At 60.6% G+C, this 230,686-nt stretch carries 211 protein-coding genes, 1 tRNA gene and 3 pseudogenes (2 of these 215 running past the window's edge); 105 read left to right on the forward strand and 110 right to left on the reverse strand.

Annotated elements, in window-relative coordinates:
- Together M1D88_RS07010 and trxA are read left to right on the forward strand one after the other, a co-directional pair.
- Positions 1–379 carry the 3' portion of a nucleoside deaminase gene (locus tag M1D88_RS07010; protein WP_458113821.1) on the forward strand. 62 nt of this gene lie to the left of the window's left edge, so 379 of the gene's 441 nt are visible here — the last part of the coding sequence; its start codon lies beyond the left edge, outside the window; its stop codon occupies positions 377–379.
- A gap of 52 nt (positions 380–431) precedes the next feature.
- Positions 432–869 (forward strand): thioredoxin, encoded by a 438-nt coding sequence (trxA, locus tag M1D88_RS07015; protein ID WP_458113822.1) that lies wholly within the window; start codon positions 432–434, stop codon positions 867–869.
- 24 nt (positions 870–893) lie between these two features.
- On the opposite strand, the gene M1D88_RS07020 is transcribed toward trxA, so the two are convergent.
- Entirely contained in the window at positions 894–2,048 is a 1,155-nt protein-coding gene (locus tag M1D88_RS07020) for a pyridoxal phosphate-dependent aminotransferase (protein WP_458113823.1), read from the reverse strand.
- Between the two features lie 94 nt (positions 2,049–2,142).
- On the opposite strand from M1D88_RS07020, the gene truB reads away from it, so the two are divergent.
- The 3 genes from truB to M1D88_RS07035 all read left to right on the forward strand — a co-directional run bounded on the left by truB (position 2,143) and on the right by M1D88_RS07035 (position 3,924).
- A complete protein-coding gene (truB, locus tag M1D88_RS07025) occupies positions 2,143–3,078 on the forward strand; it encodes a tRNA pseudouridine(55) synthase TruB (protein ID WP_458113824.1) in 936 nt (311 codons plus the stop codon).
- Positions 3,079–3,080: 2 nt separating this feature from the next.
- The gene (locus M1D88_RS07030; RefSeq protein ID WP_458113825.1) at positions 3,081–3,434 is read left to right on the forward strand and encodes a hypothetical protein; all 354 of its coding nucleotides are present in this window, start codon (positions 3,081–3,083) and stop codon (positions 3,432–3,434) included.
- Between the two features lie 70 nt (positions 3,435–3,504).
- A complete protein-coding gene (locus M1D88_RS07035) occupies positions 3,505–3,924 on the forward strand; it encodes a hypothetical protein (RefSeq protein WP_458114462.1) in 420 nt (139 codons plus the stop codon).
- A gap of 779 nt (positions 3,925–4,703) precedes the next feature.
- Here M1D88_RS07035 and M1D88_RS07040 read toward each other — a convergent pair.
- Positions 4,704–5,282: a TetR/AcrR family transcriptional regulator gene (locus M1D88_RS07040; RefSeq protein ID WP_458113826.1), complete on the reverse strand. Its 579-nt coding sequence runs from the start codon at positions 5,280–5,282 to the stop codon at positions 4,704–4,706.
- Positions 5,283–5,323: 41 nt separating this feature from the next.
- On the opposite strand from M1D88_RS07040, the gene zapE reads away from it, so the two are divergent.
- Complete coding sequence (gene zapE / locus M1D88_RS07045) at positions 5,324–6,322, forward strand: cell division protein ZapE (RefSeq protein WP_458113827.1); 999 nt, start codon at positions 5,324–5,326, stop codon at positions 6,320–6,322.
- Positions 6,323–6,670: 348 nt separating this feature from the next.
- On the opposite strand, the gene M1D88_RS07050 is transcribed toward zapE, so the two are convergent.
- Together M1D88_RS07050 and M1D88_RS07055 are read right to left on the reverse strand one after the other, a co-directional pair.
- Positions 6,671–7,792: an IS110 family RNA-guided transposase gene (locus M1D88_RS07050; RefSeq protein ID WP_458113828.1), complete on the reverse strand. Its 1,122-nt coding sequence runs from the start codon at positions 7,790–7,792 to the stop codon at positions 6,671–6,673.
- A 313-nt stretch (positions 7,793–8,105) separates the two neighbouring features.
- Positions 8,106–9,902, reverse strand: coding sequence for an ABC transporter ATP-binding protein (locus tag M1D88_RS07055; protein ID WP_458113829.1), 1,797 nt, complete (start codon positions 9,900–9,902; stop codon positions 8,106–8,108).
- A 544-nt stretch (positions 9,903–10,446) separates the two neighbouring features.
- Here M1D88_RS07055 and M1D88_RS07060 point away from each other — a divergent pair.
- The 3 genes from M1D88_RS07060 to M1D88_RS07070 are packed head-to-tail and all read left to right on the forward strand — an operon-like array spanning position 10,447 to position 13,095.
- On the forward strand, positions 10,447–11,424 hold the full coding sequence (locus M1D88_RS07060) for an ABC transporter ATP-binding protein (protein WP_458113830.1): 978 nt from the start codon (positions 10,447–10,449) through the stop codon (positions 11,422–11,424).
- Entirely contained in the window at positions 11,417–12,268 is an 852-nt protein-coding gene (locus M1D88_RS07065; RefSeq protein WP_458113831.1) for an ABC transporter permease, read from the forward strand. Before M1D88_RS07060 ends, M1D88_RS07065 begins: the two co-directional genes overlap by 8 nt.
- Positions 12,265–13,095, forward strand: a complete 831-nt coding sequence (locus M1D88_RS07070) for an ABC transporter permease (protein WP_458113832.1) — start codon at positions 12,265–12,267, stop codon at positions 13,093–13,095. Before M1D88_RS07065 ends, M1D88_RS07070 begins: the two co-directional genes overlap by 4 nt.
- A gap of 949 nt (positions 13,096–14,044) precedes the next feature.
- Here the strand turns inward: M1D88_RS07070 and M1D88_RS07075 are convergent.
- Positions 14,045–14,230: pseudogene (locus M1D88_RS07075) on the reverse strand (IS30 family transposase); the annotation flags it as partial.
- Between the two features lie 192 nt (positions 14,231–14,422).
- Here M1D88_RS07075 and M1D88_RS07080 point away from each other — a divergent pair.
- Positions 14,423–14,644, forward strand: coding sequence for a hypothetical protein (locus tag M1D88_RS07080; protein ID WP_458113833.1), 222 nt, complete (start codon positions 14,423–14,425; stop codon positions 14,642–14,644).
- 293 nt (positions 14,645–14,937) lie between these two features.
- Here M1D88_RS07080 and M1D88_RS07085 read toward each other — a convergent pair whose 3' ends face one another.
- Positions 14,938–16,776 carry a condensation domain-containing protein gene (locus M1D88_RS07085; RefSeq protein ID WP_458113834.1) on the reverse strand — a complete coding sequence of 613 codons (1,839 nt, stop codon included), beginning with the start codon at positions 16,774–16,776 and terminating at the stop codon, positions 14,938–14,940.
- A gap of 261 nt (positions 16,777–17,037) precedes the next feature.
- On the opposite strand from M1D88_RS07085, the gene M1D88_RS07090 reads away from it, so the two are divergent.
- From M1D88_RS07090 to M1D88_RS07150, 13 genes and pseudogenes are all read left to right on the forward strand, one after another.
- The gene (locus tag M1D88_RS07090; RefSeq protein WP_458113835.1) at positions 17,038–17,763 is read left to right on the forward strand and encodes a class I SAM-dependent methyltransferase; all 726 of its coding nucleotides are present in this window, start codon (positions 17,038–17,040) and stop codon (positions 17,761–17,763) included.
- 159 nt (positions 17,764–17,922) lie between these two features.
- On the forward strand, positions 17,923–18,651 hold the full coding sequence (locus tag M1D88_RS07095) for a 4'-phosphopantetheinyl transferase family protein (RefSeq protein WP_458113836.1): 729 nt from the start codon (positions 17,923–17,925) through the stop codon (positions 18,649–18,651).
- 265 nt (positions 18,652–18,916) lie between these two features.
- On the forward strand, positions 18,917–19,765 hold the full coding sequence (locus M1D88_RS07100; protein WP_458113837.1) for a TauD/TfdA family dioxygenase: 849 nt from the start codon (positions 18,917–18,919) through the stop codon (positions 19,763–19,765).
- 31 nt (positions 19,766–19,796) lie between these two features.
- Positions 19,797–21,056: an AMP-binding protein gene (locus tag M1D88_RS07105; RefSeq protein WP_458114463.1), complete on the forward strand. Its 1,260-nt coding sequence runs from the start codon at positions 19,797–19,799 to the stop codon at positions 21,054–21,056.
- A gap of 1 nt (position 21,057) precedes the next feature.
- On the forward strand, positions 21,058–21,309 hold the full coding sequence (locus M1D88_RS07110; protein WP_458113838.1) for an acyl carrier protein: 252 nt from the start codon (positions 21,058–21,060) through the stop codon (positions 21,307–21,309).
- Positions 21,302–22,684 carry a condensation domain-containing protein gene (locus M1D88_RS07115; RefSeq protein ID WP_458113839.1) on the forward strand — a complete coding sequence of 461 codons (1,383 nt, stop codon included), beginning with the start codon at positions 21,302–21,304 and terminating at the stop codon, positions 22,682–22,684. The genes M1D88_RS07110 and M1D88_RS07115 overlap by 8 nt, the downstream gene beginning before the upstream one ends.
- Positions 22,674–23,645: pseudogene (locus tag M1D88_RS07120) on the forward strand (AMP-binding protein); the annotation flags it as partial. The gene M1D88_RS07115 and the pseudogene M1D88_RS07120, both read left to right, overlap by 11 nt.
- Positions 23,646–23,717: 72 nt before the next feature.
- The gene (locus M1D88_RS07125) at positions 23,718–24,353 is read left to right on the forward strand and encodes a phosphopantetheine-binding protein (protein ID WP_458114464.1); all 636 of its coding nucleotides are present in this window, start codon (positions 23,718–23,720) and stop codon (positions 24,351–24,353) included.
- Complete coding sequence (locus M1D88_RS07130; RefSeq protein WP_458113840.1) at positions 24,353–25,027, forward strand: RibD family protein; 675 nt, start codon at positions 24,353–24,355, stop codon at positions 25,025–25,027. The genes M1D88_RS07125 and M1D88_RS07130 overlap by 1 nt, the downstream gene beginning before the upstream one ends.
- The gene (locus M1D88_RS07135) at positions 25,020–28,067 is read left to right on the forward strand and encodes an AMP-binding protein (protein WP_458113841.1); all 3,048 of its coding nucleotides are present in this window, start codon (positions 25,020–25,022) and stop codon (positions 28,065–28,067) included. Before M1D88_RS07130 ends, M1D88_RS07135 begins: the two co-directional genes overlap by 8 nt.
- A 116-nt stretch (positions 28,068–28,183) precedes the next feature.
- On the forward strand, positions 28,184–29,479 hold the full coding sequence (locus tag M1D88_RS07140; protein WP_458114465.1) for an FAD-dependent monooxygenase: 1,296 nt from the start codon (positions 28,184–28,186) through the stop codon (positions 29,477–29,479).
- A 155-nt stretch (positions 29,480–29,634) separates the two neighbouring features.
- Positions 29,635–30,075 carry a hypothetical protein gene (locus M1D88_RS07145; RefSeq protein ID WP_458113842.1) on the forward strand — a complete coding sequence of 147 codons (441 nt, stop codon included), beginning with the start codon at positions 29,635–29,637 and terminating at the stop codon, positions 30,073–30,075.
- 9 nt (positions 30,076–30,084) lie between these two features.
- Positions 30,085–30,339 carry a helix-turn-helix domain-containing protein gene (locus M1D88_RS07150; RefSeq protein ID WP_458113843.1) on the forward strand — a complete coding sequence of 85 codons (255 nt, stop codon included), beginning with the start codon at positions 30,085–30,087 and terminating at the stop codon, positions 30,337–30,339.
- A gap of 40 nt (positions 30,340–30,379) precedes the next feature.
- Here the strand turns inward: M1D88_RS07150 and M1D88_RS07155 are convergent, their stop codons facing one another.
- The 6 genes from M1D88_RS07155 to M1D88_RS07180 all read right to left on the reverse strand — a co-directional run bounded on the left by M1D88_RS07155 (position 30,380) and on the right by M1D88_RS07180 (position 37,134).
- On the reverse strand, positions 30,380–31,246 hold the full coding sequence (locus M1D88_RS07155) for a DUF6994 family protein (protein WP_458113844.1): 867 nt from the start codon (positions 31,244–31,246) through the stop codon (positions 30,380–30,382).
- A gap of 144 nt (positions 31,247–31,390) precedes the next feature.
- The gene (locus M1D88_RS07160) at positions 31,391–31,564 is read right to left on the reverse strand and encodes a hypothetical protein (protein WP_458113845.1); all 174 of its coding nucleotides are present in this window, start codon (positions 31,562–31,564) and stop codon (positions 31,391–31,393) included.
- Positions 31,565–31,762: 198 nt separating this feature from the next.
- A complete protein-coding gene (locus M1D88_RS07165) occupies positions 31,763–31,960 on the reverse strand; it encodes a hypothetical protein (RefSeq protein WP_458113846.1) in 198 nt (65 codons plus the stop codon).
- A gap of 4 nt (positions 31,961–31,964) precedes the next feature.
- Entirely contained in the window at positions 31,965–32,654 is a 690-nt protein-coding gene (locus M1D88_RS07170; RefSeq protein ID WP_458114466.1) for a helicase associated domain-containing protein, read from the reverse strand.
- Between the two features lie 313 nt (positions 32,655–32,967).
- On the reverse strand, positions 32,968–35,076 hold the full coding sequence (locus M1D88_RS07175) for an exonuclease domain-containing protein (protein WP_458113847.1): 2,109 nt from the start codon (positions 35,074–35,076) through the stop codon (positions 32,968–32,970).
- A 264-nt stretch (positions 35,077–35,340) separates the two neighbouring features.
- A complete protein-coding gene (locus tag M1D88_RS07180) occupies positions 35,341–37,134 on the reverse strand; it encodes a restriction endonuclease (RefSeq protein WP_458113848.1) in 1,794 nt (597 codons plus the stop codon).
- A gap of 721 nt (positions 37,135–37,855) precedes the next feature.
- On the opposite strand from M1D88_RS07180, the gene M1D88_RS07185 reads away from it, so the two are divergent.
- Positions 37,856–39,334 (forward strand): hypothetical protein, encoded by a 1,479-nt coding sequence (locus tag M1D88_RS07185; RefSeq protein ID WP_458113849.1) that lies wholly within the window; start codon positions 37,856–37,858, stop codon positions 39,332–39,334.
- Between the two features lie 40 nt (positions 39,335–39,374).
- The gene (locus M1D88_RS07190; protein WP_458113850.1) at positions 39,375–39,596 is read left to right on the forward strand and encodes a hypothetical protein; all 222 of its coding nucleotides are present in this window, start codon (positions 39,375–39,377) and stop codon (positions 39,594–39,596) included.
- Between the two features lie 569 nt (positions 39,597–40,165).
- On the opposite strand, the gene M1D88_RS07195 is transcribed toward M1D88_RS07190, so the two are convergent.
- Positions 40,166–41,212 carry a DUF3800 domain-containing protein gene (locus M1D88_RS07195; protein WP_458113851.1) on the reverse strand — a complete coding sequence of 349 codons (1,047 nt, stop codon included), beginning with the start codon at positions 41,210–41,212 and terminating at the stop codon, positions 40,166–40,168.
- A gap of 273 nt (positions 41,213–41,485) precedes the next feature.
- Here M1D88_RS07195 and M1D88_RS07200 point away from each other — a divergent pair, with 273 nt between their 5' ends.
- Positions 41,486–42,163, forward strand: coding sequence for an 8-oxoguanine DNA glycosylase OGG fold protein (locus M1D88_RS07200; RefSeq protein ID WP_458113852.1), 678 nt, complete (start codon positions 41,486–41,488; stop codon positions 42,161–42,163).
- 27 nt (positions 42,164–42,190) lie between these two features.
- On the opposite strand, the gene M1D88_RS07205 is transcribed toward M1D88_RS07200, so the two are convergent.
- The 4 genes from M1D88_RS07205 to M1D88_RS07220 form a co-directional block, all read right to left on the reverse strand.
- Positions 42,191–42,886: a uracil-DNA glycosylase family protein gene (locus tag M1D88_RS07205; RefSeq protein WP_458113853.1), complete on the reverse strand. Its 696-nt coding sequence runs from the start codon at positions 42,884–42,886 to the stop codon at positions 42,191–42,193.
- Positions 42,887–43,072: 186 nt separating this feature from the next.
- Positions 43,073–43,315, reverse strand: a complete 243-nt coding sequence (locus tag M1D88_RS07210) for a hypothetical protein (RefSeq protein ID WP_458113854.1) — start codon at positions 43,313–43,315, stop codon at positions 43,073–43,075.
- A 376-nt stretch (positions 43,316–43,691) separates the two neighbouring features.
- Positions 43,692–44,390: a restriction endonuclease gene (locus M1D88_RS07215; protein WP_458113855.1), complete on the reverse strand. Its 699-nt coding sequence runs from the start codon at positions 44,388–44,390 to the stop codon at positions 43,692–43,694.
- Positions 44,391–44,643: 253 nt separating this feature from the next.
- A complete protein-coding gene (locus M1D88_RS07220; RefSeq protein WP_458113856.1) occupies positions 44,644–45,702 on the reverse strand; it encodes a hypothetical protein in 1,059 nt (352 codons plus the stop codon).
- Positions 45,703–46,154: 452 nt separating this feature from the next.
- Between M1D88_RS07220 and M1D88_RS07225 the strand changes: the two genes are divergently transcribed.
- Positions 46,155–47,816 (forward strand): hypothetical protein, encoded by a 1,662-nt coding sequence (locus M1D88_RS07225; protein WP_458113857.1) that lies wholly within the window; start codon positions 46,155–46,157, stop codon positions 47,814–47,816.
- A gap of 207 nt (positions 47,817–48,023) precedes the next feature.
- Here M1D88_RS07225 and M1D88_RS07230 read toward each other — a convergent pair whose 3' ends face one another.
- Entirely contained in the window at positions 48,024–48,254 is a 231-nt protein-coding gene (locus M1D88_RS07230) for a hypothetical protein (RefSeq protein ID WP_458113858.1), read from the reverse strand.
- A 276-nt stretch (positions 48,255–48,530) separates the two neighbouring features.
- Here M1D88_RS07230 and M1D88_RS07235 point away from each other — a divergent pair, with 276 nt between their 5' ends.
- The 3 genes from M1D88_RS07235 to M1D88_RS07245 all read left to right on the forward strand — a co-directional run bounded on the left by M1D88_RS07235 (position 48,531) and on the right by M1D88_RS07245 (position 53,783).
- The gene (locus tag M1D88_RS07235) at positions 48,531–51,098 is read left to right on the forward strand and encodes an AAA family ATPase (protein ID WP_458113859.1); all 2,568 of its coding nucleotides are present in this window, start codon (positions 48,531–48,533) and stop codon (positions 51,096–51,098) included.
- Between the two features lie 347 nt (positions 51,099–51,445).
- A complete protein-coding gene (locus M1D88_RS07240; RefSeq protein ID WP_458113860.1) occupies positions 51,446–52,684 on the forward strand; it encodes a hypothetical protein in 1,239 nt (412 codons plus the stop codon).
- Between the two features lie 418 nt (positions 52,685–53,102).
- Complete coding sequence (locus M1D88_RS07245) at positions 53,103–53,783, forward strand: hypothetical protein (RefSeq protein WP_458113861.1); 681 nt, start codon at positions 53,103–53,105, stop codon at positions 53,781–53,783.
- Between the two features lie 652 nt (positions 53,784–54,435).
- Here the strand turns inward: M1D88_RS07245 and M1D88_RS07250 are convergent.
- On the reverse strand, positions 54,436–54,816 hold the full coding sequence (locus M1D88_RS07250; RefSeq protein ID WP_458113862.1) for a hypothetical protein: 381 nt from the start codon (positions 54,814–54,816) through the stop codon (positions 54,436–54,438).
- A 578-nt stretch (positions 54,817–55,394) separates the two neighbouring features.
- On the opposite strand from M1D88_RS07250, the gene M1D88_RS07255 reads away from it, so the two are divergent.
- Together M1D88_RS07255 and M1D88_RS07260 are read left to right on the forward strand one after the other, a co-directional pair.
- Positions 55,395–55,667: a hypothetical protein gene (locus M1D88_RS07255; protein WP_458113863.1), complete on the forward strand. Its 273-nt coding sequence runs from the start codon at positions 55,395–55,397 to the stop codon at positions 55,665–55,667.
- Positions 55,668–56,345: 678 nt separating this feature from the next.
- Positions 56,346–59,336, forward strand: coding sequence for a DEAD/DEAH box helicase (locus M1D88_RS07260; protein WP_458113864.1), 2,991 nt, complete (start codon positions 56,346–56,348; stop codon positions 59,334–59,336).
- 250 nt (positions 59,337–59,586) lie between these two features.
- Here the strand turns inward: M1D88_RS07260 and M1D88_RS07265 are convergent, their stop codons facing one another.
- Entirely contained in the window at positions 59,587–59,748 is a 162-nt protein-coding gene (locus M1D88_RS07265) for a hypothetical protein (protein WP_458113865.1), read from the reverse strand.
- An 813-nt stretch (positions 59,749–60,561) separates the two neighbouring features.
- On the opposite strand from M1D88_RS07265, the gene M1D88_RS07270 reads away from it, so the two are divergent.
- Complete coding sequence (locus M1D88_RS07270) at positions 60,562–60,846, forward strand: hypothetical protein (protein WP_458113866.1); 285 nt, start codon at positions 60,562–60,564, stop codon at positions 60,844–60,846.
- Between the two features lie 41 nt (positions 60,847–60,887).
- On the opposite strand, the gene M1D88_RS07275 is transcribed toward M1D88_RS07270, so the two are convergent.
- The 3 genes from M1D88_RS07275 to M1D88_RS07285 all read right to left on the reverse strand — a co-directional run bounded on the left by M1D88_RS07275 (position 60,888) and on the right by M1D88_RS07285 (position 63,412).
- A complete protein-coding gene (locus tag M1D88_RS07275) occupies positions 60,888–61,718 on the reverse strand; it encodes a helicase associated domain-containing protein (protein ID WP_458113867.1) in 831 nt (276 codons plus the stop codon).
- Positions 61,719–61,842: 124 nt separating this feature from the next.
- The gene (locus M1D88_RS07280; RefSeq protein WP_458113868.1) at positions 61,843–63,069 is read right to left on the reverse strand and encodes a hypothetical protein; all 1,227 of its coding nucleotides are present in this window, start codon (positions 63,067–63,069) and stop codon (positions 61,843–61,845) included.
- A gap of 100 nt (positions 63,070–63,169) precedes the next feature.
- Positions 63,170–63,412 carry a hypothetical protein gene (locus M1D88_RS07285; protein ID WP_458113869.1) on the reverse strand — a complete coding sequence of 81 codons (243 nt, stop codon included), beginning with the start codon at positions 63,410–63,412 and terminating at the stop codon, positions 63,170–63,172.
- A 110-nt stretch (positions 63,413–63,522) separates the two neighbouring features.
- On the opposite strand from M1D88_RS07285, the gene M1D88_RS07290 reads away from it, so the two are divergent.
- From M1D88_RS07290 to holA, 4 genes are all read left to right on the forward strand, one after another.
- Positions 63,523–64,119, forward strand: a complete 597-nt coding sequence (locus M1D88_RS07290) for an SLATT domain-containing protein (protein ID WP_458113870.1) — start codon at positions 63,523–63,525, stop codon at positions 64,117–64,119.
- Positions 64,120–64,121: 2 nt separating this feature from the next.
- A complete protein-coding gene (locus M1D88_RS07295) occupies positions 64,122–65,420 on the forward strand; it encodes a nucleotide-binding domain-containing protein (RefSeq protein ID WP_458113871.1) in 1,299 nt (432 codons plus the stop codon).
- Positions 65,421–65,843: 423 nt separating this feature from the next.
- Complete coding sequence (locus tag M1D88_RS07300) at positions 65,844–66,773, forward strand: ComEC/Rec2 family competence protein (protein WP_458113872.1); 930 nt, start codon at positions 65,844–65,846, stop codon at positions 66,771–66,773.
- The gene (gene holA, locus M1D88_RS07305; RefSeq protein WP_458113873.1) at positions 66,710–67,723 is read left to right on the forward strand and encodes a DNA polymerase III subunit delta; all 1,014 of its coding nucleotides are present in this window, start codon (positions 66,710–66,712) and stop codon (positions 67,721–67,723) included. Before M1D88_RS07300 ends, holA begins: the two co-directional genes overlap by 64 nt.
- A 55-nt stretch (positions 67,724–67,778) precedes the next feature.
- Here the strand turns inward: holA and M1D88_RS07310 are convergent, their stop codons facing one another.
- Positions 67,779–69,506 (reverse strand): BTAD domain-containing putative transcriptional regulator, encoded by a 1,728-nt coding sequence (locus M1D88_RS07310; RefSeq protein WP_458113874.1) that lies wholly within the window; start codon positions 69,504–69,506, stop codon positions 67,779–67,781.
- Between the two features lie 19 nt (positions 69,507–69,525).
- Positions 69,526–69,801 carry a hypothetical protein gene (locus M1D88_RS07315; protein ID WP_458113875.1) on the reverse strand — a complete coding sequence of 92 codons (276 nt, stop codon included), beginning with the start codon at positions 69,799–69,801 and terminating at the stop codon, positions 69,526–69,528.
- Positions 69,802–69,978: 177 nt separating this feature from the next.
- Here M1D88_RS07315 and M1D88_RS07320 point away from each other — a divergent pair, with 177 nt between their 5' ends.
- On the forward strand, positions 69,979–70,920 hold the full coding sequence (locus M1D88_RS07320; protein WP_458113876.1) for a PLP-dependent cysteine synthase family protein: 942 nt from the start codon (positions 69,979–69,981) through the stop codon (positions 70,918–70,920).
- Between the two features lie 70 nt (positions 70,921–70,990).
- Here the strand turns inward: M1D88_RS07320 and rpsT are convergent, their stop codons facing one another.
- Entirely contained in the window at positions 70,991–71,251 is a 261-nt protein-coding gene (gene rpsT / locus M1D88_RS07325; RefSeq protein WP_458113877.1) for a 30S ribosomal protein S20, read from the reverse strand.
- A gap of 168 nt (positions 71,252–71,419) precedes the next feature.
- Complete coding sequence (locus tag M1D88_RS07330) at positions 71,420–71,968, reverse strand: type II toxin-antitoxin system PemK/MazF family toxin (protein ID WP_458113878.1); 549 nt, start codon at positions 71,966–71,968, stop codon at positions 71,420–71,422.
- 205 nt (positions 71,969–72,173) lie between these two features.
- Here M1D88_RS07330 and lepA point away from each other — a divergent pair, with 205 nt between their 5' ends.
- Positions 72,174–74,027, forward strand: coding sequence for a translation elongation factor 4 (lepA, locus tag M1D88_RS07335; protein WP_458113879.1), 1,854 nt, complete (start codon positions 72,174–72,176; stop codon positions 74,025–74,027).
- Between the two features lie 36 nt (positions 74,028–74,063).
- A complete protein-coding gene (gene hemW / locus M1D88_RS07340) occupies positions 74,064–75,293 on the forward strand; it encodes a radical SAM family heme chaperone HemW (protein ID WP_458113880.1) in 1,230 nt (409 codons plus the stop codon).
- Between the two features lie 12 nt (positions 75,294–75,305).
- Here hemW and M1D88_RS07345 read toward each other — a convergent pair whose 3' ends face one another.
- Both M1D88_RS07345 and M1D88_RS07350 read right to left on the reverse strand, forming a co-directional pair.
- Positions 75,306–75,725 carry a DUF4870 domain-containing protein gene (locus M1D88_RS07345; RefSeq protein ID WP_458113881.1) on the reverse strand — a complete coding sequence of 140 codons (420 nt, stop codon included), beginning with the start codon at positions 75,723–75,725 and terminating at the stop codon, positions 75,306–75,308.
- Between the two features lie 130 nt (positions 75,726–75,855).
- Positions 75,856–76,707 carry a DUF3097 domain-containing protein gene (locus M1D88_RS07350; RefSeq protein ID WP_458113882.1) on the reverse strand — a complete coding sequence of 284 codons (852 nt, stop codon included), beginning with the start codon at positions 76,705–76,707 and terminating at the stop codon, positions 75,856–75,858.
- Between the two features lie 179 nt (positions 76,708–76,886).
- On the opposite strand from M1D88_RS07350, the gene hrcA reads away from it, so the two are divergent.
- The 3 genes from hrcA (at position 76,887) to M1D88_RS07365 (ending at position 79,927) form a co-directional block, all read left to right on the forward strand.
- The gene (hrcA, locus tag M1D88_RS07355) at positions 76,887–77,906 is read left to right on the forward strand and encodes a heat-inducible transcriptional repressor HrcA (protein ID WP_458113883.1); all 1,020 of its coding nucleotides are present in this window, start codon (positions 76,887–76,889) and stop codon (positions 77,904–77,906) included.
- Positions 77,907–78,002: 96 nt separating this feature from the next.
- Positions 78,003–79,127 (forward strand): molecular chaperone DnaJ, encoded by a 1,125-nt coding sequence (gene dnaJ / locus M1D88_RS07360; protein ID WP_458113884.1) that lies wholly within the window; start codon positions 78,003–78,005, stop codon positions 79,125–79,127.
- Between the two features lie 2 nt (positions 79,128–79,129).
- Positions 79,130–79,927, forward strand: a complete 798-nt coding sequence (locus M1D88_RS07365; protein WP_458113885.1) for a 16S rRNA (uracil(1498)-N(3))-methyltransferase — start codon at positions 79,130–79,132, stop codon at positions 79,925–79,927.
- Positions 79,928–79,969: 42 nt separating this feature from the next.
- On the opposite strand, the gene M1D88_RS07370 is transcribed toward M1D88_RS07365, so the two are convergent.
- Entirely contained in the window at positions 79,970–80,914 is a 945-nt protein-coding gene (locus tag M1D88_RS07370) for a GerMN domain-containing protein (RefSeq protein WP_458113886.1), read from the reverse strand.
- Between the two features lie 324 nt (positions 80,915–81,238).
- Here M1D88_RS07370 and M1D88_RS07375 point away from each other — a divergent pair, with 324 nt between their 5' ends.
- The 5 genes from M1D88_RS07375 to M1D88_RS07395 all read left to right on the forward strand — a co-directional run bounded on the left by M1D88_RS07375 (position 81,239) and on the right by M1D88_RS07395 (position 86,759).
- Positions 81,239–82,327, forward strand: coding sequence for a PhoH family protein (locus M1D88_RS07375; RefSeq protein WP_458113887.1), 1,089 nt, complete (start codon positions 81,239–81,241; stop codon positions 82,325–82,327).
- A complete protein-coding gene (ybeY, locus tag M1D88_RS07380) occupies positions 82,324–82,797 on the forward strand; it encodes an rRNA maturation RNase YbeY (protein WP_458113888.1) in 474 nt (157 codons plus the stop codon). The genes M1D88_RS07375 and ybeY overlap by 4 nt, the downstream gene beginning before the upstream one ends.
- Complete coding sequence (locus M1D88_RS07385; protein ID WP_458113889.1) at positions 82,794–84,125, forward strand: hemolysin family protein; 1,332 nt, start codon at positions 82,794–82,796, stop codon at positions 84,123–84,125. Before ybeY ends, M1D88_RS07385 begins: the two co-directional genes overlap by 4 nt.
- Complete coding sequence (era, locus tag M1D88_RS07390) at positions 84,109–85,068, forward strand: GTPase Era (RefSeq protein WP_458113890.1); 960 nt, start codon at positions 84,109–84,111, stop codon at positions 85,066–85,068. The genes M1D88_RS07385 and era overlap by 17 nt, the downstream gene beginning before the upstream one ends.
- A gap of 113 nt (positions 85,069–85,181) precedes the next feature.
- Positions 85,182–86,759: an LCP family protein gene (locus tag M1D88_RS07395; protein ID WP_458113891.1), complete on the forward strand. Its 1,578-nt coding sequence runs from the start codon at positions 85,182–85,184 to the stop codon at positions 86,757–86,759.
- A 112-nt stretch (positions 86,760–86,871) separates the two neighbouring features.
- Here the strand turns inward: M1D88_RS07395 and M1D88_RS07400 are convergent, their stop codons facing one another.
- The gene (locus tag M1D88_RS07400) at positions 86,872–88,824 is read right to left on the reverse strand and encodes a M13 family metallopeptidase (RefSeq protein WP_458113892.1); all 1,953 of its coding nucleotides are present in this window, start codon (positions 88,822–88,824) and stop codon (positions 86,872–86,874) included.
- A 249-nt stretch (positions 88,825–89,073) separates the two neighbouring features.
- Between M1D88_RS07400 and leuA the strand changes: the two genes are divergently transcribed.
- From leuA to M1D88_RS07415, 3 genes are all read left to right on the forward strand, one after another.
- Positions 89,074–90,813, forward strand: coding sequence for a 2-isopropylmalate synthase (gene leuA, locus M1D88_RS07405; protein WP_458113893.1), 1,740 nt, complete (start codon positions 89,074–89,076; stop codon positions 90,811–90,813).
- A gap of 105 nt (positions 90,814–90,918) precedes the next feature.
- On the forward strand, positions 90,919–91,671 hold the full coding sequence (gene recO, locus M1D88_RS07410) for a DNA repair protein RecO (protein ID WP_458113894.1): 753 nt from the start codon (positions 90,919–90,921) through the stop codon (positions 91,669–91,671).
- The gene (locus M1D88_RS07415) at positions 91,655–92,491 is read left to right on the forward strand and encodes an isoprenyl transferase (protein ID WP_458113895.1); all 837 of its coding nucleotides are present in this window, start codon (positions 91,655–91,657) and stop codon (positions 92,489–92,491) included. The genes recO and M1D88_RS07415 overlap by 17 nt, the downstream gene beginning before the upstream one ends.
- Before the next feature lie 48 nt (positions 92,492–92,539).
- Here the strand turns inward: M1D88_RS07415 and M1D88_RS07420 are convergent, their stop codons facing one another.
- Complete coding sequence (locus M1D88_RS07420; protein WP_458113896.1) at positions 92,540–93,526, reverse strand: alpha/beta hydrolase; 987 nt, start codon at positions 93,524–93,526, stop codon at positions 92,540–92,542.
- An 89-nt stretch (positions 93,527–93,615) separates the two neighbouring features.
- On the opposite strand from M1D88_RS07420, the gene M1D88_RS07425 reads away from it, so the two are divergent.
- Positions 93,616–94,677: a quinone-dependent dihydroorotate dehydrogenase gene (locus M1D88_RS07425; protein WP_458113897.1), complete on the forward strand. Its 1,062-nt coding sequence runs from the start codon at positions 93,616–93,618 to the stop codon at positions 94,675–94,677.
- Positions 94,678–94,804: 127 nt separating this feature from the next.
- On the opposite strand, the gene M1D88_RS07430 is transcribed toward M1D88_RS07425, so the two are convergent.
- Positions 94,805–95,407: a DUF3043 domain-containing protein gene (locus M1D88_RS07430; RefSeq protein ID WP_458114467.1), complete on the reverse strand. Its 603-nt coding sequence runs from the start codon at positions 95,405–95,407 to the stop codon at positions 94,805–94,807.
- Between the two features lie 153 nt (positions 95,408–95,560).
- Between M1D88_RS07430 and M1D88_RS07435 the strand changes: the two genes are divergently transcribed.
- From M1D88_RS07435 to M1D88_RS07455, 5 genes are all read left to right on the forward strand, one after another.
- Positions 95,561–96,991: a M20/M25/M40 family metallo-hydrolase gene (locus tag M1D88_RS07435; protein ID WP_458113898.1), complete on the forward strand. Its 1,431-nt coding sequence runs from the start codon at positions 95,561–95,563 to the stop codon at positions 96,989–96,991.
- 177 nt (positions 96,992–97,168) lie between these two features.
- The gene (locus M1D88_RS07440; RefSeq protein ID WP_247040460.1) at positions 97,169–97,558 is read left to right on the forward strand and encodes a HesB/IscA family protein; all 390 of its coding nucleotides are present in this window, start codon (positions 97,169–97,171) and stop codon (positions 97,556–97,558) included.
- 182 nt (positions 97,559–97,740) lie between these two features.
- Complete coding sequence (gene ctaC, locus M1D88_RS07445; RefSeq protein ID WP_458113899.1) at positions 97,741–98,613, forward strand: aa3-type cytochrome oxidase subunit II; 873 nt, start codon at positions 97,741–97,743, stop codon at positions 98,611–98,613.
- 11 nt (positions 98,614–98,624) lie between these two features.
- The gene (gene ctaD / locus M1D88_RS07450; protein WP_458113900.1) at positions 98,625–100,349 is read left to right on the forward strand and encodes an aa3-type cytochrome oxidase subunit I; all 1,725 of its coding nucleotides are present in this window, start codon (positions 98,625–98,627) and stop codon (positions 100,347–100,349) included.
- Positions 100,346–100,747 carry a cytochrome c oxidase subunit 4 gene (locus M1D88_RS07455; protein ID WP_458113901.1) on the forward strand — a complete coding sequence of 134 codons (402 nt, stop codon included), beginning with the start codon at positions 100,346–100,348 and terminating at the stop codon, positions 100,745–100,747. The genes ctaD (M1D88_RS07450) and M1D88_RS07455 overlap by 4 nt, the downstream gene beginning before the upstream one ends.
- A gap of 112 nt (positions 100,748–100,859) precedes the next feature.
- On the opposite strand, the gene M1D88_RS07460 is transcribed toward M1D88_RS07455, so the two are convergent.
- Positions 100,860–101,204: an HPr family phosphocarrier protein gene (locus M1D88_RS07460; protein ID WP_458113902.1), complete on the reverse strand. Its 345-nt coding sequence runs from the start codon at positions 101,202–101,204 to the stop codon at positions 100,860–100,862.
- Positions 101,205–101,369: 165 nt separating this feature from the next.
- On the opposite strand from M1D88_RS07460, the gene M1D88_RS07465 reads away from it, so the two are divergent.
- Positions 101,370–102,161 carry a GntR family transcriptional regulator gene (locus M1D88_RS07465; protein WP_458113903.1) on the forward strand — a complete coding sequence of 264 codons (792 nt, stop codon included), beginning with the start codon at positions 101,370–101,372 and terminating at the stop codon, positions 102,159–102,161.
- Positions 102,162–102,263: 102 nt separating this feature from the next.
- Here the strand turns inward: M1D88_RS07465 and qcrB are convergent, their stop codons facing one another.
- The 4 genes from qcrB to ctaE form a co-directional block, all read right to left on the reverse strand.
- Positions 102,264–103,943: a cytochrome bc1 complex cytochrome b subunit gene (gene qcrB / locus M1D88_RS07470; protein ID WP_458113904.1), complete on the reverse strand. Its 1,680-nt coding sequence runs from the start codon at positions 103,941–103,943 to the stop codon at positions 102,264–102,266.
- Positions 103,921–104,997 carry a cytochrome bc1 complex Rieske iron-sulfur subunit gene (gene qcrA, locus M1D88_RS07475; protein ID WP_458113905.1) on the reverse strand — a complete coding sequence of 359 codons (1,077 nt, stop codon included), beginning with the start codon at positions 104,995–104,997 and terminating at the stop codon, positions 103,921–103,923. Before qcrA ends, qcrB begins: the two co-directional genes overlap by 23 nt.
- A 99-nt stretch (positions 104,998–105,096) precedes the next feature.
- Positions 105,097–105,885 carry a cytochrome bc1 complex diheme cytochrome c subunit gene (qcrC, locus tag M1D88_RS07480; RefSeq protein WP_458113906.1) on the reverse strand — a complete coding sequence of 263 codons (789 nt, stop codon included), beginning with the start codon at positions 105,883–105,885 and terminating at the stop codon, positions 105,097–105,099.
- A gap of 86 nt (positions 105,886–105,971) precedes the next feature.
- Positions 105,972–106,610 (reverse strand): aa3-type cytochrome oxidase subunit III, encoded by a 639-nt coding sequence (gene ctaE / locus M1D88_RS07485; protein ID WP_247040469.1) that lies wholly within the window; start codon positions 106,608–106,610, stop codon positions 105,972–105,974.
- A gap of 147 nt (positions 106,611–106,757) precedes the next feature.
- Here ctaE and trpD point away from each other — a divergent pair, with 147 nt between their 5' ends.
- Positions 106,758–107,816: an anthranilate phosphoribosyltransferase gene (gene trpD, locus M1D88_RS07490; protein WP_458113907.1), complete on the forward strand. Its 1,059-nt coding sequence runs from the start codon at positions 106,758–106,760 to the stop codon at positions 107,814–107,816.
- Between the two features lie 6 nt (positions 107,817–107,822).
- Here trpD and M1D88_RS07495 read toward each other — a convergent pair whose 3' ends face one another.
- Entirely contained in the window at positions 107,823–108,104 is a 282-nt protein-coding gene (locus M1D88_RS07495) for an Lrp/AsnC family transcriptional regulator (RefSeq protein WP_458113908.1), read from the reverse strand.
- 67 nt (positions 108,105–108,171) lie between these two features.
- Positions 108,172–108,600 carry a DUF3054 domain-containing protein gene (locus M1D88_RS07500; RefSeq protein WP_458113909.1) on the reverse strand — a complete coding sequence of 143 codons (429 nt, stop codon included), beginning with the start codon at positions 108,598–108,600 and terminating at the stop codon, positions 108,172–108,174.
- Between the two features lie 50 nt (positions 108,601–108,650).
- Here M1D88_RS07500 and M1D88_RS07505 point away from each other — a divergent pair, with 50 nt between their 5' ends.
- Together M1D88_RS07505 and M1D88_RS07510 are read left to right on the forward strand one after the other, a co-directional pair.
- A complete protein-coding gene (locus tag M1D88_RS07505) occupies positions 108,651–109,022 on the forward strand; it encodes a VOC family protein (RefSeq protein ID WP_458113910.1) in 372 nt (123 codons plus the stop codon).
- Positions 109,023–109,090: 68 nt separating this feature from the next.
- On the forward strand, positions 109,091–109,474 hold the full coding sequence (locus tag M1D88_RS07510; RefSeq protein ID WP_458113911.1) for a VOC family protein: 384 nt from the start codon (positions 109,091–109,093) through the stop codon (positions 109,472–109,474).
- Positions 109,475–109,495: 21 nt separating this feature from the next.
- On the opposite strand, the gene M1D88_RS07515 is transcribed toward M1D88_RS07510, so the two are convergent.
- Positions 109,496–110,797 (reverse strand): GntP family permease, encoded by a 1,302-nt coding sequence (locus M1D88_RS07515; RefSeq protein WP_458113912.1) that lies wholly within the window; start codon positions 110,795–110,797, stop codon positions 109,496–109,498.
- On the opposite strand from M1D88_RS07515, the gene M1D88_RS07520 reads away from it, so the two are divergent.
- Positions 110,775–110,912, forward strand: a complete 138-nt coding sequence (locus tag M1D88_RS07520) for a hypothetical protein (protein WP_458113913.1) — start codon at positions 110,775–110,777, stop codon at positions 110,910–110,912. The two genes, M1D88_RS07515 and M1D88_RS07520, sit on opposite strands and share 23 nt — an antisense overlap.
- Positions 110,913–110,934: 22 nt before the next feature.
- On the opposite strand, the gene M1D88_RS07525 is transcribed toward M1D88_RS07520, so the two are convergent.
- A complete protein-coding gene (locus M1D88_RS07525) occupies positions 110,935–111,486 on the reverse strand; it encodes a gluconokinase (RefSeq protein WP_458113914.1) in 552 nt (183 codons plus the stop codon).
- 224 nt (positions 111,487–111,710) lie between these two features.
- Between M1D88_RS07525 and M1D88_RS07530 the strand changes: the two genes are divergently transcribed.
- The gene (locus M1D88_RS07530) at positions 111,711–112,409 is read left to right on the forward strand and encodes a FadR/GntR family transcriptional regulator (RefSeq protein ID WP_458113915.1); all 699 of its coding nucleotides are present in this window, start codon (positions 111,711–111,713) and stop codon (positions 112,407–112,409) included.
- Positions 112,410–112,428: 19 nt separating this feature from the next.
- Here M1D88_RS07530 and ctaD (M1D88_RS07535) read toward each other — a convergent pair whose 3' ends face one another.
- From ctaD (M1D88_RS07535) to M1D88_RS07570, 8 genes are all read right to left on the reverse strand, one after another.
- Positions 112,429–114,186, reverse strand: a complete 1,758-nt coding sequence (ctaD, locus tag M1D88_RS07535) for an aa3-type cytochrome oxidase subunit I (protein WP_458114468.1) — start codon at positions 114,184–114,186, stop codon at positions 112,429–112,431.
- 217 nt (positions 114,187–114,403) lie between these two features.
- The gene (locus M1D88_RS07540; RefSeq protein ID WP_458113916.1) at positions 114,404–114,610 is read right to left on the reverse strand and encodes a hypothetical protein; all 207 of its coding nucleotides are present in this window, start codon (positions 114,608–114,610) and stop codon (positions 114,404–114,406) included.
- Positions 114,611–115,026: 416 nt separating this feature from the next.
- A complete protein-coding gene (gene urtE, locus M1D88_RS07545) occupies positions 115,027–115,719 on the reverse strand; it encodes an urea ABC transporter ATP-binding subunit UrtE (protein WP_458113917.1) in 693 nt (230 codons plus the stop codon).
- A complete protein-coding gene (gene urtD / locus M1D88_RS07550; protein ID WP_458113918.1) occupies positions 115,719–116,522 on the reverse strand; it encodes an urea ABC transporter ATP-binding protein UrtD in 804 nt (267 codons plus the stop codon). The genes urtE and urtD overlap by 1 nt, the downstream gene beginning before the upstream one ends.
- Positions 116,519–117,700, reverse strand: coding sequence for an urea ABC transporter permease subunit UrtC (gene urtC, locus M1D88_RS07555; RefSeq protein WP_458113919.1), 1,182 nt, complete (start codon positions 117,698–117,700; stop codon positions 116,519–116,521). Before urtC ends, urtD begins: the two co-directional genes overlap by 4 nt.
- A complete protein-coding gene (gene urtB, locus M1D88_RS07560) occupies positions 117,697–118,581 on the reverse strand; it encodes an urea ABC transporter permease subunit UrtB (protein WP_458113920.1) in 885 nt (294 codons plus the stop codon). Before urtB ends, urtC begins: the two co-directional genes overlap by 4 nt.
- Positions 118,582–118,624: 43 nt before the next feature.
- Positions 118,625–119,839 carry an urea ABC transporter substrate-binding protein gene (urtA, locus tag M1D88_RS07565; RefSeq protein WP_458113921.1) on the reverse strand — a complete coding sequence of 405 codons (1,215 nt, stop codon included), beginning with the start codon at positions 119,837–119,839 and terminating at the stop codon, positions 118,625–118,627.
- A gap of 352 nt (positions 119,840–120,191) precedes the next feature.
- A complete protein-coding gene (locus M1D88_RS07570) occupies positions 120,192–121,184 on the reverse strand; it encodes a LacI family DNA-binding transcriptional regulator (RefSeq protein WP_458113922.1) in 993 nt (330 codons plus the stop codon).
- 104 nt (positions 121,185–121,288) lie between these two features.
- Between M1D88_RS07570 and M1D88_RS07575 the strand changes: the two genes are divergently transcribed.
- From M1D88_RS07575 to M1D88_RS07595, 5 genes are all read left to right on the forward strand, one after another.
- Positions 121,289–122,410, forward strand: a complete 1,122-nt coding sequence (locus M1D88_RS07575; RefSeq protein WP_458113923.1) for a Gfo/Idh/MocA family oxidoreductase — start codon at positions 121,289–121,291, stop codon at positions 122,408–122,410.
- Entirely contained in the window at positions 122,407–123,231 is an 825-nt protein-coding gene (locus M1D88_RS07580; protein WP_458113924.1) for a TIM barrel protein, read from the forward strand. Before M1D88_RS07575 ends, M1D88_RS07580 begins: the two co-directional genes overlap by 4 nt.
- Complete coding sequence (locus M1D88_RS07585; protein WP_458113925.1) at positions 123,231–124,787, forward strand: glycoside hydrolase family 31 protein; 1,557 nt, start codon at positions 123,231–123,233, stop codon at positions 124,785–124,787. The genes M1D88_RS07580 and M1D88_RS07585 overlap by 1 nt, the downstream gene beginning before the upstream one ends.
- 234 nt (positions 124,788–125,021) lie before the next feature.
- Complete coding sequence (locus M1D88_RS07590; protein WP_458113926.1) at positions 125,022–125,312, forward strand: hypothetical protein; 291 nt, start codon at positions 125,022–125,024, stop codon at positions 125,310–125,312.
- Positions 125,293–126,003 (forward strand): response regulator transcription factor, encoded by a 711-nt coding sequence (locus M1D88_RS07595; protein WP_458113927.1) that lies wholly within the window; start codon positions 125,293–125,295, stop codon positions 126,001–126,003. Before M1D88_RS07590 ends, M1D88_RS07595 begins: the two co-directional genes overlap by 20 nt.
- On the opposite strand, the gene M1D88_RS07600 is transcribed toward M1D88_RS07595, so the two are convergent.
- Positions 125,951–127,429, reverse strand: a complete 1,479-nt coding sequence (locus M1D88_RS07600; RefSeq protein ID WP_458113928.1) for a sensor histidine kinase — start codon at positions 127,427–127,429, stop codon at positions 125,951–125,953. The genes M1D88_RS07595 and M1D88_RS07600 overlap by 53 nt on opposite strands.
- 245 nt (positions 127,430–127,674) lie before the next feature.
- Here M1D88_RS07600 and M1D88_RS07605 point away from each other — a divergent pair, with 245 nt between their 5' ends.
- Entirely contained in the window at positions 127,675–128,037 is a 363-nt protein-coding gene (locus M1D88_RS07605; protein WP_458113929.1) for a PepSY domain-containing protein, read from the forward strand.
- Positions 128,038–128,233: 196 nt separating this feature from the next.
- Here M1D88_RS07605 and M1D88_RS07610 read toward each other — a convergent pair whose 3' ends face one another.
- The 8 genes from M1D88_RS07610 to M1D88_RS07645 are packed head-to-tail and all read right to left on the reverse strand — an operon-like array spanning position 128,234 to position 136,061.
- On the reverse strand, positions 128,234–129,193 hold the full coding sequence (locus M1D88_RS07610) for an SMP-30/gluconolactonase/LRE family protein (protein ID WP_458113930.1): 960 nt from the start codon (positions 129,191–129,193) through the stop codon (positions 128,234–128,236).
- A gap of 13 nt (positions 129,194–129,206) precedes the next feature.
- Complete coding sequence (locus M1D88_RS07615) at positions 129,207–130,151, reverse strand: sugar kinase (RefSeq protein ID WP_458113931.1); 945 nt, start codon at positions 130,149–130,151, stop codon at positions 129,207–129,209.
- Positions 130,139–130,822 (reverse strand): bifunctional 4-hydroxy-2-oxoglutarate aldolase/2-dehydro-3-deoxy-phosphogluconate aldolase, encoded by a 684-nt coding sequence (locus tag M1D88_RS07620; protein WP_458113932.1) that lies wholly within the window; start codon positions 130,820–130,822, stop codon positions 130,139–130,141. The genes M1D88_RS07615 and M1D88_RS07620 overlap by 13 nt, the downstream gene beginning before the upstream one ends.
- A gap of 3 nt (positions 130,823–130,825) precedes the next feature.
- Positions 130,826–131,677 (reverse strand): NAD-dependent epimerase/dehydratase family protein, encoded by an 852-nt coding sequence (locus M1D88_RS07625; RefSeq protein ID WP_458113933.1) that lies wholly within the window; start codon positions 131,675–131,677, stop codon positions 130,826–130,828.
- On the reverse strand, positions 131,674–132,804 hold the full coding sequence (locus M1D88_RS07630; RefSeq protein ID WP_458113934.1) for a mandelate racemase/muconate lactonizing enzyme family protein: 1,131 nt from the start codon (positions 132,802–132,804) through the stop codon (positions 131,674–131,676). The genes M1D88_RS07625 and M1D88_RS07630 overlap by 4 nt, the downstream gene beginning before the upstream one ends.
- 31 nt (positions 132,805–132,835) lie before the next feature.
- The gene (locus M1D88_RS07635) at positions 132,836–133,726 is read right to left on the reverse strand and encodes a carbohydrate ABC transporter permease (protein ID WP_458113935.1); all 891 of its coding nucleotides are present in this window, start codon (positions 133,724–133,726) and stop codon (positions 132,836–132,838) included.
- Positions 133,723–134,694, reverse strand: a complete 972-nt coding sequence (locus M1D88_RS07640; RefSeq protein ID WP_458113936.1) for a carbohydrate ABC transporter permease — start codon at positions 134,692–134,694, stop codon at positions 133,723–133,725. The genes M1D88_RS07635 and M1D88_RS07640 overlap by 4 nt, the downstream gene beginning before the upstream one ends.
- Positions 134,695–134,699: 5 nt before the next feature.
- Positions 134,700–136,061, reverse strand: coding sequence for an extracellular solute-binding protein (locus M1D88_RS07645; RefSeq protein WP_458113937.1), 1,362 nt, complete (start codon positions 136,059–136,061; stop codon positions 134,700–134,702).
- A 152-nt stretch (positions 136,062–136,213) separates the two neighbouring features.
- Between M1D88_RS07645 and M1D88_RS07650 the strand changes: the two genes are divergently transcribed.
- The 5 genes from M1D88_RS07650 to M1D88_RS07670 all read left to right on the forward strand — a co-directional run bounded on the left by M1D88_RS07650 (position 136,214) and on the right by M1D88_RS07670 (position 140,928).
- Positions 136,214–137,452, forward strand: coding sequence for an ROK family protein (locus M1D88_RS07650; RefSeq protein WP_458113938.1), 1,239 nt, complete (start codon positions 136,214–136,216; stop codon positions 137,450–137,452).
- Between the two features lie 315 nt (positions 137,453–137,767).
- Positions 137,768–138,736: a glycoside hydrolase family 43 protein gene (locus M1D88_RS07655; protein WP_458113939.1), complete on the forward strand. Its 969-nt coding sequence runs from the start codon at positions 137,768–137,770 to the stop codon at positions 138,734–138,736.
- Between the two features lie 172 nt (positions 138,737–138,908).
- Positions 138,909–139,286 carry a hypothetical protein gene (locus tag M1D88_RS07660; protein WP_458113940.1) on the forward strand — a complete coding sequence of 126 codons (378 nt, stop codon included), beginning with the start codon at positions 138,909–138,911 and terminating at the stop codon, positions 139,284–139,286.
- Positions 139,283–140,380, forward strand: coding sequence for an AAA family ATPase (locus tag M1D88_RS07665; RefSeq protein ID WP_458113941.1), 1,098 nt, complete (start codon positions 139,283–139,285; stop codon positions 140,378–140,380). The genes M1D88_RS07660 and M1D88_RS07665 overlap by 4 nt, the downstream gene beginning before the upstream one ends.
- On the forward strand, positions 140,377–140,928 hold the full coding sequence (locus M1D88_RS07670) for a hypothetical protein (RefSeq protein WP_458113942.1): 552 nt from the start codon (positions 140,377–140,379) through the stop codon (positions 140,926–140,928). The genes M1D88_RS07665 and M1D88_RS07670 overlap by 4 nt, the downstream gene beginning before the upstream one ends.
- A 117-nt stretch (positions 140,929–141,045) precedes the next feature.
- On the opposite strand, the gene M1D88_RS07675 is transcribed toward M1D88_RS07670, so the two are convergent.
- Complete coding sequence (locus M1D88_RS07675) at positions 141,046–141,795, reverse strand: SDR family NAD(P)-dependent oxidoreductase (RefSeq protein ID WP_458113943.1); 750 nt, start codon at positions 141,793–141,795, stop codon at positions 141,046–141,048.
- A gap of 413 nt (positions 141,796–142,208) precedes the next feature.
- Here M1D88_RS07675 and M1D88_RS07680 point away from each other — a divergent pair, with 413 nt between their 5' ends.
- The 6 genes from M1D88_RS07680 to M1D88_RS07705 all read left to right on the forward strand — a co-directional run bounded on the left by M1D88_RS07680 (position 142,209) and on the right by M1D88_RS07705 (position 152,355).
- The gene (locus tag M1D88_RS07680) at positions 142,209–142,484 is read left to right on the forward strand and encodes a YegP family protein (protein WP_458113944.1); all 276 of its coding nucleotides are present in this window, start codon (positions 142,209–142,211) and stop codon (positions 142,482–142,484) included.
- A 210-nt stretch (positions 142,485–142,694) separates the two neighbouring features.
- Positions 142,695–143,675 carry an ABC transporter substrate-binding protein gene (locus tag M1D88_RS07685; protein WP_458112923.1) on the forward strand — a complete coding sequence of 327 codons (981 nt, stop codon included), beginning with the start codon at positions 142,695–142,697 and terminating at the stop codon, positions 143,673–143,675.
- A 205-nt stretch (positions 143,676–143,880) separates the two neighbouring features.
- The gene (locus M1D88_RS07690) at positions 143,881–149,169 is read left to right on the forward strand and encodes a family 43 glycosylhydrolase (RefSeq protein WP_458113945.1); all 5,289 of its coding nucleotides are present in this window, start codon (positions 143,881–143,883) and stop codon (positions 149,167–149,169) included.
- A gap of 100 nt (positions 149,170–149,269) precedes the next feature.
- A complete protein-coding gene (locus M1D88_RS07695) occupies positions 149,270–150,505 on the forward strand; it encodes a type III polyketide synthase (RefSeq protein ID WP_458113946.1) in 1,236 nt (411 codons plus the stop codon).
- A 7-nt stretch (positions 150,506–150,512) separates the two neighbouring features.
- Positions 150,513–151,229, forward strand: coding sequence for a class I SAM-dependent methyltransferase (locus M1D88_RS07700; RefSeq protein WP_458113947.1), 717 nt, complete (start codon positions 150,513–150,515; stop codon positions 151,227–151,229).
- Complete coding sequence (locus M1D88_RS07705) at positions 151,222–152,355, forward strand: FAD-dependent oxidoreductase (RefSeq protein ID WP_458113948.1); 1,134 nt, start codon at positions 151,222–151,224, stop codon at positions 152,353–152,355. The genes M1D88_RS07700 and M1D88_RS07705 overlap by 8 nt, the downstream gene beginning before the upstream one ends.
- A 22-nt stretch (positions 152,356–152,377) precedes the next feature.
- Here M1D88_RS07705 and M1D88_RS07710 read toward each other — a convergent pair whose 3' ends face one another.
- Positions 152,378–152,797, reverse strand: coding sequence for a nuclear transport factor 2 family protein (locus M1D88_RS07710; RefSeq protein WP_458113949.1), 420 nt, complete (start codon positions 152,795–152,797; stop codon positions 152,378–152,380).
- Between the two features lie 109 nt (positions 152,798–152,906).
- On the opposite strand from M1D88_RS07710, the gene M1D88_RS07715 reads away from it, so the two are divergent.
- Both M1D88_RS07715 and M1D88_RS07720 read left to right on the forward strand, forming a co-directional pair.
- Positions 152,907–153,926, forward strand: coding sequence for a hypothetical protein (locus M1D88_RS07715; protein ID WP_458113950.1), 1,020 nt, complete (start codon positions 152,907–152,909; stop codon positions 153,924–153,926).
- A 19-nt stretch (positions 153,927–153,945) separates the two neighbouring features.
- Positions 153,946–154,605, forward strand: a complete 660-nt coding sequence (locus M1D88_RS07720; RefSeq protein WP_458113951.1) for a peptide deformylase — start codon at positions 153,946–153,948, stop codon at positions 154,603–154,605.
- Here the strand turns inward: M1D88_RS07720 and M1D88_RS07725 are convergent, their stop codons facing one another.
- The gene (locus M1D88_RS07725) at positions 154,606–156,663 is read right to left on the reverse strand and encodes a S9 family peptidase (protein ID WP_458113952.1); all 2,058 of its coding nucleotides are present in this window, start codon (positions 156,661–156,663) and stop codon (positions 154,606–154,608) included.
- 73 nt (positions 156,664–156,736) lie between these two features.
- On the opposite strand from M1D88_RS07725, the gene M1D88_RS07730 reads away from it, so the two are divergent.
- From M1D88_RS07730 to M1D88_RS07745, 4 genes are all read left to right on the forward strand, one after another.
- Positions 156,737–157,585: a methyltransferase domain-containing protein gene (locus tag M1D88_RS07730; RefSeq protein WP_458113953.1), complete on the forward strand. Its 849-nt coding sequence runs from the start codon at positions 156,737–156,739 to the stop codon at positions 157,583–157,585.
- A 159-nt stretch (positions 157,586–157,744) separates the two neighbouring features.
- Positions 157,745–158,203, forward strand: coding sequence for an NfeD family protein (locus M1D88_RS07735; protein WP_458113954.1), 459 nt, complete (start codon positions 157,745–157,747; stop codon positions 158,201–158,203).
- A 114-nt stretch (positions 158,204–158,317) separates the two neighbouring features.
- Positions 158,318–159,268 carry an SPFH domain-containing protein gene (locus M1D88_RS07740; RefSeq protein WP_458113955.1) on the forward strand — a complete coding sequence of 317 codons (951 nt, stop codon included), beginning with the start codon at positions 158,318–158,320 and terminating at the stop codon, positions 159,266–159,268.
- A 257-nt stretch (positions 159,269–159,525) separates the two neighbouring features.
- The gene (locus M1D88_RS07745; protein ID WP_011692034.1) at positions 159,526–159,873 is read left to right on the forward strand and encodes an RNA polymerase-binding protein RbpA; all 348 of its coding nucleotides are present in this window, start codon (positions 159,526–159,528) and stop codon (positions 159,871–159,873) included.
- A gap of 146 nt (positions 159,874–160,019) precedes the next feature.
- Here the strand turns inward: M1D88_RS07745 and M1D88_RS07750 are convergent, their stop codons facing one another.
- The 18 genes from M1D88_RS07750 to M1D88_RS07835 form a co-directional block, all read right to left on the reverse strand.
- Entirely contained in the window at positions 160,020–160,760 is a 741-nt protein-coding gene (locus M1D88_RS07750; protein WP_458113956.1) for a polyprenol monophosphomannose synthase, read from the reverse strand.
- A 122-nt stretch (positions 160,761–160,882) separates the two neighbouring features.
- Positions 160,883–162,565 (reverse strand): amidohydrolase, encoded by a 1,683-nt coding sequence (locus M1D88_RS07755; protein WP_458113957.1) that lies wholly within the window; start codon positions 162,563–162,565, stop codon positions 160,883–160,885.
- Between the two features lie 93 nt (positions 162,566–162,658).
- Entirely contained in the window at positions 162,659–165,553 is a 2,895-nt protein-coding gene (locus M1D88_RS07760) for a DEAD/DEAH box helicase (RefSeq protein WP_458113958.1), read from the reverse strand.
- Between the two features lie 24 nt (positions 165,554–165,577).
- Positions 165,578–166,414, reverse strand: coding sequence for a twin-arginine translocase subunit TatC (tatC, locus tag M1D88_RS07765; protein WP_458113959.1), 837 nt, complete (start codon positions 166,412–166,414; stop codon positions 165,578–165,580).
- Between the two features lie 6 nt (positions 166,415–166,420).
- On the reverse strand, positions 166,421–166,690 hold the full coding sequence (gene tatA / locus M1D88_RS07770; RefSeq protein ID WP_309108305.1) for a Sec-independent protein translocase subunit TatA: 270 nt from the start codon (positions 166,688–166,690) through the stop codon (positions 166,421–166,423).
- Between the two features lie 35 nt (positions 166,691–166,725).
- Entirely contained in the window at positions 166,726–167,118 is a 393-nt protein-coding gene (locus M1D88_RS07775) for a hypothetical protein (protein WP_458113960.1), read from the reverse strand.
- 10 nt (positions 167,119–167,128) lie between these two features.
- Positions 167,129–169,189 carry a helix-turn-helix transcriptional regulator gene (locus tag M1D88_RS07780; protein ID WP_458113961.1) on the reverse strand — a complete coding sequence of 687 codons (2,061 nt, stop codon included), beginning with the start codon at positions 169,187–169,189 and terminating at the stop codon, positions 167,129–167,131.
- A gap of 125 nt (positions 169,190–169,314) precedes the next feature.
- Positions 169,315–169,710, reverse strand: a complete 396-nt coding sequence (locus tag M1D88_RS07785; protein WP_458113962.1) for an FKBP-type peptidyl-prolyl cis-trans isomerase — start codon at positions 169,708–169,710, stop codon at positions 169,315–169,317.
- Between the two features lie 39 nt (positions 169,711–169,749).
- Positions 169,750–170,679 (reverse strand): FKBP-type peptidyl-prolyl cis-trans isomerase, encoded by a 930-nt coding sequence (locus M1D88_RS07790; RefSeq protein ID WP_458113963.1) that lies wholly within the window; start codon positions 170,677–170,679, stop codon positions 169,750–169,752.
- A gap of 109 nt (positions 170,680–170,788) precedes the next feature.
- A complete protein-coding gene (gene pafA, locus M1D88_RS07795) occupies positions 170,789–172,153 on the reverse strand; it encodes a Pup--protein ligase (RefSeq protein ID WP_458113964.1) in 1,365 nt (454 codons plus the stop codon).
- A gap of 1 nt (position 172,154) precedes the next feature.
- Positions 172,155–172,862 carry a proteasome subunit alpha gene (gene prcA / locus M1D88_RS07800; RefSeq protein WP_458113965.1) on the reverse strand — a complete coding sequence of 236 codons (708 nt, stop codon included), beginning with the start codon at positions 172,860–172,862 and terminating at the stop codon, positions 172,155–172,157.
- 1 nt (position 172,863) lies between these two features.
- Positions 172,864–173,688: a proteasome subunit beta gene (gene prcB / locus M1D88_RS07805; protein ID WP_458113966.1), complete on the reverse strand. Its 825-nt coding sequence runs from the start codon at positions 173,686–173,688 to the stop codon at positions 172,864–172,866.
- A 66-nt stretch (positions 173,689–173,754) separates the two neighbouring features.
- Positions 173,755–173,958, reverse strand: a complete 204-nt coding sequence (locus tag M1D88_RS07810) for a ubiquitin-like protein Pup (RefSeq protein ID WP_458113967.1) — start codon at positions 173,956–173,958, stop codon at positions 173,755–173,757.
- Between the two features lie 84 nt (positions 173,959–174,042).
- Complete coding sequence (dop, locus tag M1D88_RS07815; protein WP_458113968.1) at positions 174,043–175,716, reverse strand: depupylase/deamidase Dop; 1,674 nt, start codon at positions 175,714–175,716, stop codon at positions 174,043–174,045.
- A complete protein-coding gene (gene arc / locus M1D88_RS07820) occupies positions 175,713–177,497 on the reverse strand; it encodes a proteasome ATPase (RefSeq protein ID WP_458114469.1) in 1,785 nt (594 codons plus the stop codon). The genes dop and arc overlap by 4 nt, the downstream gene beginning before the upstream one ends.
- A gap of 81 nt (positions 177,498–177,578) precedes the next feature.
- A complete protein-coding gene (locus M1D88_RS07825; RefSeq protein WP_458113969.1) occupies positions 177,579–178,643 on the reverse strand; it encodes a tRNA (adenine-N1)-methyltransferase in 1,065 nt (354 codons plus the stop codon).
- Between the two features lie 130 nt (positions 178,644–178,773).
- Positions 178,774–179,946 (reverse strand): site-2 protease family protein, encoded by a 1,173-nt coding sequence (locus M1D88_RS07830; RefSeq protein WP_458113970.1) that lies wholly within the window; start codon positions 179,944–179,946, stop codon positions 178,774–178,776.
- Positions 179,939–180,688 (reverse strand): HAD family hydrolase, encoded by a 750-nt coding sequence (locus M1D88_RS07835; protein WP_458113971.1) that lies wholly within the window; start codon positions 180,686–180,688, stop codon positions 179,939–179,941. Before M1D88_RS07835 ends, M1D88_RS07830 begins: the two co-directional genes overlap by 8 nt.
- A gap of 152 nt (positions 180,689–180,840) precedes the next feature.
- Here M1D88_RS07835 and M1D88_RS07840 point away from each other — a divergent pair, with 152 nt between their 5' ends.
- Entirely contained in the window at positions 180,841–181,746 is a 906-nt protein-coding gene (locus tag M1D88_RS07840; RefSeq protein ID WP_309106778.1) for a PAC2 family protein, read from the forward strand.
- A 4-nt stretch (positions 181,747–181,750) separates the two neighbouring features.
- On the opposite strand, the gene mshC is transcribed toward M1D88_RS07840, so the two are convergent.
- Together mshC and M1D88_RS07850 are read right to left on the reverse strand one after the other, a co-directional pair.
- A complete protein-coding gene (gene mshC, locus M1D88_RS07845; protein ID WP_458113972.1) occupies positions 181,751–183,061 on the reverse strand; it encodes a cysteine--1-D-myo-inosityl 2-amino-2-deoxy-alpha-D-glucopyranoside ligase in 1,311 nt (436 codons plus the stop codon).
- A gap of 15 nt (positions 183,062–183,076) precedes the next feature.
- A complete protein-coding gene (locus M1D88_RS07850; protein ID WP_458113973.1) occupies positions 183,077–183,910 on the reverse strand; it encodes an undecaprenyl-diphosphate phosphatase in 834 nt (277 codons plus the stop codon).
- 52 nt (positions 183,911–183,962) lie between these two features.
- Here M1D88_RS07850 and M1D88_RS07855 point away from each other — a divergent pair, with 52 nt between their 5' ends.
- On the forward strand, positions 183,963–184,898 hold the full coding sequence (locus tag M1D88_RS07855; protein ID WP_458113974.1) for an aldo/keto reductase: 936 nt from the start codon (positions 183,963–183,965) through the stop codon (positions 184,896–184,898).
- 42 nt (positions 184,899–184,940) lie between these two features.
- On the opposite strand, the gene M1D88_RS07860 is transcribed toward M1D88_RS07855, so the two are convergent.
- Positions 184,941–185,216, reverse strand: coding sequence for a hypothetical protein (locus M1D88_RS07860; RefSeq protein WP_309106782.1), 276 nt, complete (start codon positions 185,214–185,216; stop codon positions 184,941–184,943).
- 39 nt (positions 185,217–185,255) lie between these two features.
- Here M1D88_RS07860 and M1D88_RS07865 point away from each other — a divergent pair, with 39 nt between their 5' ends.
- Positions 185,256–185,489 (forward strand): DUF5703 family protein, encoded by a 234-nt coding sequence (locus tag M1D88_RS07865; RefSeq protein WP_309106783.1) that lies wholly within the window; start codon positions 185,256–185,258, stop codon positions 185,487–185,489.
- A 34-nt stretch (positions 185,490–185,523) separates the two neighbouring features.
- Here M1D88_RS07865 and M1D88_RS07870 read toward each other — a convergent pair whose 3' ends face one another.
- Both M1D88_RS07870 and M1D88_RS07875 read right to left on the reverse strand, forming a co-directional pair.
- Entirely contained in the window at positions 185,524–186,684 is a 1,161-nt protein-coding gene (locus M1D88_RS07870; RefSeq protein ID WP_458114470.1) for an acyl-CoA dehydrogenase family protein, read from the reverse strand.
- 44 nt (positions 186,685–186,728) lie between these two features.
- The gene (locus tag M1D88_RS07875; protein WP_458113975.1) at positions 186,729–188,033 is read right to left on the reverse strand and encodes a M20/M25/M40 family metallo-hydrolase; all 1,305 of its coding nucleotides are present in this window, start codon (positions 188,031–188,033) and stop codon (positions 186,729–186,731) included.
- A gap of 162 nt (positions 188,034–188,195) precedes the next feature.
- Between M1D88_RS07875 and M1D88_RS07880 the strand changes: the two genes are divergently transcribed.
- Positions 188,196–188,278, forward strand: a tRNA-Leu gene (locus M1D88_RS07880).
- 120 nt (positions 188,279–188,398) lie between these two features.
- Here M1D88_RS07880 and M1D88_RS07885 read toward each other — a convergent pair.
- A complete protein-coding gene (locus M1D88_RS07885) occupies positions 188,399–188,746 on the reverse strand; it encodes a hypothetical protein (RefSeq protein WP_458113976.1) in 348 nt (115 codons plus the stop codon).
- A gap of 105 nt (positions 188,747–188,851) precedes the next feature.
- Entirely contained in the window at positions 188,852–189,313 is a 462-nt protein-coding gene (locus M1D88_RS07890) for a GatB/YqeY domain-containing protein (RefSeq protein ID WP_458113977.1), read from the reverse strand.
- 381 nt (positions 189,314–189,694) lie between these two features.
- Here M1D88_RS07890 and M1D88_RS07895 point away from each other — a divergent pair, with 381 nt between their 5' ends.
- Both M1D88_RS07895 and M1D88_RS07900 read left to right on the forward strand, forming a co-directional pair.
- On the forward strand, positions 189,695–190,027 hold the full coding sequence (locus M1D88_RS07895; RefSeq protein ID WP_458113978.1) for a hypothetical protein: 333 nt from the start codon (positions 189,695–189,697) through the stop codon (positions 190,025–190,027).
- Positions 190,028–190,097: 70 nt separating this feature from the next.
- Entirely contained in the window at positions 190,098–190,646 is a 549-nt protein-coding gene (locus M1D88_RS07900; RefSeq protein WP_458113979.1) for a hypothetical protein, read from the forward strand.
- 113 nt (positions 190,647–190,759) lie between these two features.
- Here the strand turns inward: M1D88_RS07900 and M1D88_RS07905 are convergent, their stop codons facing one another.
- The 5 genes from M1D88_RS07905 to malQ all read right to left on the reverse strand — a co-directional run bounded on the left by M1D88_RS07905 (position 190,760) and on the right by malQ (position 194,779).
- Positions 190,760–191,131, reverse strand: a complete 372-nt coding sequence (locus tag M1D88_RS07905; RefSeq protein WP_309106790.1) for a PH domain-containing protein — start codon at positions 191,129–191,131, stop codon at positions 190,760–190,762.
- A gap of 34 nt (positions 191,132–191,165) precedes the next feature.
- The gene (locus M1D88_RS07910) at positions 191,166–191,672 is read right to left on the reverse strand and encodes a TM2 domain-containing protein (RefSeq protein WP_458113980.1); all 507 of its coding nucleotides are present in this window, start codon (positions 191,670–191,672) and stop codon (positions 191,166–191,168) included.
- Positions 191,673–191,918: 246 nt separating this feature from the next.
- Entirely contained in the window at positions 191,919–192,095 is a 177-nt protein-coding gene (locus M1D88_RS07915; RefSeq protein ID WP_458113981.1) for a CsbD family protein, read from the reverse strand.
- A 131-nt stretch (positions 192,096–192,226) separates the two neighbouring features.
- The gene (locus M1D88_RS07920) at positions 192,227–192,448 is read right to left on the reverse strand and encodes a hypothetical protein (RefSeq protein ID WP_458113982.1); all 222 of its coding nucleotides are present in this window, start codon (positions 192,446–192,448) and stop codon (positions 192,227–192,229) included.
- Positions 192,449–192,580: 132 nt separating this feature from the next.
- A complete protein-coding gene (gene malQ / locus M1D88_RS07925; RefSeq protein ID WP_458113983.1) occupies positions 192,581–194,779 on the reverse strand; it encodes a 4-alpha-glucanotransferase in 2,199 nt (732 codons plus the stop codon).
- 72 nt (positions 194,780–194,851) lie between these two features.
- Between malQ and M1D88_RS07930 the strand changes: the two genes are divergently transcribed.
- From M1D88_RS07930 to M1D88_RS07950, 5 genes are all read left to right on the forward strand, one after another.
- Positions 194,852–195,079, forward strand: coding sequence for a hypothetical protein (locus M1D88_RS07930; protein WP_458113984.1), 228 nt, complete (start codon positions 194,852–194,854; stop codon positions 195,077–195,079).
- A gap of 61 nt (positions 195,080–195,140) precedes the next feature.
- The gene (locus M1D88_RS07935) at positions 195,141–195,884 is read left to right on the forward strand and encodes a M50 family metallopeptidase (protein ID WP_458113985.1); all 744 of its coding nucleotides are present in this window, start codon (positions 195,141–195,143) and stop codon (positions 195,882–195,884) included.
- A gap of 49 nt (positions 195,885–195,933) precedes the next feature.
- On the forward strand, positions 195,934–197,013 hold the full coding sequence (locus M1D88_RS07940) for a glutathione S-transferase family protein (RefSeq protein WP_458113986.1): 1,080 nt from the start codon (positions 195,934–195,936) through the stop codon (positions 197,011–197,013).
- A 36-nt stretch (positions 197,014–197,049) separates the two neighbouring features.
- Positions 197,050–198,186, forward strand: a complete 1,137-nt coding sequence (locus tag M1D88_RS07945; RefSeq protein ID WP_458113987.1) for a serine hydrolase domain-containing protein — start codon at positions 197,050–197,052, stop codon at positions 198,184–198,186.
- Positions 198,187–198,299: 113 nt separating this feature from the next.
- Entirely contained in the window at positions 198,300–199,394 is a 1,095-nt protein-coding gene (locus M1D88_RS07950; RefSeq protein ID WP_458113988.1) for an FUSC family protein, read from the forward strand.
- On the opposite strand, the gene M1D88_RS07955 is transcribed toward M1D88_RS07950, so the two are convergent.
- From M1D88_RS07955 to M1D88_RS07965, 3 genes are read right to left on the reverse strand one after another with little or no spacing between them, the layout of a single operon-like run.
- Positions 199,377–200,288, reverse strand: a complete 912-nt coding sequence (locus M1D88_RS07955; protein ID WP_458113989.1) for a MaoC/PaaZ C-terminal domain-containing protein — start codon at positions 200,286–200,288, stop codon at positions 199,377–199,379. The genes M1D88_RS07950 and M1D88_RS07955 overlap by 18 nt on opposite strands.
- Positions 200,285–201,625, reverse strand: a complete 1,341-nt coding sequence (locus M1D88_RS07960; RefSeq protein WP_458113990.1) for a 3-oxoacyl-ACP reductase — start codon at positions 201,623–201,625, stop codon at positions 200,285–200,287. Before M1D88_RS07960 ends, M1D88_RS07955 begins: the two co-directional genes overlap by 4 nt.
- A 9-nt stretch (positions 201,626–201,634) precedes the next feature.
- Positions 201,635–202,987, reverse strand: a complete 1,353-nt coding sequence (locus tag M1D88_RS07965; protein ID WP_458113991.1) for an acetyl-CoA C-acetyltransferase — start codon at positions 202,985–202,987, stop codon at positions 201,635–201,637.
- 62 nt (positions 202,988–203,049) lie between these two features.
- On the opposite strand from M1D88_RS07965, the gene M1D88_RS07970 reads away from it, so the two are divergent.
- On the forward strand, positions 203,050–203,769 hold the full coding sequence (locus M1D88_RS07970; protein ID WP_458113992.1) for a TetR/AcrR family transcriptional regulator: 720 nt from the start codon (positions 203,050–203,052) through the stop codon (positions 203,767–203,769).
- Between the two features lie 54 nt (positions 203,770–203,823).
- Complete coding sequence (locus M1D88_RS07975; protein WP_458113993.1) at positions 203,824–205,929, forward strand: acyl-CoA dehydrogenase family protein; 2,106 nt, start codon at positions 203,824–203,826, stop codon at positions 205,927–205,929.
- 144 nt (positions 205,930–206,073) lie between these two features.
- Here the strand turns inward: M1D88_RS07975 and glgA are convergent, their stop codons facing one another.
- Entirely contained in the window at positions 206,074–207,270 is a 1,197-nt protein-coding gene (glgA, locus tag M1D88_RS07980) for a glycogen synthase (protein WP_458113994.1), read from the reverse strand.
- 100 nt (positions 207,271–207,370) lie between these two features.
- On the opposite strand from glgA, the gene glgC reads away from it, so the two are divergent.
- The 3 genes from glgC to M1D88_RS07995 all read left to right on the forward strand — a co-directional run bounded on the left by glgC (position 207,371) and on the right by M1D88_RS07995 (position 211,318).
- A complete protein-coding gene (gene glgC / locus M1D88_RS07985; protein ID WP_458113995.1) occupies positions 207,371–208,792 on the forward strand; it encodes a glucose-1-phosphate adenylyltransferase in 1,422 nt (473 codons plus the stop codon).
- Between the two features lie 59 nt (positions 208,793–208,851).
- Positions 208,852–210,303, forward strand: coding sequence for an SDR family NAD(P)-dependent oxidoreductase (locus M1D88_RS07990; RefSeq protein ID WP_458113996.1), 1,452 nt, complete (start codon positions 208,852–208,854; stop codon positions 210,301–210,303).
- 295 nt (positions 210,304–210,598) lie between these two features.
- Positions 210,599–211,318 carry a response regulator gene (locus M1D88_RS07995; protein WP_458113997.1) on the forward strand — a complete coding sequence of 240 codons (720 nt, stop codon included), beginning with the start codon at positions 210,599–210,601 and terminating at the stop codon, positions 211,316–211,318.
- Between the two features lie 23 nt (positions 211,319–211,341).
- On the opposite strand, the gene M1D88_RS08000 is transcribed toward M1D88_RS07995, so the two are convergent.
- The 4 genes from M1D88_RS08000 to M1D88_RS08015 form a co-directional block, all read right to left on the reverse strand.
- Positions 211,342–213,051 (reverse strand): GAF domain-containing sensor histidine kinase, encoded by a 1,710-nt coding sequence (locus M1D88_RS08000; protein ID WP_458113998.1) that lies wholly within the window; start codon positions 213,049–213,051, stop codon positions 211,342–211,344.
- A gap of 125 nt (positions 213,052–213,176) precedes the next feature.
- Positions 213,177–214,028, reverse strand: coding sequence for a transglutaminase family protein (locus M1D88_RS08005; protein ID WP_458113999.1), 852 nt, complete (start codon positions 214,026–214,028; stop codon positions 213,177–213,179).
- Entirely contained in the window at positions 214,025–214,951 is a 927-nt protein-coding gene (locus M1D88_RS08010) for an alpha-E domain-containing protein (RefSeq protein ID WP_309106810.1), read from the reverse strand. Before M1D88_RS08010 ends, M1D88_RS08005 begins: the two co-directional genes overlap by 4 nt.
- Before the next feature lie 66 nt (positions 214,952–215,017).
- On the reverse strand, positions 215,018–216,577 hold the full coding sequence (locus M1D88_RS08015) for a circularly permuted type 2 ATP-grasp protein (protein WP_458114000.1): 1,560 nt from the start codon (positions 216,575–216,577) through the stop codon (positions 215,018–215,020).
- Positions 216,578–216,765: 188 nt separating this feature from the next.
- Here M1D88_RS08015 and M1D88_RS08020 point away from each other — a divergent pair, with 188 nt between their 5' ends.
- The gene (locus M1D88_RS08020) at positions 216,766–217,776 is read left to right on the forward strand and encodes a YeiH family protein (RefSeq protein WP_458114001.1); all 1,011 of its coding nucleotides are present in this window, start codon (positions 216,766–216,768) and stop codon (positions 217,774–217,776) included.
- Positions 217,777–217,799: 23 nt separating this feature from the next.
- The gene (gene pepN / locus M1D88_RS08025; protein WP_458114002.1) at positions 217,800–220,433 is read left to right on the forward strand and encodes an aminopeptidase N; all 2,634 of its coding nucleotides are present in this window, start codon (positions 217,800–217,802) and stop codon (positions 220,431–220,433) included.
- Between the two features lie 34 nt (positions 220,434–220,467).
- On the opposite strand, the gene M1D88_RS08030 is transcribed toward pepN, so the two are convergent.
- The 6 genes and pseudogenes from M1D88_RS08030 to hisC form a co-directional block, all read right to left on the reverse strand.
- Positions 220,468–221,574: a lipoate--protein ligase family protein gene (locus M1D88_RS08030; RefSeq protein WP_458114003.1), complete on the reverse strand. Its 1,107-nt coding sequence runs from the start codon at positions 221,572–221,574 to the stop codon at positions 220,468–220,470.
- 80 nt (positions 221,575–221,654) lie between these two features.
- Positions 221,655–221,912 carry a type B 50S ribosomal protein L31 gene (locus M1D88_RS08035; protein WP_028267311.1) on the reverse strand — a complete coding sequence of 86 codons (258 nt, stop codon included), beginning with the start codon at positions 221,910–221,912 and terminating at the stop codon, positions 221,655–221,657.
- A 147-nt stretch (positions 221,913–222,059) separates the two neighbouring features.
- Positions 222,060–222,480: pseudogene (locus tag M1D88_RS08040) on the reverse strand (TrmH family RNA methyltransferase); the annotation flags it as partial.
- 457 nt (positions 222,481–222,937) lie between these two features.
- The gene (locus M1D88_RS08045) at positions 222,938–224,110 is read right to left on the reverse strand and encodes a thiolase family protein (protein ID WP_458114004.1); all 1,173 of its coding nucleotides are present in this window, start codon (positions 224,108–224,110) and stop codon (positions 222,938–222,940) included.
- A 254-nt stretch (positions 224,111–224,364) separates the two neighbouring features.
- Positions 224,365–226,053: a thiamine pyrophosphate-binding protein gene (locus M1D88_RS08050; protein WP_458114005.1), complete on the reverse strand. Its 1,689-nt coding sequence runs from the start codon at positions 226,051–226,053 to the stop codon at positions 224,365–224,367.
- A gap of 112 nt (positions 226,054–226,165) precedes the next feature.
- Positions 226,166–227,281, reverse strand: a complete 1,116-nt coding sequence (hisC, locus tag M1D88_RS08055) for a histidinol-phosphate transaminase (RefSeq protein ID WP_458114006.1) — start codon at positions 227,279–227,281, stop codon at positions 226,166–226,168.
- Between hisC and M1D88_RS08060 the strand changes: the two genes are divergently transcribed.
- Positions 227,247–227,864: an Lrp/AsnC family transcriptional regulator gene (locus M1D88_RS08060; protein ID WP_458114007.1), complete on the forward strand. Its 618-nt coding sequence runs from the start codon at positions 227,247–227,249 to the stop codon at positions 227,862–227,864. The two genes, hisC and M1D88_RS08060, sit on opposite strands and share 35 nt — an antisense overlap.
- 41 nt (positions 227,865–227,905) lie before the next feature.
- Here the strand turns inward: M1D88_RS08060 and M1D88_RS08065 are convergent, their stop codons facing one another.
- From M1D88_RS08065 to M1D88_RS08080, 4 genes are all read right to left on the reverse strand, one after another.
- Complete coding sequence (locus M1D88_RS08065; RefSeq protein WP_458114008.1) at positions 227,906–228,121, reverse strand: hypothetical protein; 216 nt, start codon at positions 228,119–228,121, stop codon at positions 227,906–227,908.
- 11 nt (positions 228,122–228,132) lie between these two features.
- Complete coding sequence (locus M1D88_RS08070) at positions 228,133–228,411, reverse strand: hypothetical protein (RefSeq protein ID WP_458114009.1); 279 nt, start codon at positions 228,409–228,411, stop codon at positions 228,133–228,135.
- Positions 228,412–228,666: 255 nt separating this feature from the next.
- A complete protein-coding gene (locus M1D88_RS08075) occupies positions 228,667–229,650 on the reverse strand; it encodes a D-2-hydroxyacid dehydrogenase (protein ID WP_458114010.1) in 984 nt (327 codons plus the stop codon).
- On the reverse strand, positions 229,647–230,686 hold the 3' portion of the coding sequence (locus M1D88_RS08080) for an aldehyde dehydrogenase family protein (RefSeq protein WP_458114011.1). The gene runs 541 nt beyond the window's last position; only the last 1,040 of its 1,581 coding nucleotides appear in the window; the start codon falls outside the window, past its right edge — the gene reads right to left on this strand; it ends in the stop codon at positions 229,647–229,649. Before M1D88_RS08080 ends, M1D88_RS08075 begins: the two co-directional genes overlap by 4 nt.

The raw sequence follows: 230,686 nt of genomic DNA on the forward strand, positions 1-230,686 counted from the left end.
GGTCACTCCGGACGGTCGGCGGTTCGAAGGGGTCAACCGCGTCACTCGGGACAAAGATCCCACGGCCCATGCCGAGGTAGTAGCCATCAGGAACGCGGCCACCGGTACCGGACACTTTGACCTTAGCGGCTCGGTGCTGTACACCAGCTGCGAGCCTTGCCCGCTGTGCCTCGCCTCGGCTCTCTGGGCCAGGATGGACAGCGTCTACTTTGCCGCGGACCGCCATGGTGCTGCAGCCGCCGGATTTGATGACGCGGTGTTCTATGAATACTTCGCCGGAAGCCGTCCGGAACTGTTGCCGGTCCGGCAAGCAGCCATCCCGACGTCGAACCGTCCTTTCGAGGCCTGGCACGCCCACCGCAACCGCATTGACTATTGAAGGCTCAGTTGACGAGCCTTACAGGGCAACCGGCGCGAGACACGAGACGTAGATGGCTTCTCAACTGATCAAATGCCTGCACTGCGGCAAGACCAACAGGGTTCCTGGTGCAGCCTCGGGCAGGCCCCGCTGTGCCAATTGCAAGCAGGATCTGCCTTGGGTAGCGGTGGCAGGTGACGAAGATTTTGCCTCGGTGGCTGAAGCATCGAGCGTTCCGGCGCTCATTGATTTTTGGGCCGAGTGGTGCGGGCCCTGCAGGATGGTGAGCCCTGTCCTGGATCAGCTCGCGCAGGAGAAGGCAGGCGCGATCAAACTCGTCAAGGTGGATGTGGATCGGGCACCTGGCCTGTCAGCGCGGTTCGCGATCCAGTCCATACCCACCCTAATGGTGATCATCAAGGGCACAGTGGTGGCACGGCAAGTCGGCGCTGCGCCCGCCCCAGCACTCCGGGCCTGGTTGGACAAGGCGCTGTCAGGCGCGCGTAGGTAGTGTCAGCTTCGCGTGGGTAGCGGGTCAGACCCGGGCGGGTAGTCGGGAGACGCCGTCCATCAGGTCCTGGGGCTGGCCGCACAGGGAGATCCGGATCCAGCCCTCTCCGATGGAGCCGAAGGCAGTTCCCGGGGCAAAAGAAACACCTTCCTCAGCGAGGAAGCCATGTACCCAGGCCCTGACGTCTCCGCCACTGACATGGGATACGTCCGCCCACAAGTAGAAGGCGCCCTGTGCATCCAGGAAGGGAATGCCCTTTGCCGCCAAAACTGTTGAGGCGGCGTCGCGGTTGGCGCGATAGTGATTGCGGGCTTCAGCCACATAATCCTGGGGTCCGGTCAGGGCGGCAACTGCAGCATACTGTGACGGCGAAGCCACGCAGGACACGATGCTCTCCATCACGTTGTTCATACGCTTCTCCAGCCCTGGAGGGCACACCAGCGCACCGATCCGCAGACCAGTGAGACCGTAAGTCTTTGACAGCGTCAGGGAGGTGAACACCCGCGCTTCTCCAGGCTCCGTGCCATCAAAAACTGCCGGACTCACGTGGGGAACATCGAACGTGAAGGCTTCATAACACTCGTCGGAAATGATCCACAGGTCATGAACCCTGGCCAGCTCCACAAGCTGCTTCATCAGCTCACCGGGAATGACGGCGCCCAGCGGGTTCGACGGTGAATTGAGCATCAGAACCTTTGTCCTGGGGGAGATCAGGGATTCAATGTCACTAATGCGTGGCTGGAAGTGCTGGTAGGGATAGAGGGGGTACCGGACAGGCACCGCGTGCAACAGGCTGCTGGTCATTACGAAGGTGGGATAGCCGGGGTTGGGGATCAGGATCTCATCACCTGGACCCAGCAGCAGGCTCATGGCCAGATGCAGTCCTTGCTGTGCCCCTTCCACTACGTACACGCGGTCGCCATTGATCTCCGTCCCGGTCTGCTGCCGGAACCGGGCGGCGAACGCTTCGCGGAGTACGGGAAGGCCGGCGTTCGGTGTGTAGTTCGTCTCGTCGCGGTCCAGGCACGCCATCCCGGCCTCCAGGACATGGCGGGGAACTGCAAAGCCGGGTTCGCCGATGCTGAGAACCAGCGAGCCGGGAGTACGCCACGCCGCCTCTGTGATCTCACGGATCTGGTTGACGGGAACGTCGCGGACATGCGCGGCAAGCTCTGGCATGAGAGCCATCCTAACGCGGTGCCTGCGGCTTTCCCTGCTGCCCCGATCTGCCCGGGCGTCAGGAGGCGGCAGCCGCAAAGATATACTGGGAGGCGTGCTTTCTGGACTGGTAATAGTGGATAAGCCGCAAGGCTGGACCAGCCACGATGTGGTTGGACGGATGCGGCGGCTCGCCGGTACCCGGAAAGTGGGTCATGCAGGGACCTTGGATCCCATGGCCACGGGCGTGCTGGTGGTGGGAATCAACAAGGCGACGCGGCTCCTGACGTACATCGTCGGAACGTCCAAGACCTATACGGCTACCATCCGGCTCGGCGAATCTACGGTGACTGACGACGCTGAAGGCGAAGTCACTGCGACCCACACCGCAGTGGACGTGTCCGAGGCAGCCATCCGGGCCGGCGTCGTCGCCCTTACCGGAGAACTTGAGCAGATTCCCAGCAGTGTCAGCGCCATCAAGGTCAATGGGGAGCGGGCCTACGCCCGTGTCCGGTCCGGTGAAGAGGTCACGTTGAAGGCCCGTCCCGTAACCATCCATCGCTTCGATGTGCACAGCATCAGGCCAGTCGACGACGGCAGGGTAGTGGACGTCGACGTCACCGTTGAATGTTCTTCAGGTACCTACATCCGGGCTCTGGCACGCGACCTTGGAAATGCTCTTGGTGTTGGCGGGCACCTGACTGCGCTGCGCAGGACGCACGTGGGTCCTTACTCTCTGGAGCAAGCCAGGACCCTTGAGCAACTGGCAGAGGAACTCGAAGTATTGGAAATCTCCGAGGCGGCCCGCGCCCTGCTGCCTAACCGGCAGCTGAGCGAGGCTGAAACCACTGAGATTTCGTTCGGACGACGGGTACTCGCCGGGCCTGCGGCGGGGACACCAGGTGCAGCCACTGTGGAGAAGCCCGCCGCCGCCTTCGCTCCCGACGGAACGCTCGTTGCCTTGCTGGCCGATGCTGGAAGCTTTGCCAAGCCTGTGCTTGTCTTCGCGCCAGGGAACGGGCTTCCCTACGCCGACGGCAGGGACAAGTAGCTGTGGATGCCTACTTCTACATCATCCTGGTGGTCGGCCTCCTGTCCACGATCATCTGCGTTACGGCCGGCATCCTAAGGAAAGGGCCAAACGACGTCACTATCCTGTCCGTTGCGGCAGTTGAACTCGCGCTCCTCGTCTACCTCATCGGCTCAATCATCAGGGTCACGTCGGGGGAGCCTATTGCAGGTGAGGCATGGGAGTTCTGGGGCTATCTCCTCACAGCGCTCATGCTCCCGGTCGGGGCAATCTACTGGTCCATCCTTGAACGCACCCGCTGGAGCAACTTTGTCCTGGCAGCGGTGGGAGTCACGGCCTTGGTGATGGCCGCCCGAATGAATCAGATCTGGTACTGACGTGAAGGAACCCCAAAACGTGGCAGCACAATCCTCTGAATCTCCAGGCGCAGTGACGGGTACCGGCAAGATGGCCGGCAATACGCGCAATACCGGCCCTGGTCGCCTGCTTATTGCCGTCTATGCGGTCTTCGCCATATCGGCCACGGCCCGCGCCGGCTACCAGATCCTCACGAAGTTTTCCGAAGCTCCACTGGCATACCTGCTGTCAGCTTTTGCCGCCGTCGTGTATGTCATTGCTACCGTCTCGTTGGCCAAACCAGGGCGGACCTGGTTCAAGGTCTCTGTTGCTGCCGTCCTCGTGGAACTTGTCGGCGTCCTGGTGGTCGGCGCACTGAGCGTGTTTGATGCCGTCCAGTTCCCCCACGAAACCGTGTGGTCGCTTTTCGGACGGGGTTACGCCTTCATTCCCTTGGTTCTGCCTATTCTGGGGCTGGCCTGGCTTTACCGCCGGCGGCCTTCGGCTACGGTTCCGACACCTTCGACCTAAACCTCTTCACGGGACCGGCCAGCCCGTCCCGCCCGCCAGAGAAGAACTCGCCACCGCCCTCGCCGCCGAAGCTCCCGGGACAGGGTCGGCCGACCTGTCGGTCACGGCCCCGATCCGAGGCAGCGAGTGTCCTTGGGAGCGCAACACCGCGATCTCTTGAATACCTCGCCATGACAACACCCATCCGGTAAGTGTTGCAATCACCACAAGAACCCAAGGTTCTTCAAACACACACCTGCCAGTTACCGGGTCAGGCCCACTGCCAAGGAAATGGAACACTCTGTAGGCGTATCAGCGAAGTCTCGTCGTAATGCCCGAATTAGGGATGTGTTCGCGATCTTGAACTCAGCATCTACTTAGTCGTTTTTGCCTGCTCGCCCTGCCCATGGGTGATATATGTCGCGAGTCCTATTGAGACCATGAGGAGGGCAGAGACCGCGGTCTCAGATCCGATGGATAATCCCGCGGTCATGACGATGGTGCTGATAAACAGGATCACGAAGAGCCACATCGCTGTCCTCATCTCACTGCTTTCTAACAGTCCCTGTCGGGCTTCTTTTATCTCTCAGCCGTTTCTAGTTGTCTTCCTAGCTTGCTCTCTCTTCCAGAGAAGTAAAGGGAGACTGCACAGCTCTCAGACCCCTCTCAGGCAACTCCCCGGGCCGGGCCCCACTTGCAGTTCCTTGGGCGTGAGTAAGTCAGTTGGCTCCGCCAGGGGCAAGCCAGTCCATGGGCCTCGGTCCTGGCGCTGGAAAAGCGGGTGGGGCAGCAAGGTCGTGTCATCGGCTACCCGCGGCGTCGACGTTGATCACGAGAAACCGCTGCAATGCCTCGGCAATCGACGCATCCTCCGTTCGCCGTTGCCCAAAAAGCAACCCGAAGAGGATGCCGGTGAAGAAGTCGATCAGATCTAATGAAGCTCCGTCAGCATCGCTTCCGCCGAGCGCGACAAGCAGCTTCGTGGCCAGCTCGCGGGAGACCAGGCAACCCGCCAACTGCGCGCGCAACTCGGGATCGCCTTCCACCTCCGGTAGCAGCGAGAACACCGCGAGGGCGTCATCGCGGCGAAGACCAGCGAGTAACAGAAGCTGACCCTCCATGAAATTTGCAGCCGTGCGCGGCGTGACCGTCACTGGTAAGTGCGACTCGTCGAACGCCGCGCGCGAGTTTTCCCTTACGCGCCCGATGGTCGCAATGACGAGGTCGCGACGGGTGCGGAAGTAGTACGACGTGGACCCCGTCGCGAGGCCGGCCGCCCTGTCGACGGCCTGGTGAGAGAGGGCGCGCGCACCCCCCTTGGCGAGCACAGTGATCGCATGGTCGGTGATCAACGGACGCCGGTCCCCGGGTCTGGCCATCTAACTCTCCTCATCACTCTATAGATATAGAGTAATGAAGTATGAGACTGGGCATCCACCGACGAACTGCGAACGAACCAAATAAGATTGCGAGTGCAAACAGCAGCCCCTTTCATGCCGCTATCAGTGGCTCAGGGCTCAAGTTCGATAGAGCGCAGATCGCCGCCATCGACGCGCTCAGCACCCCAGCGCGCCACGGCTACTACCTCTGGGGGGACGTGGGGCGAGGCAAGAGCCTGATCAGCGAGACCTACTTCGCGACCATACCCACAGACCATAAGCGCCGCTTTCACTTCCACGACTTCTTTCGTGACCTCCATGCCCAGATCACGCGTGAGCGCGAGCCTCTCGACAGATCGCTACGGCGACTCATCGGGAACGCCCGTGCAGTATTCTTCGACGAGTTCCACGTTCACGACGTCGCAGACGGCGTCTACCTGTCTGCCACTCTCAAGAGTTTGCTCGATGACGGCATACTCGTCCTCGCGACATCGAACTACGCGCCCGAGGATCTCATGCCTAACCCGCTCTACCACGAGCACTTCCGGCCCGCGATCAACATCATCCGCACCGAACTCGACGTCGTACACCTCGGCGAAGGCCAGGACTACCGCCTGAAACTTGCGGCGGCGACTCGAGGCTTCGGTACAGGAACTTGGCGCACGCAAATACCTGTTGCGGACGACACCCCCGCCATCGAGCTCAACGCTGCCGGCCACATCATCAGCGCCCGCAGCATTGAAGACGATACTGCCGTCTTCACGTTCAGAGACCTCTGCGCGCAACCCCTCGGAGTCAGCCAATACCTCTGGTTAGCGGAGCGCCTTCGCACAATCACGCTAACGGCCGTGCCTGATCTGGCCACCGTAGACCGGGACCCACTCGCGCGATTCGCAAACCTCATCGATGTCCTTTACGACCGAGACATCCCACTGCACGTCTTCGCGGCTGGCGAACCCAACCGCCTTGTGGAAGCGTCCGAACCGCCACGAGACGCGAAACGAATCGCCAGCAGACTCTCAACGCTCAAACCCGCTTAGGCGTGTTCTCTCGTTCGCAACGTCTCGGGGAACTACACCTGATATGTAGTCCTGCGTTGTCAATAGGCATGGGGAAGCGGTCCCGGGGTTGAGTTGCCTGGGACCGCTTCCCTTTGTGGCCGGGATGGGCGTTGGTGTGTGGTCAGCGTGTCGTTGGCGACGGCGCGGTCAGACTGATATGCGCGGGTTGGTTACCGCAGGACGAAGTGTTCGGCTGGAGGTTACCGCTGGTCTAGCAATGACGGGCGTGGCCATTCCGGTTGCCCATAGGTGTATCGCGGGTTTACTCCACGCGCTGCAAGGACCACTCACGACTTTCACTTCCCGGGTTTTTCCTTGCCCCCTGGATCAGGGGCCGGAAGCTGTCGAGCGGGGGCCGACTTCGGCCTGATGTGCGCCGGTGGCCAGGGACCAGCACCACCCGGAGAGCTCGCGGGCGATGGCGACGTTGGCGATGACCGGACGCTTACGGCGTTCGAGATAGTTGATCCAGCGGTTGTGCAGACGCCGATTACCGGCATGGCCGCGGATCCGTGCTTCGGAACTGGCTTCTTCCCACCGTGACCGCATCAGCCGTGACGGGTTGTCGTATGGTCTGCGGTGGTGCCAGGCTGCCTCGACGAGCAGCCGGCGGGCGTGTGTGTTGCCGGTTTTGGTGATGGAGCCCAGAGACCGGGACGCTCCCGATGAATGCTCTGTCGGGACCAGCCCGAGGTAAGCCCCGATCGTGGCGCCGGTAAAGCGATGCCAGTCACCGATCTCCACAGCCAATCCGAAGGCAGTCAGGGTCGAGATTCCCCGCAGGCACTGCAGCGCCCGGACAACGGATGTGTATTCGCTCCCGTACGCCATCGCAGTGATCGCCTCATCGAGGCGGTCGCGGCGGTCCGAGATCTCGTGCATCGCCTCAAGAGAAGACTCGTAGGTCAGTTGCCGGGCAGGGGCATCGAAATGCTGCCGGGCCAACCAGAGCTGATGGGTTCCGGTCCAGGCCTGCCCGCCCGAATACACCATGCCCTGGCGAAGCAGGAGCTTGGAGATCCGGTGCCGGGACCGCATCAGATCCCCGCGGACATCTTCCCGGGCGCGCACGAGGTCCCGTGCCGCTTCTTGGTCCGCTGACGGGATCCTGACCGACGTAATCTCGCCGAGTTTCAGCAGCCGGGCCAGATGGAGTGCGTCCTTGGCATCGGTCTTCACTCGGTCCCCGGACGGGCGCTGGAGTTTGGACGGAGCCGCGACCACCGTGTCGATCCCCGCCGCGAGCAGGAACCGGGCCAGACCGAAACCCGTCGGGCCGGCCTCGTAGACCACCCTCACCGGGGTAGGCAGGGATACGATCCAGGCAAGAATCTCGCCATGGTCCGGAGTCATCCGGTGCGGAATGACTTCACCGGTCTGCCCGTCCAACGCGCATGCGACAACGGTACGGGCATGGACATCCAAGCCAACGCTTGTACGCTCGAACATAGCTGGAACCTCCAATTTTCAAATGTGGCTCTACCTGTCCGCCAAGTGTGGCAGGCAACCCACGCCTTGCTTTGAAAAGGAGGTTCCAGCCCCTTCGGGCCACACTTCCTGGTCCTTCTGGCAGAGGCCATCAGCGCCGGGACCAGGATCCGGAACGCCACTACACTTTTACAAGCGCCCCCACGAACCTGGCGATCCGGATCCGCCCCCGGCGACAATGGCATTCAGAAGGACCGCCCCTCGGCAGCGAGCCCCTCCTGCCTCATATCGTCTAGCCACCGCGCCGTGGACGCAGGAACCTGACTCTCCAGCTTCAACGTGGGCTCATAGTGTCATCAGGTTGTTCCTGTACTGAAAACATCCTTCGGTAAATTTCACACGTAAGCAGTAGATCTTGGTGAGTACCGCTACCGACTATGCTTCCGTTGTCCATGACGAGAATTCGATCTGCATCAACAACTGTGGAGAGCCGGTGTGCGATCATCACGGATGCTCGTCCTCTAAGGGCAACACGAAGGGCTTCTTTGACCTCACGCTCAGTTTCAACATCCAGATGAGCAGTAGGCTCGTCCAGCACCACTATCGCCGGATCCCGCAGCAATGAACGAGCAACGGCAAGTCGCTGGCGCTCTCCCCCTGAGAGTCGATGACCGTTCTCTCCGATCTCCGTCTCAATGCCCTGAGGCATTCCCTGGACGAGGTTCCATAGCTGGGCTGCTCGTAAGGCGTTTTCCATCTGGGTTTCGTCGGCGAGCGGAGCCGAGTACAGAAGGTTTTTCCTGATAGAACCGTGGATAATGTGCGTGTCTTGGGTGATTAGGGCAACACTTTGAGCCAGTTCCTGATGGCTCTGGGAGTGTGTGGGGGAACCAGCAATTGTGACAGTTCCTGAGTCAGGAAGCACGAGTCCGGAGAGCAGCAGGGAGAGGGTAGATTTTCCGCTGCCGCTCGGTCCCACCACGCCAATAAACTCGCCTGCCGCGACACTCAAGCTGAGCTTACTGACAGCCGTCCTGGACTCTTGCTTGTCAGAATGGGGGGTGTTTACCTTCTCGGATTTCGTGAGTGGAAGGCCGGCAATCTCGAGTGCTTCACCGGCGTGAGAGAGTCCTGGAATGGAGTAAGCATCCGCATTCGGGTAGCGAAACGTGACGTCCGTCAGAGCCGCTATGATTTGCTCGTCTTTGGGGGCTTGAGGTCTGCCGCTGAGGGCGTGACCGGCATCGGAACTGCTCGAGATCAGAATAGGGCTCTGTACTTCATGATCAAGAACGGCTGCCACTCGTTCCTTGGCCATTCTTGCCCGCAGCAGCGGGTACCGCGTGTCGATAAGAGCCATCACCGGTTCTCGGATTGTCAGGGCATAGATGAAGACCAGCACGAGGTCGCCCGGGCTCACTGATTTCGTTTGGGAAGCATATGCGCAAAGGACTATGGACACTGAAGTTATTAGTGCAAACACTAAGCCGAAGGATGCTGAGATTTTGGCTCGCCAATCCTGTGATTGGACGGAAGTCATAGATAGTTCAACAGCGACTTTTTGGAACTCGGCTATCTCGTCCTCGGATCTTCCGGATTGCCGCGTCAGAACCGCGCCACCCAAGGACATTGTGGACCCCACCAGGGCTGCCATTTCTCTCGTAGCTGCAAATGACTGATCAATGAGCTGATTGATCCTCTTCTCGGCGTATCGAATTGGCAGCAGAGCTATTGGTGCGATGAGAAGTATCAGTAGAAAAATCGGGTTCACGGTCATCAGGACTACTGCGACAGAAACAAGGCTGACGACACTTGAGATCACGCTCGGAAGAACTTGGGTGAGCTTTGTTTCCATGCCCAACACGTCGTTCGTGACGCGGCTGACGACTGCCCCTGGTTTGACGGTGGTGAAAAACAGTAGAGGCATGGCTATTAGCTTTGCGAACAGACTCGACTGGACTTCACTCACCTCACGGAAGGCGGCCCTGGCAAAGAGCGACTTAGAGCAGAGGCCCATGATCACTGTGAAGACGCCCAAGAGTGCTACAAACGTTGCCTGTTCGACGTAGTACCCCAGGGCCTCCTCACGGCCAAAAGCATTAACCACATCCCTGACCGGTATGGCCTGCATGATGGCACCTACAGAAGCCAATGCGACGGTCAAAGAGCCAGCCGCGATGAGCAATTCGCGATGACGATTGCTTGTCTGTCCGCGCTGAGCGATTCCCCTAGAGTGCATGGCTGGCAAGCATATTGGAAAAAGTTGGCAAAACAAACCTTTTCAGACCTATTCGGGATAACGATTTCCTTCGTCAAGTCACAGCAGTAGACGCTGAAGCACGAGCACCCACCCCTATCTCTAACATTCACTGGTGAGAAAATCTGGAATTTGATATGGGTTCAAAACGGGGCAAATTCGGGCATTTCCGCAGGTGAGCGCGATTTCCTTTACCCACCCCCAGCTAATAGTTTGTGACCACCAATGTTCAATTTGAGGTATTCGATGCGCCGATGGGATTTCAACAGCCGCGAACTTCACGGGGAGGGTTGCGTTAGGGGTGGGTGATGATGAGACTTGGCCGCCATTCCTGGAATTGACCCCGTTCGTGGCGTAACCTTTGTGAACGTTCACAATGATTCTTCCAGATTCCGGAATGCTCCACTAGTCTGCTTAGGTGCACAATGAAGCCCTCCTTTCCTCCGGCACGTCCGCGGGCAGACCGACGAAGCAAAATACCGTTATCGCAGCGGAGAACCTGACCAAGCGCTTCGGCGATGTTGCCGCCGTCGACGGCATTTCCTTCAGCGTTCCCGCCGGGGAATCCTTCGGGCTGCTTGGTCCCAACGGGGCCGGCAAGTCGACGACCATGAAGATGATCGGCGGTGTCACCCAGCGGACCTCCGGAAGCCTCAGCATCATGGGCCTGGATCCGGACAGCAACGGTCCGGAGGTCCGCGCCCACCTGGGGGTGGTGCCGCAGCAGGACAACCTGGACGAGGAACTGAGGGTGCGGGACAACCTCCTGGTCTACGGACGCTACTTCGGCCTGCCCATGAGCTACCTCAAACCGAAGGCGGACGAACTGCTCGAGTTTGCGCAGCTCACGGAGAAGGCGAAGTCTAAAGTCGATGCCCTCTCCGGCGGCATGAAGCGGCGGCTGACCATAGCCCGCTCGCTCATCAACGAACCCCGCATCCTGCTGCTGGACGAGCCCACCACCGGGCTGGACCCGCAGGCCAGGCACATCCTCTGGGACAGGCTGTTCCGGCTTAAGGAACAGGGCGTCACGCTGATCGTGACCACGCACTACATGGACGAGGCCGAGCAGCTCTGCGACCGGCTTATCGTGGTGGACAAAGGCCGGATCATGGCTGAGGGCTCGCCCGCGCAGCTGATCCGGGATCATTCCACCCGTGAAGTCCTTGAGCTGAGGTTCGGCTCGGAGCGGAACAGCACCATTGGGCCGGAGCTCAAGGGAATCGGCGAGCGCCTTGAGGCGCTGCCGGACAGGGTGCTGATTTACGCGCACGACGGCGAGGCGGCCCTCGAGCAGGTGGCGTCCCGTGGCCTACGGCCACTGACATCGCTGGTGCGCAGGTCCTCCCTGGAGGACGTGTTCCTCCGGCTCACAGGGAGGAGCCTCGTTGAGTGAGACTGCCGGGTTGACTGAGACTGCGTCCCGGGCGCACGCCCCGGAAATCTCGGCGGCCAGGGGCCGGCGCTGGGGTGCCTTCTATTATGCCGAGCAGGTGCTCCGGGTGATGAAGGGCTACGGTTTTTCCATCCTGATGTACAGCGTGGGGCAGCCTGTGGTTTACCTGTTCGCCATGGGGGTCGGGCTCGCCACGCTGGTTGACGCCGACAGTGCAATGGCGTTCGGCGGGGTCAGCTACATGGCCTTCATCGCACCGGCGCTGCTGGTGTCCGCCAGCGTCATGACTGCCGCCAATGAGTTCACCTTCCCGGTCATGGGCGGCTTCAAGTGGCGGCGGACCTACTACGGTCCGCACGCCTCGCCGCTGACACCGGAGCAGATCGCAGCCGGACACATCATAGCGGTGACTGTGCGCCTCCTCCTGCAGTCAGCCATCTACTTTGCGGTGGTGGCGCTTTTCGGGGCCTCGCCCGGAGGGTGGGGCTGGGTTTGCGTCCTGGTGGCAACCGTTGCGGGGCTGTCCTTTGGGCTGCCGTTGATGGCCTACTCCGCGTCGGTCGAGGAGGACAAGGGGCAGTTCGCGCTGGTGATGCGGTTCATCGTGATGCCGCTCTTCCTGTTCTCCGGGACGTTCTTTCCGCTGGATACTCTGCCGTGGGCTGTCCGCTGGATCGGCTGGATCTCGCCCATCTGGCACGGCACTCAGCTTGGCCGCGTCTTCACCTACGGATACCAGGAACCGTCGGTGCTCACCATCGTGCACATCGTGGTACTGCTGGCCCTCGCAGTCCTGGGCTGGAACCTCACCAAGCGCCAGTTCGTCAAAAGGATGGGCCAATGAGCGTGCTCACCGGCGGCCACAGCGTCACAGAGCAGGCCCGCAACAGGACATTCGGACCCCTGTACTCCCACAATGCCAATGCCGTGATCTCCCGCGGCCTCATGGCCACGAAGAGTACCAACTGGATGATGGTGCTCTCCGGCTTCTTCGAGCCCGTGCTCTTCCTGATCGCCATGGGCCTGGGGGTGGGTGCCATCATTGGCGCGGTGCCAGGACCGGGCGGGGAGATCAGCTACGCGGCCTACATAGCCCCCGCGCTGCTGGCCGTCTCCGCCATGAACGGAGCCGTCTACGACTCCACGTGGAAAGTCTTTTTCAAGATGAACTTCGCCAAGCTCTACCAGGGAATGCTTCACACCTCCCTAGGACCGCTGGACATTGCCCTGGGGGAGACCTTCCTCGCACTCCTGCGCGGGCTCCTGTACGCCACCGGGTTCACCGCCGTCATGGGTCTGATGGGCCTGATCACCACCCCCTGGGCCATCCTGATGATCCCCGCCTCGGTGCTGATCGCCTTAGGCTTCGCCAGCATGGGAATGGGCATCACCAGCTTCCTGAAGACCTTCCAGCAGATGAACTGGATCACCTTCATCATGATGCCCATGTTCCTCTTCAGCGCCACGTTCTATCCCCTCAGCGTCTACCCCCAGTACATCCAGTGGCTCATCCAGGCCATGCCGCTCTGGCACGGGGTGGAACTCTTGCGCCAGATCAGCGTCGGCACGTTCACAGCCGAAACGGTGATCCACGTCGGCTACTACCTCGTGATGACCGCGCTGGGGATGCTGCTGACCACTATGAGGCTCCGAAAGCTCTTCCTCAAATAGTGTCCGGGGACACAAACGGATAGCAGCAGGTGTTGCATTGAGAGCGACACCTGGTGCTAGTCGGAAAATGACGTGAGGTGCCTGTGCTTGAGGCGTGTGGGGTCATCCGCGGGTCGGGATGCAAGCTTGGGCGCCTGCCGGAGTCAGTTATTCGGGACCGTAGCTATTCCTAGCTCAACCAGAAAGCTTACGGGCCTAAGCCGGCCACCGTTCGGGCGGACTATAAAATTCGATCGCTTTTCCAAGCTCGGTGGCAATGCGATCTCGCTTGTTGTGGTTTCACCGATATACCCGCGTGGGTTGACAACAATGACCGTGTCGGCGAGATCGATCTTACGAAGATGTAATGCGCCCTAGACGCTGCCTATCTTCTTCTGTCAGCCGCTGCTCGTGGTTGGCGAAGTTCACGGGAGCTACGACGATATCCCCGTCAATGGCCAATCGCTGCTGTAGCTCCTTCATCTCCGAACAGAACTTCAGCGACCCACAAAGGCAGACGATTCGAGGTTGTGGGCCGGTCATGGTAGTTACGAACGCTCCTTTGGTTGGAGCTGTGCGTCCGCGACGTCGTTGTGCCGTGACCATCACTACCTTCGCGAGTAGCCACACCCCTTAGGGTGCGGCGATCCCGTACGACAATGACCGATGCCGCCGCTGTGCCAAGCTACGGGAAGTCATTCTGGTCCGAAGCTCCAGAGACTGCGGAATACCGTCAGCGCAAGGAAGGCCCGTCGCCTCTTCGGGCTTCCGGGACGGCCCGCTCACGATTTCTACGGGAGAATAGGGATGTGACTGAGCATATCCCTGAGGCGGAAGCCTACATCCGGTTCCGCCTAAACGAACTCTCGTCGCGGAACGAGCACCACCGATTCGAAGAGATCGCCACTCGGGTTGCTCAGAAAAGCATCAGCTCAAATATTCTGATCGGGACAGGGCCGGTCCTGCCCTACAGGCCCTGGCCGCGGCGAGGCCTGACACCCCCTGCCTCCGCCAGGAGCCGGCGCCCGGTCCGCCTGTTCGAATTGATCGGCACAACAGCGTCAGAGATGAAATCACCAGCCTGCATCCCGACCCAAAACAGCTGCAGAAGATCCGGTCGCACGTAAATTGAGTACCTCGCCATGACAACACCCATCCGCTAGGTGGTGCAATCACCGCAAGAACCCAAGCTTCCCCATGCGACAGGCTCGTGGCTGCGGCCTCGACCTCGCCAGTGGTGGTGGCCTGCACCCTCCAGAAAGCAGGCCTGAAGTAAAAGGTTCTCAGCGACCCTGCTGGTATCTGTACCGAAGACGCCGCGCCGATCGAACATGTAACGTTCTTCAGCGTGCACTCCATCTCTGAGGGCACCACCTACGAACTACAGCAGACCGCCCGGAAGTCCTACGGGGTAACACTCGACATCTTCTGTGGCGGCGACATCGCGACGTTCCTTGCTCAGCAAGACTTGATTTGGGTAGCAAGGCACTATCTGGAGCTGCCCTCTCACCTGGTTCCACCTCCGGAGGCACCCGACGGTGAACTTCACCGTCGTTACGACTTCAGCTAGACCTGCATCGTTGTTGCTTCAACCCACCCCAGCTGCCCGATCGGCGGCTACCGGGTGTCCTTCCCTGAATACCAGCTGGTACGCGGCACCTTGCGCACCGTTGAGATCTAAGCCGGGATTTCTTATGCCCTTGGCTTAGCGCGGGCCCACGGGTGCAAATCAGCCATGGGTTACACCACTCCCGTGGAACACTAACAATTCCTCGCCACGGCAAGACCTCAGACGGCACACGCCCCTGTCTTAACTGTTCACGGCTTCGGGGCAACCCCGAAACTGTTTTAACCAAGACCGAGTCAATCTCCGATTAAGCCAGCGTGCTCGCGAACAAGGCCACTTTCAATAATCGTCTCCATACCAGCAGGGGTCATAAAGTCGAAAATATTTACCGCCGTCGCACCACTATGGTGTATTGCTTCGGTAAACGCCGGCATCATGACATATTCCGCACCGGATTCTGCATAAGACAAAGTCAGCGGTCCTGAGGGAAGAGCCGGTATACCCGTGGAAGTGGCCGCCTGACGAACAATATGCTCGGCTCTTCTTGAATGGGATCCGTGAGTTCCCGCACCGTACTCAGCGGTTATCGGCAAAGAATCCCAAGAGGAGAAATCTGACGGCGATTCAGGAGTGCTCGCGTAGACGTTGAACTTGTCGGGCATCGCATACCATACGCGGTCTCCGATTGAACGCCCTATGTGTTCACGAAGTTCAGGCATCACGAAGGCAACTGTGGCTTCAATGCAGCAGATGAGGAGGTTGCGGGTTTCGTCATCGTTCGCTTGGAAAAAGATCTTTGCGGTAGAGACTCCAGGGAAGTGGCTTACGACCTTTTCAAGGTCCGGTAGATATATCCAGGCCCCTTCCCGGTCAGCCCACCGACTGTCCAGGACACGAGTCTTGAACGGATGCTCGAGGGCTTCCAAAGGCTGTTCAGATAAAGTGTCAAATTGCTCGATTACTGTAGGCAGGTTAGCAGCGAGAGTGGCGAGGTCCTCGTCGCTATAGATGGAACCTGAGACCTGGATGGAGATGATCATGTGAGATCCATGATCGACAACAAACACGCCGTTCTTCTGCTTTCGTTGAGTTCGCCATGGCTGAATCATGGTCTCCTCAGTTTCCGGCGTGGCGGTCGTGCAGTCACACTTTCGTTTTAGATAGTTCCAACCTATTGCGCCGTCGTTGGCCTGGTTCACGCCTCTGGCCACACTCGCAAGATAGACAGGTCCAGGATCGTAAATCCCGAAATGGATGGACTCCATGATGGACCGGGAAGTATTTTGCAGCAACTGCCGTACCGTGATTTCCGGCGTCGTTCTTACGACAATCCATGCCTGTTCAATTAGGGTGCCTATGTAGCTTCTCAAGCGGGACTCAGACCGATTAGATTGCGTGGTGGCAAACAAGGTCGAGTCGCGCCCTTTCTGCCGTGCAATGCTGATGGCGAAGGCTGCAAGTAACACTGCAGACGGAAGGCACTTATTCGTCCGTCTGGCTTGGGCGCAGATCTTCGAAAGCCGCGCCGACTTAATTTGAATGGAAGACCAACCGAGGGCGTCTTGGACTAGCCGTTCCGGGGGGAAATCCCGTGGCATCTCATCTCCCGCGCTGATCCAATGTCCTTGGGCACGCGCGTTCATCGCCTGCCCCTGTGGTGACGTCTCGAAGTCCGCTTGATCACGTGGAGACCATTGGTCAGGGTTACAACGATGATTTGCATGCCCGTCGTAGCTGAGGGCAGCGGAGGAAATATGTTGACTTACTAGATCGAGCGCCGTTCCGTCAACGGCGATGTGATGGACAACTAGAATAAGCCGACTGCCGCCGGAAGGTTTTCGTTGAAGAGCCACTCGGATCGGCAGTTGCGTGGAAAGGTCTAGAGGTTGCTGTGCGATCGTAACACCAGCGTTCTCTTCATCGAAGTCAATTAACTCGATGTGCAGACTACTGGGATCATGTATCACTTGCCATGGCCTGCCCGTTGAGTCGGTTTCAATGGTCGTTCGAAGCGCCTCGTGAGACGAAACGACATGTTGAACGGCCTTCACCATTGCCAACTTGCTGCATTCCCCGAGGTTGATCTCGGAAGTCAACATTAAGTGCGCACGCGCAGTTGCAGGGTCGCGAATCACACCCTCACGTTCTGCCCACCAAGTCCAATATTGGGCCCAAGTAAGCCCGGCTCGTATAGGGACGTCCGTCTTTACCAACCTGATACTCCCGACTGTTTCTCAGCGGCCAGCGCACCCGATACAGCTTTCCGTGTGGCCAAACAAGCCACCGGGCCATGTTATCGTTGCCGTTGTCGCTGCAAGATAACGTTATCCTAGCATTCTGGTAACCGTCCAGGGAGTTCCCCGGACGGCACCCAATTGAAGGAGAGAAAAATAGACATGAGCTCCCGGCCAAATCCTGCCGAGCACTGGAGGACTGTGGACGCCTACTACTCAACGCTGGGGCTTCCCGATGAATTGCTCCAGTGGATGTGTGTCGGGCGAGACAAGAAGACGGCGACTCTAGACAGGTACATCACTGGCATCCCAGAATGCAGCATCCTAGAGATCGGCACGTTCATCGGGGTTTCGGCCGCAGGCATGGCGCTGAGTAACACGACCAGTAGAGTGTGCACTGTCGATCCGAACTACCCTGTTACGGTTCTCGGAAGAAAGTGGGGCGTGGAGTCCACAAGGGGTTCTCTCGATTTCGCAAGGGCCGCTTTTAGTGAACTCGGTGTGCAGAATCGTGTAACGGTGCTGGAAGGATTCTTCTCCGGCGCAACATCGACCTATATGGACAGGTACGTCAACGAATGGGGAGGCGGAAACGACATCGGGTGGGAGCGCCCTCCGGTGCTGACTTCCGAGGTCAGAAGCCGCGGTCCTTTCGACGTCATTTTTGTGGACGGTGACCATTCCATGGAGGCCGTTTTCAATGACTTGAAGCTGGCAGCCGAATGCCTGGGCGACAACGGAACGCTGCTCCTCGATGATGTCGTAGGACACTGCGGAGGAGCCGTCTGTTCTGCCGTGAAGAGATTCCAGCAGGACCAGAGGGAGCTAGGGGCCGTGGAGTACTCCTTCTGCGTGGAGAACGACATTGGTGTGATGCGACGCTTGTAGCTGGATCGGTAGGCTCTGCGTGGCTCCGGGAAGCGGGTGTAGCTGGGCGGTTTTTCACCCCGACACGAAGCTATGTCTAGTCAACGGGACTGGGCTGGAATGATGTCGACTGAGCCATATACCTCGGAGCAAATCGAAAGTATGCAAAGAAGTGGGCTAATGACATCTATAAAGAGCCAACGTGATGGCACGCGTAAGGGTTTCCAGGCAATTCTTCCAGAATTTGTTGGGTTTCACGAAGTCGGCGTAAACCAAGATTTATCAGGTCTCGAGCTGAATTTGATGTTGGAAGATGTCGGCAATGCTCCGCGGGATGAGCATGTGATTGTCCGTCATTGTGCCGTTGAAGCAGGGAAGAAGATCGGACTCCGCATTCCGCTCCCAATTCACAACGCCGAGGCGGGTAATCCCGTTTGGCCGTCAGGAGTCGTCGGAAGCCTCACTCATTCAAGGACGATCAGGGCTGCCGCGATTGCGCGCAGCAATCGATTAAATTCGGTCGGAATCGATGTAGAAGAGCTTGACACACTCAAGGGTTCAGAAATTCGTCAAATAATGAGCCAGGACGAACTGCGGATGACGCGATCGGCGCTCGGAGTCGATGGCCCCATCACACTGTTCAGCTTGAAAGAGAGTCTCTATAAAGCCTGGTATCCGGTCAACCATACGTGGCTTGGCTTCAGAGACGTGACAGTTCACTTGGAGTTGTCTGGCGAGGCCGGGATCGGCGCGGCGACGTTCCGGGCCGTCTGCGGTGGTGCCTTTCTGGATGGATTCACAGGCCAGTTTGTCGTAGACCATTCCGTGGTTCGAAGCGCTGTGATTTATTCGAATTCTGCATACAATTTCGTGCCAACCGGTGGCTGCGTCGTTGGAGGGTATGCATGAGACTTCACGCGATCAACTACCTGTAAGTAGCAAATGAATTTGCGGCAAATTTGAAAATTAACATATGACTAAATGCGAAGAGCTGGTTTACAGCTTTAGTTCGCCCTGTAATGTTCTCAAGTGAATGGTAATGTTCTCAAATGATTGAAAATCTCATCGCTAGAATTGAGGCGTCATGAATGCTAGTCCTGCGGTATTTAGCCCGTCCAGGGGGAGTGCCACTGACCTGTTGGTCTACATTAAGGCATGTCTAGCTGACGTTTCGTTGCAGCTTGAGCAGAGGGGTATTGTTTTATTTCGAGGCTTTGATCAAATAAGCCCATCTGTGTTTCAGCAGTGTGTTGAAGCCGTTTCAGGCCAGACGCTAGATTACGAGTTCAGATCAAATCAAAGAACACGTGTCGATGGAAATGTCTTCAGCTCAACCGATTTTCCTCCGAATGAGCTTATTCCATTCCACAACGAGATGTCGTATTTCGTTAAGTGGCCTAAGCACCTTTGGTTTTCATGCGAGACGCCGGCGGCCGAGGGGGGAGCGACGCTGTTCGCCGACAGCGCGTCGGTACTGGACGCACTTCCAGAGAATGTCGTCGCCGCCTTCGAAAGTGGGGTTCGTTATCAACGAAACCTCAGCTCATCGGTCGATGTGTCCTGGGAAGAGGCATTCGGTACGACTGATCGTTTGCAAGTGGAAGAGTATTGCCGGGCCAACAGCATCGACTTCGCATGGATTGGTGGAAGCCTCCGGACCGTGCAGGACCGACCGGCTATCGTCAGGGATCGAAGTACAGGCCGTCCGATCTGGTTCAATCAGGCCCATCTATTCCACCACAGTTCTTTTGGACCCGACGTCGCGCGGGTGCTGGAGCGAACATACGCGATGAAAGAACTGCCGCGGACTGCCCTCCATCGCGACGGGAGCGCGATCGAACCTTCAATGCTGGACGCTGTCCGTAAGGCGTACTCGGATAATTCCTTCGCAGTGCGGTGGCAAGCTGGAGACGTTCTCGTTCTTGACAACGTTCGTTATGCCCATGCCCGGGAGCCTTACACGCCGCCGAGGAAGCTCTCAGTGGCAATGGCGGGGGACGGACCTGCAAGCGTCGAGTATTGAACTCTCAGGGGGGCATGTGAATCTCGCCGAGATGATCGATTTGTCTTTGCGTCGACGACCGAATCAACTGGCTGTCGTTACCCGGCGACGTCAACTCACGTACGATCAGTTGCGTCTTCAACTGTGCAAGTCGCCTGCCGCTCGAGGCTCCAGAGCAGCAACCTGGGAGGTGGACGACGTCGTATATGTCGTCAGTAGGCTGTTGAAGGGTGAGCCTTTTCTGCTCGTGGATTCTTCGTCGCGGTCGGTTCCAGAGAGCGATCTCGTGTTGTCTGAGGCATCTGGCAACGTTGCCTACGGAACATACTCAACTGGCACGACGTCAGACGGTTCTCGCTGCAGATTTGTAAGTCGGCAGAGTGTGGAACTGTACCTGGATGGCCTATTTGACCGGCTGAGTCTCGGACATGGGTTGACTTCCTATGCCTCTTGCACGCCCCTCTGGTTCGACTTGGCGTACACATCGATGCTGGGGGCTTTGGCCTCGGGAGGAACCTTCTTTTACCTGGGGCCGATAGAAACGGATTCGCCCAGGTCTTTCCGACGATGGATTTCGGCGTGTCGCCCGGACGTGCTGAAGGTGACTCCGTCCCTTGCCGGGGCGTTGCTTGGAGGAGGTACCCGAGTCGAGCCTCCAGCGAGGGAAGCAGTAGTTTTCGGTGGTGAGCGACTGTCGTGGAATCTACCCGCGGCATTGATGGCCGCGAATTCAGGAATCAAGGTGTTTAACCACTACGGACCAGCGGAAACAACCATTGGGGCCTACATGAATAAAGTCAGCGTTGCGCACCGGTCCTTGAGTGACACGGTGCCGATCGGAAAGCCTCTGATCAATATCGACGGGCGCCTCGCATCACCAGCCGATGACACGGGTGACTTGCTGCTGGGGGGCGCCCAGGTCAGCGCAAACCGTGATCTCCAACCGCTCTCTGATCACGGCTGGTACATCACAGGCGACAGATGTCGTCTACTCGAAAGTGGCGAATTAGAATTTCTAGGCCGCGTCGACCGCAGGGTGAAGATCGGGGGAGTGCTGATCGATCTGGAGGCGGTCGAAAGGATGGCACTGCAGGTCGATTTGGTGCAAAATGCACACGCCAGAGTCGGTTGGGTCATGGAGGACCCACACGTGGACCTGTCGGTGGCCGGGGCCTCCGAAAAGGATGTGGATTTCCTTAAACGGACTCTCTGGGCCGAGTTCGAGCGATGCATGGGCTTATCTCGAGGGTGGTTGGCTATCAAGGTGGCTGACAAAATGTCCATTAAATCCTCTGGAAAGGGAGGTTCCTGAGTTGAATACTCGGTCAAATCAAGAAATAGCAGAGATCGTCAAGGTTGCGGCAGAGGAGATTCGCGGTGAGCCCATCTCGAGCTCGTATTCGCTGCTGGAGCAGAGCTTCACCTCCATCAGTCTTATCCGACTTATCGCACGCCTCGAGGAACTACTCGACGTTGAGCTCAGTCTGGAAGCGGTAATTAGGAAGCCATTTTTATCTTCCATCTCAGACCAGGTAGTGGTCATGACGGGGCGGTGTCATGAGTAGGGTGCTCACAGATGAAGAGATTTCTGTCGCGCAGGAGAGGGTCCTTTTCTATGACCTTTTAGCTCCCGAGGCTCCATTCCATGGAGTGCCACGCTTGATGCATATTAGCGGATCCGTCGACATTCATCGACTTGAGCGGGCTATCAACAAAATCGTCGCCAGGCACGAAGTATTGAGAACTCGTTACGAAGTCTCCGCTGGTCGCTGGCTTGCAACTGTTGATGACCATCAACAGGTGGTCGTAGGTGAGCACCTGGAAGGCGCTGCAGTAAACGCACGCGAGGTCGATTCGCTTATTTTCAACTTGATTGCACGGCCCTTTGACGTGACTACGGGTCCAGTGGTTCGAGCGGACACAATTGCACGATCCTCGACTGAGTGTCTATTTCTTCTCGATTTCCATCACGTGGCCTGTGATGGCTGGAGCGAACGAGTCTTTCTTAACGAACTCTGCGAGTTCTACGACGCTGACATGACTGGTCGTGAAGCTAAGCTTTCGGACCTTCCGGTCCAGTATCGTGAGTATGCTGCGGCTCAAAGACTGCGGCTGGACGGGGATGAGGTCCGAGTATGTCATGAATACTGGCGTCGGACCCTGGGAGATGAGATTCCCCAACTAAACTTTCCCTATGATCGGCCACGACCCGTAGATCCGAGCTTCCGCGGTTCTAGTATCGGGTTCGAGTTAGACTCGAACCTCATTCGCTCGATTCGCAATGTAGCTGAAATCGTCCAGGTGACGCCATTTGTCGTCATGCTGGCTGCATACTTCATCGTGCTTCATCAGTGGTCCGGCCAGGACCGTATCGTTATCGGATCTCCGATCAACAACCGTGAGCACTTTCGCCATCACAACATGATCGGGTATCTGGTCACTAGGCTGCCAATTCTTTCTTTCTACCGGGCTAATGCTTCTGCAGTGGAATTCATTCAGGAGCTAGGTTCGAATGTGCTTCAAGCTGTGGGCCACAAGGAGACTACAGGATCGCCCTGGCCTTTTCCCCTGCAGAATGAGGCAGTAAGGGACGCGAGCAACTACCGATTCATGTTCTTCTACCAGGAGAACCCGGTTGGTGTTGAACGGCAGTTTGGTGGGTTAACTCTTACTAACGCAAACAGTCACTCATCGGAGCGCGTAGAAGCGATGGGGCTTCGCTCCCCGACGGTAGGTTCGCAGCTCGACATTGGTTTCTTTATCGAGCCAGTCGGGGACCGAGTGTTCGGCTGGGCCGAGTTTGCTCTCGACCTTGTCAACCCCAGCACGGCCAGGCGGCTTATAGATACTTATGAATCAACGCTTCGCGCGATAGCTAGTGATCCCGGAGCTTGCATCGGGCAGCTGAAATCGGGAGTGGGCGGGCGTCATGGCGACTGATCTTGCTGAGATTCTTGGGAGGCTTGGATCTGAGCATGGTGATCGGATCGCTCTGCAGAGTCACGAAGCGGATGTGACTTACGGAGAACTCGAGAAAATCGTTCGGTCCGAGGCTGATCGGCTCGCCGCTTTGACCGAGGACAGGTGCGTAGCTGTGAGGATGCAACGGAGTGTCAGCTTAGTCTCCACGGTCTTGGCAGTCCTACGTGCTGGGCGTTCGTGCCTGGTACTAGACCCCTCACATCCGATGGAGTACGTGAGTTCATCTATGGCGTTGGCAGGCGCAACGATCCTATTTGAGGGATCTGACGTGTCCAGTTACAGGGCCGTCCGGGAAACTAAGAAGTCCGTCTCAGACTACTCCGGTACTGGGGTTCTCAACACGCCATCCCTGATCTTCCCTACGACGGGGACGACCGGAGTCCCCAAGTTGGTGGTGATTGATCTGGACGCGGCCGTGGCGGCACAAAAACCGGGTGAGTGCCACTTTGACCTTGGCCAAGATGACCGTGTCCTGTTGACGTGCCCACCGAGCTCGGCGCGCCTCGTGGGCGAGGTGTTTTGGCCGTTACTCGCTGGAGCTCAGATTGTTATTCCGGCGGAAACCAGGTGGTCCGCGAGGGAGTTGGGATATCTAGTTCGGTCAGCCCAAGTTACGGTGCTCGCGGTGCTGCCTTCATTTCTAGAGGCCTTGATTACCGATTCGGTTGCGTGGTCCTGTTTACAAGATGTACGTCTAATACAGTCTGTAGGCGAGCCGCTACCGGCGACGCTTTATGCGCGAGTCATAGCGCGATTCGAAGGCGCACTTGTTAATTCTTATGGGCAGTCAGAAGTGTGCGCTGGCCTCTTCTCGGCTCCGGGAGCCATTCCGCCGGCGGAGTCTTTGACGGTGCCACTTCGACGGTATGGCCGGGGCTCTTGCCATGCGGAGGTTTTGTCTGAGGACGGACGTCCAACGAATGTTGGATCTGTCGGGCGGCTTTACCTAGTAGGCCCTTCAGTATCCAGGAGCTATCTTGGGCCCGCCTCCGTGGCGGACGAAATCTTCAGTCAAACAATTGATGGGCAGCGTCGAGTGGATACCCGGCAGCTTGCGAAAGTACTAGATGGAGGGTTGATCGAAATTTTGGGACGAGTCGATTCACGTATCAAGATCAACGGAATGAGTGTTGTTCCCGAGGAAGTAGAGTTTTTGTTCAAGACTCTACCGAATGTCAAGGACATTCGTGTTTTCGGTCAGAGCACGCACACTGGAAACCTGCTTTGCGCTGAGATTCAACTAGAAGATGATTCGGTTACCGTGGCGGACCTGATTGCGCTGGCGCAACAAAGGCTCCCTGTCCACATGATCCCGACGCGGGTGAACTTGGTCGAAGCAATCAAGAGAAACACCGCCGGAAAGATCGATCGTAGCCAAGCGACCGAGGGCCCTCTGACTGCTGTTCATGATAATTCCGAGGCGATCCGAAAGACGTTCGAGGTCATCTTGTCCTGCAACATTGATCACTCGACGGACTTTTTTGCGGCCGGCGGCAACTCCCTGCTGGCCATTCGAGCCATCTCGGAGATAAACGATCGGCTCGGCATTAGTGTGCCGCTCCGAACCTTCCTCATTTCGAGAACCCCGGAAGGGATCGCAAACGCACTTGAATCCGAGGTGCTGTGATGTCTGAACGCCCTTATGTCGAGCTGGTCTTGGCGATGAGTGCCGATGGCAAGATCGCCGACGCTGCTAGGACACCGCAGCGAATTGCGTCCCCTCGTGATAGGGGAGTGTGGGACGACGCTATGGTCCGGGCGGACGCCGTCCTCTATGGGAGTGGAACCCTGCGTTCGGTGCGACGTTCAATGCAGACCTTCGATCTACAGTCGTCGGGCGAACCAATTACCGACTCTCGCTTGAACATTGTCGTCAGCTCGAACGGCAAATTCGATCTAACCTGGCCCTTTTTTCAAGAGTCTCACCCTCGGTGGCTGGTTTGCGCTCGCGTTCCTGCCCCTGAGGTGACGGAGGCCTTTGACAGGGTAATCGTATGCCCTGGTGGCACAGGCCAAGAAGTTGATTTCCCATCGATGTTGGGTGAGTTGCGTGAGGCTGGGATCGAGCGGGTCTGTTGTGGTGGCGGTGGTGGTCTGGCTGCTTCGATGTTTCGGCACGGCCTTGTTGACGAGTATCGACTGACAGTTGCTCCCCATATTGTTGGGGGGCGTACTTCGCCAACTCCTGTTGATGGAGAGGATCTCCCTCTTGGAACGTTACCTAAGTTGCGCGTTCTTAATCATCAATTTTTTGACGGTGAGTTTCTGATTCACTATGAAGTAGTTCGAGACGATGGTTGACACTAATTCTGGATGGGCGCAACCGGAACAGGTACGTCTTTGGGTGTATCAGAATCTGAGGCCGGAAGATCAAAGCTACGTCATTAGGTCCGGCCGTCGTTTTGGAGGTCTTGTTGATCGGAGCCGGCTGGCCCTCTCGGTGTCAGCTCTGGCCCGGCGGCACCCTGTCCTGAGATGGGCGTTTTCGGATGACGCGGCGGGGCTGAGGTGGCATGAAGTAGAGCTGGAACCGGGCGAACTGTGCGTCTTTCACTCGCTCGAATCAGGTAGCCGGGATGATGTCCTGTTTGAAGAGGGATCTCGTCTCTTAGATCTTGCCGGCGGTGGTCTGTTCCGTGTCGTGACGTTGGAGGTTATGGGAGGCACCACTGACATCTATCTTATGGTTCACCAGATCATCAGTGACGCCCGTTCAACTGAGCTTCTATGGTCCGAACTTGCTCGCTTATACAACGGAGGGAGTGGAACTGATGGGATCGATCGAGCGTATTCCAGCAGAGAGCGTCCTTCGGTCGCAAGTGAGTTACTTACTCGTGTACCGGAAATCGACGTTGTGCGAACGGAGCTCAGCCCTGAGGGCGACGCGCGCGCCCCTAGCCGGGTGGACTTTGCTGTGTCTCTGCAGCAGCAGAACCAAGTTGCCATGGCGGCTTCACGCTACGCAGTAACACCGTTCACGGTGCTGCTTACGGCATTTGCACGCGCGATTTCGCGCTACGATCCTGCGTCGGAACACTTTGCCGTTTGTACTCAGATAGATTCTCGAGTGGTCCCGGAGGAGCTAGACTCCGTTGGATTCTACATCCGGACTCTGCCAGTGTATTTCTCGTCGAGTCGTGCTGATCCAGGCCGACAGCTTCAAGCGACTTTAGAGCAGCTCATCGACGGATTCAGCAGCGGTACGCCAAACTTAGAAGCGGTCGTGGCTGCATCGGGTATGAGTGGAACAGACCGACGTCACAACGCTTTCGGCCTGTTGTGTTTTCAACAACTTGCGAATAGTGAGGCCGTGGTCGTCCTTGGTGACTTGCGGGGGGCGCCGATCCCAGGAGCAGGTGCGTCGACGAGTTTTGGGCTCAGCTTCACGGTTGAGCCGTTTTCGCCTGATGGAGAGTGCAGTGCTTGGGCGCATTTTGAGAGCTCATATTTTTCTGAGGATTTGGTGCGCGCGTTATGGGGGATGACTCTTGATGAGGTCAGAAAGCTTGGACTCGAAGTGGCTAACGAACCCGCGCCTCCACACATCGGTAATGGCGGGAGCCTGATTTCACCAAGTCCTAGCGGTCTGCTTGTTTCTTGCCGCTCATCTAGTGAAGGTGTAATTGCGCTGCTTTCTGCGCAACCTCAGGACAATGTTGCCCTCGTGAGCGAGACCATTGAAATAACATATGGGGAGCTTTTCGATGCGGTAGCCGGACGTTCTGATCTGCTACGGAACAGGATTCCGAAGAATTCAATTGTGGGGGTGAGGACGGACTCCGTCGCGGATCAGATCTCCTGGACCTTGGCCTCATGGGTCTCAGATTGTTCAGTTTTATTTCTTGAATCAGATCAGGTCTACTCGCCGTCGTCAGCCGCGCCCATTGCAGTCGTCGTTGGGGCAGCAGAGCCGCATTGGTGCCGTCAAAGTGAACACGCAGAACCTGATTCGGAAATCGGACATTCGCCAAATCGGGGGTCAGATTTCTCGGGGGTTGGATACATCTTGTCCACGTCAGGCACGACAGGTTCGCCTAGGCGCGTGGCGCGGCAATTTTCGCCGTTCTGGGACTTTGCCATTGACTTCGCCCGGCAAGTCGAAAGGACTTGGCGAATTCCACTGGTTTCAGAGCTTTCAACTGATCCAGGGATGCGTGTGATGTTGGCGACGCTTGCCGCGGGTGCGACGCTTGTCATTCGAAACGACGTTCGCAACGATGATCAAGTGTCGTTTCTGAGCCGTGCACTCACCAACGAACGGGTAGATGCCATCCTGGCGGTCACCCCGAGTCTTGCGCATGCTGTTTTTGCTCCTATGGCGTCCCTGGGGATGTATCGACACCTCCAGATGGTGCGCTGCGTTGGTGAAGGGCTTCATCGGTCGACAGCACGGCTCGTGCAGCAGGTGTCCGGACCAATTGCTCACGTCGACTATGGGACGAGCGAAGGTGGGATGGTAAGTCTGACCCACCGCCAGACCATCTCAGAGGAAACTGAGTTTCTTCCCCTTGGGATCTCTACCGGTTTCGGAACTGTTTCGATTCAAGAAATCGACGGCGAAGAGTGCCCGCCGTACGTCGTGGGGGAGCTGGTTTTGGGTGGGCCGCTTGTCAGCCATGGTTATGTTGATGATGAATTAGAAGACGACTTGTTCGTGGACAGTTTGGGGCGCTGGTTCCACAAAACTGGAGATCTTGCATATCGAGATATCCAGGGGGTCGTTCACTGGGTTGGGCGTAAGGGCAACACGGCAAAGGTCCGTGGTCTGTTCGTTGATCCAACGAAGTTGGCGGCCAGTGTGAAGTCGCTGCCAGGTGTTTTCGCTGCTCACGCCTGGATCGACCGCACTGTACCCAGCGACCCCTTTCTCTCCCTCGCTGTTCAACTCATGGCGGGCACCGATCTCGACAGGACCGCGGTGCGGCAGCATGTCGCGAAGAATCTCGGTAGGTCCTATATCCCATCCTCGATCATTCAAGTGGAACAAATCCAGTTCGGGCGATCTGGCAAGGCAATCTCTGGCCCGCTTCCGGCCGGATTGCCACATTCTGAGTTGGGCAGCGAACGATTTCAGATCAGCAATGAGCTGATGTCGCTGTTTGGTGACTCGCTCGGAGGAGACTATTCCGGAACCGACATTGGATTCTTTGATGCAGGTGGTTCATCACTATCTGCAATTCGGCTGATATCTGACATCAATAGTCGATTCGAGACGGATCTCGACTTTCAAGACCTACTCCTGCACTCGTCTCCTAGAGAACTGCATGTTGTCATTGAGGCTCGGAGGTCGAAGTTAGATGGGGACCAACCGGGTCTGACGGTCCCATTCGGTGACGGTTGAGGATTTATCCGTATTCGTCAGACGCACATTCGGAAAGCTGAAAATTGAACTATCTACGGAACGTTGTCGACGAGGAATTCGACGTAGTTATCGTCGGGGCAGGGCCAGCCGGGTTGGTGCTCGCGCATGGTCTTGGTCGATACGGAGCGAAGGTCCTGCTTCTTGAACGAAGGGTGGCTCTTACTAAGCGGCCAAGAGCAACCGGCGTCAGTTCCAGGAGCATGGAAGTCCTGCGAATGATTGGACTCGAACAGGCTGTCCGGGTTCTAGCTGAGCCCATCGAGCTCTCCATTGCCGTTGGGGAATGCTTGATGGACCCAGCGATGCATTCGTCGTATGCGATCGCCCCTCCTTCAGTTACCCGACTGACGAGCCCGGCTGGTGCGGTGTTCCTCCCCCAGGACCGGCTAGAGAGCGTCTTGACCCAAGGCCTGGAGGGCATGATAATGCGGGGCTGTGAGCTGATTGGGCTTGAAGACGACAGTCAAGGAGTCTCCGTGATCTTTAGTCAGGGTGGCGGCAAGTCCGTTGAGAGGCGGGTCCGTGCGAGGTTTGTCGTTGGGGCGGACGGGGGCCATAGTCAGGTGCGGGAGGTGATCAGGGTCGCGCGCCGTTCGTGGCCTGCAACAGCGCCAGTGCAACACACTTCTCGGTTCAGGGCACCAATTTGGAGCCAGCATCCGTTTCTTCCGCGGCACAGCCTGTACGTCCTCCTGGGCTCGGACGGAAATACTCGCGCTAGCATTTGGCCAGTTGGCGGGGATAGCTGGGTTATTGCGCAGCCGCACGAAGCAGGCCAACCTGCCACGAAGAAGCTCATTCGCGAGCTCAGCCATCTAAAAGACCAAGCGATTGAGTGTGAGCCATTAGGCTCCTTCAGCATGGGCTGCGAGGTGGCGGAACGGTTCGTGGTAGGGCGAGTCTGTCTGGTCGGGGATGCCGCGCACACCGTGGCGCCCAGGGGAGGAACCGGCTTAAATTCGGCAATTCAAGACAGCTTCAATCTCGCGTGGCGATTAGGTTGGGCTATAGCCGGCTGGGCGGACTCGAGGCTCATGTTGGAAGGATATGAACGTGAGCGACAGCCTTTAGCAGTACGTGACGCATCAATTGCGTCAATGCCCGTTGGTTTGGTGCGCGACATGCACGAAGAGCTGAACCTGGAACGGGGAGGGAGAATATCACACCACTGGATTGATTCCTCGAAATCGAAGTCGACTTTAGACTTGGTCGGCGCTGGGATTACCGTATTTTCCACGTCGAAGAAAGCTCAATACAAGCGGACACGGTCAGCACCGCATGGCTGGGCAGAAATAGATCCATCCACCGCAAGAAAGCTCGGACTTGACGTGGGCGACGAACTTCTGACAAGGCCAGACGGGGTTGTCATGGAAGTCAATAAGAAACCTTGATTTGGAGACCGCATATAGTGTGGCATCGGACTGATTTGTTATCGGCCGGTGAAACCCGGAGATGTCCAACCATACAAGACTCCAGGTGTGCGCCGACAATCTTTTCCAGAATTCTTGCTAGGGAATCAACCTCCGGTCGACTGAGATACGTCCGTATGGGACAGTTCGCTGACCGGGATACCCGCAGTGCCAGCCGACGATGGACTGGCACCATTACCTGGATCCTGCTCGTCGTCGCCTCGATGATCGTGATCGCCTACGGGATCGCGCGCGCCAACTGGCATCTCGGGTTGCCAGGTCCGGCCGAGCAGGAAGAGGTCTGGATCGGTAGTCGCTACATTCTCGCCGGCTGCGCGCTGTCCGTCGCGGCCGCGGTGTGGTCACACCTACGCGGCAACGCTGTATGGGTGACGGTGTGCGTGGCGATGCCGGGGGTTCTCGTGGGCTGGGCGGTACTTCAGGACCCCTACAATCTGGGCCGTCATTTGGCCGCCGTCGTGGCATTCCCGCTTGCCTTGGGCGGGATTGTCGGGGTCATCCGGGCGCGGGGCCACGGCAGCGGGATTAATCAGCTTCGGCCGGGGAGCCGCCCTTAGGATGGTGCAGTGACTGATCAAACCTCACAACGCCGCTTCCTGACAGTCGAGCAGGCAGCCGAAGAGCTCAACGTGAAATCGAGCCTCATCCGAGGGCTGATCAGCAGTGGAGAGTTGCGGGCCATGCAGGTCGGTGGGAGGGGTCTGTGGCGCATCGGCCTTCAGGATCTGGAAGACTACATCGCGGAAGCATATCGGCGCACAGCGGCGCACATTGCCTCCGGTGAGCTCCTGGATGATGCGGAGTCCGGGACTGTCGAGTAGACAGCATGCATCATCACACTTGGATGAGCGCAGTATCGGATCAGGTGGACGCTGTCTCTGGCTTGGGCTGCCACCAAGGGTTACGAACCTCAATCTCGGGGTGGTGCTCTGTGACCCACTCGGCCATCCGACGCCGCCGTCCCACGATGAACTCCAGCGTGGCATTCCGGTACGTGATGTAGTCCGCCGGTATCCCGGAAGACTCAAAGCCCTCAAAGGGCACGAAGAACCGAATCTCATTGTAGTCCGGCGTCACGAGGTCTTGCAGGTGGAAGAAGTCCACGAATGCTGTGAATCCTTGTTCCCCCTGCCCGAATAGTTTGAAGAAGTCTTTATAGGCGTTGATGACCGCGAAGAAGTCTCTGTAGGCGTCTTTGAATGCGCCGGCGGGGGCGTTCTCCGACCCTCCGGTGTAGTGCCGCCGGATGCATGCAAGGGTCAGGTCCATACGATCAGCGATCAGCCGACCTGAGGGACCGAACCCTCGGGCCTGGTTCATCGTGGTTTGGCCCGTCCTGACGGGCCAAATCATTGCACTGCCGATGGTGTATGGCGGGTCGAGGTAGGCGGACTTCTGGTCATCGCTCAGCTCGTCCATGGCCTTTACCAGGGACGCTGGAGTTGACCTTCCGGTGTACGAGCTGGTGATGGCATCGCTCCCATAGCAATGCCTCTTTTCATTGGCGTCAGTGTAAATGAGGTACTCGCTCCGTCTGGTGGTCACCTTCGGAGCGAAAGGGACGCCGGACGGCAGCTCTTTGCTCCACAGCAGCTGGTGGTCCCACCGGAGCAACTGGCTGTACCTGTCGGGATCTCGCCTGGTTCGCCCGGGTGTGTCCGTCTTGTAGTTGAAAGAAGTGTCGAAGACGCGTGGCAGATGCTGCTGCGGATATTCCGGATCCCTCAAAATTCCCCCCCCAAAAACCAGAGTGATGAGACGCGTTCATCGTACGGGAGAGATGATCTCACCGCACTGGTTTGCCAGGCCTTTTAGGCTCCCTCGCTCGATCTGGCTGTTCCGGTTGAGGAACGATGGAAGACACGAAACGAGCTACGACCGCTCCAGTGAGTCCCGCCCGTCTGCTTGCCCAGGCTGCGAACCTCCGGTAACCATCGCGGCGCTGCCGCAGCAGGAGTCCGCGCAGCTGCTGTCCTGTTCGCGGAGGCGTTTCCGGTCTGCAGCAATCTTGGCTTTTGCTTTCTTGCGCACTTTGCTTGCTGGCATCGGGGGACTCCTGGTGTGGTCTGTGGGGATCAGCGCCGCGGCGCGGTTTCGATGTTGTCGGCGTTTTCTTTCATCCACTGGATGAATGTCCTGCCCCCGGGCAGCCTACATGAGACTCATTCTCATGAACAGTACTGGGGCAGCCGCGGCCATAATCCGCAGCCTTGCCCGAGCTCTTCCTAGGAAGTGTTGGCCCGATCAACGGCTCAGCACGCGGACGACTTCCGATCCGGCCCGCTGGAAGCTGTAGAAGTGGTCGGATTCTGAGGTGGCAATGACTTCGCTGGCCTGCCAGCAGTCCTGAGTGAAGTCGTCGGACGCTTCAAACGGTGAAAGCGCCGCCGCGCGCCCGGCCGGTGCAGGCGAAACCTGCTGCATCTGAAGGTCTTGCTTCACACGATCAATCTAGTACCGCGCGGGCTGGATCGGCCGCGGACGAGCCCAGGGGCTTTCGGCCGCGGGTCCGCCCTGACCGCCAGCCCGGGACAGCGGCATCCAGGCCAGCCACTTTGGCGGGATCCAGTTCGCCCCGGCGGGCTTTGTATCGCTGGGTGTGGAGCCAGACACCGAGTTCGTGTTCCAGGCCCTCGATGGTGGCCTTATGCCGGGGCCAGTCCTGCCCTGATCCCCGATATGCTGCCAAGGCAGCCAGGCGCTCCTGCCATCTGGCCTCGTCGCTGGTAACCCGGCGCAGGTCCTGCCATCCGGGCAGGGCGCTGAGGCCGTCGTGGAAGACCGGCAGGAGCTTTCCTTCCCTTGCCTCTTTACGGCGTCGGTTCAGCCACGCGGCGAGAGCACGTTCTGCGTTGTCATCGGCTTTAGTGGAGGGGTACCGTCCCCTCTCCTGCACCATGGCGATCAGCTGCGCCATCCGTTCCACGCCCTGACCGGTTATCCGTTGGGATGTCCCGCCACCCGCCTCATGCTCGGCCTGGAGTCCGGGGTGGAGTTTCCGTGCAACGGTCAGGTGGTAGCCAACGGTCCGTAGCGGAGCGCCTGACAGTTCTGCGATTTTTCCGCGGCTCAGGCCTCGCCGGTACATCAGCATCCATTCCGGCTCTGGAGCCGCATCCCACCGTTTAGTAGCCACCAGACAATCCTGCCATCCCAGGGAGGAGCTGCTACCAGAGCGTCTCCTATCGATGGGTGTCGCAGCCCTGCCGCGACGCATGCCTAAGGAAGGCGGCTGTTCAGAGGGACAGGTCCATGCCCGTCCTGGAGATCTGCGATGCCAGGGCCACGAGGGAAGAGCGTAGGCAGCGCCTTGCTCCCGCGCCCACGTCTCGGCCTCAGCCATCAGGGCCTGCCCTAGACCTTGTCGTCGCACCTGCTCGGGCACCATTACTTCTTCGACCCAGACAGTAGGTCCGTTTGCAAGAAATGTGGCTCGGCAAGTGGCCTGGTTAACGGACTAAATCGGCCAGCGGCCCTGGGTCCAGGTGTTTACGCGCACGTGTGACAGCGACGTACGCCAGCCGCATCTCCTCAGACAGTTGGTCTTTGTCGCCACCCAAGGTGACTCGTACGAGCCTATCGCCGAAGTCGTCCGCGATGCGGACGTTGTCCCATTCGAGTCCCTTGGCTTTATGTCCGGTGGAAACTACAACGGCTCCCTCAGAAGCAGCCGTTGCCGAGATGACGGCAGCCTTGAGCGCAGGGATCCCGAACCCCTCGATCAGCCTTGTCCACGTCACCAGCTCGTGCGCGCTGGAATCGTGACGGACATGCTTGAGGACCTCATCCCAGGAACCGAACCGCCTCAGCGTTCCGTGACCTGGACGCCGCCCTTTCATCAGGTCGTCGGCACCCTCCAGCAGGGCCAACGTGGCGGCCAGGTCGCATCGAAGTGTTGCCCGGCTGCCTCGCCGGTGTAGCTCCATGAGTTCCCATACAGCCATGGCATTTGTTCGGGTGAGCACCGCGTCAGGAAATGCGCACGGACCGATGGTTGTGCTCTGGATGGGACTTGACCTGACCAAGTGGCGTGCGTTCAAGGGACGTAGCCAGCCGTTAGCGATTACCGCAGCGCCCTCACCGAACCGCCATGACGTGGTCAGAGGCAGAGTGTGCGTAGCCAAGATGGTAGCCAACGCGTCCTTGCCGCCGGCAAAACCGTAGATGGACTGATTCGGGTCCCCCACGAAGACCTTCTTCAGATGCCGCTGCGCCTGGATAATTGCCGCTACAGCAGGGCTCAGGTCCTGGGCTTCATCAACAAAGAGGATCCCACCTTTGGCTCCCAGGAGCGGATCGCTCAGCAGCCACCTCTTCAGATAGTGATCGTGCAGGATGGGCATATCGCTGACGCCGTCGTCCAGGATGTTGGCCCAGTGCTCTTCGGCCATCAGCAGGACCAGGGGAGCCAGGGCGGGACGAAGGCTGGCGGCTGACTTACCGGTGCTGACATGGCGCGGGAGGAGCTTCCGGTTGGGGCTGTGGCAGAACCTGATAACAGTGTCGACGGCCATTCTGGTGACTTCGTATGGCGATAACTGGCGGGCAACTTCCGGGCTGCTGAAAGCTTCGATGAATCCGGGCTCCAGCACGCCGAGACGGACAGCAGTAGCTTGGATGGGTTCAATACCTAGGTGCAGTCGAGTGAGCCAGACTGCCTTGCCTTCGCCGACGAGGTCCGCGTGGGCGAAAGCGTGGATCGTCGTCGCGGACACGTTCTTGGTGAATTTTCCTTGGGCTTCAACCGAGTTTGCCTTATTAAACGTGAGGTAGATGATCTTTGATTTCGTGGAGTTGGCGAGCAACTGCAGAGTCGTGGTCTTACCCGTCCCCGCGCCAGCAAGAATCTTGATGTCGCCTTCACCGAAGAACGCCTCCAAGATGGCATCCTGCTCATCGCTCGGCTTCCACCGCGGACGATAACCCTGCCGGACCGCAGCGAGCCGTGTCGGCACGGAGGCGCTGGCGGTCGTGGTCTTTTTCGACGATGATGGCCGGAGTGTGGGGGCACCCGAAGCGACCAGCTGCAGGAGCTTGAATGCGAGGTGCGCACCGACCCTGGCATCCGGCAGGGCACGGTGGGATGAGCTCTCTCTGATGCCGAAGTGTTCGGCGAGTGTGGCCAGCTTGTGATTCGTTCCGGTGCTGACGAACCTGCGGGCAGCGGAATAGGTACAGAAACCAATGTTGTCAGCGGGTACCATCAGCGCCCGTTCAAGCTCGGACCCAAGGAACCTGTTCTCAAACGGGAGATTGTGTGCCACGACAACCCGGTCGCCAACGAAATCCATCAACTGATGGAGAACCGCGCCGATGGGTGCTGCCGATTCCACCTCACGCTGACTTATTCCATGAATGAACTCCGCACCATGAAGATAGCCGTGCCCCGGGAAGGCGAGGCTGGAGAACTCGCGGGTCAGTTTTCCGCTGCTGTTGAATCGGACAGCGCCGATCTCAATGACCCGGCTGTGACGGGTGCTGACCCCGGTCGTTTCAAGATCGACGCAGACGAATTCGCGTTTTCCGTGAAGCATGGCAGCAACCTCTTCGATGAGCATGCTCCTGCAAAACACCTGGCCCCCAGTTCCTCGGATTCTTCAGAGTAGCTGGAGAGATCGAGAATGAGAGGGATCCTGCGTCAATCTTGAGACGGTTTTGCGGGGCCGGACAGCCGCTGTCTTGTTTGTGGACACGCGGCCGGTGGACGCCATCGTGTTGCATCACGGCCTCCTGGGCGAAGACGACCCAAAAGCTACTTCAGTGTGCCTCAGTTCCAAAAGGCCGAGGGCGGTTTGTGCGCAGGTGCCGATCGGGGTTTTAGATCAGTAGAAGTCGGCTGCAGTGGGAGGCGCAGCGCGGCGCAGGGGTTCGTCCCCGGGATAGGGCAGACCGAGGATCTGGCAAAAGAAAGCAGCCCTCAGCTCGGCATTGCGGTAGTGGCTGATGACGGCTTTGTGAGGATCAACTCCGATTTTAGGGTGCCGCCTCACTGCGGCTACGGCCCCTTTGAGGTAGCTTTCAGCCCTCTTGATCCTCGTATGTTCAGCACTCGTAATCCTCGTATGACTCGCACCGTCGGTTTCGCGGAGTGCCAACCATGCTTCAGCGCTGCCGTAGTTGATGTTTGACTTTCGGATACGTTCAACGACGGAGCTGACGTACTCTGCAACGAGGGCGTCTTCGCCTCCTTGGTGCTGGACGCCTTCGAGGAGGAGACGTTTCGCGTGAAAACCGTACGGGTGGACTTCGGCGTCATCGTCGATTTTGAACAGGGCGACACTCGTCTCCCCGGCTTCTTCGATCGCCGCTCGTGTGAAGCCTGACGTCGAGTAGAAGACATGATTTCTGAGCTGGGGTCGTGTACCGCGCAGTTGGCGTATTTGTGGTGAACCGACAGGATTCGCCTGCATTTTCACCTGGGCCACGGCCTCAGGATGTTCGACGTCGATGCCGCGGTCCGACACACCGCCGGTGAGTCGGGCACCGAAGAACCCGAGCGGTCCTGACATGTGCCAGAGGGCCACATCTTCGGCGCTGTGCCAGTCGCCGAGGAGCCGAGCAGGCCAACCGGACTCCGGGGATGGATTGCGCTCCGCCGCTCCGAGCTGTGGCGGAAGCGGTGCCAAGGGGCTGTCAGGCAGCCTGAGTATTGATTCGCCGAAGCCCTCAGTGTCGAACCGCTCGGATGCAAATTCGTCGGTGTAAGCGACAAGCTCCCGGCCGTCGGGAAAACTGAAATAAGTCTCCACTGCATATTCCGCCTTTTCCCCGCCCACCCTCAAAGTCCACTTTGGACCCTGCAAGACATCGGTTTGCTGCCCCGGGCGAGCCACGATCCAGAAGTCAAACGTCCTGGCGGCGAATCTTGCTTTGCGGGGGAGAGCTCCCTTGTGCCGCTTCGGAAAGCCAGAGGTGACGACGGCTGGGGCGAATATTTCGACGTGCTCCCCGGGAGGGATTGCTGCGAGGACCTGCCACGCATCCGCGCTGTCAACGGGCACGGTATGGCGGCTCTTAAGATATTCACCCCAAGCCCACATTGTGCGCGGATCTGTTGCGAGGAGATGAGCGGCGTCCTCGCGCGACTTGGCCACCCGAGCCTCCTGCACCTTGACGTCGCTTAATAAGCGCTCGTGCACCTTGACTAGGTCTGCATGGAAGCGGGATAGCAGCTCGCGTCGCACGTCGGCCGTTGCTTCGCCGACTTCACATAAGGGATCCTGGTTCGATGCCGCCTGTATGAACGGTTGCCGCGGCGTCTCATTGGTATCCGTAGCCGGTTGCACCCACGCAGACGCAAGAAGTTGCTCCCATTCGTGATCCCAGTCATCGACTCCCACGATATGCCTGCGGCGCTTCCGGGCGCGGAGTTCTTCGATCACGGGGTCCACTTGAGGTTCGGATACTGTTGCCGGAGCGTCCGTTGCCGAAGGTTCAGCGTGAAAGGGCCTGTTCTTTGGGGCGACCAGCTTGGTAACGTGCCATAGCCCGATGGCCAGGAATTTGACCGCAACCCAGAACATCAGGCGGGGTAGAACGAAGACAAGGTACTTGACGACTCCGACGGCGCGCTCACGGGCGTAGTGCCGGGGCCGTCGCCGGATTCCGTCTGTCATGTTTCCCACCTATGTTGGACCAGTCCCAGTGTCCACCTCACAGCACTGCGGAGTCATGAGTATCCAGTACTCGAAAATCCTGCGGCTTCTCTTCGCTTGCAGTGCTACGTGTTACTTGCCGAGGATTGTGCAAAGTACTCGGCTGCGGCCCCGACATTCTATTCTTTCAGGATGGCTGGTAGTTCCGTGAAGTCCCCCTATGGCGGCCACCCTGTGCACGGCGATAAAGTCTTTGATGTGCTCAAACTTGCTCATGTCAGCTGACCCACCCTTGTAGTGAACTATCTCTGGCGTGATCACGTGAGCCCCGTGTCACCAAAGTTGCTATAGGAGGTGGGTAGCAGAATACCCAGGATTGCACGAATTCTTACCCTATTTGCGGACGTATTTGGCACGACATCGACCCACCTCATTAGTAACATTGGTGGGCTACTTTTCCGCCGTGACAGGTGCGGGGGAATTCAAAACGGGGGAGTGAAAAGGCGCGAGCGGATCGCACACGCTCAAGCTTCCCGCGCCGAAAGCTGTATCCCTCGGCTCGCCAGGGGCGATTGCCTCCTATTCCATTGTTCTCCATGACGCATAGCCTGGACAGTGACCAGGTTACGCCCAAGAGAATGGGCGGCGGGGCCGTGGCGCAGGCCCATCTTTCGGACATCGCGCCTTCGACACGGACCCTGCCCTGCCCGGAAGTGTCGGAGCGGGTCATTAGTGTTGATGGGTGACAGACGTGATCGACTGGCCCATCATCAAGGACGACGTCTCCCGCGGTGGTCCGCTGGCTATGCTCTTACTCGGCTCCGCCAAGTGGGTGCACCGCCGCGTCGACTCACTGACTCTCGGACAGAGCGGTACTACCCGCCGCTCCGTCTCGTTCGATGTGACTGTACCGACCGAGCTGCAGGTTCCCCTGGCTGCGGAGGTCCAGGTCCTCGTTCCCCTTGCCCTTGTTGAGAAGGGCGCTCTACGCAAAGTCACGGCCAAGGACCCATCAGGTCACCCCTTGCCCATTCTCGGTGCCCAAGACAACTCAAGGCTCTCGGCCGAGATGCTCCTCTTCATGCTTGACGCCACCCCGGGCGGGCTGGCCGCGGGGTACGACGAGAAACTCTTCGCCCTCCTTCAGCAGGTTGTGGCGTTCCAGCCTGGAACCGGCAGCGATGAAGAAAGAACACGCCTGGAGGCCGGGATTGCGGCGGCGGCCCAAGCCAAGGGCTACCCCGCGGACGTGTCGGAACTCATAGAGGAAATCGCAAAAGGCTTCCTGGACCATTTCCTGCTTGTCGCTGTCCTGGACTCCGATCTTGTCGGCCAGCGAGCCGTCCTCAAGTTCTCCTACGACCGTGACTTGCCTACTCCATCGCATTGGAACCGGATCGGGGTGATCGACTTCACGATGCCGGACGTGGGACTCACCCGGAGCCAGCACGTGGAATTCGAAGCTCCCGCTGGCCTGATAGTTAAGCAGCTGAAGGTCACCGAGACGTTCGCTGGTAAGCCTGTGAGGGACCCGCTTGACGATACGCCTGACAAGCCGCGTGCAAGCGCCCACGTCGCGTTCACCCCTCTCCGCTCGACATCGGGTGCTTTTGTTCGAGTCAGGGTCGCCCCCTCTGGTGCGGGTATCCTCTCGTTCACAGTCGTGGCCGTCGTGGCTCTGGCCGTCTTCGCGATGTTCGTGGCAGGGGAGAAGTTCTGGGGATGGAAAGTCTTGGCGACGAGGGCCCTTCCGTCTCAAGCCGTGTCGCTCATTCTCGTTGGCCCGGCCCTGTTCCTGTCTTGGATGGCAAGGGCTCCGGAGCACAGGACGCTTGCAACGCTGCTCCAGCCCTTAAGGTTGATTCTGATTCTCTGCACGGCCGTTCTCATTGCAGCCGGCGTAGCCGTGGCTTTCCCACTGGAGAAGTGGGCGTGGGATGTGGTCTGGACTAGTGTTCCCACTGCTGCCGGTGTGATACTCATACTCCTCGTCGTCTATATCGCGAACGCGCCGCGCGGTGTCGCGAAAACCGGGGTCAGGGTCTGGCGCTTCGTTCGGATGTTGGGTTTGGCGGCCAAAGATCGGCTTCTGAAGGCCTGGCGTTTCCTTCGAAGGTTGGATGTCGCGAAAGCCAGGACCATGGTCTGGCGCTTCGTTCGAACGTTGGGTTTGGCGGTCAAGAATTGGTTTCAGAAGGCCTGGCGGCGTCTGTTGAAGTGAAGGTAGACCCCGTAGAATCTTTTCAACGAAGGAGAGTGAAATGGCAACAATCAAGCCCCCGAGGCGTCGCGGCAAGAACGCTCGGGTGAGTCGTGTGGATGCCGACATCCGCATCGACTTCGGGGGAGGCTCCATGGTCAGCGATGACATCTCCCTGTCTCCTGAGCAGGCAGACCGAGCTATGGAGAAGCTATTTGACCGGGTCAAGGACTCGTTCTCCAAGGAACTCGCCCACAAGAACCTGCATCAGTTCGGCGCTTGAGATCTCCAAGTAGGGACCACCTCGAAGGTGGTCCCTACTTGCGTTACAGGGAGATCTATCCCATTGAGGACATATGCACCGGATCCGCAGCCAAGACTTATTTCATGCGATCCAATGGACGCGGGTTGCATACCTGGACTTTGACAGAGACGGTCGCCTGATTGGCGTCGAAGCCATGGACGGCCCAGATCTATGAGTTAGTGAGCTCGGACTCCTGCGACCTGACCTTCGCGCCGTGGGTCGAGCAGGACCAGATCCCCGCGATGATCAAGCCGTGCTTGCTACGTCCAGCGAGCAGGAAGCGGGTTGCCAAGGACTCCAAAACGCTTCCCGGCTCTCATCTTGAGATGCTCGCCCCAGGCTCCCCGAAGAACGGCATGATGAGGTCGAGCAGGTCAGAGCCGACCTCGAAGGGGAAGTCTCCGCTAGTCAACCAAGGCAGTACCGCCTGAAGAATCTTCTGTACAAGGCGCTGGAACACACGGCATTGTGCCGGGAGGAAATTACCTCGATGGCGCAGTCAGTTATCGATGGAAAAGGCTGAAGACCCGAAACATCGGTATATGGCTCTAGTCCACGAACATTTCGCGGGGGCGGATCTGTTCCCAGGACTTACCGTCGCCCCAGATCGAATTGAAGTGAACGAGGCGGCGGGCCTGCTCTAGGCGCTTATCCTCTGCTGTTCCCGCCAGGGCGCTCTCTGCGACCTGACGAGTGAATCCCGCGGTGATATCGGCCAACTGTATCCGGGGGTCTGTTTTCGAGTCGATGTGTTTCACATCTACTAGCGGGAACTTGTAGTTGGGCAGGTTGAAGCCGCGAGGAGTACCCTCATTCGCTACTTTGAGAAGCATTTTAAGCAATGGCTCGGTAAGGGCAGTTTGTTCATCGTGCATGATGATTAGAGGTTGCTTCAGCTTGCGATGCCATGTGAGTGCGAGTTGATAGAGAGTCGTCTGCAGTGGGTCGAGAGTCTTCAGGGCCAAACCTTCGGCGATGGCCACTTGGAAGGCGTCAGCGTGGTGCCGCGTTCTCCACACCAGCTCCAGCACCCTGCTCACCTTGTCGCGCCGTGACTTCAAGCGGTAGGTGTCCACCTTCTCGAAAAAGCTATCGACTGTCTCCTTTTCTCCGCCCTTGCGCTGTTTAGTCCGCATTAGCGAAGTAAAACCAGAGACCAGATCGTTCCATCCCTCAGCACCGAGTGCGCGGGAACCATACTCGTACAGATCGTCGGCCATCTGTTTGGCCGTGCCGCCGGCATAGAGGTTGATCCCACGACGGTAGGCCTCCTCCTCGATCAGGAGGTCGATGATTTTACCGACCGCGAAGTTGGCCTTTTCGACTAGGTACACCTGGACATGGCCGACGAGCTTTCCATTCGCCCCGAACAGCTCATCGATTGCCTGGCCGTTGTGCAGCACATCTGAAGCCTTCAACTCCGGGCTTTGAGCTTTAGTCTTCCTGCGGAGATACGCGACCAGATCAGTCGCCTCGGCAAGATCCATGTGAAGACTGCTGTGCGCCAGGACGGGAGTGGTGCCTGCCATCAGGTTCTCGCCGTCGTGACCAGACTCGTCACAGAAGATCTCAGCGATATCGGTGGTGGCGGTCATGTCGTTCTTCATCCTTTGCTTCGGCGTGATCCCAAGGGTAAGCATTCCAGAGCCAGTCACTGCTTTCACAACTAGCTTGAGAAAGCCATGTGCCTGGCCCGCGAGTGGGGGCTGGGGATGCAGTAGGTCTCGCTGGCCTGGCTGCTGTCCCGTCCGGCCGTGGCCTTGGCGATGCAGTATCGACCCGGGTTGGCGGGTCGGTTGTCGATTGACCAGTCACATCCCACGCGGCATATGCGAAAGTAAGTGGACCATCTACCTGGGGGAGAGACCATGCCAGCTGTGCCCGATGACCTGCGAAGAAGATTCCAGAAATGGGACGCGAACGGTCGGCCGCCCCAGATGCCGTTTGAGTGGAAGAAGGGCAACTGGCAAAAGTACTTGGGCAGCCGCAGCATTCTCGAAACACTTCCGAACCCTATAGACCGCGGAGGCGTCCTGGAGTCCTTCAAGCTCATCCATGACTCGGACTCGGCTCTGGACGCTTACATCGCCAGCTACCTCTGGGGCTATGCAGGGACTGGTTTTGGCCCGTACCGTGCCGCTAGGGTCATCAAGCTCAACACGGACGTTGAGAACGGCAAAGACTTCTCCGGTGAGCTGCACAGGCTTGCCGGGATCGCGATGACCAATGGCGGGAACGCCGCATTCGAGCACGTCGTGGAGCAGCGGCAAAGCAACAGGAAGTTCTCTGCCTGGTGGGGTCCAGCCTTCGCCACGAAGTTCATCAGCTTCGCTACCAAGGCGTCCGACCAGGTAGCCACCACCCCCATCATGGACAGCATCGTCGCGGGATGGTTCAGGAAGCACTGCAAGGAAGTTGGCCCGCTCTGGCTCAACTGGAACAGCGCCGGCAGTTACCGCCGGTACACCGAATGCGTGGCTGAATGGGCGGAAGAGTTGGACGTTGAACCCGAGCAGGTCGAACAGCTGATCTTTAGGCGGGACTGAGCGCGGAGGGGGCTTGTGCTCCTGTCCTCATACAGCGTTGGCCAGGGACAGTGCTGCTGCCCGCGAGAAGGCTTCGTTCAGTAGTTCCTTATTGGGCTTGCCCGTGACCGCATCTGTTTTGTTGTAAGCGAGCGGACTCGGATGGGGAGCGGTGATAACAAGGAGGCTCTTGAGCTCAGGGGAGGCCCTGAGCAACAGCTGGGACCAGGCTGCCTGTGCTTGTTTGCCCAGAAGGAGAACCACCTTGGGACGGGACTCCAGTAACTCCATTAACTCTGCCAGCAGGGGAGCGGCCCGGCGTGCTTCGGCAGCCAAAGTCCGTTGTGGAAAGGCTGGGTTTGCGACCCACCAGGGTACGACGTTCCAGTGGAGGGACCTGGAGTAGGGCAGACCACCGGCTTCGGCAGCGAGTGTGGTGTTGTGGGCCGTTGGGTCATTGTTGTCCCGGCTGATGAATCCTGAACCGAGTTGCGCTTCTCCGGACGGGTCCTGGAGCAGAACCAGCACGTCGGCCCCCTGCGTCGCCGCCCGCGGGTCGAAGTAAGGGACGCTTTCCCTTGTGGCAACCCTGACCTCGTCAACCCACTTATTCAGGGGACCAACCACGCCTTCGTATCTGGTCTCTTGCCGCTGTTGGAGGACGTGGGGAAGGTGATGCTGGCTAAGCAAGGTTCCTGCGTTGTACGCATGCTTGTTCCATATGACTGTGGACCTGTTCGTCACTCTGCCTGCCGTTCCCTCGACGCTGAATACCTCTACATTAGGCGCGCGGAATCGGTACGCACCGTTCAAGGAGTCTCTTCATCGTCGCCGTGCCCTCATCTTCAGGGGTCCTTCCCTTGGAGATGCTGTCGTCATGCCATCCGAGTAATGCCGGTAGCCGGCAACCAGGATCCGGCGGTATGCGGCCTATTGGCTGTCCGAGACCGGGAATTCACGGAGTGTGGCTGCGACGGCCCTGACGGCGGCCGGGTCTTCCGTCCAGGATCGGCCGGCCCTGGTGCAGGCCTGGAAGCTGGTTACTTTCGAGGCTTTGGCAGCCGCAGTGAGTTCATCCCAGGCGCACCGCAGATCCTCCAAGAGTTCCAATGGCAAGGGCTCATCCTGGGCTACGGCAGCCACGGGAGCGGTCACCTTAGGAGCCGTGGTCACAGCTTTTCGCTGAAAGTGATTTCTGAGGCCCATTTCTGTCTCCCTTCTGACGACAGGGAGAGCATGGCCAGGCTTCATGAAGGCTTCCGGCAGACAGCGGCGCAGTCATTGATCCCCCAATAGTCGAGCTTCCATTCTGATCGGCACGACAGCTTAATGTCCATCACTCTTGAACAGCTGCAAGGACGCAGGGCTCGCACACCTTCGGGCGTCCGCTGGGTTAAAAATCGTCCGAGTAGTCGGGTACGGGTTCAGCATCAGCGGCGGGGCATCGATAGGGCAGTCTTGGCGTATGTGGAAACCGGAGCGGTCGCTGGCCAGGGTGTCCTTCGGGCTGAGGTTCAGTGTGCCGACGGTCCCCTGCGCGCTAAAGTGACTACTCGACTGGTCCTGCAGTGATGGTGATGCCTTCGACGTCTCCGTCTCGACTTTGTTCCAGCTCGTATTCCCGCCCGCAGGCGACGCACTTCTCCTCGGAACTGACGAAGCAGGTTATCTCTCCGCATTCGCAGGAGACGCTCCACATCCCGCACATGGGGCACCATCCTGCACTGACAGGGGTGGAGTCCTGCTGAGGCCGTACCTCCCAGTCCACGTTGCCGTCGGGACAGTTCGGATTGCCACAGTCCCCAAACTTCATTATTTCAGCGATGTATTCGTCCCAAGGTGGGGGAGGTGGTGAGTTTGGAGCGAGATCTCGAACCTCGATCTTCGGGTGTGCACCGTCGGCCCGGGCCCTGGCTCCCGCAGTTAGTCCGTTCAAGGCGTAAAGAATGCCGTTACTGACTTGAAGGTCTTCGATCTTCCCTACGAACTCGTCGATCATGCCGATTCCCAAGGGCTTAGCGTAGTGCTTGCACTCCACGGCGATTGTGACCGTTGTTTGTATCACCTGTCGTTCGACGAAAATGTCAATCTGGCGAGCTACCTTGCTCACTGCACCGATGCGCTTCACATTGTGCGTCACCGTCGAGTCGTCCATCCCGTCGAGCAGTTCCCGCACGTCTTTCTCGTACCGCACCCAGGCAGGCCCATCTTCGGGCTCGAGTGCGTGTTCATCGTCAGTAGAAGTCATGTGCTGATCTTGCCGTATCAGCGCAACGTAGACCCCTCGAAACACGCGCGAGGTAAGCGGAGCTTTCGCATCCGCATTAACGCCCGGAGTGCTGAACTCGGCTGCTGCTCACGGGGGGGGCTAGCTACCTGCGCTGACCTTTCGTTCCATTTTTGGCACTCTCGCGCTCGGCGGCGCTCCGGCCAAGGGAGAGAGTGCCGGTGTTCGTCGGCTCCCGGGTGAAGCGGACGAACACCCTAGAGCCCACGAGCGGTCAGCCGCGGAATACAGTGTTTGTTACCCAGTTCCCGAGAGCGGCGACGAACCCGGCGGTATCTGTGGCGTCGAGTGTGGCCAGGGTGACCTTACCGCGGCTCGTGCTCAGATCGATTTGGATTTTGGCGAATACGTCGCGATCCCAGGGGGCCGTTTTGCGCATGTCGATGTCCGGGCTGATGTAGAGAACGGCATCACCATGCACGAACTCTGCGTTGGCGGCATAGTCGCGGTAGGCCTCGGCGAGGGAGCTCTGAGCCACGGCGGGGTGAATATCGTCGCCAACTGTCGTGCCGGAAGGATCGGAATGGTCGATATGGACTCCGAACAGAGGTGCCGGCAGAACAAGGTGGTCCATTAGCCCGGAAACAGGGTCAAGGTCGGCACCGCCACGTGCGTTGACGGATTTCGAAGCTGCTGCCAATTGCTCAAGTCGGTGCAACAGGTTCCGGGCACCCCACCGCTCGGCGGGGCCGTGATCGGTGTCGAACACGCGAACCATCCAACCAGCGGCACCATCTGGCAGAGCTCCGGTCAGGCCCATCTTGGTGGCCCGTGTGATATCTGCAGCCTGCCACACGCGGGAGGCCGGCTCGGCGGGGTCGAAACCGGTCGGCAACAGATTCGACGACTCGGCGCGGGCTGTCGCATCGGCGACCAGTTCGTCGGCGACCGACAGGCGCTGGGCGCGGGTGAGCGAGTTCAGCGTCTGAGGAAGGCTCGCACCGAGGGTGTTGACCAGGTCCGTGCCGGTCCAGGTTTCCGCGTGTCGGTAGCTGTCGAACGCCGAAGCGCTGAAGGTGGGTACATCGGAGGTTCCACGAGTGGCATCGATGATAGTCCTTAGACGGGCTTCAGCCTCGTCGTAGACGTCCAGCCACGCGGCGGCATCCCACATGGACTCCGAGACTCGGGTAAGGTCTTCGGATATCCGAGAGGCTTGAATAGCGTTGGTGAAGGTGGTGACCTTGGCGCTGTGAGAGTCGGCGTACTCGCCGGGCCAGGTTGCGATGACGGTGATTTTGCCCTGGGTCGGCAGGCAGCTGTAAAGCGTCATGATGGTTCTCCAAAATGGGCGTCGGTTGGCGGACCGCTGCTATTCCTCCTCCGCAGCGCGCGAATGGTTGCTGGGCGCGAGGAAAAGCAGCGCGAGTCGCGCTAAGGCTGATGAGAGACCCGGTAGCTTCGCGGCACCACCGCAACGCCAATCCGTTGTTACACACAATAGCCTTGCTCTGCGACAGACCGCCACCGTGACACGCAAGCAGCTTCGTGCTGACGGAAAATGATTTCTTTTGGCTCCGACCCGGCGTGCTCAACGCCTCGGAATTCGCCCAAACACTCGCCTGCACGTACCTAACAGTTGTGAAGCCTGATTATCGAGGGCAGCCGGAAGGCTGTGTGCCGCGTTAGGTAAGGGTCCCGGGCACCTAAGCTGGGCGTATGCCAGATCCGGACACTTGGACTTCCCCCTTTCCGATGCGAATCCCGGGAATACGGACGTATGCGTTGTCCTCGGAATTATTGGGGAAGCGTGTACCCGAAAACATCAGAACTGAGTTCTGGAAGCAGCTATCACTTGGCCAGGCGTTATCCCTTATCGCTCAAATCATCACAGACATCGAAGTTCACTCCGGCACGTCAGATGCGCCGGCATCTGACGTGGACATGCGCTGGGCCAAGAAGGTGGCAAACCGAAATCTGCGCACCCATCTTGAAATTGCCTCGACCTTCGGTGTCACGCTGTTTGCTCCACAGATGCTGTTGTTGGCGGCCAAAGAGGCCATGCTGCACTCCCCAGAAGGGCCGCCAACGGACGACGCGGGAGGCTTTGATCTTCTGGTCATCTGCTTGCTCGGAATCGCTGACGACAACGATGAAGAGCCAAAGGATACCGGTGGTGCGACTTGGGGTGGCATGGATGTGTCGCTGGCTAGCGAACTGATCGCAAACCTTCACTTCAACCGTACCCTGTGGGTCGGTCGTCAGCTGGTTTGGTTCGAACGGACATGGTTCCGCAGTTGGCCGAAGCGAACGAAAGCAGCCACGACGGTCGGGGGTGAACCTCACGAGCTGTTCAAAGAAGCGACCGGGATCGAGCTTGTAGATTTCGCCGCCGCAGCCTTCAATCTCTACGCACAGGCAGCTGGCCATGGATATGTGCGTTACGCGGATGAGTTCTTCGCAACACTGGGGTTGCCGGCGGAAGCGGTCAAACATTTCCTTGACGCGACATCGTGTTCAGTGTCGGAAATGCGCAGGCTCATCCGTGACGATTCCCCAGCCCCGAAGCCGTCCAGGTTTGGGTTCGATGCATTCCGGCGTTTCCCCCTCGTCCGCTTGGAATCGGGAGAGCTACTTATGCTTAGCCCGAACTTCGTCATGCAACGTGCCTTGAGCGAGACCACGTTCTGGGACGTTCGTCAGTACCTCCGCAAGGTCGATGCCAAGCGTGAAGTGGCTTTCCACCAATGCACCAAAGACATCCTTGAGTACGAGGCGGGCGCTGCCTTACGGAGAATCTTCTTCAAGAAAAAACTGCAGGTCATGGATGAAGGACAACTGCAGAAAAAGCTCGCAGCCGGCAGAAAAAGCATGCCCCGCATGTGTGACTTTGCGATTCGCTCGGGACGCACCTGGCTGCTCGTCGAAGTCACGGATCGAGCAATGCCGCGGCCCGTCGTCTTCGCTAGCGCCTCCGCATCCGCGTTGGACGATGAACTAGACAAGGTTTTGACAGCTCGCAAGGCGGAGCAACTCATTTCCACGATCAGACTGCTGGAGGAAGAAACACGGCTTCGCCGCAGCCAAAGCGACGAGCGGTTCACCTATATCCCGTTAGTACTTACAGGCGAAACCGGGTTGCCCTGGACTTTGCCGGTCCAACACCGGACACGGGAACGTCTGGCGTCGTTAGGACACCCCGAGGAATTTTGCTCTGCAGTGGCACTGATTACGCTCAAAGAACTCATCATGTTGGAAAACGCCGCCGCCCTTGGTCATGACACCATTGAGATCCTGCGGTCGTGGAGACTGGACAATCCCTCACTCCCGCTGGACCAGCACATTCACCTCCAGGCGATTCCCCTCAACTCTCCCGTGTGGGAAAGGAACCGTGTTTCCGCAGTCGTCCGCAGATTTGCGAACAGAATGGGTCCTTCGGGCCTATAAAAGAACTGACAGGGCCGTCATCGGCCTGCACGCGTGCTTACTTGAGCTCGTGTTCCGGTCGCAGCTCATCGTCCTGACGCGGGGGAGCGGTGCTACTCTCAAGAACACCTGTCGGTGCCGTGGGACTCACGTGACTCGTGCTAGCAGTGGTGATCGAAACGCCGAAGGCTCTCTTGCCATGAGTTGTGGCCGGCGAGACACCCCAATTTAGTCGGCTTGCACCAGCAGCACGCTGCGGTTGGTTACTAAAGCCCGCATGTCACGATCCACAGCAACCGCCGCCCTCACTGCATTCTCGTATGTCGCAGCATTGCAGCGATCCAACCTCAGCGGCTTCAGGCGGTCAGGAGTTCGACGGATCAGGTAGTCCAGCTTTTTCTGTACATCCTCCAAATCTGCGGTGTTACGCCCGGCAAGCACCGGCGCTCGGGAGTTCATGAGGACGCCCGAACGGAACCAGGCGAGCCGGGCTGCAGCCCTGAACTCACGGCACTATGAGGGACCGGCTTTAGGGGACCGTCATAGAAGCCCGCTTCATTGTGGTGATGAAGTCATTCAGGTTGCCACGCACCTCTCCTCACCTTCTGTTCAGGTCTCCTTTCAACCACCAATTGGGTCGAAGGTCAGCCCGATGGCTAGAAAGGTCCATTAGAGTCAATAGCGAGTGGCGCAAGTCGAACACGACATCGTACTCAATGGCGAGGGGACAATTGCGTGACCGATACAGAGATTTCACAGAAGCGGCTGGACCCCCGTAATCTGCTCCGCGAATGGGCGAACTCGTCAGATGAGTGGGTGCGCTACATCGTCCGGCACGTGCTTACCGGCGGCGGACCGTTGGGGAGTGAGGAAGAAGAGCAGGCGTACGCCCTGTTTCGGCAGGAGAAAGCTTTCGACACTCGTGAACTCCCCGCTGAAGAGGCGCTGGCCACCGTTGAGCGCAAAGATGAAGCGCTCGAGCCTTTGAAACTCACCTCGCTCTCTGCTGTGACCGGCGTCAACGCCTTAGTGGAGGGCGGTGTCATCGAACCGCACGAGGGGCTGACGATTCTATTCGGAGAAAACGGCACGGGGAAGACGGGGTACTCCCGGATCTTCAAGGGCCTGGCTGCCAGTCGGACCGCGGATGTGATTCTTGGCAACATCGAAGCGACTACTCCGCAGCCCCAGTCTGCACTTGTCGGCTACACGCTCGGCGCGGAGTCGAAGACGTACCCCTGGACAGGACAGCAGGGAGTCGCCCCGTTTACGAGGATGTCGATCTTCGACAGCCCTTCCGTCAGTTTCCACGTCGACGACGACCTTGAGTACGTTTACGTTCCTGCTGCCCTAGCGTTGTTCAACCACGTGATCGCCGGCATCAAATCTGTACAGGGCCGGATCGACCAAACCGTCCAGGGCCTTCGCTCTGGGTCAACAGGAATTCTGTCGCGGTTTCCGCGCGGCTCCAGCGTCTACCCGCTGATCGAAACACTCGGAGCGGCCACCGACCTTGAGCAGCTGAAGGCGGCGGCCGACCCCGATGCCGACGTTGATGTTCGCATCGCTGACTTACGCCGCACTGTCGCAGCACTCGAAGCCGACACTATCAGCGCCGAGATTAAACTTCAGCAGCGCGTCGAACGCATTTTAACGCAGGCTTCCGCGGCTGCCACCGCGGTCGCCGACTTCAACGTCGTTACTTACGATCGTGAACTCGCGACACTCACTGGCCTCGAAGAGGACTACCGCGTGTTCCGCACTGCCTTGTTCGAGGTGGCAGATCTGCCCGCTGAGCCCGATGACACCTGGAGCCGCTTCATCGCAACTGGAGAGGCCTATCAGACGCATCTAACCGTACTTGGCGCGCACGACTCGGATCGATGTCTCTACTGCCGGCAACCGTTGGGCGAAACTGCACAAGCTCTCATCGGCAAGTACTCAGAGTATCTGGAAGACAAGATCACCACCGACATTGCGGCTTCGAAGTCCCGGCTTCACGCGCTCATCGAACCGGTCGTCTCGATTCATGCCGGAGATGCTTCCACCTTTGCCAGAGAGTACGCCGACACAGACGACAAGCCGTCCTTTCACGTCGAGCTGGACCGGACTCTTGCCACCCTCCTTAGCCTCACCGAGTACCTTCGAACCGGGTCGAACGTTGAGACGGATCTGACAGAACACGCTGCGGAAGACCTAGGCGCACTCACGGTCGCACTGACGACGACCATGCAGACGCTGGACGAATTGAGAAGGCAGGCCGCCACACGGTCAGATACCCTCACGGAGAACAAGAAAGCACTCCTCGAGCTGGAGGCGGCGGCGGAACTGACGAGGTCCTGGACGCTCATCGAGTCGCACGTTCGTGATGCAAAGCAAGCCGACCGGTTGACGCTCCTCGCCAAGCCCATGCCTGGTCTGTTGCGGACTGTTACTGTTCTGGCAAAGACCGCCAGTGACCAGATGATTAATGAGAGCTTCGACGCACTCTTCAATGAAGAATGCGCTGCGCTCCGAGCGCCCACGCTTCATGTGGAGTTCGTTGGCCGTCAAGGACGTGCGCAGCGCCGCAAGGTCCTCAGTGGGAAGCACAAACCGTCGAAGGTTCTCTCGGAAGGTGAACAGAAGGTGATCGCGATGGCAGACTTCCTCGCTGAGGCCCGGCTCGCTGGTATCACAGCGCCGGTCATCTTTGATGATCCCGTCTCCAGCCTCGATCACCGGAGGATCAACGAGGTCGCACAGCGGATCACCTCTCTCGCTGAAACCATTCAGGTCATCGTTTTCACCCATGACATCTTCTTCGCTAGCACGTTGCTCACGCTCATGGAGGAGACGAAACGATGCTCGTACTTCCACATCACCGACGAGGACGGCAAGGGCCAGATCACCCGCGCCACCGGCCCGCGCTGGGATAGCTTGAGCAACCTTAGGAAGAACATCAACGCGACAATCCAGGCTGCCAAGTCGCAGCAGGGAGACGCCCGGGCAGCGCTCGTTCGGACCGGCTACGACTGGATCCGAGCCTGGTGCGAGGTGTTCACCGAGACGGAACTGCTCGCAGGCGTCACCCAGCGCTACCAACCCAACGTGCGCATGACGAACCTGCCGAAGATCAAGCCCGGAGCGTTGCCCGCCGCGATCGATACCGTCAATCGCATCTTCGGCGAGGCCTGTCGGTACATCGACGGGCACTCACAGCCTCTGCCCAGCCTTAATGTGAGCCCTACCCTCGCTGGGCTCGAAGCCCACTGGGCCGAACTGTCCCAGGTGCAAACGGATTACAAGACCGCGGACGAGTAACCCCGATTGACGATCCGCGCCCGGAGGCACGAAATCTGGATGCCAGGGGTTGTTGCCCTTGTCTTCGGCGCGAAAAACACCTCGCAGCGTACCTAGCCCGAATTTTTCATTGTGCTTCTGCCCGCGATCCGCCATGATCTGGTTAGCCAGATGGATCAGTGGCTCGAGATAGCAGCGTTGGCTTCCGGCCCGGCTATTACTCCGTTGCGGGTAAATGGACACTATTGGGTGGCACCTAAGCGGGCAAAACCGGAGGATGAGTTAGGTCAGGCTCCATCCAACTAGGACGACAGCCCGGCTGCTACATCAACGTAGCCAAACTCAAGGCTTGCTTCACATGATCCAAGTTGACCTCGACGAAGGGCGGAGCCGCCGTGTATGTACCGGCAAGACGTGACGAGATGCTCCGCTTCTTCCGGGCGCGGATTTTGGGTGATTTGCCCAGGTTCAGATGGGGTCTCTTTCAAGAGACTGTCCGGGCCAAAAAATACCCGCATGCGCTGGACATCGCCGCACAGGCGTTGGACGAAGAAGCAGAGCGATACGCAGTCCGCAAGACGATGTTCGGCAGCAGCCATGTCAATGTGGCAGCACCGGACAGGGTTCCCCTATACCTGGCCTCAATGTTCGGGCGGTTCGACGTGATCGATCGGGTATTAGCCCTTGAACGGTTCGCGCTGGATGAGGCAAAAAAGCCCTATGACGGAGCAGAGGGGGAAGCGGGACGCATCCGGCACGACCGCAACGCGGCCTTCGCCGTGGAAACCCACCAAAGTCGCCTGGAGCAGGCCCTCGAGCACAAGGCCGATTACGAACGCTTCGGAGCCATCCTGAGAGCGGTGCGCCAGCGTCCCGGCATCCTCCAGGTGGACCTGACGGGAGTGGTCACGGACCGGGACGCCAAAGGTGTAACCAGGATGGTGGACCAGCTTGAGGCCAGCGATCTGGTGGCGACAAAGAAGGTTGGAAGCCGCGTCGGTGTCTGGCCCGCAGACCACCCGGAAGGTCCTTCCGCTTCTGATCGCCGCGAACCGCGATGGTATTGGGCAGTCGATGATTATTGGGAGGAGCGGCCTTTCGAATGGCTGGATCTGTCCGCCACCATCTCCGGAATCGAAGCCCTGGCGCGAACCGTGGAGGAAGCGGCACGGCAGACCGGAACTGACGGCGGCCTCCGTCCAACACCGTTGGACTTTATCCAAGGCAGCAAATGGCACTTCGCTTCCCCCGCGCTGTCCGGGGGAATACCCACTCATGAGGACCCTGAGCAGCTTGCAATGGTCTTCTGGGGCCACCAGGACCTCACTGAGGCAGCTGCGATGGCCGGGCGGATCATTCACGACGGGGGAGCTCAAACGACTGTGAACCAGAAGAAGAAATGGCTGCTGGCTGAGCCGCGGCATACGCACATGGAACGGATGCCGTTCACCGAGCGTTTCAGCTTCGACAGGACCGGCACACGGGATGGCTCCTGCGTGAGGTCCCGGAGCCGACGGCAGACAGTGTCCCGGCCACCGCATTCACCGCCGCCGGAGTATGCACGGACCAGGAGAAAGCAGCCGAGTTGGGCGTCGCGTGCTGGCTGAAGCGGAGCAAGGCACGGGCCTCAAGACCCGCTTAAGTCCAGATGCGAATCCCCTCGCAGGTAATGCCAACTGCGAGGTTCCCGAAGCCTGAGGTGCCTGGCTGAGCGTTGTCAGTTGTCCGAACGCTTGGCTTCCGTGCCTCTGTCCCACAGTTCGTCACGCGGTCCTGCTGGGGTAATAGGCCGGACTGTCGCTCATGGCCGTAGCCTCCGGCTGATTCTTCTCCTTGGCCGGCATCCCGGACAGTGGTCGGCTGAAGTCCAAGCCAGCGGGCCGACAGAACGAGTACCTTCTGCGAATTCTGTCACGGCGTGGCTAGCCAAAAGGGTTCGTCTTCATCGCATCTTCCACGCTACGGCTGAGCACAATCGCAGTTTCTAAGGTATTTCCGCGTTCGACCCTCGCTATAGTTCAAAGAATGAGCAATGCAGCCGGAGTCAGGGCCAGCCGTGAGGAAGAAATCGCGTTCCTTGTCATGGAGACTGTCCTCGGGGTCCACATCCACCTCGCGGACGCAGGCGCGGGCAACCAGAAACCTGATGGCGCTTGGGTCAGTCCGGGCGCGAAGGGACGCCGCGGGATTGTCGAGATCACTTCGCCTCCGGACAAAGAGCTTTTGAAGAAGTGGGCACAAGCCAAGAGAGATGGCGCACCACAGTCAGAAAGCGGCTCGATTCCACTGCGATTGAACGAGCTCGATCAGGTCTGCACAGAATTGCTGGCGGAAGACTGGGCGCTGGAAAACATCGCGAAGCTCCGAGCTGAACCAGCGGATGAGCGACACCTCTTCCTCTTTGGTCGGAGCCACCGGGTCGAGTCCTACTTCTACCGGCTCTCGGACGAGTTCGACAACGGTCGGGCCGAGCTCGTTGGGGACCCGGTTCTTCCCGAAGGACTCAGTTCGGTATGGTTCCGGGGCAGGGCATTGCGCCGCCCTGAGTGGGGCATCCGAGTCTGGGTGGCGAGGTTCCAGACGGGGTCAGGTTGGCACCGCCACGTAGTCGACATAGACGAACGGCGCTTGCCGTCGCCTAACCCAGGCATGGTCGATGACAAGGTCCCCTTGGAGCTTCGAACCCCGAAGGATAGATCCCGTTAGACCGTGTCGAGAGCACAGTCAGGGTTCTCGGAGCTTGCGCTGGACCCTGAATTCGTCTTCACGTTGAAGCGAAACTCCACCACGTTCCGTAGCCGAATAACCTCTTGGTCGGAACTGACCCTGCCGCTTGCGGGCGCGTGTGTGTCGGGCAGTTTACGCTCCAATGCTTCATCGAACGGGCCGCTGAGAAGCTCATCCGCTGCTCCGGAAGGTGCTTTCGAACACTCGGTGTCCCCGACTATTGCAGACGAGGCAGTACGTGCGCCCTTCCCTCGACTCCGTGCTGGCATCAACGCCGTCGTATTCCTGGGCCGCCTCGTTGAGCCGGCCAAGAACCGATGCGCAGACTTTGTGGCACAAGCAAAACAGGCAAGTGATAACGTGTTGGAGCGGTCTCTTGCACTCTACTCCCCCTCGACATATCGGCAGTAAGACCTACGAGCTGCGCGACCTCGACGTGTTCGAATTCTCATTCGTCGCGGTCGGAGCCAACAGGACGACGTCCGTCGTCGCCGTGAAGGCACCCGCTGGAGGCACAGCACGCCTGGCGCGTGCTATGCGAAGCTCGCGCTGCTCAGGCTGTAGCCGACCCCGGCAACCTACATCGCCCGCCACGCGTCGCGTGTGACGGGCGATGTAGGTTGCCCCCGGATCATCCGCCCGATGTAAGGCGCGCCATCTCGAAGCGGAAAGCGTCATCAATCGGCTGCCCCGACATCGCGCTTTTCAGCCTGGCCTGCTGAAAGGCGTCAATATGCAAGCCGTGGATCGCGGGAATGTATTCTGCCCCGTGGGCACTACCGCCAGCTGCTTCGGCAGCGCGTGATATGGCGTTGTTCATGGTGACGTTCGCCGCAACATGAAAGGCGAATCCGACGACCACGAAAAGAACGAGTCCGATGACAATCGCTGCGACTGCGCTCGCGACAAAGCCATAAATGGTGATCGCGATCCCTAACCCGCCAACAATGACGGACATCGCGCGGTAGGCCTTGCGTCGGGATAGTCCGTCAGCGAGCGGCGCGTGAGACATAAGTACCTCCTGAAGAATGGGACTGCTGACGGTTTAGTTGGCAGCTGGGGTTGATAATTTCCTATGCGGCTGAGGCCGCATTTTTTATTGTCTCAAACTCAATGGGGTCAGGCGTCCGGGGGCGCGCTGACGGCATTTTCGGATCTCCCAGCAGCCAGACCCTTTATCGCAAACTCTCCATCACAACTTCCTTGGTGCCTCCCGGGCACGAAGTCCGATCCTTGGCGAAATACACATTCGATGGGCATCGAACCAGTCAAGCTCTCGATTCGGCTCTGTGTAAGAGAGGTAAGGATCCCAATCCGAAGAGGCCGCCCCTGTGGGACGAATTCAACCCTCGGTGTGGGTGCACAAAACAACGCAGCTCAGTCGAATCCCATCGACTGAGCTGCGTTATCGCGCTGCTAAAGCGACATCAAATCGGGAATTCCACCCGCTTGGGCGGGATTTGTAGGGCGGATGTCGAACTTTCGGCGAAGCGAATCTGGTCGGAGATAAGAGGCCGAATTAGGACGCCACCCTAAAGGCTAGAGCGCAAACCTAAATTCCACCGCATCGCCTTTCAACGCCTATGGTCTATGGTGGCCGTCCTCGGGCAGAAGGTCATCTTCACCATCGGCGACTACCTGGGACTTTACAACGAGGCTTTTGCCACCTCGCGCAACGCGAGTGAGCCGTCTAAGCATCCCGATCGGCTGATCGTGAGGTTGGAGGCGTTGGACGGCAAGTTCAGTCACTGGCGTCCGGTGGAGATCCTTCTCCGCAGCCCCGCCAAGGTCGAGAAGCTCTCGCAGACCACGCTGAACAACTTCGGGAACCTCGCTCGGAGGATCAACGGAACGCACGCGTGAGGCGTAACCCATGCGATGCGGGTTACGCAGCTGGTCGCCGGGTTGCCTTGGCACGAGAGCAGTTGGAGGCCGTGTCGGGGCCTAATCCACCCATCTCCCATTTCAACGTTCGTCAGTTGATCTCCCATTAGATGGGCTCCGCGTGGACCTGATCGCCGTCTACTCTCGACCGGACGATAGGCCTGATGGTCGATCCAGTTCCACCATTGGATAGTACGAAGACGCCGTTGACCAACGAAAACGCGGTTCTAATACAACCCACCCCCTAAGTTAACTTTCACTGGCAAGAAGATTTGCAATTTTATATGGGTCAAGAATCGGGCAATTTCGCTCGTTCCCGCAGGTCAAAGCCATTTCTGCTACCCACCTCCGGCAAATAGTTTGTGACCGCCAATGTTCAATTTCGCGGTAGTCGATGCGCCGATGGGACTCCAATCGGCCGAAAGCTTCTGCTGACTGGAATAGGTCCGCGGAGCTTGAGATTCGCAGCTTGGGGAGAGGAGCCCACCGCCAGCGCGTAACGCTGTTCCAGGAACCTGCAGTTCCCTTCGCCCGTTTGGCGCTTGTCGTGTGCAAGACTTGGCTTCAATATTCGACTGGTGACAACGGCGGGCTCGATACATCGACTGTGCTGGTCCCGTTATGCTCGCTGCGTAGCGGGAAAGGGCTTAGATATTCGTGCCGCTATGGGAACACCAGACAGATGCTTTAACAATCCTTACCCGCTACCTTCGACGTTCTGGCCCCAGTAAGGGTGCAGCGCTGGTGACGATGCCCACCGGCACGGGGAAGTCTGCCGTCATCGCTTCCCTAATCGCTGGGCCGCAGGTAGGCGGCAAGAAGAAGAATGCGCTGGTCGTGACGCCATGGCGTGGGCTCGCACGCCAACTCGCGGAAGACATCGATAAGCGCGTGTGGGAACGCCTAGAAATCGACCGCCCAGATGAACTGCCAACGGTGCGCTTAGTTGCTAGCGCCAAGAACTTTATAGAGCACGTCAGCGGCGAGGTGGAGCGTGAGCCCGTGGTCCATGTTGCGACCCTTTCGATGGCGTTGACGATCTTCGAGACGGTTGAGTTCGACGAGGCAGTGATGGCCACCTTGTTCGCAGATTTCGCGACGGTGATTGTCGATGAATGCCACTACGAACCCGCGCCTAGTTGGTCTCGTGCTGTGCGTGCCGCTGGACTGCCGATCTGTCTCTTCACCGCGACGCCCTTTCGCAATGACAACCGAATGTTTGCCATCGATTCCGCGGCGCAGTATCGCTATACCCACGCTGACGCCGTGGCTGATCATGTCCTGCGTGAACCACAGTTCGAGTACATGGACGAGACAACCTCGGCTCACCAGTACGTCGATGCTCTACTCGACAAATTGGAACACGTGGTCGAAAGGAGACCTGGAGACCGCGTCATCGTCCGGTGCAGCAACAGGGCGGACGTCCAAGCATTGGCGACGGCTCTCGTGGCAAAGAATCGGAAGGTCATCGCAGTGCACGAAGCCTTCACCGGCAACGAGGAGTCCCCGCATCTGCGAAAGGTCATGCCGGCTCCATCGGACCGTCCCGACGTCGAGTTCCTAGTTCACCAGCACAAGCTGACCGAAGGATTCGATGATCCTGCCGTAAGAGTACTCGCGATTTACGGTGGGTTCGGGAACGATCGTGCTCGGGTGCAGCAGGTTGGGCGTATCCTACGGAACCCCACTAGAGTTGCCGGCCAACGGGCCTTCGTGTTTTCAGGGGACGAAACGATGCAGGAGGCCTGGGAACGCTATCTTAGGTTCGATCAAACTAAAGGACCGAAATCAGTCGCGACCGACCCTGTTGGAGTTGCAAAGCTTTTGGGTGCCCAGCCCGATATTTTCTACTGGGACCGACTCTTCCGCGAGAAGGCGGATCTGAAAGCCGATGGCGCGTGGAATGCGATCAAATACCGGCTCAGCACATGCATTCGTCGGCCGACCGGCAAATTTGAACTGGATGACTTTGCGGCGCGGGTCGCGCACGAGCTTACTTCGGGCAACGGTCAGGTATTGGCTCAGTTCCAACCGAGCGACGACACTTGCGTGATTTTGCATATGACGGTCCGCAACTCTCCGATACTGCGGGAGGCGGCATTCGTTGAGATGTCCCTCGGATACACGGTCCTTCACTGGAACGGCGAGTACCTCTTTGTGTCTGCATCGGACGGGCTGACGGAGTGCGTTCGAACCGACACGACCTCGGTAGGTGCGACAGGTTTGGTAGGCCTGTTGCCTGGCACTTCGACCATCACTTCTATGTCGCTAACCAATAACGACCTCAGTGACTGGGCAGTACGGTCGCGGTCCATCCGAGCTCGCGATGTCGGCGCGGTCGCGGGAGAGGTGGGCGATTCTACCTTTGGCTACTCCACTGCGTCGGGCAGCCTAACGATAGATGACAAATTCGTCACCCGGTACACCGGCGTGAAGAACGGTCGAGTGAGCGACTACCGGGAGTCGAAAGGGCTCTACAGTGAGCTACGTGGTTGGTTCGACGAATTGACCGCGGCATTGAAACGAGGCGATAAGCCTGCGTCAGCGATCGGGCGGTACGGGTTCCCTGTGACGCTCACCGAGCCACCTGTTGCGGCGCATGTTCTGCTGGACATTGCACCCGAGGCTTTTGAGCCATCCGATGATCGCCACGGTCCGCTTGTCATTGATTGGTCTGGTGGGGCTGTAGAGAACGGCCGTTTTAAGGTCGAGATCAATGATAAGCAAGTCGAGGTAGAAATCGCCTGGGATGCGTCTCTCAAGAGGTTCAATGTCTCGTCGGACCAGAGTGTTCCCTATCGGCCTGTCAACGACAACAAGCAGGACTTCTGGCAATTCATCACGCGTGAGCAGCAGATACGAGTCGCGACTGACTCCGGGATGGTGTATTCGAACAAGAACTTCTGGAAACTCAACCGTCGCAACTCCAGTTCAGATGATGGTCTTTTATCGATTATTGAAACGCACCAGCCGCTCTCCAAAGTTGTCGCTGAAAAGGGACACACAACAGGGCAGCATCCATGGCCCGACGAGACGGTCTTCGGGCAGCTTGACAATCACCTGCTTCCCAACGCGCTTGGGAATGACGCAACGATTCTTTGTACCGATCTGGGGAGCGAGATTGCTGACTTCATCGGGTTCGATTCGGAGAAGGTCATCTTTGCGCATGCCAAGAGCAAGTCGGTAGATAACTCGTCTGAGATCTCTGCGGCAGCACTTCACGAAGTCGTGTCCCAAGCGATGAAAAGTCTGCGCTTTCTCACCCTGGGCAATGAAGATCGTCCCGTCACCGGCTACTGGGCCAAGGAATGGAAGATTGAGAGGGCTAAGAAGCCGGAACGCACATATGGACCCGCAACTCGGCTGCGCCGCGGTATGCCACAAGACACCGGCGAGGAGCATTGGGACATGGTCAATAAGGTGGTCCAGTCGCACGCTGCATCGCGTGAAGTCTGGCTAGTGCTCGGCGCATGCCTTTCGAAGTCTGCACTGAAAGAGGAACTTGCGAAGGACCGTCCAAATGCGGTCGCTGTGCAGGCGCATGCCTTGCTCAGTGCTGCGTGGAGTTCTGCGCAGCAGTGTGGAATTCGGCTACGCGTCTACTGCTCGGAGGAAAGAGCGCCACGTCCCAACCTGTGCAAGACGTGAGTCACCTCATGGGCCTGGACTGACACGTTGGTTCCCCGAGCGGGGGATATGCGGAGCCTTGGAGAAGCGTGTGCAGTAGCGCGGTGCAAGCTTGCTACCGCAAGTTTCTGGCTACGACTCGACGATGCTAAGTCTGTGACCTTGCTTGACTGACATGACGCCCAGCCACAACCCCGGCCCTCCCAAGGCCACCGTCAACGACGACCACCCCACCTCGACAGGGGGCACTCCTTGTCCGCCTAAGGGATTCCTACTCCAACGGCACATGCTTAAGCGATACAAGGCACTGGATCAGGACCACCATCAGGCTCACCCCCACCATCCGGCTTAGGGAAACCAGAATCATCACCGTCGAAGCCGACGCCTGCGAGACCGGGCAAAGCCCACCGCGGCCCAACGTACGCGCGGGCATGGCAGGTCCTCCAGATCCTCAATACCCCGTAGTCATTTATGGCAGTTCATCTTGGTGATTTGAGACCCGTCACCCTGATTGCTGGTGTCTTCCAGTTTCACTCGGGCGACCTTTCCTGTTGGCAAGCCCGCCGTAATCTCGTTCGTGGAACCGATAGAGCCCTCGCCCCTATCGATACTCACGGCCACATAGAGACCCCCTGGGCAGCCATTCCGAGCCATTGACACGACATCCAAAAAGGTGCACTTCCACCTTCCACAGGTGAACTCGGAGTCGCTGAGATATTGGAAGTACATCTGGTTGCCTGCGGCCGTCCACCCACGAGCTTCCATCTGCTTAAGTTCGTTGTCCGCCCGCTCTGCTGCCTTCCGCGCCTCCTCCGCAACGCTGCGTGCCTGTGCACGAGCCGCGCTGGCAGCGGCTGAAGCGCCACCACGCAGATGATGATGATGCGACCACGGTTCCGTTTTTGAGTTTCAGGGACATCTTGCACCCCGGGCATCTCAGGTCCCTGAACTTCATCCATAGTTCCCCCAAATTTCGCAGCATGACCCAGAATGCCTGAAGCTAATGGCACAGCTTATGCGGGCCGCCGGTGCTACGGATAGAGGATGGCGTCCTGTTCCGCTCCGATCGAATCCGGAGTCGACGAATCGGGCCCTCCCTCGGGTCCTATATGCCAAAGTGAACCGAACCCAACGCAGCTCACAGGGCGGCTAGTGGGCAAAGCCCATTTCAACCGCAACCACCTGCTGAGAAGACACGCCAGGGCAACTGCGCCATCCTGTCAGTGCTCGGGAGCACCATGGTTCTATGAAGGCACCAACGGTGGAGGCGGCGATCCATGAGCTGATGGATTTCTGCTGGAATGTTGTCTACGACCTGCTGGAAGTGCGGGGCCTGCTCGGTGACGGCTTGTTCGTCGAGGAGTACACCGGAATCCACTCCTGGGTGGAGGAGTGCACCCGCTATACCGTGGTGCACTCCCGGACAGTTGCTGTCTTGTTTGTGGACACGCGTCCGGTGGACGCCATCGTGTTCCATCACGACCTCCTGGGTGCAGACGACCCAAAAAGCTACTTCAGCGTGCCTCAGTAAACAACGCTGAGGTGTCTGCCTTGTTTTGAGTGGCGACAAGATCACCTCTTTGCTGCCTTCTGCCTTCCCTGACGCCATCCGGGGATCACAGCATCCAGCTGGGTCCTTTTCGCCGGATCAAGCCTGCCGGCGCGGTCGTTGATGCGTTGGACGTGCAGCCACACGCCAAGCATTCGTTCTGACGGCTCGTTGGTTTTGTTGTGCCGGGGCCAATCGTTGTCGGCAGCCCGGTACTCATCGACCTCGATAAGGCGCTGCGTCCAGCGCGCTTCGTCGTCAGCCTGTTTTGTCGATGGTTTCCGCCAGTCAGGGATCACGTCCAGGGCGTCAGCACAGGCAGGGGAGAGGGTGCCCTGCGCTGCTTCCTTACGGCGTCGATGCAGCCACACTGCCAGTGCCTTTTCGCGAGCCGAGTGGCTGAAGATTGGCAACCGGCCTTCGCTCTTGTAGAAAGCGATTATGTCTTCCAGATTCCGCCGGCCAGCTGCTGTCAGACGCGGGAGTGCGGCGGGAAGCGCCGTCTGATGCTCAGCCCTGATGCGGGTATCCTGTTTTGCGGCGATGGCCAGGTGGTACCTGACCGTGGTTTCAGCGACGCCGGCGACCGCGGCGATTTTCGGCGTGGGAATGCCTTGCCTGTACATCAGCACCCACTCAGGATCGGGCGCGGTGCGCTTCATCTGGGTCTTTCGCTTGCCAGTGTCATCACCGCAGGGGTCATCCTTTGACCGTCCACCCTGCTTCAGCTCAGCGATCCGCAGCCGGAGGAACACGATGACGAGGACCAGGGCGTATACAGCCAGTCCGGCCAGCACGATCGTAAAGATCGCGTACAGGACACCAATAACACCGAAGGCTGGACTTAAATTCACTGCTTCCCCCAATAGTCGTAAGCCCTAGGCTATGTGAACCAGTCCTCGTTTTGTGGGACTGGCGTAGTGCACTGGAAGGGCCGGGAATTGGCAGAAATCATCGCACGCTCAAAGCGATACGCTTCTACCTCATGCCATGCGGTCCGTGTGGGCTCCAACCGTCGAGAAACGGCACCAGGTCTTCATCGCGATAGTCTGCCAGGACGGGAACCTCGACGGGGCGGAGCAGGGGATCCTTGGCGTTGATGTAGTCACGTGCCCATGACAGCCAGACAAGCCCGCGATTGACCAGCTCTACATCCCGTTCTGAGGACACTCTCGCCTCCATGACATCCACGTACTTGCGCAGCATGGCGGCTTCTGCCCAGGCGTCCGCCTGGATCTTCAGCTGCTGGGCCTTGTGGTGGTCCTGGATTCGTATGCGGGCGCGCTCCATGGCTGCTTCCCACCGTCGCTGCGTTTCCTCCGCCTTTCGGCGTGCTTGCTCGCGCTTCCACTCATTTTCAAGATGTTGAATTTCGATCTCGCGAAGTATGGCTGGCAAGGTGCTGTCGAGTTGCTGTCGTTTGCCGTCGCGAAACCGTTCTCGGCGACCGTTGGTTGAGTATTTTTGTGTCAACTCCAGTTGGAGCCGCCCCGTTGATACGAAATCGGTGTTGTTTACAGTCGTCCAGGACTGGTTGCGGGAGTTGTATTTGGGGATGTATGGCCTTGCGGATCCGCCGTTAGGTGGGAGCTCCCGCATTTCCAATGGCACGGTGGTTGTGCCGACCGTGATGGCGATGTCGCCATCGAGAGATGTGGTGCCGCGGGAGGTGGTGCGTTTATGGCTCGACGGCAGTGTGACCTCGTAGCCACGGGCTGTACTTTCCGTGGCCAGCGCGTGCAGCAGTTTGGCTGCACGGGCGACGTGCTCTTTCGACACCCCCTTTGTGCCGTCCCGGAACGCTTTGGCGACCGGGTGATATTTGCCCACCGAGTCTGGGATCGGGACCGGGCGCTCGTCGACGTCATCAGGGAAATGTCGCGCCCAACGTGCCTCGTACCTTGGGTTCTGCCACGACCCGACGCTCGTTATCTCGAGCTTGTAGCCTTTCGGGCGCAGGCCTGACTTCATCACGTCACGGATCAGGGCATCGTTGGCTGCGCGGTGCGAATATCCGCCCTCGACCTCAAGGACTCCACCAGCGGCAATAAGCTTCTGTATGAATTTGTCCGCTTCAGATTCATGGGTGTGGTTGTTGCTATCGGAGTCTTCGATGCTCTTAAGCAGCTCCACACCCAGCTGGGTGATCTTGGCGGTCCAGGTGGGGCCCTTGCCTGTAATGGTGATGTATCGATCGTCCGCCAAGGCTCGGGCTGATATCCGATGTGAGTAGCCTTCGAAGATGCTGCCCGGACAGCCGTCATTGACCCATTTCAAGACTTTGGACTGTAAAACGCTGAGCGGCTTAGGGTGCTGTGGCAAAGGATTCTCCAATCCGGGACGGTCCAGGTTCTGAAGGGCTCTCGTGCAACCATATGGCCCGGTCCAGGGTTCCGGGTTCTACGCCAAGGTCGGCGGCGGCGAGTTCGAGGAGCTGCCGCACCCGTGCGGGTGCAAGCGATGCTTTCGCATCCCACGCATCAGCTTCACCGCCCTCGCCGCCAGAGTTGCCCGTGCTCCGGATTTTTGTGTCAGTGGTGCCAGTCATACTTGAAGCACGTGCAGCGATCGTGTCAGTCGTCGCTCTTCCGGCGAGTAAGGGGGCCCGGAGGATCCCTGTCGGGCGCACCTCCCTGGATGACGATGAATGGGAGAAGCATGACGAGTGATGTAGTGATCACTGAAGACCAGGACCTGTATCTGCTTGCGCAGGTTCGTGAAGCGTTCGGACGGGTGGTCTACAGCCACAAGACGCAGGAGAAGCAGGCGGACATCTGCTTCCGCCGCCACAGATGGCAGCAGGGCACGCTGATCGCTCTGACGGCGATCAGCTCGGGAACCTTCCTCGCCGCACTGGTCGGCGCGCTGGGGAGCCCGGTGCTGACCAGCCTCGCTACCTCCTTTATTGCGATCCTCGTCAGCGCGACGAGCCTTGCCACGAAGACGTTCAAGTTCTCGGAGGAAGCCGACGCGCACCGCGACATCGCAACACGGCTCTGGGATGTCCGCGAGTCCTATCTGTCCCTGATCGCCGACCTGATGTCCGGTACGACGTCAGCATCCGATGCCCGCGCACGGCGGGACGAGCTCCAGGAGGCCACGCGTGCGGCATATGCCGATGCGCCGAGGACGAGCTCGAAGGCGTTCAGCAGAGCCAGGGACGGGCTCAAGGACAACGAAGAGATGACGTTCACCGCCCGGGAGATTGATCTCTTCCTGCCCGAGAGACTCCGGCTCGACGAAAGCGAGGCATGATCATGAAGACTTCCGAGATCTTCGACGGGCTGCTCCAAAACCTGAAGGTCGGCGATGCCAGCGGCACGATCGCTTCACGCAGGGACGAAATCACGAAGGCGCTGAACAAGGACTTCAGATCCACGGACGGTTCTACGGCTTACCGGTTGATGGTCGGCTCCTACGGGCGGCACACGGCGACCCGTGGTGTGTCCGACTTGGACATGATCTTTATAGTCCCGCCCGGCTTGCGCACGAGTTATGACAACGAGACCGGGCCGAGGAGAATCCTCAACCGTGTCCGAGACGTACTGAAGGCGCGGTACCCCAGCACTGATGTCCGCGTTGACCAGTGTGTTGTGCGGGTGCAGTTCACGAGCAACAAGTTTAAGTTCGAGGTTCAACCCGCCTTCGAAAACGAGGACGGCAGCTTCGACTACCCCGACACCGCCGCCGAAGCCTGGAAAGTCACCAAACCACGCGCGGAGATCAGCGCGACCAAAGCGAGCAACGACCGCACCTCGAAGAACATGCGCTATCTCGCGAGGATGGCCCGGGCGTGGAAGAACGCCAACGGAGTCGTCATGGGCGGCCTGCTCATCGACACCCTGGTGCACCGCTTCTTCTCAACGACCAGTCTCTACGATTCGGCGGGAACCGAATCGTACAACCTCATGGTCCGCGACTTCTTCGCGTTCCTCGCGGACGAGCCTGATAAGGACTACTACCTCGCTTTGGGGAGCTATCAGCGGGTGACGGTGAAGACGAGGTTCCAGCCGAAGGCAAAGAAAGCCTACAACCGCTGCCAGGAGGCGATTGAGGCCGAGGGCAAGGCATCCGCCAACAAGAAATGGCGAGAGGTGTTCGGCACATCCGCGCCGCTGGCTTCGAGCACGCTTGAGGCCGCGCGCGCATTCATCGATACCGAAGAGTTCATCGAGGACAAGTTCCAGATAGACATCTCGCATTCGGTCACAATCGATTGCGAGGTCACGCAGGACGGATGGCGGCCGGTTTCGCTGCGGGAGATGCTGCGGGGGAGAAGCCCACTCATGGCGAACAAGGGTCTCAAGTTCAGAGTGACTTCCTGCACCGTCTCCTACCCCTACGTCCTGAAATGGAAAGTACTGAACCGCGGTTCAGAGGCCGAACGCCGGCACAATATCCGCGGGCAGATCATCGAATCGAGTCATCCGAACGCCCGGCACGAGCGCACGAGCTTCCGGGGTGAGCACGTCGTCGAGTGCTTCGTCGTAAAGGACGGAGTCGTCGTTGCACGTGATCGCATTGACGTGCCCATCAGTAATACAAGCACGACGTGAGAACGAGGCGATTTCTCGTCCCCCGCAGCTGCCGTACATAAGTAAGGCCTAAGGGCAGGTGTACTCAGGTCCCGCCAATTACCGTGAGAACTGGGGGAGGGGGACCTGAAGCCAACGTCTCTCCTGTTCAAAGCCCTTGAAGCGCGAAGAGTGGCGGTTCGGCAAACGTTGAGGATCTGCCTGTGCAAGCTTTGGGCCTACCCACCCCCTGCTTCAACGTTGGTCATTCGCTTCCCTATCAATGGGATCCCGCAAGGGATCTGATTGCCGTCCACTCACGACCGAAAGATGGGTTTCATCGTCAGCCAGTTCCATCATTGGATAGCACGAATCCGCCCCTGACCAGCGAAAACGCGGCTCAAAAGAGACCCACCTCCTGCTTTAACAATCACTGGGGCCAACTGCAGCCTCGTTCTTGGCGCCTTGCTTCTGCTGGCCCGTAGTTTCCGGCTGCCACGCGGAATAGCTGCGGGATGCGCGCTGGCGGGCCTCGGCTTCTTTGTCCTTGTGGTGGGGCCGGACGCCAGCGTCCTGCGAGCAGCCCTCATGGGCTCGATAGCACTGACCGCGTTGGCCGGGGGGAGACCCGGCCGGGGACTCACTTTCCTGTGCCTGGCGGTGATCGGCTTGCTGCTCTTTGATCCTGCACTTGGAGCCAGTTACGGCTTTGTCCTGTCGGTGCTCGCCACCCTGGGCATCGTGACAATCGGGCAGCAACTGGTCAAATGGACACCCCGGGTCGTGCCGCGTTGGGCTGCTGCCGGGCTGGCCGTTCCGTTATCCGCCCAACTTCTCTGCAGCCCGGTGATTGTCCTGTTGCAACCCCAGTTCTCGTCCTACGCACTGATTGCCAACATCGCTGCTTCGCCGTTCGTCGGCCCGGTCACCATCCTGGGAACCGCGGCCGTTCCCGTGCTGCCTCTTGCCCCGCTGGCCGGAGGAATACTGGTTTTCATTGCAGGATTCTTTGCCAACTGCGTCGCGGGCACGGCCCTGTTCTTCGCATCCCTGCCGGGAGCCTCACTGCCTTGGCCCGAAGGGGCATTCGGCCTCTCCACGATGCTTCTCCTGTCCTGCCTGGGCCTTCCGGGACTGTGGCTGGTGTTCCATCCAGTGACTGCAGGAAAGAAGCTGCTGCACGTCCACGCTGCCCTCGTCAGGTACTTGGACTGGTTGGCCGATGCAGGTCCTTGGCAATCCGGCAAGAGCGGGCTCCAGCCGGGCTTGGTGGTCCGGAGACACCGTGGCAGGCTTAGAGTCCGCAGAATTAATTCCGGGAGGAACCAAGAGTGGCCGCAACCCAGGCGTCATCCAGGACGCCGGCGTCGAACACGCCAACCTGGCGGGATGTAACACCGGCCGCCGTGGTACTGATCTCCGGTCCCGAAGAATATCTGGGAACCCGGGCCATGGACAGGATCCGTTCCCTGGTGAGGGGCGCGGAACCGGATGTTGAAGTAACCCGACTCGATGCCGGCAGCTACGAAGCAGGGTCCCTTGCCAGGAATGTGAGCCCGTCGCTGTTCGGGGAGCGGAAACTCATTGAGATCGAGGGGCTCGAGTCCATGAATGACGCGTTCCTTGCGGACGCGTTGGCCTACCTGGCCCATCCCGAGCCCGATGCCGTCCTGGTGCTGCGCCACAGCGGCGGAAACCGCGGTAAGAAACTGCTCGACGCCGTGAAGTCGGGGGGATGGCCCATGGTTGACTGCCAGCCGCTCAAGAAAGAGGCGGACAAGACGGCCTTTGTGGTGGCGGAGTTCAAAGCAGCCTCCCGCCGGATCGAGCCCGCCGCAGTACAGGCGCTCGTAAACGCGGTGGGTGCCAGCCTGGCAGAGCTGGCAGCGGCTTGCAGCCAACTGATTTCCGATGCAGCTTCCGCCGTGGATGAGGACATGATTGACCGCTACTATGGTGGTCGCGTTGAAGCTACTGCATTCAAAGTCGCGGATGCAGCGATGGCAGGGAACGCGCCGCTGGCACTGTCCACATTGCGGCACGCCCTCGCCACAGGTGCGGATCCGGTGCCTTTGGTGGCCGCCCTTGCAGCGAAGCTTCGCACCCTGGCCAAGGTTGCCGGGGCCCAGGGATCGTCTGCCCAGGTGGCCAGGCAGCTGGGAATGCAACCGTGGCTGGTGGAGCAGGCACAACGGGATGTCCGTCGCTGGACTCCTGAAGGCCTTGTCCGGTCAATCCAGGTCACCGCGGAGGCAGATGCCCAGGTGAAGGGGCTGTCGCGGGATCCCGTCTATGCCGTCGAGCATGCTGTTACGGTCATTGCGACGTCGGTAGGCCGACGTTAGAGGTTGGTGATTCGCGTGACTCACAGGCGACGGTGCGTCCGGCGCTGCTTGTCTGTCACGCAGCTGAGCGAGGAAGAGTAGCCAGTAGTCCCATGGCGCGCTCAAGCAGATCCTCCATGCTTCCCTTGGCTGCGCCGGCAACAGCACGCCGTGCCACCGCGTCTGCCCGATCGGTTTCTCCCAGGCCCAGCGCGGCTTGCGCTTCGGCAAGCAATACGTCCGTTTCAACCCATGTGTATGAGTCTGTCACCCGGCTGCATAGAGTACCCGCATTCTTCATCCATTCCAGAGCGGTTCGCGGATCACCCTCCGCCAAGTGCGTGAGTCCTATGGTCTTTGCCGCGAGCCCCTCCCAGCAAGGGTCCTGTAGCTGCCGTGCCAAGGCAAAGGTCGTTTCAGCGGTCTCGCGGACCAACCGGGGGTCCTCACCGCGGGCCAGGCGGGCATGGGCCAGCCACGCTTCCGGCCATGGCCGGAATGCCGTCCAGTTTTCGCGCCTCGCCAACTCACAGGAGCGAGCTGCCCACTCCGCAGCTTCTTCAGTCCGCCCCAGAATGAAAAAGGTCCGTGCCCCGACACCAAGGTTCCATGATTCACGGCGGACAGCTCCGGCGCTGCGGCTCAATTCGACCGCTTCCATGAACTTTCCCAGGCCCGCTTCGAGCTTGCCCCAGTCACTGAGATTCATGGCTTCAAACCCTGCCAGTGCCGCCATCAGCGGCGCGTCGTTTGTCGCGAGCCGGCCGGCTGCCCGCAGGTAGTCAGCGGCACTCGTCCGGCGGCCCGCAAGCAGGTCGACATAGCCCAGTTCCGACAAGGCCTTGGCCGCGATCCGTTCTGCTCCAGCTGCCAGCGCCATATCAACAGCCATTGCCAGAATGACGGCGCCTTCGTCGTCGTAACCTCGGATCGAATGCACAAGAGCAGTGCCAAGCTCTGTCAAGCATCGGCCAAACAGCTCCCTGTCGCCCGATATCTCAGATGCTGCGCATGCGCCACGCAGGCATTCAATACCGGCGTCCGCCGCGCCGGCGGAGACAGCCGCAAGACCCGCCTCGCAAAGTGACCACGCCGACGCCCGTGCCGAGACACCAGGCACGGGTGCGGATAGGGCGGGGCGCGCTGCGGCCCTGATTGCCGGCGTCGCGGCAATACCAAGTTCCTTGGAAAACAAGGCTTCACTTGCATCCGCCTGTCGAACGGCTGCCTCCACCCGGCCGGCTGCGGCGAGGGCCTTGATGAGGAGGATGTGGGGGCCCTCCTCCAGTGGGGCGCGCCGAACCATTGCGCCGGCGAGGGCGACTGCGCGTTCGAATTGTCGCCCCGACAGGGCCCGCAGCGTCCTCTGGCGTAAGGTCGACAGCACCTCGCCGTCGACCCGCTGACGCTCGATAAGGAGCCATGACTCAAAGGCCACGGATGCCTTGACCTCAATCCCCTCCAGGAACTGGCCCTCGGGAATCTCATCGTCCCCGATCGCGCCCCGGGCGACCTCCCAGACATCCGCCGTCACATCATTGCCAACCGCAATGGAGATCGGGTTACCCCTGAGGGCATCAGCATTGCCCATTCGTCTGCGCAACTCCGCGAGCGACCATCGCAGGGCCCCCATTGGATCGTCGGCTTCGCTGAACAGCTCTTCCACGAGGACCTGCCGGGATACGGGCTCGGACGAACGGAGCAACCGGCCCAGGACTGCCCAGGTCTTATGCCCTCGGGGACCAGGTACCGGCCGGCCATCGCGCTCCAAGCCCAGTTGCCCGATCAAACGTACGTACAGCACAATCACAATCTAGCAATCGCTACGCCGCGAGCTCCAGAGCGTGACCATTGAGCAGTTCTGCCGTGAGGTACATCTGCTCGTTCGCCGGGAGGTCTCGAAGCAAAACGCCATGCAGGATGCCGAACGCCCTAAGCCGGGCAACTTCCGATCCGTTCCAATCAATGAGCGCCTCTGATGCGCCGGGGTTAAGTATTCCGGCAGCCGATGCCATCGCGTGCAGAATCCTGGATTCGGAGTGGGTTCCGTCGGCAACTATGCGGTCGGCGGTGCGATTAAGAATCTCATTCAGTTCCATGACCGTTCTCCTGTTCTGGGTGGATACTTGAATCCTGCTTCATCCCCGTGTGAGCAGACGTGTGATCACAGAAAACTGCGTAGGCAAATTGCGCCTGACCGGATATATTTGCTCCCTCAGCGGCTTACCGCTATCTGCATGGCGCCGAAGCGCTTTCTCAACGAGGAGACGAAGGAAATGGAAGGCATAACCGCCCCCCGTACCGGAGTCTTGACCGCGATTGGCTCTACACCCCTTATTGAGCTGAAAAGTGTCGTCCCCACGGGATCGGCACGGATACTGGCCAAGCTTGAATGGGCGAACCCGACCGGCAGCATGAAGGACAGGATGGCGCTGGCCGCGATTAACGGTGCTGAGGGACGTGGCGACATAAGGCCCGGCGATACCGTCGTCGAATACACAGCTGGAACAACAGGCATCTCCCTGGCCCTGATCTGCGCAGCGAAGGGTTACAAGCTTCACGTCGTCTTCTCCGACGCCTTCAGCAATGAGAAACGCCGCACCATGGAGGCGTTCGGAGCAATCGTCGAGGACGTGGCAAGCGACCAAGGACGGATCACAGAGAAGCTGATCAAGGCCATGATTGCCAGGGCAGGCGAAGTAAGCGTGCAGCCGGGCCATTGGGCTTGCGACCAACTCAATAATCACGACGCCATCAACGGCTACCTGGCACTGGGTGAGGAAATCTGGTTGCAGTCAGGCCGGCAGGTAGATGCTCTTGTCCAGTCCGTCGGCACCGCCCACTCCATCCACGGCGCGGCGCGGGCCCTTCGGCGCCATCAACCACGGCTTCAGGTCATCGCTGTGGAGCCGGCGGAGTCGGCCGTCCTGTCGGGAGGGCCCACAGGATCCCATCGGATAGAAGGGATCGGCATCGGTTTTATTCCGCCGCTGTGGGAACCGGAGGAGGTCGACATGATCGACCAGGTGTCGTCCGAGGAAGCAGTTGCCATGAGCCGTCGTCTTGCTCGAGAGGAAGGGATTTTTGCGGGAACTTCGTCAGGCGGAAATGTTGTTGCGGCTCTGCGAGCGGCAAAGCGCCTTGGGCCGGAAGCCACCGTGGCCACGGTTATCGTCGATTCCGGCCTGCGCTATTTGAGCACTGGCCTGTACGGATAGCTTTTAAACGGATATGGCCGGCACCCGGAGGCGCCGACCATAATCATCAGTTCAGGTGAACTGGAAAACCTTAGAGTGCGTTGACCTTTTTGGAGATCGCCGACTTGCGGTTTGCAGCGTTGTTCTTGTGAAGAACTCCCTTGCTGACAGCTTTGTCCAGCTTGCGGCCGGCAGTTGCCAGTGCAGCGGCAGCGGCATCCTTGTCAGAGGACTCAACGGCGGTGTTGACGGCGCGGATGGCAGTCTTCAACTCGGACTTGACTGCGTTGTTGCGCAGGCGAGCCTTCTCGTTGGTCAGGATGCGCTTCTTCTGGGACTTGATATTAGCCACGTGTGAACTCTCTTTTTAATGCGGAAATGGTCTAGAGGGCTTTCAGATTGGCCATTGACTGAGCGGCGTGGGGATACCTATGGCGGCCAACCATCAGTGGCCGTCGACCTGCACGGACACACAGCTATAAATATTAGCAGATTGGCTGAACCTGTGGCGATTCCTGGACTAGTTCCAGCCGTGTCGCGCCTTCAGGGCGTCAGCCACCAGAACGAAACTGCCGGCGTCGATGATGGCGCCCTCGCGGCGAATATCCTTTGGGTTGATCTGCAGGATGCGGTCTAGCCGCGCTTCGCTGGGCCTCCATTGCCGATCCCAGCTTCCAGGGCCAAGGTCAACGTAGTCGCCGCTCCGGCGATAGTCCTTCCCATGGTCCTTGGTGGTGAGCATAACGCCCAGAAGATAACCTCCATGGCTGCCAACCAGCAGCACCGGGCGGTCTTTTCCCTGCGAGTGGTCCTCTTCAAACGGTACCCAGGTCCAGATCACTTCGCCTGGATCCGGCTTGCCGTCGGGGGAGGGGGAGTACCGTAAGTCGGCCGTGCCGGTGAAGTCGCCGCGATAAGGAGATGAAAGACCTGAGGCCGGGTTGGAACGGCCTCGGATTTCGGACGGCTTCCCGGATGCCGCCACGCGCCCGCGATCATTCAGAAGCCGCAAGGATGAACGGACGATTGCGGCTATGGAGCGGAAGTTCAGGGCCATGGAGAAAACCATACAGCCGCGATCTCATGGGTGCGGCCCCTTTTCCGGCGTTGTGAGACGGGCGGCCGCGTCGTTCCCGGAAAGGATGCACCGCCGGACCGCCGAACGTGGGAGACTATAAATTCAGAGAAGTGGCAGGCAGCCGGACAAATTGCGGCCGCCGTGTTCCCTGCAAGCCATCAGTATCGCCAACAGAAGCCAACAGTAAGGACCCTGCGTGTCTCCCATGGCCCGCACCGCACCGGTGCCCGCCGCGACAGATCCGGCCATCATCCGGAACTTCTGCATCATCGCCCACATCGACCACGGTAAATCAACCCTGGCCGACCGCATGCTGCAGTACACCGGCGTCGTTCAATCCCGCGACATGAAGGCCCAGTATCTGGACCGTATGGACATCGAACGCGAGCGCGGCATCACCATCAAGTCCCAGGCTGTGCGCATGCCCTGGGAACTCGATGGTGCCAGCTACGCGCTGAACATGATCGATACCCCTGGCCACGTCGACTTCACCTACGAGGTATCGCGCTCCCTTGCCGCCTGCGAAGGCGCAGTGCTCCTGGTGGACGCGGCGCAGGGCATTGAAGCACAGACCCTGGCAAACCTCTACTTGGCGATGGAAAACAACCTCACGATCATCCCGGTGCTCAACAAGATTGACCTCCCGGCAGCCCAGCCGGAGAAGTACGCCGCCGAGCTCGCCAACCTGATCGGGGGCGATCCTGACGACGTGCTGCGCGTCTCCGGTAAGACCGGCGCCGGTGTGGAGGCCCTGCTGGACAAAATCGTGCGCGACCTGCCGGCCCCCGTGGGCGATCCGAATGCCCCGGCCCGTGCCATGATCTTCGACTCCGTCTACGACACCTACCGCGGTGTGGTGACGTACGTCCGCGTCGTGGACGGCATGCTGCACCCGCGGGAGAAGATCCAGATGATGTCCACCCGCGCCACGCACGAGCTCCTGGAAATTGGTGTCAGCTCCCCGGAGCCCACACCGTCCAAGGGCCTGGGCGTCGGCGAGGTTGGCTACCTGATCACCGGTGTGAAGGACGTCCGCCAGTCCAAGGTCGGCGATACCGTCACCAACCTTGCCAAGCCTGCCGCGGAATCCCTCAGCGGCTACGCGGATGCCAAACCCATGGTCTTCTCCGGCCTGTATCCGTTGGACGGCACGGACTATCCCGTGCTGCGCGATGCACTTGAGAAGCTGATGCTCAACGATGCCGCCCTGGTGTACGAGCCGGAGACATCCGCGGCGTTGGGCTTCGGATTCCGTGTGGGGTTCCTGGGTCTGCTGCACCTGGAAATCACACGCGAGCGCCTCGAACGCGAATACAACCTGGACCTGATTTCCACGGCCCCCAACGTTGAATACGAGGTTACCCTCGAGGACAAGAGGGTGGTCCACGTCACCAACCCCAGCGAGTATCCCACCGGGAAGATCGCCGAGGTCCGCGAGCCGATGGTCTCCGCCACTATCCTCGCGCCGAACGAGTTCGTCGGCGCCATCATGGAGCTGTGCCAGAGCCGGCGCGGCATCATGGGAGGCATGGACTACCTCTCCGAGGACCGGGTGGAAATCCGGTACCGTCTGCCCCTGGCCGAAATCGTCTTCGATTTCTTCGACATCCTCAAATCCAAGACCCGGGGCTACGGGTCCCTGGACTGGAAGGCCGACGGTGAGCAGGTTGCCGATCTGGTCAAGGTGGACATCATGCTCCAAGGCGAACAGGTGGATGCATTCTCCGCCATCACCCACCGCGACAAGGCTTACGCCTACGGGGTGATGATGACCGGCAAGCTGCGGGAACTGATTCCACGCCAGCAGTTCGAGGTCCCCATCCAGGCGGCTATCGGGTCCAGGATCATCGCCCGGGAAAGCATCAGGGCCATCCGCAAGGACGTGCTGGCCAAGTGCTACGGCGGTGACATCACGCGTAAGCGCAAACTTCTGGAAAAGCAGAAGGAAGGCAAGAAGCGCATGAAGATGGTGGGCCGCGTTGAGGTTCCGCAGGAAGCCTTTATCGCCGCGCTCACCACCGACGAGTCCAAGGACAAGGCAAAGAAGTAGTGATGATCGTGGCCGGAACCATCGGAGGCCGCACAAGTGCCTAGCGTGCTCCCTCTCGGCGACCCCGCGCCGTCGGACGGTCTTCTGCCGCCTCAGGCAACTGAGGGGGCGGGGGAACGGGCCTTCGGGCTCTACGTCCATATTCCCTTTTGCGCTGTCCGGTGCGGTTATTGCGATTTCAACACCTATACGGCCACGGAACTCGGCGGGGGAGCGTCCCAGGACGCTTATGCAGCGACAGCTGTTTCGGAAGTGGCCTTTGCAGCGGAGGCCATAAGACGCTCCGGGCTGCCTGCGCGCCGCCTGGGCACGGTTTTCTTCGGCGGCGGGACTCCCACGCTTTTGCCCGCCGATGATCTTGCACGGATCCTTAAGGCGGCGATCTCGGAATGGGGCCTGGAACCAGGCGCCGAGGTCACCACCGAAGCCAACCCTGATTCGGTGACTCCCGAGTCACTGCAACTCCTGGCGGACGCGGGATTCACGCGTGTGTCGTTCGGCATGCAGTCGGCCGTGCCTCACGTGCTCAAAGTCCTGGACCGCACCCACACCCCCAGCAGGGTTCCCGAGGCCGTCCAATGGGCGCGCGACGCCGGTCTGGCAGTCAGCGTGGATCTCATCTATGGCACCCCGGGCGAGTCCGTGGGTGATTGGCGGGTGTCCCTCGAAACGGCGTTATCGTACAAGCCGGACCACATCAGCGCCTATGCGCTGATCGTTGAGGAGGGCACTAAGCTCGCGGCCCAGATCCGCCGCGGGGAAGTACCGGGAATTGACGACGACGATCATGCCGCCAAGTACGAACTTGCCGAAGAACTGATCTCCGCAGCCGGCCTGCACTGGTACGAGGTAAGCAACTGGTCCCGCACCGCGGAGCAGGCCTGCCGCCATAATCTGGCTTACTGGCGTGGTGATGACTGGTGGGGGATCGGACCCGGCGCCCACTCACATGTCGGCGGAGTGCGTTGGTGGAACGTCAAGCACCCCACGGCCTATGCCGCCCGGCTCTCATCAGGCGCGTCGCCGGCGGCCGGACGCGAAACCCTTGACGCCGGCACCAGGAGCGTAGAACGAATCATGCTTGAGGCCAGGCTGTCCTCAGGCCTGGACATCGCAGCGTTGGATGCTTCCGGTCGTCACGCTGTTGCCGGTCTCATTGCCGACAAACTGGTGGACGCCGCAGCCGCATTTCAGGGGCGGCTCGTCCTGACACTCAAGGGCAGGTTGCTTGCGGACGCCGTGGTTCGACGGGTCCTGCCGGACTAACTGCGGCTGGCGCTACTTGATCCACCGCAGATTGAACGGGTAGCGGTGCGGTTGGCCCCGGTTGACGTGAATTCCGGCGGCTACGGCAAAGCACGTCAAGGCGATCCAGATCCCGGTGGCGAGCACGGCGAAGATGTTGCCGACCACCGGAAGCATCACCAGTATGTTCGCTATGACTGCGGCAATGGTGGGAGGGAGCGTGAAGTTCAGGGCTTCCTTGGATTCCTGGGCCGTAAAGGGGCCCCGCTCTTTGAAGATCAGGTAGATCAGCAGTGCGGGAACGCACCCGAGGATGCCGCCGAAGTGAGCCAGTGTTGCCCATTGACGGTCCTCGCTGGCGGTCAAGGGCAACGCGTTGGCTGGAACACCATGGTACTGGGACTGGCCTTGGCCGGCATGGTCGTCCCTGTGTTCACGTGCGTCTTCTGCCACGGTTACGTCCTTTGGATTGCAGTGGTGCGTTGGTGCCTGGAATAGCAGGGGAGGCTTGCAGGAAGCCACCGCCGTTCCAAGAATACTGGTTTCCGGCCGGCTTCGCGGGGTAGCCCCACGAAGCCGGTTGCTATGGAGCCGTCAGGAAATCGATGACCTCTTCCACACGGCCCAAAAGGGATGCTTCAAGATCGGCATAGGTACGTACTGCTCCGAGGAGTTTCTGCCACCCGAGGCCGATGTCTTCCTTGGTTGAGTGGGGCCAGCCGAAGGCGGCCAGAATACCTGTCTTCCAGTCCATTCCCCGGGGGATAGCAGGCCACTGCTCGATCCCGAGGACGCCGGGTCGGATTGCCTGCCAGACGTCAACGTAGGGATGTCCGACAATAAGCACGTTGCCTGCCGCCCCGGGGGACGACATTACCGATTGTGCGATCCGGGACTCCTTGGAACCGTCAACCAGGTGGTCCACCAGCACCCCGAGACGCCGGTTGGGCCCGGGCTGGAACGCCGCCACTGCCCCTGCCAGGTCATCAATGCCGTGGAGGGGTTCCACGACGATTCCTTCGATCCTGAGGTCGTCACCCCAAACCTTCTCCACGAGTTCGGCGTCGTGCTTTCCTTCGACCCAGATGCGGCTTGCTTTCGCGACCTGTGCACGATGGCCCTCCACGCGCACCGAGCCGGATGCTGTCCGTTGAGGACCGGCGGAAGCAGCGCTTTTGCGGGGCGCCGGCGGAAGGAGGCGGATGGGTTGACCGTCCAGCAGGAAACCGAAGCCCAGCCGGAAGGACCGTGACTTTCCCCGCCGGTCCTCAAGGGCCACAAGGTGCATGCCACCGGACTTTTCGACCCTTGTCACGGCGCCTACCCACCCTGACTGGACGTCCTCAAGGACCATTCCCCGTTCCACCGGAACGCCAGGGAGTTCACGTTTGGCGGGGGCAGTGATGTCCTGCGGGCCCCAGTCCTGGTAAGTCATCGCCACTCTGCTTTTCAGTCGGAATCCGCTCGTGGCTTCTGGAATCTGCACGCGCCGGTTCACTGCCGGAGTTTCGCCGGGAGCGGTACCAATGCTAACAACGCGTTGAGTCATATTAGACTGGTTAGCACTGAGGCATGTCGAGTGCTAACTGCCGCACAGGAGATCGGAGGTGGACAGTGAGTGAACCACGCAAACTTGAAGTGCTGCGTGCCATCGTGGAGGACTATGTCCATTCACGTGAACCGGTGGGCTCAAAAGCTCTCGTGGAACGGCACCATCTGGGTGTGTCCAGCGCGACCATCCGTAACGACATGGCTGCATTGGAAGATGAAGGCCTCATTACCGCACCCCACACGAGCGCCGGCCGTATACCCACCGACAAGGGCTACCGGCTGTTTGTGGACCAGATTTCTGCCGTCAAGCCTCTCTCACAGGCAGAACGGCGGGCCATCCAGTCTCTCCTTGAGGGATCCGACGACCTCGACGACGTCCTGGAGCGTACCGTCCGTCTGCTGTCACAGCTGACCAACCAGGTCGCCGTCGTGCAGTATCCGCATCTGAGCCGGGCACTGGTGCGCCACATCGAATTTGTCCTGTTGGCGCCGCGGCAGGTCCTGATCGTACTGATTGCTGATACCGGGAAAGTAGACCAAAGGGTTATCGATGCGGGGCAAGATCTGGGCGATGAAGCCTTGGCTGCCCTGCGGACCCGTTTCCTCATGGGCCTGTCCGGTACGCCCCTGAGTCAGCTGCCCCACGTTCTCCCCAGCGTGGTTGCCTCCTGCGAACCGTCCCGCCGCAACGTTGCGCAGGCTCTGGCTCGGGGACTGGAAGGACTCGCCCACAGCAGCCGCGAAGAACGTATGGTCATGGCCGGCACAGCCAACCTTGCCAGATCCAACGTCGATTTTCCCCTGAGTATCGGCCCCGTTCTGGAGGCGCTCGAGGAACAGGTGGTGATGTTGCGGCTGCTGAGCGAGATGGCCCAGGATCCCCGTGGCGTTACCGTGAGCATCGGCCGCGAAAACCCGTACGACGGCCTGGCCGAGGCCTCCGTTGTGGCCACTGGCTACGGGCCGGACTCCAGTTCCAAGATCGGCGTTCTCGGCCCGACACGCATGGATTACCCCACCAGCATGGCTGCTGTCAGGGCAGTCGCCCGGTATCTTTCCAGGATCCTCGGCCCTGGCGGCTGATCGTCCCACGAGATTTCTGCGCCCGCATCCAGGGCGCCGCGTTCCTAGACAGCGCGTTCGTATCACAGGCAGTACAACCAGGAAGAGACACAAACTTTGAGCAGCCATTACGACGTCCTTGGAGTCTCGCCGGAGGCTACCGGCGAGGAAATCAAGAAGGCCTACCGCAAGCTTGCCCGCACCCTGCACCCGGACGTGAATCCTGGTCCTGATGCCTCCGACAAGTTCAAGGCAGTGACTCACGCGTATGAAGTGCTGTCGGACCCGCAAAAACGGCGGGTGTATGACACCACAGGTAACGAGAACGGTACGGACAACGGCTTCGGCGGCGGCTACGCGGGCCAGGGCTTCGCTTTCCAGGACATTTTCGACACCTTCTTCGGCGCCGGCGGTTCAGCAGGACCTGCCTCCCGCGTGCGCCGGGGGCAGGACGCGCTCATCAGCGTGCGCATCGACCTGCGGGATGCAGTATTCGGTGTGAACAAAAAGCTCGAAGTCGACACCGCTGTAACCTGCCCGAGCTGCGAGGGCTCGTGCTGCCGGCCCGGCACTCACCCGGTCCGCTGCGACATCTGCGGCGGAAGCGGACAAGTGCAGCGTGCCGTGCGCTCCATTTTGGGACAGGTCATGACCGCTGCTCCCTGTGGCTCCTGCGAAGGCTTCGGGACGATCATCAAGGACCCCTGCAACGAGTGCAACGGCCAGGGCCGGATCCGTAGCCGCCGTTCCATGACCGTCAAGGTTCCGGCGGGCGTGGCCACGGGTACAAGGATCCAGTTGTCCGGCCAAGGAGAAGCAGGTCCAGCCGGCGGCCCCTCTGGCGATCTGTACGTGGAGATCAGGGTCAACGCAGACTCCACCTACCTGCGCGAAGGCGACGACCTTCATGCCACCCTCAATATCCCCATGACTGCTGCTGCCCTTGGCACCGAAATCACCCTTGAGACCTTCGACGGTGAGCAGGAGATCGACGTCAAGGCCGGGACTCAGTCCGGCGAGATCATTACGCTCCGCGGCCTGGGAGTCACCCACCTTCGAGGATACGGCCGCGGGGACCTCAAGGTGCACCTGCAGGTTGAAACACCGACGCGCCTGGATCCTGCACAGGAAGAGTTGCTCAGGAAGCTGGCCAAGCTGCGGGGGGAACAGTTCACCGAGGGCAAACTGGCCGCCAGCGGCGGGGTTTTCGCGAAACTGCGGGACCGGCTCGGTAACCTGTAGCGGTGAGCAACCCGGTCTTTTTTACCCCCGCAGGAACCCTCGACGGACAACAACCGGGTTCACACTTTATTCTCGAGGGACCTGAAGCCCGTCACGCTGTCACAGTCAAACGGCTGGCGGTGGGGGAGCCTGTGGATATTGCGGATGGTTCCGGAAAACGCATGACCGGAATAGTCACCGCCGCCGCTCCAGCCGAGCTGACCGTGGAATGCAGGACCCTGGAGGTTGAGGACCCGCCCGGTATCCGGCTGATCCTTGTGCAGGCACTGGCAAAGGGGGACCGCGATGAGCTTGCAGCGGAAACCGCCACCGAGCTGGGAATTGATGCTGTTATTCCCTGGCAGGCCGAACGCTCGATTGTCCGCTGGAAAGGCGAGCGTGCGGCTAAGGCCCATGCCAAATGGGAATCAGTGGTTACGGCGGCAGCCAAGCAGGCACGACGGGCGTGGATCCCCGAAGTACGCGACGCCGTTGACACTGCCGGTCTGCAGCGGACTGTCGCGGCGGCTGATCTCGCCATCATCCTCCATGAGGATGCTGTGCGGCCCCTGCGGCAAGTCCTGGAAACGTGGCGCAATTCCAACTCCGGCCGGGAAGCCGGAGATGGTGGCGTTGATGGTGACGGGGCCAGGGAAGTGCTGCTGATTGTCGGCCCGGAAGGCGGAATCAGCCCGCGGGAAGTGACAAAGCTGTGCGATGCCGGGGCAGTAACCGCCTTGCTTGGCCATCATGTGTTGCGTTCCTCCACGGCGGGCCCGGCCGCTACCGTCCTGGCCAGCGATGTGCTGGGCCGCTGGTAAGCAACAGCCTTTGAATGGCAGCGGCTTAGTGGAGGCACTGCCTTAGCGGACGATAAAGCCGCGGCTGTCCACACTGACTTCGGAATCGCCTTGCGCGGACAGGATCTGGGACACCCGAAGTTCGTATTTGCCCGGGCCCAGGTTCACTGACAAAGCAAAGATCCCCGATTGGGAAGGATCGGCGGAGGCGGTGACTTCCCCGCTGAGATATGACGTTTTGTCGCTGTTTCCCTCCACCCGGAGGATGCGCCAGCGCAGCTTGTTGCCGGGACTGGTGCTTCGCCCGTTGATCTTCACAACGCCCTCCGGAAGTTCAGTTCCTTCCTGGGGATCGATGATCCAGACAGGGGCTACCATTCCTGTGCTCCGGGACATGGGAGCACCCAGCCTGACGTGGTCAAAGCCCAGATAGCCGGTATGGCCGTCCACGAGCACCACAACCTGAAGCTGCTGATTGCTGTCAATGAGTCCGGCGCTGGCTCCTGCTGCCGTCGCCGTGTATACAAGCTGCTGGATTGCGCGATCGGCCGTGTCGGCATCAAGGTTGCTGTTGAACGCATCAGCGGAAACGTCCACGGTTATGACGTTTTTCCCCGAAATGGAAGTGGCCAGCTCCTTCGGATTTTGCCACGGCGTGAAAAAGTCAGGGTCCAGGGGTTCTTCCGACATCATGGCCCGGAGGGCACTCGTCACAGGGTTTTCCTGGGAGGGGACATCCCGGAACTCGCGGTAAAGAAAGAAGTCGTCATTGCTTCGGCCCACCCAGTAGACGGGAGCCTTGTTGGATGCATTTGTTGTCTCGAGGGGGGCGCTTGTGGTGGGCAGCTCGCCCGTCGCCGGAGCCGACGTCGACACGGCCGCGTTACCGCCGTCGGTGGGGCCCGGCTGGGGATCGGCAATACAACCGGACAGGGCCAAGGCGGCCCCAAGCACAAGCGGCAGGAGGGCAGCGCGAACATGCCCCTTCCCTGTCGGGTGCTTCTCCATTGGTCGGCTCTTTCCCATAGTTCTTTCTTGCGGCGGCGGGTGCGTGAAGTGTGCGCCGTTTACCGCCATTTCCAGCATTACACACGGGCGTCCGCTGCCTCTCAGGATTACCGTCCGGGCCGGCAACTGCAACGGGAACGATATGAGGACGATACGAAGTTGATACCTAATTGCGGGAACACGTCACGGAACTGTAGCCGCGGTCACTTCAGGGCTGCGTGAGGGACGCGTCTCTGGCGTAAGATAAGAAGACTCGGCTGAGCCGGGAGTTGCCGACCCAACGAATCCAAACTGGAGGGGACCAGAGGCCCGCGGGCCATCATTATGACTGAAGCAGCGAACGGAAGGTCCCGGACCAGCGCCGGCGAACGGACCCCCAGCGAATTTCCCCACACCCTTCCGGGCATCCGGACAGAGGTCATTGTTTTTGAGAACTCAGAACAGATGGTTCAGTCACTCGGCAGCCATGACGAAGCCCTGCGTTTCATCGAGGACCAGTTTCCCGGCGTCGACTTCCACGTCCGCGGTAATGAGTTGTCTTTCAGCGGACCCGCAGATGACGTTCCGCGGATCCTCCGTCTCCTGAACGAAGTCAACGGCCTGGTGGCCAGGGGAACGGTGATCACGCCGGCAGTCCTCCAGCAGCTCGTTACCCTGCTCCGGAGCCAGTCGCTGCAGAACCCTGTTGAGGTGCTGACCCACAACATCCTCTCAAGCAGGGGGAGGACCATCAGGCCGAAGACCCTGAACCAGAAAAACTACGTGGATGCCATAGACGCCAACACCGTGATTTTCGGGATCGGACCGGCGGGTACGGGCAAGACGTATCTGGCCATGGCCAAGGCGGTCCAGGCGCTTCAGCAGAAAGAAGTCACCCGGATCATTCTGACCAGACCTGCCGTGGAGGCAGGGGAGCGGCTGGGATTCCTTCCCGGGACCCTCAGCGACAAGATCGATCCGTACCTGCGCCCCCTCTACGACGCCCTGCACGACATGATCGACCCCGAGTCCATCCCCCGGCTCATGGCTGCGGGCACCATCGAAGTTGCGCCCCTGGCGTACATGCGCGGGCGCACACTCAATGACGCCTTCATCATTCTTGACGAGGCACAGAACACCACCCCTGAGCAGATGAAGATGTTCCTCACCCGCCTCGGCTTCGGCTCCAAAATGGTGGTGACTGGAGACGTCACCCAGGTGGACCTTCCGTTCGGCACCCGTTCAGGGCTGCGGATCGTCGAAGAGATCCTGCACGGCATCGATGACGTCAACTTCTCGGTGCTGGACGCCTCCGACGTCGTACGGCACCGGCTTGTCGGTGACATCGTCAACGCTTACAGCATTTGGGACGAAGTCCAGCGGAACCGGGTCAAGCACACGGTGCCTCGCGAGAAGCGGGCGGAGCATTCATGAGCATAGAAATTAACAATGAGTCCGGAGTGAAAGTGGACGAGGAGCAGCTCGTGGCCCTTTCACGCTACATATTTGAGCGTCTCTTCATTCATCCCCAAGCGGAGCTGTCGGTTCTGCTTGTGGACGAAGAAGCCATGGAAAAGCTGCACATCGAGCTCATGGACGAACCCGGCGCCACTGACGTCCTGTCGGTGCCCATGGATGAGCTGACCCCAGGAACGCCGGATAAGCCCACGCCCCAGGGTATGCTCGGAGATATCGCCATCTGTCCGCAGGTGGCTGAAGTCCAGGCGCGCAATGCAGGGCATTCGACGCAGGACGAGATGTTGCTCCTCGCCACTCACGGGATCCTCCACCTGTTGGGGTATGACCACGAGGACCCTGAGGAAAAGGCTGAGATGTTTGGCCTGCAGCGAGAGCTTCTGACCGGGTTCACCGGCAAAGAGGCCCCGGTAGAGACGACTCAGTGACGCCCCTGATTCTTGTGGGCATGGCCGTGGTCTTCCTGGGCATGGCTGCCCTGCTCACGGCAGCAGAAGCCGCATTCAATTTTCTTCCCCGGCACGACGCCGAGCAGGCTCTGCTCAGGACCCGTAATCCGGCACTGAAACGCATCCTGGCACAGCCCGTTTCGCACATCCGGGCATTGCGCTTCTGGCGCGTCTGGTTCGAGATGGCGGCAGCTGTGGCGGTTGCCGTCCTGCTCCACAGCATCCTTGACAGCATCTGGCTGGCCGGGCTGGCCGCCACGGGCATCATGGCGGTTGTGGGTTTTGTCATCGTGGGTGTTTCCCCCCGCCAGCTCGGTCGGGTCCATTCCGGGGAAGTTGTCAGGTTCGCTGCGCCGCTGATCCGTTCCCTGTGCTGGGTGCTTGGTCCCATTCCCGGTTGGCTGGTGAAGCTCGGAAGCGCTGTGGCCCCAGGATCATCGAACGGTGATGAAGCCTTCTTCAGTGAAGAGGAATTCCGCGAGCTGGTGGACCGTGCAACTGAGTCGGATGTGATTGAGGACAACGAGGCGGAACTCATCCAGTCGGTATTCGATTTTGGCGACACCCTGGTCCGTGCCGTCATGGTTCCCCGGACCGACATCGTCAGCATCGACGCCGGCTCCAGCCTTCGGCGCGCAATGTCGCTCTTCCTGCGTTCGGGGTATTCCAGGATGCCAGTGATCCGGGACAACACGGATCAGATCCTGGGAATCATCTACCTGAAGGACGTCGCCGCTGCCCTGCACGAACTCGGGCCAGACGATGAACCGCCTACCGTGGATGACCTCGCCCGGGAAGTCCGGTACGTTCCGGAGTCCAAACAGGTCAGCGATCTTCTCCGCGAGCTGCAGAAGGAATCCACCCATGTTGCCATCGTTATTGATGAGTACGGCGGCACCGCGGGTTTGGTGACCTTGGAGGACCTCATTGAAGAAATCGTGGGCGAAATCGTTGACGAATACGACACCGAGTCGGCCGAGGCCGTTGAGCTCGGTGACGGCAGTTTCCGCGTGAGCGCCCGGATGAGCATTGATGATCTCGGTGAGCTGTTTGATATAGAACTCGACGACGACGAAGTGGACACCGTAGGTGGCCTGCTGGCTAAAGCCCTGGGGAGGGTTCCGATCGTTGGAAGCGCCGTAACCGTGGATGGCGTCTCGCTCCGGGCTGACCGCCTCGAGGGCCGCCGCAACCGGGTAAGCCACATCATTGCGGCTCCGGTGCCAAAGGAAGAAACTGACCATAACGAGCTTCTCGACGAGGCCGAATCAACGCAACAGGGAGTGCCACGTGAGCAAGCAGAATAAGGCCGATGCCGGGGATGCCTACGGCGGCTTCCGGGCCGGTTTCTCGGTTCTGGTCGGAAGGCCCAACGCAGGCAAATCAACACTGACCAACGCCCTGGTGGGTAAAAAGGTTGCCATCACCTCGGCCAAGCCGCAGACAACGCGGCACACCATCCGGGGCATTGTCCATCGTGAGGACGCCCAGCTGATTCTTGTGGACACACCGGGGCTTCACCGCCCCCGCACGCTGCTGGGCAAACGACTCAACGACCTCGTGGCCGATACCCTGGCCGAGGTCGACGCCATTGGTTTCTGCCTTCCGGCGAATGAAAAAATCGGCCCCGGCGACAAATTCATCGCCGCCCAGCTTGCCGCCGTCGGAAAAAAGCCGATCATCGCGATCGTCACCAAGGCAGACCTGGTTGACCGGCAGGCCCTGACGGAGCAATTGCTGGCCGTCGCCGCCCTTGGGCGGACTGTCCTGGGGGAAGAGGGCTGGAAAGACATCGTGCCCGTATCGGCAACAGACGGCTTCCAGGTGAGCACGGTCGCTGACGTCCTCATCAGCCACATGCCGCCGTCGCCTCCGCTCTACCCGGATGGTGAACTGACGGACGAACCGGAAGCCGTCATGGTGGCCGAGCTGATTCGTGAGGCGGCCCTTGAAGGCGTGCGGGATGAACTTCCCCACTCGCTTGCTGTTGTGGTGGACGAAATCGTTCCACGGGAAGGCCGTCCGGAAGACAGCCCTTTCCTTGACGTCCGGGTAAACCTGTACGTGGAGCGTCCGTCGCAGAAGGCCATTATCATCGGCAAGGGAGGTGCGCGGTTGAGGGAAGTCGGCACCAACGCGCGAAAGGGCATCGAAGCCTTGCTGGGCACCCGGATTTACCTGGATCTCCATGTGAAGGTCGCTAAGGACTGGCAGCGGGATCCCAAGCAATTGGTCAAGCTCGGTTTCTGACGCGTCCTGCGAACGGCCCGCTTCCCAGCGCGGCGGTTCGTGCACGCCCGGCTTTTTCCCAGTCTCAGCCCCTAAGATAGGGCGGATCATGTTTTTACAGGAAGGTACATTCAGTGGTGCAAGGCCGCGATGACAGCGCAGACAGGCCCAACGGGTCCCGCTCCGACGCCGCCGCCAGGCACTCGGAACATACCGGCCTCGGTGCCGCCCGCCACCTTGGTGCTACCCGCCACATGCCGGTCTGGCTTAAGGTAACGACCGTCATCATGTCAGTTTCCCTGGTGGCTGGAATTGCGTTTGCAGCCTTCTGGTTTATCCGACTGCAGACCAATATCGAAAAGGCGCCTTTGGGCGCGGGTAACCAAAAAACTGAAGACCCCGTCAACGACGCGACTGACCGTATGCAGATCCTCATCCTTGGTTCAGATACCCGCGACGGGAAGAACTCGGAATATGGAGCCGCCGATCTTTCGTCCGGTTACGGACAGTCCGACGTCATGATGATGATGGACATCTCCGCCGACAACAAACGTGTCAACGTCATCAGCTTCCCCAGGGATCTCCTGGTCGACATTCCCGAGTGCACGGACCAGAAGACGGGAAACGTATACCCCGAGCGACAGAGCGCGATGATCAACGAAGCCATGGCCCAGGCCGGGATCGGTTGTGCCGTGGATACCGTGAACAAGCTGACCGGTCTGGAGATCGATCACTTCATGATGGCTGACTTCAACGCTGTGAAGGAGCTCTCCAACGTGGTGGGCGGCGTGGACGTCTGCGTCAGCGACCCCGTCTTCGATCCCGACTCGCGCCTCCGCCTGCCGAAGGGGACTTCCCAGGTCCAAGGTGAGCAGGCACTGGCGTTCCTCCGGACGCGCCATGCCTTCGAAACGGGCGGTGACCTCGGCCGGATCAAGGCCCAGCAGGGCTTCCTGTCCTCTCTGACCCGCAAGATCAAGGACGACGGCACCCTCTCCGATCCCGGAAAGATGCTGCAGATCGCGGACACTGTCACGCAGAACCTCACCGTGGATGACGGCCTGGCCTCCGTTCCCGCCCTGATCACCATCGGCAACCGGCTCAAGACCATCGATGTGGGCAAGGTAGCGTTCGTCGCGACCCCGACTGTTCAGGCCGTCAGCGACCCTAATCGACTGCAATTGGCTCAGCCGGACGCGTCCCAGCTTTTCGCGGGCCTGCGAAATGACATTGACCTCACTGATCCGACGGCCAGTCCGTCACCCACGCCAACCCCCACCGGTACGGGGACCACGCCCCCTGTGGCAACGACTCCGCCCGCACCTGCCCCGCCGGCCTACGACAAGACCGCTCAGCCGGTATCCGTAGCAAACGGTACCGGCCTGCCGGCACGGGCAGAGGAGATTGTCCAGGCGATAGTTGGTGGAGGGTTTACCCAGACGACCCAGTTTGTTGCCGAACCGACAGATACCACCATGATTTACTACGGGGCCGAGTATGCGGACGTTGCCGCCGACATTGCAGCCCTGCTGGGTATCCCGGCCGCCCAGGTGGCTCCTTCACTCGGCGTGGTAGGCGTGCAGGTGTACTTGGGCGCAGACTTCATCACGGGCACCAAGTTTGGCTCGGTCAACATTCCGCCTGACATCGTCAATCAGACCGCTGGGGACACCGTCTGCCAGCAGGTCAATCCTCCCTACATCGACGGCTAGCCTCTGTACGCAAACGGCCACACCGATCGCTAGGAACGACGACGGCGGCAGGCCCCGTAGTGGGGTCCGCCGCCGTCTGTTTCAGGCGCCGTCGGTATCAGCGGGTGGCTGTTTACCAGATACTGACGCGCTCCTCGGGAGAAAGCCACATCCCGTCCTGGTCGGTGACCCCGAACGCCGTGTGGAAGGCATCGAGGTTTTTGGCGATGGCATTCGTACGGAACTCATTGGGGGAGTGGGGATCGGTAGCGAGCCGGCGGACTGCCTCTTCTGCCCTGATTACCTGCCGCCAGCCTGCAGCCCAGGAAGCAAAAAAGCGCTGCTCTCCGGTGAAACCATCAAGGACTGGCGCTTCCTCACCGTTCAAGCTGAGGAGGTAGGCTTTGTAGGCGATGGTCAGCCCGCCAAGGTCACCGATATTCTCGCCGAGAGTAAGCTTGCCATTGACTTTGTGCTCCGGCGCGGCCAAGGGGGACAAAGCATCGAACTGCGCTACGAGCTTGGCCGTCAGAGCCTCGAACGCCTTTCGGTCATCCTCACTCCACCAGTTGCGGAGGGCTCCGCCGCCATCGAACTGCGACCCCTGGTCATCGAATCCGTGGCCGATCTCGTGGCCGATCACCGCGCCGATCCCACCATAGTTGACGGCGTCATCAGCGTCCGCAGTGAAGAACGGCGGCTGCAGGATGGCCGCTGGGAAGACAATTTCGTTCAGCATGGGGTGGTAGTAGGCGTTGACCGTCTGGGGTGTCATGAGCCATTTGTTCCGGTCCACCGGCTTGCCCACTTCGTCCAGATGCCGTTCGACGTCTGCGTTGTGCGCGCGTTCCACATTGCCGAGGAGATCCGAGGGATCGATCTCCACTGCCGAGTAATCGATCCACTCGTCCGGGTATCCGATCTTCGGCCGGAATGCGTCCAGCTTCTTCAGCGCCTCCTGTTTGGTTTCCTCGCCCATCCACTGCAAGTCCGTGATGCTACGCCGGTAGGCCTCGATCAGGTTGGAGACCAGTGCCTGCATCCTGGCTTTATGGGACTCAGGGAAGTGCCGGGAAACGTAGATCTGGCCCACCGCTTCGCCGAGTGAGGCCTCGACGACGGCCACTCCCCGCTTCCAGCGGTCCTTGTTCCGTGGAGTGCCGCTGATGGTTGTGCCATAGAAAGCGAAGTTGGCATCCACGAATTGTGCTGAGAGGTAAGGGGCGGCTGAACCAATAACGCGCATCGCGAGCCATTCCTGCCAGGCTTCAAGGGGCTCGGACTCAAGGAGGGATGCCGCACCGACGAAGAAATCAGGAGTGCTCACCACAATCTCCGTGCGTTTCTCAGGTTCGATCGCAGCCGCATCGAACCACGTGCCAATCAGTGGAAAGAGCTGGCTGGCCTCTTCTGCACTCTTAAGGTTGTACGTTTTCTGCGGATCACGGAGGGTGACGTTGTCCCAGTGGTGGGAGGCCAGGGCTGTTTCCAAAGCAAGCACCCGTGAAGAGGCTCCCTCCGGGTCCGCGATCCCTGCCATGCCCAGCATGGTCTGGACGTGTTCGCGGTAGGCGCTGACTATCGGAGCGAATTTCTCCTCCCGATAGTACGACTCGTCGGGAAGGCCAAGACCGCCCTGCCCGGTGTAGAGAAGGATCCGGTCAGGGTTGCCGGCATCGGGGGCGGGGTAAATGTAGAAGAGTCCACTGACGTCCGACCGGAAGAGGCGTCCTGCCAGTGCAATAAGCTCCGCGGACGACGTTGTCGAGAAAACAGCTGCCAGGCGTTCCCTGATGGGCTCCAGGCCCTTGGCCTCCACCGTTTCTTCATCCATGAAGCTCTTGTAAAGGTCTCCAACTTTCTGTTCTATCCCGGTCGCCTCAGCTCCCCGGTTGGCGGCTTCCTCAATGATTCCCCTGACGGCCAGTTCCGAACCGTCACGCAAGGCGGTGAAGGTTCCCTCAAGCGGCCGGTCATCCGGGATGGTGGTGCTCTTGAGCCAGGCCCCGTTCACGTGCTGGTACAGGTCATCCTGCGGCCGGACGCTATGGTCGATATTGGACAGGGCAATCCCCGAGTTTGGCACAGGTGCTCCTTCAGGTGAGGCTGCAGCCGGCGCGGTCACCGGTACAGCGTCTGCATAGTGGACGTTGCGGAGGGTGTTGCTCCTTCATCTTACGCACCCGTGTTACTGTGAAATGGTGCGCGCAGAACTGCTCCTTCTTAGCTGCCGTGGCGAGGCCTCAGACGCAATTTAGCTCAAGGCCACCCTCGCTGCGGAGTTTGTGTTGCCCGGCCACCCTTTCATCAAGAACCAGAAAAGGCCACGATACCGATGCGAAACGCACAAAAGCCCTCCGGAATGCCCGTCCACCGCTACCTGCCGTTCCATGAGCAGATCACCGTCGATCTGCCGGACCGGACCTGGCCGGACAAGAGAATCACCAATGCGCCGCGCTGGTGCGCCGTTGACCTCCGTGATGGCAACCAGGCACTGATCGATCCCATGAGCCCGGCCCGGAAAATGAAGATGTTTGATCTGCTGGTCCGCATGGGCTACAAGGAGATCGAAGTAGGGTTTCCTTCCGCTTCCCAGACTGACTTCGACTTTGTCCGCCAGCTCATCGAAGGCAACCACATCCCGGACGACGTCACCATCCAGGTGCTCACCCAGGCCCGTGAACACCTGATCGAGCGGACCTACGAGTCCCTGGTCGGCGCCAAGCAGGCCATCGTCCACCTGTACAACTCAACGTCGGTCCTGCAACGGCGCGTTGTCTTCAACCAGGACGAGGACGGGATTCTGGACATCGCCCTTCAAGGCGCCCGTCTGTGCAAAAAGTACGAGGAAACCCTCGTTGATACCGCCGTGACCTACGAATATTCCCCCGAATCCTTCACCGGCACCGAGCTGGAATACGCAGTGCGGGTGTGTAATGCGGTCGCTGACGTCTTTGAAGCTTCGGCCGACCGCCAGGTCATCATCAACCTGCCCGCGACCGTGGAGATGGCTACGCCCAACGTTTACGCGGACTCGATTGAGTGGATGAGCCGGCACCTGCACCCCCGTGAGGGAATCATCCTCTCCCTGCACCCCCACAACGACCGCGGCACCGGTGTTGCCGCTGCCGAACTGGGCTATCTGGCCGGCGCGGACCGCATCGAAGGATGCCTGTTCGGCAACGGCGAGCGGACCGGCAACGTGGACCTCGTGACGCTGGGCCTGAACATGTTCGTACAGGGCATCGACCCCATGATTGATTTCTCCGATATTGACGAAATCCGCCGAACAGTGGAGTACTGCAACCAGCTTCCCGTGGCTGAGCGTTCCCCGTACGGCGGCGACCTGGTCTTCACTGCGTTCTCAGGCTCCCACCAGGACGCCATCAAAAAGGGATTCGAGGCGTTGGAGAAAGAAGCCGCGGCAGCCGGCAAGGACGTCAGCGACTTCACCTGGCAGGTCCCGTACCTGCCCGTGGATCCCAAGGACCTGGGCCGCAGCTACGAAGCCGTCATTCGCGTGAACTCCCAGTCCGGCAAGGGCGGCGTGGCGTACCTGCTGAAGAACGAGCACAGCCTGGATCTTCCCCGCCGTGCCCAGATTGAATTCTCCGGAGTCATTCAGCGCCAGACGGACACCGTGGGCGGCGAAGTGAGCGGCGCGCAGCTCTGGAAGCTCTTCCAGGACGAGTACCTCCCCTCCACCGAATCCGGCAACCAGTGGGGACGCTATTCCCTCGGCTCCTTCAGCACTGAAGTCGACGAGTCCGGTGACATGACACTGCACGCCACCCTGAACATCGACGGTGTCCAGGTCCGCCGCACCGGAACCGGCAACGGCCCCATCGCAGCCCTCCTGAACATCCTGAGCGGAGACGGTGTGGATGTGCGTGTTCTGGACTACAGCGAACACGCCTTGTCTGAAGGCGGAAACGCGATGGCAGCCGCCTATGTGGAGGCTGCAGTGGGGGAGCGGGTCCTCTGGGGAATTGGCATCGACTCGAACACCAGCATGTCTTCACTGAAGGCTGTCATCTCTGCCGTAAACCGGGCCATCCGAGACGCGCAAGCCTGAGAATCCCAGCCCAAGCCTGAGAGTCCCGGGGTGTGCTGCAGCAGTTATGCCGCGGCACACCCTGACTCCCGGCCTGTTTGGGCCAGGACGGTGCGAAGATTAACTGTGGTCAACCAATCATTTGCGGCGCGCTCCTATCGGGATGACGCGGTAGTGCTGCGTACCCATAAGCTCGGTGAAGCTGACCGCATCATCACGCTGCTCACAAAGCATCACGGGCAGGTACGTGCAGTGGCCAAAGGCGTACGGCGCACCAGCAGCCGCTTTGGCGCGCGGCTGGAACCGTTCATGGTCGCCGATCTACAGCTTATCTCCGGACGTTCGCTCGATATCGTCACCCAGGCAGTCGCTAAGGGTGCCTACGGCGGCAACATTGCCGCAGATTACGGCCGTTACACCGTGGCGGCCGCCATGACCGAAACTGCGGAAAAGCTGACGGACGTTGACGGCGAAGCGGGTACCGCGCAGTACAACCTGCTGGTAGGTGCGCTGGCCTCCTTGAGCCGCGGTGACCATTCTCCCGAACTGATCCTGGACTCCTACCTGCTCCGGGCCCTGGCCACCGGAGGATGGGCACCAAGCTTTACCCAATGTTCCCGCTGCGGCGCCGCAGGTCCGCACACAGCTTTCTCCGCTCCTTTGGGCGGAATGGTCTGCGGAAACTGCCGCCCGCCGGGTTCCCCGGCGCCGGCGGCCGAAACAGTGTTGCTGCTTGGTGCTTTGCTGACAGGTGACTGGACGACGGCGGATGCGTCCCTGAGCGTCCACCGCAGGGAGTCGGCGGGTTTGGTGGCAAGCTACCTGCAATGGCATCTTGAACGTGTACTGAAATCCCTCAAACATGTGGAGCGAACGTAACTTGGTCTTGGGAAATAAAAGAAAAACGGTCCGCCAACGAACCGCTCCAGTGATCAGCCCCTACCCCCATCCTTCCGGAGCGCTCCCACCGGCCATTCCTGCCGAGTTCATCCCGCGCCACGTGGCCATTGTCATGGACGGCAACGGCCGTTGGGCCAACCAGCGGGGCCTGCCAAGAATCGAAGGGCACAAGGCCGGCGAACCCGCCTTGCTTGACGTGATGGCCGGAGCCATCCAGCTGGGTATAGAGCACGTGAGCGTCTACGCGTTCTCGACGGAAAACTGGCGGCGATCGCCCGAGGAGATCCGGTTCCTGATGGGTTTTAACAAGGATGTGCTGCGTCGCCAGCGAAACCAGCTGGATGACTGGGGCGTGCGGGTGCGCTGGTCCGGCCGCCGCCCGAAGCTCTGGGGTTCAGTGATCCGCGAACTTGAGGAAGCCGAGGAGTACACCCGCGGCAACAGCACCTGTACGTTGAACATGTGTGTTAATTACGGCGGGCGGGCGGAAATCGCAGACGCGGTCGCCGCTATTGCCCAGGATGTGGCGGCCGGTTACCTCAAGCCCTCAGCCATCAGCGAGAAGACCATTCAGAAGTACCTGGACGAGCCTGACCTGCCTGACGTCGACCTCTTCCTGCGAAGCTCGGGGGAGCAGCGGCTGTCGAATTTCATGCTCTGGCAGTCGGCCTATGCGGAGTTTGTCTTCATGGATACGCTCTGGCCTGACGTTGACCGCCGGACCCTGTGGGACGCCGTGGAAATTTACGCCCAGCGGGACCGCCGCTACGGTGGCGCAGTGGACGCCGCCGCAACGTAGGCCCCAACTTGAGGCAACCACCGAACCATGCCTCCTCCTGACGGTTGCCTATTGATCTTGATCCTGGACGTATCCGCGGATCCAACGGGAAAGACGCGCATAGGCATCCTCGCGAACCTTGGGCGGGGAGAGGAACACGTCATGGAGGCCACCCTCGATGCGTTCAAGGGTGACAGACCTTCCCAGTGCCAAGGCACGGATGGCGATCGCGCTGACATCGAGCACGGCGTCCGTCCTGCGCATCTCCTCGGTCCAGAAGAGGCCGTTGGCGCTTGCCCCGGAGAGCAGGACCAGTATGGGTATTTCGATACCAAGGCCGCGGGCCACCTTCGCATGTGCGGCCAGAACTGCACTCAGCCAGCCTGCCCTGACAGGGAATGCCATGGGTGGCCTGTACTTGTCATCGAGGGCCCATTCGCCCTCAGCGGTGTTGCTGATACTGCGCCAGTAGAAACCACGTTCGGGGAGGCGGAGAACGGCTTCGGGCTTGAAACGGGCGATTGGTTCCACCATGGTCCAGGCGACGCGCCTGACGAGGGTGCTGCCGTGCATCTCCAGCCAGGGGCTGTTGAGGACCAGTTGGCTTGCCGCTCCCGGATGTCGGCTCACCCACAGGGCGGCCACCAGCCCGCCGGCTGAATGCCCCATCAGGGTCAACGACGGCGGAGGGGAATCCCGCGGTCCGAGCGCGTTGATAATGCTGATGGCCTGGGCGATTTCGGCGTCGTAATCGGCAAGGTCAGCGACATATCCTCCTGGAACCCCCTCCTGCAGGCTTCGGCCGTGGTTGTGCATGTCAAGGGCGAAGAATTCAAATCCCTTGCCGTACCAGAAGGCAGCAAGTTCAACGTTAAAGAAGTAGTCGCTCCAGCCATGCAGGAAGAGGATAGCCCGCCGTTGAAGGGGTAATTCCGCTTCAACACCGGCAGGGGAATAACGGATAAGGGTGGCAGTCCGCTCTGTCCCGTCGTCACCCCGTGCCTGGAAGCTGTATGCCTGGAAGTCCGCGCCGAGGATGTCTGGTCTCCACTCCATGGCACCAGCCTAGGCATCGAGCGGGAAGTCAGGGAGTGGAGAAGCCCGTCCAGTTTGGTCTGGACCCCTCGAAGCGGAAAACTAGACGCATGCGCGTATACCCAACTTTCTTCCGGCTGGCCTTTTCTTGGATGGACGCCGAACGCGCCCACAAAATCGGCTTCCGTGCCATCAGGCTTGTCCATGCTTCCGGTGCCGGCAAGGCACTGTACAAATTCACGGCGCCCGCTCCCTCATTGGAAACAAAGGCATTCGGCCTGACGTTCCCGTCGCCCTTCGGCCTCGCTGCAGGCTTTGACAAGGAAGGGCTTGGCATCGAGGCGCTGAGCGAGCTCGGGTTTGGGCATGTGGAGGTTGGAACCATCACGGGACAGGCGCAGCCGGGTAACGAAAAACCCCGCCTGTTCCGCCTGATCGAGGACCGCGCGGTCATAAACCGGATGGGCTTCAACAATGACGGCGCCTCAGCGGTGGCTCCCCGCCTGCGCTCCGCGCGTGCAGCCCTGCAGAGGAGGCATCCCGGAGTGCGGCCCCTCATCGGCGTCAATATCGGCAAGAGCAAGCTGGTGGAGCTGGAAGAGGCCACGGAGGATTACCTCATCAGTGCCCGGAATCTGGCGCCGGCAGCTGATTACCTGGTGGTGAACGTCAGCTCCCCGAATACTCCCGGCCTTCGTCTGCTTCAGAATGTGGAGACTCTCCGACCGCTGCTGAAAGCAGTGGGCGAGACGGCAGACCAGGCGGCAGGGCGCCACGTCCCGCTGCTGGTGAAGATTGCCCCTGACCTTAGCGACGAGGATATTGACGACGTCGCCCGCCTCGCCCTTGACCTGAAACTGGATGGCATCATCGCCACCAACACCACCATTGGCCGTGAGGGTCTTGCCACCGCTCCGGAGGAGGTAGCTGCCTGCGGCGCCGGCGGTCTCTCAGGAGCCCCCCTTAAGAGCCGGTCTTTGGATGTATTGCGGCGGCTAAGCAGAGCGACTGAAGGGAAGCTCACGCTCATCGCCGTCGGGGGAGTAGAGACAGCCCAGGACGTCCGGGAGCGGCTGGACGCCGGGGCAACGTTGGTCCAGGGCTACACGGCCTTTCTTTACGAAGGACCGTTCTGGGCAGCCCATATCAACAGGCAGCTCGCTAAATTGTGAACAGATCCGGGAAAGCGCGTATTGCCCGCTGGTAGCGACAGCCTCGAGGAGATAAAGGAAGCCCCGGCGGATTTTCCGCCGGGGCTTCGCTTTCCCTGTTCCAACCATCAAACCGAGAGGACGGGAGTCAGGAGGGGTACTCGCCCCGGCTGACCAGCGGCTTCGGGAGGCGCAGCTTTCGGAACTGCAGGGAGCGCATGGACCCGTACCAGACGGTTCCGCGCTCCGGTTCACCGAACTTTTCAGTGAGGCGCTTCCGCAGCTTCCTGGACAGGATGAAGACGTCGACGAAAACTGCAAGGAACATGACCCAGAACCCTACGAGGACGTAGACCATCAGTTCGCTGCTTGCAGGGATGAGCAATGACACGATGACGAATACAAGAGCTCCGAACATCAGGTACTCGCCCAGGCTGAAGCGTGCGTCCACGTAGTCCCGCGCGTAACGCTTCTGCGGGCCCTTGTCGCGCAGCGGCAGGAACTTCTCATCGCCGGTATCCAGGGCGCGGCGCATTTTCAGTCGTTGTTCCTGGACGGCAGCACGCTCGGCGGCCTTTGAGGCTTTACGGTCTTCAGGCACTAAGGGCCGCTTGCGTGCGGCTTCCTGTGCCTTGCGCTTGGGCGTCGGCGTGCCCTTGCCAACGGCTGCGTTCTGCCGGGCCTCAGCCTCGGCAGCCTGCTGATCAACTACGTCTTGCGCCAATGGCGCTTCTTTTCTACGTCCAAACACCACTACAGAATACCCTGAGGGCGGTGCCACTGATGTTCTGCATCCGAGCGGTCACTGCTGCCCCGCGGGTCGCTGTCAGGGCCTGAATTTCCACACACCAGAAGCGGGTGATGGTCGGTTTGTTGTCGTCTAGTACAGAGGTAGTGTGTGGCCATGACATCAACTCCCGCCCAGCCCTCACAGACCTCGAGTAAGCCCCTGGACGAAGCCCGGATTGAAGATCTCAAACGTGCAGTGGACGATGCTTTTGAGGCAACTGTTGAGAAACTCAAGAACCTCGTGAGTATCCCGGGGATTGCCTGGCCGAGCTTCGATCCGGCAGAACTGGATCGCAGCGCCAAGCATGTTGCGGAACTCGTGAGCCATGCGGGCCTCAGCGACGTCCAGATCCTCCGCTGCGACAAGGAGGATGGAACGCCTGGCGGACCGGCCGTCGTCGCGCGCCGGAAAGCCGCCCCCGGCAAGCCAACAATCCTCCTTTATGCGCATCACGACGTCCAGCCCCCCGGGGATGCGGGCCTGTGGAAATCAGAGCCCTTCACCGCCGTCGAGCGCGATGGCCGTCTCTTTGGACGCGGTGCCGCCGATGACAAAGCAGGAATCATGGCGCACCTAGCGGCCTATTCCGCCGTCTCAGACGTTGTGGCGGATGAGCTCGGACTGGGAGTCACGTTCTTCTTTGAAGGTGAGGAGGAAGCCGGTTCCCCCACTTTCAGGGCCTTCCTCGAAGAGCATCGTGAGCTGCTCCATGCCGACGTCATAGTGGTTGCCGATTCCAGCAACTGGAAGGTCGGAATCCCTGCCCTGACGACAAGCCTGCGGGGGCTGGTGGACGGCACAGTGGAAGTCCAGGTCCTCGAACATGCCGTCCACTCAGGTATGTTCGGTGGCCCGGTCCTCGACGCACCAACTCTGCTGTCCCGCATCATCGCCACCTTTCATGATGAGGACGGAAATGTCGCCATTGAGGGTTTGCTGGGCCGGGACGAGGTGGACGTGGACCTCACGGAGGCGGAGTACCGCGCCGACGCTTCAGTGCTCGACGGCGTGAGGCTCGCAGGTACGGGAAGTATCGCGTCCCGGTTGTGGACCAAGCCTTCGCTCTCCATCATCGGTTTTGACGCACCAGGAGTGGACGTGGCCTCCAACACCCTCCTGCCGAGGGCGAAAGCAAAGTTCAGCCTTCGCCTGGCTCCCGGCCAGGATCCCGATCAGGCCATGGAGGCCGTCCGGAAACATGTCGAGACCAAGCCTCCTTTCGGCGCGCGCGTGGTGTTCACGCCCGGGGAACAGGGGAGCTCCTTCCTCACGGACACCGGCTCCGCAGCAGCCCGCAAGGCAATGTGGGCCTTGGGTGAGGCATGGGGTGTCCCTGCTGTTGAGATGGGAATCGGCGGCTCTATTCCGTTCATCGCAGATCTCACCGAGCTTTACCCGGACGTCCAGATCCTGGTGACGGGTGTCGAGGATCCGGATTCCCGGGCCCACAGCGCCAATGAGTCCCTTCATCTTGGTGATTTCCGCAATGCGGTGGTCGCAGAGGCCCTCCTGCTGGCAACGCTCAATCACGAAGGCCTGGCTTAAAGGGAGTGACCAGGGCCCGCGAATCAGCCTCCGGGAACATTCAGGTCCTAAGAACGGTTACGTCTGAAGTTAGAGCTAGAGCACTGCGCGACGTAGCATTAGCTATAGCCCATACCGTTTCCCCGGGGCGGACAAGGCGACAGCCTGGTCGCCACCATGTTGCAAGAAGGTAGGCCAATGAGTACTACGACCAATGAAAACAGCATCGAATCCACGGAGATCACCGGCGAGGAGCTGGCCAGCCACGAGGTCAAGCTGACCGATGTCGCCGCCGGCAAGGTCCGCAGCCTGTTGGAGCAGGAAGGCCGCACCGACCTTCGACTGCGCGTTGCCGTCCAGCCCGGCGGCTGCTCAGGGCTTATTTACCAGCTGTACTTTGACGAGCGGATCCTGGACGGCGATGCCGTACGCGATTACGACGGTGTCGAGGTAGTGGTTGACAAGATGAGCGTCCCCTACCTCAGCGGTGCCAGCATCGACTTCGAGGACACCATCGCAAAGCAGGGTTTCACCATCGACAACCCCAATGCCGGAGGCTCCTGCGCCTGCGGCGATTCGTTCCACTGACCGGAAATACAATCCACTTCACCGTGCCCCGGTGACCGGTTTTAACCGGCGCCGACGCACGGTGCAGTCATGTGGGCGAAAACCCCCGGGGAGCGGTAAGCTCTACACCGAGTAGTAAAACTTTTCGTGTGCCCGGGGGCTTAGACAGCCCGGGCGACAGCAACAAGTAGGAAGGGCCGTCTGTGAGTTCGCAGAACCGAACCGGCAGCCGACGCAAAAAGATCTCTTCGATCACAGGCTTGGCATTAGCCGGCGCGTTGGCTTTGACTGGATGTTCACCAGAGGTACAGAAGGGGTGGTTGCCCACCGAGCGTGGCACCACCAATCACACTGACCGAATCATGGACCTCTGGGTCAACTCATGGATAGCCGCATTGATCGTCGGCGCCATCACGTGGGGTCTGATGATCTGGTGCATCGTCGCTTACCGTCGCCGAAAGGGCACGGTTGGATTTCCCCGGCAGACGAGCTTCAACCTTCCACTGGAAGTCTTCTATCTCACCATTCCGTTGTTCATGGTGCTTGTGTTCTTCTACTTCACCGACCGCGACCAGCAGGCGATCGATGACAGGTCCCAGCCGGCCGACGTCGTGGTTGATGTCCGCGGAAAGCAGTGGGCATGGGACTTCAACTACAAGGCTGGCGAGGTCATCAATGAAGACCTTCACGAAGCAGGCGTCCAGGCCCACCTGACCGGTGAGGAAGTGGACAAGGAGAAGCTTCCTACCCTCTACCTGCCGGTCAACAAGTCTGTTGACCTGGAACTCAACGCCCGCGACGTCATCCACTCCTTCTGGGTGCCGGCCTTCCTCCAGAAGCGCGACATGATCCCGGGCAGGACCAACTACATCCGGTTCACGCCCACCAAAGAAGGAACCTACGACGGCAAGTGCGCCGAGCTTTGCGGGGAATACCACTCCGAAATGCTGTTCCGCGTGAAGGTTGTCTCTGAGTCCGAATTCCAGGCCCACATGGACAAACTGCGCCAGGACGGCAACACAGGGCTCCTCGGCGAAGAGTACGACCGCAATCCCAACCTGAACGAAATTAAGTAAGGGGAGCGACCGTGGCTACGTACACTCAATCGCCCGCCGGGATCCTCGAAGCTCCCGTAGTTCCTAAGTCCAAGGGACGCATCGTCGTCAATTGGATCACCTCGACCGACCACAAGACCATCGGGTACATGTATCTGATCGCGTCGTTCGTGTTCTTCTGCTTCGGTGGCGTCATGGCGCTGCTAATCCGTGCAGAACTGTTTGAACCCGGTATGCAGATCCTGCAGACCAAGGAACAGTACAACCAGCTCTTCACCATGCATGGAACCGTGATGTTGCTGATGTTTGCAACGCCATTGTTCGCCGGCTTCACCAACGTCATCATGCCCCTGCAGATTGGCGCCCCGGACGTTGCCTTCCCGCGACTGAATGCCCTGGCCTTCTGGTTCTTCCTGTTTGGCTCCACCATTGCGGTGTCAGGCTTCATCACACCGCAGGGCGCCGCGTCCTTTGGCTGGTTTGCGTATGCCCCGTTGTCCAACACCACTTTCAGCCCCGGCATCGGTGGCGACCTGTGGGTGTTCGGCCTGGCGCTCTCGGGTTTCGGCACCATCCTCGGAGCCGTCAACTTCATCACCACCATCATCTGCATGCGTGCTCCCGGCATGACCATGTGGCGTATGCCGATCTTCACCTGGAACGCCCTTGTTACGTCCATCCTCGTGCTGATGGCGTTCCCGCCGCTGGCAGCAGCGCTGTTCGCGTTGGGTGCGGACCGTAAGTTCGGTGCACACATTTTCGACCCGGAGAACGGCGGAGCTGTGCTTTGGCAGCACCTGTTCTGGTTCTTCGGCCACCCCGAGGTGTACATCATCGCCCTGCCGTTCTTCGGTATTGTCTCGGAGATCTTCCCGGTCTTCAGCCGCAAGCCGATTTTCGGCTACAAGGGACTGGTCTACGCAACGATCGCCATTGCTGCTCTCTCTGTGACCGTGTGGGCCCACCACATGTACGTAACCGGCTCGGTTCTGCTGCCGTTCTTCGCCTTCATGACGATGCTGATTGCAGTTCCCACCGGCGTGAAGTTCTTCAACTGGATCGGCACCATGTGGCGCGGGTCGATCACATTCGAGACACCCATGCTCTGGAGCATCGGGTTCCTGGCAACGTTCCTCTTCGGCGGCCTGACGGGCATCATCCTAGCCTCGCCGCCCCTGGACTTCCATGTTTCAGACTCGTACTTCGTGGTAGCGCACTTCCACTACGTCGTCTTCGGTACTGTTGTGTTCGCCATGTTCGCAGGCTTCTACTTCTGGTGGCCCAAGTGGACCGGCAAAATGCTGAACGAACGCCTGGGCAAGATCCACTTCTGGCTCCTGTTCCTGGGCTTCCACGGCACGTTCCTTATCCAGCACTGGCTGGGTGTTGAAGGTATGCCGCGCCGCTATGCGGACTACATGCCCCAGGACGGTTTCACCTGGATGAACCAGTTCTCCACGATTGCCTCATTCGTTCTTGGTGCGTCACTGATTCCGTTCTTCTGGAACGTTTACATCACCTGGCGCAGCACCGAGAAGGTCGAAGTGGATGACCCGTGGGGCTTCGGAGCATCGCTGGAGTGGGCGACGTCCTGCCCGCCGCCGCGGCACAACTTCACATCGCTGCCGCGGATCCGGTCGGAGCGTCCCGCACTGGACCTGCACCACCCGGAGCTATCCCAATCCCACACCGTTGAGTCTCCGGCACCCGCTGCGGCGGCGCTCGGTAACGCCGACCAGAAGGACACCTCAAAGTGAAGATCGAATCATGGATATTTGGAGCCGGAGTCTTCTTCTTCGTCCCGGTCTCGCTGATTTACGGTTTCCTCACTCACTGGTCTGAGTGGGTGGGCATCCTTGGGATTCTTCTCGTGGGTGGTCTTGCCGGCATGATCGGTGCCTACCTTGGCTTCACTGGAAAGCGGGTCGGTTTGCGGCCGGAAGACCGGGCCGACGCTGAGATCCATGAAGGCGCCGGGGAACAGGGTCATTTCAGCCCCTGGAGCTGGTGGCCGCTCGTACTGGGGCTGGCCTGTGCGGCTGGCTTCCTGGGCCTTGCTGTTGGCTTCTGGATTGTGTTCATCGCAGCCGGACTTGCCACAGTAGCCCTCGTTGGCTGGGTGTTCGAGTACAGCCGAGGCGACCACGCACACTAGCCTTTAGGCACAAGTGTTATAGATGTACGACGGCGGGCCCCACCTTTTGGTGGGGCCCGCCGCATTTAATACCTTCGCCTCCGGGATGATGCCCAGTCACGCAGAGATCAAGTCACGAAATGGCCGCTTGGTCCGACGCAAGGGCGGGCAGCCGCGACACCCGTTGGTCCGTTTCCATCGCCTCCAACAGCGCACCCAGGGCCGTCAACGCGCCCTCGGCGTCTGTCAGGAGGAATCCTGCGGGGAGGGCTTCCGGGTCCACAGACAGCTCAACCTCACACCCGCACTCAAAGTCCGCCGTCATGACCTCCAGGAGGGAGCGCGCATCCACCGGGGATATGCCTGCTTTGCTGATGGTCACCGGAAGCCCCGTCTCCGTGACGGCCCGGACAAACCGCGCTGCCGGCCGGGCATGGAGCCCTATTTCTGATTCCACGATCGCCTTACGCACTGGCATCGCAACTCCTTCTCTGCAGCGGCACACAGCCACTGTTTGATCAACCAATCCAAGGGTAGCCGTGCTGCCTTCAGAGCGTGCAATTCGAGACGAAGGGGTGGTCTAGACCTTTGCCTGTCGTGGCCTAGGCTTGTCTCATGAAAAACTATCGGAAGGGCCCCACTGATGCCTTCTGACGCTGCCCGCATCGTCGGGGACATTGACCGCAAGAGCGGCACTCCCATCTACATTCAGCTTCGGGAACTACTCAGGGCCTACATAGGTTCTTCGTGCCCGCCTGGTTCAGCGCTCCCCTCGGAAAGAGATCTGGCGGAGCGGTTTGGGCTGGCAAGAATGACTGTCAGGCAGGCAATTGATGCTCTCGTGGGGGAGGAGGTTATTGAGCGCGTGGTGGGTCTCGGTACTTTCGTCCGCAGGCCCAAGCTCGACCTCCAGGTTAAGCTCACGTCCTACACCGAAGAGATGCAACGCCGCGGCATGGTTCCCGCAGCCAAAGTCCTGAGCTTCGAGCAGATTGCAGCCAGCGCCTTCCTGGCCCGTGAACTGCAGCTGGAGGAAGGGACGGCCCTGGTCCGGTTCCGAAGGCTCCTGTTGGCCGATAATGAGCCGATGAGCGTGGACGAGAACTTTATCCCCGCCCACCGTGTCCCAGGTCTGCTGGACGGTGAGCCACCCACGTCCCTGTACAACGTCCTGAGTGAACGCTACGGACTCGTCATGGAATGGGGCGAGGACATGATTGAGGCGACGGCAGCCACTCCTTCAACTGCGCGTCTTCTCAATGTTGAAGTGGGCTCGCCGCTGCTGAAGATCCAGCGCCACGCCTTCGTTGCCAGGGCGATGGTGGACTATTCCGTCTCGTATTACCGTGCTGACCGCTATAAGCTCTGGGTGCCCTTGCAGCGTCCAGGGGTGCGGCCCACGCGGAACTATGCGTCGGGTTACCGGCAGCAATAGCAGCACCTTCCAAGAAACTCAGCTCCAAGCAAAGACGTAAGGCCCGGTCCAATGGACCGGGCCTTACGTGGTTCAAAGCAATTGTAGCGATTGTGACCGCTACTAGTGGGTGAGGCTCCGTTGTTCCTCTGCCGCCTCTACAGCTTCGTGCTGCCCGTGATGGCCATGGGCTGCTTCAAGCTCTGCAGGTGTGGCCGGAGCAACGCGGTCCTCGAAGAACAGCTTGGAAAGAGCGGCACGTCGCTTCTCTTTCTTCGTGACGATTCCGTGCTCGTTCGGAACAGCCGGAAGCGGTGCGGGCGATTCGAAACCGACCAGCTTGTAACGCTTGTACTCGTCCAGCGGAGCGTGGACCTCGATGAACTCACCGTGGGGCAGACGTACGATACGTCCTGTCTCGCGGCCGTGGAGTGCGATCTCACGGTCCTTGCGCTGCAGGGCGAGTGCGACACGCTTGGTGACGATGAAGGCGAGCACCGGGCCGATGAAGAACAGCGCGCGCAGCCAGTAGGTGACATCGTTCAGGGACACATTGAAGTGTGTCGCAATGAGGTCAGAACCAGCAGCCGCCCACATGACGCAATACCAGGTGAAGCCGGCCATTCCGATTGCGGTACGCGTGGGTGCATTCCTCGGACGGTCCAGAACGTGGTGTTCGCGGTTGTCCTTGGTGATCCACCGTTCGATCCACGGATACATGAACATCACCGTGAAGAGGATACCGGCAGGAACCAGTGCCGGCAGCAGCACGTTGAGCGTCAGGACGTAGCCAAAGATCACGTACTCGAAGTGGAAGTCACCAATGACGCCAGGCATCAGGCGGAGGGCCCCGTCAACGAAGCCGATGTACCAGTCAGGCTGGGTGCCTGCAGACACAGGGGAGGGGTCGTACGGGCCATAGTTCCAGATCGGGTTGATCGTGAAGAACGCTGCCATCAGTGCGATAACACCGAAGACGATGAAGAAGAACCCGCCGGCCTTTGCTGCATAGACAGGGCCAAGGGGGTAGCCAACAACGTTGCCGTCATTGCGGCCGGGACCGGGGTACTGCGTGTGCTTGTGGACAACCACCATAAAGAGGTGCAGCACAATCATGAGCAGGATCAGGGCCGGGACCAACAGAATGTGCAGCATATAGAGCCGGCCGATGATGACCGTGCCTGGGAACTCCCCGCCGAAGAGGAAGAACGAGATGTACGTTCCGATGACCGGAATGGACTTGATAACGCCGTCGATAATGCGCAGGCCGTTGCCGGAAAGCAGGTCATCGGGGAGTGAGTAACCGGTGAAGCCGGCGGCCATGGCGAGGATCAGCAGGACTCCGCCGACAACCCAGTTGAGTTCACGGGGCTTGCGGAAGGCGCCCGTGAAGAAAACACGCAGCATGTGAACGGCAATCGAGGCCACGAATAGCAGGGCCGCCCAGTGGTGTACCTGGCGCATGAACAAACCGCCACGGACATCAAAGGAGATGTCCAGCGACGAGCTGTACGCAACGGACATTTCGACGTTCTGCAGCCCGGTGAAGGAGCCGTCGTAATGGGTCTCCGCCATGGACGGGTCGAAGAAGAACGTGAGGAAGGTGCCCGACAAAAGAAGGATGACGAAGGAGTACAAGGCGACTTCGCCGAACATGAAGGACCAGTGGTCCGGAAATACCTTGCGGCCAAATTCCCGGAGGATGCCCGAGCCGCCAACGCGCTCATCTACAAAGTCCGTGATTCGGCCGGTTTTTGTTTTAGCGACGTAGGCGGGGGCTTCAGCTCTTGATGCTGCGCTCATGCTCATCACGCTCCCAGTAACTCGGTCCTACAGGTTCATTGAAGTCGCTCGTAGCGACGAGGTAGCCCTCGTCATCAACTGCAATTGGCAGCTGGGGGAGAGGACGGCTGGCCGGGCCAAAGATAACCTTGCATTCCTTCGTCAAGTCAAAGGTTGACTGGTGGCACGGACACAGCAGGTGGTGCGTCTGCTGCTCGTAAAGGGCAACTGGGCACCCGACGTGGGTGCAGATCTTGGAGTAGGCAACGATTCCGTTGTAACCCCAGTCTTCGCGTCCCGGCGAGGGATTCAGGGACTCAGGATCCAGGCGCATCAACAGAACGACGGCCTTGGCCTTTTCGTTCAGTTTGCCTTCGTGGAGTTCGTTGAGGCCTTCAGGTATGACGTGGAAGGCGGAACCGATGGTGACATCCGCTGCCTTGATCGGGGTTCCATCGGGGTCACGGGTGAGGCGCTTGAGCTTGCCGTCCTCGGGTGCCCACATGGTGTGGGCCAAGGCCTTGTCAGGACGGGGGCCGAGGTCACCAAAGATGGCGATTGCAGGCCAAGGGGCGAAGAAAGCAGCACCAAGGAGGGTGTTGCGGATCAGCGGCCGGCGCTTGATGCCTGTTTCCTCGACAATGTCGTCGACGATGCGCACGGCGGCCTGGCGGTCCTCCTCGAGGCGGACAGCATGACGCTCTTCGGATACTTCGTGGTCCGGCATAAGGGCCTTGGCCCAATGGACAATGCCGGTGCCGATGCCAAGCATGGCAAAGGCGGTACCCAGTCCCAGCAGGGCGTTCTGCAGCCGGATGTCCGCGATGGTGGCGCCGGAGCCTTCCCCCAAATCGATGACAAAATACGCCACCAGGAAGATAAAGGTGCCAACGACCGAAAGGCCAAACAGAAAGGCTACCTGCCGTTCTGCTCGTTTCGCGGCCCGCGGGTCCGTGTCAGCCAGGCGCAAACGATGCGGAGGAAGTCCAGGATCCTGGAACTTCTCCACCTCATTCTGACCAGCCGTAGCTACGGTGCCCGAGTGGTTCGGACTGCCGTCACTATGGTTGCCCATGATTCGCCTCATCCTTCTCTCGTCTCGGTCGGTGCCGAGTTAGTTTTCAATTCCTATCCGCCTGATCGGCGGAAATTCTTACGTGGTCCGGAGCGGCAGCTATGACGTCCGGGAGGTTAGCCAGATGGTGAAGGCAATGATGACGCCGAGACCGGCGATCCAGACAAACAGACCTTCAGCAACCGGGCCCAATGCCCCGAGATCTGCTCCACCCGGCGAACCGTTGTTTTCGATCTGCTTCAGGTAGGTGATGATGTCGCGCTTGCCCTCAGGGGAGATGTTCGCGTCGTTGAATACGGGCATGTTCTGCGGACCCGTAGCCATGGCCTCGTAGATGTGCTGGCCGGAAACCCCGGCAAGGGGCGGTGCGTACTTGCCCCTGGTCAGAGCACCACCGGCAGCAGCAGCGTTATGGCACATGGCGCAGTTGACGCGGAACAGCTCTCCGCCTTCAGCTGCATTGCCCTTCTCGTCCAGGAGTCCGGCTTCGGGGATGGACGGGCCGGGGCCGAGGCTGGCAACGTAGGCTGCGAGCTGACGGGTCTGCTCTTCGTTGAACTGAACCGGCTTTTCCTGCGCCTGCGGACCGTTCATCTGCATCGGCATGCGGCCGGTGCCTACCTGGAAGTCGACAGAAGCAGCACCTACGCCGACCAGGGAAGGGCCATCCTGCGTTCCGCTTGCACCCATGCCATGGCAGGTTGCACAGTTAGCGGCGAACAGCTTTCCGCCTTCTTCTGTGTCCTGCTCAGTGAAGTTTGTAGTGGAAGCCTTGGCCTGGTTCATGGTGGTGGCAACGGCGTACAGCCCACCCGTGACCAGGAGGCCCATCAACAGCAATGCTATTGCGGCCAGTGGGTGACGTCGCTTCTGCGAGAGTGCCTTCACGTGGTGGTTCCTTTATTCGATGGTGCGCCGGCTCCGGGAGCCGCTTCTTGAAATTCTGCCTCTTGTAGAAAAAGAGTCAAGTCGGGCTACTTCAGCACGTAGATGACCATGAACAGGCCAATCCACACGACATCGACGAAGTGCCAGTAGTACGAGGTGACAATTGCCGACGTTGCCTCGAAGTGCCCGAACTTTTTCGCGGCGAAGGAACGTCCCATGATGAAGAGGAAGGCAATGAGTCCGCCAATGACGTGGAGGCCGTGGAAGCCGGTGGTCATGTAGAAGGCTGAACCGTAGGCGTTGGAGGAGAGCGATACGTGCTCGGAGACCAACATCGCGTATTCAGTGGCCTGCCCCGCAACGAAGAACGCACCCATAAGGAACGTCAGCGTAAACCACTCGTTCATTCCCCAGCGGGTGAACTGCAAAGCTCCACCGCTTCGGCGCGGTTGCAGGCGCTCAGCAGCGAAAACGCCCATCTGGCAGGTAAACGAGCTCGCCACAAGGACGATGGTGTTCACCAAGGCGAAGGGGAAGTTGAGCTTGGCAGTCTCCTCGGCCCACATCCCTCCGGATGTCGAACGCAAGGTGAAGTACATGGCAAAGAGGCCGGCGAAGAACATCAGCTCACTGGACAGCCAGACCACGGTTCCTACGGAAACCATATTCGGGCGGTTGAGCGTCGGGTGCGCCGGGGTACTGGGGGCATGGGTCGCAGCAGTCACATAGACATTATGTCTGCAAAAGTTCGTCCTGCCCAACGCAAACCGGGTTTTCCGGGGACTTTTTCTACAAAGACGCGAATTCGCGCGAAAAAGTTCCCGACTGCGTTCACATTGGTCTGGCAGCATTCGCCTCGATAGCATCAGGAGGTGACTTCACAGGTATCTGCGCAGCCGCCCGTTAACACGTGGCCCCGGCTCATCTCGGCATTGATCCATCGCACGGACCTCACGGCAGAAGATACCGAGTGGGCCATGGGCAACATCATGTCCGGGGAGGCGACCCCTGCACAGATAGCCGGATTCCTCGTGGCGCTCAGGGCCAAGGGCGAAACCGTTGATGAACTGTCCGGTCTGGTGAAGGCCATGGTGGCTCACGCGAACCCCATCAGTATCTCCGGCGAGAAGCTGGACATCGTGGGCACAGGCGGAGACCAGTTGAACACCATCAACATCTCCACCATGGCTGCCCTTGTGGCAGCTGGAGCCGGTGCCCGCGTGGTTAAGCACGGCAACCGGGCTGCTTCATCTTCCTCCGGTTCCGCTGATGTTCTCGAAGCGCTCGGAGTCCGTCTGGATCTGGCCATTGACCGTGTGGCCAGGAATGCTGAAGAGGCGGGAATCACTTTCTGCTTCGCCCAGGTGTTCCATCCATCGTTCCGCCACACCGCTGTTCCCCGCCGGGAACTTGCCATACCCACGGCCTTTAATTTCCTTGGTCCACTGACCAACCCCGCAAAAGTACAGGCGTCCGCCGTGGGCGTGGCCCACGCGCGGATGGCGCCGCTGGTAGCGGGCGTGCTGGCGCGCAGGGGCAGCCGCGGTCTGGTATTTCGCGGCGACGACGGCCTGGACGAGCTGAGCACCACAGGGCCGTCCACCGTCTGGGAAATCCGGAACGGCCAGGTGGAGCGGGAAACCTTCGACCCCCGCGAACTCGGGATCCGTCCGGCGACGATGGAGGAACTCCGTGGCGGAGACGCCCAGGCCAATGCCGCCGTCGTGCGTCAGGTTCTTTCAGGCAGTAAGGGACCGGCGCGGGACGCCGTGCTGCTGAACGCCGCGGCTGGACTGGTGGCTTTCGATGTGACCGCAGAGGGGCCGTTGCTGCAGCGGATGGGCGCAGCCCTGGTCAAGGCAGAGGATGCTGTTGATTCCGGTGCGGCTGCGGCAGTGCTGGACCGCTGGGTTGCCCTGAGCCAGGGCTAGGTTGTTCTACTGCTCGAAACCCAACGCGAAGGCGGCGTCGAGATCGTGCTGTGAGTAGGCGCGGAAAGCGATGTGGGTTGTCGTATGGACAACTGCCGGAACCTTGGAAAGCTTGTCGGCAATGACGTCCGCAAGTTCCTCGTGGCGGGAAACGCGGGCAACTGCGATGAGGTCCCACTCGCCGGTAACCGAATAAACCTCGCTGATGCCCTGGATCGCGGAGATTTCCTCCGCCGTTTCCGGGATGCGTGAGGCGTCTGTTTTGATCAGGACAAAAGCGGTGATCACTGCGAACCCTTCCGGATCGGTTGCGCCATTGCCATTCCGGCCGGCCCTTGAATCTGTGTTGCCCAGCCTAGTGCATCTGCCTCTGGCGGGCGCGAAGGTGCATGAAGGCCGTCACAGCAAAACGGTGGCCGAGGAGGAAGACCCCAAGGGTCACCAGGGCGACAATGATGAACGTCACCACCACCGTCTGATCAGTCAGGGCCCGCAGCAGCATTCCGATGGCAACCGTGCCGAGCCAGACGCCCACTCCGGCCGGCCATGGCGAAAAGGGTGCCTTCCAAGCGAACATCATCAGCCACATTATTGCTGCACCGGCAAGGAAGGGCCAGGCTGTGAGGAGGACTCCTGTAATGACGTCCCCACGCTGGTGAGCCTCCCGGCCCAAGGCGGCGAAGACGAGAATCAGCAGGGTATCCGCGGCGGCGGCCCAGATGACACTAGAGGCAGACGTCTTGGCAGCTGTAGTTGGCACAGGGGTCCGGTGAGGGGAAGTCATAGGATCAACACTAGGCATGAATCCGGCACAACCACGCCTTGGAGGAAGAAGTGATCCTGCTGCAAGTCGCGCAAAGGGCCATTGACCTGAATCGCGCCGCCTCATTCTATTCGGAACTGCTGGGCACCCGGCCCACCGGCCTTTTTGACCCTCCGGGTCTTTTATTCTTCGACTTGCAAGGCGTCCGCCTTCTGCTGGATCGGGGCGCGCCGTCGTCGCTCATCTATCTCGCCGTGCAGGACGTCCGGATTGAGATTGAACGGCTTCGGGAGAGGGGCGTGGAAGTCGTCAGCGAACCGCAGGTGATTTTCAACCACGGCGACGGACAGCTGGGGCCAGCAGGAACCCAGGAATGGATGGCCTTCATCAAGGACTGTGAAGGCAACACGGTAGGGCTGGTCAGCCAACTGCCGCCGGACTAGGCTCTGGTCACATGCACAGGGGAGGCCGGTCCGTCCGTATGCCCTCAATATTCGAAGATTCCAGGATCATGGAAGTTGCCCGATACGGAGATGAGGGCCCCGGGAAACTAGGGGAGGCCATGACCGTCCAGTTCGAGTTGGGAGACCGTGAGTTCACGGCACTGAACGGGGGGCCCGGCTTCACTTTCAATGAAGCCATCTCCTTTATGGTGCCCTGTGCCAACCAGTCAGAAGTCGACAGATACTGGGACAACCTTTCCGACGGCGGCGAAGAAAGCCAGTGCGGGTGGCTGAAAGACCGGTTCGGAGTGTCTTGGCAAATCATTCCTGACAGGCTGGGCGAGTTGCTGGGCGGACCTGATCCTGAGGGAGCCCAACGTGCAATGCAGGCCATGCTCGGGATGCAGAAGCTCGACATTGCGACATTGGAGAAAGCCTACGAAGGGACCTGAGCTGACCCGCCCAGCCGGGAACTAGCCCGCCAGCCCCGCAAGAACAAAGATGGCGGAGGCGATGGCGAATCCCATAACGCCGATCAGCGTTTCCATCACGGTCCACGTAGCCAGCGTCGTCTTCACATCCATTCCAAAGAATCGACCCACGAGCCAGAAGCCTGAATCATTGACGTGGGAGACCACCACCGAGCCGGCGGCGACGGCGATGACGAGGGCTGCGACCTGCATGCCGTTCAAGCCTGCAGCAGCAACGGCCGGGGCGATCAGGCCCGCGGTTGTGGTCAAGGCAACAGTGGCCGACCCTTGCGCAATGCGGAGGATGGCTGAAATGAGGAAACCTGCCAGGATGAGCGGGATTCCAATGTTCCCCAGCACGCCGGCGAGAGCCGAGCCAATTCCTGATGTCCGGAGCACACCTCCGAACATGCCGCCAGCGCCAGTAATGAGGATCACCGAACAAACCGGACCCAGCGAGGATTCGAGCAGCTTTTCCAGGTCACCGCCATGGGTTCCGCGCCTGGCGCCGAGGACGAACAGTGCAACCAGGACCGCAATCAGCAATGCCACTGGAGTTTCTCCCAGCGTGCGGAGAAGCTGGAACCAGAACTCGTTCTTGACGGCCTCATCCAGGACGGCGGAGGAAGCGAGGGTGTTGAGCCCGGTGTTGACGAAGATCAGCAGGAGGGGCAGCAGCAGCAAGCCGATGATGGTGCGGAACCGGGGCGGATTTGCTTCGGCGGCTGCAGAAGCATGTCCCAGCAGTTCCGGCACGGGGAGTACCAGCCGCTTGCCGGTCCAGAGCCCGTACAGATAGGCCGTCACATACCAGGTGGGGATAGCCGCGATAAGGCCGGCAATCATCACCAGGCCAACATTTGCTTCGAAGAAAGCGGACGCGGAGACCGGCCCGGGGTGTGGCGGCAGGAAGATGTGCATCACAGAGAACGCCCCGGCGGCAGGCAAGCCGTAGCGCAGGACACCCCCGCCAAGGCGGTGCGCGACGGCGAAGACCACCGGCAGCATCACCACCAGCCCGGCATCAAAAAAGATGGGGAAGCCGAAGATCAGCGACGCCAGCCCCAAGGCGAAGGGCGCCCGCTTTTCACCAAAGACCCCGATCAGATAATCGGCAAGGACCTTGGCACCGCCACTGGTCTCAACAATGCGTCCGAGCATTGCGCCCAGCCCGACGAGCAGCGCCACCGTTCCCAGCGTGGTGCCGAAGCCGTTGACCAGCACTGGAACCACTTGGTCCGTGGGTATGCCTGTGGCAAAGGCTGTCGCAAGGCTCACCACGATGAGCGCAATGAGTGCGTGCATCCGCAGCCTGATGATGAGGAACAGCAGGACGGCGATTGCCGCAGCCGCTATCAGCAGCAGCGGAACTGCGCCGAGCGTTTGGGTCCATCCTTCGATGGTCATGATTCTCCTTTGAAACAGGTCTGGGAATGAGGGCTTTATGCAGGGGTGTGGATACTTGCTTCGTCATCGTGCAGGCGGAGAGCCGTTATGACCGTTTGAACGAGCTGTGTGGGGGCTTGCGCGATATCCAACCGCATGCTGCCGGCTGACAGCTCTGAGGTGTCCAGCGGTTCCAGCGCTGCCAGCTGGCTGGGCAGCAGGGTTGTAGGCATGAAGTGGCCTTCCCGTCCCCGCATCCGCTCGGCCAAAAGGGATGCATCGCCGTCGAGGTGGATGAAAGCAACACGGCCGTGCGCCTCGGACAAGAGGCGACGGTAGCTTCGCTTCAGGGCGGAGCAGGTTAACACTGTGCTGTTGCCGCCTTCGGCTTCGGCCGTCATCCAGTCCCGGATGCCAACCAGCCACGGCCAGCGGTCAGCGTCCTCCAAGGGGACGCCCTGACTCATTTTGCTGATGTTCGACGGCGGGTGGAATTCGTCCGCTTCTGCCCGGGCCCAGCCAAGCGCTTCGGCAAGAGCTTCGGCGATGGTGGGCTTGCCAGCACCGGCAACGCCCATAACCACAAGGTGGGTAGGAGGACACTTCATTGTTTTAAGCTCCGTAGAAGACGACGCTGGCTTGGTAATGCTCAGCAGCAGGAAGCTGCTCCGAAATAAGATAGCACCATTGGAGCTAATAGGTAGCATCTTTTGTAACACAGGTCATACCTTATGACCGGCAGTCGGGTATTCTAGGAGTGCTGTTTCTGGCTGCCAGATCCAGTACAGACGAGAGGACTGCGATGTCGACGGCGACACAGGGGAGCGGGGCAATGGCCAATGCGGCTGCTCCCGCGTTGCACCAAAAAGTCCTGGATTCGCTGGGTGAGGCAATAGCGTCTGGAGAACTGGCTCCAGGGCGCCGCCTGACCCTGGATGAGATCCAGCAGAAGTACGGAATTTCGCGGACCCTGGCGCGCGACATCATGCAGGTCCTCGAGTCAATGAACCTTGTCTATTCCCGCCGTCGAGTAGGCATTGTCGTTCAGGAGCCGGCGCACTGGAACGTCTTTGATCCGAAACTGGTACGGTGGCGGCTCGCTTCCGAGCGCAGGGCTGAGCAATACAGCAGTCTGACCGAGTTGCGTATCGCCGTCGAACCTATCGCAGCGGCCGGGGCCGCCCGGCGGGCAAGTTCAACGGAACGAAGCCGCTTGGCAGGGTTGGCGGCGGAGCTCCGCCAGTACGGGGAGGCAGGGGATCAGGAGTCGTTCCTGGCCGCAGACATAGCGTTCCACCGTCTGCTTCTGAACAGCTGTGGCAATGAGATGTTCTCAGCCCTGGACAGCATGGTGGAAGAAGTGCTGACAAGCCGCACGCGACAAGGCCTGATGCCGTTTCATCCCAGCCCTGAGGCTCTGCGAGCGCACGAAGAGGTTGCTGCCGCTGTTGCCTCTGGTGATGCAAGGACAGCGGAGACAAGCATGCACCAGATTCTTAATGAAGTCCGGAACGCCATGGGCCTGGAATAGCGCCCGGGTTTAGCTCGACCTACTCATCGGGATTTGGGCTGCGTACGTCCTTCTCCCCGATGTCAGCCGCTCCCAGGACATCCGCTGCAGGAGAATGCGTGGGCTCATGTTCCCGGACGCGGATCTCCGGATGATGAAGGTCCAGCGCGGGGCGCTCGGAGCGGATCCGGGGCAGCGAGGTGAAGTTGTGCCTCGGCGGCGGACAGGACGTGGCCCACTCGAGTGAGCCGCCAAAGCCCCAAGGGTCATCCACCTCCACTTTTTCCCCGGCCCGCCAGGTGATGTACACGTTCCAGAAGAACGGGATCATGGAGGCTCCGAGAAGGTATGAACCGAAGGTGGAGAACTGGTTCATTAGTGTGAAGTTGTCTTGGGGCATGTAATCCGCGTAGCGGCGGGGCATACCTTCAACGCCCAGCCAGTGGTGGATGAGGAACGTGCTGTGGAAGCCCAGGAACAGCATCCAGAAGTGGATCTTGCCGAGGCGTTCGTTGAGCATTGTTCCGGTCCACTTGGGCCACCAGAAGTAGAAGCCGGCGAACATGGCGAACACAACAGTGCCAAAGACCACGTAGTGGAAGTGCGCTACCACGAAGTATGAGTCGGACAGGTGGAAGTCCAGCGGCGGCGAAGCAAGGATGATGCCTGTCAGGCCGCCGAAGAGGAACGTTGCCAGGAACCCGATGCTCCAGAGCATGGGGGTTTCGAACGTGATGGACCCGCCCCACATGGTGCCGATCCAGTTAAAGAATTTCACGCCGGTGGGAACGGCGATCAACATGGTCATAAAGGCGAAGAACGGCAGCAGGACCGCGCCTGTAACGTACATGTGGTGCGCCCAGACCGTTACGGACAGGGCACCAATGGCGATGGTGGCATATACAAGGCCCTTATAGCCGAAAATCGGTTTGCGGCTGAAAACGGGGAAAATCTCAGTCACGATGCCAAAGAAAGGCAGGGCGATGATGTACACCTCAGGGTGGCCGAAGAACCAGAACAGGTGCTGCCAGAGAATCGCGCCGCCGTTTTCCGGATTGTAGACGTGGGCGCCGAACTTGCGGTCCGCGCCCAGCCCGAACAGTGCTGCGGCCAGCGGCGGGAACGCCATGATCACCAGGATGGCCGTCACCAGCGTGTTCCAGGTGAAGATCGGCATACGCCACATGGTCATGCCGGGTGCACGCATGCAGATGATGGTGGTGATGAAGTTAACGGCTCCGAGGATGGTGCCGAAACCCGAGAGCGCCAGTCCGAAGACCCACAGGTCACCGCCAAGCCCCGGGGTGAAGGTGGTGTTGTTGAGGGGGGCATAGGCGAACCAACCGAATGAAGCCGCCCCTTGGGGGGTGATGAAGCCGGCCATGGCAATCGTCGAACCGAAGAGGAAGAACCAGAATGCGAGGGCATTCAGTCGCGGGAAGGCAACGTCCGGGGCGCCGATCTGCAGGGGCATGATGACATTAGCGAAACCGGCGAACAATGGCGTTGCAAACATCAGCAGCATTGCCGTGCCGTGCATGGTGAAGAGCTGGTTGTACTGTTCCTTGGTCTGCACGATCTGCATTCCAGGTTCAAACAGTTCGGCACGGATGACCAGAGCCATCACCCCTGCCAGTAAGAAGAACACGAAGGACGAGATCAGGTACATAAAGCCGATCGTCTTGTGATCTGTGGACGTGATCCAGTTGACGATGACGCTGCCCTTGCGCTTAGGCACCACCTGTGGGGAAGCGATCGGCGCTGCGGTACCACCGGTTGCATACTTATAACTGGCCAAGGTCACTGCCCCCCGGACTGCTGACTACGCGTGCACGCCATCATCGGCTCTTTTCGGGTGTGCATACTGTGCCACCGCTCGGCTGCAGTGGCCGCCAATTCCCGGCCGCGCACCGGAGCCGGGAACGAGGATCCGCCACGCCTGTCGTGAGGGATCCTTCTTCGAATTTACTGACGCCGCACGGTCCTGTCCATAGCTCTCAGGCACCCTGCCATTACTAGCTGCTCGTCTCATAGGCGAGGTCATCAATCGCCCAGGCAAGAGCACGCATGTCGAACCAGGAAACGGGCAACAAGTCGTGGATAAAGGCGTCGAATTCAAAAGGATCACAATCTCCGCCATGGGTCCAGTACTGGATCCATAGGTCGACCAACGCCAGATCGTCCCGCTGTAGCAGTGTCCTCGCCCTCAACCGCAGGTCCATAACCAATCCTTGCTTCTGCTCCTGCAGCAGCACAAGATCAGCGGGACCCTAACCGGGCAACCCAGGCTGTCACCCGTTTACCGGGTCGCTAAACCACGGGAGAAAGGCCCGGTGAGGACATTGATACAAACACGAAACGTTGCGTCGAGGCCAGGAAACATTGCGAGGTTACGCTGATGCCTAGTTGGACAACGAGGTCCAAGAAAACAATGAAAGGAAATACTGATGTTGTTTGCGAGCAGCCTTACTCTCTTTCTCGATTACCGTGGCAAAGACGACGACGCCCACTCCGGGGGCCCGGAGAATGCCACAGCCTTTCCAAGCGGCCAACTGACTTCGAGCGCTTGGGAAGGCTGGTGGCACGACTAACGCACCTGCCAGCTGCCTGACGCCGTCGGTGACTGGTTCCTGCCGGGCTAGATCAGCATCGCCTCCCGCACCCGTTCCGCTGAGCCGGCCCCTCCCTCGCCGCTGGAACTGACCCTTCCGGACGCGAGCACGTAATAGCTGTCAGCCGCCTCCAACGCGAAGCCCAGGTGCTGCTCCACCAGCAGGATTTGCATGCCGCTGCGGCGGCCGAGATTGATCACGGTCTGCTCAATCTCAGCCACAACATTCGGCTGGATACCTTCTGTCGGTTCATCCAGGATGAGCAATCTGGGTTCCGTGATCAAGGCCCGCGCGATCGCCAGCTGTTGCCGTTGGCCACCCGAGAGCAAGCCTGCCCGCCGCTCGAGCAGAGGCCGAAGAACGGGGAACATATCCAGAGCCTCGTCCACAAGCCGCTTTCCATCCTTGCGGCCGTCGGCCACTAGCTGCAGGTTTTCCAGAGTCGTCAGCTGCCCGAACGATTGTTGGCCTTGGGGAACATAAGCCATGCCACGGGAAACCCGCTGATGCGGCCTCAAACCAGCTATGTCCTCCCCATCGAAGGTGATGGTGCCCTTCATCGGCTTAAGGAGCCCGACGACGGAACGGAGCAGTGTGGTCTTCCCGGCACCGTTGTGACCCAGGATGGAAACCACCGAATCTGCCGGAACGCTTATGTTCACATCGGTGATGATCTGAGTGCGGCCGTAGCCTGCCTGCAGACCTGTGATTTCAAGCATTACTCGCCTCCCTCTTTGGCACTGCCCAGATAGACTTCCTGCACTCTCCGGTCTGCCTGGATCTCGGCGACACTGCCCTCACTGAGGACCTTCCCGGCGGCGAGGACAGTTACTGACGTGGCAAATTCCCGGACGAAGTCCATATCGTGCTCAATGACCAAGGCGATGCGGCTGGCCCCTATTTTCCGGAGCAACTCTCCGGTCTCGTTCCGCTCATCCTGGCTCATCCCTGCGATGGGCTCATCAAGCAACAACAGGTCCGAATTTTGGACCAGGAGCATTCCGATTTCCAGCCATTGTTTTTGCCCGTGCGAGAGCACGCCCGCCTGCTTTTCAGCCAAATGACCCAGCCCTACAAGCTCCATCGCCTCTTCGACGGCAGGCTCGGTCTTCCTGCGGCGCCGCAGAAGCTCCAGGGCTCTGCGGCCTGAGCCGGCAGCGATATCAAGGTTCTGCAATACAGAGAGATTCTCAAAGACGCTTGCTGTCTGGAAGGTACGCCCCACACCGAGGCGGGCGATCTGATGAACCTTCCGGCCCAGAATTTCCGTGCCTGTATGGTTGACCGAACCGGAGGCGGGAACGAGGCCGGTGATGGCATCAATGACCGTTGTCTTTCCTGCCCCGTTGGGCCCGATGAGGAAGCGAAGGTCACCTGGTGAGACGTCGAGGTTGACCTTGTCCACTGCAACAAAACCATCAAAGACGACGGAAAGGTTCCGGATTTTCAGGTACTGGGCTTGTCCTGTCGGGAGTCCTCCTGCGTTCGGCTCGTCCGGGGACAGCAACACTGGAGACTTCATCGGTTGGCCTCTTCCCGGATAACTACTGTCTTCACGTCTAACTCATCAGATGCCGGCAGAGGGACGCCGCCCTTAGCGGAAAATGCGCCGGTACCACCGTCGGCTTCCGTTCGTACACCCGCCCTTTTTTGTTTAATCAGGTTGGCCATTACCCCCGGAACTGAGGCCAGTCCGCCAGGCAGGAACCCGATCACCAGCACAAAAAGCAGGCCCTGGAAGTAGACCCAGAACGATGGGAAGGACGAGGCAAGGCTGGTCTGTGCGACGGCAACACCCAAAGCCCCCAATACGGGTCCCAGAAGGGTTGCCCTGCCACCGATCGCCACGCCGATCAGGAAGGCGATGGAGGGGACAACGCCGACATCGGCCGGCGAGACGATGCCAACTATGGGGACGAACAGCGCACCGGCTATTCCGGCCATTGCGGCGGCCAACACATACACAGCCGTCTTGACGGTCGCGGGGTCATACCCGAGGAATCTGACGCGTTCCTCCTGGTCCCTGACGGCTACCAGCAACTCACCGAACCGGCTGTGCATCAGTTGCCGGGCGGCAGCCATCATCAGCAGCAGCAGGATCACGGCAATGGAATAGAGCATCACTTTGTTGGCTGGGTCCTGGAGGTCAAAACCGAAAAATGACCTGAATCCGCTCAAACCGTTGGAGCCTCCTGTGGTTGCTTGTTGACCAATCAGGAGAACGGCGAAGGCTGCGGCCAAAGCTTGGCTCAGAATTGCAAAGTAGGCGCCTTTGACACGGCGTTTGAAGACAGCGAGGCCCAGAATAAGGGCCACCAGTCCTGGCAGCAGTGCCACGGCGAGCAGTGTGACTGCCGGGCTGCGGAAGGGCTCCCACCAACCCGGTACGTCACCGCTCCCATAAAGGGACATGAAGTCCGGTACCCCTGTCCCACCAAACAGGGAAGCGTCCGCCAGCTTCATGTGCATAGCCATGATGTAAGCGCCCAAGCCGAAGAAGACGCCTTGGCCCAGGGTTAACATGCCACCCCGCCCCCAGGCGAGACCGATTCCGACAGCCACAATTGCGAAGCAGATGAACTTGCCCAGCAAACCGAGGCTGAAGACCGACAGCATGGAGGGTGCCACAACGAGCAGAAGAACGGCGGCGAGTATGAATCCGGCCCGCACACCCCAACGACTGCGAATAAGTTCCCTCATGCAAGGCTCCTTGTCTTGAGACTGAAGATTCCCTGAGGCCGCAGCTGCAGGAACACCACGATCAGCACCAGGATCAGCACCTTGCCAATACTGGCGGTTGTGCTGAATTCGAGGGCAGATTGCAGGACGCCGAGTGAAAAAGCGGCAATCACGGCGCCCTTGATCTGCCCCACCCCTCCCGCGACGACCACGAGGAATGCATCCACGATGTAGTTGGTGCCAAGGTAGGGGCTGGTTGAGCCGATAAGGGTAACGGCTACCCCGGCTATCCCTGCCAGCCCCGATCCAACGAAGAACGTGAGCTGATCTGTCCGGCGGGTGGATATCCCGCTCGTCTCGGCCAGATCGCGGTTCAGGACAACGGCCCGGATGCGACGTCCCACGGGGGTTCCCCTGAGTAGGAACGCCAAGGCAGCCAGGCAGAGCAAGGACAGAATCAGGATGAAAAGCCGGGTAAGGGGAATGGGGGAGCCGAGCAGTTCGACGTTCCCTTGGAGCCAGGCAGGCGCCCGGACGTCCACACTCGGTGCGCCGAACACATCCCTGGCCACTTGTTGCAGGATCAGGGCCACACCAAAAGTGACCAGCAGGGTGTCCATCGGGCGGTGGTACATGCGCCGCAAAAGCACGGCCTCCAGCACCAATCCCATGAGCCCGCCCACCAGGAAACCCACTGGAATGGACACCAGGAGCGAAATGCCGGCGTCGGAAATGCTCCGCTGCACCACGAAGGCTGTGTATGCACCCGCCATCATGAATTCGCCATGGGCCATGTTAATGACGCCCATTTGCCCGAAGGTCAGTGACAGTCCAAGTGCCGCCAGCAGGAGCACGGAGCCGAGACTCAGCCCGGCAAACATCTGTCCGATCAGGAGTTCCATTCCAGTGGGCCTCTCTTCTGTTGACTATGCGGTCCGGAAAGGGCTACTTGGCCAGATCCTTTGCCCAGTCGTAGCTGGTCAGGAAGGGATCAGGCTCGACGGCCTTCGGCGCGGACCACACCGTGTCAATCAGCCCGTTGGAATTGATCTTGCCGATGCGGGGTGTCTTCGTGATGTGGTTGTTTTCTCCGTTGACGGTGACCAGGCCCTCGGGCGCTTCGAAAGTGACACCGTCGGCCGCCGCCTGAATCCTGTCCACCTCAAACGAGCCGGCTTTCTCTGCCATTGCTTTCCATAGGTACAGCGACGTGTAGGCCGCTTCCATCGGATCGCTGGTCACGCGGGCCTCGCCGAACTTCGCTTTGAAGGCTGCGACGAACTTTTGGTTGGCTGGCGTATCAAGGGTCTGGTAGTAGTCCCAGGCGGTGAGCTGGCCCTCGACGTTGTCCAATCCCACCCCCGGAACCTCCTCCTCGGCGATGGACACAGAGACCACGGGCATGCTCTCCGCATTCAGGCCCACGCTCTTGTACTGGCGGAAGAAGGCCACATTGCTGTCACCGTTCAGGGTGTTGAAGACGGCGTCAGCCTTGGAGTCGCGGACCTTGTTGACGATGGTGGAAAACTCCGTGGATCCCAGCGGTGTGTACTCCTCTCCGACAACCTTCATGCCATGGGCGGCCGCATAGGCCTGGATGATCTTGTTGGCGGTTCTGGGGAAGACATAGTCGCTGCCCACCAGGAAGATGGACTTCGTGCCCTGTTCCGCGAGGTAGTCCAGCGCCGGGATGATCTGCTGATTGGTGGTGGCGCCGGTGTAGAAGATGTTCTTGGACGCTTCAAGTCCTTCATATTGGACCGGGTAAAACAGCAGGGCGTCGTTGGCTTCGAAGACGGGAAGCATGGCCTTGCGGCTGGATGAGGTCCAGCCGCCGAACACCGCTGCTGTACAGTCCTGCTGAATGAGTTTCCCTGCCCGTTCAGCAAACTTGGTGGGTTCGCTGGCTCCGTCTTCACTGACTACTTGGAGCTGTTTTCCCAGAACACCGCCTGATGCGTTTATTTCCTCGGCGGCCAGGGTGAGGGAGTCAAATACGGTGCTTTCGCTGATCGCCATAGTCCCGGACAGCGAATTGATGAAGCCCACCTTGACGCTGCTGCCTGAGGTATCAACGCAGGAACTGCCGGTGCCGGTGGTGGATCCGGCGGAAGCCGGACTGCCGATCTGGCTGCCGCAACCAGCCAGTACAGTCACCATGGCTGCCGCAGCCATTGGGAGGAGAGTGCGCTTAGATACCGAAACCTTCACTATTTACCTGCTTCTTACTCCGCGTTGCCTCGAGGCAACGGTTGGCCTCCCGATCCTGATTTCGAACCGTTGAGGTCAATCTAGGAGTGGATTGTTTCAGCGTGGGCGGCACTTCATTTCCAATCCGTTTCCTCTTTTTCTCCTGTCTTGGGTTGAAGGCGTCCACGGGAAAAATACCTGCCGGCGCGGCGAATTTCGGCAGGGGGAGGTTGAGGTTCTGGTCGGCAGGAAAGGTTAAATTTACATTCGGGTAATCTGGCGCCCCGTCATTTGCCATCTCGGGGGGAAATAAACATGTGAGCTAGGCCCGAGGAGGGGCAGTCGTCTTGCGGATAACTAGATGTGGAGTTCTCATAACATGGGCAGGACCGACGGTTCCTTCTATCCGATCCACGGCCCGGTCGACGGCGGCGGCGGCAAGCAGCGGCGCGTCCTGGCTCACGGACGACAATTGCACATAGCTGAGACGGGCCAACTGGCTGTCGTCATAGCCGAGAACAGACACATCGAAAGGAACCTGCAGGCCGATTGCGCGGAAGCCCTCGATCAGGCCGAGGGCCGATCTGTCATTGAAGGCGATGACGGCTGTCGGCAGGTTGTCCCGCAAGGACCGGGCTGCTCGCAAGCCGTCCTCCTCACCTGGCCCGCCGGGGATGACTGGCGCCTCGAGCCCCCTGCGCTGCATCTCGCTGCGAAAGGCTTCGCTGCGCTGTTGGGCTGACACTGCTGTACCGCCGTCGACATGGACTATGTTGCGGTGGCCCAGACCCGCGAGGTGTTCCACGCCAAGGCGGAGGCCGGCGCGATCGTCGCTGCTGACAGAGTCCACAAGCTCACCAACGTCATTACGCAGGAGGCTTACGACAGGCACCTGACCTGAGTATTGGCCAAGCTCCTCTGCGGTGAGGGTCGGCGAGATCATGACCAGTGCTTCCGAGCCGAAATCCAGGAGGGATTCGACGGCGCGGGTTTCGGTCCGTCCGTTGGCCACAGCGCTCAAGGCTATTTCGTATCCACGTGAACTGGCCTGCGCGTATGCCGCATCCACGATTTCGGCATGGAAGGGCTGGGAACTGGAAAAACTGAGACCGATCAATTTGGTGCGGCTGCTGCGGAGTAACCGGGCCCGGCTGTCCGGCCTGTAACCGAGTTCCCGGGCGGCCTGGAAGACTTTTTGCCGGGTGGATTCAGCCGCGCCTGGTGCACCCCTCATCACGATGGAGACCAAAGCCCGCGAGACACCTGCCGCCTGGGCAACGTCCATCAGAGTCGGCCTGCGCTGTTCTTCCTTCATATTCCTCCTCCCCTTCAGTATATAGAACGATCTAGACATCACACGGGAGGCGTGCCAACATGGACGGACTAGAACGATCTAGTGTCATGAGCACAGGAGTATTTATGAGTTATCTTCAGCATCCGGTAAAGGACGCCAAGCTTGTCCGGGTCGCCTTGATCGGCGCTGGCTGGATCGGCAGCTTCCACGCGGAGTCCATTGCCCTCCGGATACCTGCTGCCCGTCTTGACGCGGTTGCAGACCCGGATCTTCTGGCGGTTGAAGCCTTGGCCGGCAGGCTGGGAGTCGGCAAGATCAGCGCGGATCCGGCCGATGTGATCAACGACCCGGACATCGATGCCGTCCTGATTGCCGCACCTGTGCGCTTCCATGCCGGCCTGATCGCGGCCGCTGCTCGCGCGGGCAAGGATGTGTTCTGCGAGAAGCCCGGCGGGCGCACCGTTGAGGAACTCGATGAAGCCCTGAATGCGGCCGACACGGCAGGAGTCAACGTTCAGTTCGGGTTTAACCGCCGCTATGCGGCGGATTTCGCCGCTGCACGCAAGCTCATTGACGACGGCGTAGTGGGCACACCACAGCTGATGCGCTCCCTGACCCGAGATCCGGGCACCTCCGCCGGAATTGGCAACCCGGAGCGCATCGCACCCGGAACAATCTTTCTGGAAACGCTCATCCATGATTTCGACACCCTGAACTGGCTCAATCCGGGCGCCGTTCCGGTCCATGTCCATGCTGTCGCCGACGCCCTCGTGGCCCCGGAAGCCAAGGCGGGAGGGCTGCTGGACACCGCCGTGGTCACCGTCACCTACAGCAACGGAGCGATTGCCGTGGCCGAGGCAAACTTCAACGCCCTCTATGGCTATGACGTCCGCGGTGAAGTGTTTGGTTCCGCAGGAATGGTCACGGCGGGCGGACCACAGGAGTCCAGTGCGACCACTTACACCGCTGCGGGCATAGGCGCTGCGACCGTGCGGCTGAACGTTGACCTCTTCCGCGAGGCCTATACAGCGGAATTGAGTGACTTTGTTGACACGGTGAAAGCACGCCGGGACGGTGTCCAGGCGAAGGCAAAAAACCGTCCGGGAGGGGCTGATGCCCGCAACGCCTTGGCTGTGGCGCTGGCAGCGTTTCGTTCTGCTGAATCCGGGATGCCGGTGGACGTTGCAACGATTGCTGAACTGGTTCCGGCTGAGCCGCAGTTCCACCCGGTGGGGGAGACCGCGTGAGCTTCCGCCTGGCTGTCTGCGCCGAGATGGTTTATGGCCATCTGCCCCTGATCGAACGTGTGACGCGTATTCACGAACAGGGTTTCGAGGTGGAACTGTGGGACACCCGGGGACGGGACATCAGCGCGCTTGCAGCCACTGGCGCACGTTTCTCTTCCATGAGCGGCTACTTTGGCGGGAGCCTGATCGACCCGGACGACGCCGACGAAGTACTTGCTTCAGCTGAAAAGCTGATTCCCACAGCCCTGGAACTAAGTGTCGAGCGAATGGTCGTGCATCCGGCCGAACTGGGAGAGGGCGGCCTGGCTGTTCGCCCGGTTCACCGCTCTACAGGGCAGATGTGGCTGACCGCCCTGCGTACACTCGAACGGCTTGCGCTCCTGGGTGAGAAGCACGGTGTGACGTTCGCACTGGAGAACCTGAATACCATCATTGACCATCCGGGAATACCCCTGGCCCGGGTGAAGGACACCCTGGCTCTGGTCTCGGCCGTTGACCACCCGAACGTGAAGATGATGCTGGATCTCTACCACGCCCAGATCGGGGAGGGAAACCTGATCGAACTCGTCCGGGCGGCTTTGCCCTGGACAGGCGAAATTCAGGTGGCGGATGTTCCGGGGCGGTTTGAACCCGGCACCGGAGAAATCAACTACCGCGCAGTCGCAGCAGCGCTCAAGGATGCCGGCTACTCGGGCGTCATCGGTTTGGAAGCCAGCCCTTCCGGCGGTGACGGCCTGCAGGCAGGCGATGCGGCCCTGGCTGCTTTCGGGGCAGCATTCAGTAGTAACATTCCATCTTCCGACCCTTTTCAGGAGCTTTAGTGTCCAAGAACGCTGCGATGATTACCGTCGAGCTGCTGCCGGGGGAGCACTGGTGGGGCGGCGCCGTCGCCGATGGGCAGGCCATGCCCTTCGGACTCAGCCCACACCGACGGGATCTGGCCGTGAACGCCGGCTTCGCAGATGATCCGAGCGCGGGGGCAAACCAGTCGGCGCCCTTGCTCGTCTCCAGCAGGGGCAGGGTCTTATGGTCGGAGAGCCCTTTTGCCTTCGCCTTCGCGGACGGTCAGCTAACTGCCGACGGCGGAGCTAAGCTCTTCGAGGCTGCCGGAGGGACACTGCAGGACGCCTTCCTTCTGGCCTCGCGGAGCTTCTTCCCGCCGTCGGGCCGGATGCCCGCACGCGAACTCTTCGACGGTCCGCAATACAACAGCTGGATTGAAATGCCTTATGCGCCTACCCAGGAGGGCGTGCTCGCCTATGTAGACGGGCTGCTCGACGCCGGATTCCCGCCCGGGGTACTCATGATCGACGACCGCTGGTCTGCCGATTACGGCGACTGGCGGTTCGATGCCTCTCGTTTTCCGGATCCGGCTGCCATGGTGGAGCAGCTGCATGCCAAAGGCTTTCACGTAATGCTCTGGCTCGTACCTTTTATCAGCCCGGACAGCGATCAGTTTCGTGAATTGCGGTCACGCAGCTTGCTGCTCGCCGGTGCGGACGGGGAGGTGATCGTGCGGGAGTGGTGGAACGGCTTCAGTGCCCTTCTTGATGTAACCAATCCCGAGGCAGGCAAGTGGCTGTTGTCGCATCTGGATGCCCTGCGGGACGAATACGGCGTTGACGGATTCAAATTCGATGCCGGGGACTTGCGGGACTACCGCGACGGCGACCGGCCAGTGTACGGCAACGGCCCGGTTGACCTCTGCGAGGCCTATGCGAGGCTTGGCCTCAACTACGGGTTCAATGAGTACCGGGCCTGCTGGAAGATGGGCGGACAGCCACTTGCCCAGCGTTTGCACGACAAACCTCCGACGTGGGGTACCGACGGATTGCTCTCACTCATTCCGGAAGGCCTCGCCCAGGGCCTCATCGGCCACGCATTCACTTGCGCAGACATGGTGGGTGGGGGTGAACTTACTGCCTTCGCGCCAGGCACCGCCGTGGACCAGGAACAGTTCGTACGCTACGCCCAATGCGCAGCCCTGTTCCCGATGATGCAGTTCTCCATATCACCGAGCCGTGTGCTGGACAACGAGCACCTCGCCGCGGTGCGCTCCGCCGTCGCAATACGCCAGGAACTGCTCCCGGAAATCCGAGCGTTGGCCGAGCATGCCGCAGAGACCGGCGAACCGGTCATCCGCCCGCTTGCCTACCACTTCCCTGGCTTCGAACATGTGAAGGATCAGTTCCTCCTGGGCGATCGGATACTGGTGGCGCCGATCCTTGCCCGGGGCGCGGTTCGCCGCATTGTGGTGCTCCCGGGCGGAACATGGGTAGGCGCCGATGGGACCGAACACGGCGAGGGGCTGGTTGAGCTGGAGGTGGGACTCAGCAGCCTTCCCGTTTTCAGGCGCACAGACGCAGGGCCTCGCTAAAATTGGCAAAACGTGAATGGCTATCGGTGCACGCCCCAGGGCAAGATGCCTTGATGGAGCCTTCTTCAGCGTGACGGTGAAATTTCTGGTTATTGCGGCCTGGAGATCGGAGAGCAACGGTCGGCATCGAGGACACCCGGGGGCTTAATAAACGAAACGAAGTGTGCTTGTCTGATGCAGAGAACGCGGATCCGGGAGTCGGCCGCGGCCGTTATTCCACGAGGTGACACGACAATGAGATTGACGACCACCACCAACGTCTCCGTGGATGGTGTGATGCAGGGGCTCGGTGGACCTGACGAGGATCGCAGCGGCGGGTTCGAGCGTGGCGGATGGGCCTTACCGCTTCTAGATGCTGAAGCCGGGGACTATCTCAATCAGATCTACGGCGGCGCGGACGCGTTCCTCTTTGGCCGCCGAACCTACGAAATCTTTGCCGGATACTGGGGAGTAATGGCGGACCCGAGCACGAACCGAATCGCAGGTATCGATGGGAGGAACAGCCATGAGGATCTTGATTGTTGAAGACGAAAAGAGACTGGCCGAAACGGTTCGCCGCGGGCTGTCCAATGAGGGATTCGCGGTGGATGTGGCACACGATGGGGTCAGCGGCATGCGAGCGGCCTTGGACAATCCGTACGATGTGATCCTGCTGGATCTGATGCTGCCGCTGAAGAACGGCTACGACGTGCTGAAGGAAATCCGGCAACACAAGATCTGGACTCCCGTCTTGATGCTGACGGCAAAGGACGGTGAGTACGACCAGACGGACGCATTCGATCTCGGGGCTGACGACTACCTGACCAAGCCCTTTAGTTTCCGTGTGTTGGTAGCTCGGATAAGGGCATTGATGCGTCGCGGGGCGCCTGTGCGGCCGGCCGTCCTTTCGGTTGGAAGCTTAAGCCTGGATCCAGCCGGCCGCGGTGTTCGGCGCGGCGAGACTCCCCTCGTCCTTACGGCTAAGGAATACGGGCTGCTGCATTACCTGATGCGGAGGCATGGACAAGTGATTTCAAAGTCGGAGATTCTCGAGAATGTCTGGAATTCTGCCTTTGAGGGCGGGGAAAACATCGTAGAGGTGTATGTGGGATACCTGCGGCGGAAGATCGATACACCGTTCGGCCTGCAAACCCTCACGACTGTCCGGGGAATGGGGTACATGCTCAGCGCCGACCTACCTGCCGCAGAGGGTCCCCTTGGTCCTGTGTCACAGTGAGCTGCTGATGCCGGTTTTGCCCAGGCGGCTCTTCCTGCCGGGGGAGATCCAGTTCGAACCGGCACATGTGGCCGGGAGCTTCCGTTGAGAGAATCCGGCCCCCGTGGGCGCTGAGGATGGCGGCCGCGATGGCCAGACCCAAACCGCTGCCACCGCTTTCGCGGGATCGGCTCTCGTCAAGCCGGACAAACCGCTCGAAGATCCGCTCCCGATCGGAAACAGGTACGGGCGGACCATCATTGTCGATCGTGAGAAGGACACGATCACCCGAGTTGCGCAGTTCAATGCGGATCCGCGACAGCGCGTGCCGTTCCGCATTGTCCAGGACATTCCGGACCACCTGGCCAAGGCGCCGCACATCGCCGGTAACACGGGCCGGTTCAAGACGGGCTTCGATTTTGTGCTTGCTGGTGGAGCGCAGTCGCCGGACCTCTTCATCAAGAACGTCATCCAGATCAACGTCTGCCCGCTCCAGCCGCAGACCGCCGTCGTTGGTCTTTGCTAGGGTCAGCAGGTCCTCGACCAAGTAGCGCATCCGCGCCGTTTCCCCTGCCAGGACCTCTTTCATCTCGTTCCATGTGGCCCCGGACGGATCAGCAGCAGCGATTTCCACCGCGGCACTGAGAGTTGCCAAGGGACTGCGAAGTTCATGCCCTGCATCAGAGATGAATCGTCGCTGTTCCCGGTCTGAAGCCTGGAGCCTGTCCAGCATCATGTTCATTGTCAGCGCCAAGGCCTGGATCTCATCGGAAGTTGGAGGCACCTCAACACGCTCGCCGAGCCTTAGGGAGTCAATTCCTGCGACTTGGCCACGGATCCGCTCCACTTGGCGCAGCGACCTCCCCACGAGTACCCAGACCCCGACGCCGACCCCTGCAACCAACAGCGGTGCTGCTCCTAGAATGAACCAAGCCACGGTGGCAAGTGTCTCGGACTGGACCTGCACCGATGCGGCAACAGCAACCGTGAAGACCTTGTCGTCCTCCTCAACGCCCGTAACAACAACGAAGAGTTCATCGTCCAACAGGCTATCCACTCCGGAAACACGCTCAAAAAGCGTTTGCTTGGCTTCCGGGCGGAGCGTGGTCAATGGCGTCGCTGCAGTGGCGCTTGCGGACGAGGCAAGAACTGATCCATCGGGATTCAGGATCTGAATGTAGTAGCCCGGCCGGCCCGCGGACGTAACGTACGCGACCGCCTCATTGAGGTCCTGTTCAACGATATGGGCAATCACGTCCTCGGCCTGCAGCTGCGTCAGGGTCTCCGTTGACGAAATCAAAGATTTCTGGAGAAGCAGCAGCAGGATCAGTCCGCCCAGCAGCAGCGCCCCGGCCACAACGGCAACTGCTGTGGCCGTGGCCCGCTTGCGCACACCCCACCGCGTGCGCACCTTGCCCATGTGCTCGGTCACGTTACCGGCGTCCATGCTCCAAGAATGCGTCCTGAGCACGTCAGAAACAAACCCCCCGCCATATTGCTCAGGTCAGTCACATGAACGTGGCGGACCATCCCACGGCGCGAGGAACCAAAAGAACCCCGCTATGCGCTGGTTGCGGCATGCTGTGATCTGGCTGAGATTTGCGCCAGGCATTGTTGTCGATGGGGTAGCCGTGGGATGAAACTGGGGGTATAAGTTTGAACGGAATGGGGGAGACAGAAGAGGAGATTGTGATGGGCAAAAAAACTCTTTGGGTCATCGGCATTGCTGCTGCGGCAGCTGCTATCGGCGGAGCGTCTGCGGCGGCTGCTATCGGCGGAGCGTCCGCCGCAGCAGCTGCTATCGGCGGAGCGTCTGCAGCGGTGGCTGCAAGCACCGTCGGCGAAGATCAGCCTTTGACCGGAACCACCTTGCAGCAGGCCAGTGATGCCGCCATCGCCCACACCGGGCCTGGAACCGTGACAAGTGCTGAAACGGACGATGATGCTTCGTATGAGGTGAACGTCCAGTTGGAAAACGGCAGCCGGGTTGAAGTGGAACTGAACAGCTCGTTCCAGGTGGTCAGTACGGAGAGCGGGGATCAGGACAACGACTAGTGGCACCGGGCCGCCGTTGAGCGACGCCGATCGGGACAAGGCAGGGCAAGCCGCTCTTGCAGTGTGGTGAGTGAGGGCAGGGTCGGCGAAGCGATCAGCCGGCCCCACCCCGAGATCACGGTAGTTCGTACCGCGGGCCCGGGCTGTTCCAAAACCTTCAAAATCGCGGCGGAGAGTGCTGCACTATCCGGGCGGACTACGATGCTCCTTCAGCCGCCGTAATCCTCGCGGAAGGTGTTGGACGGCCGCTGATGCCGACGTCGGCCGACAGTATCAGCCCGTCGAAGGTTCCCGGAGAGTCCAGGTCGATGGCTGCGGTTGTAACCACCAGCGTGGTCATGGCTTCGCCGGCAAAGCAGATGCTGGTCGGTTGTTGCGCCGGTACGTGGAGGATACGCTCAATGCTGCCGTCCGGGCGGTAACGGTGGATCCGGCCCCCGCCCCAGATTGCAACCCACAGGTGGTCTGCACTGTCTGTGATCATGCCGTCCGGGCTCCCGCCGGAGACGGTGGCGAAAGCCTGCCCGTCCCCGAGCGCCCCCGTTTCGGTGTCCACCTGGTAAGCCGTAATGGTGCCTGCCGCGCTGTCGGCCAGATACATGAGGGACCCGTCGGCTGTGAACGCGGGGCCGTTGGGAATCGTCAGGCCTGTGAGGACGGTCCTGATGCTTCCGCCAGAGTCGACCCTGTGCAGGGAGCCCGCCCCCGGGGCGGCATCCAAGGCCATGGTTCCGGCCCAGAATCGGCCCGCGGGGTCGCAGACAGCATCGTTCATCCGTACGGCAGGCGCAGCTGTGAACGGGTCTGCTGCAGAGAACGCGCTGTTCCGTTGCGGTCCGGCCAGCCAGGTGACCAGTCCGCCGTCGAGCACGGCGATACCGTCACCGGCAGCCGCCAGCAGGGCTGTCTCCGATCCGGAAATCGGTGCGATAGCGCCGAGCGGAACAGAAAGTTCCTGCAGAATTACGGTCTGTTCCGGGGACTCCAGATCCACGTGCCAGAGCTGCCCACGAAGGATGTCGACTGCAAGGACGCGGCCGTCGGGCAGCAGCCGGGGTCCCTCGCCGAGTTCCAGCGGCGTTTCGTTGCATACCTTCCAGTCAGGATGGTAATTCGCAGGTTCGTGAGTTGAAGCCTGAGTTTTTGCCAGAGTCATAGGTTTCTGCTTTTCATCGGATTGCTGTGCCGTTTCCGGCATCCAGCAGGGGTAGTTCTGACAATGTGGGCAGGCCTTCCCAATCGCCCTTGCTGGCGACGGCGAACGCGCCGAGGGTGTTTGCCAGGAACAGCCGCTCCTCCGCCGGGCGCGAGGTCAGCAAACCGGAGATGTAGCCGGCGGTGAAGGCATCACCGGCCCCGATGCTGTCGACGGCGGTGACCTCGCGTGCAGGGGAGTGCACGGTGCCATTCTCGTCGTACAGTCGGGCACCGTCCGCGCCCAGTTTCACCACGAGTTCACGTACTCCGCCGGTGATGAGCGCCTTGGCTGTATCTGAGGAATCATCGCCAGCGTCATCCGAAAGTAGCGTCAGCTCGTCAGGGGAGCCAATAACAATGTCAACGAACGGGAGAAGCCTGCGCAATGTGTCGCCCGCAAGCTTCCTGTTCCAGAGCTTGCCGCGATAGTTCACGTCGAAAACTACGGTTGCCCCTGCTGCATGGGCGGCGGATGCCGCCTGAAGGACTGTCTCCGCCGCACTCAGACTCAAGGCGGACGTGATTCCTGTCAAGTGAAGAATGCGCGGGCCCTTGGACAGCGCGGGAGAAAGGTCATCGATGCCAATCATTGAAGCGGCCGAGTTTTGACGGAAGTAGCCCACCCTGGTGAGATCCGGCAGCCGCTGCTCAAAGATCAGAATTCCGGTTTGGCGCCGAGGGTCCGTGGTGACGTGGTCCTGTCCCACTGACTCTGCCCGCAGGGTCCGGCGGATCAGCTCCCCGCCAGCATCTTCCCCGATCCGCCCCGCCCACTGGACGTTGTGCCCCAGGCGGGCCAACGCAATGGCCACATTGGATTCCGCACCGGCTATCGTGGCGGTGATGTTCGGGTTCAGGGCCAGCGGGCGGTCTGCCCTGAGAGCAATCATGGTCTCGCCGAAAGTCAAGACGTCCATTGGCGTCCGCCTTCCGCGTGGCGGCTTTGGGCGGAGGCGGCCTGCGTGAGGCCGATGAATTTCCGGGCGCGGTTACCGAGTTCAGAAAGGCTCCCGCCTCGGGGTGCATCGTGTGTTAACGGGCTGCCTGCTCCGACGGCGAGGGCGCCAGCCTGAAGGTATTCAGTCACAGATTCGGCGTCAACGCCTCCAACCGGAATGAATTCGATGTCTGGGAAGGGGTCCCGCAGTGCTCTCAGGTAGGAGGGGCCCCCAACACTTGCCGGGAACAGTTTCACTGCCGTTGCCCCTGCACGTGCTGCGGTGTACACCTCGGCAGGTGAGAGCGCGCCAACGAGAATGGGAAGTCCAAGTTTGAATGCGGCGTCTGTGCTGGGCGCAAGGCAGGGGGTGACGATGAACTGCGCGCCCGCGTCCCGGGCTTCATGCACCTGCCCGGGTGTAAGGACTGTGCCGGCACCCAAGAGGACCTGCCCGGCAGCGGTTTCATGGATCCGTCTGATGAGCTTGAGGGCATCCGTCGTGGTGAGGGATACCTCCAGGATTGTTATCCCCGCATCGATCAGCGTCATGGCAGTGTTGAAGCAGGCTTCCGCGTTGTTTCCGCGAATGATGGCGAGCAGCTTCTTATCCCGCAGGCTCGTCAGCAGTTTGGAGCTTGTGTCGTCCACGGGTTAGTCCTCTGCATGGTCAGGTGAAGGCGGGAGGGTTGGCGGGCGGAACATGAGGCAATGTTGATGACCCTGGTTCTCCCCGGTTTTTGAAGCTACGGGGGCGGGTGTGGGATCACTGGGGCGGAATCCGAGGCCCCTGATTGTTTCGGTCAGGTCCCATTTCTGGGCGGCCGCGGCCGACACTCCAACGTAGGTTCCGTACCTCATCGGAGCCGTCAACGAGGCGCGGAGCAGCTGAGCGTAGTCCCCGGGACCCAGCCATTGGGAGGCGTAGCCAGTAGTCTCCGGAGCGTAGCCGGTCAGGCCCAACCGCAGGCTCACCACAGAGACGGGCGTCCGTTCGGTCAGGATTTCCAGCAGGTTCTCAGAGAACACTTTGGCGGCGCCGTATTCACAGCAGGGCCGGGGAGGCCAGTCTTGGCGGATGGGGTACTGCGCCTCACGGTGGTACAGACCCATGGTGTGGATGGAACTGGCGAACACGATCCTCTTGACGCCGGAGCCCGCCGCCGCGGCTGCCAGCCCTGCCGTGAGCATGGCTCCGCCCTCGACGGCGGTCCGCGCCTCGATCTCCGGATAAGCGTTTCCCGCCAGGTGGACCACGGCGTCGACGGACTCGATCGCCGCGTCCCAAGCGTCGCGTTCTGTGAGGTCCAAGGCCATCCGTTCGGTCCCGTCCTCAACGTCCTGCGAATCGCCTATGGCCCAGTCCCGATCAATGAGCCTGAGCCTGTAGCGTCCCGCGAGGGCCTGGGACGTCAGTTGCCCGACGTGCCCGGCCGCCCCCGTAACCACTACGAGAGGACGTCTTGTTCCTTCGTCTGCCCCTGAGACCATAAATTGCCCTTTCACCAGTTGGTGAATGATCCGTCGAGTCTACGCAGTTGCGGCATGGGAGGTGGCTGGATCTGATGGGCCCGCGCAGCATCAAGATCCACTTCCAATCCGAGGCCGGGTGCCTCGGGACGGCGCATCCATTCCCCGTCCATGGTTGCCTGAACCGGGAATACGTCGTTGGCCTCGGTGCCCGGAAGCTGGTATTGCTCCTGGATGCCGAAGGTGGGCAGGGTCATGTTCAGATGCAATGATGCCGCCGTCGCGATTGGCCCCAACGGGTTGTGGGTGGCTGTACGGATGTGGTGGGACTCGCACCAGCCGGCGATCTTCTTCGCCTCGGTGAAGCCTCCCACGATGCAAATGTCGAAGCGGGCGTAATCAATGAGGTCGTGCTCAATAAGCGGCCGGATTTCCCACTTGGACGCCGCCTGCTCGCCTGCGGCCACCGGAACGGAAGTGCGTTGTCGCAAGGTGCGGTAGATGTCGGGATTCTCCCAGCGCAGCGGATCCTCGATGAAGTACATGTTGGCCCCTTCCAGTTCCCGGCACAGTGTCGTGGCTTCGGGGAGTTCCAAGCGGGTGTGCACGTCCAGGATCAGCTCAAACTCGCTTCCGAGTTCGTCCCGTACAGCTGCCACTTCGGCAAGGGCGTGGCGGGTAGCTGCGCGGGGTTCCAGCAAATCACCTTCAGACGGTACCGAGAGCCGCCCGACCGTCCAGCCTTGCTCGAAGGCCTTCCGCGCATTGTCGATAAGTTCAGCATGGTCCGCGCCCCAGATATGCCGGTAGCACTTCACCCGGTCCCGGACTGCTCCCCCCAATAACTCATAAACCGGAATCTCCAGTGCCTTGCCCTTCAGATCCCACAGGGCAATGTCCACAGCCGAGATGGCAGAGGCGAGAACGCGGTCCGCGGGGTAGAAGCCGGACCGCGACATGACCTGCCACAGGTGTTCTGTGCGGAAGGGGTCGTTGCCGATGAGAAGCGGCTTGAAGTGCTCCAGGGCTCCCCGAACGGCCAGCTGGCGTGAGCGAAGCCCGACTTCTCCGACGCCGAAGATTCCTTCGTCGGTGTGCACTACAACCATCATCAAGGCACCGCCGTCGTCGATGGTTAGGACTTCCAAGTCCGTTATTTTCACAGGGTCAGGCCTTTCATACAGGAGAAATCTTCTATTTCATGCCTGAAGTGGCGAACCCATTGACATAGGACCGCTGGACGAAAAAGAACATGATGAGAACGGGGAGGACGTAGAGCACGGCGCCGGCTGCCAGCAGGTTGTTGACCGGGAACCCTTGGGAGTTGACATAGCCGGTCGTGATGGCCACCGCCAGCGTGGTGTTGTCCTGGTTGAGCAGGAGCTGGGGGGCGATGAAGTCGCCCCATACGCCGTTGAAGGAAAGAACAAAAGCGGTGATGACGACGGGTTTGGAGAGCGGGAGGAAGATTTGCACAAAGATGCGCAGCCGTCCGCAGCCGTCGAGGATGGCGGCCTCCTCAAGTTCGCGGGGAAGCTGGGCGAAGAACTGGCGGTAGAGGAAGATGAGGTAAGGAGCGCCAGCCATACCCCACAAGACCCACGGCCAGTAGGTGCCGACCAGCCCGACCTTCGCGAACAGCAGGTAGGTGGGTATGAGGGTGATGATGGGGGGTGTCATCATCATGGCGATCAGGATCCCGAAGAGGACCTTCTTTCCCTTGCCGTTGAGGCGGGCGAACCCATAGCCGACAAGCGCGGAGCTGACGGTGGTCAGGACGCCGGTCACCGTGGACAGGAAGAGGGAATTGGCGGCATAGGCCCAGAACGGCAGGACTAATGTGGCATCGATAAAGTTCTGCACCTGCGGCGAAGTGGGAATCCAGGTGATGGGATCGGAGGCCAACTGCTGGGGCGTCTTCAAAGCCGTCAGGAAGAGCCAAAGGACCGGAAGGAAGAGCATGGCGCAAACCACAACCAGGATCACGAAGGCGACCCGGTTCTTGCGTTCCCGGCTTTGCCGGATAGGTGGTTCCGGCGGCGCGGTCTGGGACTCCGTTTGGGGGCGGTGACCGATGAGCGTCATCCCTCTTTCCCTTCTTTGGAGGGATCGACGGCGTAGAACACAGTGCGTCCGCCGATCTTGAACGTAATGATGGTGACCACCAGGATGACCAGGAAGAAGAGCCAAAGCATCGCGGACGCATACCCGTACTTGGAGTACGCGAAGTACTGGGCGTAGACGTCCACCATGAAGATCCGGTTCGCTTCAGGTACGGCTGTGATGGCCGCCGGCCCGTTGGCCGGCGACAACAGGAGCGCCGGGACGAATGTCTGCAGGACGCCGATGGTGGTAGTGATCACCTGGAAAAGAAGCACCGGCGAGATGCTCGGAAGCGTGACGTGCCAGAATGCCATAAAGGCGTTTGCCCCATCCAGCCGCGCGGCCTCATGAAGCTCTGCGGGAACATCCTGCAGGGCGGCGAGGTTGATCAGCACGCCGGCGCCAATGCCCCAAAGCATGACCACCAACAGGACCACGAACACCGTGTTTCCGCTCATCCAGCTCACCGCATCCGCACCGAAGATCGCAAGAACGCCGTTGATGGCGCCGCTGTCACGGTCGAACAGCAGCTTCCAGGTCAGCGTCGCCGCGACGGGGGGCACGATGGCTGGCAGATAGACGAGCATCCGCAGGCCTGATCGCCAGCGGACCTTTTCGTTCAGGAGCAGCGCCAGTCCCAGTCCTCCGCAGATGGTGATGGGCACAATGGCGAGAGCGAGCACGCCGGTACGCTGCAGGCTGGCCCACATGCGCGGATCACTCAACGCATCTGTGTAGTTCTTCAGCCCAATCCAGTTCTGATTCGGTGCTATTCCATCCCAGTTGGTGAAGCTGATCCACAGTGCATAGCCCAGCGGAAACAGCGTCAGGAGCACTGTTCCGATCAGCCAGGGGGAGATAAAGGCGTAGAACGTGCCCGAACCCCTGAAGCCGGCGTTTCCCCGCCGGCTCTTTCGGCGAACAGCTCTAGCCAGAGAGAGAGTACTCACCTGCGTCATCCCTTCTTGCCGGCAAGTTCCATGCCCTGCTTGAGGAGATCGTTGACGGCAGTAGTCGCCTGGTCCGCGAACTGGCCAGCAGACAGCTCGCCTTTCACTGCGCGGGGGAAGAGTTCAGCGATGGCAGCGCTAACAGCTACCGCCTGGGCATAAGGGCTGAAGGGAAGAACCTCCAGGTACTGCTCTTCGTTGCGCTGCACTTTCAGTGCATCAGTCTGGTAAGGCTGGGACTGCGGCAGTTCGGAAGCCAAAGCCGTGACGGCCGGCAGCCCCACGCCAGTCTGGGCCCTCACCTTGGCGTTGGGCCCGGTGCAGCAATACCACTCAAGGAACGCGTAGGCCTCGTCCTTCATGGCAGTCTTGGAGGAGATCCAGTAGCCTGTGGCCGACGTGGTGGGGCTGACGCGCTTTGAGCCCATCATCGGGGCAGGCGCGAGACGGGCGAACTCGGCGGTTTTGGGATTCGTTGCCACCATGCCGCCAAACCAGTAGCCGGCCAACGCCATTGCAGTCCTCCTGGCATCAAACGGCGGCCAGTCCCAGCCGTCCGGATTCGGATCCAGGAGCGTGTAGCCCACCTGCTTTTTGGCCACATCGATGTGCCACTGCAGTGCCTGCATGACCTCAGGGCTTGTGAAGTCCGCCTTGGTCAGATCGTCGTTGAATACACGCCCGTTGGTGGTTGCCACCATGGAAGAGATTGCCTCGATGGTTGGGGCCGTGGCGAACAGCCCATACTGTTCCACCTTGCCTCCGCCACGCTTTGTCATGGGCTCGGCGTATTCGAGCAGCTGGTCATACGTGAGCGGCTTGTCCATGGTGGGAAGCGGAATGCCGGCCGCACCAAAGGCTTCGGTGTTGTACCAGAACATGGAATCCTGGGACCAGTCCTTGACGAAGCCGTAGCGCGGTCCGCTGCCCTGCTTGTTTCCGTCCCAGCGCCAGACGTCGTTGATCTTGGCCAGGTCGGATTCCTTAAGTGTGCTCGACTTTGCCAGATACGGGTCCAGGTCCAAGGCAAGGCCGCGGCTTGCAAGGTTGGCAGTGCTGATGGCCCCCAGGCTCCTGGCCAGGTCCGGCGGGGTTCCCGCGGCCATCATAGCGTTTAGCCGGGTTGGGTCGTCCTTGATCAGGGTGATGGGAACATCGGGATGGTCCTTAACCCACGCATCGATGACCTCCTGGGTGATCTCACCGGGGTTGCCCATAATCGTCAGTCCTCCGGGCTTTTTGGCGGCACCTCCGCCCGCCGCACTCGCCGAGCATCCGGTCAGCGCGCCCCCTGTGGCTGCAAAGCCGGCGAACAGAGCAGCGCCGCCCAATAGACTGCGGCGTGAAACGTGCTTTTGTACATTCATTTGACGTACCTTCATCGCTACGGGCCTGAGAGGCCGAGGTGTGTAATGGAGTGGACCGATCCCCGACTCAGTGTGAGGGCCCTCACGTCGATGTGTCAAGACTCTTTACACAAAGTCTTTCTTTCTTACGGAGGGTCGTACATAATGAGGGAGTGAATTCAGCCCGAAGCGGAGGCTCCCTCCGCAACCTCCGACTATCCAACTCCCTGCATGTCCTGGACCTGGTGGTCAGCCAAGGTCCCATGCACCGTGCCGAGATGGCAAGGCGTTTGGGTATTTCGCGCACCACCATCACCACTATTACGCGCGAGTTGATGGAGCGCGGCGTGCTTGTGGAGCTGTCGGAGCGGGTTGAGAGTGGGGACGAAGTGGACGGCAGGGCGGGTGACCAGCTCGCGTTCAGCCCGGATGCGGGTTGGATTGCAGGCATGAGCCAGGTGCTCGACAGAATCTGCGTCCGGATCACGGACTTGATGGGCAATGAAGTGGCATCGGCCGAGGCGGTCATCGGTGCCAAGGATGAGTGGCAGCTCCGGGCTGAGGCGGCCGTCTACCTCCTGGACCGCGCGCTGAAGAAGGGAGGCGGAGACCGTGATGACCTTCTCGGCGTCGGGATCGGGCTTCCCGGGCAGATTAACCCGGTGGATGGCATCGTGCACGGGGCTTTGGCCGACCAGCCGTGGCACGGCATCAATGCGCGCCAGGAAATGAACCGCCGCCTCGGCGTTCCTGTTTTCATCGACAACAATGTCCGCCTTGAAGCGATAGCGGAAGCAAAATGGGGAGCCGGGCAGGGGATCCGGGATCTTATGTACGTGAGCATGTCCAGCGGAATAGCAGCCGGCTTCCTCTTCGGCGGGGAGCTTTACCGGGGATCCGGCGGAGGTGCCGGAGAGCTGGGCCATACCTCCATAGACATTAACGGTCCGGCTTGCAGGTGTGGAAATCACGGATGCCTCGTTCTCTTCGCAGGGACTCCAGCCATACTGAACCGCCTGGCCGCTACTTTGGGTCCGGATGCGACGATGGATGATGTGCTTGCCGCGAACGCCGCGGGAGACAGGTCCGTCCAGAATGTTCTGTCCGAAGCAGGATCCGTGGTGGGGCGCCTGCTGGCCAGCATGTGCAACTTGCTCAACCCGCAGCGGATCGTGGTGGGCGGCCAAACGTCGCTGGCCGGAGCCGTTGTGCTGGACCCGCTGCGGGAGAGCATCGCACGTTACGCTCTCACCCCATCGGCCGCCTTGGAAGTGGTGGTCTCGGACCTTGGTGGGGGTCCGGAAGCCGGTGCAGCAGGAGGCGCAGCTATGGCGCTGTCCATGCTGACCACTTCACCTGAAATGTTCAGCCGGCTCGTTGACCGCCCGGCAGCCGCCTCCTTCCGTGCGTGATGTTTTGCTGCGCTAGGATAACGATATCTTCGCCGTGGAGATTGACGAGGGCCAAAAGAAGAAGATAGAGGACCGCTACGAGGGCAGCTGTGCGTGGGGGTGGACGATGACTGAGATTTTAGAACCTTTGTTCCGTGACCCCATCCAGGATGGAGCCGCCGATCCCACGGTGATCTGGAACCGCGCGGCGGGGGAGTGGTGCACAAGGCCTGGAGACCGGCTGGGGCCGGAACCTCGGGCCAGCGCCGCGCGACAAGCCATGGATATTTGCCCCGTACCGCTTCCTCCTAACGACAGAAAGAGTGATCCAGTCCAATGAGTTCCAGCCGTCAGTATGCGGGGTACCTCTACGTCCATTTCAAACGCGAATCAGAGGACGGTGAGCAGATCCATTTCGCCCTGAGCGACGGGAACAACCCGCTGCACTTCGAAGACCTCAACGGCGGCAAACCGGTCCTGTACTCGGCTTTGGGTGAGGGCGGCGTCCGTGACCCGCACATTGTTCGTTCCCCTGACGGCGAGCGGTTTTACATGGTGGCTACCGACCTGTGCCTCTACGACAGCCTTGATTGGGATCGGCACCAGCGCCGGGGCAGCCGCTCCATCATGGTTTGGGAGTCGACGGATCTGGTGGACTGGGGAGAGGGCCGCCTCGTTGAGGTCGCACCACCTGAAGCAGGTAACACCTGGGCGCCGGAATCGGTCTGGGATCCCGAGCAGGACGCCTTCGTCGTGTACTGGTCCTCGACCCTCTACGAGAACGCCGAACGTGAAGGTCAGAGCTACAACCGGATCATGTACGCCACCACACGTGACTTCCGTGAGTTCTCTGAGGCTGGCGTATGGATCGATAGGGGATGGTCCACGATCGACACCACAGTGATCAAGCACGAGGGCCTCTACTACCGCTTCCTCAAGGACGAACGCAGCCGCACCAGTGGACTGCCGCTGGGCAAGTCGATCTTCTCGGAAACGTCCCCGTCCCTGACCGCTGCCGACTGGAAGCCGCTGGCGGCGGGTATCGGCCTTGGCCCGATCAGCCAGGGCGAGGGCCCCTTGGTCTACAAGTCGAACACAGAGGACAAGTGGTTCCTCTGGATCGACGAGTTCACGCTGGAACGCCGTTACGTTCCTTTCGAAACGACCAATCTGGCCGGCGGGCAATGGACTCCCTCCGAAGACTTTCGGCTGCCGCCGAACCCATGCCACGGCGTCGTGGTTCCGGTGACGTCCGAGGAATACGAACGGCTGAGCGCCGCCTGGGGGAGTGCATACCGTGTCTGACTCCATTAGTCCCTTCCAAATCGACGGAGACGCCGTCGAGTGGCGGGGTGGCGGGGAGGTGCTGCGCTTCGAGCCCTGGGGTGCAGATAGCGTTCGCGTTCGGGTGAGTCGAACCAGGCCGCTGCGTGATGAAGTGTAGGCGCTTCTGCAGCCTGGTCCGACCGACGCGCAAGTGGAATTCAGCGGCAACCGTGCCGTGATCCGCAACGGTTCGATCGCGGTTGTTCTGGAGGCGAGGACAGAGCCTGTGCGGAAGACGGGCTACCCGACGCGTCACTGCGCGCTGTCGTTCCTCGACGACGCCGGCCAGATTCTGTTCGAGGAGGTCGACCAGGGCGGCGCGCTGCAGCGGATTGCCCGTGACCATTATCCCAACGGTGGCGGCGATGTCCACTTGACGGCATCCTTTACTCCGCAGCCAGGCAACCTCTCGCTGGTGTGGGTCCTCGTCCCGGCGCCCATCGGAACGATTCCCGAGTTCGCTCGCGATGGGGCTCTCCAGGAGCTGGTCGGCAGTACTGCGTTCGATTCGATAGTGTTTATCGCATGATTCCCATCGTCTGGCTGGTCGGTACGTCTGGGGTCGGCAAGTCAACAGTAGGCTGGCAGCTTCAGCAAGCGCTTGAGCGTCGGAACGTGCCTGCCGCGTTCGTGGATGCCGATCAAATGAGGAACGCGGCAGGCGTCCAGGCGACTGAGGACGAATTCATCGCCGACGGACTCGCGGTGCTCGGACCGATCTTCCAACGTGCTGGAGCGACGATCCTCATCGTGGCGGGCATGGTGGACGATGCGGCTCACCTCGCTCGCTTGTTGCCTGTCGGCGGACGCCCGCCTGTTCTCGTCGTTCATCTGCACGCCTCCGACGAGACGGTGGTGGACCGGGTGGAGCAGCGTAGATGGAACGTGGAACTCGCCGCCGATTCGGTCAAATATGCCCACAGCTTCGACGCGACCTGGGTGGATGTTGCGGTCGATACGACCTGTCAATCGCCGTCCCAGGTCGCCGGGACCTTGCTCGAGGGCTCCGAGCGTCTGGCCCGCTCGGAGCGCCTCGACAAGCCGCTGGCCGTTCCACCCGTAATCGATGCGGAGTCCACGGTGACTCTCATAACAGGCGCTGGCGGTGTCGGGCTGTCGACAACGGGGTTCCTGGCCTTCCTGCAGCGCATGTGGTCAGGCGAACGTACCGGGTACGTCGACAGCTACCAGGTCGGCATCCTGGGGGCGGACCCCCGCGCGCCGGAGGCCGCGTCACTGCGCGCGGCCAACTCGGCCGCCCTCGCGGCAGTGATGGCCCGTCGCGGGATTCGGCACGTGTTAATAACCGCGGATCCGCTGACGGCGCGAGCGCTCACCGCTATTGCAAAGCCTGCACACCTGTTCTGGCTTGATGCCTCCGACGACGTGATTGAATCACGTCATCGCGCCCGGGCGGCGGGTGGCGGGCCACCTCTTGCCGCCGATCACCGCCTGGGACTCGATGAGCTGGGCATCCGCGCGGCGGTGGCCGCCTCGATCGCGGAGGCTCGAGCTGTAGGACTCCGGCCCAACGGTGCCACGATTATCAATACGGACGAGCTTTCGGCGGAAGACGTAGCAAGGCAGATCAATCAATGCGGCGGAGTCGGTGTAGATCGGTGATCGATCCTTCGCGAGCATTGCTGCTCAACGGCTCGTCCGGGGTCGGAAAGTCAACTGCGCTTCAGGCACTTGGTGCCGTACTGGGGGAGCGAAGTGTCTCCCACGCTTTCGTCGATCTCGACGAGCTGGCGCTCTTCTGGCCGCGCCCGACTGACGATCCCTGGGGCGGCCGTACGGCTCGCGCGAACCTCGCCGCGGTGAGCAAAATATACTGGGCGGCCGGTGTTCAATGCATTGCCGTTGCGCACGTGTTCACCGATCGGGAGCATCTGGACGGATGTCGCGTCGCTCTCTCGCACGGTGTGCGTGTCATGGACGCTGAAAGGGCACCGCTTGTCCGCTTGCGTACGTCCCGGGCAGTGGTGGAGGAACGGCTGCGTCGACGGCACGCGGTCGACGCGCCATGGGAGCTTGAGGGCTTTCTTGCCGGCTACGAGAGTCTCACGCGTGCACTCGATGACGCGGCACTGGACGACGTCGTCATTGACGTCGACGACCTGACACCCCCGGACGTCGCGGAACGCATCCTGGATGTCGCCGGTTGGTGACAGTGTGGCGCACAGTCGCATGCCATAACCAGGAAAACCCATTACTTTACATAATGTAGATTATCGGCGTTTAAAGGTCGAGAAGTAGAAGCAGCTGCGAGAACTCCTATTCCATGACTAATTCGCCAGGGAATCATTTTCCTTCTTCATGAAGTAGTCCACCTTTGAGTAGCCTCCGTCAACCACGACGGACGAGCCGGTGATAAAGGATGCCTCTGGACTTAGGAGAAAAGCGACAACACTGGCAACATCATCCGGGCTACCGTTGCGCCCAAGTGGGGTGAGGATTGCCGCCGCGTAAGACTCTGGAAGGATACCGGAGTCTACCCATCCAGGAGCTACTGCGTTGACACGTATGCCGCGGGGCCCAAGGACATTGGCAAGGCTTTGAGTGACAGAGAGAAGGGCTGCTTTGCTGGCTGAATAGGCGATACTGCGAAAGGATCCGATAAACGCGTCGATGCTGGCGATATTGACGATGCTCCCCCCGGCTGTCATATGGAGGCCTATTTCTCGGGCAAGGATGAGCGGAGCGGTGACGTTCACCTCAAAAGTTTCGTCCCATGCCTCGAAGTCAAGTTCCTCAATCGATTCCTTCACCAGGATGCCCGCGTTGTTGACCAGCGCATTAAAGGAAAATTCATCACGAATCCGCCGAGCGAACAGTAGGGACGCGGATCTGTCGGTCAGATCCACCTGACGCACTTCAACACCATGAGTGCGGCTGAGTTCCCTGGCCTCGTCAAGACCTGTGTAAAAAGTTGCCACAACGTTCCAGCCCGCTCCCGACAGATGTTCCGCAATGGATCTGCCGATCCCTCGCGCTCCACCTGTAACCAGCACACAACGGTCGCCGTTCACGCTCATTCCTCCCGCCTATCGATCTGGTTGAAAACCTCGTCCGTTCCTACTGTGAGGCCTGGTGTCATGGATCGCCAGAGTGCCATCAGCCCAGCTCGCCCCACCAGAACGAGAACTAACCCTCTTCGTCAGCGCAACGGACAACTCCCGGCCCATGAATACCACGCATGCCAGTTTGGAAGGGGCTGATGATTGGGGCAAACATCCTTCAGTACACCCTGTTTTCACACAATCCGGGACTTTTGTCCCTTATGGACTCCACCCCGTTCTGGAAACATCGTTGCGGGGCTGCCTGCCGTTTCACTGGACACGGACCGACCGGTTGGTTCGAAGAGATCAGTAATCATTTCTCGCCGAACGTTGGCCAGGCATGTGCCCACCAAGATTCAAAGGCAGAGTTGCCTGGAAGGAGCAAGTTCATGGCAGGATCATTCGAGGTATTCATGGATGCCGAATCGCAGGTGCGGTTCAGGCTGGTTGCCCCCAACGGAGTTGTGCTCGCCGTCTCCGAGAAGTTCGCTGACAAACGTCACGCTGCCGCGGCAATCAAAGATGTACGTGAATGCGCCGGAACCGGCCTGATCCAGGATCTCTGCCCAAAGTCCACCCCGGAACCATCTCAGAAACAGCGCCCCTCAGCGCGACGTCCGGTGGTTCGACGCTCCTACAGCTTCCGCTCGGCCCGCACAGTCTAAGCCCGTCTGACATCGGCCAAGGCGCAACTCCGCTCCCCATCCCACAGCACTCCCCCGACATTTCACGTCACCGAAATGTGATCTAACTTACTTGACGGACGGGTTTGTTAGCGTTCACACTTATCGCCAGAGCGAACCTGCTTCAGTTTGCAGCAACGGTGGTGTTGGGGTCTCCCGCCTGCATGTAACTAACGCTTCCGGGAGGATGTTGTGTTTAAGAAATCTCTAGTAGCCGTTTTGGCCGCGTCAGCTATTGCCCTTACTGCCTGCGGAGGTGGCGGCCAGGCCGCTTCGAGCACCGGAGGCGCTGAGAAGAAGATCGTGATGGGCTTCGCCCAGGTCGGCGCGGAAAGCGGCTGGCGCAGCGCCAACACCAAGTCCGTTCAGGAATCCGCCAAGGAAGCCGGCATCGACCTGAAGTTCTCCGACGCCCAGCAGAAGCAGGAAAACCAGATCAAGGCGATCCGCTCCTACATCCAGCAGAAGGTCGACGTTATCGCCTTCTCCCCCGTGGTTGAATCCGGCTGGGACACCGTCCTGAAGGAAGCCAAGGACGCGAAGATCCCCGTGATCCTCACGGACCGCGCCGTGGACTCGGCCGACAAGTCCCTGTACAAGACCTTCCTGGGCTCGGACTTCGTCCTCGAAGGCAAGAAGGCCGGCGAGTGGCTCGTTGCTGAGTCCAAGGCTGCCACAGACACCGTGAACATCGTCGAAATCCAGGGCACCACCGGTTCCGCGCCGGCAAACGACCGGAAGGAAGGCTTCGAAGAGGCCATCAAGGCGGACCCGAAGCTGAAGATCATCGCCTCCCAGAGCGGTGACTTCACCCGCAGCGGCGGCAAGCAGGTCATGGAGGCGTTCCTGAAGAACAACCCCGACATCGACGTCGTCTTCGCCCACAACGACGACGAAGGCCTCGGCGCCATCGAAGCCATCGAAGCCGCCGGCAAGGTCCCGGGCAAGGACATCAAGATCATCACCATCGACGCCGTCAAGGACGGCATGACCGCCCTGAGCCAGGGCAAGATCAACTACATCGTCGAGTGCAGCCCCCTGCTGGGCACCCAGCTCATGGACCTCGCCAAGAAGGTCCTCGCCGGCGAAACAGTCCCGGAGCGCGTCGTCACCGAAGAAACCACCTTCACCCAGGAACAGGCCATCAAGGCCCTGCCTACCCGTCAGTACTGAGCCCCCGCTCACCTGATCGTCCGTGCGGCGGCAGTACATGACACTGCCGCCGCGCCGATCAACAGCACGCATTCCACCGCACGGACTTCACCACACCCCTGGCAAGCCGGACAACAACAGGCCAATCACGGCTGCCGTCCCCCTGCAACGAAATTACCCACAAGAATGCCCCGTTCAATCAGGGGCACGGAAAGTAGGCGCAACGATGCGACCCTTACGTTTGCTCACCAGAACGGCAGCCGCGGGGGCCATAGCCTCGGCGCTTGTCCTGACCCCGCTGGTCCCGGCGCTGGCCGAGACCACTCCGGACCCCAGGCTCGTCCTGCAGTACAACCTGGATGAAAGCACCGGGAGCGTGGCTGTGGACAGCTCCGGAAAGGGGCGGAACGGCGCGGTCGTCAATGGCGGCACGTGGAAGGGAAGCGAAGGACTGAAGCTGGATGGCGTCAACGACTATGTCCGCCTTCCTGACAACATCATGCAGGGACTGTCCGCCATTACCGTCAGCACCGAGGTTCTGATGGCACCAACCCAAGCAACTCCGTACTTCATCTACGGCCTCGGCAATACGACGTCGAACGCCGGCAACGGCTACCTGTTCACCACTGGTGACAGCTACCGCACCTCTATCGCCTCGGGCAACTGGTCCACGGAGCAGACACTTTCCCAAAACCAGCCCTTGGCGCGCGGCGTCTGGAAGACAATCACCTACACGCTGGCCAATGGAACAGCCACACTGTTCCTCGACGGCGTACAGGTGGGACAGAAAACCGGCATCACCATCACGCCAGGCAGCATCGGCAACGGATTGACGACGGCGAACTACCTCGGCCGTTCGGTATACACAGCCGACAAATTCCTGTCCGGGTCAGTCCGGAATTTCCGGATCTACAATGCCGCTCTCACTCCAAGCGAGGTCGCAGCAGCGATCGCACCAAGCGACGCACTCCGGGTTGAACGGGATGTCACAGCCTTGACTCTCGGGGACCTCTCGGCCGTGACAGGCAACCTGTCCCTGCCGGCCAACGGCGTCAATGGTTCCACCCTGACGTGGTCATCAAGCGACCCTGCAATCATTTCCAACACGGGAGCGGTGACGCGGCCCAACGCGGCGCAGGGTCCGGCAACTGTGACCCTGACGGCAACGATCACCCGCGGCGACGCCTCCGGAACCAAGACATTCACAGCTACCGTGGTCCCCGCTGAGTCAGATGAAGAAAAGCTGGCAGCCGCCATCACTGCGTTGTCCCTTCCCGCCCTCGACGACGTCCGCGGCAATGTCACTCTCCCGGCAACCAGCGGACAGGCAACGGTAACGTGGCAGTCGGCAAGTTCGATCATTGACACCACAGGTATCGTTAACCGCCCGCTAGTGGATACCGACGTCGTCCTGACAGCCAACCTCAAGGTCGGAACAGCGACGGGGTCGAAAGAATTTACAGCGCATGTAAAGGCCAAGCCAACTGTCGCACCCTATGCCGGATACGCGTTTGCCTACTTCACGGGGAACAGCCTGGCTGGAGAGAACATTTTCATGGCCGCCAGCCGCGGCAACGACGCCCTCCACTGGGATGAGACCAATGGCGGCAAGCCGATCCTCACCTCCACCATGGGCACCAAAGGCCTTCGCGATCCCTTTGTGATCCGCTCCCCCGAAGGCGACAAGTTCTACATGATCGCCACAGACCTTTCCATTGGCAGCGGAACCTCCTGGGACTCCTCCCAGCGCCAAGGCAGCCGATACCTTGAGGTCTGGGAATCATACGACCTCAAAAACTGGTCCGAACAAAGGCATGTGAAGGTTTCCCCGGACACGGCCGGCAATACCTGGGCTCCGGAGGCCTACTACGACGCCGGTATCGGCGCCTACGTTGTGTTCTGGGCGTCGAAGATCTATGCAGAATCCGACCCGGGACATACCGCCGGCGTTGTCAACAAGATGATGTATTCGACAACCCGCGACTTCCGCACCTTCTCTGAAGCCAAGGTCTGGAACGACCCGGGCACCTCAGTGATTGATTCAACGGTCATCAGGGACAAGGACACGTTCTACCGCTTCACCAAGGATGAAGGGGGTGTTTCGGGCTGCGTCGACATCATGCAGGAAAAGTCCAACAACCTGCTCGCCGTCGACCTTCCTACCACCAACCCCAGGAACTGGGCGCTGCAGAGCTCCTGCATCGGCAAGAACGCTGGAACGGCAGCGGTCGAAGGCCCCACCGTCTTCAAGTCCAACACAGAGGAGAAGTTCTACCTCTTCCTTGACGAGTTCGGAGGACGCGGCTACATCCCGCTCGAAAGCACCAGCCTGGAAACCCCCAGCTGGAAGCTGTCCACAAACTATGACCTGCCGGCCAGCCCCCGCCACGGAACCGTTCTGCCGGTAACCCAAACTGAGCTGGATGCCCTTCGCCAGACACCAAAACCTGTTCCCGCCAATGAAAAAGGAGAGATCCTCCGCTACTCCTTTGACCAGACGTCAGGAACGGACGTCACAGACTCCTCGGGCAATGGCCTCAACGGCAAGATCGTCGCCGGCGGCAGCTGGCAGCCCGACGGCACGCTCAAGCTCGACGGCGCCGGCGGTTATGTCGACGTCCCCGACAACATCCTCTCCGGTATCCAGGACGTGACGGTCGAAGCAGACGTCCTGGTGAACGCCTCCCAGAGCGGGTCCTACTTCATCTACGGATTCGGCAACACCGACGCCGCCGGGGTGGGTAACGGGTATCTGTTCGCCACGGGCAATTCGGTGTACAAGACCGGTATCGCCTCCGGAAACTGGACTACGGAACAGCTTGCCAACAGCACAGCAGCCCTCCCCCGTGATTCATGGAAGCACCTGGTCTACACACTTAAGGGCACTGTCGCCACCGTGTACCTTGACGGTAAGAAGGTTGGCGAGAACCTGAACGCCACACTGAACCCCGCGGACATCGGACTGGGCAGCACCACGTCGAACTACCTCGGTAAGTCCGTCTACACAGCAGACAAAACCCTCAACGGCTCCCTCCGCGAATTCGCCATCTACAACCGGGCGCTGTCAGCGGAGGAAGTAATGAACATCTCGGGCGACAAAACCGGTCTGGGAGACGTTTCGCTTACTGACGCCGGCCTTCTGAAGGTGGCGCCCATCGTCGACAGCACAAACAGGAAGGTTACCTATCCCGTCAAACCGGGAACGGATCTGAGCAAGCTCTCGCCCACCTTCAGCCTCTTTCCCGGGGCTGTCTCAAGCCCGGCTTCCGGAGTGGCTGCGGACCTCGGCAAGCCGGTCACCTACACGGTGACAGGGCCTGATGGTTCGACGGCGGACTGGACCTTCTCAGCGCTGGAAATGAAGAGCCCGGTCTTGCCCGGCTACACAGCTGATCCGAACATCGTGGTCTACGGAGATACGTACTACATTTACCCCACGACCGATGGAATTGCCTCCTGGGGCAGCACGAAGTTCTCCGTCTTCTCATCCAAGAACCTCGTGGACTGGACGGACGAAGGCGTGGTGCTGGATCTCGCCAACGTCAGCTGGACGCATGCAAATGCCTGGGCGCCGGCAGCTGCAACGAAGAACGGCAAGTACTACCTGTACTTCAGCGCCGGTCAGAACATAGGCGTCGCCGTCGCTGATTCTCCAACGGGCCCCTTTGTTGACTCCGGCGCGCCCCTGGTAAACAAGGCGGCCTTCGGCGGCGCCCAACAGATCGACCCTGCTGTATTCACCGATGACGACGGCGTGTCCTACCTGTTCTGGGGCAACGGTACTGCGCGTTATGTTCCGCTCAGCCCGGACATGGTTTCCTATGACCCCGCGAACATCAAGACCATCGGCGGCCTGACCCAGTTCAGGGAAGGCGCCTTTGTGCACAAGCGCAACGGCACCTACTACCTGACCTATTCGATCGACGACACCCGGAGTGAGAACTACCGGGTCGGATACGCCACCGCCAGCAGCATCACCGGTCCCTGGACGTCCAAGGGCGTCATCCTCGAGAAGAAACCTGAACTCGGCATCCTTGGAACCGGCCACAACTCGGTCGTCCAGGTGCCGGGCATGGACGAGTGGTACATCGTGTATCACCGCTTCGCCATCCCAGGCGGCGACGGTATGCACCGGGAAACCACCATTGACCGGCTGACCTTCGCCGCAGACGGATCGATTAATCCGGTTGTTCCCACGCTCGAGAGTGTGGAGCCAAGATTCGCCGACACGTCTGCCCCGACCGTTACGGCCGCCACTGAGCCGGCAGCGCCGAACGGTGCTGACGGCTGGTATTCGGGTCCTGTCACGGTGAATGTCACCGCCAGTGATAACTCTGCGACGGCTCCCAGCGTTGAAGTATCGGTCGACGACGGTGCCTGGGTTCCGTACACCCACTCCTTTGAGGTGGCATCCGACGGCGCCCACACTGTCAAGGCAAGGGCGACAGATGCAGCCGGGAACGTGTCCGTGGAAGCATCCATCGCGCTGAAGATCGACAGGACAGCACCGCAAACGGCTGCCACCCTCGACGACGATCGGACGCTCACCCTCACCGCCGAAGATTCCTACTCGGGCGTTGCTGCCCTTGACTACCGTGTGGGCGCCGCCGAGTGGGTACCCTACTCCGGTCCCCTTCCCGCAGGACGGACAGCGGCAACTGTTGAGTTCAGGGCAATCGATAAAGCAGGCAACTCCACCCAGGGAATCGTGGACGTCCCGGCGCCGGCTTCGCAGTCGATCTCCTTTGGATCGATTGCAACCAAGACGCTCGGGGACGCTGACTTCGCAGTCAGTGCAACGTCCACTTCCGGTCTCCCTGTGACGCTCTCTGCTACAGGTTCCTGCACCTTGCAAAGCAACTCGGTTCACTTGACGGGAGCCGGAACCTGCACCATCACTGCCAAGCAGGAAGGGAACCAACGGTTCCTCGCGGCCCCCGAAGTCGTTCGTTCCTTTACGGTCAACGCCCCCGTGCTGGACACTTTTGACCGGGCAAATGGAGCTGTGGGCCGTTCCTGGAGCGGTGAGGATGGACGCCAGTCCTACGTCATCAAGGACAAAGCCCTCAGTCCGCTCCTTGGTGGCGCCCTGCTCTACGCCGACACGTTCGGTGCAGACCAGACGGCGTCCCTGACGCTGAAGTCGATCGCACCGAAGTCGGTTCAGGGTGTGCTGCTCAAGGCCCAGTCCGGGAAGCCGTTCCTCTCGGGCGCAGTCTCAGTGGTGTATGACGCACCCACAAAATCGGTGCGCGTGTCCGCCCTGGGTGCAGAGAAGCCGTGGTACTCCTACGCCGGCGTTCTGGCCCCGTTCGCTGCAGGTGACGTCCTCACCGCCAGCTACGTGGACGGCACTGTCACCATCTACAAGAATGGAGATGTTGTTGCTGCTGTTCAGCTTCGGGCAGCCGACGTGCAGTTCTTTGCCGGTAAGTCGGGCAAGGCCGGCATCCTGACCTCGCAGGCGTCCGGCAGCATCCTGGACGATTTCCGGGCAGCGACCATCACGCACTAGAGATTAACACGCGCCAAGTGAGAGGCGGCCATTCATCTTTCCGGATGAATGGCCGCCTCTCGCATTGTTTTATCCACCGTCTCTCACTAACAATGAACCCATGACGGTCTACCTGAGGTCCCTGGAAACTGCAGTCCCGCCGACCATCCTTATCCAGTCCGAAGCACGGGAGGTTTTTGCAGCCCAGCCCGGGCTCACGAGGCTCGGCTCGAGGCTGGTCAATACCTGTTTCGACTCGGCGGCCATAGACACCCGTTACACAGCCGTTGACGAACTGACGATGGAAATCCGCTCCGACAACCCACAGTTCTTCGATCCACGCACCGGTCTCCTGCTCAGGCCCAGCACCAAGGTCCGGAATGACATCTTCGGGCGGGAAGCTACCAAATTGTTTATCGAGGCCGCAGATGCTGCCGTGGCTGCCTGTGCCGGGATCGGACCGGAGGACATCACCCACCTCGTGACGGTTTCCTGTACGGGATTCTTCAATCCTGGCCCGGACTATAAGATCGTCCGTGCCCTCGGCCTGAATCCCTCGGTCCAGCGGTACCACCTCGGTTTTATGGGATGCTATGCAGCATTTCCAGCACTCCGGGCAGCAAAGTCCTTCTGTGAAGCGGATCCGGAGGCCGTGGTACTGGTGGTCTGCGCCGAGCTGTGCTCGCTTCATGTCCGGACGTCCAATGACCCGGACACGATCATGGGGTCAGCGCTGTTCGCCGACGGCGCGGCGGGCGCGGTTGTCACGGCACGGGACATCCCAGACGCCGAACCATTGCTCCAACTGGATCACTTTGAGACCGTTCTAACGCCCGTCGGCGAGGAATCCATGGCCTGGAACATCGGCGATGAGGGTTTCGAGATGGTCCTGGGAAACTACGTCCCCCACATCATCGACGATCACATTATCGGCGCCCTGGAGCCGCTGCTGTCCCGGGAGAAATCCCTTCGCGACAAGCCCTACACGGACATCAGGCACTGGGGAATCCACCCTGGCGGACGCAGCATTCTGGACAAGGTGCAGAGCCGATTGCAGCTCAGCGATGAGCAACTGATTCCTGCCCGCGAGACGTTGCGAAACTACGGAAACATGAGCAGCGCCACCGTGTTGTTCGTCCTCAAGTACATTCTGGAGCTTCCGGCCGAACCGGGCGACGAAAGGATTTGCTCCATGGCATTCGGCCCCGGCCTAACGGTGGAGAGTGCTCTCTTCACCAAGATTTCGTCGCAATGCGCTGATGCTCCAGCCGGGGTTGCTGCAGGAGCCGAAACGGCGTCGGCTGAAATGGCTATGGATACGCCGTTGGGTGCACTGGCCCAAACCTTTCCTGCCTGAGCCGGACATGGCCTTTCTGCGGGAGCGGGCGGCTGACGCCGTCGAGGAAATGGATGCAAGCGATTGCGATCCGGTCCGCCTGGAAAACACCTACGCACAATTCGCCCTGGTTAACAGACTGGTTTCGGGCTGGCGCAGGATTTACCGGACAGAGGTGCTGCCCCGGTTATCGGCAACGGCCCCCACCACCCTTCTTGACATTGGGTGTGGAGGGGGCGATATCCCGGTGTTGCTCGCGGAGTGGGCTGCCCGGGACGGCAAACAGTTGCTGGTTACGGGGATCGATCCCGATGAGCGCGCCTACCGGTTCGCTGCCGAACGGCCCGCAACAGCTGGCGTTACCTTCCGGCAGGCGTTGTCCGCCGAGCTTGTGTCCGAAGGGCTTACGTTCGACATCGTGATTTCCAACCACGTCCTTCATCATGTGCCCTCGGCCGAACTCCAACAGTTCCTGGCGGAGTCAGCGTCGTTGTCCGGCGGAACTGTCATCCACAACGACCTTCGCCGGAGTGTGGCGGCGCATGCCATCTTCTCCGTGGCGGCATTGCCTTTGAGGCATTCGTTCATCCGGCAGGATGGGCTCACGTCCATCCGGCGCAGCTACACACCCCACGAGCTCAACGCCCTCACTCCCCCGGATTGGATGGCCGAACGGCGTTTTCCCTTTAGAGCGGTCCTGCATTACAGGAAGCCTGAATTACCCGAGGCACTGAACGTTGATTGACGTTTTGATCGTCGGCGGTGGCCCTGTGGGCCTGTATCTTGCATCCCTGTTGGTAAGTCACGGTTTGGCGGTGCGGGTGCTGGAGCAACGATTGTCCAGATCGCCATTTTCGCGTGCCATCGGGATCCACCCGCCCGCTCTGGAAGCCCTCGACAGGATCGGCGTCGCGTCCAGACTGGTGGCCACGGGAGTCCAAATCCATCACGGCGTCGCGATCGGAAACGCCAGGCCGGTGGCCGGGATGTCCTTTGACGGGCTCTCGGGCCGCTTCCCGTTTGTCCTTTCCCTGCCCCAGGAACAGACGGAAGCGATACTGGAGGACCGTCTCCGGGAACTGGATCCGGCAGCGCTGCAGCGCGGCTGCACTGTCACGGGAATGCACGACGACGGACGGACCGTCACGCTGAACGTTGCCTCCGCTTCCGACTCATCCAGGCACACCTCGCTGCTGGCCATCGCTGCCGACGGCGTCCGGTCCAGTATGCGGGAATTCCTGGGCATTCCAACCCGGCTGAAGATCTATCCGGACGCCTACTTGATGGGGGACTTCCTGGACTCCACTGACTTCGGATCAGATGCCGTGCTGTTCCTTGCAGCGAAGGGGATCGTCGAATCGTTCCCGCTGCCCGGCTCCCTCCGCCGTTGGGTAGTCAGGATGCCTGGCCTGCCGCCACAAGCAGAGCCTGCAATGTTAGCTGATCTGGTGTACGAAAGAACGGGAATACCCATAGATCCCGAAACCAACAGCATGCTCAGCCCATTCGGCGTTCGGTCACGACGAGCCGTGCGGCTGATCCATGGCAGAACAGCCTTGATCGGAGATGCCGCCCATGAGGTCAGTCCCATCGGGGGTCAGGGCATGAACCTGGGATGGCTTGATGCTGCAGCGCTCGCGCCCATCATTGTGGCGGCAATAAAAGGGCAACCCGTGGCAGGTGAGCTGCGTGCTTACGAAAGCTCACGCTTGCGCGCGTCGGCTAAGGCAATGCGTCAGGCCGAGATCAATATGGCTCTGGGCCGCCCGGTGTCCCCGCTCCTGCTGGCCGTGCGCAACCGGGTGCTGGGCGATGTCGCAGGAATTCCAGCAGTCAACGCTTGGGTGGCGCGGCGCTTTACCATGCACTGAATAGCCGGCCTGCGCATGGGGTTCAGCTGCCGGTGAAGTAGCAGTCGTAGCTGTCCTGACTGAGGATCCGGCCGCCACTTACCTCGAAAACCGAGGTGGTCCTCGCCCTGATGATTTCGCCGGAGTCCCAGTACGGAAGGTCCATTCGGAGGGTCGCTGACCAGTCCGCTTCGATGACCACGCGGCCGCCTTCGCAGGTAGTTCGGTTCACCTCGAAGCGCTGGCCCGTTACCACTTCCCCGCTGTTCTCTGCTCCTGACAGGACGTCCTCCAGGGTCTTGGTCGAACCCTTTGGCGCCAGCACGTGCGGCGCTTCGACGAGGACAAACCCGTCAGCAAGGAAAGGCCTGATGTCGTCTGCGCCGCCTCCTCCTTCAAGCGTCCGGATAAAGCCGAGCACGCACGTCAAGGGGTCTAAAACCAAGGGGTCCTTATCTGTCATGAAACGACCCTAGCGGAATCGCGCATCACCCAGCCATCTTCCCTATCCGGCTGAACCGGCAGCACTGCAGGCAGTGACGGGGCGTCGTCCAACGGCCTAGACTTCAGGGATGAGTGGCGCACCGCTGACCTCACGACGGCGGTTCAAGTCCGCCCCTGCTTCAACCGTCGCCTTGACGATGCTCGTGACCCTGGCGTCCTGCAGCCCTGGTCCCGGGCCTGAAGGCGGTCCAAATTCCGTCTCTGAGTCTTCCTCCGGATCTGCATCGTCCGCTGCAATCAGCGGGCTGCCGGCCATAAGCGCACAAATCAACCAGTTCAGGGACAACTACTCCAAGCAAATCATCGAAATACAGCTCACCAACAACACCCCTGAACCCGTGACTGTACTGGACGCCTCCCTTCACAGTGGTCTTTTCAGCGCTGCCATCACCTGGAATCCCGACGCCGGCGGCATCGAACTTCCGCCACGGCAGACCAAAAGCCTTCCCGCGCAGCTTCCTGAGGCGACCTGCACACGCGGCGGTGAACTGACGGGAGACCCGACAAACGTTCCAAGTGACAAACCAACGCTTCGGATCACCACGCGGCCGGCGGTGCCCGGGCAAGCGACACTTGAACCTGTGGATCCCCATGGAGTCCTGACCCGGAACAATATGGAAAAATGCGTCAGCAAGGCGGCGGAGGCCATTGCAGAGTTCCGGCCTGTACCGGAACTGGACGCTGCTGACAAAGGCGGCACCGCCGTCGTCCGTATCCGCATACTCCCCAAGCCCTCGCCCCAAGCCGACAGCGGGAGCACACAGCGCGCTGGTGAGCCGCCCAGCCATCAGAGGATCCTGACCATCGAGAAGATCGACGGGACACCGCTCATCGCCGAAGAACCTTCCCAGCCCTGGCCGCGAGATGTGGAGGTGCGGGAGGGGGGACCGTCCTCCGAGCTCCGGCTGGTTATCCGTCCAGCCCGGTGCGATCCGCATGCGGTGGCAGAAGACAAAGTGGGCACGTTGTTCCCGCTGCGGATCACAGTGGCTGGGCAGCAGGGAGTCTTTAAAGTTGACGCTGGTGCCGAGCTTCGGGGACGCATTCACGATTTCGTCACCTCTACCTGCGGACCGCAGCAGGGCTAAGCCGCATTAGGCTCTTGGTATGGCCCAGGTTTCAGTTCCCACACCGTCCAGTCCCGCCGAGATACGGGAGACCGTTCAAACCATCCTGGCATCAGAGGGACTTCCGCCGATCGTCCAAGTGGGGCATCCTGCACTGCGCCAGTCCGCCGCCCGCTACGACGGACAGCTCACAGATGAGGAACTGGCCGCCCTGATAGACCTCATGCGCCGGGTCATGCATAACGCTCCCGGAGTCGGTCTGGCTGCCCCGCAGCTCGGGATCCCGCTTCAGATTGCCGTGGCGGAAGACTCGTTCGACGTCGAGCCTGAGATTGCCGGCCTTCGCGGGAGAGTACCCCTGGACTTTCTTGTACTGCTCAATCCCTCATACATAGCCATAGGCGCAGGACGGGCAGCCTTTTACGAAGGTTGCCTTTCCCTCAACGGCCTGCAGGCGGTGGTGTCCCGGCCGGACCGCGTTCAGCTGACGTACACCACGCCGCAGGGCGCTGCAATGCAAGCAGAGTACGCCGGGTGGCAGGCCCGGATCGTTCAGCACGAAACCGACCATCTGCATGGCACCTTGTATGTAGACAAGGCCGAGCTCCGCTCCCTCACCACAAACGAGGAATACGGGCTTCGCTGGATGGCGCCTGACATCAGCCGGGCCCGGCAGGAACTCGGGTTCCTGCCCGACTGATCAAGCCTTCACGGGGAGGTATTTCGCCCACCAGCGGAGGATGTGTTCGAAGCGCTGCTTGCGGTGGTGGGGCGTTCCGGACCGCGAAAGTTCATGGTTCTCCCCCGGGAAGACCAGGAACGCTGCCTCCACTCCCTGCTGCTTGAGTGCCGTGAAGTACCGCTGCCCCTGTTCCACCGGACACCGCAGGTCCTCCTCGCTGTGGATCACGAGCGTGGGGGTACGCACCGCAGAAATGGTGGCCATGGGGCTCTGGGCGGCTATTTCCTCCGGCGTTGGTCCCGTGTACTCGCCACCAAAGAACCACCCAATGTCAGAAGAGCCCACGAAACTGACCGGATCAAGGAAGCCCCGTTCCACAATGGCCGCTTTGAAACGGTGATCCTGGCTGATGGTCCATGCGGTCAGGTAGCCGCCGTAGGAGCCGCCCATGATGCCCAGCGCGGAGGAATCCAGTTCCTGGAACTTCTCTAATGCGCCGTCGAGGAACGCCAGAACGTCCTGCATATCCACGGTACCCATTTTTCCCTTAATGGAACGACCGTGGGCCTGGCCATAGCCCGCCGAGCCTCTCGGATTGCACATCAGGACGGCGTATCCTGCATCGGCATACACCTGGGCCTCGTCGAAAATTCCAACCGTGTACTGGGCGAACGGCCCGCCGTGGATGTTGAGCAGCACCGGGTGGGGCCCCTTGCCCGGAGGCATAACAAGCCAGCCGTGTACCGGATGACCGTCCGGGGAAGTGAAGGTGAGTTCCCGGGGTTCGATAATGCCGGCTTCGGTCCGCAGCCGCGCTGAGAAATCGGTGAGCAACCGCAGTTGGCCAGCCTCAAGGATGGCCACGTCGCCGGCAGTGGCTGAATCCGCAAAGGTGACGAAGATCGAGCCTCCTCCCGACCCCGCGCCCACAACCACCCGGTCCCCGTGGACCACGAGCGCGTGGTTGCCGGTGGCACCGAATTCCAGCAGTTCCACAGTGCCCTGGGCATTGTTCAGGACGAGCACCGAATCGTCCCCCTGGGGTTCGAGCAGCCCGGCGCCTGTATCCAGATCCATGTTCTCGACGTCGCTCATGCATGTAGGGTCACCACCGCCCGAAGGAATAACGTACATGGCGGTATTCCGGGCCACGAAGTCCAGGCCGGATGTGCCCAGATCCTGGGCCAGGTAGAAGAGCCACTTGCCGTCCCGGCTCTGCCTGACGCTGTGGATTGCCTGCCGCGGGCCGTCAAGCGGTAGCGCAGGAACGGGTTCCTGCCCACCCGCCACGGGCAAGGAATAGATACCGGTGGCCAGATCGCCGTCGCTTCCCTCGTGGAGTGCCGCCACAAAGTAGATGGTGCTTCCGTCGCTGCTGAACGTCGGGCTTTCGTGGTCAACAGGCGCCGAAGTCAGCTGCCGGGCGGGAGGCACTGCCTCGTCCTTCGGCAGGTCTGGTTGATCCTTCGAAGCATGCTGATCCGCCGGATCCGCGGCCACTTTCCTCTGTTGGGCGGCACGGCCGGCGCGCACCACTTTGGGTTCGTCGTCAAGATCCGGGACGTGAACCAGGAACAACTGAAGCGGCTTATCGGCGGTGTAGCCCACGCCGTTCATCCGGTACTTGTAATCTGTGATGAGGCGGGCGTCCTCTGCGGCAGGTGAGACGCCGTCGACTGTTCCGTAGCGGCCTTCCTCCGGGGTCCTGGCACCGAATACTATCCGGTGCGAGTCCGGCGCCCACGCAAAGCAGGAGACGCCAAGCTTCGCGTTGGTGATCACCTGCGGCTCTCCTCCGGCCGCATCCACCACATGCAGTTGGGGCTTCCCCTCAGGTGACGTACGGAGAAACGCCAGCACCCGCCCGTCCGGAGAATACGCCGGGGCCGTGTCGCGGAACCCGCGTGTGAGTCTCCGGGGCAGTCTCTCGGGATTCCGGGAGATGCTCCAAAGCTGGCCCACGTAGGTGTCAGCGTCGAGGTCCGGACGGACAACGGAGACGACGGCCCTCGTGCCGTCGGGATGGACGGTGGGGGCAGATACGGAATTCAGCAGCGGCAGGTGTTCTGGTTTCACTCTTGCGAGCCTAGTAGTTCGGTCGAAGGGTGGGAAACACCTTAGTGATGAACGGGCCACTTAAGATGGGGCTATGCCTTCTGACGCCGTCCACTCGCTGCTGTGCCCCGTCTGCAGGCAGGCACTGGGTTACGGAACCGAAGAACGGTCAACGCTGAGGTGCCCCGCCGGTCACAGTTTTGATGCCGCCCGGCAGGGATACTTCAACTTCCTGGTGGGCAAGGGAACTGCCTTCGAGGCGGACTCCGCCGATATGGTGGCCGCTCGCAGCGATTTCCTGTCTCACGGGCACTATGACAGGCTGGCGCTCGCTATCGCGGACACCGCCGCGCCGGCCCTCGCTGCGGCCAACCCTGCTGTACTCGACGCCGGCACCGGAACCGGACACTACCTGCGGGCGATTCTTGACAGGTTCCCCGCAAAAGCCATCGGCCTGGACATCTCCAAGTTCGCCTTGCGGCGCGCTGCCAGATTGAATCCGGGCGCCATCAACATTGTCTGCGATGTGTGGCAACCGCTTCCGCTGGCGGATCGGTCAGTCGATGTCGTCACGGTCGTCTTCGCTCCACGCAACCCCGCGGAGTTCGCCCGGGTCCTGCGCCCGGGCGGGAGACTCATAGTGGTAACGCCCAGACCGGGTCACCTGGCCGAAGTGGCGGGAACAACCGGAATGCTGGGACTCGAGCCCGCCAAGGAGGAACGGCTGGCAACCTCCCTGGACAGCGCGTTCAGCGAACTGTCCACGCGGGAGTTAGACCTCGACTTGAGCTTGCCAGCGGCGGACGTCGTAAATCTGGCGCTGATGGGGCCGGCCGGGCACCATCTGGACCGAGCGGCGCTTCCTGACCTGCTGGCCTCCCTGCCGCCCCAAACGAGCGTTTCTGCCCGTTTCCGGATCACCGCTTTTGAACCCCGGCCTTAACTCCTCAACTCCTGAATCCCGAGTGTCCAAGATAACGACTTGGCCACGTTCTATACCTGTTTCCCGGACTCTCCCCTCCCCCTCAGGCTTCCGACTACGATGGAATCACAGTTACTGAGGGTCTGCTCCCGCAGGTCCCGGCGACGAAGGGGGAGCTACATGTTTGATTGGCTTGGCGAGAACTGGTGGGCTTTGTGGCTGACCGTTTTCCTGGCGTTTGCCGTGGTGGAAATGCTCACCTTGGACCTTTTCTTCATTATGCTCGGCGGTGGCGCCCTTGCTGCCCTGGTGGCAGATTTTGCCGGCGCCGACCTCTGGCTGCAGATCATCGTATTCTGCGTCGTGTCACTCCTCATGGTTGGCCTCGTCCGGCCGGTGGCGCTCAAACACCTCCATAAGGGTCCAGCCGAACAGCGGACAAACGTGGACCGCCTTATCGGGGAATCAGCGCTGGTCATGGAATCGGTTAGTTCCGACGGCGGTCTGGTCAAGATCGGGGGCGACGTGTGGAGTGCCCGCTCCAAAGACGGAGTTCTTGAGGCGGGCCAGCGCGTGGTGGTGTCCGCCATCGAAGGAGCCACTGCCGTCGTCGTTCCTCAGCCGGAACCCGTACAGTAATCGCCACCGGCATCGCTGCCGGAGCAAAACAGTGTGAACGGCCCCTGCATCCGCCGGGAGACCGCGCTTGCGTATTCAGCTTTGAATACAACAATTGGGGAATGAAGGAGATGTATGGATATCGCAGTCACGATCGTGCTGCTGGTTCTGATCGTTTTCGTAATTATCGTGCTTGTACGTTCGGTGCGGATTGTGCCGCAGGCGCGGGCAGGAGTGGTGGAACGACTCGGAAAGTACCAGCGCACCCTTAACCCCGGACTTACTATCCTGATCCCCTTCGTCGACAGGCTGCTCCCGCTGCTGGACCTCCGGGAACAAGTGGTTTCCTTCCCTCCGCAGCCGGTGATTACCGAAGACAACCTGGTGGTCTCGATCGACACGGTCGTGTATTTCCAGGTGACCGACCCACGGGCTGCAACCTATGAGATCGCCAACTACATCCAGGCAGTCGAACAGCTGACCACCACCACGCTGCGTAACGTCGTCGGTGGCCTGAACCTCGAAGAGGCCCTGACCTCCCGCGACCAGATCAATGGTCAGTTGCGGGGCGTGCTGGACGAGGCCACCGGCCGCTGGGGCATCCGCGTTTCACGCGTGGAACTGAAGGCTATTGATCCGCCCCACTCCATCCAGGATTCGATGGAAAAGCAGATGCGTGCCGAACGGGACCGGCGTGCGGCCATCCTCACCGCCGAGGGCACCAAGCAGTCGGCCATTCTCACCGCCGAGGGCCAGCGGCAGGCAGCCATCCTCAAGGCCGAGGGCGACGCAAAGGCCGCCATCCTGCGCGCCGACGGTGAAGCCCAGGCGATCCAGAAGGTGTTCGACGCAATCCATAAGGGCAACCCTGATCAGAAGCTGCTGGCCTACCAGTACCTGCAGACGCTGCCCAAGTTGGCGGAAGGATCCTCGAACAAACTGTGGATCATTCCCAGCGAAGTGGGCGAGGCACTCAAGGGCATCGGCAACGCCCTGGGTGGGACAAACATGGACTCCGAAGGCCTCTTCGGCGCCGGCGCCCCTGCAAGACCGGCCACAGAAAAACAGGCGGTGGAGCGTCCTTAGGGGCTTTAAGAAGAGGAGTTGCCCGGAAGCGGGCAACTCCTCCTTTGCTTAATTCCTGCTTCGCTCTTTTTGCTTGGCTGTAGAAGAAACCGTATAATAGGATATTTGTCCGACCGGTTCAATAAGGCTGGAACAAGAATGCTGCGGAAAGCGTTGGAGTTAACGATGCAACGTAGTGCAAACCGTAGTCCGGGGGCTGTCACTTACCTCCGGCTAGCGCAGAGCCAGGCTCTGCGAACCGACCAAAGGGAGAAATCATGAGCGATCGCAGCCTGCGGGGCATGCGCCTCGGCGCACAAAGCATGGAGACGGAATCCGGCGTCGAACCGGCTCCCCGCCAGCGGGTTGAGTACCGTTGCGAGGACGGCGAGCAGGTCTTCGTCACGTTCTCCTCGGAAGCTGAAATCCCTCCGGTATGGGTGTCGAAAACGGGCAAGGAAGCTCTCCTGGTGGATGGCGAACGCCCCATTAACAGCAATGAAAAAGCTGTCCGGACCCACTGGGACATGCTTTTGGAGCGCCGGTCCCTTCCCGAGCTGGAACAGATCCTCGAGGACCGACTCACGATTCTGCGCGAACGCCGTGGAGAACGGCGCTCGGCCTAAGGGCTGAACCGAACAGGGCACAAAGAACCGAGAACAAAAAGAGAGCCGGGCTCCCTCATCGTTAGTCGACGGGGGAGCCCGGCTTTTTGTGTCTCAATCTTTTTGTGTCTCAATCCTGCCAGGTCCAGCTCGGCGGCCGAGCTTAGTTAGGAGGCGGAGCCTTTCCCGGAGGTGAGTTTCTGCCAGCGCGCGGCGAGGCCCCAACGCGTGACGTTGATCATCGCTTCAACCACAATGTTCCCGCTCATCTTCGAGTCCCCGAGTTCGCGCTCCACGAAGGTGATGGGTCGCTCAACAATTGTGAGTCCCAGCTTCGCAACGCGCCAGGCAAGGTCCACCTGGAAGCCGTAGCCAACCGAGGCCACTTCATCGAGGTTAAGCTTTTCAAGGGTGGTGCGGCGGAAGGCGCGGTAGCCGCCGGTGACGTCCTTGATCTTCAGGCCCAGCATAAGCCGCGCATAGGTGCTCCCGACGCGCGAAATGGCCTGCCGGTACAGCGGCCAGTTGACGACGCTGCCGCCAGGAACCCACCGGGATCCCATGGCCAAATCGGCACCCTGCTCCAACGCTTCCAGCAATTGCGGAAGCTGTTCCGGCTGGTGGGAGCCGTCGGCGTCCATTTCTACGAGGACGTCATAACCGGCGTCAAGTCCCCATTTGAAGCCGGCGATGTACGCCGCTCCGAGTCCTGCCTTGCCCTCGCGATGGAGGACGTGGATCTGGGAATCCTCTGCGGCCAGGCCATCCGCCAGCTGCCCGGTGCCGTCCGGGCTGTTGTCGTCAACAACCAGTACATCCGAGGCCGGGACTGCAGCCCTGAGGCGGCTGATTGTCTTTGGCAGGGATTCCAGCTCATTGTAGGTCGGGATGATCGTGAGGACACGCACAGCGAGGCCTTTCCTTGATGGGAGCGGTCAGAGCGCGCAAAGATCAGGCGAAAAGCCGAGCTGCAGGCGCAACTTTCTATTATAGGGCGTCCAGCGTAAGGGTACGTCCGGGCAACACAGGCCTAACCGCGGAGGCTGTCATGGGAATAGAGTTCATGGCCGGCGCGGACCGTCTGGAGACACACGGGACTGGCCCCGGTGTCCAGGGCAGGCAGGAGCGGTGTCCTGGCCCGGGGATCGGTGCTCCAGGACTGTACACGGCCGTCTGCTACCTGGACCATCAATTCCTCGACCTCCCATACTGCAAAGCTCGCGGGTGCCCCAGGTACCAGCTGGCCAGCCATCGGGTTGGAGTACTTCGCGGCCCGCCAGCCTGCCCGGGTGTGCCCCAGGAATGCTGCCCGTGCAGAGATTCTCTGTTCGGGGTTGCTGTGCTCGAGGCAGGCCCGCACGCTTTCCCAGGGGCGAAGCGGAGTGACCGGACTGTCACTTCCGAAGCAGACAGGCACTCCCGCCGCATACAGCGAAGCGAAAGGATTCATGGTCAGGCGGCGTGAACCGAGCCGCTCCTGGTACAGGCGCCCTTCGGCGCCCCACGCTGCATCGAAAGCCGGCTGGGCGCTGACTGTGATGGAGTGACGGGCAAGTCTCTCGATAGCCGACGCGTCAGCCATCTCCACATGTTCAAGCCGGTGTCCTGCCGCCCGGATGCGCTGATCGCCAACCTCCGCGGCAGCCTGGTCAAAGGCTTCCAGCACGGCGTCCAGCCCGGCGTCTCCGATTACGTGGAAGCCAGCCTGAATGCCCACCGTTGAACAGGCTGCAATGTGCGCGGCCGCCTGGTCCACGGAGAGGTACTTGGTGCCCCGCTCCCCCAGTGCATCGCTGTAGTCGGCGCGAAGAGCAGCCGTCCTGGACCCGATGGACCCGTCGATGTTCAGATCCCCGGCGAGTCCCCGGACGGTAACGCCAAGTCCATCAAGAATGGCCTTAACGTCCCTTTCGGATTCGGCGAGCTGGCCGCGGTAGGCGAGAATCTCGGGGAAGGCCTGTCCCGTTGCCTCGTTCCAGCCCACTGCGAGCTGCAGGTCCTTTACGGCGCCGATGTGCGGGGCGGACATTTCAGCGAGGGCCACATAGCCATTAGCTGCAGCCTCGGCAAGGGCCCTGCGCTGGAACTCCCGAATCTGTTCCTCCGGGAATTCGCGGGCTGCCAAACGGGCGGCCGTATGCTCCTCCCGTTTCACCTGGCTGTTGGCCCCTGCTTCCGGAGAGTGCGGGGATGACAATTTGGCCGCAGCGGCCAGGGATGAGGAGACCAGCGCAGAATGGGCGTCCACCCTCGCAAGGTAAACCGGTCTGCCCCCTGAGGCCCGCTCGAGCTCTTCCCTGCTGGGGAAGGTTCCGTCAGGCCAGGCGCTCTCATCCCAACCGTGCCCCATGACGGTCCCAGTGCCGCCCCAAGCCGCGACGGCGTCGAGCAGTTCTCCGGCCGAGCGGACCCCATCCAGCTGAAGAGAGTCCAGGGCGATTCCAGTCTCGGTCAGGTGGACATGTGAATCTACAAAGCCTGGTGCGACCAGCGCGCCCTTGAGATCGATGATTTCCATGGAATCGTCAGCTATGGAGGATGCTGCCTGTTCCGAGCCCACCCAGGCCACGGTTCCTTCGTCCACGAGCATTGCAGTCGCAAATGGATCGGCAGCGGTGTAGACAGAGCCGTTGCGGTACATCGTCACCCTCCGCTGGGCCTGCTTGCTTTTTGCCGGCTCCTGGGACGAGGAGCCAGGCGATGAGTCAGACATGGATGAACTACTCCTGAATCTGGTAGTGAAAACTGACGGCTAACGACCGGCAGAAACCGCGGACGAAGGAACGCTAAGTGTAGGCAAGGCGGATCAGGCCACAGTGGAATACGCGACGACGCCGCGGCGCACCAAAGTGATTGATTCGCTGCAGAGCCTGGCAATCCGGGGATCAAGGCCCGGGATCTTGGCCAGCTGGTCAAGGAGGTCAATGACCTGCTTGACCCAGCGCACGAAGTCACCGGCGGCCAGATCGGTTCCGCTGAGGACTTCCTGGAGATGGCGGCCCTTCGCCCATTTGAAGATAGGCCACATAAGCCCCAGCTCGGGTTCTCCTGTCAGCGGAAGCTTGTTTGCTTCCTCTGTGTCCTCCAGTGCGGACCATTCCTGAACCACAATATCCACTGAAGTTTCCAGTGAGACGCTTGGCATTCTGGGCCTGAGCCCACGGTCTTCGCGCTTTGCCTGGAACACGAGGATGCTGGCCAAAGCAGCGATCTCTGCTGCATCGAGGTCGTCGAATGCCCCCTGCCTAAGGGCTTGGGAGATCAGCAGATCCTTTTCCCCGTAGATGCGGCGCAACCGTTGGCCGTCTGGGCCGATCACTACTTTGCCGGATTCAGCCGTTTCAAGGTATCCGTAGCTGAACAGCACGTCGCACACCCGGTCAAAGGTCTTCGCAATGGTGTTGGTCCTGCCTTGGATCTGGCGTATCAGGCCGTCTGTCTCCTGGCGCAGCTTCCACCAGCGCTCAGACCAACGCGCATGGTCTTCCCGCTCGCTGCAGCCATGGCAGGGATGGGACCGCAAGGCACGACGCAGCTCGGCGATCTTCCGTTCCTGGTCCGGAAGCGCCGCGGCCCGCCCGAAGTCGTGGTGCCTGCTGCTATCAGGAGCAGGCGGACGATTTTCGCGGATCGCATTGCGGACGGAGGAAGCTAGCTCCCGGCGGGATTTGGGCACTTTGGCGTTGAAGGACTTGGGGATCCGGATGCGCGTGACGGGCGAAACCGGCCCCTCGAGGTCGTGAATTCCGATCCGCCGCAGCTGGTGGTCCATGGTCAGGACCGCCGGCCTCGGTTCCCGGGAGGTGTGGTCAGAGCTCAGCACGACGGCGAATCCCGGAGCCCTTCCTGTGGGTACGTCAATGACATCGCCGGGAAGAAGGCGGCTCAGCGAGTCTTCGGTGAGGGATTTGCGGGCTCGGGACTGGCCGCGGGCCGCCACGTTCTCGGCGTCGGACAATTCACGGCGCAAGCGGGCGTACTCGGTGAAATCTCCGAGGTGGCATGTCATGGATTTGCGGAATCCGGCCAGCGATTCCTCCCGGCTGCGCACCTGCTTGGCCAGTCCGACGACGGAACGGTCGGCTTGGAATTGGGCGAAGGAAGATTCGAGGATCTCACGCGCCCGGGGCCTGCCGAACTGCGCCAGAAGATTGATGCTCATGTTGTACGTGGGACGGAAGCTGGAGTTCAGCGGGTAGGTGCGCCGGGATGCGAGGCCCGCTACCGCCGCCGGGTCGGTCCCTGGTTGCCACAGCACTACGGCATGACCCTCGACGTCGATGCCGCGCCGCCCGGCACGACCCGTCAGCTGGGTGTATTCACCGGCGGTGATACCCACATGGGCTTCACCATTGAATTTCTCCAGCTTTTCCAGCACCACTGAACGTGCAGGCATGTTCACACCCAGGGCAAGGGTTTCCGTTGCGAAGACGGCTTTCACCAGGCCCTCTGCAAACAGTTTCTCCACCACTTCCTTGAAAGTGGGCAGCAGCCCGGCATGATGGGCAGCCAGTCCCCGGAGGAGGCCGTCACGCCAGCTCCAGAATCCCAGCACGTCCAGGTCCTCCGAAGGAATGTCCTGGCCCGCTTCGTCGACGCGCATGGCGATGATCCGCTGTTCCTTCTCAGTGGTCAGCCAGAGTCCGGCGGATACACACTGTGCGACGGCGGCGTCGCAGCCTGCCCTCGAGAAGATGAAAGTGATTGCGGGCAGCAAATCCTGCCGGTCCAGGCTGGCGATGACCTGGGGACGGCTGGCCTTGCGCACGGGGCTTCGCTGCTCGCCGGGGGCACTGCCGTTCTCCCGTCCTTGCTGCCCGTGCTGGCGACGCTGGCTGCGGCCGCCATGACCAAACCGGCCGCGGAAGTTCATCTGGCTCTCGGCCTTCGCCATGGACAGCAACTCAGGGTTCACTTCAAAGCCGCGTTGGCTTGCCGCTTCTGCCGAAAGCACCGGCTCCGCGGCGTCGGCATCCGAGGGCGCTATTTCGTCGAAGGGCGTTTCACCTGCGAAGAGGTCCACGATGTTCCGGCCAACCATAACGTGCTGCCACAGGGGAACGGGACGGTGCTCTGAAACGATGATGTCGGTTTGGCCCCGGACAGTGTCGAGCCACGCTCCGAACTCCTCAGCGTTGGAGACGGTGGCGCTGAGCGAGGCCACCTGGACCTCGCTGGGAAGGTGGATGATCACCTCTTCCCAGACGGCCCCACGGAAACGGTCAGCGAGATAATGGACCTCGTCCATCACCACGTAGCCAAGATCGTCAAGGGAATCGGAATCGGCGTAAAGCATGTTCCGCAACACCTCGGTGGTCATCACCACAACCGGCGCGTCACCGTTGATGCTCGTGTCCCCGGTCAGCAGACCGACATTGTGAAGCCCGTACTTGTCGGAGAGCTCGAAGTACTTCTGGTTGCTCAGTGCCTTGATTGGTGTGGTGTAGAACGCCTTCAGGCCGCGCTGCAGCGCGAGGTAGATGGCGAACTCCCCCACGATGGTTTTCCCGGCGCCTGTGGGTGCCGCAACAAGCACACCCCGGCCGGCCTGCAATGACTTGCAGGCAACACGTTGAAAGTCATCCAGCTCAAACTCCAGGGAACGGACAAAACCGCCCAAGTAAGTATTGGCTTCGGCGGTCCGTTCAACGCTGGCCCGGTAGAGCTCGGATGGCGACTGGGGCCCGGATATGGAGGACATGCATCAAGCCTAGTGGGCGGAGAGCTAGAGATTGCCCAGTTCAGTCCGCGGGGTTGCTATGTTGGCGGAGGCTTCGGTCTCGGCAGCGCGTTTTGCCGCCTTCTTGTCCCGACGGCGGTCGTTGAGGAGGCATAGACCGATAGCGGCGAAAAACAGCGCAAGCATAGGTCCGGCGAGGTAGAACATGCTCATGGCGTCAGCGCCAGGGGCTGCCATAGCCGCGAACAGGCACACCAAAAACACGGTGATCCGCCAGCTTTTGACCAGCTGCTGCCCCTTGATGATTCCCGCGAGGTTCAGTCCAAAAAGAACGACAGGCAGGAGGAAGGCAATGCCGAAGGCCAGCAGGAGCCGCAGGACGAACGCCAGATAAACCTGAGCACTGATGAAGTTGGAGCCCCCGCTGGGCGTGAAGTCCGTGAGTACACGGACAGCGTTGGGAAGCACCAGCCAGGCCAGCACTACCCCTCCTACGAAGAGCGGAACTGCCGCTGCCACAAAGGACAGCGCCAGGCGCCGCTCTTTCTTATGCAGGCCAGGAACGATGAAAGCCCACAACTGATAAAGCCATACAGGGCTGGCAACTATCAGGCCCAGGAAGACCGACACCTGGATCATCAGATCAAAGGAACTGGCCACGCCGTCAAAGTTGAGCGAGGCCTGGCGCCCCTCTTTTTCGTTGAGGTCAACGATGGGTTTGATCAGTGCGGCGAGCATCGGCTGATAAGCCAGAAAACCGATGATGGTTCCGAGGATGACGCCGATTGCGGACTTGAACAGCCTGTTCCGCAGTTCCTTGAGATGATCAAGCAGCGCCATCCTCCCCTCAGGGTTGGATCGGCGGCCCATGGTTACTGCCATCTGGACTTAGGCGCGGTTCGACGGCGGAACGTCGGTACCGTCCGCGGGGCGGTTGTCTGTGGGGTTGGTGCGGGGGTGGTTCACCACTTTGCCTTCGACGGGCTCAGAGCCGTCTTTCGCTTCCGGGGTTCCGTCCTTCTTCATTTCCCGGACTTCGGACTTGAAAATCCGCATCGACTGCCCAAGGCTTCTGGCCATGCCGGGCAGGCGTGGTGCAGCAAAAAGCACCAAAGCCAAAACAATAATGATGATGAGATGCCAGCCTTCAAGCCTCATGTTGGGAGGTCCTTTCGTTTAGATACATCCTACGTCTAACTGAATTCGATGTCGCGCAGCCGTTGCGGCTGCCCGCGGTCCGCCTTGCGCTGAACACGCCTGGCACGGCGCCTTTCCTGGCGGGCGGCTTTCCCCGCGTGATACTCGAGCCGCACCTGCTCCGGGGAAGTGAAGACAGCAAGTCCCGGTGGCAGGGACTGCGTCAGCCTTCCGGAATCCTGCCCGTCGTCGCTAGTGCCATCAGGATCCACGTCAGTGAATGAACTGCCGGACCGGTTGCCGGATTCGCCTAGGCGGCTTCCGGCCTCCCCAAGTTCCTTCAATGTGGCCATGATATGGCGGAAGATGCGGAAGCCCAGAAAGGCATAGAAGAGGAGGGACAGCGCAACAAGCGCTATCCAAAGAAGTATCCAGGACCACCAAGGCATGCTGAGTAGTCTAACCGTCGTAGTTGGCCAAGGCCGCTTCGATCCATTGGCGTGCCGTCGCACCTGCTTCGTCAGGCTTCAGGATCCGTACACCCCCGCCATGCTGAGCGACGAACGCCGGTAGCCACTCTGTGCTGCCAAACCGGATTTCGGCCAGAAGTCCGGTCTCTTTTCCCCCTTCAGTAAGAGGCGCTGTCCGTTCCGCGTAGTAGTCCTCTGCAAGGCCCGCAGCTTGTCTGGTGAGCTGCAAGGTGACCAGCGTATCGTCGTCGTTCGGGGTGAAAAGCTTGACGGGGAACCCTTCTGAAGCCTGGCCGTGGTCAGCTGCGGCCCGTCCGTTTGGACTGAGTTTCTCGATGCGGTCCAGGCGGAAGTTGCGAAGCGCCTCGACCGAGTGGCAGTAGGCCTCGAGATACCACGTGTTGTCCAGGGAATAGAGCCGCAGAGGATCAATATCGCGTTCCGAGAAGGAGTCGCGTTGCGGTGACAGGTAGACCAGATTCAGCTGTCTGCGGGATTCAATCGCGTCCCTGGCGGTCTGGAGATGTGCGGAGTTACCCGGGCTGACTTCAGGCCCTGCCAGTGAGGCAGCCCTGAGACCTTCCTCCCCCGCAGCTGCCATCAGCTTCAGCGTTACTGACTCCAAGGCGCTTCCTTCGGCAAGTTCCGGCAATCCGTTGAGCGCTTCGAGGCCGGTAAGGAGGGCACACGCTTCATCAATCGTGAAGCGGACAGGACGGTTCAGGTCCAGGTCCTGGGTGATGTAGACATGGTCGTCCTCCCACTGGATATCGAGCAGGTCGTCCGGATACCCTTCCGGCAAACCTGAACAGATGAGAATCCGAAGGTCGTCCTCCAGTTCCTTCCTGGTCACTCCAAAGCGGTCGGCAAGCTCGCGGATATGCAGGCCCTGGTTATGGACCAGGAAAGGCACCAGCTGCAGCATCCTTTGCAACTGGTCCTCCGAGGTGCGCTTACGTGTCCGCTTGGCAGCGTTGTCATCCGGGAACTCGATCGGTGGCACAGGTGCGGCCGCGAAGGCCACGGCTGCTGTGAGCCGCCTGCGGACTGACTCCCTCAATTCCTCCGGCAATACGACCAGGACGTTGGGGCCATAGGATGCGAGTTCTTCGCCAAGTACCTCCGAGTCCCGGTAAGGAATCCGGAGACGGTCCCAGCCGTCGTCGGGGGTTCCTGCCTGGGCTGCCGTGTCCTGGTTTGCGTCACGGTCCGGCTCCTGCCCCCCGAGATCTGCCCTGCCAGCGTCAAACACCTGTGCTGCCTTCTTCCGCAAGCCGAGCACGCGCCCTTGACGCACATCCACGACAGCTGTCCTGAGCGGCAGTTCGGGGAGTTTGTCGAGCTCAGCACGGGCGCTAAAGCGAGCAGGTGGCGTGTAGGAGTCCTTTTCAAGCACCGTGACGGCCGATGTGAAACGCGAGAGCCGGAAGTACCGTTGGGCCCTACGGGAGCGGTCGAAGGCCACGAGGTACCATTGGCCAAAGCGGCTGCCGAGCCCCCAGGGCTCCACGAGGCGTTCTTCTTCTTTTCCCGTTGTTCCAGCCAGGTAGCGGAAGCTCACCGGATGCTGGGAGTGCATCGCCGCGACCAGGTCCTCGAAGGCTTGGCCTGGAGGTTTAATGCGTGGCTGCACGCCAGAGGGAAGTTCGGCCGCGGAAGACAATTCACCCGTCGCCTGCAGCTTGCGCATGGCACTGAGCGCGGCCGAACCAAGCGCAGCCTGCTCCCATAGCTGGGAGGCAAGGATAAGAACAGTGCACTCTTCCGGCGTAAGGCTGACATCCGGCAGGCGGTTTGATTCCTTGCCAATCCGGTAGCGAGTGGTGGCCGGGTCATCGGATCCCCAACCCTTGTCGGTCATCGTTTCCACATCGAATCCGAACTGCCGGAGATCATTCTTGTCGCGCTCAAACATCCGCCCGAAAGAGACATCGCTGCTGCTCGAGTCGTGATAGATCTTCTCGCGGAGCTCACTGCGACGCAGCCCATACCGGGTGTTGAGGAGGGCGATGAGCAGGTTCAGGAGGCGTTCAGTACGTGAGGCGGACACCCCATCAACGTTACTAAAAACCGTTTGCTGAAACGCAGGAAGCGCGGCCGCAATCGGAAATACCGCTCCGATTGTTACCGCGCTTCCAGGCTCCGTGGGCTGATGGGCCAACCGTTTACCGCTGCTTAGCGCACGCCTACCAGGTCAACGACGAAGATGAGTGCCTCGTTGGGGGCGATAGCACTTCCGGCGCCACGGGAACCGTAGGCAAGCTCTGAGGGGATTTCCAGCCGGCGGCGGCCGCCGACCTTCATGCCCAGAAGGCCCTGGTCCCAGCCCTGGATGACCTGGCCGACGCCCACCTTGAAGTCCAGTGGAGCTCCACGGCCCCAGGACGCATCGAATTCTTCACCGGTGGACCAGGCAACACCAACGTAGTGCGTTGATACGGTGTCTCCCGGCTTGGCTTCGGCGCCGTCGCCCTCGATGAGGTCGGTAATCACCAGTTCAGTGGGGACATCGCCCTCAGGGAAGTCAATTTCAGGCTTCTGGCGGTCGAAATCACGCTGACCAAATGACATGGTTGCTCCTTTTGTTCGGGGTGGGACTTTGAGGATTGTTTACTTGACGCCGAGGATATCGACGACGAACACGAGGTCGCCCTTGGCTTCGCCCTGCGGCTTGTCGCCGTACGCCAAATCCTTGGGAATGACCAACAGCACGCGGGATCCGACCGTCTTCCCGGTCAGTCCCTGTGTCCAGCCCTTGATAACGCCGTTCAGGGGGAAGCTGGCTTTCTCGCCGCGATCGTAGCTGGAGTCGAACTTCGTGCCGCCTACCAGGGTCACTCCCACGTAGTTAACGGTGAGGGTGTCGCTGGCCTTGACTTCCTGGCCCTTGCCCTTGATGAGGTCCTGGGAGATGAGCTCCTTGGGGGCCGCAACGCCGTCGACGTTAATCTCGGGGATACCCTTGTCGTTTTCCTTCACAGTGGGAAGGCCTGCCGGAGGCGTGACGGTGTCACCTTCTGGCTTGTCCAGAACCGGCGGGGCGTCCTTGGAGGACAGCATCTTCACAACCAGGAGTTGGGTTGGCTGTGCCTCTCCGCCCTGGGCTGCAGCCTGTCCCGGGATGCCGATTGCCAGATAGGAGCCGATCTTCGCGCCCACGAAAGCGTTGTAAATGGCGGGGTTGCTTGTTTTGAACTCTTCATTCAGTTCGATGGGCAGCGGCTCCCCCTCGAAGGTGTCATCCAGCTTGGAACCGTCCTTGCCGCTGAGGGCGAGGATGGACACTTCGGCTATCTGACTGGCTTTGACTGATTCGCCATCGCCTTCCTTGACCACCTTTACAGTGGGTTCTGTGACATCCAGCGGCTTGGTGAATTCAACACCCGGCGCTTTCTTGTCTCCATTTTCAGTGAGCTTCAGGGTGTCGAGCTTTGCTGTTTCACCCGCGGATTGACTTGTTGGCTCGGGTGCGGCAGTTGATCCGCCGCACGCGGTCAGCAGCAGCAGCCCGGGAATGAGAATTGCTAGTATTCGGCGCACGTAAGAACTTTCGTCGGGGCAAGATGGACGTCATGCCGGCATAACGCTCGCGGCAGAACAGTGGTGGCCGTACAACGGCCCCATCCAGCTTAGCCCCTGAAGCTGGGTATCAGCCCATAGAGTCCAGAAGCGCATCCACCCGGTCGTCAATGCTCCGGAACGGATCCTTGCACAGAATGGTCTGATGCGCCCTGTCGTTCAGCTTCAGGTGAACCCAGTCAACGGTGTAGTCCCGGCCCAGCTCCTGGGCCCTTCGGACGAAGTCTCCACGTAGTTTGGCCCTGGTGGTCTGCGGCGGGGCGTCCACAGCGTCTTTGATATCGATGTCCCCTACCAGGCGCCGTGTGGCTCCCCTGGACTGGAGCAGATAAAAGAGCCCTCGTGACCGGGAAATATCATGGTAGGTAAGGTCCAGTTGGGCGATCCGGGGAGCGTCCAGTCCGAGGCCATGGCGCCCACAGTATGTGTCCATCAGCTTTTTCTTGATGGCCCAGTCAATTTCGGTATCGATGGTCCGGGTGTCACCGCTCTCGATCGCATCGAGGGTCCGTCGCCACAGATCAAGGATCAGCGGCACGTGCGGATTATGGGCGCCATTCTCGGCGACGAAGGCGGTGACTTTGCTCAGGTACTCATGCTGGATCTCGAGGGCCGTGAGCTGCCTGCCGTTGGCGAGTCGGACCAGGGCCCTGCCAGTGAGGTCGTGGGAGATCTCCCGGATGCTTCGGATGGGGTTTTCCATTCGCATGTCGCGCATGATCACCCCGGCCTCGATCATCCGGAGAAGCAGGTCCACAGTACCTATTTTGAGCAGCGCAGTGGTTTCCGACATGTTTGAATCACCAACAATGACGTGGAGGCGCCGATAGAATTCGGCGTCCGCATGAGGCTCGTCCCGGGTGTTGATAATGGGCCGTGACCTGGTGGTGGCGGAGGAAACACCTTCCCAGATGTGGTCTGCCCGTTGCGAGAAAGCGAAGGTCGCCCCGTGCGGAGTCTTCAGGATTTTTCCGGCGCCGGCAATGAGTTGGCGGGTAACCAGAAAAGGGATGAGGATTTCCGCAAGCCTGGAGAACTCGCCACGGCGTGGAATCAGGTAGTTCTCATGGCTGCCGTATGAATTGCCGGCCGAGTCTGTGTTGTTCTTGAAGAGATATACCGTGCCGTTGAATCCCTCGGCGGCCAAACGGGCCTGGGCTTCATCGACCAGGTCATCGAGGATCAGCTCGCCGGCACGGTCGTGCGCTATCAACTGCGCCAGGTCATCGCATTCAGCCGTTGCGTACTCCGGGTGTGAGCCCACGTCCAGGTACAACCGGGAACCGTTGGTGAGGAACACATTGGAGGACCTGCCCCAACTCACCACTTTGCGGAAGAGGTAGCGTGCAACTTCCTCAGGAGCCAGGGGCCGTGAATCCGGGCTGGAGTATGAAATTCCAAACTCCGTTTCGATGCCAAAAATCCGCTTGTCCATGTCAGTTCCCCTCACCTAGGAGTTCCGCGATCTCGGCGTCTCCAAGGCGGCGGAACGCCCGGCGCGTGCCGAGTGCAGTCTCCGACTCCCGGTGCAGGACCGCTACTTCAACAGCCGAGGGAGGCAAGGCCGAGGCGTCCTTATCAGTGACAAGACCGCGCATGGCCAACCGGACTGCGCCGGCAAGGTCAAGTTCCCGCTGCCAGCCTGCTTCGACGGCTGCCGAGACCTGTTCGGCCTGACCACCCATCACGATAAAACCCTTTTCGTCCGCAATGGAACCGTCGAAGGTCAGCCTGTACAGATGGTCCTCATCCTGGCGGCTGGCCACCTCCACGACAGCGAGCTCCACCTCGAAGGGTTTTTGTTCAGCTGTGAAGACCGCCCCGAGGCTTTGGGCATAAACGCTGGCCAAGCCCCTTGCGGTAACGTCCTCACGATCGTAGGAATACCCGCGTACGTCCGCATACCTCACACCTGCCTGACGGAGGCTTTCGAACTCGTTGTACTTTCCGACGGCGGCAAAGGCGATCTTGTCGTAGATTTCGCCGATCTTGTGGAGGGAAGGCGAGGGGTTCTCGGCAACAAGAGCTATCCCGTCAGCGCCACTGATGACCACCACGGACCTGCCGCGTGCGATCCCTTTCCGTGCGAAATCCGCACGGTCCTTCATCAGCTGTTCGGGAGATACATAAAACTGCTGGGTCATCTCAGGACTCCCTGTGAGCAGAAGCCCGTGACTCTATGACCCGTTGGGCGGCTTCGGCCAGGACGGCCTCAGGGACCCGGCGGGCACCTGCACGGTTCACCGTGTACACCACCGGCCATAGCTGCCGGACAGGATCCGGACCCCCGGTGGCGGAATCGTCGTCGGCCGCGTCATACAAGGATTCGACAGCCACCCGGATCGCGTCATCCTCGGAAATGTTTGGGCTCCACAGTTTCTTGAGCGCCCCGCGGGCAAACATGGAGCCGGATCCTACCGTGTGGTGTTCCTGTTCCTCGTAGCGCCCTCCGGTGACGTCATAGGAAAACAACCGCCCCACTCCCGCCTGAGTGTCGAAGCCGGCAAACAGTGGAATCACGGCGAGCCCCTGCAAAGCCATGGGCAGGTTTCCCCTGATCATTGCGCCCAGCCTGTTGGCCTTGCCGTCCAGGCTGAGCAACGTGCCTTCGATTTTTTCGTAGTGCTCGAGTTCCACCTGAAACAACCTGGTGATATCGATGGCAATCCCCGCGGTACCGGCGATACCAAGCACCGAGTACTGGTCTGCGGGGAAAACTTTTTCGATGTGGCGGCTGGCAATGATGTTTCCCATGGTGGCCCGGCGGTCACCGGCCATGAGCACGCCGCCGGCGTACGTCAGGGCAACAATAGTGGTGGCGTGCGGAACCTGCAGCGGCTGGGCGGACCCGGCTTGCGCCGTTGGAAGAGGATTGTTGAAGGGCAGCAGTCCGGGCCTGTCGCGTTGCAGGTGTTCGGTGAACGATGACGTCGTATTGGCCGCTACCTGGTTGGCTGTAGTTTCCTGCACTGCTGCACTCCTTCAACGTGGTGAATCAACGTTTTCCTCGCCCTTTGGGCACTGGCGCGCGTCCGCTTACTGGCCACCCTTTTGGACGAAGGCCCGAACGAATTCCTCAGCATTGGATTCGAGGACTCCGTCGATTTCGTCCAGAAGGTCGTCAACGCCTTGTGTGGCGGCTGACGCTTGGGCCTCAGCAGGAGCGGGAGGGGTTGCGGGGATGTCCTCGTCAACTTCACTATCCCGTGACTGCGGTTGTTGCTGCTCCTGGCCTGCCATTGTTCCTCCTTCTGAGAGTCCCCAATTCCTGCAGGGACATCCTGTAAGCCAATAGTGCCACGCCGGAGGCCCCTGCGGGTGGCTTTATCCCGGTGGCGGAGTGGTGCCCAGTCCAAGGAGCTCCGCGAGGAAGGGAGCAGCCTCATGATGACGGGCAAACAGTCCGCCGGTGAGTGCTTCAGTGCCCCGGAGCGGTTCCCGCGTGGGTACGCGTTGGAGCCGTCCGTAACCCGGAACGTCGAAGATGACGGAGTCCCAGCTGGCCCCGACAACGTCTTTGCTGAAGCTGCTGACGCAGCGTCCCCGGAAGTACGCCCTTGTGTCCGACGGCGGCTCACCCACCGCACGGGCAATGGCCTGGTCATCCACGATGCGCTGCATACGGTCCCTGGACAGAAGCCGGTGGTACAAACCCTTTTCAGGGCGGATGTCCGCCCACTGCAGATCGATCAGTCCCAGGCGTGCGTTGTCCCAGTTGAGCCCGTCCCGTTGCCGGTAACCTTCCAGCAGTGAAAGTTTTGCGAGCCACTCCACGGAGGAAGCGGCGGCGTCGCGGTCGTTGTCCAGTTGGCTGAGTGTTGCCGCCCAGCGCTCAAGGACTGCGTGCGTGTGACCGTCGCCGTCCACCGCATCCGCCACTCCGGCATCCTGCGAGAGCTTCGCGGCCGCCTCGTGGTACATCCATTGAAGATCCAGGGCTGTCACCCGCCGGCCGTCCAGAAGCCGGATGGTGGCTGTTAGGGACGTGTCATGACTGACAGTCTGGAGGGCCGCTACTGGTTCGTGGACTTCCACTTTCGGGGCCAGGCCCGCCTCAATGAGGCTAAGCACCATCGCCGTAGTGCCGAACTTCAGGTAGTTCGACGTCTGGCTGAGGTTGGCATCACCGATGATCACGTGCAGGCGCCGGTATTTGTCGGCTGTGGCATGGGGCTCGTCGCGGGTGTTGATAATGGGGCGCCGGATCGTGGTTTCCAAACCCACTTCGGCTTCAAAGAAGTCGGCACGCTGGCTGATCTGGTAGCCAGGCCGGGAGCTGTCCTGCCCCAGGCCCACGCGTCCCGCTCCACAGATAATCTGCCGGGAAACAAAGAACGGCGTAAGTCCCCTGACAATGTCCCCGAAAGGAACGGAGCGCGGCATGAGGTAGTTTTCGTGCGAGCCATAGGAGACTGACTTGTTGTCAGTGTTGTTCTTATACAGGTTGATCGGCGGCAGGGTGGGGTCAGCGGCCAGGCGCCGGACTGCCGCCAGAACCACAAGGTCACCGGCAGCATCCCAAGCCACCGCATCACGCGGGTTGGTCACTTCGGGGCTGGAGTATTCAGGGTGGGCATGATCCACATACAGCCTGGCCCCGTTCCCGAGAACCATGTTCATAAGCAGCGAGCCGGATTCGTCGTCGCCGTCGTGGTCCAGCTCGTCACGACCGTAGGCCATGGCGATGGCCTCCGCATCGAGGACCGGCGGCTGGTCCGTCAGCTGACTCGGATCGGCAGAGGTGCGTTCCACGGTCCAGCCTCTGGCATCGTGCAGGGGTTCCTCGTCCGTGTAATCCCAGCGCGTCTCCGCTCCCCCGGCCGCCCGCTGCCTGGTGACCTGGGCGTAGGCCTGGATCACGCGGGCGGACATCATGGTGGCATTGGCTCCAGGCGCAGAGGGAGCATGGATACCGTACTCTGTCTCCGAACCCATCACTCTCATGGCGCCGCCCGCCGGCAGGGCAGAACCTGGAGCGCGTTCGGCGGGGGCTGTCACAGGTACTGTCCAGTATTGGGCATCGTTTCGATGGACTTGCCCGGCTCCTGGCCTGCCTTGCCTTGGACAATGGTACGGATGTAGGTGATGCGCTCGCCCTTCTTGCCTGAAATCCTGGCCCAATCGTCCGGATTGGTGGTGTTCGGCATGTCCTCGTGCTCGCGGAACTCATCAACCACGGCTCGGAGCAGGTGGTCTATGCGGATGCCCTTCTGGGCCGTGGTGAGCAGATCCTTGATGGCGTACTTCTTGGCCCGGTCCACAACGTTCTGGACTACCGCACCTGAGTTGAAGTCCTTGAAGTAGAGCATCTCGGTATCACCGTTGGCGTACGTCACTTCGAGGAACTCGTTGGACTTGTCCGTGGAGTACATCGCTTCGACTGTGCGCTGGATCATGGCATCAACCGTGGCCTGGACATCGCCATTGTGCTCCGCAAGGTCTGAGGCGTGGAAGGGCAGGTCCGTGGTGATGTATTTGTAGAAGATGTCCGCTGCCGCCTCGGCATCCGGCCGATGGATCTTCACCTTCACGTCAAGACGGCCCGGCCGCAGGATGGCTGGATCGATCATGTCCTCGCGGTTGGAGGCGCCGATGACAATCACATTGTCCAGCCGCTCCACGCCGTCGATCTCGCTCAGCAACTGGGGAACGATGGTGGTCTCGACGTCCGAGGAGATTCCGGTTCCGCGGGTACGGAACAAGGAGTCCATCTCGTCGAAAAACACCACCACGGGGCTGCCGTCGGAGGCCTTTTCCCGTGCCCGGGAGAAAATGAGCCGGATGTGGCGCTCGGTCTCGCCGACGTACTTGTCCAGGAGTTCCGGACCCTTGATGTTCAGGAAGTAGCTCTTGAGATCCACATTCCCAGTGCGCTCGGCAGCCCTTGCGGCCAGGGAATTGGCCACAGCCTTGGCAATGAGGGTTTTGCCACAACCGGGAGGGCCATACAGGAGGATCCCCTTGGGGGCCTTAAGGCCGTGTTCACGGTACAGGTCCGGGTGCAGGAACGGGAGTTCGACGGCGTCGCGGATCTGCTCAATCTGTGGACCCAGCCCGCCGATATCGTGGTATGTGATGTCAGGGACTTCCTCCAGCACCAGGTTTTCAACCTCGGCACGTGGAACCTTTTCCAGTGCGTAACCGGTACGGGAATCTATGGACAGCGCGTCCCCGACCCTTAGCTTTTGTGCCATCAGCGGACCGGAGAGGCGGATGACGCGTTCCTCATCGGCACGGCCAACCACCAGGGCGCGGTCATGGCCCAGCATTTCCTTGAGCGTTACGAGGTCGCCGGCACGCTCGAAGCCGAGCCCTGCCACCACCAGGAGTGCCTCGTTGAGCAGCACCTCCTGGCCGACGGCCAGTTGGTTGATGTTGACCAAGGGGCTGATCCCCACGCGCATTTTGCGGCCCGCGTTGAAGATGTCTACCGATTCCTCGGTGACGGCCTGCGTGGAACTGCCCGGCGCAGCCTGCCGCTTCGGATTGAGCTGGAGAATCGTCCCGAAGCTGTAAGGAGGCTGCCCCTCTTGATCCAAGGCGTTCTTCAGGCGCAGAATCTCGGCCTTCGCGGTTTCCAACATGCCCACGAGCTTCGTGTTGTTTTGCGTTGCTGCCGCGAGTTGGCGGTCGATGTGGCGGAGTTTGTCCCTCAGAATGTTGATTTGCCGGTCAGCGACCGAAAGTTCGCTGGCGCCGTAACGTGCACCGTCCTCGGCTCCTGGACCTGCCGTGTCCCCTGCGGGCGTCCGTCCTGATTCGTTGTTTGGCATCTCCATGATCATCAGCCCCTTCTTGCGCTCTTATTAAGACCATAGTCCCAACAACGCAAGGTCTGCTGAAGCTTTCCGAAATACGGACTAGTTCGTGATCTTTGGATCGTCCTTCACATTGGTTCCGGCAATGGCGTCACGGGCAGCCCGTCGCAGTTTCTTGTCAGACACCAGACGCTCTCCCACCGCGCCCGGAGTCCAGGCGTTGACGTCCTCGTCGTTGAACTCCGTCTTGGAGGGACGACGCTTCACAGAGATGCCGGTGACGCCGTCGGCCAGCCTGCGCGTTACCAGCAGGAAGCCGGTATGCGCCACCATCCGGTGGTCCGGGCGTACGGCCAGGCCTTCCAGGTGCCATCCCCGCACCAACGATTCCCAGGCGTCGGGCTCTGTGAAGCGACCGTCTGCCCGGATGGCCTCAGCGGTACGGGACAGTTGGGTCACCGTAGCAACGTAGTTGATCCACACACCACCCGGGGCAAGAACCGTTGCCACGGCGTCCAGGCACTCCCAAGGTGCGAGCATGTCGAGGACCACACGGTCAACGGAGCCGGGGACTTCACTGCGCACCACTTCTTCCTGGAAGTCGCCCAGGGAGATCTGCCATGCCGGATGCGGACCACCAAAAATTGTCTCCACGTTTCCACGCGCAATATCGGCAAATTCCTCACGTCGCTCAAAGGAATGCAGGTAGCCGTTGTCCCCTACTGCGCGCAGGAGCGAAATGGACAGGGCTCCGGAGCCCACGCCCGCCTCTACCACCCGGGCGCCGGGGAAGATGTCAGCCATGGTCACAATCTGCCCGGCGTCTTTGGGGTAAACCACCGCGGCTCCACGGGGCATGGACAGCACAAAGTCCGACAGCAACGGTCGAAGCGTCTGGTACTGCTGGCCAACGTTGTTGGTCACTACCGAGCCGTCAACCTTGCCGATGATCTCATCGTGGTTCAGGAATCCACGGTGGGTGTGGAATGCTCCCCCCACCTCCAGGGTGATGGTGTTCATCCGGCCACGTTCGTCAGTCAGCTGCACGCGCTCACCCTCGCGGAAGGGGCCCCGGCGCCTCGCGGCACCAACCGGCTCGGCACTTGCCGTACCCAAGCCCGGATTTTCGGCTGTGGTGGTACCGGTGGCGGCGTGATCGCTGCTCATGGACTGTTCCTCGCTCCTGTAATGCTTGTCTGACTGCTCATTGAGAGCGCCGGCACCAGGCGGCCGGGCCTGGTGGTGATTGTGCTCTTGCCCTATTTCATGGCCGGCAGGTAACTCTACCGGTTCCTGCCTATCTGCGCCCGTTGCGCTGGGCTTCCCTGCCTGTGATCGCGTCCAAAACGGCGTGCTTGTGCAACACGCCTGTCACTATGCCATGGTCATCGATCACGGCATACTCGCTGCCATTTAGCTTTGACAAGTATTGGAGCAGATCCTGGCCCTTGTCCGATTCCAGAACGTAGGCGCCGTCCTCGAGGTTGTAGGAGACCGCACTTGCAGGGGTACTTGCTTCTGCCCCGGTCGGGACCGCCGCTACAGATTTAGGATCCACCAACTGTTTGGGTCGCCTGTCGCTCCCGAACAGGACCACCGCCGGGAAACCGGCCGGTGAAAGACGCAGGACGTCCGCCACCGTGGATGCTTCGGAGAGGCCGACGGCGGGTTCCGCCAATGCGGCTGCGGCCACCAGATGCAGCCGGCTCCGCAGCCTGCCCTGCTGAATGGCAGCCGAAGCACCAACCCACAGGAAACCGGCCACCAGAACTGTGACGATCATCAGGGTGATGTCAGGCCGCTCGCCGCGCAACATTGGTAGGCCGACGAACAAGGCGATGAGGGCGACTACGATCAACCTCCCCGACCAGCCCGCGGCGATGGTGCCCCTTGCCTGGTTTCCCGTTGCAACCCAGACAGCTGACTCAACCAGCCTGCCTCCGTCCAGCGGCAACCCTGGGAGGATGTTGAAGATCGCAATCACGAAGTTGGCCCATGTGAAGATGTTGATGAGAATATCGGCGACTCCCGTCAGTGATCCTGCGGAAATCACAGCCCAGCCACCGGCAGCCAGCACGAAGTTGGCCGCCGGGCCCGCCAGAGCAACTATCAGGGACCGGCCGGGCGTCGGCGTGAATTCTTCAAAACTCGTATGCCCGCCCCAGAGGTTCAGCACGATCTTGTCCGTGGACCATCCATAGATCTTCGCGGTCAGCGCGTGGGCGAGCTCGTGGACCAGGACACTGAACAGTAAGAGCAAGGCGTAAGCCAACGCCACGAAATACGCGGTCATTCCGAGCCTCGGGAAATCCTGCGCAAGGACCGGCCCGTAGACAAAAACTGTAAATGCGGCGATGACGAACCAGGAATAGGCCAGCACCACCCGGATTCCCGCGATTCGGCCCAAGGCTATACCCTCGCCGAACCCGTTGCGCCGGCCGTTACGGGCACCTGTTGTGGATTCAGTCAACGCTGTTACTCCCTGGTTCTGCGGCTTCCACCGGAAATGGGGCCAACGGGAATTTCCGCCGACGGTCCACAAGTTGCTCGAGGTCCGCGACGCTGCGCCCTTCCAGTGTGTCCCACATGGCATGGCGGGGATCTTCCGCCAAGGCCATGATGTGTGGAATGGCCACAGTTACGGCTCCGGATGCTACGGCTGCGGCCACTCCCGGTTCGGAGTCTTCAAGCGCAACACAGTCATCTGCCGTCAGTTCGGGATCATTCTGTTGGAGGAGCTCAATGGCTTTCAGATAGGCCTCGGGATGGGGCTTCCCCCGGCTCACGGTGTCACCCGTGATGAGAAATTCGAAATAAGGCCTGGGCAGGCTTGCCACTATTTCCCGGGCCAGCGGTCCTTCAGACATGGTCACCAGTGCGCAGCGGACTTCCGCCGCGTGCATCTGCTCCAGCAGTTCTCGTGCCCCGGGACGCCAGGGGACGGTCTCCCGTACCCTGCTGATGACCTGCGCGGTCAGGGTGTCGATGATGTCCCTGCGGGACATTTCCACCCCGGCCTCCTGCAGTATGCCGGCCGAGAAAACCAGGGATTGCCCTACAAGCCGGAGCGCCTGTTCGTGCGACCACTCACCACCGTGGGCTGCCACCAGCGCATACTCGGCCTCGATCCAGTAGGGCTCAGTGTCCACGATGGTGCCATCCATGTCCCACAATGCTGCTTTCAGTACGGGCGGGGAGGCTGATGATCGCATGCCTTCAAGTCTACGGGGAGCGAATGGCCGGCTATCCGCGCTACGCCCTCGGCGAATTCCGGACTGAGGTTCCCGGTTCCCCGCTGGTTTCATCCTGATTCGCAGCGATTCATTCAATGCGTAGCGTCGGCTCTTGGACGTAGGGTGAAGGAATGAATAGCTTTGACGGAGACATCACGGCGCCGGAGGGTACGGTCGAACCGGACCGGTTGCTGCAGCCTGTGCCCGAAGGGCAGCGCATCACTGTGATGCTTGCCGCCTTCGAAGGTTGGAATGACGCCGGAGAAGCCGCCAGCGATGCGCTTCGCTACCTTAACAAGCTCTGGGACGGCAAGAAGGTTGCCGCCATTGATGCGGACGAGTACTACGATTTCCAGTTCACCCGTCCCACTATCCGGCGTACCCAATCCGGTGAGCGCAAGATCAAATGGCCATCAACGCGGATCTACAAGGCAAGTGCGCCCGACACCAACGTGGACATCATTTTCGTGCAGGGCACAGAGCCGTCATATAAATGGCGCGCCTACACGGCAGAGCTGCTGGTACACGCCGAAGCCCTCAACGTCGACTACGTGGTTCTTGTAGGAGCTTTGCTGGCCGATGTACCGCACAGCCGGCCGATCCCCGTCAGCGCTTCCACCGATGACAATGCGCTGCGGGAGCGGATGGACCTTGAGGCCTCCCAGTACGAAGGACCCGTGGGCATAGTGGGCGTACTTGCGGAAGTTGCCCTGCTGGCCGGCCTGCCTACAATTTCCCTCTGGGCGGCGGTGCCCCACTACGTTGCACAGGCTCCCTCCCCCAAGGCGCAGCTTGCCCTGCTGCACCGTATCGAGGAGCTCTTGCAGATTCCCCTGGATACCCACGAACTTTCCGAGGAGTCTGACGCGTGGGAGCGGGGTGTGGACGAGCTCGCGACCGAGGACCCGGAGATTGCCGCGTATGTCCGCCAGCTCGAGGAGGCGAAGGACACCGCCGATCTTCCTGAGGCCAGCGGGGAGTCCATAGCCCGTGAGTTCGAGCGTTATTTGAAGCGTCGCGGCAAGGACAAGCCCTAGAGGTTTAGAGCCGGACGCCGAGCAAGGCGTCGAGTGCGTCGCTTATCAGCGCCGCATCCAGCTCTGAGCCTTCGCCCTGGAGTTCCGCGTCATCACGCTGCTTCGATTCGTGTAGGTCCAGGGCGCTGGCTGCCCAGCGGTCAACAGCTGCCAGGGCACCGGGTGCGTTGAGATCCTGCGACATCTCACTCCGCACTGCGGCTACCAGGCCTGCTCCGGATCCTTCCGGTGCTACCGAAACAGCCAGCGTCCAGCGGGCAAGCCTGGCTTTCGCTTCCGCAAATTCCGCCTCCGTCCAAGACCAGTCAGTGCGATAGTGATGTGCCAGGATGGCGAGCCTTATGGCGGAAGGCTTCTCCCCCGCGGCCCTCAGCTTGGAAACCAGGACAAGATTGCCTTTGCTCTTGCTCATCTTTTCGCCGTCGAGGCCCACCATGCCGGCATGGGCGAAGTGCTGGGCAAGGGGCAGCCCGGACAGCGAGTAGGCATGCCCGGCGCCCATCTCATGGTGCGGGAAAATCAGGTCCGATCCGCCGCCCTGCACGGTAAAAGGAGCCGGCAGGTACTGCTGTGCGATGACGGTACATTCAATGTGCCAACCCGGCCTTCCCTGGCCGAGTTCCCCTCCGGCCCAGCTGGGCTCACCCTCCCTGGCCACGCGCCAGAGGAGCGGGTCCAATGCCTGCCGTTTTCCGGCGCGCCCCGGGTCGCCGCCCCGCTCAGAGAACAGCTCCAACATCTCGGCCTCGCCGAGGCCTGAAATGGAACCGAGGGTCCAGGCGTCCGCTCCTACCGAATGCTTACTGGCCGCCTCGACGTCGTAGTAGACGTCGCCGTCGGGCTCTCCGGCGGTTCCTGGAACGCGGTAGGCGAGTCCGAGCTCCAACAGCCGTTCGATGGCGGGGACGATCATGGGGATGGCTTCCACGGCGCCAACGTAATGATCCGGCGGCAGGACGTTGAGGGCCTCCATATCGGAGCGGAAGAGCTCGATCTGGCTGGCAGCCAGGTCTCTCCAGTCCATCCCTGTTGCGGTGGCGCGTTCCAGAAGAGGGTCGTCGATATCCGTCACGTTTTGGACGTAGGAGACCCGCTTGCCAGCGTCCCGCCACGCCCGGTTCAGGAGATCGAAAGCGACATAGCTGGCCGCATGCCCCATGTGGGTGGCGTCATATGGCGTGATGCCACAGACATACATCGACGGCTCCCCCGGCCCATCCAAGGAAACAACGGAGTCTTTAGCCGAGTCGAAAAGCTGAACGGTGGGCATACGCCCGGGCAGCTGTGGGACAGGACGGGATTTCCAGGATTTCACAGCCCAAGCCTAGTGCTAGGCGCTGATGACGTTGAAACCGAGCAGCAAGTACAGTGCCATTCCAAGGAAGATGCGGTACCAGACAAACAGCCGGTAGCTCCGGGTTGAGACGAACTTCAGGAACCAGCCGATGATGATGTAGCCCACGACGAACGCAATGACGGTGGCAAGGGCAGTTTCAGGCAATCCATAGGGACCGGACACACCGTCCTTGGAGACCACTTTGTAGAGCTGGTACAGGCCGCTTCCGAAAACAGCGGGGATGGCGAGCAGGAACGAGTACCTGGCGGCGGCTTCGCGGGTGTACCCCATCAGAAGTCCGGCGGTGATGGTCCCACCGGATCGGGAAACGCCTGGTATCAGGGCCATTGCTTGGGCGAAACCGTAGATAATGCCGTGCTTGTACGTCAGTCTGGTCAGGTCCGTCTGCTGGCGGCCGACGGCGTCAGCGACGGCAAGGATCATCCCGAAGACGATGAGGGTGGTTGCCACGATCCAGAGGCTTCTCAGGACCGACTCAATCTGGTCCTGGAACAGGAGGCCCAGGATGATGATCGGCAGGCTGCCGAGGATCACCAGCCAACCCATCCGGGCATCAGGGTCCTGCCGCGAGACTCTGCCCCGGAGGGATCCTGACCAGGCACCCATGATCCGCACGATGTCGCGCCAGAAATAGACGATCACCGCTGTCTCTGTACCCAACTGCGTGATCGCGGTGAAGGCTGCACCGGGATCTGCGGCATTAGGCAGGAAGGAACCGACAATCCGGAGGTGGGCACTTGAGGAGATCGGGAGGAATTCCGTCAGTCCCTGTACAAGGCCCAGCAGGGCAGCTTCAATCCAGTTCACGTTTATAGACCCTACGTCATTGCACCTGGGGAATCCCCGTAAGCTTGCTGCTATGCAGCAGCGTTATGTCGGCAACAGTGGGTTGCGCGTGTCCGCCCTTTCTCTTGGCACCATGTCCTGGGCGCGTGAAACCGATGAGCAGGACGCCTCTGAGCTGCTACGGACTTTCGTTGATGCCGGCGGGACGCTGATCGACACCGCGGCCTCCTACTCAGAGGGCCAGGCAGAGGCGGTCCTTGGCGGCTTACTGGGAGACGTCGTCGCCCGCTCCGAAGTGGTCATCTCCACCAAAGCGGGACTTTCGACGGCGGATGACCGGCGCCGGGTGGACACCTCCCGAAGCGGAATGCTGTCGGGGCTTGACGCCAGCCTTGCACGTCTGGGCACCGACTATGTCGATGTGTGGTTTGCGCACGCCTGGGACCCCAATGTCCCGCTCCAGGAAACACTCTCGGCCATGGAGTTCGCCGTGAGCAGCGGCCGCGCAAGGTATGCGGGCGTGTCGAACTTTAACGGCTGGCAAACGGCCAAGGCGGCAGCTGTTGCGGGTTTCCCTCTGGTCGCCAACCAGTCAGAGTATTCCCTCCTGCAACGCCGGCCTGAGGACGAGCTCCTTCCCGCCATTGAGGACGCAGGCCTGGGTCTTCTGGCCTGGGCGCCCCTCGGCCGTGGCGTCCTGAGCGGGAAATACCGCGGCCACATCCCCTCAGATTCCCGTGCAGCCCAAAAAAGGCTTGCCGGCTATGTGGAACGGTATCTTGAGCCGGAGTCATCGAGGATAGTCGAAGCTGTTGCCATGGCGGCAAGGGGCCTCGGCAGGACTCCCGTCGACGTTTCCCTGAGCTGGCTGATTGCCCAGAATGGAGTGGCAAGTGCGGTGGTAGGTGCGCGCACTCCTGTCCAGCTGAAGGAGATCCTGGCATCCCAGCTGGCTCCCCTGCCGCCAGAGATCGCCCGCGCCCTGGAAGATGTTTCTCTCGCGTCCTGACAGTTAGCTGCCGGACGTTGTTAGCTGCCGATCTCCGCGCAGTTAGCTGTCGGACTCCACAATCTCAAGATCGTCGTCGTCCACGTCTTCTTCGAGGTCATCCTCATCGTCCTCGACCTCATCGATAACTTCCAGAGGCGTCACTTCTCCGTACGCTTCATACAGGGAATCGTCGTAGACTTCGAAAGCATCAGCGACAGCAAAAAAAGCAGCCTCAACCGTGGGGTCACCCTCACCCCGCCGTGCCGAGGCTGCGATCAGGTGTTCTTCCAAAGCAGTGGTCAAAGACTGAAGCGCGACACGCGGATCGATGCTCATGACTTCACGTTAGCCGGAAAAAGACGAAAATGGAGAGCAATGAAGGAACATTTTCTGCGCAGCTCCGTCGAACGCGAGCGGGACTATGTGAGGCAGTACGAGTACCTCGTACTGACGATTGGTCCTGAGGATTCACTGCCTGAGGCCCGGCGGAGACTTGTTGAACATTCCGAGTACGGCAAGTGGGAATTAGAGCGCAGCCGCCTCTATGTGGGCGGCGGAAGACGGTTCTGGCTGCGACGCCGGGTGACCCAGGTGCAGCGAACGGTTTAGCAGGACGGGTGGTCCTTTGCTGCCCGAGAGCGAATCAGAAACTCTCCAGAGGTCCCAGCCATGCGTTTGCCACTGTGTTGTGAGCCGACTCGTCGTCGGACGGATGGAACATCCCGGCCAGCACATCCCGGTAGAGCCTCTCCAGTTCGCTTCCTTTGAAATAGCTTGAGCCGCCTGAGACCCTGATGGCCACGTCCACGACTTCCCGGGCGGTTTCGGTGGCGTTCACTTTGAGGGACACGAGTTTGGGAAACCATTGGCTTCCGTAATCCACCTTCTCATCCACGTGGTGCGCAATCAGCTGCAATTGCGGGTAGAGGCGTTCCAAGGCCATTGCCGCCGCTGACACCTTCCAGCGAATATCGGGATCCTGCGAGTAGAGACGGCCATCATTCTTCAATGATGTCCGGCGCTTAACTGCCTGCACTCCCAGTACCAAAGCGCGTTCCCCGATGCCGGTGTAGACGGCTGCGAGCAACGTTTCGAAGCAGGCGAAGATGGCGAAAATCAGAGGGTCCGCATTGGGGCCAACCGGTAGCTTCCGGAAGATCCGTTCAGACGGTACGTAGACACCTTCCAGGATGGTGGTGCAGGACTGGCTGGCCCTCATGCCGAGCGTGTTCCAGTCATCCAGGATCATGTATCCGGGAGTGTCACGATGGATGAAGCCGTGAACCAGTTCGCCCTCTCCATCACGGGCTCCACTGTCCTTGCCGAAGATGCCGAGCCGTGTCCAGACAGGGGACAGACTTGTGAAGATTTTTCGGCCGGTGAAGCTGTATCCTCCCGCGGGCTGCGGATGGGCTTCGGTGATGGAGTCGAACAGGACTGCATCATTACCTGCCTCTGAATTGCCGAAAGCGTACAGCTCCCCCTCCCCCGCCTCGCGGAGAACAAAATCCAGGGAATTGTCACCTCTTGCTGCCAGGACGTAAGCCACTCCGGTCCAGACGAGATGCATGTTGATTGCCAAGGCTGTAGCAGGAGCCGCCGTTGCGAGCCTGCGCTGCAGCTGTGCTGCCGCTTCCAGCCCAAGGCCCAGGCCGCCGTCGGAAACGGGCACGAAAATCTTCAGGTAGCCGGCGTCGCGCAACTCGTCCAGGTCTTCGTAGAAGAACGAATTGTCCCGGTCGTAGCCGGCGGCGCGGCTCCGGATCCGTTCGAGCAGCCTGTCCGGCAGGATCTCATCGATCATCACGGTTCCACCTTCGGTGACTGGAGCTTCAGCATGCGTAAGGGTCAGTAAGTGGTCAGCAGTCGTTCGAGGACCCTGGTACCGAACTTCAGCGAGTCGGCGGGAACACGTTCGTCCACTCCATGGAACATTCCCGTGAAATCCAGGTCAGCTGGCAGTTGGAGTGGTGCGAAGCCATAGCCGGCAATCCCCAACCTGCTGAGGGCCTTGTTGTCTGTCCCTCCGGAAAGTGTGTACGGAAGGACCTTCGCACCGGGATCTTCGGCGTGGAGGGAGTCGATCATCGAGTCCACCAGGTTTCCGGCGAACGGCACTTCCAGTGATACGTCCTGGTGAACGTAACTGACGTCCACTCCGCTGCCGGCAAGGTCACGGACGATCTCCAGGACCTGGTCTTCCTGCCCGGGAAGGGTCCGGCAGTCCACCAGGGCTTCCGCGGACTCGGGGATGACGTTGTGCTTGTAGCCGCCCTTGAGTAGCGTCGGGTTGCTTGTGTTCTGGAGGGTGGCTCCCACGAAGCGCGCCAATGTTCCCAGTTCCTTGAGGAGGCGCTCGGGGTCGTCGGCATCAAACTCGACGCCGGTGAGTTCGGTCACACCGTCGAGGAACTGCCGGGTGGTGGGGGTCAGCTCAATCGGCCACTGGTACTCGCCGATGCGGGAGACAGCGCTGGCCAGCCGCGTGATGGCGTTGTCGGTGCTGATCTGGGAGCCATGCCCTGCCCGTCCGTGCGCCACCAGGCGAAGCCAGGAGAGCCCCTTTTCGGCCGTCTGCAGCAGGTAGGTTCGCTGCCCCCCGATAGTGGCCGAAAAACCGCCTACTTCGGAAATAGCCTCCGTAGCCCCCTCAAAGAGTTCAGGGCGCTGCTCGACGGCGTAGCGGGAACCGAAGGTTCCGCCGGCCTCTTCATCAGCAAAAAACGCAAAGATGATGTCCCTTTTCGGTTTACGGCCAGTCCGGGCAAACTGCCGCATGACTGAAAGGATCATGGCGTCCATGTCCTTCATGTCTACCGCACCGCGGCCCCAAATCAGGCCATCCTTCAGCTCGCCCGCGAAAGGGTCCACGCTCCACTGGTCCCTGAGAGCCGGCACCACATCGAGATGGCCGTGGACCACCAGTGCGCTGGCGGAGGGGTCTTCTCCTGCAATACGGGTCACCACGTTGGCGCGGCCCGGGGCGGATTCGAAGATCTCGGCTTCCAGGCCGACCTCTGTTATGAGCCCGGCCGTATATTCGGCAGCCGACCGCTCTCCCGGGCCCGTACCGTCACCGAAATTGGACGTGTCGATCCGGATCAATTCCTGGCAGATCCGGACGACTTCGTCCTCGGGGCGGATGACAGTCATGGCTCTCTCCTCAAATCGGTGGGCTCGTGGTCCCAAGCCTACCCAGTGGGCCCCATTCGTCCCGATTCCAACTTTCCCCAGAGTTCGTGTTAGAGTTTTTCTCGCTGCTTCGGAGAGAAGCGAACCGCCGAAGGGCGGAAATCGTGCTCCGAATTACCACCTGCGCGGGTGGCGGAATGGCAGACGCGCTAGCTTGAGGTGCTAGTCCTCGAAAGGGGGTGGGGGTTCAAGTCCCCCTCCGCGCACAAAGGGAAAGCCCCGGAAAATCAATGATTTTCCGGGGCTTTTTTCTGTCTGTATCAGGATGACGGCATGCGGGCGACGCCGGGGTGTGAGGATATTACCTTGGTCGTGCAGCGGGAAAATCAGGTCCTGGAAGCGCGCTCCGCAATCATCCTGTCGACCTCGTCCTCCGGTGGACATTCCTGGTTGTCGATGGGGCACCGGCGCGATCCCATGACCGATCCCATGCTTTCGGCCGTCTCAATGCACATCGTGCAGATGTTGTCCGCTTCGTACATGAGTGTCGGTTCTTCCTCGATGTATCCACAAATGGCCTGACGCCAGTCGAGGTCCCGGCAGCAGACAAGGTGGGCGAGCTCCTCCGGGTTCTCGCTCAGCTTGTACTTGGCCTCCCAAGCGGGGACATGGACCTGCTCAAGGGAGCCGCCATCTTCAACAGTCTGTGGCTCCTCGGTTGATGTCTCTGTCATCACTCCCCCAGGCTCGCTGTTCTAGCTACGAGAATACGCGGCTCGCTGGCGCTCACAAGGAAAATTCAAGACACTCCTCGTGCTGCGCGTGCTCCTCGGGCTCGACTAGGCCAGTCGGCCGCGGACGATCTCGCTGACGGTTTTGCCATCGAAACGTCCTGCTACCCTGGCGGTGACAGGCTTCATGACGGCCCCGATTGAGCGCATGGACAACTCTTGTCCCTCGGCCTTCAAGGCTGTGATCGCCTCGTCGACGATAGCCTCCACCTCATCACGTGTCAGTGCCCTGGGCAGGTAAGCCTCGATGATTTCCGCTTCAGCAATTTCCGCAGCAGCGCGGTCCGATTCTCCGGCCTCCGAGTAGATGCGGGCCGTGTCACGGCGCTTGGCCGCTTCCTTCTGCAGCAGCGACGTCACTTGGGTGTCGTCGAGTTCAATCGGCGTTTTGCCAGACTTCTCGCGGGTTTCGATTTCGCCAAGGACGTTCCGCACTGTGGTGAGCGCTACCTTGTTGCGGTTTTTCATGTGGACGACGACGTCGCCGTGCAGCCGTTCTTTCAGTGACATGATGCTCCTCGTTTTGATCAGCACCGAAGGTGCCCGTTGCGTCTGGTCGGTATTTTGCGGATGGGGTCTAAGGAGTGTCCGGCGGCTCGGGAAAAAACTCGTTCATCTTGGCTCTAAGGACCTCCATGTCCGGATGAGAAGCGCCGCCCGAAGGACACCAAACAGCCACGGAAACGGTAGGGCAAAACCAAACCAGAAAACCGCTTCCACCGGCAAGATGGCCAACGCCAGCAGCATACCGGCCCGGGATCCGCCCCATAAGAGCCCACGCCGCCCAGGCCGCAGTCAAGGTCACGACGAGAAAGGCCATGAGGAACGCGACGAAGGCCCCGTCGTCGACGATCTCCCAACGGGCCCAGCCCTGCTTACAATAAGGGAATCATGAAGAAACTCACCACAGCCCTACTTGCTGCCGCGCTCACACTTTCAGCCTCAGCCTGCGTCGCACACCCGCAACTAACCAATGCAGAAACCTGCGAGCGGATCCGTGACGTTATGTCGAACCCTCCGACCGGCAAGACCGGGGCGGTCAACCTCGCCAACCAGATTCGGACCATTGGGCCCGTTTCCTCGGATGACCTCAAGTCCACTGTGCAGGCGCTGGTGGAACTGACGGACGAATCGGCCAAGGACTCGCCCGATGTCGAGAAACAAGGTGAGCTGCAGGCCGTTGCCCAGAAGAACTTTGGGGAGTTCTGCCCCAGGAGCCAGTAAGTAAGCACGCAGTCCGGAACCACATGCGCCGTTGCGGAACTGGCGCCCCGGCCCACCGTAGGCTGTCCCTGTGACACCTTCACCATCCATCGCCGCATCCACTGTCGTCGCTCAGCCTGCTTCAGCCCAATGGTGGGAGATAGTCGCCGCGTTGGGACCGCTTGCTATCCTCTTTGCTGCTGTCGCCGCAGCAGTCATCGGGCTCCTGACCTTGCGCCAAAAAGCCCAAGCCGATGCATTCGCCTTGGCGCAGAAGTCTGATGCTGACAGCCGGTCAGAATGGTGGCGGCGCACGCAATGGGCAATGGACAGGGCCTTGGACAGCGACGCCGATGTAAAGGCCCTTGGTTTGTCAGCCCTTTCCGTCCTCAGCCAGAGCGAGCTGGCCCGGGACGAAGAGTTGCGGCTGCTCGACGTTGCCTGGAGGTCTGTGATTGAAAAGGACGAGGACGTCGAAATCCGCCCTGCGAGGCCGAATGCCGCCAAAAGCGCCTCGGCAGTAGCGTCTGCTCAGCGCGTGCTGGCGGCGGCAGCGAAGCTGCGTGTCGCCCTGGACCGACGCCTCGGTCGCCAGACGCCAAAGTCGATGGAGGACTTGGCGGAGGAAGACGTTCCGTAGTCATCTGGTGGCACCGTCTAGAGAGGCAAGGGGCCCATAAGCAAGGCACGCTAACACGGGGCCCGCACAACAAAGGGCGGCCGGTTCACCCGACCGCCCCTTTGCGGAAAGCTCTACCTTGTTTGCAGCACGTTCCACAGAATCAGATCGTGGGCGTGCTTAGCTTTGTCGTCACCGCGAAAATCGGCTTCTTTGATGCTGCCGCCTGTATCGATCCCGATGCTTGAGGACGATGCGAAGCGGCCCAGCATGGATTTGTTGGACAGCATGGAGACCGAGCGAATGTTCTTGTAGGGCACGGAAACTACCGCGACCTTGTTTCCCACGAAGCTCTTGTCCTGCAGGATGATGCGCATGTTCGTGATGCCTACAAAGCCTGTTCCGACGCCGATACAGTCGTAGACCGCGTATACCGTCTCCCCTTGCAACAGCCCCGCGTTTATCTGCTCGAGCTGTTCTTGCCTGTCATAGATGATTTGTGTCATTGGTGCTCCCCGGCTTAACGCTGATTCGTCGGAATCACTCGCGCAGCGGGATGCCCTTGGCGTCCCGCTGGAAGTAGCTCGCACCAGCAAGAATCATGATGCCCTCCACGACGCCCCAAAGCCCTACCAGGCCCAAGGTGAAGATTCCCAGAACGACTGTCAGGACAAGCTGGATGACTCCGATAGTGGTGTACCCAAGATAGAAGCGGTGGATGCCGAGTCCGCCGAGGAAAATCCCCAAGAGCCCGGCGGCAATCTTGGACTTCGGCTGCGGATAGCCGTAGGCCGGGTTTGGCATCGGAGGCTGCTGGGACATCTGAGGGTATTGGCCCTGATACTGCTGGGGCGCGGCAGGCGGGTAAGCCTGGTACTGGGGCTGTTCAGCGGGAGGCTGCTGGTACTGCGGCGCGGCAGGCGGGTAAGCCTGGTACTGGGGTGGTGCCTGCGGCGGGTACGGTGACCCGACCGGAGCTGATTGGCCCGAAACCGGTGCTGTTGACTCGCTGTTATCCGCAGGGTTCTCAGCGGGAGGATGGGTCATGGTGGTGCCTTTCGATGAAATGGTGAGGTAGCCCAAGGACTCCGGGCTGCAGCTCCGTCGAAAGACGGCATCCCCCAAATAATCCACGTGCCCTCATTATTCTGTCGGATCATGGGCCGGTGCACCGTATTTCGTCCCGCGACCCGCCCGCGCTGCCGTTCACACGCACCAGGTTTGGTTCGGCGCCAGGGCAAAAATAGGGGGGTGCTTCCCGTTCGCTGGAAGCACCCCCGGTATCAATGTCATTCAGTCGCGCTTAAAGGCGTCCTTGATCTTTTCGCCTGCCTGCTTCAGATCCGCTTTGGTCTGGTCTGTTTCACCTTCAGCTTCGAGCCGCTCGTCGTCGGTCATCTTGCCTGTTGCTTCCTTGGCCTGACCGCTCATTTTCTCGCCGGCATTCTCCATCTTGTCGCCGAGTCCCATGCTGGTCCCTCCCCTGCGTTTAGCCGGCCGACGCCGGCTGCTGATGCCTTCAGTTTAGGACTGCGAACGGAAGGGAGGAAGAGCCCTTAGACGGGTACCTGGACCCTCTGAGGGCCCTCGGGAAACCTTGACTATTGCCTGTTGCGCAACCTGCGACGGACGAGGTCCGCCACCGCTAGAGAACCAGCAATCAACGTGGCCGCGACGGCTACATAAACCAGCATCAGCCAGGTCAGCGTGGTTAGAAGCGGTTTCGGATTGCTGAGAAAGGAAAATCCACCCAAAAGACCAACCAGCCAGAACAAGACGACGCCCCCAGCTACTGCCGCTCCTGGAACATATTCCTTCTTCATCACGAAATCCCTCACTCGCTCAACAGCGCCGCCATGCCGCTCAAGATCCAGTATGGGGCTGCCTGAAGCCCGAAAAATGCAAGGACGGGGCAAGTGTGAGGAAGTCAACAGAGGCAATTTTCCAGGCCGCCGTCAGGCCCCCTTTTGAAGCCTGTTTCTCACGACGTCAACCAATGAGCGGTAGCGCAAGTTCTCTTCCAAATCGTCAATCAGAACAGCACCGTCCGGACCTGCCAGCGGGATGCACCAATTGGGATACTGCTCATGGGTTCCGGGCTGGTTCTGCGTGCGGGTCTCCCCCACAGCGTCCACCAAGGCAATACCCAAAAGGGATGACGGTGTTAGCAAAGTGAAGGCGTACAAGGCCTCTACAATCCTTTGGATTTCATGTTGTAGCAGGGCCTGCTTCTGTTGCTCCTGCAAGTCCAAGGGATCAGGCAAGTCCTGGAGCACCCCCTGTTGGCGAAGAAGGGCCAGCACGGCCGCCTGTTCAGCTGCCGCTTCTTCCCGCTCTTCCTCCACTGGACGGCGGAGCAGGCCAAGGGATTCGCGGAGGGTTACGTGTTCCCCGGCGAGATAACCGGCAGTCGGAGGCAAATCATGGGTATTGACGCTGGTCAGGCACTGCTGCCGGTAGCGGTCGGGTCCCAAGGGTCCGTGGGCGTCCTGCTCGAACCACAGAATCGAGGTTCCGAAAATCCCCCGCTCCGACAGGTAGCCCCGGACCCAAGGCTCAAAGACACCAAGGTCCTCGCCAATCACCACAGCGTCCGCTCTCTGGGCTTCAAGAGCCAGGATCCCGATCAGTGCTTCGTGGTCGTAGTAGACGTAGGCTCCTTGTTCGGGTCCGCTCCCCTGCGGAATCCACCAGAGCCTGAAGAGGCCCAGGATGTGGTCCACCCGCACGCCCCCTGCATGCCGGAGGATGGTTCGGAGCATGTCCCGGTAGGGTGCATACCCTGCTTCGGCAAGCCTGGCCGGATGCCATGGGGGTTGGGACCAGTCCTGCCCTTGCTGGTTGAACATGTCGGGAGGAGCGCCCACCGTCACTCCGTGCGCCAATACATCTGCGAGCATCCAGGCATCTGCGCCGTTTGTCTTTACGCCTACCGCGAGGTCGTGGATGACGCCCAGTGCCATGCCAGATTGCTTGGCTGCACGCTGTGCGGACTCCAGCTGCTGGTCACAAATCCATTGCAGCCAACTGTGGAACTCCACCCTGTCTGCCAGCAGCATACGTTGCTCGTTCGAATAGCGGGTGGATGGTGAGGCCGCCTCAGCATGCCACTCCGGCGCCGAAGGGTGAAGCCTTTCAGCAAGCGCACACCAGAGCGCGAAGTCAGCGAGTCCCTCTCCTTGATCTGCACAGAATTTTTTGAACTGACGGGATCGGGAGGCACTGCGCGCGACGTCGAAAATCAGTTCCAGTGCTGCCAGCTTGGCACCATAACTGGAATTGCGGTCCAGCAGGTCGCTTGCCTGGTTAGCAGGATAGAGCTGGGCTGCATACTTCTCGACATGAGCCCGGCTGCCCGGCTCGAGATAGGCATACTCCGGGATCTCCTCCACCCTGATGTACAGAGGGTTGAAAAAGCGCCTGGTTGTAGGCAAATAGGGTGAGTCTTCTATGGGCGTGCGGGGCTCGGCTGCATGAAGCGGGTTGACCAGGATGAAGCCAGCCCCATCCTCGCCCGAAATTGCCGCCAGATCCGTTAGGTCACTGAAGTCTCCGATCCCCCAGGAGCGGCTGGATCTCACCGAGTACAGCTGGGCCAGCAAACCCCAACTCCGGTTCTGGGCCAGGTCGACACTTGTCTTCAAAATTTCCGGAGTGACCACCAGCGCACACTCGGCAGTTGTGCCTTCGACGTCCGCGTGCAACGTGTGCCAGCCAAGGGGCAGGTACTCGGGAATGGCGAAGGTTGCCCGAATGGTGGGAATGCCATCGATTAAGCGGGGTTCTTCCCAATCATCCTTTTGAAGGACGTCGTGGTGGAGGCCATCTTCGCTCGTTACGGAGACCCGGACGCCCTTTCCCTGGGGTACGTGTACCTCGACATGGAATTCCTGGCCCTCCCGGATCACCACCACGGGCGGCAGAATCCTCCGCCATGGTGCCAGTTCGACGTCGTGAATTGCTCTTCGAAGCCCGTCATCAGTATCGGTATTGATTCCCAGGGCATCAAGTACGCTTTTCAGTGTGGCATCAGATACCTTCCGTTCTGCACCATCCCAGCCCTGGAACACTGTTCCGACTCCATGGGCCGCTGCCAGCTCCCTGAGCAGCGCCTGCGAGTTTTCCGTCTGATCAGTTCCCGTGTGATCCGCCATGGCCCTACTCTATTGGCTCTCGGTAGGCTTGCTACACGATGATCCGTATCCTCCAGCCCAGAGAGGTTCTCCGTGAACGAACGTGACAACGCCGGGCAGCCTCCCGAGGACGCTGCTGATCCTGAAGGCCGGCCCCCAGCGGGAGCCTCGAAACCAGCCAATATCCGGGAAGAACAGCAGACTCATGCCGGAGGAACTGTCCCTGCTGCCTACGTGGGAAGCGGAGACCCCGGCCAGGAGCACAAGCCGGAGCAGGCCGTTGAAGAATCAGGGACTTGGGACGACGAGCCACAGCTTTAGACGCGCGGGGGTCGGCCGCGCTAGCCTAAGTCCCTATGGCTGACTCCGAATTCTTTTCCGAATGAACCTGCTGGAGATGTTGTGGGAGCGGATCGTTACTGGATTCTCCCAGGCAGCCGTTCCCGTCGTGCCCGTCACAGAACTCCTTGTGGTCATTGCGGTGGCAATTGTGCTTTCAGTGCCCAGGGCCACCTGGAGATATTTCGGACTCCTGGCCACTGTTGTCCATGAGCTGGGCCACGCCTTTGCGGCGCTGTCCAGCGGTCAGCGCCTGGGCGGCATCCAGCTCAGGTTGAATCATTCAGGAACCACGGTGTCTTTCAGCCGTGGCCGCTTCCCTGCCATCTGGTCCGGATTCTGGGGGTACCCGGTGCCGGCTATGGTGGGAGCCTCCCTGGTCTGGGCAGGTTTCAACGGTTGGGGTCCGGCTGCAATGTCCGTTGGCGTCATCATCCTGCTGGCCGCGCTTCTTTTTATCCGCAACGCAGTGGGAGTGCTGATCATGGCCGCGGGAATCCTGCTGGCCTGCTCCCTGGTTCTCTTCGTGCCGCCGGAGTTGAACAGCCATCTGGTTATCGTTCTGGGCCTGGCCTTGCTGGTTGCCGCGGTACGGGATCTCGGAAAACTTATCCACGTACACTTCAGACGCAGGGAACAGCTGGCCACCTCAGATGCCTACCTGCTGTATCGGGCGACTTCGATCCCCTCCGGAGTGTGGATCGTACTGTTTACCAGCGTGGTGGGCGCCGCCTGGTTCTTTGCCTGGCAACCCATTGCAGAAGTCTTCGCGACCGCAATTCCCTGACCTTCCCGCAGCTTGCCGCTCCCATGGGACCCGGGTTTAGTCTGTAGAGATGAGCCAGGAAACAGGTCAGAGCACGGACTCCACCACCTCGCCGGCTTTCAGCACCAAGGGTGCGTACGTTACGGGTGGTGAATTTAGACGGGACACGAATTACATTGAGGACCGCATCACCTCCGATGGTGCAGCCGGGCCGAATGGTGAACCGGGGTGGCCGGTGGAGCCGGGCCGCTACCGGCTCATCGCGGCAAGGGCTTGCCCTTGGGCAAATCGTGCGGTCATTGTGCGGCGGCTATTGGGCCTGGAAGAGGTCATCTCCCTCGGCCAACCCGGGCCAACGCATGACTCCCGGTCATGGACCTTTGACCTGGACGAGGGCGGCCGGGACCCTGTTCTTGGCATCGAGCGGCTCCAGGAGGCGTACTTCAAGCGCTTTCCCAACTATCCGCGGGGCATCACCGTTCCCGCCGTCGTAGAGATTTCCACCGGCCAAGTGGTGACCAATAATTTTCCGCAGATCACTCTCGACTTCTCCACAGAATGGTGCAAGTTCCACCCCCCCGGGGCCCCGGACCTGTATCCGGAAAAGCTTCGGCAGGAAATAGACGAGGTGAACAAAAGGGTCTTCACCGAAATCAACAACGGGGTCTACCGCTGTGGCTTTGCCGGATCCCAGGAAGCGTATGATGCCGCCTATGACCGGTTGTGGACGGCATTGGACTGGTTGGAGGACCGATTGGCGGGACAGCGGTTCCTCGTGGGTGATTCCATTACTGAGGCCGACGTCCGACTCTTCACCACTCTGGCCAGGTTTGACGCTGTCTATCATGGGCACTTCAAATGCAACCGCCAGAAACTGAGCGAGATGCCTGTTCTTTGGAGCTATGCGCGGGACCTGTTCCAAACCCCGGGCTTCGGAGACACCATCGACTTCGTACAGATCAAGCAGCACTATTACATCGTCCATGAGGACATCAATCCCACCGGCATAGTCCCCCGAGGCCCGGAACTTTCGGGGTGGCTCACCAAACACGGGCGTGAGTCCCTCGGAGGCCGGCCTTTTGGCAATGGCACTCCGCCCGGTCCGGTGAAGGCAGGAGAGGAAGTCCCTCCCCGGCACGGGGCCGGGTGAAAAAGATCCCCGTGGATCTGTGAGTATGTTGGATCCATGCAACTTTCAGATGGACTCGCGGACCCCGAATTCGTGGGCGTACTGGACCTGTTCGAATCGTTCCTCTCCGAGGACCCTCTTTATAGCGCGCAGCTTTCGGCCTACGTTCATGGGCGCAAGGTGCTGGATCTGGTGGGCGGCCCCGATTTCGCTCCCGGCGACATCACCGGAACCTACTCCTGCACCAAGGGAGTGGCTGCCTGCGTGGTTGCGCTTCTGCTGCAGGACGGGCTTTTGGACCTTGAACAAACTGTTGCCCATTACTGGCCCGAATTCGCCGCCCACGGCAAAGACCGGCTGACAGTGGCCCAAGCCCTGTCACATCAGGCTGGGCTAATGGGTCTTGAAGGCGGCTTTCGCTTGGACGAGTTCACGACGGTAGCTGCCGCTGAAAGGCTGGCTGCTGCGGAACCCCTGTGGCGACCGGGAAGTACCTTCGGATATCACGCCCTCACCATCGGGATCCTCATGGAGGAACTCTGCCGCCGGACCGCGGGCACTTCCCTTCAGGAACTGTACGATTCCCGCCTGCGCTTACCCTTTAACATCGACTTTTTCCTTGGCCTCCCTGAGGGCCAGGAGCCGCGTTACCGTGACGTTCTGTACGTCGTCGATGACAGCCTGCCGTGGCAGGACCCGCTGAGCCTGGAGGGCCTGAACAGCAACAGCGGAGTCAGCTCAATTATGGAGCTTCCCAACCACACGATCATCCGGGCAAACGGCATGAGCAGCGCGGGAGGTGTGGGGTCGGCCGAGGGACTGGCGCGCCTGTATGCCGCCGCCAGCACAGGGGTCGACGGCGGTGCGGCGTTCCTGACGGAAGCCACCATCAGCGCCATGACACAGGAACAAGTCTGGGGTCTGGACAGGTCGTCAGGGCTGGACAACGCCTTCGCCGTCGGGTTCATGAAGTCTCACCCGAGCCGGGACTTCGGCAGCTACCGCGCTTTCGGGCACGAGGGAGCGAATGCAGCGCTTGGATTTGCCGACCCTGCGTACGGCATCGGCTTCGGATACGTTCCCAGGCGGCAGGAAGAAGGGCGGACACCGGGGCGGGCACACCGTCTCGCCCACGCAGTTCGCCAAGCGGCCGCTGCTTCTTCCAACTCTGGAGAAGCAGCTATCAGGAGCTAGCAGGTTAATCCATTTGTAACATCTAAGGGCCCACCCTAGGGTGGGGCCAGATGAGCACACAAATACCAAGAGTACGAGGCCGGGGGTTCGCGCGGATTCCTGGGTGGGGACTGGTGACTGATGGCGTGTCAGGGGTATTCGCCGTGTCCCGCCTCCAGCTTGCAGCAAAGGCGGCGTTGGCGGCGGGCCTGTCCTTCCTGATTGCCCCGTGGATGCCCGGCTCCGCTGCTGAATACCCCTATTACGCCCCCCTCGGCGCCCTCGTGGTGATGTACGAGAACGTCGCGGGTTCCATGCGGCAGGGTCTCCAAACACTCATCGGGCTTGGGCTTGGCATTGGCCTGGCGTTCATGCTGGTGAGCCTCGGCCAGCCATCCCCTCTTACAGTTGCGGTGGTCATGGGCCTTGGCATCATGCTTGCGGGCCTTCCCCGCTTGGGCGCCGGCCGGGACTGGATCCCGACTGCCGCCTTGCTGGTGCTGTTGGTGGGCGGGCACAACCCTGATGATTTTTCATTCGGTTACCTCCTGCAGATGGGTGCCGGTGTTGCCGTAGGCATTGCCGTCAACCTGCTGGTCTTCCCGCCCCTTCATTTCAACGCCATGGCTGTGAGCCTGGCAGACTTTCGGAGGGCCTTGGCTCAACAAATCTCGGATATGGGGGAGGCTGTGGAAGAAAAATGGCCTCCCGAGCATGAGGACTGGTCCCGCCGTTCGGATGAGCTTTCCCGATCGGCCCGCTCGCTGAGGGCTGCTGTGGAAAAGGCCGACGCGAGCCGCCGGGCCAACCCGCGGCGGAAATTCCACCCGAGGGACGTGAACCTGGACTACAGAAACCTCCGTGATTTGGAACGGATAACCTTCCATGTCCAGGACATGACTGAGGTCCTGGCCGACGTTATCTGGGACCAGGACACTCTCTTTGTCATTCCGCTCCCCCATAGCGAACCCTTGGGTAAGGCGCTTTCGGCGGTCGGGGCGTTACTTCTGGCAGTGGAGGAAGGGGATTCTGAGCGGCTCGAAGAACTGCGGGACGAGGCCGAGACGGCAGTGCTTACCCTGGCGCAACATCTGGCCTCGGATGAGACGGGTCCGGACGCGCCCAGCGCGGCTGAATCCATTCTGCTGAGCCTGCACAGGATCCTGCGTGTGCTCAAATCAGGAGTAAAACAGATCGAAGCACAACCGGGGTCATCGGAGGGTGACTGAGCCGCTGAAATGCTTCCGTCCGGCCTTCGGACTCCATGCCACGTAATCAGACCGCTCCCATGTGCCCCCGTGGGCCTGGACGGTGCTGATATCCAGGGCCACCCGCGCGGGAAGGAAAACCGGCGTTTCAAAGGAGACGTCCCAGTTAAAGGCCTCGCCTTTGACCGCCCCCACATCAGCCAGCGCCCTGGCAGCGAGGTACATCCCATGGGCAATGGATCTGCGCATACCCAGGGCCTTGGCGCTCAAGGCGCTGAGGTGAATGGGGTTGAAGTCACCTGAGACAGCGGCGTACGCCCTGCCTGTATCCACGCCAAGCTGCCAGAGTGCAGTCGGGTTCGGAGGCCTGAAATCAGCAGGGGCCGGGTGGGCCGATGGCTTGTCTATACCTGGCAGGAAGACGCCTTTTGCCAGATAGGTGGAGACTCCCCGCCAGAGGACGTGGTCGCGTTTTCCCGTGCGGACCTCCGCGACCATGTCCAGCTGCGTGCCGCTCCGGTGGCCCCGAAGGTTCATCGCTGAGGCCGTGATATCCAGAGGTTCCGTAAAACTGATGGCCCTTCTTTGCTCCACAATGTTCCGCAGATGGATCATGCCCAGCAGCGGCAATGGAAAGTCATCCCGGTTCATAACGCTCATAGCCACCGGGAAGGCAAGCGCATGAATGAATCCCGCTGGCAGCACGTCGGTGGCGGGCTCGCCAATAAGATGCTGGTAGGCGGTGAGTTTCTCGACGTCGACCTTCACCCCTCGCACCTCATGGCTGCTTTCCGGCAAGGCTGTACCCAGGTCCGTCCCGAGCAGGCGGCGCCGCGCAGCCGTGGCGGCGGCGTTGACGTAGAGTTTTGACAGGGACGGCATATCCCCCATGACAACGGGGCCCGAATCGCTCATGCCCCTACCATGTTCTGCCCGCATACCCGAAGCACTTCGCCGGAGATTCCCCCAGCCGCATCACTCGCCAGAAACGCAATGGCCTCGGCGACGTCAACGGGTTGGCCGCCCTGCCTCAGGGAGTTGATCCTTCGCCCAACTTCCCGCCGTACTAACGGAACACGCCGGGTCATCTCTGTTTCGATGAAGCCGGGGGCGACAGCATTGATAGTGCCCCCGTATGGCTCGAGCAAAGGAGCGGTTGCCCTCACCATCCCCATGACGCCGGCTTTGGAAGCGGCGTAGTTGGTCTGGCCGCGGTTTCCGGCGATTCCGCTAGTGGATGCCACCGACACGATTCTCGGGGAGTTGCGGAAGTGCTCCGATGCCAGCAATGCGTCGTTGATACGCAGCTGTGCTGCAATGTTGACGGCCAAAACAGACGACCACTTGCTGTGGTCCATGTTCGCCAGCAGCTTGTCACGGGTAATGCCGGCGTTATGGACCACAATGTCCAGGTGGCCGTAGCGAGACACCGCGTGATCGATGATCTTCTGCCCCGCGTCCTCCCGTGTGATGTCCAGCTGCAAGGCGGTTCCGTGGACCTCATTCGCGACCTCGGCAAGGTGGTCGCCGGCCGCCGGAACGTCCACGGCTATGACGGTGGCGCCGTCGCGGTGAAGGGTGCGGGCGATGGCAGCGCCGATGCCGCGTGCCGCCCCGGTAACGACGGCGACCTTCCCTGCCAACGGTTTCTCGACGTCGTCGGGAAGTTTGCCCGACGACGAACGAACCGTGAGGGTCTGACCGTCGATGAAGGCGGATTTTCCGGAAAGGAGGAACCGCACGGCAGCCAGCACGCTCGGGCTGGTGGTGGACACGCCGTCCGCCAGGAGGACGCCGTTCCCAGTGGTGCCGGAGCGTAGCTCCATGGCCAGGGAGCGCAGCAATCCGTCCACTCCTTGACGGGCCGCCGCTGTGGCGGCGTCGGGGGCGCTTCCAGGATGCCGGGAGACCGTGATCACCCTCCCGTTGGGAGTGAGGTCCCTGAGGGAGGTTGCGGCGGTGAGGACAGGCTTTTCCAGGTCATCAGGGTGGGTCAGCTCGTCCAGGACCAGGATGACCGCGCCGAGGCGTTCTTTTGGAACGGGGTGCCGGCGGACGTCGATGCCCCAGGACAGGAGCGTTGATGCAAGTTCATCTGCCCCCGTGGTTGAACCTTCGATGAGGACGGGGCCAGGGATCAGCGGCTGCCCGGGTTTGTGCCGTCGGAGGATCACCGGCTGCGGCAGCCCGATCTTCCGGGCAATCTTCCGGCCTGGCCCGCTGCTGACGAACTGAGTGTAGGTATCGGTCATTGCTTCCCCCTAGCGTGATTCCAGTATGGCCACAACGCCTTGGCCGCCTGCAGCACAGATCGAGACGAGTCCGCGGGCGGGCCGTCCATCCACCTGGCCCTTGGCATACAGCATCTTGGCGAGGGAGGCCACAATGCGTCCTCCCGTGGCGGCGAAGGGGTGGCCTGCGGCGAGCGATGAGCCGTTCACATTGAGTTTGGACCTGTCCACAACACCGAAGGCACTTTCCAGGCCAAGCCGGTTGCGACCAAATTCTTCGTTTTCCCAGGCAGCCAGAGTGCTCAGCACCGTTCCTGCAAATGCCTCATGGATCTCGAAGAAGTCGAAGTCATCGAGCGTAAGCCCGTTCCGGGCAAGGAGGCGCGGGACGGCAAATACGGGAGCCATCAACAGTCCGTCCTTGCCATGGACAAAGTCGACAGCAGCCGCTTCCCCGTCAACGACCGCGGCCAGTTTAGGAAGATCGTGGGCATCGGCCCATTCTTCGGAGGCCAACAGCACGGTGGAAGCCCCATCCGTCAGGGGTGTGGAGTTACCGGCAGTCATGGTCGCCTCAGAGCCAAGGCTCTTGCCGAACACAGGCTTGAGCGTAGCGAGCTTCTCAAGGGATGTGTCAGGCCTCAGGTTCGAGTCCCTGGTCAGACCACGATATGGGGTAATGAGGTCGTCGAAGAAACCAGCATCGTAGGCAGCAGCAAGGTTGCGGTGGCTGTTGTAGGCGAGCTCGTCCTGGGCTTCCCGCGTGATCTTCCATTGAGCAGTGGTAAGCGCCTGGTGCTCACCCATTGAGAGTCCTGTCCGCGGTTCGCCGGTGTTCGGCGCATCCGGCGCAAGGTCTCTGGGCCTGAGCTTGCTTAATACCTTGAGCCTCTGCGGAAGGGTCTTGGCACGGTTGAAGTCCAGGAGGACCTCACGGAGGCCTTCGCTAACTGCGATCGGGGCGTCTGAGGCAGAATCCACGCCGCCGGCGATGGCGGAGTCAATCTGCCCGAGCTTGATCTTGTTGGCGAGTCCAAGGACAGTCTCCAGCCCTGTTGCGCAAGCCTGCTGCACATCGTAAGCGGGCGTCTCTGCTGCCAAAGGGGATCCCAGAACTGCCTCACGGGTGAGGTTGAAGTCGCGCGAATGCTTCAGGACTGCACCCGCCGCCACTTCACCGATCCGCTCGTCCTGCAGGCCGAAACGGGCTATCAGTCCATCCAGGGCAGCCGTCAGCATGTCCTGGTTTGAAGACTTCGTGTACGCGCCTCCGGTACGGGCAAACGGAATACGGTTGCCGCCAACCACCACGGCTTTCCGTAGCTGCCTCTGGATCCCTTGGGCTGGCTGAACGATTGGTTCCTCGCGTCCGGTCTCGGACATGTGCTCTCTCCTTCAAACGAAGCTGATTACCGATACCCAGCGTACCTGATACGCTGGGTATCGTGAACATCCTTTCAGTAGAGGGCCAGAAGACTGCCGACGCCGCCGTGGACGGCAGAGCTTCCCGCTGGCAGACCCATCGTGAGGAGCGGCGCCGTGAACTCATAAAATCCGCCCGCAAGGCGGTTCACGCGCTGGGCAGTGACGCTTCTATGGAGGAAATCGCTGCTGCAGCCGGCACCTCGAAGTCAGTTTTTTACCGGTATTTCGGCGACAAGGCAGGACTCCAGCAAGCCGTTGGAGAGGTGGTCCTGAACCAGATGCAGCGCCGCATTCAGGAGGCCGCCCAGAGCGCGCAGACACCCCGGGAGGGTTTGTTCGCAATGGTTTCGGCGTACCTGCAGATGGCTGAAACAAGCCCCCGTGTCTACACGTTTGTCACGAAATACTCCGCGGCCGAGTCGGACCATACCGGGGCTGCCATTGCCACAGCGGGCGCTCTGGGCCACTTCTTTGAAGCCATTAGCGACATGATCGCCCGCCCGATGCGCGCGCATCTGGGTGGAGGCACCGGCAAGGAGGCCGTCATCGGCTACTGGCCGAATGCGGCCATTGGCTTGGTCAGGAATGCGGGTGAACAGTGGCTGGCGAGCCCTGCTTCACCCGACAAGCCCGACCAAGAGACCATGGCACGGCAAATCACCTCCTGGTTATGCGTCGGAATAGCTCCGGAACTGGAAACCACCACCCTCGCTTTGTCCAAGCCACCATCAAAAACGTAGAAGAACCTGTCAAAAACTCTTCAGGACGTTGCCAGAAAAACAGAAGGAACAAACATGACAGAAGTAGTGGACCGCGCCGGCGCCAATTCCGCAGTTGTCAGTGCACCCCGGGCGATCACGGGCCACCCGGCCGTTGACGTTGCCGCGCTGGGCGAACAGCTCCTGGGCAAGTGGGCGGACATCCGGAGGCAGGCCCGGGACCTCTCTGCCCGTCCCGAGCTACACAAAACTGAAGGCCTTACGCACACAGAGCATCGCAAACGTACTTTCGGCCAGCTCCGTTACCTCGTGGACAACGGTGCCGTCCATCGTGCCTTCCCAGCGTCGCTTGGTGGATCAGATGACCACGGCGGAAACATCGCAGGGTTCGAGGAGCTGGTGACGGCGGATCCGTCGCTGCAGATCAAGGCCGGTGTGCAGTGGGGCCTCTTCGGTTCCGCGGTGATGCACCTGGGCACTGAGGAGCACCACCGCAAATGGCTGCCCGGCATTATGAACCTGGACATTCCTGGCTGCTTTGCGATGACAGAAACCGGCCATGGCTCGGACGTCGCCAGCATCGCCACAACTGCCACCTACGAGCCTTCTACCCAGGAATTCGTGATCAACACACCGTTCAGGGCGGCTTGGAAGGACTACATCGGCAATGCGGCCATTGATGGCCTGGGTGCCGTGGTGTTCGCCCAGCTCGTGACTTTGAGCGTAAACCACGGGGTTCATGCGTTCTATGTCGACCTGCGTGATCCTGACACCAAAGAGTTCCTTCCCGGCATCGGTGGTGAGGACGACGGCGTCAAGGGCGGGCTCAACGGCATCGACAACGGCCGTCTACACTTCTCCGCCGTCCGGATCCCTCGTACAAACCTCCTGAACCGCTATGGAAACGTCGACGTCGACGGGACCTACACCTCTCCCATTGCCAGCCCCGGCCGCCGGTTCTTCACCATGCTTGGAACCCTGGTCCAGGGACGTGTGTCCCTTGATGGTGCCGCAGTGGCGGCCAGCAAGGTTGCCCTGAAGACGGCTATCCAATACGCCACAGAACGACGCCAGTTCAATGCCTCCTCGCCCACGGAGGAGGAGGTTCTGCTGGATTACCAACGGCACCAGCGCCGTCTGTTCACCCGTCTGGCAACCACGTACGCCGCGAGCTTTGCACACGAACAGCTGCTGCAGAAATTCGACGACGTTTTCTCCGGCGCCCATGATTCCGACGCGGACCGCCAGGATCTGGAAACCCTCGCCGCTGCCCTCAAGCCCTTGAGTACATGGCACGCGCTGGACACCCTGCAGGAATGCCGCGAAGCCTGTGGTGGGGCCGGCTTCCTGATTGAAAACCGCTTTGCGTCACTGCGGGCAGATCTCGACGTCTACGTAACGTTCGAGGGCGACAACACTGTCCTGTTGCAGCTTGTTGCCAAGCGGCTTCTCGCCGACTACGCGAACGAATTCCGCAACGTGGACTTCGGCGTGTTGGCCCGGTATGTCGTGGGCCAGGCTGCCGACGTCGCGATCCACCGCACCGGCCTTCGCCAGGTGGCACAGTTCGTGGCCGACACCGGATCACCCCAGAAGGCAGCAATAGCGCTTCGGCACGAAGAGGGCCAGCGCGCATTGCTGACCGAGCGCGTCCAATCGATGGTTGCCGAGGTGGGTTCAGCGCTCAAGGGTGCCAACAAATTGCCCCAGCACCAGGCCGCGGCAGTTTTCAACCTCCACCAGGACGATCTGATCGACGCGGCACAGGCCCATGCCGAGCTGCTCCAGTGGGAGGCGTTTACGGAAGCACTGAGCCAGGTAGCTGATCCGGGCACCAAAACTGTGCTTACCTGGCTTCGTGATCTCTTCGGCCTCTCGCTGATAGAGAAGAACCTCTCCTGGTACCTGATGAACGGCCGGCTGTCCATGCAGCGCGGACGCACTGTGGGCGACTACATCAACCGGCTGCTTATCAAGATCCGGCCCCACGCGCTGGACCTGGTTAACGCCTTCGGCTACGGCCCCGACCATCTGCGTGCAGCCATTGCGACGGGCGCTGAGAAGACCCGCCAAGACGAAGCCCGCGATTATTTCCGGAGGCAGCGGGCCAGCGGCCAGGCGCCTGTTGACGAGAAAGCCATCCTCTCGCGCCAGTCGGGTGGAAAGCCAACGCAGAGCTGACTCCAACACAATTCCGGCAATTTACCCGGCAGACAACGACGGCGCCGCTCCCCTGTTGAGGGGAACGGCGCCGTCGTCGTCGTTTAGCTTTTACCCCGACCGGTCGCGCATGTTACGCGAGCCGGGCGAATAAGACGCCTGACGTCAGGACAGTACAGAGCGGTAAACCTGAAGGGTGGTTTCCGTGATGGATTCCCAGGAGAAGTGCTGCTCAGCCCTGAGCCTGCCGGCCTTGCCCATGGCGCGGGCGCGCTGCGGATCCGACACCACCTCTGTAAGGGCGGCTGCAAATTCTGTTACGAACTTCTCCGGATCCAGCGGGGTTCCAGTGCCGTCAGTGACCTGCTCCAGCTCAACAAGCAGCCCTGTTTCCCCGTGCTGGACAACCTCGGGAATCCCGCCCGTCGCGCTTGCCACAACCGCGGCACCGCAGGCCATCGCCTCGAGGTTTACGATTCCCAAAGGCTCGTAGATGGAGGGGCAGGCGAAGGCTGTTGCATGGCTGAGGACCTGGATGAGCTCATGGCGGGGAAGCATCCGCTCCACCAGCACCACTCCAGTGCGCTGCTTTTGCAGTTCCTCGATCAGCCGGGCAGTTTCCGCTGCAAGCTCGGGCGTGTCGGCCGCCCCAAGGCAGAGGACCAGCTGGACGTCGGCAGGGAGCTTGGCCGCGGCACGAAGCAGATATGGCACGCCCTTTTGGCGCGTGTTGCGTCCCACGAACACCACACTCGGCAGCTCAGGATCAATGCCGAGAGCCCGAATGGCATCGGTGCCCTCGTCCCGGCTCCACAGGCTGACATCGATGCCGTTGTGCACCACCTTGACCTTCTCAGGATCAACGTCGGGATAGCTGCGCAGGATGTCCTGGCGCATACCTTCAGAGACGGCGATGATGGCGGCGGCTGCCTCGTAGGCAGTCTTTTCCACCCACGAAGACAATGCGTAGCCTCCGCCCAGCTGCTCGGCTTTCCAAGGGCGCAGCGGCTCGAGGCTGTGGGCGCTAAGAACGTGCGGGATACCGTGCAACAGGGATGCCAGATGGCCTGCCATGTTTGCATACCACGTGTGCGAATGGACCAGGTCCGCACCTGCAATGTCCGGCACTATACGCAGATCGACGCCCAGGGTCTGGACGGCAGCATTAGCACCCCCAAGATCGTCCGGGACGGAGTAGGAAGTCACTCCGGCACCGTGGTAGTCGGCGTCCCGCGGAGCTCCGAAGGCCCGCACCTGAAGATCCACGTGCTGGGCCAGCACACGGCTCAGTTCAGCCACATGGACTCCGGCGCCGCCATAGATCTCAGGCGGGAATTCTTTGGTCACAATGTCTATACGCACGCTACCCAAGGTAGTCGTTCCCGCTTAACTGTTCTAGTGTGAAGGAGTCCGGGCTTACCGGGCTGTTGGGGAGTGACGAAGGCGTACAGGGAGCGACCACATGCCGTTGAATAAGAAAGTTTTGGCCATTGTCCTTGCAGGCGGCGAGGGAAACCGCCTCATGCCGCTTACGGCGGACAGGGCCAAACCCGGGGTTCCTTTTGCAGGCAGCTACCGGCTCATCGACTTTGCATTGTCGAATCTGGTGAATTCCAGATACCTGCAGATCGTGGTTCTCACTCAATATAAATCCCACAGCCTTGACCGACATATCTCCGAGACGTGGAGGATGTCTACCCAACTCGGGAACTACATTGCTTCGGTTCCGGCGCAGCAGCGCGTAGGCAAGAGCTGGTTCCTTGGCAGCGCAAACGCCATCTACCAGTCCCTCAACCTGATCCACGACGCCAACCCCGACATCGTCGTCGTGGTTGGAGCGGACCACGTGTACCGGATGGACTTCGCCCAGATGGTGGAGTCGCACGTTGCGAGCGGGGCCAAAGCCACCGTCGCTGCCGTCCGCCAGCCACTGAACATGGCGGACCAGTTCGGCGTCATCGAAGTTGACCAGGACGATCCCCGCAAGATTGCGGCTTTCGTGGAAAAGCCTTCCAGCACTCCTGGCCTGGCTGCTGATCCCACACAGTTCCTTGCCTCCATGGGCAACTACGTGTTCGACCGGGATGCCCTGGTGGATGCACTTCAGGTCGACGCGGAGCGTTTGGACACCAAGCACGACATGGGCGGGGACATCATCCCCTACTTCGTTGACCGTGGAGAAGCCGGAGTCTACGACTTCACCCTCAACGACATCCCGGGCTCCACTGAGCGTGACCGTACATATTGGCGGGACGTCGGAACTATCGATTCGTTCTACGACGCCCACATGGATCTCATCTCGCCCCTGCCTGTCTTCAACCTCTACAACTCGGAATGGCCCATCTATACCCGCCAGACCATCTCGCCGCCGGCAAAGTTCGTCCGCGGTGGCAACAACGCGGTCGGTACTGCCTTGGATTCAATCGTCGCGAGCGGCGTGGTGATCTCCGGCGGCATTGTCGAGGGGTCCGTGCTCTCCAACGACGTCTACGTGAGCACCGCCAGCCGCGTCCTGGATTCGGTTCTGATGGATAAGGTGCAGATCGGCGAAGGCGCCGTGGTGAAGCGCGCCATCCTCGACAAGAACGTGAAGGTACCTGCCGGCGCCACCATCGGACTGGACCCCGAACTGGACCGGGCCCGCGGCTTTAAGGTCACGGAATCCGGCATTACCGTGCTCTCCAAGGGCCAGCAGGTCCCCGAACCGGGTGACGATGAGAAGGCACTGGCCGCAGCAAACCTGCACCTTGTGCCCAATGCTGTGCAGGCCGCGACCGAGAACTATCCGGAGGTCCGGGAATCCGTCGAAAAGGCCGCTGAGGTCCAGGCCGCAGGAGCAGTTGCCCCGGCGTCCGCCAAGGAATCCGTCACTACGCGTTCGTGAAAGACGCCCATACCTGAAGCAGGGCAGGCCGGTGCTCCTCAGGCTGTAAAATCGGAACAATGAACTCCCCCGATCTGACGCCTGAGGAAATCCAGGCCTGCCTCAAGGTTCTGAACACGATTCACGCCTATGACGAAGAGCACCCGGACTATGTCTCGGTGCGCCGCGCCACCGGAAAAATGTTCAAAGCTGTCAAAAGGCACCGCCGGGTCACCAAACGGGATTTGATCTCCGAAGCAGACCGGGCCGTGATTGCGCAAACTGCAACTGCAGCCCCGGACCGGATTGATGACGAGACCCGGGGCAACAAACTGGAACCTTCTGCCACGGGCAAAGTGGCAGGGCACCTGATCAGGTCCCGTCCCTGCTACATCTGCAAGCAGCACTACACTCAGGTGGACTCTTTTTACCATCAGCTGTGTCCCGAGTGCGCCGCTTTCAACCACGGCAAACGGGACGCCAGGACCGACCTCACCGGCCGCAGGGCACTCCTGACCGGTGGCCGGGCGAAGATTGGCATGTACATTGCGCTTCGGCTCCTCAGGGACGGTGCCCACACGACCATCACCACCCGGTTCCCCAAGGATGCTGCCCGCAGGTTCGCTGCCATGGAGGACAGCGGGGACTGGCTGCACCGGCTCAGGATAGTGGGCATTGACCTGCGTGACCCGTCCCAGGTGATGGCACTGACGGATTCATTGAATGAAGCCGGTCCCCTGGACATCATCATCAACAACGCCGCACAGACCGTCCGACGGACCGGAAACGCCTACAAGCCGCTGGTGGACGCTGAGGACGAGGCCTTGCCTGTTGCGTTGGAGGCCGCCAACGGCGGCCCGGAGCTTGTCACCTTCGGCCACGCCCATGACAAACATCCGCTGGCGTTGGCAAGCAGTGTTCTGGAGCATCCGGTCCTTGCCGGCGATGCCATTACGTCCCTTGCACTCTCCACCGGTTCCGCGTCATTGGAGAGGATCGCATCAGGAACAGCCATCGACGCCGGCGGGCTGGTCCCCGATCTCGCGACCATCAACAGCTGGACCCAGGTGGTGGACGAGGTGGATCCGCTGGAAATGCTTGAGGTTCAGCTCTGCAACGTGACGGCGCCCTTCCTGCTCGTCAGCAGGCTCCGTGAGGCCATGAAGCGGTCGACTGCCCACCGTAAGTACATCGTGAACGTCTCTGCGATGGAGGGGCAGTTCTCCCGTGCGTACAAGGGCCCCGGCCACCCCCACACGAACATGGCCAAGGCTGCTCTGAACATGATGACCCGCACCAGTGCTCAGGAAATGCTGGAAACGGACGGCATTCTGATGACTGCAGTGGATACGGGCTGGATAACGGATGAGCGCCCCCACTTCACTAAAGTGCGCTTGATGGAGGAAGGGTTCCACGCACCCTTGGACCTGGTGGACGGCGCCGCCCGTGTCTACGATCCGATCGTGATGGGCGAGAACGGGGAGGACCAATACGGCGTCTTCCTCAAGGATTACCGGCCAAGTCCCTGGTGAACCGACAAGAGGCGTGGGTCCCCGGACCCCGCTCGGCAGAAACCGGTAGGGTGCAGTAGATAATGGGTGGAACACCAGGGTCACCGATACCGTCGATCCACTTTTGAATAGCAGGACCAACGGCCCTTGTCCGCCAATCCCCGGGTGACCGAGAATTGCAGAGCCTGACGGGGAACCTTATTGTTTTTTCATCGGGCGGCGACAATGAAGCCCCATCGCAGTGCCTTCCGTGAGCCCCTAAGCAGCGGAAGTCCTGTTCACTCGGAGATGGCCAACGTGGCCGGACAGAAGGATCATGCTTCCTCGTCAAGACAGCCCATCAGATGTACCAGCCCAGGCACCGGACCTGATCCGGGTTTTTATTCTCGATGATCACGAACTGGTACGACGCGGCCTCCAGGAACTGCTGGAGGACGAAGGATTTCTGGTGGTGGGCAGTTCGGGCTCGGCTGTGGAGGCGACCAGACGCATTCCGGCCCTGCGGCCTGACGTCTGTGTTCTCGATGCCAGGCTTCCCGATGGCACAGGCATTGAGGTTTGCAGGGACGTCCGCTCAATCGATCCGACGATCAATTGCCTCATCCTGACAAGTTACGACGACGAGCAGGCCTTGCGCGGGGCGATCCTGGCAGGAGCCCGGGGGTACGTCCTCAAAGAAATCGGCGGGACGGATCTCATCGGAGCGCTCAGGCGTGCCGCTGCCGGGGAGTCACTGTTCGAGCACGGCGTGGTTGCCAGTACGGTTCAGAAACTGGTCTCGTCTTCCCCGCCAGACCCTAATGTTTCCGCGCTGACCCCGCAGGAACAGCGCGTTCTTGAACTTGTTGGCGGCGGCCTGACCAACCGGCAAATAGCAGCGGAAATGTTCCTCGCGGAAAAAACCGTCAAGAACTACGTTTCGTCCCTTTTGGCTAAGCTCGGATTCGAACGCCGCACACAGGCCGCCGTATACATCGCCAATAAAACCGCGAATAAAACCGCCATGGCCTCTCCCGGGACCACACCCGGCAAGTAAGAGTCCACCCTTCAAACGGGACTTCATGGGCCGGGCTGTACGGGTACTGACCACTCCAGCCTGGTGCCCGTTCCTTCTCCACTGGAGATCGTGCAGGTGCCGCCCATCAGCTGCGCCCGGTCCTCCATGTTTGTGAGGCCGTTTCGTCGCTTGAGCTCGGTGAAACCAATACCATCGTCAGCAATGGCAACCACAGCCCGTCCGTCTCCGACAGTCACCGAGACCTCGATGGATCCCGCACCGGAATGCCGGATGGCATTGCTCAGTCCCTCCGACACCACAGCGACAATATTGTCCGCAATCTCCCCTGCCAGAGAATCCACCGGTCCCCGGATAGTTAGGCCGGGTGAGAAGGGCAATGACTTGGCTGCGCTCATGGCGAGTTGACGGATTCTGCTGCTGAGGGGCTCTGATTCCCCTCCGCTTGTCCTGAGGAAATAGATGGTGTCGCGAAGGCTTCTGATGACCTCATCCAACTCTCCGGTGATGGCACGGATGCGTTCCAGCGCCCGGGCATCCCCCGTAAAGCGATTGAGGCTCTGGACGCTGAGGCCTGCGGCAAAAAGCCGCTGGATGACGAGGTCGTGCAGGTCCCTGGCAATCCTGTCCCGGTCGGTGAATACGATCAGCTGCTCCCGGAGTCTGTGGACGCGCGCCAACTCAAGGGCCAGCGCAACGTGGGATCCGAACACTGCTCCCATCTCCACATCCGTGCGGGAATACGGACCCTGGCCGCCGTCGCGCATCAGCAACAACAGCCCGTGATGCGCGCCCTGGGTACTGAGAGCGACGGCGAGGAGCGGGCCTTTCGCTGTCAGGCTGACAGGGCCAAGCACTTCGGCCGTCTTGTCGAAAACAACGGGATCCCCGCCATGAAGCACGCCCTCGAGCTTCTTAACGTCGAGTTCAAGCCGCTTGCCCTGGTACTGGGCGGAGTGCTTACCCGCGGCGCCCGCCACAATATATTCGGTCCCATCCTCCGAGGGCGCAGCGATGAGAGCCAGTACTGACCCGGATTCGTGGAGGGCACGGTCGGCAATAGGATCCAGGCCTCCAGAGGAGTAGTAGTGGTCGCTGCCCAACATCAGGCCCGAGACCTCCATGCACGCCTCCAGCCACAGGGCCCGACGCCGGGCGTCATCGTAGAGCCGGGCGTTTTCTATCGCCACCCCCGCGGCGGCGGCCAGCGCCATCGCAAGTTCCTCATCCTCGACCGTGAAATCACCGCCACCGTGCTTCTCAGTCAGGTACAGGTTGCCAAAAACGACACCACGGACCCGTACGGGAACACCCAGGAAGGTCCGCATTGACGGGTGGTGCTCAGGGAAACCGTAAGCCTCCGGATGTTGCCGGAGGTCGTGGAGGCGAAGGGGGCGCGGATCCCGGATCAGGAGGCCCAACACGCCGTGCCCTATGGGAGGCGGGCCTAGCTGGCGCTCCAGTTCGCCGTCGATCCCCACACTGACAAAGGTGCTGAGGGCCTGATTTTCGCCAATGACACCGAGGGCGCCGTAACGGGCATGGAGGAGCCGGCAGGCGGATTGAACAACCCGCTCAAGCACGGCATCCAGGCTGAGGTCTTCGGCTACCGCTACGACTGCTTCGAGGAGCCCTGCCATCCGTTCCTGAGACTGGAGAAGCTCGCCCGCCCTGGAAACAAAATCCTTCAGGAGGTCTTCGATCCGAAGGCTCCCTGAAACATATGGCTGGGCGGCGTCGTCGTCCTCATGCATCTCCGACCCCAATTCCTTGCGGCGGAACTGTGCCCCGCCTCTGGTGTCAGAATACTCCGTGCCGGGTTTCCTGCAGTCCTCCGAACAGGACGACAAAGTCGAAGAGCTAAGCAGCAGTCATCGAGTCAGGCGAACCGGGTGATCTCCACGCTGACATTGAGTGCCGACCCGCCGCCACCTGACAGGATCCCCTTCAGGGGCGGTACATCACGGTAGTCCCGGCCCCGGGCAACGGTGACGTGGAAGTCGCCCGCCGGCTTATGGTTGGTCGGATCCCAACTGCGCCATTCTCCGTCCCACCACTCCAGCCACGCGTGGGACTGGCCGGCCACAGCCTCGCCGATTTCCGCCGTCGAACGAGGGTGAAGGTAACCGGAGACGTACCGGGCGGGGACACCGCAACTGCGCAGTGCACCAATCGCGAGGTGCGCCAGGTCCTGGCACACACCCTGGCGCTGGGTCCAGGCTTCCTCGGCGTTTGTGGTCACGCCAGTGGTGCCCTTCATGTACGTCATCTCGCCGCGCATCCATTCAAAGATGGCAAGGGCCGCTTCATGCGGCGAGAGGCCGGCGACGACACCGGGGATGATGCCCAGGACTTCGGTTCCCGGTCCGGTGAGCTGGGACTGCGGGATCCAGTCGCTGAACCTGTTCAGCGTTTCGGACTCGGACAGCACTTCCCAGCCAACGAGGTCAGCTTCGGACGGAACCCGTTCCACCCTATGGATTTCTACCGTGGTGGTGGACAGGACCTCCAGATGCTCGTGCGGCATCTGCACATCGAACGCTGTGACCCGGGTACCCCAGTAGTCGCGATAGCTGCTGACGGCGGCCTGGCTTGGAGAGACCTTCATGGACGATTCCAGGACTACCTGCTGCGGATCAGTCAGTGGCGTCATCCGGGCTTCGTTGTAGGACAGCGTGACCCGCTTGTTGTACTTGTAGCCGGTCTTGTGGACGATCGTGAGACGGGTCATGAAACTTCTCCCACCCAGGCAAGTTCGTCCGCCTGATTGAAGTATTTACGGGATATGGCGTCCGATGCCTGGGAGACCGCCTTCTGGACGCGCTCCATGTGTTCGGGCAGCTCGGACATCAGGTCATCAGTGCGGTGGAACTCCAGGAATGTGCGCGCCTGGCCCACGATCCGGCGGGCGTCGTTGATGAATCCGACACGTTGGGCTGACGGATCCAGCTTGGCAAGGCATTCATCGGCATCTCGCAGCGCGTACACAATGGACCGCGGGAACAACCTGTCCAGCAGCAGGAATTCGGCGGCGTGCTGGTCGCCGAAGGCCGCCCGCCGGGTGCGGAGAAAAGATTCATAGGCACCGGCGCAGCGGAGCATGTTGACCCAGGACATGCCGGCCGACAGGACATCCCGGGTGGAAAGCATGCGGGCAGTCATATCGGCGCGTTCCAGGGATCTGCCAAGGACGAGGAACAGCCAGCTGTCGTCATGGCTCACGGTGGTGTCAGCGAGGCCGCTGACCATGGCCGTACGCTCCAGCACCCAGTTGCAGAAACGGTACGTCCCCACGACGTCTTTACGGTGCTGGTTGAGCCCGTAGTACGTGGTGTTGAGGCTCTCCCAAAGTCCTGACGAGACAGTCTCCCGGGCGCGCCGGGCGTTCTCCCGTGCAGCTCCCAGGGAGCCGGCGATGGAGGTGGCACTGTGCTTGTCATAAGCCAAGGCATGCAGAAGCTCGTTGAGCCCGAACTCTTCGCTTTGAGGCCGGGCACCCATGACGGCCAGTAGCGCCTGGGCGACGCTGCGCTGCTCCTCCATAGGCAGGTGGTTAAGCCGCTCCAAGTGGACGTCAAGGATGCGGGCTGTACCGTCTGCCCGTTCGACGTAGCGCCCGATCCAGAAAAGGGACTCGGCAATTCGGCTAAGCATTCGCGGTTACCTCCTGCGGGTCCGAAATCTGTGTTGGGGGAAGTACGTTCACGTCAACGGTCCGGCTCATTGCTGCTGCTGCTCGCTCTGGCGATCGCGCCAGTTGCTTTCCACGGGCCAGACTGACACGCGTTCGCGAACGGTAATAGTGGGACGCGGCAGGGTTTCCACGGGGACCTGTGGGGAATCCGCGAGCACCCAGGTGTCCTTGGAGCCGCCGCCCTGGCTGGAGTTGACGATCAGCGACCCTTCCTTGAGCGCCACACGGGTGAGACCGCCGGGGAGCACCCAGACGTCGTCGCCATCGTTGACAGCAAAAGGGCGGAGATCAACGTGCCGGGGACCAAACCTATCACCGCTGAGCGTAGGAACCGTGGACAGCTGAAGCACTGGTTGGGCAATCCAGCCGCGGGGGTCGGCGATGACACGTTTGCGAAGTGCCTCAAGTTCGTCTTTGGAGGCGTCCGGACCGATGACCAGGCCCTTTCCTCCCGAACCGTCTACCGGTTTGACCACCAGCTCGTGCAGCCGGTCCAGGACGTGTTCCCTGGCTTCCTTCTCCTCGAGCCTGAAGGTATCCACGTTTGCAATAACCGGTTCTTCGTTGAGGTAGTACCGGATGAGGTCCGGAACGTAGCTGTAGACAAGCTTGTCGTCGGCCACTCCATTGCCCACCGCGTTGGCGATGGTCACTCCGCCTGCCCTGGCAGCATTCACCAGGCCGGGACAGCCGAGCATGGAATCCGAGCGGAACTGCAACGGGTCCAGGAATTCGTCGTCGATACGCTTATAAATCACGTCCACGCGCTGTTCGCCGGCAGTGGTACGCATGTAGACCCTGTTGCCGCGGCAGATCAGGTCACGGCCCTCAACGAGCTCGACACCCATCAGGCCGGCCAGCAGGGTGTGCTCAAAGTAGGCGCTGTTGAAGACACCCGGTGTGAGGACAACAACTGTGGGATCGTCGACGCCGGACGGCGCGGTCTTGCGCAGGGCAGAAAGGAGACGGCGCGGGTACTCCTCCACCGGCCTGATGAGCTGCTGGCCAAAGGCTTCGGGAAGCCCCTTCGCCATCGCCCGGCGGTTTTCGAGGACATAGCTGACGCCTGAGGGGACACGTACGTTGTCCTCCAGCACCCGGAACGTCCCCTCAGCGTCGCGGACCACGTCAATGCCTGAGATATGAACGCGTACGCCACCAGCGGGCTCGAAGCCGTGTACTTGGCGGTGGAAGTGGGCGCTCGTGGTGATCAGCTGTCGTGGAATGACGCCATCCGCAACCACCGTCATTTTGTCGTAGACGTCGTTGAGGAATGCTTCGAGGGCGCGGACCCGCTGCGCCACTCCCCTTTCGAGGACGCTCCACTCATCTGCCGGGATTACCCGGGGGACGATGTCCAGGGGAAACGGCCGCTCCTCACCTGCGTAGTCGAACGTCACGCCGCGGTCCAGGAAGGTCCTTGCCATCGAATCCGCACGGGCGCTGACATCGGCGAGGGACAATTCGCTCAGCGCGTCAGCCACCTGACCGTATGATTCGCGCGCCAGCTGGCCGGGCGCGAACATCTCGTCGTAGGCGCCGCTGCGCCCGGCGGCTGCGGAGTAATCCTGGAATAGGTCAGACATGTCCAATAGCCAACCATCTTTTTGTTGCGAAATCATTACCGCGTCCCATTGTGGCGTGTTGAGGACCTGAGCCCGGTTCGTGTTTTACTGCACCCTTCCGGCATGGTAGGTGAGTGCCACCGCCCAGTTTCTCCGCATTCCCTGCCGGTCATACGAGATGGCAGCTCACGAGGCTGCTGCCAGGACTGTTGACTGGCTTGCCGGCGGTGGCTGCCGCCTTCGCCCTGCACGCCGTCATCCCCGCCCTCCCGGCCATGACCCTGGCTGTTGTCCTGGGACTTCTTGCCGCGAACTTCCCCGGGTCGGGAACCTGGGTGGCTGGCCGTGCGAGGCCTGGCCTGGACTTTTCCGGCAAGCACCTGATGCGGGCGGGAATTGTGGTCCTCGGCCTCAAAGTGAGTGTGCCAGAGGTGCTCGGCCTTGGTTGGACCGCATTGCTGCTCATCGCCGCCGTAGTCCTGGCAAGCTTCGCCGGCACGTATGGCATATCGCGAATGTTCAGGCTTTCGAGGGAGGCTTCGCTTTTGATCGCCACCGGCTTCTCCATCTGCGGCGCCTCGGCCATCGGAGCCATGGCTGCCGTCCGGCGTATCCGTCACGTGGACACCGTCCTGCCCGTGGCGCTCGTGACCCTGTGCGGTACTTTGGCGATCGGAGTGCTTCCGCTTTTGACCCATCCGTTGCGGCTCTCCCCCGAGGTTTTCGGAGCCTGGACGGGCGCATCAGTCCACGACGTTGGCCAGGTGGTGGCAACAGCGCAGACGGCAGGAACGTCCGCCTTGGCAATCGCCGTCGTCGTCAAACTGACAAGGGTCATCCTGCTGGCCCCAATGGTTGCCGCGGCCGGACTCCAGCAACGGTTTGCCTCCAGGAGGGCCTCCAGAAAGCTGCCGGGTGCCGCCGCCGGTGGTTTTGTATCCGGCGACGGGGCGTTCCCTCCCCTGGTGCCCCTCTTCGTACTGGGATTCCTGGCCATGATGGTCCTGAGGTCCACAGGATGGCTCTCCCCGGGATGGCTGGACGTGGGGAATGCGCTTCAGGAACTCCTGCTCGGTATGGCTCTTTTCGGACTCGGATCGACCGTGCGGATCCGGACGCTTCTCCACACCGGCTCCAGAGCGCTGCTGGCGGCTCTTGCCTCGTGGTTCCTCATTGCTGTGCTGGGGCTCGGTGCGGCCCTGCTCATGATTCTGTCGTGATGCTGTCGTGATTCAATAGCTGGGTGTCAAATGAGAATCTGCAGCGGGATGAAGCGGCAAAACGGTCAGCCCTGATCACTACCCGGAGCTACGACGTTTCGCTGGATGTCTCGCAGGCACCAAACCCCGATGTTGCCGGGTATCCGAGTCGAAGCGTCATCAGCTTCTCCGCGTCCGAACCCGGAGCATCCACCTTCCTTGATTTCATTGGCGGGGAAGTCCACAGCGTTGTGCTGAATGGCAAGGACCTGATCGTCGGGGACGTCGTGGACGGCGCGCGGATCCGGTTGGACAACCTTGAGGCAGAGAACCAGGTAACAGTCACCGGCACGGCCCTCTACAGCAGTTCCGGCGAAGGAATGCACCGCTTCTTCGACCCGGCAGACGGCCAGTGCTACCTCTACACGCAGTACGAGCCTGCCGATGCCAGGCGAGTGTTCGCCAACTTCGAACAGCCTGATCTCAAGGCGCAATTCACCTTCCACGTCCTGGCGCCGACAGGATGGCTTGTGGCGTCCAACGGCGCCGAAAGCAGCTCCGTGCCCCTCCCGAGAGACCCCGCCACGAGCCGCTGGGACTTTTCCCCGACAAAACCCATGTCCACGTACATCACCACAGTCCTCGCCGGACCCTACTTCCGTGCCGTGGACCACTGGAGTGGCGCAGCAAGCGACGGGACACACCTCGAGATCCCCCTGGCGCTGTACTGCCGAATGTCGATGGCTGCATCCTTTGACACCGCCGAACTTTTCCGCCTGACGAAGAGTGGCCTGGCATTCTTCAACGATCTCTTCGGATACCCGTACCCCTGGGGCAAATACGACCAGGCCTTCGTTCCGGAATACAACCTGGGCGCGATGGAAAACCCGGGACTGGTGACTTTCACGGAGAATTACATTTTCAGGTCCCGCGCCACCGATGCCCAGTATCAGGGCAGGGCAAATACGCTGCTCCACGAAATGGCCCATATGTGGTTCGGCGACCTCGTCACGATGAGCTGGTGGGACGATTTGTGGCTCAAGGAATCCTTCGCGGATTACATGGGAACTCTCGGTGTTGACCGCGCAACGCACTGGGACACCGCCTGGGTGAATTTCGCCAACAAACGCAAAGCCTGGGCGTATGTCCAGGACCAGCTCCCCACGACGCACCCGATCGTCGCAGACATCCCCGACCTCGAAGCGGCGAAACAGAACTTTGACGGCATCACCTATGCCAAGGGCGCTTCAGTGCTCAAACAGCTCGTGGCATACGTGGGCTTTGACGCCTTCATTGCCGGTTCCCGCCAATACTTTCGGGATCATGCTTTCGGAAATACCTCGCTGACTGACCTGCTTGCCGCCCTGAGCACAGCCTCCGGCCGTGACCTTGGCACCTGGGCGCAGCAGTGGCTCCAGACGTCCGGGATCTCCACCGTCCGGGCAGAGTTTGAGGAGCACGACGGCGTCCTCGCTTCTGTGAACCTCGTCCAGGAGGCGGAGGACCCTGTGACGGGACATGAAGAACTGCGGCCGCACCGCCTGCGGCTGGGCCTCTACGACTTTGACGGCACTGGCGCCTTGGTGCGTACGGACAGCATAGATGTTGACATAAAAGGGCACCGGACCCATGTTCCCGAGCTTGAGGGCAAGCGTCGGCCGGCACTCCTGCTGGTCAATGATGATGACCTGAGCTATGCCAAGGTCAGGCTCGATCCTGCCTCCGAGGCCACGGTTCGTGCCTCCCTCCATACCATTCCTGACCCCATGGCACGGGCCCTTTGCTGGACCGCCCTGTGGGATTCTGCGCGCGATGGCGTCGCCCCGGCAGCCGGATACGTTGACGCCGTGCTTGCCTTTGCGCCGTCAGAGACCGGCAGTGGTGTTCTGTCGACGGTGCTGAACAATGCAGGTACCGCCCTGGAGCGTTACATCCCGGCGATCGACAGGGAATCGGCGCGGAGCCGGTTTCTGGCTGGTGCCGCGGCTGAACTACAAGCGGCGGCTCCTGGCTCGGACCAGCAGCTCGCATGGGCCCGCACCGTGGCCGAGATCAGCCGCAGGGACGCCGGGCAGCTCCAACTGCTCAGGAACCTCCTCGAGGGCAGTTCCGTGCCGGAGGGACTGGCCGTGGACGCTGATCTTCGCTGGAATCTCTGGCACGCCCTGGCTGCCCAGGGGCAGGCCGGCCCGACGCAGTTGGACAGCGAACTGGCCCGGGATAAAACGGCATCAGGGCGTGCCGGGCATGCCACTGCCATGGCGGCCCGCCCTGAGCCGGCAGCAAAGGCAGCGGCCTGGGACCAGGCAGTCAACGGAAGCTCACTGTCCAACCAACTCCTCAGCGCCACCATCGCCGGTTTCAATACGGCACCGGCTGGGCTTCTGGATGACTATGTGGAGCCCTACTTCTCCTGCCTGGAGCAAGTGTGGGCCGAACGAAGCATCGAAATAGCCACGCGGATCGTCCGCGGACTCTTCCCGTTGGGGCAGGACCTTGGTGGCAATATCACTGATCCGGAAGCCCATCCTGTGATTGTCCGCGCCGACGACTGGCTCGCCCGGCGGGCAGGAGTCCCCGCAGCACTTCGCCGGATCATTATGGAGCAGCGGAGCCATTTGCATCGTGCACTCGCGGCCCAGGCCCGTGCAGCAAAAACAGCGTCGGTTGCTCCGTGACTGCCGTCTTGACCGCTGAGAACGGCAGGATTTTCTACGGAACCCGGTGCAGCCATCCGTGCGTGCCGAACTTGGCTTCCACCCGCTGGTGCGCCGCCTCGAGTTCCGCTTTAGTCAGCTCTGAAGGGGTTGCCGAGTAGCGCTCGGTGAAGACCTCGATCATCGCCTCGATGATTTCGCGGCGGGCCAGTCCGGTCTGGCGGCGGAGGGGATCCACCCGTTTCTTGGCACTGCGGGTTCCTTTGTCGGAGAGTTTCTCCTTGCCGATCCGGAGCACTTCCACCATCTTGTCTGCGTCGATGTCGTAACTCATGGTGACGTGATGGAGCATTCCGCCGTTCGCGAGCCTCTTTTGGGCTGCCCCGCCGATTTTGCCCTGGTCAGTGGCGATGTCGTTGAGGGGCACATAAAAGGCACTGATACCGAGTTTCTCCAATGCCGCCAGGACCCAGGCGTCCAGGAAGCTGTAGGAATCGGCGAAGCTCATGCCGTCCACCAGGGTTTGAGGCAGGTAGAGCGAGTAGGTGATGCAGTTCCCTGCTTCCATGAACATCGCTCCCCCGCCACTGATCCTGCGGACCACCGTTACGCCATGGCGCGCAACGCCGTCGGGCTCTATCTCGTTCCGCACCGACTGGAAGCTCCCGATCACAACGGACGGTTCTTCCCATTCCCAGAACCGCAGGGTGGGATTCCGCCGTCCCGCTCCTACTTCCTCCGTGAGGACTTCATCGAGGGCAACGTTGACGTGCGTCGGCAGGATTACGGGTGCGATGACGTTCCAATGATGGTCGGACCAGGAGGTCGCCTTCGCCAGGGCCCTTCTGACCGCTACGGCCACCGCTGCGGCCGAGAAACCGAAAAGTGCTGCATCCTCCCGAAGCGCGGCGGTGATCACCGATGCGATGTCGCCTGCACCCGCGTCCTCGGGCAGCCCGGTCAGGGCCCTGTTGATGTCCAGCAGGGCCTCGTCCGGCTCGAGGAAGAAGTCCCCGCTCACGGAAACGTTGGCAAGGCGGCCGTTGTGGACGTCGAAGTCCACCACCACGAGTTTGCCGCCGGGCACCTTGTACTCTCCATGCCGGCGGGAACCGCCGTCGCTCTGGTCGTCTGCGGGGCCGGTTTCAGGCTGGAAAGTCATACCTCCCATCCTGCCCCAGGAACGCAAAAGCCCGCACCGTTGCCGGTGCGGGCTTTTTCAGAGAATTCTGGGGAGAAGTGTTACTTCTTGCCGCCGAAGCCCTTGAAGCGAGCGTTGAAGCGCTCGACGCGGCCTGCGGAGTCCATGATGCGCTGCTTGCCCGTGTAGAACGGGTGGGACTCGGAGGAGATTTCGACGTCGATGACCGGGTAGGTGTTGCCGTCTTCCCACTCGATGGTCTTCTTGGAAGACACGGTGGACTTGGTCAGGAACTTGACGCCGGAAGCCAGGTCGTTGAAAACAACAGCTTCGTACTTCGGGTGAATATCAGACTTCATAATGGGACCTTCGTTCACGCAACTGGATTTGGCCAGCTGCCAGGTATGAATGGGATGGCAGGACACACGCCTGAAGGCGCAGAACAACCAGCTATCAATACTACCTGATAAGCGCAGGGCTGACGAACTGCCCCCGGACGTCAGGGGCCGGGTGCGCAACTCCCAGAACGCCACCGCTGATGCCGCCGCCACATTGAGGGAGTCAACGCCGGCACGCATTGGAATTTTTACTGCCAGGTCGACGGCGGCAAGTGTCTCCGGACTCATGCCGGCACCCTCGGTGCCCAGTACCAGGGCCAACCGGTCGGGGTTTTTCCGTGCCAGGGCATCGACGTCCACAGCGTCATCCGTCAGTTCCATGGCCGCAACTGTGAAGCCCTTGTCCCGGAGCGTTGCCAGGTCCCCGGGCCACGATTCAAGCCTCGCCCAGGGGCACCTGGAAGACCGTCCCCATGCTCACCCTGACGCTTCGCCGGTACAAGGGGTCGCCGCAGCGCGGGGAAATCAGGACAGCGTCTATCCCCAACGCAGCGGCGGAACGGAAGATCGCGCCGACGTTGGTAGGTGTTGCAATATGCTGCGCGGCCAGTTGCGACTTAGAGCCGGGGAATCTCCACGCATCTGCCTGCAGGAAGGCAGAGGGCTGTGCTTAGGCCTTTTGGGCCCAGCATGGACTTCCCGGCTCCCCCAGTGAAGCTCAGAACCGGGCTGGCACTGATCCTGGTTCTTGGAGCCCCGGGTATTTTCTGGTCCGGTCCGCCGAGGACAAAGTCACTGCCAACATACTCTCGCGGGTGGAGCGTTTCGCGATTCCCTCCGACTGGCAGGTGGAGGACGAGGTTGTCCGGCCGAAGCGGTTCCTATGCATCATTCGCTGAGGGCGAGCAGCAGCCACGACGGCGGCAAGGTGGCCGTCCAACTCGACCCACCAGCACCACGCACAGCGAACCGCCCGATGGACTGAGGAAGCATCTTTTGCTGCGACTGACCACGTTTCCGGTGGCCAATGGCTGTCCGTCGGGTCCTCAGCGCTCGAGTACGACCGCGAGGCCTTGGCCCACTCCGATGCAGAGCGCAGCAACGCCGATTCCACCGCCCCTGCGCTCCAGTTCCCGGGCGAGGTGAAGAAGTATTCGAGCCCCGGAAGCACCCAGCGGATGCCCTATAGCCAAAGCTCCGCCGTGGATGTTGACCTTTTCCGGATCCAGGTCCGGCCACAGGCTCAGGCACGCCAGGCTCTGCGCCGCGAAGGCCTCGTTGAGTTCGACGATGTCGACGTCATTCCAGGTCTTCCCTGCCCGTGCGAGGGCCTGGTTCGCGGCCCCAACCGGGGCGATACCAAAGATGTTCGGGTCAACGGCCGCGACTCCCCGGGAGACGATCCTGGCCAGCGGCTCTGCAGTGAGCGCTCCCTCGCGGCCTATGAACACGACGGCTGCCCCGTCATTGAGGGGTGATGAGTTCCCGGCTGTGACGGAGCCGTTGCTGCGAAAGGCTGGTTTGAGTGACGCGAGGACCTCGACGGTCGTTCCCGCACGGATTCCTTCGTCGCGGGGAAGAGGGCTTCCCGGTACTTGAACTACCTCGTCGTCGAAGATGCCGGCGTTCCAGGCTTCATCGGCAAGGCGGTGACTGCGGACTGCAAATTCGTCCTGCGCTTCCCGGGAAATACCGAAACGATCGGCCAGGATTTCCGCTGTTTCTCCATTGGAGACGGTCCAGTCCTCGGGCATCTCCGGGTTGACCATCCTCCAACCAATAGTGGAACTGTGCAGGGTTTCAGGGCCGGCCGGGTAGGCCCGTTCCGGCTTCGGGAGGATCCATGGAGCGCGGCTCATCGACTCAACGCCGCCGCTGAGCACCAGCTCAGCGTCCCCAATCTCTACGGCGCGGCTGCCCTGTATCGCGGCTTCCAAGCCCGATCCGCAAAGCCGGTTGAGCGTGGTGCCGGGCACTGATGTGGGCAATCCCGCGAGCAATGAAGCCATTCGCGCAACATTCCGGTTGTCTTCACCTGCACCGTTGCTGTCCCCGAGGATGACGTCATCGATCCGCTCCGGTTTCAGGTCAGGATGCCTGGAAACCAGTTCCTGGATAACGCCTGCCGCAAGATCGTCAGGCCGGACGCCGGCGAGGGACTTTCCAAACTTCCCAAAGGGAGTCCGGATCCCGTCATAGATGTAGCTGCTTGTTGCCATTGAAGGCCACCTTTCGTTCATCAATATCTCGTATGCGAGCGTTCGTGATATCGCTCAGACGGCAATATGGCTGCGGGTCTTGTCGCCGGGTTCATGGCCGCTATCTAGTTGGTCCTTGCACTCTCAAATTTCCGTATAGCGAATTCACACCTATCCATGCAGGCCAAGCATCCACCAAAGCCCGGCGAGCCAACGCCTCGCAGAGGTCCTCGTGCCGATCGCTATCCCTCCTGTCCATGGCTCGCTGTGGAAGCTCACTGAGAGACGGTCTTCTCCTGTATGGTCGCTGGGGTGACAGCTGCCAGGGAAGCCAGCATCCACTCGACGACAACCCCTTGGGATACTGCGACGTCCAGGACGAACACGCCATCGTTGTGTGCAGCGAGCCACTCTTCGAGCTTGCTCAGATCGGCAAGTGTCCGTGCCTTGTGGCCTGCTGCGCCCAGAGCTCGTCCTATGGCAGAGAAATCGACTTCATCGATGAGCATTGCTGCGGGGTCGAGGCCTTTGGATGCGTACTGGTGTAGTTCAGCGCCGTAGGCCGAGTCATTGATGGCGATGACGACACCCTTCCGGGTGGCCCGGAGGAAGGTCTCGAAGTCGGCCAGACCCATCAGGCCGCCGCCATCGCCGGTAATGAACACCGTGGTCCGGTCTGGCCGGGCTACCGACACTCCCGGGGCTGAGCTGAAACCGAGGCCGATCGACTGGAACGCAGTTCCCACCAAGACCATCGCCTGCGGGTCTGGGACTGAGAGGTACATCGGGGCCCATCCCATGAAGTGACCGCCATCCATGACCACCGACCGTTCCTTTGGAAGGATGTGTTCGAGGGCAGCCACTACGGCGCGGGGATTCAAACGTCCGTCCGGGCCAAACTCGACCGGATCTTCGATGGGCCCCAGTGAGCGGAAGGATTCGTCGCTGACCTCACTCGCCTTGTACCGCCACGTCATCATTTCCTCCGCAGCGGGAGTGCGGCCGAGAAGGGCTTCAAGGAAGGGACCGATGTCGGCCCGGATGTAATCGTCGACATACGGGTGGGGATTCTCTGGCTCGTTGTCTACCCGGATGACTCTGGTTTCTGGTCCGAACAGCGTCCCGTAGCGGTGCTGGAAGGAATTCAGTGAAGCGCCGGCGACGAGCACGACGTCGGCCTGGCGGGCCAGATCCAGTGTGTGGTCCCTGGCGAAACCTCCGGTGATGCCGAGGTTCCATGGGCTGTTCACTACGTTGGTCGCCATGACGGATGTCATGAACATTGCACCCAGACGGTCCCCTAGTTCCTTGAAGGGTTCAACGGCATCGCCGAGCAGGATGCCGCGGCCGGCGAGGAGGAGAGGCCGCTGCGCGGCGCGCAGAACCGCGGCGACGCGGTCCAGTTCCCCGCTTCCGGGAGCCCAAACAGTTTTGCTCGGCAGGGGTTCAAGCTCGACCTGTTCCAGCAGGGGTTCGGTGGCCAGGTCGTAGGGGATGGCAAGTACCACCGGCTGCACTGTGCGCAGGGCAAGGTCGAAGGCCCGCTGGGCCATGGCGATGGCGTCCGCAGGTTGGGCCACAAGGGTGGTGACACCTACCGCTTCGGCAGCGGCTTTCTGATCAATGTCGAATGACCGAATCCCTGTGCTTGGGGCGTCACCGACAATAAGCACCAAGGGGATACGGGCCAGCCGGGCTTCGGCCAACGCGGTGTAGGCGTTGGTGAATCCAGCGCCGTATGTGGTCGTGGCGGCTGCGATTTTTCCGCTGGCCCTGTAGAAGGCATCTGCCATCGCGACCGTTGCGGCTTCATGCCGTGCGGAGGTGAACGGAAAGCCCTGGCGGGTTAGCTGGCTAATGAGGTGGACGTTGCCGTTTCCCATGAGACCGAACAAGTGTCCGGCACGCTCGGCCAGGACGTCGGCCACCGCACTGGATACCGTCGGGTGATTGCCTGTCGTCATGCTTTGTCCTTACTAAAAAGTTGCTTGATGTCTGCCCGTGCATGCTGCCTGCGGAACCGGGAGCAGATCGTCCGGCTGGGCTGGCTGGACGGACGCGGGGACGTTCGATGGGCTATCGGAGAGCTTCGAGGAGGGCAGGGCTGGTCAGAACATCCAGCACCCGATTGTTTGCCTCGGTATCCGCCAAGGAGATCCGTACTCCATCGCTGGCATATCCCCTCACCAGAATTCCGGCGGCCTTGAAGGCGTCGACAAGCGTTTCGCGGATCTGATCGTTGCAACGCATCCAGAGAAAGTTGGTTTGCGTTTCGGGAAGGTCCCACCCGGCCGTCCCAAGCGTTTGCAGGACTCTTTCCCGCTCGCTGACCACGGCCTGGACCCTGGTACGCATCTCGCCTTCGGCGTCGAGGGAAGCGACGGCGGCCTCTTGGGCCAGTGCGCTAACAGAGAACGGAAGGCCAGTCTTCCGCAGTCCCTCGGAGAGGTGGCTGCCGGCAAGAGCATAGCCGATGCGCAGCCCTGCCAGACCGTAAGCCTTGCTGAAAGTCCGCAGCAGGCAGACGTTGGGATAGCGCCGGTAAAGGGCCAGGGTGTCCGGGGTGTCTGCGGCCGTCGCATATTCAATGTAGGCCTCGTCAACAACAACCAGGATGTCGGACCGTACGCGTACGAGGAATCCCTCAAGCTCAGAATGGGAAACGGGGACCCCTGTCGGATTGTTGGGCGTGCACACGATAATGACGCGTGTCCGTTCCGTCACCGCATCAAGCATCGCTTCAAGGTCGTGACCTTCGTTAGGCAGCAGCGGTACCGGGATGGGGGTGGCCGCGGCCAACTGAACAAGGATCGGATAGGCCTCAAAAGACCGCCAGGGAAAGACCACCTCATCCCCCGGGCTGCAGAAGGCGGAGATGATCTGGTTCAAAACCCCTAGGCTGCCGGGACCCACCGTAACCTCGTCAACAGTGGCCGCGAGTTGGCCGGCAATCCGCTCACGCAGCGCGAATGAAGAGGTGTCCGGGTACCGGTTCAAGGCGTGCGCCGCGTCAAACACTGAATTCAGTACAGAGGGCAGGGGTTCAAAGTGGCTTTCGTTACTCGCCAGAGCCGCCATCGCTGCTGCTTCGGCCCGGACGCCGGGTACATAGGCCGGGAGCGAAGACACCTCTGAACGCAGAGCAGGCTGGGCGGCGATGACCGAAACGTTGGCTTCGGTGATGTTTGTCATACCAGAAATAATCGGGACTGAGGGATTCATGCGCAAGATACCTATCTATGGCTGGGATTTTTGTAGACTATTCAGCCGTTTTACTGCCAAAATAACCGCTATGAGAAGTTTTGAGATCGATCGGCTTGATGCCCGGATTCTCCTCGCGCTGGATGAGGAGCCCGATGCCAGTGCCCTTTCCCTGTCGCGGTCGCTGGGGGTGGCAAGAAATACAGTTCACGCCCGCCTTGCCCGGCTGCAGGCAGGAGGAGTTCTTGGCCCTTTTACCAGGCGGCTTAGGGCGAGTGCTCTGGGGTACAGCCTGACAGCGCTCGTTTCGATCTCAGTGATGCAAACCCAAAGCCATTTGGTCCAGGCCGGGCTCTTCACGATTCCCGAAGTGATTGAAGTTCATGCGACCACTGGTGATGCTGATCTTGTGGCCAAAGTTCTCGCGAAGGACACGACGGATTTTCATCGGATCAATACGGAAATTCTGCGACTTGAGGGTATTCAGCGCACCAGCACGGTGATCTCAGTTCTGGAGGTCATGCCCACACGAATGGAGGGTCTTCTGAAAAAAATAGCCGGCGAGGGGAGCTGAGTGTGCTGGCTGCATCCACCCCGTCTACGTGCGCGGAACGGTCAGTCCCGGGCGTGTTCTCGAGTTTCTCCGAAGGGAACGGCGTGGCTAAGGGCCACTGTGTATCGGCGGGGACTGTGTCGGGTGACCAGGATGCCGGCGGAGCGTTCTGCCGAGGCAGCCGGGAGAAGGGCGGCTTCTGCATCTGAGAGGAGCTCATGAAGTTGCTCCTGGGTGCCGACCAGTACCTCGACGTGTGCAACTGCTTGTGTGGACATGCGGATATCTCCTAGTTAGAACGGGTATGCTGCTCGTGCGGGCGCTCTTCGTGCCGTACTGACAGGGCGTCTGCGCCGAAGATCATTTTTCTGCCCATGGCATCGTCGGACCAGACCCATACAACAGAACCGTCAGGCATGAGGTCATCGATAACCCCGGATCCTGTGCGCCTCTCTGACTCAAAGACAACGCGGTCACCCACGCTATAGTTCGGCGGCTTGGGCCGATCAGAGTCACCGTTCTTGGCCCGGCTGGTGCACCTCACGGGGGTCGAAGATTCAACTGACATAGTGGAATGCCTTTCCCTGCTTGTTTCGGGGGTATTAGAAGGTTCATCGTGATAGCCGGATGTGTCCCTACCCATGTGGAGTTCGAGACGGGCGACACTGGCGCTTTGCTTGGCAACTTCCGGGGCTGCGCAGAGCCCGGTGAAGCCGTGCCAGTGGAAGCTGTCGTCAACTGAAACCTCTACCAGGTCGCCCGCGGGAGTAGCGGGAGGGGAACATCCGGCAACGCAAGTTCGGCAGCAACGCCCGACTCATCCCTACTCCGAAGGGACGAATCCAAGGGCCTTGTCTACGACATTCCGTAACGGTTCGCCCTTGCAGAACCGCTGAAGATTGTCGATAAAAAGTCGGTCAAGATCGTCGTGGTAGTCTTCCGTGTCACCGCTCATGTGGGGTGTGATGATGACATTCTTCATGCTCCACAGAGCATGCCCTTCAGGCAGAGGCTCCGGATGTACAACGTCCAGCGCCGCTCCGGCAATGGATCCTGACGTGAGAGCCTCAGTCAGCGCCTCGGTATCAACGAGTTCCCCGCGCCCTACGTTGATCAGATGCGCGGAAGATTTCATAGCAGCAAGGACTTGAGCGCTCACCAAGCCGCTGGTCTCCGAGGTTAGCGGCGCGGCGAGCACCACGTAGTCGTAGTCGTGAACGGCGTCCACCAGATCCCTTGAGGAATAGATCTGTTCGAAATCCGCGTCGCCTGGCCGGGCTGTCCGCCCTGCTCCACTGACCTTCATCCCAACCGCCTGGAAAACCCTCGCGATCTCACGACCGATAGAACCTGTGCCGACTACCAGCGCCGTCTGGCCCTCGATCTTTCGCGTGATCCTGTGCTGCCAGCGCTGTTGCTGCTGCAGCCTGAACGACCCGTGCATGTCCTTGGCGATGTCCAGGACGAAACCGAGCACAAACTCTGCGATCCCCCGGCTGAGCACTCCGCGGGAGTTCGTGTACACGACGTTGCTCCGGGTCAGTTCATCGAAAAGGAGTTGGCTTACTCCTGCTGCCCGGTTGTGGACCCATTTCAGGCCCGCAGCGGCATTCCAGTTCTCCTGCAGGGCAGGTGAGAAGGAGTGCCATTGGTACAAGATGTCCGCGCCGTCCATTGCTTGGGCCAGACGGTCGGCCTTGGTTAGGCGGACGTCGGCGAGCTCCTGGATTTCCGCCAGACGTGGCGGCAGGACATCTCGGTAGAGAACCGCGACTACCGGCTTGGTGCGTTCCGGGGCGGCAGTCATGACGCAAGCCCTGCGGTCGTAGCAGTGGCTGCTTGCAATGCATCGGGGAACCCAACCCGCTCTTGCCAACGCGCCTGCGGTTCGCGCAGATTGATGATTGTGCTCTTGGGTTCGGTCATCTCGTGGACGGCGTACTGTACGCCTTCCCGCCCTACACCGGATTTCTTGAATCCGCCAAAGGGCATGGAGTCGATTCGGACGTCGCTGGTCTCGTTGATGACCACTGCGCCCACGTGCAGCTTGTCGGCGATCGCCAGCGCAAGGTCCATGGATTGAGTGAATACGCCCGCTTGGAGTCCATAGTCAGATTGGTTGGCCGCGTAGATGGCATCTGAGACCTCAATGAACGGAATAATGCTGACCACGGGACCGAATACTTCTTCCCGGATCACCCTGCACTCTGCCGGTACATCGGTCAGGATCGTCGGCTCGTAGTAGGCGTTCCTGCGCTGGCCTCCCGCGTGGATAGTCGCCCCCGCCGCCCGGGCCTCTTCCACCCATTCCGCGACCCGTTCCGCCTCCTCCTCACAAATCATCGGCCCCAGGTCGGAGCTCCGGTCCAGCTTCGGTCCGGCTTTGAGGGACTTGGTCCGGCGGACAATGTGCTTGAGGACCTGCTCGAACAGCGAGATGTCCACGTAGACACGCTGCACGGAAAGGCAGTTCTGCCCCGCAACCCCGAATGCTCCGGCAACAATGGCGTCCGCTGCCTGGATCGCGTCCGCGTCGGCGCAGACGATGGTGGCGTTGTTGCCGCCGAGCTCGGAGAGGATCTTTTTTGCGCCGGCGGCAGCGGCGATGCGTTCCGCCGTTTGGGGACCACCGGTGAAGGAAATCAGGTCCACCTGGCTATCCGTGACGAGCGCTTCGGCAACGCCCGGACCACCGGCGATAGCGGCAATCCGTCCTGACGGCACGCCAGCTTCGAGCAGCAACTGGACCAGGGCCAGCCCCGTCAGGGGGGTGCGGCCGGAGGGTTTAAGTACGACGCCGTTGCCTCCGATGAGAGCAGGCCCCAGCTTGTGCGCCACCAGGT

The organism is Arthrobacter sp. R1-13 (assembly GCF_054161475.1).

Coding starts and splice junctions, on each gene's coding strand:
- M1D88_RS07040 (WP_458113826.1), bottom strand. CDS start 5,282: ATGGCCAGACCCGGGGACCGGCGTCCGTTGATCACCGACCATGCGATC.
- M1D88_RS07610 (WP_458113930.1), bottom strand. CDS start 129,193: ATGACTCTGGCAAAAACTCAGGCTTCAACTCACGAACCTGCGAATTAC.
- M1D88_RS07440 (WP_247040460.1), top strand. CDS start 97,169: ATGAGTACTACGACCAATGAAAACAGCATCGAATCCACGGAGATCACC.
- M1D88_RS07190 (WP_458113850.1), top strand. CDS start 39,375: ATGGCAACAATCAAGCCCCCGAGGCGTCGCGGCAAGAACGCTCGGGTG.
- M1D88_RS07570 (WP_458113922.1), bottom strand. CDS start 121,184: ATGAAGGAAGAACAGCGCAGGCCGACTCTGATGGACGTTGCCCAGGCG.
- M1D88_RS07645 (WP_458113937.1), bottom strand. CDS start 136,061: ATGAATGTACAAAAGCACGTTTCACGCCGCAGTCTATTGGGCGGCGCT.
- M1D88_RS07785 (WP_458113962.1), bottom strand. CDS start 169,710: ATGTCATTTGGTCAGCGTGATTTCGACCGCCAGAAGCCTGAAATTGAC.
- M1D88_RS07655 (WP_458113939.1), top strand. CDS start 137,768: ATGAGTTCCAGCCGTCAGTATGCGGGGTACCTCTACGTCCATTTCAAA.
- M1D88_RS07070 (WP_458113832.1), top strand. CDS start 12,265: ATGAGCGTGCTCACCGGCGGCCACAGCGTCACAGAGCAGGCCCGCAAC.
- M1D88_RS07160 (WP_458113845.1), bottom strand. CDS start 31,564: ATGCCAGCAAGCAAAGTGCGCAAGAAAGCAAAAGCCAAGATTGCTGCA.
- M1D88_RS08005 (WP_458113999.1), bottom strand. CDS start 214,028: ATGACCCGTCTCACGATCGTCCACAAGACCGGCTACAAGTACAACAAG.
- M1D88_RS07500 (WP_458113909.1), bottom strand. CDS start 108,600: ATGACTTCCCCTCACCGGACCCCTGTGCCAACTACAGCTGCCAAGACG.
- M1D88_RS07255 (WP_458113863.1), top strand. CDS start 55,395: ATGGTGGCCGTCCTCGGGCAGAAGGTCATCTTCACCATCGGCGACTAC.
- M1D88_RS07990 (WP_458113996.1), top strand. CDS start 208,852: ATGAACTCCCCCGATCTGACGCCTGAGGAAATCCAGGCCTGCCTCAAG.
- M1D88_RS07615 (WP_458113931.1), bottom strand. CDS start 130,151: ATGGACGTCTTGACTTTCGGCGAGACCATGATTGCTCTCAGGGCAGAC.
- M1D88_RS07700 (WP_458113947.1), top strand. CDS start 150,513: ATGGCCTTTCTGCGGGAGCGGGCGGCTGACGCCGTCGAGGAAATGGAT.
- leuA (WP_458113893.1), top strand. CDS start 89,074: ATGCGAAACGCACAAAAGCCCTCCGGAATGCCCGTCCACCGCTACCTG.
- M1D88_RS07295 (WP_458113871.1), top strand. CDS start 64,122: ATGAAGACTTCCGAGATCTTCGACGGGCTGCTCCAAAACCTGAAGGTC.
- qcrB (WP_458113904.1), bottom strand. CDS start 103,943: ATGAGCGCAGCATCAAGAGCTGAAGCCCCCGCCTACGTCGCTAAAACA.
- pafA (WP_458113964.1), bottom strand. CDS start 172,153: ATGGACAAGCGGATTTTTGGCATCGAAACGGAGTTTGGAATTTCATAC.
- M1D88_RS07885 (WP_458113976.1), bottom strand. CDS start 188,746: ATGACAGAGACATCAACCGAGGAGCCACAGACTGTTGAAGATGGCGGC.
- M1D88_RS07690 (WP_458113945.1), top strand. CDS start 143,881: ATGCGACCCTTACGTTTGCTCACCAGAACGGCAGCCGCGGGGGCCATA.
- M1D88_RS07730 (WP_458113953.1), top strand. CDS start 156,737: ATGCCTTCTGACGCCGTCCACTCGCTGCTGTGCCCCGTCTGCAGGCAG.
- M1D88_RS07975 (WP_458113993.1), top strand. CDS start 203,824: ATGACAGAAGTAGTGGACCGCGCCGGCGCCAATTCCGCAGTTGTCAGT.
- M1D88_RS07180 (WP_458113848.1), bottom strand. CDS start 37,134: ATGACAGACGGAATCCGGCGACGGCCCCGGCACTACGCCCGTGAGCGC.
- M1D88_RS07945 (WP_458113987.1), top strand. CDS start 197,050: ATGCAACTTTCAGATGGACTCGCGGACCCCGAATTCGTGGGCGTACTG.
- M1D88_RS08015 (WP_458114000.1), bottom strand. CDS start 216,577: ATGTCTGACCTATTCCAGGATTACTCCGCAGCCGCCGGGCGCAGCGGC.
- urtD (WP_458113918.1), bottom strand. CDS start 116,522: ATGAAGTCTCCAGTGTTGCTGTCCCCGGACGAGCCGAACGCAGGAGGA.
- M1D88_RS07435 (WP_458113898.1), top strand. CDS start 95,561: ATGACATCAACTCCCGCCCAGCCCTCACAGACCTCGAGTAAGCCCCTG.
- M1D88_RS07775 (WP_458113960.1), bottom strand. CDS start 167,118: ATGCCTTGGTGGTCCTGGATACTTCTTTGGATAGCGCTTGTTGCGCTG.
- M1D88_RS07995 (WP_458113997.1), top strand. CDS start 210,599: ATGCTTCCTCGTCAAGACAGCCCATCAGATGTACCAGCCCAGGCACCG.
- malQ (WP_458113983.1), bottom strand. CDS start 194,779: ATGGCGGATCACACGGGAACTGATCAGACGGAAAACTCGCAGGCGCTG.
- M1D88_RS08060 (WP_458114007.1), top strand. CDS start 227,247: ATGACCGAAACGTTGGCTTCGGTGATGTTTGTCATACCAGAAATAATC.
- M1D88_RS07600 (WP_458113928.1), bottom strand. CDS start 127,429: ATGGACGCCGGTAACGTGACCGAGCACATGGGCAAGGTGCGCACGCGG.
- M1D88_RS07915 (WP_458113981.1), bottom strand. CDS start 192,095: ATGGGACTCGGCGACAAGATGGAGAATGCCGGCGAGAAAATGAGCGGT.
- M1D88_RS07760 (WP_458113958.1), bottom strand. CDS start 165,553: ATGTCCTCCATATCCGGGCCCCAGTCGCCATCCGAGCTCTACCGGGCC.
- M1D88_RS07145 (WP_458113842.1), top strand. CDS start 29,635: ATGGGACAGTTCGCTGACCGGGATACCCGCAGTGCCAGCCGACGATGG.
- M1D88_RS07710 (WP_458113949.1), bottom strand. CDS start 152,797: ATGACAGATAAGGACCCCTTGGTTTTAGACCCCTTGACGTGCGTGCTC.
- M1D88_RS07375 (WP_458113887.1), top strand. CDS start 81,239: ATGACTGAAGCAGCGAACGGAAGGTCCCGGACCAGCGCCGGCGAACGG.
- M1D88_RS07320 (WP_458113876.1), top strand. CDS start 69,979: ATGGAAGGCATAACCGCCCCCCGTACCGGAGTCTTGACCGCGATTGGC.
- M1D88_RS07540 (WP_458113916.1), bottom strand. CDS start 114,610: ATGGACCTGCGGTTGAGGGCGAGGACACTGCTACAGCGGGACGATCTG.
- M1D88_RS07665 (WP_458113941.1), top strand. CDS start 139,283: ATGATTCCCATCGTCTGGCTGGTCGGTACGTCTGGGGTCGGCAAGTCA.
- M1D88_RS07860 (WP_309106782.1), bottom strand. CDS start 185,216: ATGAGCATCGATCCGCGTGTCGCGCTTCAGTCTTTGACCACTGCTTTG.
- zapE (WP_458113827.1), top strand. CDS start 5,324: ATGAGACTGGGCATCCACCGACGAACTGCGAACGAACCAAATAAGATT.
- M1D88_RS07720 (WP_458113951.1), top strand. CDS start 153,946: ATGGCCCAGGTTTCAGTTCCCACACCGTCCAGTCCCGCCGAGATACGG.
- M1D88_RS07740 (WP_458113955.1), top strand. CDS start 158,318: ATGGATATCGCAGTCACGATCGTGCTGCTGGTTCTGATCGTTTTCGTA.
- tatC (WP_458113959.1), bottom strand. CDS start 166,414: ATGGCAGTAACCATGGGCCGCCGATCCAACCCTGAGGGGAGGATGGCG.
- M1D88_RS07510 (WP_458113911.1), top strand. CDS start 109,091: ATGGAAGTTGCCCGATACGGAGATGAGGGCCCCGGGAAACTAGGGGAG.
- M1D88_RS08000 (WP_458113998.1), bottom strand. CDS start 213,051: ATGCATGAGGACGACGACGCCGCCCAGCCATATGTTTCAGGGAGCCTT.
- M1D88_RS07595 (WP_458113927.1), top strand. CDS start 125,293: ATGAGGATCTTGATTGTTGAAGACGAAAAGAGACTGGCCGAAACGGTT.
- M1D88_RS07835 (WP_458113971.1), bottom strand. CDS start 180,688: ATGCGATCATCAGCCTCCCCGCCCGTACTGAAAGCAGCATTGTGGGAC.
- tatA (WP_309108305.1), bottom strand. CDS start 166,690: ATGAGGCTTGAAGGCTGGCATCTCATCATCATTATTGTTTTGGCTTTG.
- M1D88_RS07530 (WP_458113915.1), top strand. CDS start 111,711: ATGGCCAATGCGGCTGCTCCCGCGTTGCACCAAAAAGTCCTGGATTCG.
- M1D88_RS07865 (WP_309106783.1), top strand. CDS start 185,256: ATGAAGGAACATTTTCTGCGCAGCTCCGTCGAACGCGAGCGGGACTAT.
- M1D88_RS07810 (WP_458113967.1), bottom strand. CDS start 173,958: ATGGCAGGCCAGGAGCAGCAACAACCGCAGTCACGGGATAGTGAAGTT.
- M1D88_RS07415 (WP_458113895.1), top strand. CDS start 91,655: ATGTGGAGCGAACGTAACTTGGTCTTGGGAAATAAAAGAAAAACGGTC.
- M1D88_RS07905 (WP_309106790.1), bottom strand. CDS start 191,131: ATGACACAAATCATCTATGACAGGCAAGAACAGCTCGAGCAGATAAAC.
- M1D88_RS07755 (WP_458113957.1), bottom strand. CDS start 162,565: ATGTCTGACTCATCGCCTGGCTCCTCGTCCCAGGAGCCGGCAAAAAGC.
- glgC (WP_458113995.1), top strand. CDS start 207,371: ATGCCGTTGAATAAGAAAGTTTTGGCCATTGTCCTTGCAGGCGGCGAG.
- M1D88_RS08045 (WP_458114004.1), bottom strand. CDS start 224,110: ATGGCAACAAGCAGCTACATCTATGACGGGATCCGGACTCCCTTTGGG.
- M1D88_RS07230 (WP_458113858.1), bottom strand. CDS start 48,254: ATGAACTCCCGAGCGCCGGTGCTTGCCGGGCGTAACACCGCAGATTTG.
- M1D88_RS07870 (WP_458114470.1), bottom strand. CDS start 186,684: ATGATCGATGAGATCCTGCCGGACAGGCTGCTCGAACGGATCCGGAGC.
- M1D88_RS07090 (WP_458113835.1), top strand. CDS start 17,038: ATGAGCTCCCGGCCAAATCCTGCCGAGCACTGGAGGACTGTGGACGCC.
- trxA (WP_458113822.1), top strand. CDS start 432: ATGGCTTCTCAACTGATCAAATGCCTGCACTGCGGCAAGACCAACAGG.
- M1D88_RS07605 (WP_458113929.1), top strand. CDS start 127,675: ATGGGCAAAAAAACTCTTTGGGTCATCGGCATTGCTGCTGCGGCAGCT.
- arc (WP_458114469.1), bottom strand. CDS start 177,497: ATGGAGATGCCAAACAACGAATCAGGACGGACGCCCGCAGGGGACACG.
- M1D88_RS07285 (WP_458113869.1), bottom strand. CDS start 63,412: ATGACTGGCACCACTGACACAAAAATCCGGAGCACGGGCAACTCTGGC.
- M1D88_RS08030 (WP_458114003.1), bottom strand. CDS start 221,574: ATGACTTTCCAGCCTGAAACCGGCCCCGCAGACGACCAGAGCGACGGC.
- M1D88_RS07035 (WP_458114462.1), top strand. CDS start 3,505: ATGGCCGGCAATACGCGCAATACCGGCCCTGGTCGCCTGCTTATTGCC.
- M1D88_RS07715 (WP_458113950.1), top strand. CDS start 152,907: ATGAGTGGCGCACCGCTGACCTCACGACGGCGGTTCAAGTCCGCCCCT.
- M1D88_RS07200 (WP_458113852.1), top strand. CDS start 41,486: ATGCCAGCTGTGCCCGATGACCTGCGAAGAAGATTCCAGAAATGGGAC.
- M1D88_RS07460 (WP_458113902.1), bottom strand. CDS start 101,204: ATGCCAGTGCGTAAGGCGATCGTGGAATCAGAAATAGGGCTCCATGCC.
- M1D88_RS07575 (WP_458113923.1), top strand. CDS start 121,289: ATGAGTTATCTTCAGCATCCGGTAAAGGACGCCAAGCTTGTCCGGGTC.
- M1D88_RS08010 (WP_309106810.1), bottom strand. CDS start 214,951: ATGCTTAGCCGAATTGCCGAGTCCCTTTTCTGGATCGGGCGCTACGTC.
- qcrA (WP_458113905.1), bottom strand. CDS start 104,997: ATGGGCAACCATAGTGACGGCAGTCCGAACCACTCGGGCACCGTAGCT.
- M1D88_RS07935 (WP_458113985.1), top strand. CDS start 195,141: ATGAACCTGCTGGAGATGTTGTGGGAGCGGATCGTTACTGGATTCTCC.
- urtE (WP_458113917.1), bottom strand. CDS start 115,719: ATGCTTGAAATCACAGGTCTGCAGGCAGGCTACGGCCGCACTCAGATC.
- M1D88_RS07265 (WP_458113865.1), bottom strand. CDS start 59,748: ATGCCCGCGCGTACGTTGGGCCGCGGTGGGCTTTGCCCGGTCTCGCAG.
- M1D88_RS07675 (WP_458113943.1), bottom strand. CDS start 141,795: ATGAGCGTGAACGGCGACCGTTGTGTGCTGGTTACAGGTGGAGCGCGA.
- M1D88_RS07855 (WP_458113974.1), top strand. CDS start 183,963: ATGCAGCAGCGTTATGTCGGCAACAGTGGGTTGCGCGTGTCCGCCCTT.
- prcA (WP_458113965.1), bottom strand. CDS start 172,862: ATGACCCAGCAGTTTTATGTATCTCCCGAACAGCTGATGAAGGACCGT.
- M1D88_RS07465 (WP_458113903.1), top strand. CDS start 101,370: ATGCCTTCTGACGCTGCCCGCATCGTCGGGGACATTGACCGCAAGAGC.
- urtC (WP_458113919.1), bottom strand. CDS start 117,700: ATGAGGGAACTTATTCGCAGTCGTTGGGGTGTGCGGGCCGGATTCATA.
- M1D88_RS07290 (WP_458113870.1), top strand. CDS start 63,523: ATGACGAGTGATGTAGTGATCACTGAAGACCAGGACCTGTATCTGCTT.
- M1D88_RS08050 (WP_458114005.1), bottom strand. CDS start 226,053: ATGACGACAGGCAATCACCCGACGGTATCCAGTGCGGTGGCCGACGTC.
- M1D88_RS07840 (WP_309106778.1), top strand. CDS start 180,841: ATGAATAGCTTTGACGGAGACATCACGGCGCCGGAGGGTACGGTCGAA.
- M1D88_RS07520 (WP_458113913.1), top strand. CDS start 110,775: ATGAGCGCAATGAGTGCGTGCATCCGCAGCCTGATGATGAGGAACAGC.
- M1D88_RS07215 (WP_458113855.1), bottom strand. CDS start 44,390: ATGACTTCTACTGACGATGAACACGCACTCGAGCCCGAAGATGGGCCT.
- M1D88_RS08070 (WP_458114009.1), bottom strand. CDS start 228,411: ATGTCAGTTGAATCTTCGACCCCCGTGAGGTGCACCAGCCGGGCCAAG.
- M1D88_RS07825 (WP_458113969.1), bottom strand. CDS start 178,643: ATGAGCAGCGATCACGCCGCCACCGGTACCACCACAGCCGAAAATCCG.
- M1D88_RS07960 (WP_458113990.1), bottom strand. CDS start 201,625: ATGACCGATACCTACACTCAGTTCGTCAGCAGCGGGCCAGGCCGGAAG.
- M1D88_RS07135 (WP_458113841.1), top strand. CDS start 25,020: ATGGTTGACACTAATTCTGGATGGGCGCAACCGGAACAGGTACGTCTT.
- M1D88_RS07330 (WP_458113878.1), bottom strand. CDS start 71,968: ATGGTTTTCTCCATGGCCCTGAACTTCCGCTCCATAGCCGCAATCGTC.
- M1D88_RS07195 (WP_458113851.1), bottom strand. CDS start 41,212: ATGACCGCCACCACCGATATCGCTGAGATCTTCTGTGACGAGTCTGGT.
- M1D88_RS07745 (WP_011692034.1), top strand. CDS start 159,526: ATGAGCGATCGCAGCCTGCGGGGCATGCGCCTCGGCGCACAAAGCATG.
- M1D88_RS07370 (WP_458113886.1), bottom strand. CDS start 80,914: ATGGAGAAGCACCCGACAGGGAAGGGGCATGTTCGCGCTGCCCTCCTG.
- ybeY (WP_458113888.1), top strand. CDS start 82,324: ATGAGCATAGAAATTAACAATGAGTCCGGAGTGAAAGTGGACGAGGAG.
- M1D88_RS07315 (WP_458113875.1), bottom strand. CDS start 69,801: ATGGAACTGAATGAGATTCTTAATCGCACCGCCGACCGCATAGTTGCC.
- M1D88_RS07220 (WP_458113856.1), bottom strand. CDS start 45,702: ATGACGCTTTACAGCTGCCTGCCGACCCAGGGCAAAATCACCGTCATC.
- M1D88_RS07055 (WP_458113829.1), bottom strand. CDS start 9,902: ATGCAGGCCATACCGGTCAGGGATGTGGTTAATGCTTTTGGCCGTGAG.
- M1D88_RS07890 (WP_458113977.1), bottom strand. CDS start 189,313: ATGTCACTGAAAGAACGGCTGCACGGCGACGTCGTCGTCCACATGAAA.
- M1D88_RS08075 (WP_458114010.1), bottom strand. CDS start 229,650: ATGACTGCCGCCCCGGAACGCACCAAGCCGGTAGTCGCGGTTCTCTAC.
- M1D88_RS07735 (WP_458113954.1), top strand. CDS start 157,745: ATGTTTGATTGGCTTGGCGAGAACTGGTGGGCTTTGTGGCTGACCGTT.
- M1D88_RS07590 (WP_458113926.1), top strand. CDS start 125,022: ATGAGATTGACGACCACCACCAACGTCTCCGTGGATGGTGTGATGCAG.
- M1D88_RS07270 (WP_458113866.1), top strand. CDS start 60,562: ATGAAGGCACCAACGGTGGAGGCGGCGATCCATGAGCTGATGGATTTC.
- M1D88_RS07695 (WP_458113946.1), top strand. CDS start 149,270: ATGACGGTCTACCTGAGGTCCCTGGAAACTGCAGTCCCGCCGACCATC.
- M1D88_RS07895 (WP_458113978.1), top strand. CDS start 189,695: ATGAAGAAACTCACCACAGCCCTACTTGCTGCCGCGCTCACACTTTCA.
- M1D88_RS07635 (WP_458113935.1), bottom strand. CDS start 133,726: ATGACGCTCATCGGTCACCGCCCCCAAACGGAGTCCCAGACCGCGCCG.
- M1D88_RS07515 (WP_458113912.1), bottom strand. CDS start 110,797: ATGCACGCACTCATTGCGCTCATCGTGGTGAGCCTTGCGACAGCCTTT.
- M1D88_RS07680 (WP_458113944.1), top strand. CDS start 142,209: ATGGCAGGATCATTCGAGGTATTCATGGATGCCGAATCGCAGGTGCGG.
- M1D88_RS07425 (WP_458113897.1), top strand. CDS start 93,616: ATGCGCGTATACCCAACTTTCTTCCGGCTGGCCTTTTCTTGGATGGAC.
- M1D88_RS07050 (WP_458113828.1), bottom strand. CDS start 7,792: ATGTTCGAGCGTACAAGCGTTGGCTTGGATGTCCATGCCCGTACCGTT.
- M1D88_RS08065 (WP_458114008.1), bottom strand. CDS start 228,121: ATGTCCACACAAGCAGTTGCACACGTCGAGGTACTGGTCGGCACCCAG.
- M1D88_RS07525 (WP_458113914.1), bottom strand. CDS start 111,486: ATGAAGTGTCCTCCTACCCACCTTGTGGTTATGGGCGTTGCCGGTGCT.
- urtA (WP_458113921.1), bottom strand. CDS start 119,839: ATGGTGACTGTACTGGCTGGTTGCGGCAGCCAGATCGGCAGTCCGGCT.
- M1D88_RS07095 (WP_458113836.1), top strand. CDS start 17,923: ATGACATCTATAAAGAGCCAACGTGATGGCACGCGTAAGGGTTTCCAG.
- M1D88_RS07965 (WP_458113991.1), bottom strand. CDS start 202,987: ATGTCCGAGACCGGACGCGAGGAACCAATCGTTCAGCCAGCCCAAGGG.
- M1D88_RS07175 (WP_458113847.1), bottom strand. CDS start 35,076: ATGCTCATCGAAGAGGTTGCTGCCATGCTTCACGGAAAACGCGAATTC.
- M1D88_RS07105 (WP_458114463.1), top strand. CDS start 19,797: ATGATCGATTTGTCTTTGCGTCGACGACCGAATCAACTGGCTGTCGTT.
- M1D88_RS07910 (WP_458113980.1), bottom strand. CDS start 191,672: ATGACCCATCCTCCCGCTGAGAACCCTGCGGATAACAGCGAGTCAACA.
- M1D88_RS07245 (WP_458113861.1), top strand. CDS start 53,103: ATGAGCAATGCAGCCGGAGTCAGGGCCAGCCGTGAGGAAGAAATCGCG.
- M1D88_RS07955 (WP_458113989.1), bottom strand. CDS start 200,288: ATGAGCGATTCGGGCCCCGTTGTCATGGGGGATATGCCGTCCCTGTCA.
- hisC (WP_458114006.1), bottom strand. CDS start 227,281: ATGACAAACATCACCGAAGCCAACGTTTCGGTCATCGCCGCCCAGCCT.
- urtB (WP_458113920.1), bottom strand. CDS start 118,581: ATGGAACTCCTGATCGGACAGATGTTTGCCGGGCTGAGTCTCGGCTCC.
- M1D88_RS07875 (WP_458113975.1), bottom strand. CDS start 188,033: ATGACTGTCATCCGCCCCGAGGACGAAGTCGTCCGGATCTGCCAGGAA.
- M1D88_RS07020 (WP_458113823.1), bottom strand. CDS start 2,048: ATGCCAGAGCTTGCCGCGCATGTCCGCGACGTTCCCGTCAACCAGATC.
- M1D88_RS07920 (WP_458113982.1), bottom strand. CDS start 192,448: ATGAAGAAGGAATATGTTCCAGGAGCGGCAGTAGCTGGGGGCGTCGTC.
- M1D88_RS08035 (WP_028267311.1), bottom strand. CDS start 221,912: ATGAAGTCTGATATTCACCCGAAGTACGAAGCTGTTGTTTTCAACGAC.
- M1D88_RS07115 (WP_458113839.1), top strand. CDS start 21,302: ATGAGTAGGGTGCTCACAGATGAAGAGATTTCTGTCGCGCAGGAGAGG.
- M1D88_RS07250 (WP_458113862.1), bottom strand. CDS start 54,816: ATGTCTCACGCGCCGCTCGCTGACGGACTATCCCGACGCAAGGCCTAC.
- M1D88_RS07420 (WP_458113896.1), bottom strand. CDS start 93,526: ATGGAGTGGAGACCAGACATCCTCGGCGCGGACTTCCAGGCATACAGC.
- M1D88_RS07130 (WP_458113840.1), top strand. CDS start 24,353: ATGTCTGAACGCCCTTATGTCGAGCTGGTCTTGGCGATGAGTGCCGAT.
- M1D88_RS07940 (WP_458113986.1), top strand. CDS start 195,934: ATGAGCCAGGAAACAGGTCAGAGCACGGACTCCACCACCTCGCCGGCT.
- M1D88_RS07350 (WP_458113882.1), bottom strand. CDS start 76,707: ATGACTTACCAGGACTGGGGCCCGCAGGACATCACTGCCCCCGCCAAA.